Source organism: Bordetella tumbae (assembly GCF_054780995.1).
This window is the reverse complement of the sequence record NZ_BAAGVG010000010.1, coordinates 114,431-286,231: the sequence shown is the minus strand read 5'-3', so window position 1 is coordinate 286,231 and position 171,801 is coordinate 114,431. Positions and strand designations below refer to the sequence as shown.

150 protein-coding genes and 1 pseudogene (1 of these 151 running past the window's edge) are annotated in these 171,801 nt (G+C 59.3%); 73 read left to right on the top strand and 78 right to left on the bottom strand.

The features are described 5' to 3' along the window. Nucleotides 1-90: 90 nt before the first annotated feature. The 3 genes from ACYVI2_RS08545 to ACYVI2_RS08535 are packed head-to-tail and all read right to left on the bottom strand — an operon-like array spanning nt 91 to nt 1,670. Nucleotides 91-384 (bottom strand): Dabb family protein, encoded by a 294-nt coding sequence (locus tag ACYVI2_RS08545; protein WP_415821664.1) that lies wholly within the window; start codon nt 382-384, stop codon nt 91-93. Next, complete coding sequence (locus tag ACYVI2_RS08540) at nt 381-848, bottom strand: nuclear transport factor 2 family protein (RefSeq protein WP_415821663.1); 468 nt, start codon at nt 846-848, stop codon at nt 381-383. The genes ACYVI2_RS08545 and ACYVI2_RS08540 overlap by 4 nt, the downstream gene beginning before the upstream one ends. Nucleotides 849-866: 18 nt before the next feature. Next, complete coding sequence (locus tag ACYVI2_RS08535; protein WP_415821662.1) at nt 867-1,670, bottom strand: RraA family protein; 804 nt, start codon at nt 1,668-1,670, stop codon at nt 867-869. A gap of 151 nt (nt 1,671-1,821) precedes the next feature. On the opposite strand from ACYVI2_RS08535, the gene ACYVI2_RS08530 reads away from it, so the two are divergent. After that, entirely contained in the window at nt 1,822-3,411 is a 1,590-nt protein-coding gene (locus ACYVI2_RS08530) for an IclR family transcriptional regulator domain-containing protein (protein ID WP_415821661.1), read from the top strand. A gap of 89 nt (nt 3,412-3,500) precedes the next feature. Here ACYVI2_RS08530 and ACYVI2_RS08525 read toward each other — a convergent pair whose 3' ends face one another. Together ACYVI2_RS08525 and ACYVI2_RS08520 are read right to left on the bottom strand one after the other, a co-directional pair. Beyond that, nucleotides 3,501-5,933: a carbohydrate-binding family V/XII gene (locus tag ACYVI2_RS08525; protein ID WP_415821660.1), complete on the bottom strand. Its 2,433-nt coding sequence runs from the start codon at nt 5,931-5,933 to the stop codon at nt 3,501-3,503. A 268-nt stretch (nt 5,934-6,201) separates the two neighbouring features. Continuing rightward, entirely contained in the window at nt 6,202-6,825 is a 624-nt protein-coding gene (locus ACYVI2_RS08520) for an FMN-binding negative transcriptional regulator (RefSeq protein WP_415821659.1), read from the bottom strand. Between the two features lie 94 nt (nt 6,826-6,919). Here ACYVI2_RS08520 and pdxR point away from each other — a divergent pair, with 94 nt between their 5' ends. Next, nucleotides 6,920-8,410 carry a MocR-like pyridoxine biosynthesis transcription factor PdxR gene (gene pdxR, locus ACYVI2_RS08515; RefSeq protein WP_415821658.1) on the top strand — a complete coding sequence of 497 codons (1,491 nt, stop codon included), beginning with the start codon at nt 6,920-6,922 and terminating at the stop codon, nt 8,408-8,410. On the opposite strand, the gene ACYVI2_RS08510 is transcribed toward pdxR, so the two are convergent. After that, on the bottom strand, nt 8,404-8,916 hold the full coding sequence (locus tag ACYVI2_RS08510) for a hypothetical protein (RefSeq protein WP_415821657.1): 513 nt from the start codon (nt 8,914-8,916) through the stop codon (nt 8,404-8,406). The genes pdxR and ACYVI2_RS08510 overlap by 7 nt on opposite strands. Nucleotides 8,917-9,025: 109 nt before the next feature. Continuing rightward, the gene (locus ACYVI2_RS08505) at nt 9,026-9,568 is read right to left on the bottom strand and encodes a hypothetical protein (protein WP_094822708.1); all 543 of its coding nucleotides are present in this window, start codon (nt 9,566-9,568) and stop codon (nt 9,026-9,028) included. Nucleotides 9,569-9,957: 389 nt separating this feature from the next. Between ACYVI2_RS08505 and ACYVI2_RS08500 the strand changes: the two genes are divergently transcribed. Continuing rightward, nucleotides 9,958-10,806, top strand: a complete 849-nt coding sequence (locus ACYVI2_RS08500; protein WP_415821656.1) for a DUF4189 domain-containing protein — start codon at nt 9,958-9,960, stop codon at nt 10,804-10,806. A gap of 99 nt (nt 10,807-10,905) precedes the next feature. On the opposite strand, the gene ACYVI2_RS08495 is transcribed toward ACYVI2_RS08500, so the two are convergent. Together ACYVI2_RS08495 and ACYVI2_RS08490 are read right to left on the bottom strand one after the other, a co-directional pair. Then, nucleotides 10,906-11,772 (bottom strand): isocitrate lyase/PEP mutase family protein, encoded by an 867-nt coding sequence (locus ACYVI2_RS08495; protein WP_415821655.1) that lies wholly within the window; start codon nt 11,770-11,772, stop codon nt 10,906-10,908. After that, entirely contained in the window at nt 11,769-12,953 is a 1,185-nt protein-coding gene (locus ACYVI2_RS08490) for a TauD/TfdA family dioxygenase (protein ID WP_415821654.1), read from the bottom strand. The genes ACYVI2_RS08495 and ACYVI2_RS08490 overlap by 4 nt, the downstream gene beginning before the upstream one ends. Nucleotides 12,954-13,063: 110 nt before the next feature. On the opposite strand from ACYVI2_RS08490, the gene ACYVI2_RS08485 reads away from it, so the two are divergent. Together ACYVI2_RS08485 and ACYVI2_RS08480 are read left to right on the top strand one after the other, a co-directional pair. Further along, on the top strand, nt 13,064-13,957 hold the full coding sequence (locus ACYVI2_RS08485) for a LysR family transcriptional regulator (RefSeq protein WP_415821653.1): 894 nt from the start codon (nt 13,064-13,066) through the stop codon (nt 13,955-13,957). 88 nt (nt 13,958-14,045) lie between these two features. Next, nucleotides 14,046-15,002, top strand: coding sequence for a tripartite tricarboxylate transporter substrate binding protein (locus tag ACYVI2_RS08480; protein ID WP_415821652.1), 957 nt, complete (start codon nt 14,046-14,048; stop codon nt 15,000-15,002). 48 nt (nt 15,003-15,050) lie between these two features. Here the strand turns inward: ACYVI2_RS08480 and ACYVI2_RS08475 are convergent, their stop codons facing one another. Then, on the bottom strand, nt 15,051-16,433 hold the full coding sequence (locus tag ACYVI2_RS08475; protein ID WP_415821651.1) for an aldehyde dehydrogenase family protein: 1,383 nt from the start codon (nt 16,431-16,433) through the stop codon (nt 15,051-15,053). 120 nt (nt 16,434-16,553) lie between these two features. On the opposite strand from ACYVI2_RS08475, the gene ptrR reads away from it, so the two are divergent. After that, complete coding sequence (gene ptrR, locus ACYVI2_RS08470; protein ID WP_415821650.1) at nt 16,554-17,432, top strand: putrescine utilization regulator PtrR; 879 nt, start codon at nt 16,554-16,556, stop codon at nt 17,430-17,432. Here the strand turns inward: ptrR and ACYVI2_RS08465 are convergent. Beyond that, complete coding sequence (locus ACYVI2_RS08465; protein WP_415821649.1) at nt 17,429-18,334, bottom strand: LysR family transcriptional regulator; 906 nt, start codon at nt 18,332-18,334, stop codon at nt 17,429-17,431. The genes ptrR and ACYVI2_RS08465 overlap by 4 nt on opposite strands. Before the next feature lie 166 nt (nt 18,335-18,500). Here ACYVI2_RS08465 and ACYVI2_RS08460 point away from each other — a divergent pair, with 166 nt between their 5' ends. Together ACYVI2_RS08460 and ACYVI2_RS08455 are read left to right on the top strand one after the other, a co-directional pair. After that, entirely contained in the window at nt 18,501-19,976 is a 1,476-nt protein-coding gene (locus ACYVI2_RS08460; RefSeq protein WP_415821648.1) for a sulfatase-like hydrolase/transferase, read from the top strand. A gap of 52 nt (nt 19,977-20,028) precedes the next feature. Beyond that, entirely contained in the window at nt 20,029-21,009 is a 981-nt protein-coding gene (locus ACYVI2_RS08455; RefSeq protein WP_415821647.1) for a Bug family tripartite tricarboxylate transporter substrate binding protein, read from the top strand. A gap of 82 nt (nt 21,010-21,091) precedes the next feature. On the opposite strand, the gene ACYVI2_RS08450 is transcribed toward ACYVI2_RS08455, so the two are convergent. From ACYVI2_RS08450 to ACYVI2_RS08420, 7 genes are all read right to left on the bottom strand, one after another. Beyond that, a complete protein-coding gene (locus tag ACYVI2_RS08450; RefSeq protein WP_415821646.1) occupies nt 21,092-21,412 on the bottom strand; it encodes a DUF6587 family protein in 321 nt (106 codons plus the stop codon). Between the two features lie 73 nt (nt 21,413-21,485). Beyond that, entirely contained in the window at nt 21,486-23,309 is a 1,824-nt protein-coding gene (feoB, locus tag ACYVI2_RS08445) for a ferrous iron transporter B (RefSeq protein WP_415821645.1), read from the bottom strand. Continuing rightward, nucleotides 23,302-23,559: a FeoA family protein gene (locus tag ACYVI2_RS08440; protein ID WP_415821644.1), complete on the bottom strand. Its 258-nt coding sequence runs from the start codon at nt 23,557-23,559 to the stop codon at nt 23,302-23,304. The genes feoB and ACYVI2_RS08440 overlap by 8 nt, the downstream gene beginning before the upstream one ends. Nucleotides 23,560-23,692: 133 nt before the next feature. Further along, nucleotides 23,693-26,131, bottom strand: a complete 2,439-nt coding sequence (locus tag ACYVI2_RS08435; protein WP_415821643.1) for an alpha/beta hydrolase — start codon at nt 26,129-26,131, stop codon at nt 23,693-23,695. A gap of 12 nt (nt 26,132-26,143) precedes the next feature. Then, nucleotides 26,144-27,586 carry a TIGR01777 family oxidoreductase gene (locus ACYVI2_RS08430; RefSeq protein ID WP_415821642.1) on the bottom strand — a complete coding sequence of 481 codons (1,443 nt, stop codon included), beginning with the start codon at nt 27,584-27,586 and terminating at the stop codon, nt 26,144-26,146. A gap of 66 nt (nt 27,587-27,652) precedes the next feature. After that, a complete protein-coding gene (locus ACYVI2_RS08425) occupies nt 27,653-28,144 on the bottom strand; it encodes a cell division protein (protein ID WP_415821641.1) in 492 nt (163 codons plus the stop codon). Between the two features lie 142 nt (nt 28,145-28,286). Further along, nucleotides 28,287-30,143 (bottom strand): CocE/NonD family hydrolase, encoded by a 1,857-nt coding sequence (locus ACYVI2_RS08420; protein ID WP_415821640.1) that lies wholly within the window; start codon nt 30,141-30,143, stop codon nt 28,287-28,289. A gap of 240 nt (nt 30,144-30,383) precedes the next feature. Here ACYVI2_RS08420 and ACYVI2_RS08415 point away from each other — a divergent pair, with 240 nt between their 5' ends. Beyond that, the gene (locus ACYVI2_RS08415; protein WP_415821639.1) at nt 30,384-31,334 is read left to right on the top strand and encodes a LysR substrate-binding domain-containing protein; all 951 of its coding nucleotides are present in this window, start codon (nt 30,384-30,386) and stop codon (nt 31,332-31,334) included. 45 nt (nt 31,335-31,379) lie between these two features. Here ACYVI2_RS08415 and ACYVI2_RS08410 read toward each other — a convergent pair whose 3' ends face one another. Together ACYVI2_RS08410 and ACYVI2_RS08405 are read right to left on the bottom strand one after the other, a co-directional pair. Then, a complete protein-coding gene (locus ACYVI2_RS08410; RefSeq protein ID WP_415821638.1) occupies nt 31,380-32,378 on the bottom strand; it encodes a Bug family tripartite tricarboxylate transporter substrate binding protein in 999 nt (332 codons plus the stop codon). Nucleotides 32,379-32,531: 153 nt separating this feature from the next. Then, nucleotides 32,532-33,329, bottom strand: coding sequence for an alpha/beta fold hydrolase (locus ACYVI2_RS08405; RefSeq protein WP_415821637.1), 798 nt, complete (start codon nt 33,327-33,329; stop codon nt 32,532-32,534). Nucleotides 33,330-33,535: 206 nt separating this feature from the next. On the opposite strand from ACYVI2_RS08405, the gene ACYVI2_RS08400 reads away from it, so the two are divergent. Genes ACYVI2_RS08400 through ACYVI2_RS08385 form a run of 4 tightly spaced genes read left to right on the top strand, consistent with a single transcriptional unit; the run spans nt 33,536 to nt 40,297 of the window. Next, a complete protein-coding gene (locus ACYVI2_RS08400) occupies nt 33,536-35,521 on the top strand; it encodes a TonB-dependent receptor domain-containing protein (protein ID WP_415821636.1) in 1,986 nt (661 codons plus the stop codon). Further along, nucleotides 35,521-39,456: a cobaltochelatase subunit CobN gene (cobN, locus tag ACYVI2_RS08395; RefSeq protein WP_415821635.1), complete on the top strand. Its 3,936-nt coding sequence runs from the start codon at nt 35,521-35,523 to the stop codon at nt 39,454-39,456. Before ACYVI2_RS08400 ends, cobN begins: the two co-directional genes overlap by 1 nt. A gap of 20 nt (nt 39,457-39,476) precedes the next feature. After that, complete coding sequence (locus ACYVI2_RS08390; RefSeq protein ID WP_415821634.1) at nt 39,477-39,989, top strand: MotA/TolQ/ExbB proton channel family protein; 513 nt, start codon at nt 39,477-39,479, stop codon at nt 39,987-39,989. After that, a complete protein-coding gene (locus ACYVI2_RS08385; RefSeq protein WP_415821633.1) occupies nt 39,989-40,297 on the top strand; it encodes a DUF2149 domain-containing protein in 309 nt (102 codons plus the stop codon). The genes ACYVI2_RS08390 and ACYVI2_RS08385 overlap by 1 nt, the downstream gene beginning before the upstream one ends. Here the strand turns inward: ACYVI2_RS08385 and ACYVI2_RS08380 are convergent. Together ACYVI2_RS08380 and ACYVI2_RS08375 are read right to left on the bottom strand one after the other, a co-directional pair. Then, complete coding sequence (locus ACYVI2_RS08380) at nt 40,259-41,272, bottom strand: LysR family transcriptional regulator (protein WP_415821632.1); 1,014 nt, start codon at nt 41,270-41,272, stop codon at nt 40,259-40,261. The two genes, ACYVI2_RS08385 and ACYVI2_RS08380, sit on opposite strands and share 39 nt — an antisense overlap. Nucleotides 41,273-41,346: 74 nt before the next feature. Next, the gene (locus ACYVI2_RS08375; RefSeq protein WP_415821631.1) at nt 41,347-41,550 is read right to left on the bottom strand and encodes a hypothetical protein; all 204 of its coding nucleotides are present in this window, start codon (nt 41,548-41,550) and stop codon (nt 41,347-41,349) included. A gap of 106 nt (nt 41,551-41,656) precedes the next feature. Between ACYVI2_RS08375 and ACYVI2_RS08370 the strand changes: the two genes are divergently transcribed. Continuing rightward, nucleotides 41,657-42,784 (top strand): metallophosphoesterase, encoded by a 1,128-nt coding sequence (locus ACYVI2_RS08370; RefSeq protein ID WP_415821630.1) that lies wholly within the window; start codon nt 41,657-41,659, stop codon nt 42,782-42,784. Between the two features lie 17 nt (nt 42,785-42,801). Here ACYVI2_RS08370 and ACYVI2_RS08365 read toward each other — a convergent pair whose 3' ends face one another. The 4 genes from ACYVI2_RS08365 to ACYVI2_RS08350 all read right to left on the bottom strand — a co-directional run bounded on the left by ACYVI2_RS08365 (nt 42,802) and on the right by ACYVI2_RS08350 (nt 47,451). Further along, complete coding sequence (locus tag ACYVI2_RS08365) at nt 42,802-43,788, bottom strand: Lnb N-terminal periplasmic domain-containing protein (protein ID WP_415821629.1); 987 nt, start codon at nt 43,786-43,788, stop codon at nt 42,802-42,804. An 80-nt stretch (nt 43,789-43,868) separates the two neighbouring features. Beyond that, the gene (locus ACYVI2_RS08360) at nt 43,869-45,263 is read right to left on the bottom strand and encodes an HdeD family acid-resistance protein (protein ID WP_415821628.1); all 1,395 of its coding nucleotides are present in this window, start codon (nt 45,261-45,263) and stop codon (nt 43,869-43,871) included. 137 nt (nt 45,264-45,400) lie between these two features. Beyond that, complete coding sequence (locus ACYVI2_RS08355; protein WP_415821627.1) at nt 45,401-46,420, bottom strand: ABC transporter substrate-binding protein; 1,020 nt, start codon at nt 46,418-46,420, stop codon at nt 45,401-45,403. Between the two features lie 110 nt (nt 46,421-46,530). Next, a complete protein-coding gene (locus ACYVI2_RS08350) occupies nt 46,531-47,451 on the bottom strand; it encodes a LysR family transcriptional regulator (RefSeq protein WP_415821626.1) in 921 nt (306 codons plus the stop codon). Nucleotides 47,452-47,587: 136 nt separating this feature from the next. On the opposite strand from ACYVI2_RS08350, the gene ACYVI2_RS08345 reads away from it, so the two are divergent. Then, entirely contained in the window at nt 47,588-48,595 is a 1,008-nt protein-coding gene (locus ACYVI2_RS08345) for a zinc-binding alcohol dehydrogenase family protein (RefSeq protein ID WP_415821625.1), read from the top strand. A 96-nt stretch (nt 48,596-48,691) separates the two neighbouring features. Here the strand turns inward: ACYVI2_RS08345 and ACYVI2_RS08340 are convergent, their stop codons facing one another. The 4 genes from ACYVI2_RS08340 to ACYVI2_RS08325 form a co-directional block, all read right to left on the bottom strand. Further along, on the bottom strand, nt 48,692-49,669 hold the full coding sequence (locus tag ACYVI2_RS08340) for a Bug family tripartite tricarboxylate transporter substrate binding protein (protein WP_415821624.1): 978 nt from the start codon (nt 49,667-49,669) through the stop codon (nt 48,692-48,694). Between the two features lie 74 nt (nt 49,670-49,743). Further along, complete coding sequence (locus ACYVI2_RS08335) at nt 49,744-50,508, bottom strand: SDR family oxidoreductase (protein ID WP_415821623.1); 765 nt, start codon at nt 50,506-50,508, stop codon at nt 49,744-49,746. A 46-nt stretch (nt 50,509-50,554) separates the two neighbouring features. Continuing rightward, nucleotides 50,555-51,250, bottom strand: a complete 696-nt coding sequence (locus ACYVI2_RS08330; RefSeq protein WP_415821622.1) for a fumarylacetoacetate hydrolase family protein — start codon at nt 51,248-51,250, stop codon at nt 50,555-50,557. Between the two features lie 19 nt (nt 51,251-51,269). Then, nucleotides 51,270-52,223 (bottom strand): 2-hydroxyacid dehydrogenase, encoded by a 954-nt coding sequence (locus ACYVI2_RS08325; protein WP_415821621.1) that lies wholly within the window; start codon nt 52,221-52,223, stop codon nt 51,270-51,272. Nucleotides 52,224-52,355: 132 nt separating this feature from the next. Between ACYVI2_RS08325 and ACYVI2_RS08320 the strand changes: the two genes are divergently transcribed. Continuing rightward, nucleotides 52,356-53,504, top strand: a complete 1,149-nt coding sequence (locus ACYVI2_RS08320) for a citrate/2-methylcitrate synthase (protein WP_415821620.1) — start codon at nt 52,356-52,358, stop codon at nt 53,502-53,504. 915 nt (nt 53,505-54,419) lie between these two features. Here the strand turns inward: ACYVI2_RS08320 and ACYVI2_RS08315 are convergent. Next, on the bottom strand, nt 54,420-55,010 hold the full coding sequence (locus tag ACYVI2_RS08315) for a helix-turn-helix domain-containing protein (RefSeq protein WP_415822402.1): 591 nt from the start codon (nt 55,008-55,010) through the stop codon (nt 54,420-54,422). A 186-nt stretch (nt 55,011-55,196) separates the two neighbouring features. Here ACYVI2_RS08315 and ACYVI2_RS08310 point away from each other — a divergent pair, with 186 nt between their 5' ends. The 5 genes from ACYVI2_RS08310 to ACYVI2_RS08290 are packed head-to-tail and all read left to right on the top strand — an operon-like array spanning nt 55,197 to nt 61,232. Then, complete coding sequence (locus ACYVI2_RS08310; RefSeq protein WP_415822403.1) at nt 55,197-56,333, top strand: NAD(P)/FAD-dependent oxidoreductase; 1,137 nt, start codon at nt 55,197-55,199, stop codon at nt 56,331-56,333. Between the two features lie 50 nt (nt 56,334-56,383). Further along, nucleotides 56,384-57,361, top strand: a complete 978-nt coding sequence (locus ACYVI2_RS08305; protein WP_415822404.1) for a Bug family tripartite tricarboxylate transporter substrate binding protein — start codon at nt 56,384-56,386, stop codon at nt 57,359-57,361. A 9-nt stretch (nt 57,362-57,370) separates the two neighbouring features. Further along, nucleotides 57,371-58,699 (top strand): D-serine ammonia-lyase, encoded by a 1,329-nt coding sequence (locus ACYVI2_RS08300; RefSeq protein ID WP_415822405.1) that lies wholly within the window; start codon nt 57,371-57,373, stop codon nt 58,697-58,699. A 19-nt stretch (nt 58,700-58,718) separates the two neighbouring features. Further along, the gene (locus tag ACYVI2_RS08295; protein WP_415822406.1) at nt 58,719-59,699 is read left to right on the top strand and encodes a Bug family tripartite tricarboxylate transporter substrate binding protein; all 981 of its coding nucleotides are present in this window, start codon (nt 58,719-58,721) and stop codon (nt 59,697-59,699) included. A 9-nt stretch (nt 59,700-59,708) separates the two neighbouring features. Then, a complete protein-coding gene (locus ACYVI2_RS08290) occupies nt 59,709-61,232 on the top strand; it encodes an amidase (protein ID WP_415822407.1) in 1,524 nt (507 codons plus the stop codon). A gap of 296 nt (nt 61,233-61,528) precedes the next feature. Here ACYVI2_RS08290 and ACYVI2_RS08285 read toward each other — a convergent pair whose 3' ends face one another. The 3 genes from ACYVI2_RS08285 to ACYVI2_RS08275 are packed head-to-tail and all read right to left on the bottom strand — an operon-like array spanning nt 61,529 to nt 65,733. Continuing rightward, complete coding sequence (locus ACYVI2_RS08285; RefSeq protein WP_415822408.1) at nt 61,529-62,578, bottom strand: HlyD family secretion protein; 1,050 nt, start codon at nt 62,576-62,578, stop codon at nt 61,529-61,531. 21 nt (nt 62,579-62,599) lie between these two features. Next, nucleotides 62,600-64,279: an MFS transporter gene (locus tag ACYVI2_RS08280; protein WP_415822409.1), complete on the bottom strand. Its 1,680-nt coding sequence runs from the start codon at nt 64,277-64,279 to the stop codon at nt 62,600-62,602. Further along, nucleotides 64,276-65,733: an efflux transporter outer membrane subunit gene (locus tag ACYVI2_RS08275; RefSeq protein ID WP_415822410.1), complete on the bottom strand. Its 1,458-nt coding sequence runs from the start codon at nt 65,731-65,733 to the stop codon at nt 64,276-64,278. Before ACYVI2_RS08275 ends, ACYVI2_RS08280 begins: the two co-directional genes overlap by 4 nt. A 114-nt stretch (nt 65,734-65,847) precedes the next feature. On the opposite strand from ACYVI2_RS08275, the gene ACYVI2_RS08270 reads away from it, so the two are divergent. Beyond that, the gene (locus ACYVI2_RS08270; RefSeq protein WP_415822411.1) at nt 65,848-66,576 is read left to right on the top strand and encodes a TetR/AcrR family transcriptional regulator; all 729 of its coding nucleotides are present in this window, start codon (nt 65,848-65,850) and stop codon (nt 66,574-66,576) included. Here ACYVI2_RS08270 and ACYVI2_RS08265 read toward each other — a convergent pair. The 3 genes from ACYVI2_RS08265 to ACYVI2_RS08255 are packed head-to-tail and all read right to left on the bottom strand — an operon-like array spanning nt 66,554 to nt 72,387. Beyond that, entirely contained in the window at nt 66,554-67,996 is a 1,443-nt protein-coding gene (locus tag ACYVI2_RS08265; RefSeq protein WP_415822413.1) for an efflux transporter outer membrane subunit, read from the bottom strand. The genes ACYVI2_RS08270 and ACYVI2_RS08265 overlap by 23 nt on opposite strands. Beyond that, nucleotides 67,993-71,163 (bottom strand): efflux RND transporter permease subunit, encoded by a 3,171-nt coding sequence (locus tag ACYVI2_RS08260; protein WP_415822414.1) that lies wholly within the window; start codon nt 71,161-71,163, stop codon nt 67,993-67,995. The genes ACYVI2_RS08265 and ACYVI2_RS08260 overlap by 4 nt, the downstream gene beginning before the upstream one ends. A 9-nt stretch (nt 71,164-71,172) precedes the next feature. After that, entirely contained in the window at nt 71,173-72,387 is a 1,215-nt protein-coding gene (locus ACYVI2_RS08255) for an efflux RND transporter periplasmic adaptor subunit (RefSeq protein WP_415822415.1), read from the bottom strand. Between the two features lie 175 nt (nt 72,388-72,562). On the opposite strand from ACYVI2_RS08255, the gene ACYVI2_RS08250 reads away from it, so the two are divergent. Then, nucleotides 72,563-73,438, top strand: a complete 876-nt coding sequence (locus tag ACYVI2_RS08250; RefSeq protein WP_415822417.1) for a GNAT family N-acetyltransferase — start codon at nt 72,563-72,565, stop codon at nt 73,436-73,438. A gap of 887 nt (nt 73,439-74,325) precedes the next feature. Here ACYVI2_RS08250 and ACYVI2_RS08245 read toward each other — a convergent pair. After that, nucleotides 74,326-75,237: a LysR substrate-binding domain-containing protein gene (locus ACYVI2_RS08245; protein ID WP_415807727.1), complete on the bottom strand. Its 912-nt coding sequence runs from the start codon at nt 75,235-75,237 to the stop codon at nt 74,326-74,328. 135 nt (nt 75,238-75,372) lie between these two features. On the opposite strand from ACYVI2_RS08245, the gene ACYVI2_RS08240 reads away from it, so the two are divergent. The 4 genes from ACYVI2_RS08240 (at nt 75,373) to ACYVI2_RS08225 (ending at nt 81,894) form a co-directional block, all read left to right on the top strand. Further along, a complete protein-coding gene (locus ACYVI2_RS08240) occupies nt 75,373-77,421 on the top strand; it encodes a hydantoinase/oxoprolinase family protein (RefSeq protein WP_415822297.1) in 2,049 nt (682 codons plus the stop codon). 16 nt (nt 77,422-77,437) lie between these two features. Next, on the top strand, nt 77,438-79,438 hold the full coding sequence (locus tag ACYVI2_RS08235; RefSeq protein WP_415822298.1) for a hydantoinase B/oxoprolinase family protein: 2,001 nt from the start codon (nt 77,438-77,440) through the stop codon (nt 79,436-79,438). A 39-nt stretch (nt 79,439-79,477) separates the two neighbouring features. After that, nucleotides 79,478-80,815, top strand: a complete 1,338-nt coding sequence (locus ACYVI2_RS08230) for an NAD(P)/FAD-dependent oxidoreductase (RefSeq protein ID WP_415822299.1) — start codon at nt 79,478-79,480, stop codon at nt 80,813-80,815. A gap of 95 nt (nt 80,816-80,910) precedes the next feature. After that, entirely contained in the window at nt 80,911-81,894 is a 984-nt protein-coding gene (locus ACYVI2_RS08225) for a Bug family tripartite tricarboxylate transporter substrate binding protein (RefSeq protein ID WP_415822300.1), read from the top strand. Between the two features lie 10 nt (nt 81,895-81,904). On the opposite strand, the gene ACYVI2_RS08220 is transcribed toward ACYVI2_RS08225, so the two are convergent. Then, nucleotides 81,905-82,783, bottom strand: coding sequence for a GntR family transcriptional regulator (locus tag ACYVI2_RS08220; protein ID WP_415822302.1), 879 nt, complete (start codon nt 82,781-82,783; stop codon nt 81,905-81,907). Between the two features lie 226 nt (nt 82,784-83,009). Here ACYVI2_RS08220 and ACYVI2_RS08215 point away from each other — a divergent pair, with 226 nt between their 5' ends. From ACYVI2_RS08215 to ACYVI2_RS08195, 5 genes are all read left to right on the top strand, one after another. Continuing rightward, a complete protein-coding gene (locus ACYVI2_RS08215) occupies nt 83,010-83,870 on the top strand; it encodes an amidohydrolase family protein (protein WP_415822303.1) in 861 nt (286 codons plus the stop codon). Nucleotides 83,871-83,931: 61 nt separating this feature from the next. Continuing rightward, nucleotides 83,932-84,351, top strand: a complete 420-nt coding sequence (locus tag ACYVI2_RS08210) for a cupin domain-containing protein (protein WP_415822304.1) — start codon at nt 83,932-83,934, stop codon at nt 84,349-84,351. Between the two features lie 115 nt (nt 84,352-84,466). After that, entirely contained in the window at nt 84,467-85,531 is a 1,065-nt protein-coding gene (locus ACYVI2_RS08205) for an isocitrate/isopropylmalate dehydrogenase family protein (RefSeq protein ID WP_415822305.1), read from the top strand. Nucleotides 85,532-85,600: 69 nt separating this feature from the next. After that, a complete protein-coding gene (locus tag ACYVI2_RS08200; RefSeq protein WP_415822306.1) occupies nt 85,601-86,584 on the top strand; it encodes a Bug family tripartite tricarboxylate transporter substrate binding protein in 984 nt (327 codons plus the stop codon). A gap of 81 nt (nt 86,585-86,665) precedes the next feature. Beyond that, the gene (locus ACYVI2_RS08195) at nt 86,666-87,310 is read left to right on the top strand and encodes a UbiX family flavin prenyltransferase (RefSeq protein ID WP_415822308.1); all 645 of its coding nucleotides are present in this window, start codon (nt 86,666-86,668) and stop codon (nt 87,308-87,310) included. Here ACYVI2_RS08195 and ACYVI2_RS08190 read toward each other — a convergent pair. Further along, nucleotides 87,292-87,963, bottom strand: a complete 672-nt coding sequence (locus ACYVI2_RS08190) for a response regulator (protein WP_415822310.1) — start codon at nt 87,961-87,963, stop codon at nt 87,292-87,294. The genes ACYVI2_RS08195 and ACYVI2_RS08190 overlap by 19 nt on opposite strands. 8 nt (nt 87,964-87,971) lie before the next feature. Further along, nucleotides 87,972-89,351, bottom strand: coding sequence for a sensor histidine kinase efflux regulator BaeS (gene baeS, locus ACYVI2_RS08185; RefSeq protein WP_415822312.1), 1,380 nt, complete (start codon nt 89,349-89,351; stop codon nt 87,972-87,974). A 153-nt stretch (nt 89,352-89,504) separates the two neighbouring features. On the opposite strand from baeS, the gene ACYVI2_RS08180 reads away from it, so the two are divergent. The 4 genes from ACYVI2_RS08180 (at nt 89,505) to ACYVI2_RS08165 (ending at nt 93,702) form a co-directional block, all read left to right on the top strand. Continuing rightward, on the top strand, nt 89,505-91,073 hold the full coding sequence (locus ACYVI2_RS08180) for an argininosuccinate lyase (protein ID WP_415822314.1): 1,569 nt from the start codon (nt 89,505-89,507) through the stop codon (nt 91,071-91,073). A 213-nt stretch (nt 91,074-91,286) separates the two neighbouring features. Beyond that, the gene (locus ACYVI2_RS08175) at nt 91,287-92,042 is read left to right on the top strand and encodes a FadR/GntR family transcriptional regulator (RefSeq protein ID WP_415822316.1); all 756 of its coding nucleotides are present in this window, start codon (nt 91,287-91,289) and stop codon (nt 92,040-92,042) included. A 63-nt stretch (nt 92,043-92,105) separates the two neighbouring features. Next, nucleotides 92,106-93,011: a 5-dehydro-4-deoxyglucarate dehydratase gene (gene kdgD, locus ACYVI2_RS08170; protein ID WP_415822318.1), complete on the top strand. Its 906-nt coding sequence runs from the start codon at nt 92,106-92,108 to the stop codon at nt 93,009-93,011. Nucleotides 93,012-93,321: 310 nt separating this feature from the next. Next, a complete protein-coding gene (locus tag ACYVI2_RS08165) occupies nt 93,322-93,702 on the top strand; it encodes a hypothetical protein (protein ID WP_415822320.1) in 381 nt (126 codons plus the stop codon). Between the two features lie 92 nt (nt 93,703-93,794). Here ACYVI2_RS08165 and ACYVI2_RS08160 read toward each other — a convergent pair whose 3' ends face one another. Next, the gene (locus ACYVI2_RS08160; RefSeq protein WP_415822321.1) at nt 93,795-95,213 is read right to left on the bottom strand and encodes a short-chain fatty acid transporter; all 1,419 of its coding nucleotides are present in this window, start codon (nt 95,211-95,213) and stop codon (nt 93,795-93,797) included. Between the two features lie 193 nt (nt 95,214-95,406). Beyond that, on the bottom strand, nt 95,407-96,111 hold the full coding sequence (locus ACYVI2_RS08155; protein WP_415822323.1) for an IclR family transcriptional regulator: 705 nt from the start codon (nt 96,109-96,111) through the stop codon (nt 95,407-95,409). A 101-nt stretch (nt 96,112-96,212) separates the two neighbouring features. Here ACYVI2_RS08155 and ACYVI2_RS08150 point away from each other — a divergent pair, with 101 nt between their 5' ends. From ACYVI2_RS08150 to ACYVI2_RS08140, 3 genes are all read left to right on the top strand, one after another. Further along, complete coding sequence (locus ACYVI2_RS08150) at nt 96,213-96,932, top strand: PIG-L deacetylase family protein (RefSeq protein WP_415822324.1); 720 nt, start codon at nt 96,213-96,215, stop codon at nt 96,930-96,932. Nucleotides 96,933-97,043: 111 nt separating this feature from the next. Further along, on the top strand, nt 97,044-98,006 hold the full coding sequence (locus tag ACYVI2_RS08145) for a Bug family tripartite tricarboxylate transporter substrate binding protein (protein ID WP_415822325.1): 963 nt from the start codon (nt 97,044-97,046) through the stop codon (nt 98,004-98,006). 138 nt (nt 98,007-98,144) lie between these two features. Continuing rightward, the gene (locus ACYVI2_RS08140; RefSeq protein WP_460490292.1) at nt 98,145-98,732 is read left to right on the top strand and encodes a hypothetical protein; all 588 of its coding nucleotides are present in this window, start codon (nt 98,145-98,147) and stop codon (nt 98,730-98,732) included. A gap of 441 nt (nt 98,733-99,173) precedes the next feature. Here the strand turns inward: ACYVI2_RS08140 and ACYVI2_RS08135 are convergent. The 5 genes and pseudogenes from ACYVI2_RS08135 to ACYVI2_RS08115 form a co-directional block, all read right to left on the bottom strand. Then, nucleotides 99,174-99,224: pseudogene (locus ACYVI2_RS08135) on the bottom strand (hypothetical protein); the annotation flags it as partial. 183 nt (nt 99,225-99,407) lie between these two features. Continuing rightward, complete coding sequence (locus ACYVI2_RS08130) at nt 99,408-99,572, bottom strand: hypothetical protein (RefSeq protein ID WP_415819817.1); 165 nt, start codon at nt 99,570-99,572, stop codon at nt 99,408-99,410. A 364-nt stretch (nt 99,573-99,936) separates the two neighbouring features. After that, nucleotides 99,937-100,746, bottom strand: coding sequence for a 4-hydroxy-2-oxoheptanedioate aldolase (gene hpaI / locus ACYVI2_RS08125; protein ID WP_415819818.1), 810 nt, complete (start codon nt 100,744-100,746; stop codon nt 99,937-99,939). Between the two features lie 61 nt (nt 100,747-100,807). Continuing rightward, nucleotides 100,808-102,331 (bottom strand): UxaA family hydrolase, encoded by a 1,524-nt coding sequence (locus tag ACYVI2_RS08120; protein WP_460490290.1) that lies wholly within the window; start codon nt 102,329-102,331, stop codon nt 100,808-100,810. Nucleotides 102,332-102,338: 7 nt separating this feature from the next. After that, entirely contained in the window at nt 102,339-103,343 is a 1,005-nt protein-coding gene (locus ACYVI2_RS08115; RefSeq protein ID WP_415819820.1) for a Bug family tripartite tricarboxylate transporter substrate binding protein, read from the bottom strand. 190 nt (nt 103,344-103,533) lie between these two features. Between ACYVI2_RS08115 and ACYVI2_RS08110 the strand changes: the two genes are divergently transcribed. Beyond that, complete coding sequence (locus tag ACYVI2_RS08110; protein ID WP_415819821.1) at nt 103,534-104,472, top strand: LysR substrate-binding domain-containing protein; 939 nt, start codon at nt 103,534-103,536, stop codon at nt 104,470-104,472. On the opposite strand, the gene ACYVI2_RS08105 is transcribed toward ACYVI2_RS08110, so the two are convergent. The 5 genes from ACYVI2_RS08105 to ACYVI2_RS08085 form a co-directional block, all read right to left on the bottom strand. Next, complete coding sequence (locus ACYVI2_RS08105; protein ID WP_415819822.1) at nt 104,469-105,173, bottom strand: DUF2894 domain-containing protein; 705 nt, start codon at nt 105,171-105,173, stop codon at nt 104,469-104,471. The two genes, ACYVI2_RS08110 and ACYVI2_RS08105, sit on opposite strands and share 4 nt — an antisense overlap. Continuing rightward, complete coding sequence (locus ACYVI2_RS08100; protein WP_415819823.1) at nt 105,166-105,855, bottom strand: OmpA family protein; 690 nt, start codon at nt 105,853-105,855, stop codon at nt 105,166-105,168. Before ACYVI2_RS08100 ends, ACYVI2_RS08105 begins: the two co-directional genes overlap by 8 nt. After that, nucleotides 105,852-109,382 carry a DUF802 domain-containing protein gene (locus ACYVI2_RS08095; RefSeq protein ID WP_415819824.1) on the bottom strand — a complete coding sequence of 1,177 codons (3,531 nt, stop codon included), beginning with the start codon at nt 109,380-109,382 and terminating at the stop codon, nt 105,852-105,854. Before ACYVI2_RS08095 ends, ACYVI2_RS08100 begins: the two co-directional genes overlap by 4 nt. Before the next feature lie 10 nt (nt 109,383-109,392). Continuing rightward, complete coding sequence (locus ACYVI2_RS08090; protein WP_460490289.1) at nt 109,393-110,442, bottom strand: DUF3348 domain-containing protein; 1,050 nt, start codon at nt 110,440-110,442, stop codon at nt 109,393-109,395. A gap of 124 nt (nt 110,443-110,566) precedes the next feature. Continuing rightward, nucleotides 110,567-111,478, bottom strand: coding sequence for a LysR family transcriptional regulator (locus ACYVI2_RS08085; protein WP_415819826.1), 912 nt, complete (start codon nt 111,476-111,478; stop codon nt 110,567-110,569). A gap of 131 nt (nt 111,479-111,609) precedes the next feature. Between ACYVI2_RS08085 and ACYVI2_RS08080 the strand changes: the two genes are divergently transcribed. Together ACYVI2_RS08080 and ACYVI2_RS08075 are read left to right on the top strand one after the other, a co-directional pair. Beyond that, a complete protein-coding gene (locus ACYVI2_RS08080; RefSeq protein WP_415819827.1) occupies nt 111,610-112,707 on the top strand; it encodes a mandelate racemase/muconate lactonizing enzyme family protein in 1,098 nt (365 codons plus the stop codon). A 93-nt stretch (nt 112,708-112,800) separates the two neighbouring features. Further along, nucleotides 112,801-113,790 carry a Bug family tripartite tricarboxylate transporter substrate binding protein gene (locus tag ACYVI2_RS08075; RefSeq protein WP_415819828.1) on the top strand — a complete coding sequence of 330 codons (990 nt, stop codon included), beginning with the start codon at nt 112,801-112,803 and terminating at the stop codon, nt 113,788-113,790. Between the two features lie 78 nt (nt 113,791-113,868). Here ACYVI2_RS08075 and ACYVI2_RS08070 read toward each other — a convergent pair whose 3' ends face one another. The 3 genes from ACYVI2_RS08070 to ACYVI2_RS08060 are packed head-to-tail and all read right to left on the bottom strand — an operon-like array spanning nt 113,869 to nt 116,631. Next, on the bottom strand, nt 113,869-114,840 hold the full coding sequence (locus ACYVI2_RS08070) for a D-2-hydroxyacid dehydrogenase (protein WP_415819829.1): 972 nt from the start codon (nt 114,838-114,840) through the stop codon (nt 113,869-113,871). Further along, a complete protein-coding gene (locus tag ACYVI2_RS08065; RefSeq protein WP_415819830.1) occupies nt 114,837-115,796 on the bottom strand; it encodes a Bug family tripartite tricarboxylate transporter substrate binding protein in 960 nt (319 codons plus the stop codon). The genes ACYVI2_RS08070 and ACYVI2_RS08065 overlap by 4 nt, the downstream gene beginning before the upstream one ends. A 46-nt stretch (nt 115,797-115,842) precedes the next feature. Continuing rightward, on the bottom strand, nt 115,843-116,631 hold the full coding sequence (locus ACYVI2_RS08060) for a class II aldolase/adducin family protein (RefSeq protein WP_415819831.1): 789 nt from the start codon (nt 116,629-116,631) through the stop codon (nt 115,843-115,845). A gap of 204 nt (nt 116,632-116,835) precedes the next feature. Between ACYVI2_RS08060 and ACYVI2_RS08055 the strand changes: the two genes are divergently transcribed. The 4 genes from ACYVI2_RS08055 (at nt 116,836) to lon (ending at nt 121,910) form a co-directional block, all read left to right on the top strand. Beyond that, the gene (locus tag ACYVI2_RS08055) at nt 116,836-117,804 is read left to right on the top strand and encodes a LysR substrate-binding domain-containing protein (RefSeq protein WP_415819832.1); all 969 of its coding nucleotides are present in this window, start codon (nt 116,836-116,838) and stop codon (nt 117,802-117,804) included. A gap of 103 nt (nt 117,805-117,907) precedes the next feature. Further along, a complete protein-coding gene (locus tag ACYVI2_RS08050; protein ID WP_415819833.1) occupies nt 117,908-118,930 on the top strand; it encodes an aldo/keto reductase in 1,023 nt (340 codons plus the stop codon). Nucleotides 118,931-119,151: 221 nt separating this feature from the next. Further along, entirely contained in the window at nt 119,152-119,559 is a 408-nt protein-coding gene (locus ACYVI2_RS08045; RefSeq protein WP_415819834.1) for an Hsp20/alpha crystallin family protein, read from the top strand. Then, entirely contained in the window at nt 119,556-121,910 is a 2,355-nt protein-coding gene (lon, locus tag ACYVI2_RS08040) for an endopeptidase La (protein ID WP_415819835.1), read from the top strand. Before ACYVI2_RS08045 ends, lon begins: the two co-directional genes overlap by 4 nt. 65 nt (nt 121,911-121,975) lie before the next feature. Here the strand turns inward: lon and sodC are convergent, their stop codons facing one another. Beyond that, the gene (sodC, locus tag ACYVI2_RS08035) at nt 121,976-122,506 is read right to left on the bottom strand and encodes a superoxide dismutase [Cu-Zn] SodC (protein WP_415819836.1); all 531 of its coding nucleotides are present in this window, start codon (nt 122,504-122,506) and stop codon (nt 121,976-121,978) included. Between the two features lie 194 nt (nt 122,507-122,700). Here sodC and ACYVI2_RS08030 point away from each other — a divergent pair, with 194 nt between their 5' ends. Next, on the top strand, nt 122,701-123,138 hold the full coding sequence (locus tag ACYVI2_RS08030; RefSeq protein ID WP_415819837.1) for a hypothetical protein: 438 nt from the start codon (nt 122,701-122,703) through the stop codon (nt 123,136-123,138). A 94-nt stretch (nt 123,139-123,232) separates the two neighbouring features. Here ACYVI2_RS08030 and ACYVI2_RS08025 read toward each other — a convergent pair whose 3' ends face one another. Next, nucleotides 123,233-123,697: a GNAT family acetyltransferase gene (locus ACYVI2_RS08025; protein ID WP_415819838.1), complete on the bottom strand. Its 465-nt coding sequence runs from the start codon at nt 123,695-123,697 to the stop codon at nt 123,233-123,235. Between the two features lie 312 nt (nt 123,698-124,009). On the opposite strand from ACYVI2_RS08025, the gene ACYVI2_RS08020 reads away from it, so the two are divergent. From ACYVI2_RS08020 to ACYVI2_RS07995, 6 genes are all read left to right on the top strand, one after another. Then, nucleotides 124,010-124,669: a thiopurine S-methyltransferase gene (locus ACYVI2_RS08020; RefSeq protein WP_415819839.1), complete on the top strand. Its 660-nt coding sequence runs from the start codon at nt 124,010-124,012 to the stop codon at nt 124,667-124,669. Between the two features lie 3 nt (nt 124,670-124,672). Continuing rightward, nucleotides 124,673-125,059 carry a DUF488 domain-containing protein gene (locus tag ACYVI2_RS08015; RefSeq protein WP_415819840.1) on the top strand — a complete coding sequence of 129 codons (387 nt, stop codon included), beginning with the start codon at nt 124,673-124,675 and terminating at the stop codon, nt 125,057-125,059. Nucleotides 125,060-125,300: 241 nt separating this feature from the next. Continuing rightward, nucleotides 125,301-126,545: an ankyrin repeat domain-containing protein gene (locus ACYVI2_RS08010; protein WP_415819841.1), complete on the top strand. Its 1,245-nt coding sequence runs from the start codon at nt 125,301-125,303 to the stop codon at nt 126,543-126,545. A gap of 270 nt (nt 126,546-126,815) precedes the next feature. Beyond that, nucleotides 126,816-127,478, top strand: coding sequence for a hypothetical protein (locus ACYVI2_RS08005; RefSeq protein ID WP_415819842.1), 663 nt, complete (start codon nt 126,816-126,818; stop codon nt 127,476-127,478). Further along, nucleotides 127,475-128,065: a hypothetical protein gene (locus tag ACYVI2_RS08000; protein ID WP_415819843.1), complete on the top strand. Its 591-nt coding sequence runs from the start codon at nt 127,475-127,477 to the stop codon at nt 128,063-128,065. Before ACYVI2_RS08005 ends, ACYVI2_RS08000 begins: the two co-directional genes overlap by 4 nt. Further along, nucleotides 128,062-128,667: a hypothetical protein gene (locus ACYVI2_RS07995; protein ID WP_415819844.1), complete on the top strand. Its 606-nt coding sequence runs from the start codon at nt 128,062-128,064 to the stop codon at nt 128,665-128,667. The genes ACYVI2_RS08000 and ACYVI2_RS07995 overlap by 4 nt, the downstream gene beginning before the upstream one ends. Here ACYVI2_RS07995 and ACYVI2_RS07990 read toward each other — a convergent pair. Next, nucleotides 128,658-130,775: a TonB-dependent siderophore receptor gene (locus tag ACYVI2_RS07990; protein ID WP_415819845.1), complete on the bottom strand. Its 2,118-nt coding sequence runs from the start codon at nt 130,773-130,775 to the stop codon at nt 128,658-128,660. The two genes, ACYVI2_RS07995 and ACYVI2_RS07990, sit on opposite strands and share 10 nt — an antisense overlap. A 141-nt stretch (nt 130,776-130,916) precedes the next feature. Beyond that, the gene (locus tag ACYVI2_RS07985) at nt 130,917-132,215 is read right to left on the bottom strand and encodes a hypothetical protein (protein ID WP_415819846.1); all 1,299 of its coding nucleotides are present in this window, start codon (nt 132,213-132,215) and stop codon (nt 130,917-130,919) included. Nucleotides 132,216-132,612: 397 nt separating this feature from the next. Here ACYVI2_RS07985 and ACYVI2_RS07980 point away from each other — a divergent pair, with 397 nt between their 5' ends. From ACYVI2_RS07980 to ACYVI2_RS07955, 6 genes are read left to right on the top strand one after another with little or no spacing between them, the layout of a single operon-like run. Further along, nucleotides 132,613-136,371, top strand: a complete 3,759-nt coding sequence (locus ACYVI2_RS07980) for a nitrate reductase subunit alpha (protein WP_415819847.1) — start codon at nt 132,613-132,615, stop codon at nt 136,369-136,371. Between the two features lie 16 nt (nt 136,372-136,387). Beyond that, entirely contained in the window at nt 136,388-137,938 is a 1,551-nt protein-coding gene (gene narH / locus ACYVI2_RS07975) for a nitrate reductase subunit beta (protein WP_415819848.1), read from the top strand. A gap of 8 nt (nt 137,939-137,946) precedes the next feature. Next, nucleotides 137,947-138,660, top strand: a complete 714-nt coding sequence (gene narJ, locus ACYVI2_RS07970; protein ID WP_415819849.1) for a nitrate reductase molybdenum cofactor assembly chaperone — start codon at nt 137,947-137,949, stop codon at nt 138,658-138,660. A 10-nt stretch (nt 138,661-138,670) separates the two neighbouring features. After that, complete coding sequence (gene narI / locus ACYVI2_RS07965) at nt 138,671-139,357, top strand: respiratory nitrate reductase subunit gamma (protein WP_415819850.1); 687 nt, start codon at nt 138,671-138,673, stop codon at nt 139,355-139,357. A gap of 19 nt (nt 139,358-139,376) precedes the next feature. Then, nucleotides 139,377-140,123, top strand: a complete 747-nt coding sequence (locus ACYVI2_RS07960) for a peptidylprolyl isomerase (RefSeq protein WP_415819851.1) — start codon at nt 139,377-139,379, stop codon at nt 140,121-140,123. Between the two features lie 49 nt (nt 140,124-140,172). After that, nucleotides 140,173-141,417, top strand: a complete 1,245-nt coding sequence (locus tag ACYVI2_RS07955; protein WP_415819852.1) for an MFS transporter — start codon at nt 140,173-140,175, stop codon at nt 141,415-141,417. A gap of 50 nt (nt 141,418-141,467) precedes the next feature. Here the strand turns inward: ACYVI2_RS07955 and ACYVI2_RS07950 are convergent, their stop codons facing one another. After that, a complete protein-coding gene (locus ACYVI2_RS07950) occupies nt 141,468-142,379 on the bottom strand; it encodes a LysR substrate-binding domain-containing protein (protein WP_415819924.1) in 912 nt (303 codons plus the stop codon). 240 nt (nt 142,380-142,619) lie between these two features. Between ACYVI2_RS07950 and ACYVI2_RS07945 the strand changes: the two genes are divergently transcribed. After that, nucleotides 142,620-143,570, top strand: coding sequence for a ring-cleaving dioxygenase (locus tag ACYVI2_RS07945; protein ID WP_415819853.1), 951 nt, complete (start codon nt 142,620-142,622; stop codon nt 143,568-143,570). Nucleotides 143,571-143,637: 67 nt separating this feature from the next. Here ACYVI2_RS07945 and ACYVI2_RS07940 read toward each other — a convergent pair whose 3' ends face one another. The 4 genes from ACYVI2_RS07940 to ACYVI2_RS07925 are packed head-to-tail and all read right to left on the bottom strand — an operon-like array spanning nt 143,638 to nt 148,098. After that, on the bottom strand, nt 143,638-144,678 hold the full coding sequence (locus tag ACYVI2_RS07940; RefSeq protein ID WP_415819854.1) for a glutathione S-transferase family protein: 1,041 nt from the start codon (nt 144,676-144,678) through the stop codon (nt 143,638-143,640). A gap of 5 nt (nt 144,679-144,683) precedes the next feature. Beyond that, the gene (locus ACYVI2_RS07935; protein WP_415819855.1) at nt 144,684-145,568 is read right to left on the bottom strand and encodes a tryptophan 2,3-dioxygenase; all 885 of its coding nucleotides are present in this window, start codon (nt 145,566-145,568) and stop codon (nt 144,684-144,686) included. Nucleotides 145,569-145,597: 29 nt separating this feature from the next. Beyond that, a complete protein-coding gene (locus ACYVI2_RS07930; protein WP_415819925.1) occupies nt 145,598-146,950 on the bottom strand; it encodes an amidase in 1,353 nt (450 codons plus the stop codon). 29 nt (nt 146,951-146,979) lie between these two features. Then, nucleotides 146,980-148,098 (bottom strand): iron-containing alcohol dehydrogenase, encoded by a 1,119-nt coding sequence (locus tag ACYVI2_RS07925; protein WP_415819856.1) that lies wholly within the window; start codon nt 148,096-148,098, stop codon nt 146,980-146,982. Nucleotides 148,099-148,384: 286 nt separating this feature from the next. Here ACYVI2_RS07925 and ACYVI2_RS07920 point away from each other — a divergent pair, with 286 nt between their 5' ends. Continuing rightward, complete coding sequence (locus ACYVI2_RS07920) at nt 148,385-149,080, top strand: nitroreductase (protein ID WP_415819926.1); 696 nt, start codon at nt 148,385-148,387, stop codon at nt 149,078-149,080. Between the two features lie 102 nt (nt 149,081-149,182). Here ACYVI2_RS07920 and ACYVI2_RS07915 read toward each other — a convergent pair whose 3' ends face one another. Beyond that, complete coding sequence (locus tag ACYVI2_RS07915) at nt 149,183-149,833, bottom strand: HD domain-containing protein (protein WP_415819857.1); 651 nt, start codon at nt 149,831-149,833, stop codon at nt 149,183-149,185. Between the two features lie 115 nt (nt 149,834-149,948). Between ACYVI2_RS07915 and ACYVI2_RS07910 the strand changes: the two genes are divergently transcribed. Beyond that, nucleotides 149,949-150,518, top strand: coding sequence for a TetR/AcrR family transcriptional regulator (locus ACYVI2_RS07910; protein ID WP_415819858.1), 570 nt, complete (start codon nt 149,949-149,951; stop codon nt 150,516-150,518). A 152-nt stretch (nt 150,519-150,670) separates the two neighbouring features. On the opposite strand, the gene ACYVI2_RS07905 is transcribed toward ACYVI2_RS07910, so the two are convergent. The 6 genes from ACYVI2_RS07905 to ACYVI2_RS07880 all read right to left on the bottom strand — a co-directional run bounded on the left by ACYVI2_RS07905 (nt 150,671) and on the right by ACYVI2_RS07880 (nt 154,812). Next, nucleotides 150,671-151,234 (bottom strand): TetR/AcrR family transcriptional regulator, encoded by a 564-nt coding sequence (locus tag ACYVI2_RS07905; RefSeq protein ID WP_415819859.1) that lies wholly within the window; start codon nt 151,232-151,234, stop codon nt 150,671-150,673. A gap of 123 nt (nt 151,235-151,357) precedes the next feature. Beyond that, nucleotides 151,358-151,693, bottom strand: coding sequence for a DUF4148 domain-containing protein (locus tag ACYVI2_RS07900; protein WP_415819860.1), 336 nt, complete (start codon nt 151,691-151,693; stop codon nt 151,358-151,360). Nucleotides 151,694-151,752: 59 nt separating this feature from the next. Further along, nucleotides 151,753-152,070, bottom strand: a complete 318-nt coding sequence (locus tag ACYVI2_RS07895) for a DUF4148 domain-containing protein (protein WP_415819861.1) — start codon at nt 152,068-152,070, stop codon at nt 151,753-151,755. A gap of 53 nt (nt 152,071-152,123) precedes the next feature. Beyond that, a complete protein-coding gene (locus ACYVI2_RS07890) occupies nt 152,124-152,441 on the bottom strand; it encodes a DUF4148 domain-containing protein (RefSeq protein WP_415819862.1) in 318 nt (105 codons plus the stop codon). Between the two features lie 334 nt (nt 152,442-152,775). After that, nucleotides 152,776-153,516: an aspartate/glutamate racemase family protein gene (locus tag ACYVI2_RS07885; protein ID WP_415819863.1), complete on the bottom strand. Its 741-nt coding sequence runs from the start codon at nt 153,514-153,516 to the stop codon at nt 152,776-152,778. 27 nt (nt 153,517-153,543) lie between these two features. Beyond that, the gene (locus ACYVI2_RS07880; protein ID WP_415819864.1) at nt 153,544-154,812 is read right to left on the bottom strand and encodes an NAD(P)/FAD-dependent oxidoreductase; all 1,269 of its coding nucleotides are present in this window, start codon (nt 154,810-154,812) and stop codon (nt 153,544-153,546) included. 175 nt (nt 154,813-154,987) lie between these two features. On the opposite strand from ACYVI2_RS07880, the gene ACYVI2_RS07875 reads away from it, so the two are divergent. The 8 genes from ACYVI2_RS07875 (at nt 154,988) to ACYVI2_RS07840 (ending at nt 161,848) form a co-directional block, all read left to right on the top strand. Continuing rightward, complete coding sequence (locus ACYVI2_RS07875; protein WP_415819865.1) at nt 154,988-155,842, top strand: transporter substrate-binding domain-containing protein; 855 nt, start codon at nt 154,988-154,990, stop codon at nt 155,840-155,842. Between the two features lie 13 nt (nt 155,843-155,855). Next, on the top strand, nt 155,856-156,521 hold the full coding sequence (locus ACYVI2_RS07870) for an amino acid ABC transporter permease (RefSeq protein ID WP_415819866.1): 666 nt from the start codon (nt 155,856-155,858) through the stop codon (nt 156,519-156,521). Next, nucleotides 156,518-157,324 carry an amino acid ABC transporter ATP-binding protein gene (locus tag ACYVI2_RS07865; protein ID WP_415819867.1) on the top strand — a complete coding sequence of 269 codons (807 nt, stop codon included), beginning with the start codon at nt 156,518-156,520 and terminating at the stop codon, nt 157,322-157,324. Before ACYVI2_RS07870 ends, ACYVI2_RS07865 begins: the two co-directional genes overlap by 4 nt. Before the next feature lie 19 nt (nt 157,325-157,343). After that, the gene (locus ACYVI2_RS07860) at nt 157,344-158,114 is read left to right on the top strand and encodes a GntR family transcriptional regulator (RefSeq protein ID WP_415819868.1); all 771 of its coding nucleotides are present in this window, start codon (nt 157,344-157,346) and stop codon (nt 158,112-158,114) included. A 78-nt stretch (nt 158,115-158,192) separates the two neighbouring features. Next, nucleotides 158,193-159,116 (top strand): NAD(P)-dependent oxidoreductase, encoded by a 924-nt coding sequence (locus tag ACYVI2_RS07855; protein WP_415819869.1) that lies wholly within the window; start codon nt 158,193-158,195, stop codon nt 159,114-159,116. Next, the gene (locus ACYVI2_RS07850) at nt 159,113-159,466 is read left to right on the top strand and encodes a RidA family protein (protein ID WP_415819870.1); all 354 of its coding nucleotides are present in this window, start codon (nt 159,113-159,115) and stop codon (nt 159,464-159,466) included. Before ACYVI2_RS07855 ends, ACYVI2_RS07850 begins: the two co-directional genes overlap by 4 nt. A gap of 25 nt (nt 159,467-159,491) precedes the next feature. Continuing rightward, nucleotides 159,492-160,721 (top strand): pyridoxal phosphate-dependent aminotransferase, encoded by a 1,230-nt coding sequence (locus ACYVI2_RS07845; protein WP_415819871.1) that lies wholly within the window; start codon nt 159,492-159,494, stop codon nt 160,719-160,721. A 131-nt stretch (nt 160,722-160,852) separates the two neighbouring features. Continuing rightward, nucleotides 160,853-161,848, top strand: a complete 996-nt coding sequence (locus ACYVI2_RS07840) for a Bug family tripartite tricarboxylate transporter substrate binding protein (protein ID WP_415819872.1) — start codon at nt 160,853-160,855, stop codon at nt 161,846-161,848. 566 nt (nt 161,849-162,414) lie between these two features. Here the strand turns inward: ACYVI2_RS07840 and ACYVI2_RS07835 are convergent. Beyond that, nucleotides 162,415-162,882, bottom strand: coding sequence for a CopD family protein (locus ACYVI2_RS07835; RefSeq protein WP_415819873.1), 468 nt, complete (start codon nt 162,880-162,882; stop codon nt 162,415-162,417). A gap of 208 nt (nt 162,883-163,090) precedes the next feature. On the opposite strand from ACYVI2_RS07835, the gene ACYVI2_RS07830 reads away from it, so the two are divergent. Beyond that, a complete protein-coding gene (locus ACYVI2_RS07830; protein ID WP_415807621.1) occupies nt 163,091-163,573 on the top strand; it encodes a YajQ family cyclic di-GMP-binding protein in 483 nt (160 codons plus the stop codon). A 98-nt stretch (nt 163,574-163,671) separates the two neighbouring features. Here the strand turns inward: ACYVI2_RS07830 and rhtA are convergent, their stop codons facing one another. Then, on the bottom strand, nt 163,672-164,565 hold the full coding sequence (gene rhtA, locus ACYVI2_RS07825; protein WP_415819874.1) for a threonine/homoserine exporter RhtA: 894 nt from the start codon (nt 164,563-164,565) through the stop codon (nt 163,672-163,674). A gap of 299 nt (nt 164,566-164,864) precedes the next feature. On the opposite strand from rhtA, the gene ACYVI2_RS07820 reads away from it, so the two are divergent. Both ACYVI2_RS07820 and ACYVI2_RS07815 read left to right on the top strand, forming a co-directional pair. Beyond that, nucleotides 164,865-165,440, top strand: a complete 576-nt coding sequence (locus ACYVI2_RS07820; protein WP_415819875.1) for a chromate transporter — start codon at nt 164,865-164,867, stop codon at nt 165,438-165,440. Next, nucleotides 165,437-165,967 (top strand): chromate transporter, encoded by a 531-nt coding sequence (locus ACYVI2_RS07815; protein WP_415819876.1) that lies wholly within the window; start codon nt 165,437-165,439, stop codon nt 165,965-165,967. Before ACYVI2_RS07820 ends, ACYVI2_RS07815 begins: the two co-directional genes overlap by 4 nt. Before the next feature lie 155 nt (nt 165,968-166,122). Here the strand turns inward: ACYVI2_RS07815 and ACYVI2_RS07810 are convergent, their stop codons facing one another. The 4 genes from ACYVI2_RS07810 to ACYVI2_RS07795 all read right to left on the bottom strand — a co-directional run. Beyond that, nucleotides 166,123-168,042, bottom strand: coding sequence for a bifunctional metallophosphatase/5'-nucleotidase (locus ACYVI2_RS07810; protein WP_415819877.1), 1,920 nt, complete (start codon nt 168,040-168,042; stop codon nt 166,123-166,125). Between the two features lie 561 nt (nt 168,043-168,603). Then, on the bottom strand, nt 168,604-169,731 hold the full coding sequence (locus ACYVI2_RS07805; protein WP_415822555.1) for a methyltransferase: 1,128 nt from the start codon (nt 169,729-169,731) through the stop codon (nt 168,604-168,606). 153 nt (nt 169,732-169,884) lie between these two features. Continuing rightward, entirely contained in the window at nt 169,885-170,886 is a 1,002-nt protein-coding gene (locus tag ACYVI2_RS07800) for a Bug family tripartite tricarboxylate transporter substrate binding protein (RefSeq protein ID WP_415822556.1), read from the bottom strand. A gap of 118 nt (nt 170,887-171,004) precedes the next feature. Next, on the bottom strand, nt 171,005-171,801 hold the 3' portion of the coding sequence (locus tag ACYVI2_RS07795) for a citryl-CoA lyase (protein ID WP_415822557.1). Its footprint extends 10 nt past the window's final position; only the last 797 of its 807 coding nucleotides appear in the window; its start codon lies off the right edge, out of view; it ends in the stop codon at nt 171,005-171,007.

Below are 171,801 nucleotides of genomic sequence, written 5' to 3'. Positions count from 1 at the left end.
CAGGCGGCCGACCGACTCCGTGAAGCGCCAACACGGTCACTGCCCCGCTTCGACGTCCAATAGCACTCATGATTCCCGGCCAGAGGATGTCTAAACCGTATAGTCCACCGCCGCCCATTCGAAATAGGGCTTTAAGTCTGCGACTAAAGCCTGATGCAACGGATGGAATAGATAGGCGTCGAGAGCCTCAGCATCTGCGACTTCCGATTCGAGCACGTAGTCCCAGCTGATGGGGCGTTCGAATTCGTTGGCCGCGACGCGCCAGAACTGAATGGCAGGAATGTCTGCACCGAGAGCCGTCATGCGTGCCGCCAGTTCGGCTTCGCGTTGCGCGTCTGGAGCGACGTCGGTGCGGCGGCGAAAGAGTACGATGTGACGGATCATTCGCCTGCCCTCGTTGCACTTTTCAGGTGATAGCCTCGGCCCGAATAATCGAAATCCACGAGTTCGTTAATGGGGGTTTTGGGATCGGCAGGCGAGGCATAGTAGGCGCGAATTTCAGAGATCTTGCCTGTCTGCGGATCGAAGTCATACCACTCCGCGCCTCTCAAGGCCGTGCCCTGCTTGTTTTTCCAGTGCGTCCACTCGATCATAGCCTCGGGCGTATCATGGCTGACGATGATGCGTTCGATGGTCCATTGCGAGCCCAATGTCTCGACGCACCATACCCATTTGCGGGCAATCGTGTCAGCGCTGCGCCAAGGGACTTCCGGTAATCCGGCGGGGAAGTAGTGCACGGCATCCGGCGTGAAGCAATCCACGAGCGCATCGTAGTCTGCTGCGTTGCAGGCGTCAAAGTAGCGTCGAATGAGTGCGGCGTAGTATTCGGGAGTGAAGGATTCGGACATGATGGTTCCTCGGTGCAATCAGCGACGTGCAGGCTGGGCGGGGGCGATTGCTGGGCGGCCTGCGGCAATCCATTGCTTGTACTGTTCGCGTGTGGCGTCACCAGGCGGATACAGTCCCCATAGTGGTTCACCGGCCTGTACTCTGAGCGCGAGATACGCTTCGATGTCGTCACGCTTTTCGCAGAGGTCCGCCATTTCCTCGGCCATGTGAGCGGGGATGACTGTGATGTTGTCACCATCGCCGTGGATAACGTCGCCAGGGTAGATGGCCACGCCTGCGCACCCGATCGGGACTTGCAGGTCCGCGACATGGTGATAGCTCAATCGTGTCGTGGCGGTGACGCCTGTGCTCCAGATCGGGAAATCCATGTTGCTCAGCTCGGTGCCATCGCGAAAGGTGCCATCAGTGACGACACCGCGCGCGCCGCGCATCATCATGCGGGTGATCAGCATATTTCCCATGGATGCCGCACGGCCGTCCTGATTGCTGTCGATGACTAGTACATGGCCGGGCTCGACTTGTTCTACGCCTACCCATTGCAGGTTGTCGGCATTGGGAGAGGTCGTCAGATTGCCGTAGAAATCCACGTCTTCGCGAGCGGGAATGAAACGCATCGTGTAGGCGCGGCCCGCAAAGGGTTTGATCTTTTTATTCAAGGGGCGCAAGCCATGCAATACCGGTTGCCGGATGCCTTTGATATAGAGCTGAGTGGTCAATGAACCGCTGGTTGCCTTGGCCAGACGATCGAGCACCGAATCGGGCACATACGGGGCCGGAGCGCGTTGAGGAATGTTAGTCAAGGGCGCTGGCACGTCTTTCATGATGTCTGTCTCACATGGTGGGATTGAAGGGGTGCATGGTGTTGAGGGTGCACATGGGTTCATCCTAGTGAGCTTTGAGGTGAAATAGAATGGCTTGACCGATACCCGCTGGCGGCGATGGCGGGTCCAGTACCACCATTTGAGACAAACCATGGCCACCTCTACAGGCGAGGGCACCGGCGCCCTCGAGAAAGCGCTGGATGTGTTGGATGCAGTAGGCACGGCACCAGAGGGATTGGGGCAAAGCGAGTTGGCCGACCGCCTGGCATTGCCGCGTACGACGGTGTATCGCTTGCTGGCGACGCTGGTCGCGCGCGGTCTATTGCGGCGGGACCCATTGCGCAAGGTGTATTGCCTGGGGTTCCGTTGTTTTGAAATGGCGCGTCAGGCCTATGCCATGCCGGACCTGGTGGCAGCTGCCGCGTATGAATTGCGGCTGTTGCGCGATTTGACGGGAGAAACTACCTATCTGGCCGCGCTGGACGGGCGGGAAGTGATTTCGCTGGAGCGCTGCGATGGCGCGCATAGCCAGCGCTCTGCGGCAGCGCTGGGTGAGCGCAAGCCTGTGCACTGCACGAGCCAGGGCAAAGCGATTCTGTCGGCGATGCCGGATGCGGAACGTGAGAGTTTCGTTCGGGATGCCGTACTCAAAGCGTTGACGCCGTTGACGATTACCGATCGCCGTCGACTGCATGCGGAGTTAGGTATTACCCGTGCGCGTGGATATGCCATCGATGATGAGGAAATCGTGCTCGGTGTGCGCTGCGTGGGTGCGCCGGTCATCGACAGTGCAGGTCAGGTGCGGGGTGCGATCAGTGTCGCGGGGCCGGCGTATCGTTTGACCCGGGAACGTCTGGAACTGCTGGGCCCTGAGGTGGCGGAGGCAGCACGGCGAGTGGGCGCGCAATTACAGACGCAGGCGGCTGACACGAACGCGGATGCCGAAGCGTCTGTCACCGCGGTGCCGGGTAGATGGGCGTTTCATGGAGCACATCCGATTTCATCGGATGACGGACGGAAGCTGTGGTGGGCAGATGTGCTCGCCCCATCGCTACGCTTGTATGAGAACGGCGAGGATCGGGAAATCTGCCGCGTGGAGGCCCCCATCATTGGTTTGGTCCATGATGGGGATGGTGTCACCGTCGTGCATGGGTCTGGGGTGCAGCGGGTCGGTGCTGATGGAACGGCGGCGGCATTAGTGTCATGGGTCAATGGTTCGGTGCTGGCACTGTGCAATGGCGAAGAGCAGGCTATTTGGGTTGCATGCGGTCTGCCGGAATCAGGGGCGGCGATAGGATTATTGCGTGCCGATGGTACGTTGGACGTGCGCTGGCGGATTGGTGAGCCTGTACAAAGCTTGGCTTGGCATGCCGGCGAGAAAACGTTGTATGCGGCCTTGCAGGGCTCTGGATCGATTGTGATGCTGCGGCCCGGCGAGAACGCCGTTCGCCGGTTGACGAGTTTGCCGCGAGGGTCAGGCCGAGTCAGTGGGCTGGCATTCGATGCGCAAGGCGGCATCTGGACTGCACTGGCTGATGGCTGGTCAGTGATTCGCTTGACGCGGGATGGCCAGCTGGATCGCGTGGTGGGTCTGCCTGTGCCATGTCCGACCGACTTGGCCATGATTCAACGTCCGGACGGCGCGGCACAATTGGCGATCACGACCGAACGGCATCGCGTGTCTATTGATGCTTTGGGCACTGCGCCCTTGTCGGGGCGATTGCTGTTGCTGGATTTGTGAAGATCAAAGGCTTGTGAACGACTGGCAATCGCACGGGGCGGTGTCGTCACCATCCCGTGCTGAATCGAACATCGAAGATATCCAGGGGCTCACCGACGCCAGCCTCGGCCACCTCCGAATCCCCCGAAACGTCCTTCACCAAAACGGTCACCTCCGCCAAAGCGTCCTGCGAAGTCTGAGTCGCCGCGCATGGCGTTGAATCGGTCATCGCTCCAGTCGCGAGCCTGGCGCTGGTCATTCAGATAGTTCGACACATTGCCGGACGAAAAATCGCTGCGCTGGACCGGTTGCCAGCCTGACGAGGTGTGTGTCTGCCAGCCACCGTCAGCGGAATGCTGGTAGACATGGCCGTTGGCATCGCCGTAGACGTGACCGTTGTTCCATGCGACGGAGTTGCCGGTGTGGCTGTCATGCGCGACGCCGCGGCGATCCACGTTGTCTGCGCCATCGCCGGCCTGGCCGTTGGCCGTGGTGCTGGAGACAACGGTGCGTCCGGTATTGGCATTGTTGCGCACGCTTTGCCGGCCGGCGCGCCACTGGCCATCGTCGTTTTCGACGACACCCGAGCGGCTGGCGCCTGAGACGCCGGTCGAGTTGTTCCTGTAGGCGTCGCGCTGTCCCGCGGCGGCATTGCCGGTGTAGGCGTTGTAATCGGCACCGCGTGATCCCTCAAAGTGGCTGCCGGTGGCGGCGTTATAGCCGTCGGCATGCGCAGTGCGCCATTCGTTGCCGGTCCAGTTGTTATAGCCCACGCTGCGGGTGACGGTGCCGTGTCCCCAGCCGCCGTACACGTTGACCGTATTGATGTCCACGCCGCGAGAGTACGGGAAACCGCCGTACGGTCCCCAATAGGGTTCGGGCCCCCACATGTCGGCCATGGCGAAGCCGAAGGCAAACCCCGCGGCAGTGCCCAGTGCGGCGTCATAGCCATAGGTGGGCGGATAGCCGACCCAGCTGTTGTTCACAATGACGGGAGGATAGGTGTAGCCCGTGCCATAGACCACCGTGCCATCGGGGCCGGCGATCATGCCCAAGTAACCGGGGGTATAGCCGACGACGACAGTGTCCGGCGTGGAACCATAGATGTGCACGTATGTGACGTAATGCAGAGGCGATTCAGGAGGGATGGTGTAGACCGCCGCCGGTACGGAAGCCGCGACGCGCCAGGGACCTTGCGGTGAACTGGAGGTGAACCATACCGCTTGGGACAAGGCGTAGTACTCGTTGCTGGTGACTTGAATCACCGGCACAGACGTGTTGACGGCATAACGCAATTGCGTGCCGGCGACGCGGTCGAAATTCGGTGTGCCACCGACGTAGTCCACATGCAGCGTGGCCTTGGTGCGCGATACGGTCGCGGTCTGAGGGATGGTCGAGGCAATGAGGGCTTCTTTGGCTTGCGGTGTGCCGGGCACCGAGGCGAGCACGCCAGCCTGTGGATCATGTACGTCGATACGCGCAAAGTCGGCGCTCAGTTTGTTGCCGGGAACATAGCTCCACGTGCCGTTCAATGTCGAGGCGCTGAACCAGCGTCCCGACACGAGCAGGTAATAGCGGTTGTCTGCCGGCTGCATGAACAAAGCATGATCGGCGTTGTTGACGGACAGCAGGTTGGTGCCCTGCACGGGGCGCATCTGTGCCTGGCCCCGGATCAGGACCAGTTCTGCAGGTTTGGAAGACACGATCAAACCAGGCGCGGCGGGAGGGCGTGCCGCGCCTTTTGCGAGCATGGGATCGACGGGTGCCTGTTGTGCAGCGGTTGCGGCGACGGTGAGCAGGCCTTGCGATGGGGGTTCGCTGCGCCAGCCATCGGATAATGAACGCGAGGTGTACCAATAGCCCGCTGCGTTGACGTGATAGTCGCCATTTGTGGCACGCAAAATCAAGGCCCGGCTATTGACGACGCGTTGCCAGCCATCGGCGTGCGCGACGGGTTTCAGGACGGGGTCGCCATCGACCAGTATCAATACGGTGGGCGCGTTTTCGACGAAGATGCGCGGTGGCGTATTTTTGACCGGCATGGCCTTCAGGCTCGATAGCTGCTTGGAGGCGGCATAGCTCAGTTGCAGTTCGCTCAGGCGCAGCGTCAACTCAACCGGCAGGCGCGAGCTGAACTGGTCCCGTATGGCTTGTGCTTTGTCCGGCGCGGTAGGGACCTGGACACGCGTGATCTGCAATTGCGTCAGGTGGACTTCGTCGTTGGCTTTGTCGGTATTGGCGTCGGCACTGAAATCCGCTACCCCGTATGTTGGTTGGCCATTACTCGGGCCCATCGCGATGGCCATGCGGCCTGTGATGCGATTGCCGGTCCAGGTATCGATTTGGGGTTGGTAGACCTCGTAGCGCGTGCCATGAAATTCCAGCGTGCGGGGCCACTGGGGGGCTGCGCTCTGGGGTTGCGGTGCAGCGGCTTGTTGTGGTGCAGGTTGCGCAAAGACGCTGACGCTGCTGGCGGCTAACGGAGTAGTGAATAAAGCCGCGACGATGGCCGCGGTACGCACGCTTTTTGTTGTTTGAAACATGAAGCTTTCCTCGGGAGGGGCTTTCGTTTTATAGGGGAGCGTGGCTTCGCTACGTCAGGGAAGCCAAAGGGCAAGGCAGGACATCCACATCTAACGTTCACCTCTGAGTCAGCGGAGCCGGCAAAAGTTCCACTTTGACCGCATTCTCTATAGTCGCAAATTGTGCGCTACGGATATCAGTGCGTGCAAAAGATCAGAAGGCTGTCGTATTTAATGGTACTTATCAGGGAGTGTCCAGCGTTGATTGGTCGTGTTTTTTCGCGGCGGTTTAATCGGGGTGCCGCATCGAGGCTGACAACTCAGCCGCGCCACGTTCCTGCAGGGCATCGACGGCGCCCAGTCGATCGCGGATGTCTTTGTTTTGGCTGAGTTTACGCTTGCCGACTAGCGATGTGATCTCGATTTCTATGCCTACGATGTGTTGCAGCATTTCATTGATGAATGCAGGCTCGGAGTCGCCCATTTTCCATGGCTTGGGTTCGGACGCCTCGTGTGTTTTGGTCAGACGCGCAACGATGCGGCGCACGAAGCGTTCGTCGTCGTGGATGGTGAGAATGCCATGAGCGTGTACGACCTCGTAATTCCAGGTGGGGACTTGGCGGTGCGCCTCGTGCTTGCTGGGGTACCAGTTCGGCGAGATGTAGCCCTCGGCGCCCCGAAAGACGACTAGGACTTCGGACCCGGCCGGACAGGTTTGCCAGACCGGATTTGCGCGTGCGACGTGGGCGGACAGTCGCCCGTTTGTGCCGGAAGCAGGGTCCAGTTCGAAGGGAATGTGATTGGCATCCAGTCCATTGTTCCCATGCGTGATCAGGATGCCCAGCGGATGTTCGCGAATGATGCGATGCAGGGTTTCCGGGCGGGTTTCAGCAAAATGGGAGGGGATATACATGGCGATTTGACAGGTGCATAGCATGGTTGGCAGGAGATGACGCTATTCTGCGTGAAACTGGCACAATAAGAAGATCCAGTTTTTGGTAATTTAAATGAGCCAGTTTGATGCTGTTTCTAGTACGGGAGCGGGGCCTACAGGAGCGGGACGGCGTCTCTATGCGTGGTTGCGGGCTCAAATCGTGGACGGTGCGTTTGTGCCGGGAGCCCGGCTGCCGTCTACGCGTGCGTTGGCGATAGAGCAGGGGGTGTCACGTACGACGGTGACGGCGGCCTACGAGCAGCTCGCGGCGGAGGGGTTTCTGGTGACGGCGGCCGGCCGCGCTGCCCGGGTCGCCGTACCATTGGCCCAGGCCGCTTCCTTGCCTCGAGGGCGCGCACAGCCCGCATCGCCCGAGGCGGTGTTGTCGGATTTTGGGCGCCGGGTGGCCATGGCCGACTTGCAGCGTCCGGTGTCCGCACCGGCGATTGATTTTCGATATGGCGCGTTGGCGTCGAGGGATTTTCCGGCATTGGCCTGGCGTCGGGCTTATTTGGCGGAATTGCTGCGGCAGCAGGACAGCCTGTGCTACATCGCCCCCGAGGGGGATGCGGCATTGAGGCATGCCATTCAAGGATATTTGAGGCGTGCGCGCGGGCTGGCCTGTGACGTCGAGCAGATCATGATGGTGCATGGTTCCCAGCAGGCTATTGATCTCTGTGCGCGGTTGCTGTTGAATCCCGGAGATAAATTCGTATTTGAGGACCCAGGCTATTTGATGGCACGGCGCTGTTTTGAGGCGACAGGGGCCAAGCCTTTGGCGATACCGGTGGATGAGCACGGGCTGGATACGGCTCGGTTGCCTATGGATGATCGCGTGCGGCTGGCATATGTGACGCCGTCGCATCAGTTTCCGCTAGGAGGCGTGTTGCCTGTGGGCCGGCGTATGGAGCTGTTGCAATGGGCACAACAGCATCAGGCCTGGCTGATCGAAGACGACTACGATGGTGAGTTTCGTTATGGCCAGCGTCCGATCGATGCGTTGCACGCCATGGATCCTGATGGCCGAGTGATTTACGTCGGTACGTTTTCCAAGGCTTTGTCGCCGCAGTTGCGGCTGGGCTACTTGGTGTTGCCTGCTGAGTTGGTGCATGTTTTTCGTCAAGCCAAGCAATTGGTTGATCGTCATGCTCCTGTGCTGGAACAACGTGTGCTGGCGTCGTTGATAGAGAGCGGCGCATACGAGCGTCACGTGCGCCGCATGCGCCGTGCAAACGAACGCCGAAGGTCGGCATTGCTGGATGCGGTGGGGACGTGTTTGCCGCCTGATGTGCAGGTAGTGGGAACAGCGGCAGGGCTGCATGTGGTGTTATGGCTGCCGTCTTTGCGCTGTCAGGATGAAGCCGCTTTGGTGGCTGCAGCGCGCGACAAGGGGTTGGGTGTTTATCCGGTTTCCCCGTTATATGCCGCGCGCGCGTCACCGAAGGCCTCTCGGCCTGCGGGGTTGATCATGGGCTATGCGAGCTTGGACTTGAATGCTATTGGCGAGGGCGTGCGCGTCCTGGCGGCGGTGATTGCGTCGCTGGCAGTATTGGCGCCTCAATAATAGATATCGACGTAATCAGTCAGGTGATCGCAGGTCTGCATTTGCTGCAAGCGCCAGTAGCGGCGTTTGCCTGTGGCTTTGAATTCAAAATCGCCGGTGCGCTCGCAACGGCGTCCTTGATCCGGTGCGTCCACGATCAGGATGGTGCCGCGAAAGAGAAAGCGGTCTTTGTCGATCGAGACGATATCGCCTGTAATGTCGAGCGCGCCTTCGGCGTTTTCTTGTGTGCCTGCGATGCTGACGACATCGTTTTTATCCGTTGCGACCAGATGACCCCGTTCGTCGGACCAGAGCCATTGCAGGGTGACGCCGCTGTTGTGCATCAGGCGTTCATAGGCAGTCTGGTCGCGGATTTCGGTTTTTTGCACGGGAGCGAGTGCAGTAGCGCTGGCTGCGGCAGCCGTTGCGGCCGGTGCAGGTTCTTTTTGTTGTGTGGTGTCGGGCGCCGCCATGACGGCAGAGGCACTCAGGGCGAGGCCGAGCGTAAGAAAAACCAGACGCTGCATTCTTTTTTTTCCAATGCAAAAGTGAAAAGAGATCGTGTGCATGGCGGGTCTTGTCGATTCAACCTGGATGGATTTGCCGGATTCTAAACGCCGATCATGTCAGCGGCGATCAGTCCATGTAATTGCGAGCCTCTTTCTCACCGGCCCATTTGCGCAATGCCGAGATGAATTCGGGGCATACGTTGCCTTGTACGCTGGTATCGACAATGACGCTGTCTTGCATGCGTAGCAGGACCGTGCATTCGTAGACCGATGTGCGGTTTTCGTAGTGGCCGTAGTTGGTCTGTTGGAAAACAGGTGTCGCGGCTCCGCCCCTGGAGCCGGGGATCATGCCGACCACTTGCTGGCTGCTGCCGTCAGAGACCCATGCTTGATAGGGCTGAGCCTGGTAATCCGACCACTCCAATTCCATGGTGTTGCCGACGGGGCGCTGTTTGGATGGCTCGCCCAAGGCGGCAATCGCGTCATCGATAGAGCGGCCTTTCATATTTCGGGCAATGTTCACGCTGGGGGATAGGGAAAAATCGCCTTGTAGCAATCCGCTCAGCGAGGGCAGCGAAGAGCTGCCGCCAGACGGCATAGGGGCGCAAGCGCTCAGGCCCAGCGTGGCCAGCAGTGCGGCAAAAATGCCCAGTCGGGAACAGCGGGACATGTGCAGACCTAAATGATGTTGTGATGTCTGGATGTGACGTATCGGGGTTCCGCGCACAATGCCACAGCGTTTGCCGTTATGGGGCGGAATACGAATTTTGGGGTGGCGCATTTTGTTTCGTTTCGTGACGTTCAGCTTGTTTCGTTTACGTCGTCTTTTTTCTGCAGGGTGCAGAAACGCCGATATTTTTACCGAAGATGGAAATCGTTTTCCCTCGTATTAAATAAAAATTGTTACGTAATATGCAGACCTGCGTGACATCTCGTGTCAGAAAGTCTGAGGGGCTTTGCTAAGATCGTGCCGATTTGTGACAGAGCCATGGTGTGCCAGTGACTGCTTGCCTGCATGCCGCCATGGCGTAGTACGCCTTGATACCTGAACCCCTGAAGATGCCTATCCATTTGCTCTCCCGTTGCTTGCCCCTCATACGCGCTGCCGGCACCGTGCTTGCGCTGTTCTCGGTATTGGCGCTCTCGCCGGTTCATGGGGAAACTGAAAGGTTCTACGGTGCGACGTCCACGGACGAGAAATTCGAAAAGCTGTATTGGGCATTGCCCGAGACAAGCTCTGAGGAGGCGCAGGCTGCCGCGGTGGCCGAATGCAAGCGTGCCGGCGGCAAAAAATGCCAGGCGCTGAATTGGTTTGCCGACAGTTGTTCGACATGGGCACGCGATACGGGAGGACGGCTGTTTCCGGGTTATAGCGCGTCTCCTGAAATCGCCGCCAAACAGGCCATCCGCCGTTGTACCGCCGAGAGTCCGCCGGGCAAGTGCAAGCTGGCTATGCTGCCTGTTTGCGTAGGGCCGGGCTATAGCCCTGAGCATAATCAGGCAGCGGCAAAGGCGACGTCGGCTCAGCTGGAGGCCTTGTCAGCCAAGCTGGATCAGCGCGGCTATTGGGGCGCCATTACGGAAACAGAAACCGGTGGTTTGCAATATGCAGACGACTATCCCAGCGAAGAGGAAGCCGTTAAAACGCTGCTCGAATGGGAGGAGTGCAAAGGCTGCACGAAACTGCTGACCTACACCGATAGCTGCGTTGGATTGGCCTGGGAGAAGGGCGTCAAGGGCCGTGGGACGAGTTTCACGCTGCTTAACCCCGATCCCGTCGTTGCACGAAACGAAGCCCGTGCGACGTGCAATACCAAGCGGGGCACTTCCAGTTGTGTCGCCATGGTTCGTTGTTCGGGGCGTGCTTATATCGACGGCTATCCGGGATTTGACGAAAAACCGAATTGATTCCACGGCCAGGCTCTGGCCGTGGAACTGCAACGCAATGATCGCATTGGGGTGCGTCGTGTTGTACGCATCGCTTCTCAACGCGCGTTGCGTGCGTTATCAGGCTTCGTATTTACGCCCCAGCTCCAATAGCTCGGGTGTACCTATCAGGCCATTGAGCGCGTCGAAATTATTCATCTCGTCCCACAAGGGGCGGGTTGTCCCGTGGGTTTTCAGGCTGGCCATGTAGCGCTGCAATTGGCGCGACACAAAACGCGCCGTGCCACCGGGATAGATCACGATGCGATAGCCGCGTGCAGACAATTCGTCCACGCTGCCCACCGGCGTTTTTCCGCCTTCGACCATGTTGGCCAGCAGGGGGATACGAGTGGCGTACTTGCCGCAGACCCGGTCCATATCGTCAGCGGAGACAACGGCCTCGATAAATAGCGCATCGACACCGCATGCCAGATAGGCATCGGCACGCTCCATTGCGGCATCCAGGCCCTCGACGGCCACGGCGTCGGTACGGGCCAGAATGAGTGTGTCGGATGAATGGCGCGCATCCAGGGCCGCGCGCAGTTTGCCGCACATTTCCTGCGTGGAAACCAAAGTTTTGTTTTCCAGGTGGCCGCAACGCTTTGGAAATGTCTGGTCTTCCAGTTGAATCATGGCGGCACCGGCACGCTCGAAAACGCGGACGGTGCGCTGCGTATTGAGCGCATTGCCGTAACCGGTATCACCGTCGACGATGACGGGCAGTTGCACGCGGTCGGTGATGCGCGCCAGGACATCGGCGGTTTCCGTGGCGGTGGTCAAGCCGACATCGGATCGGCCCAGCTGAGTATAGGCGACGGCTCCGCCTGACAAATACAGGGCGTCGAAACCGGCTTGTTCGGCGATCAGCGCGGTCAATGGATCGTAGACGCCGGGGGCCAAGATCGCGGGGCCTTGTACGAGGCGTTCGCGCAAGTTGATCTGGTTCATGCGGCGTTCCCTGCAGTAACGGTGTCGTTGGATTGAGCAGCCAAATCGGCGACGATGGTTTCCATTTGTTCTTTGGTGATCTTGGGACGCCATGTTTCGAAGGGCATGTTCAACGCTGCGGCCTGGCGCTTTTCGTAGGCGAGGAACTCTTCAGTAATGGAGCTGCCGCGGACGCCACCGCGTACTGCACCCGCACGAACGTCGCCGTAGTACGTCGCCCAGTCCTCAGGCAGGGGTTGCGAGCCGGGGACGGCCAGCCACAAACGCAGCAGATGACGCTTGAGGTCGGGTTCTTCGTAATCCTCGAACGGCGTGCGTGAATGCAGCGTCACGTAGTTGTTCAGCAACTGCATGTCGCCACGCTCAAGTTCCATCGAGTAGCAGAAGCGCTCGCTGGGCATGAGTTCATCCAGCAGGTCCAGGGCCTCGGTCTGTGCGGTGGTCAGGCGCGGGATCTCCGGGAAATCGCGTTGCGCGGCAACGATGTTTTTGCGATTGGTGCGCGCGGAGAAATATTCCGGTTGCGAGCCGAGAATGGGCAACTGATAGTAGGGCGGTTGGGTGGGGTCTTGAGTGCCCTGATAGCTGTGGAAATACGGGGTTTGCAGCGCGGCAATCAGGTCGGGGCGGCGTTTGAGGACCTCATCGCGCAGCGCAATTGAGTTGACGACTTTGCTGGTGCCACCCGATTTGGCGGTGCGGCGGCAAAGCAGTGCTACGACGTCGCAGGAATCTTGGTGAAAATCCAGGCCCGCATTGGTGTTGTAGCCACGGCCGCCTTTGACCTTGTATTCGCCGCCGGCGTCACGTACATCGTTGATGAACTGGCTGGCGCGGTTCTGCGTGCGGCCCACGCCCATGTATAACGCCAGGCCCCAATAGGCCAGGCGCGTGTCGTCCTCGCTCCAGTCATTGACGGGAAAACCTTTCAGCAAGCACATGCCCCAACGGCGCTGCGTCATATCGATGGCTTGGTGCAGGGCAGCCTGAGCGGCGGCCGATAGCGGGAAATCGGCCTGTTCCATCGCGAGCAGGGGTTTGTCCAGGCGTTTGGCATGTGCCAATGCTGCCTGGACGCCGTCGACTTGCTCGTCGGTCAGGCGCAAAATCCAGGAGTCGTCCTGGCGTACTTGTTCAGCTGTCCAAGGCTGTGGGCGCATGGCGGAATCGATGGCGTGCATGTACGTCTCCGTAATGGATAAGAATGTCAGAGGACCACTAACCGCCAGTGTAAGGACGCCGCTTCGTTTAGAATAGCGATGTTATTTGAAGAATTTCATAAGAGAATTTGATGAAGATCGAGACCTTTGCCACGCTGGAAGCCGTGCTGCAGACAGGCACCTTTGTGGGGGGCGCGAGACTGATGAATATCACGCCCAGTGCGGTGAGCATGCAGATGAAGCAGCTCGAGGGTTACCTGGGCAAGCCGCTTTTTGATCGTTCGGGGTTGCAGGTACGGCCTACCCAGTTGGCGCATGAGGTCGCCGATACCGTGCGTGACGCACTAAAGGGGCTGGATGCATTGCGCTCTGGTACGGTGCTCGCCATCGAGGGCGTTGTGCGAGTGGGCGTTATCGAGTCCATGCAGCCCATCGTGTTGCCAGGCATGTTGCGCTTTATACGTGCCCGGCATCCCAAGCTGGACGTTGTGCCTATCCGGGGCCGCAGCAGCGGTTTGACAGCGGCAGTCAAGGCGGGCGAGATTGATGCCGCCTTGGTGGCCGAGCCCTCCGGCGCCAAAGCGGGCCGTATGTCGTGGACGCCGATGTTGCGCCGGGAATTGGTGCTGATTACGCCGCCCGATACCCCTGACACGCCGATTCCCACACTGTTTCGCCAATTGGAGTGGATACGTTACGACCGCAAGACCGTGTCTGGCACCATGGCGGCACAGTACGTCAATACTCAGATCGGTGACGTGCGCAGTACGCTGGAATTCGATAACGCGGCGGCGATTGTGGCGATGGTGAGTTCTGGCTTGGGCATATCGGTGGTGCAGAGGCCCGATTCCGCCGTCTTGCATAGTTATCCCGCGCGCGTATTCCGTTTGGGTAAGGCCGCCCCGGTATTGCAGCTTTCCATGGTGAGCCGCAAGGCGGATGACGATAGCCGGCCGTTGGCGGTGGTACGCGAGGCGATGGCCATGGCCTGTACGGAATATCAGAAGTTGATCAAAAACTCTTAGCAAACAAGTCAAATAACTTCGCTATTCTGAATCTACCGTCTATAGCTAGACTACGGGCAGACACCAAATAGGATGGACGGAGACATCTATGCAAAGAAGAACATTCATGGGAATGTTCGGCGCCTGTGCGTTGGCAGCATCAGGAATGGCCAAGGCGCAAACACCCACTACTCGCGTCATTGTCGGCGCCACCCCAGGCGGTGGCACCGATACGGTCGCACGTGTATTGGCGGCAGAGCTGGGACGCGTATTAGGCGAAACGTTTGTGGTGGAAAACCGCCCGGGCGCAGGCGGTAATATCGCGGCGCAAGAGATCGCACGATCCGCCCCTGATGGCCGTTCGCTGCTGATGTGCTACACCAGCCATGCGATCAACGCGACGTTGTATCCCAATTTGCCGTTCGATCCGATCAAAGATTTCACGCCGGTATCTCATGTTGCCGATGCGCCATCGATCTTGCTGGCGCATCCTTCTATTGCGGCGAATAATGTTGCTGAACTGATCGCGCTGGCAAAAGCCGAGCCGGGAAAATTGAGTATGGCATTGCCGGGAATCGGCTCTGCAGGTCATCTTGGGGCCGAGGTAATCAAGATGCAAGCGGAGATAGATCTGCTGCTGGTGCCCTATAAAGGCACGGCGCCGGCGATGACCGATGTGTTGGGCGGTCAAGTCAGCATGATGTTTGCCGGAGCGGCCTTGGCTAAAGGCCAGTTGACATCAAAGGCACTAAAGCCTTTGGGTATCAGCAGTGCTCAGCGTATGAGCGAATACCCCGATATTCCGCCTATTGCCGATACTTTGCCGGGTTATGACTTCAGTGCCTGGTATGGTTTGCTGGGGCCGGCGGGGGTGGATGCGGCTCGTACTGAACAGTTGTCGAAAGCCGTCGCGCAGATCATGAATGACGCAGCGATCAAACGTCGTTTGCTGGATGAGGGCCTGGTGGCCCAGGGCGGCACGCCAGCCGAGTTTCAGGGCTTTTTGCAGACTGAAATCGATCGCTGGGGCAAGGTCGTGAAAGCGTCGGGCGCCAGCGCAGGTTGATGGCAGCACGCCGCTGCGCATTGCGCAGCGGCTGCAGCTCGCCATGGATTACTTGCGATCGAACCACACAGTCTGTGCGTTGCAGAACTCTCTCACGCCAAAGTGGGACAGTTCCCGGCCAAAGCCGCTTTTCTTGACGCCGCCGAATCCGACGCGGACATCGCTGGCGCTGTAGCCATTGATGAATACGCCGCCGACTTCCAGATCGGCCGCGATCTGCTGTGCCGCTGCGAGATCCTTGGTAAAGACGCTGGCGGTCAGGCCGAATTGGCTGTTGTTGGCCAGTTCCAGGGCATTGCGGGCATCGGCGGCGCGAATGATGGATGCCACGGGACCGAAGATTTCTTCACGGAACGAGGTCATGCCAGGGACGATATCTGCCAACACAGTTGGTTGATAGTAGTTGCCCGGGCCATCGATCTTCTGTCCGCCCACAAGCAGTTTCGCGCCCTCTGACAGTGTGCGTTGTACTTGCGCATCGAGTTCGTTCCGCAGATCGTAACGGGCCATGGGGCCGATATAGGTCGACGGGTCAGTGGGGTCGCCGATGACCAGTGCTTTGGTGCCGGCGACAACGCCTTCTGTAAAGGCGTCCGCAACACTGTCTTCGACGATGAAACGTTTGGCGGCTGCACAAACTTGTCCCGTGTTTTGAAAGCGGCCGACGACGGCGGCGCGGATGGCTTCGTCCAGATCGGCATCGGCCAAGACGATGAATGCATCCGAACCACCTAGTTCAAGCACGCATTTTTTCAGGGCAGAGCCGGCTTGCGAGCCGATCGCCGAGCCAGCCCGGACGCTGCCGGTCAACGTGATGGCGGCGATGCGGTCGTCGGCAATCGCCTGTGAGACGAGGTCGTTCTGCACGTTGACGACTTCGAACACGCCTTGCGGGAAATCCGCACGGCCGAACGCTTCGCGCAGCAAATACGCGCTGCCCATGACGTTGGGGGCATGCTTCAGGATGTAGGTGTTACCCGCCAGCAGTGCAGGTACGACGCTGCGAATCACCTGCCAAATCGGGAAGTTCCACGGCATTACGGCCAGAATCGGGCCCAGCGGGCGATATTCAATCCTGGCCTTGTCGTTTTCAATCTGGGTGGGCTCGCTGGCCAGCATGGCGGGGCCGTGCTCTGCATACCAGTCGCATAACCCGGCGCATTTGGTGATTTCGCCGCGTGCCTGGGTAATAGGCTTGCCCATTTCGGCAGTGATCATGCCTGCCAAACGATCAGTGTCCGCACGCAAGGCCTGTCCTAGCCGGGCCAGCGCGGCGCTGCGCACATCCAGAGGCGTGCGGCGCCAGCTGGTATAGGCCTTGGCGCTTTGGGAAAGCACCGTTTCCAGGTCGGCAGCGGATCCAAAGGCGTAGGCGCCGATTTGTTCGCCGGTAGCCGGGTTCAGGGATATTGCGTGCGTGTTGCTGGCCATGAGAGCGGTCTCCAAGGAATTCGACTTCCGGCAGAATACGCGGCGGATGGAGTTTATAAAACTGAATATTTATAATCGTTTCTTTCTCGAATCGAGAATGTCTGCGGAGAGGGGAAACCGATGGATTTGGTTCAGCTGGAGATTTTCTGTGCCGTTGCGGCGCACAAGAGCATTGCCGCGGCGTCTGAGGCGGTGCACCGTGTGCCCTCTAACCTGACCACCCGGCTCAAACAACTGGAGTCGGACTTGGGGGTGGACCTGTTCATCCGCGAGAACAATCGGCTGCGTTTGTCGGCCACGGGGCATAATTTTCTGGACTATGCACAGCGAATTCTCGGCTTGGTCGAGGAGGCGCGTACGGCGGTTTCCGGCACGGAGCCTGCGGGCTGGTTTCCTATCGGTGCATTGGAAAGCACGGCGGCGGTTCGTATCCCTGCTGTGCTGGCTGAGTTCAATGGCCGTTATCCCAAGGTGGAGCTGGATCTGGCTACCGGGCCGTCTGGGCCGATGATCGATGGGGTGTTGGACGGCCGTCTGGTGGCGGCGCTTGTCGATGGTCCGATCAATCATCCTGCGCTCAGAGGTGTCCCCGTCTTTGAGGAGGAAATGGTCGTCATTGCGCCCATTCAGCACGCACCGATTCGCCGTGGCCGCGATGCGGCTGGCGAGGCGATCTATGTGTTTCGTCAAAACTGCTCATATCGCCATCATTTCGAAAAATGGTTCGCAGCTGACAAAGCCATTCCCGGTAAAGTGCGGGAGCTGGAGTCGTATCACAGTATGTTGGCGTGTGTCAGTGCGGGTGGCGGCCTTGCGATCATGCCCCGAGCGATGCTGGAAAGCATGCCGGGGTATACGTCGGTGACTGCCTGGCCTATGCATGGCGCGTTTTCGGTGTTGCCGACGTGGTTGGTTTGGCGCAGCGATACGGTTTCGCGGGCGCTGGATGCGTTTGCGGCGTTATTGCAGGAACATGCGCCGGTAGCCGCTGCCGCCTAGGGCTGGCCGAGCTTTTCCAGGCTGTTTCGCAGGATATGCGCTACCTCGCGGCAAGCCAGCGTCATCGGGCGCACCTCCGACATGGCCAGCGTAATGCTGCGCGTCAACGAGGGCTTTACGATCAGCGAGCCCTGCAGTTCGCCGTTCGCGCATTCGCGCGTGACCGCATGTTCGGCCAGCACGGCGTACAGTCCGTTGCGCAGCACCATGTGTTTCTGGATCTGCAGTGAATCGCATTCCAGCGCTATGTTCAGCGTCACGCCCATGCGGCGGGCCATTTGATCCATCTGCCGCCGGAAGGCGCTGGGCGCCCCGGCCAGTATCAGCGGCAGCCCCTGCAGGCTGGCGAAAGGCACCGTTGTGCTGCGAGTCGCCGGATCGCCCGGCGCGCCCACCAGCAGATGCCGCGCGGTGAACAGGATGCTTTCACGACGGCGGTTGTCGCGGCCGCTGCGCATCAGGATGCCGATGTCGATGTCGCCATTGTCCAGCCATTCGCCTACTGCGCTGCCCACCCCGTCGCGGATGCGCAGCCGTATGTGCGGATGCAGGCGACGGACCTGGTCGTAGGCGTGCGAGAGGCATTCGTGGCTGATGGATGACAGCACGCCTACCCGCACCAGGCCGGCAGGCTGGTCCACTGCGCGAGCGGCGTCGCTGCCCAGAGCGTCGGCCTCTTCGAGCCAGGCCAGCACGCGCGGATACAGTTGCTGGCCGGACTCCGTCAGCGCGACGCCGCGTCCGGTGCGGTGGAACAAGCGGCCACCGCATTGCCTTTCCATGGCCGATAGCTGCCGGCTGATCGCAGATTGCGCGACGCCGCGCATGGTGGCCACTTTGGTCAGGCTGCCATGGTCCGCGATCTGGACGAACAGACGCCATTGATCGATCGAAAGCGCCATCGCCACTCCTGGCTGATATAACTAAAAAAGTATATCTGATCTTCCTGGCATACCCCTTGTGGACGGAAGAACGGCCACCTAGACTAGGCCATTCACATGCTCCCGCGGGATTCGCCGGCCATCCAGAGGCCCGGCCTCGCGGTGGCATGCCGCATCCAGGAAACATATGCCTCGTCCAAACGTATTACTCGTCATGGTGGACCAGTGGCCCGGCGCTTTGCTGGGCAGCGCCGGCCATCCTGTCATTCAGACTCCTACGCTCGACCAACTGGCGCGCCTGGGCACGCGATACCCGCGTGCGTATTCGGAGTGTCCCATCTGCATCCCCGCGCGCCGCACGATCATGACCGGCACGTCGCCCCGCAAGCACGGCGACCGCAACTTCGCTCCCGCGCAGGAAATGCCCGCACTGCCCACGCTTGCACAGTCGTTTCGCGATGGAGGCTATCAGGCTTATGCCGTGGGCAAGATGCACCTGTACCCGCAGCGCGACCGGATCGGCTTTGACGACATCCTGCTAGCCGAGGAAGGGCGGCCGCAACTGGGTGCGGTGGATGACTATGACATGTTCCTGGCCGAGCAGGGCGCCGCTGGCGAGCAATACCTGCACGGCATGAACAACAACGATTACATATACCGGCCCTGGCATCTTGCCGAGAAACTGCATGTCACCAACTGGACCACGCGCGAAGCCGCCAAAATGATCAAGCGGCGTGACCCGCGCCGCCCGGGCTTCTGGCACGTGTCTTACACGCATCCCCATCCGCCGCTGGTTCCGCTGGCCGGCTATCTGGACCTGTACGAGCGCGAACGTATCGATCTGCCTCCGCAAGCCGACTGGGACCAGGGCGCGTTGCCCCCCGCGCTGCAAAGCATCCGCGACCACTGGCCCATCCGCAGCTCCGACCCGGACCTGCAGGCCATAAGGCGCGCGTTCTATGCGCTCTGTACGCACATCGATCACCAGTTGCGGGTGCTGATCGGCACGCTGCGCGAAGAGAACCTGCTGGACGACACCATCATCATGGTCACCGGCGACCATGGCGACATGCTGGGTGCGTTCGGGCTATGGGCCAAACGCCTGTTCTACGAAGGTTCGGCGCAAGTGCCGATGATCCTGGTCGATACCGCCCGCGACGCGCGCGTGGCGGCGGGACACGTCGATCACCGCTTGGTGGGCCTGCAGGATGTGATGCCCACGCTGTTGTCGCTGGCCGGCTTGCCCGTACCCGAAACGGTCGAAGGCATCCCGATGGTGGGCGCGCAGCGGCGCGACTTTCTGTACGGCGAGTGCAAGGAAAACGTACTCGCGACCCGCATGGCGCATGACGGGCGTCACAAGCTGATCTGGTATCCCGCGGGCAACGTGCTGCAGTTGTTCGACCTCCAGGAAGACCCGTACGAATGCCGCGACCTGGCGGGCGTATCCGGCTACGCCGAGGTGCGGCGGCGCCTGGAGCAGGTGCTGGTGCGCGAGGCATGGGGCGTGGACGACACATGGATCAGGGACGGACGCCTGGTGGGCGTTGCGGCGGACCCGGCACGCGGCAGCGCCGACCGCGCGTTTGGCGGCCAGCGCGGCCTGCATTATCCGCAGCCGCCGCTAAGCGACCCGACGCGAACGGTAGGTTCGCCGGGATAGCGGTGCCCGCTGCGGCGGTACGGCCAAAATAATGACAATGGAGACAGACATCATGAATCGATTAAAAGCGGTGGCTGCCGGCATGCTGGCGATCTGCTCGGCCTTGGCGATGGCATCGAGTTTCGCGCGCGCCGCGCAGTGGCCGACGGACAAGCCGATACGACTGGTCGTGCCGTACCCCGCCGGCGGCAACTCGGACGTGATCGGGCGGATCTTTGCACGCAAGCTGGGCGATGCCCTGCACCAGTCCGTCATCGTGGACAACCGGCCGGGCGCGGGCGGATCCATCGGCGCGGCACTGGCGGCCAAGGCCGACCCCGACGGCTACACGCTGCTGCTGGGCGACATCGCCACGCATGCCATCAACCATCTGTCGATGCCCAACCTTTCCTACGACGCGCAGGCAGATTTCGCGCCCGTATCGCGCCTGACCAGCATTTCGTTGCTGCTGGTCATCAACCCGAAATACAAGTTCAAGTCGGTCCAGGATTTCATCGCGCATGCCAAGGCGCATCCCGGCCAGATGGCATACGCCACGGGCGGCAACGGTACGCCCAGCCAACTGGCCATGGAAATGCTGCGCGGTGCCACGGGGCTGGACATGCTGCCGATTCCGTACAAAGGCAGCGCGCCCGCGCTGACGGATGTGGTGTCGGGGCAGGTGGACGCAATGATCGACGGAGCAGCCACGCCGCTGGTGAAGTCCGGGAAGCTGGACCTGCTCGCGGTGACGGCGGACCGCTCGCCGGCTTTCCCCGATACGCCCACGCTGTCCGAAGCCGGCGTGCCGGGCTATCGCTTCGTGTCATGGCATGGCGTGTTCGCACCAAAGGGCACGCCGCAGCCTATCGTGGACAGGCTGGCGCAGGAACTGCAGCGCGCTGCGCAAGATCCGGAAGTGCAGAAACAACTACAGGGGCTGGGTATCGGGCTGAACACGCAAAACGGCCCCGCGTTCGCATCGTTCATCGCGGACCAGCGGCAATCCATCGAGGCTATGGTGAAGGAGCGCGGGCTCAAGCTGGCACAGTAGCGCGCAAGCCGGCCAGGGCCTCGCCGGGCCTTGGGCGAGCAGACGCGCCTGGCTTATGGGGCAAGTGAAGAGTTCAACCCCGTCAGGGCGCCGGTTTGGCGTCCGGGCGGGCTGAAGGCACCTCGCCCCTGCGACGTGGATGCAAAGAAATAGTCGCAGCAGGCGGAGGAGAGCTGCTGCAACCAGAGCAGCAACCGCATGCCGAGCTTTGTTTTACAACCAGATGTCGTGCGGCGTACTGCTGTGCGGCTTTGGGCATGTACGTCTGGCTCAGCAAATTTCCCAGCCCATTGCGTATACGCCCTTTCAGGCTGGGCACGAAGTGCAGGATGAGCCCGATGATGCTGGCGGCGAGCACGATCAGCATTACGAGGGTTTGCCAGAGCGGACTATTGGGATTCATGGCCAACTCGGATAAAGATAAAGCGCGCGGTTCATGCGAATACGGCGATCCAATGCGTGTTTTGCAGTCATTATCACAACCAGGCCATCGCCAAACGATAAGTCACAAAGGCCGCGATATAGGCCAGCACGAACATATACGCAAAAGACAGTACGACGATGCGCCAGTTCCCGGTTTCGCGTTTGATGATGGCTAACGTAGACATGCATTGCGGCGCGAAAGCGAACCACACCATGAGAGAGAGCGCCGATGCGACAGAGAAATTACCGGCGAGCATGCTGCCCAACATCGCGTCCTGGCCCTCGGCGACGCTGTACACCGTCGCCAAGGTCGCGACGGCGGATTCACGCGCGGCAAATGCAGGAATGAGGGCCAGTGTGATTTGCCAATTAAATCCCAGCGGCGCGAATAGCGGCTGTATCCATTGGCCCAATATCCCGGCGAGGCTGTATTCAATGGCCGGATTCGTGGCATCGGCAGGGGCGCTGGGAAAACTGGCAATGAACCACATCACAATGGTCAGTGCCAGCATGACGCCCGTGAGCCGTTTGAGGAATATCCAGATGCGTTCCCAGAGACCGATGCCGATATCGCGCCATTTGGGCAGGCGATAGGGTGGCAGTTCCATGAGCAGGGCCGTTTCTTGATTACGCCGCCGCAGCAGTTTGCCAACGTAGGCGACAGCTAGCGCGGCGAGAATCCCGCCCGCATAGAGTGCGAATAGGACGGCGCCCTGCAGGTTAAAGACACCGAACAACAGGCGATGCGGGATGAATGCGCTGATCAGCAGGGCATAGACCGGCAGCCGTGCGGAGCACGTCATGAGAGGCGCGACCAGGATGGTGACGAGGCGGTCCCTGCGATCAGGGATGCTGCGTGTACCGATGATGCTGGGAATGGCGCAGGCAAAGCTGGATAACAACGGAATAAAAGAGCGGCCGCTCAGGCCGACGGCCAGCATGGCGCGATCCAGCAGAAAGGCGGCACGCGGCAGGTAGCCGGATTCCTCCAGGACCAAAATGAAAAAGAACAGCGTCAAGATCTGCGGCAGGAACCCGAGCAGGCTGCCCAACCCGCCAAAGATGCCTTCCTGGAGCAGCCCTTTGAGCGGGCCGTCGCCCATTGAGGCTGTCAACGTCTGGCCCAGCCATTCCATACTGTCGGCAATGGCGTCGGTCATCGGCTTGCCTATCGCATACACGGCCTGGAAAGTCAGGAACATGACTAACGCGAGAATCAGCAAGCCGCATACCGGGTGCAGCGTCCAGCGGTCGATATGGTCGTCCAGTGTCTTGGTGTCCGTCGGCAGGCGCACGACGTCGGCCATGATGGCGCGTACATCCGCGTGCAGATCACCGGAGTCGCGATGAGGCGAGACGGGTGGAATGCCGAGCTCCAATTGCGCGATCAAGGCCTGGGTGCCGTCTCGGCGTACCGCTACGGTTTCAACAACTGGCATTCCCAGGCGCTGCGACAACTGCGGGACATCGATACTGATGCCCAGGCGTTTGGCCTGGTCGACCATGTTGAGCGCGACAATGGTGGGTAATCCCAAGCGGCGGACTTCGAGCAACAGGCGCAAGTGCAGCCGCAGGTTGGTGGCGTCCATCACGAATACGATTGCTTCGGGCACAGCCTCACCGCGATAGCGTCCGCTGAGCACGGCCAGCGTGATGGCCTCGTCGGCGCTGGCAGATTCAAAGCTATACGTGCCGGGCAGATCGAGTACGCGTACGGCGCGGCCGCCAGGCGTGGACAGACGGCCTTCTTTGCGATCCACCGTGACGCCTGCATAGTTGGCAACTTTCTGACGTGCGCCGGTCAGGCGGTTGAATAGTGCGGTTTTGCCGGCATTCGGGTTGCCGACCAGCGCGATGCGCATTGCGGAGTCAGTCATGTGCCGCCTCGCGACGAACAATGACACGCTCGGCTTCGTTACGGCGCAAGGCAAATCGCGTCGTGCCGATGGCAATGAGCAGCGGGTTGCCGCCAAACGGGCCCTTTGCGGTCAATCGTAAAGGCTCGCCGCTTACAAACCCCAGATCGCGTAATCGTGCCGAAATGGGGTCAGAGGGACAGGTGTCGAGAACTTGCTCGACGACGGCACGGTCGTGCAAGGCAAGATCGGACAAACGCAGGGAATTCATGCGAAGAGAAAATTTGGAATGAGAATAAGTCGCAAAATATACTCTCGATTAGGAATTCTCTCCATGCCAAGTTGACGCACCTGTCGGGTCTGACAGGTGGCTGAACGCAAACTCGTCGGGCCGATGCCTTTATTTATTCAATCAATGAGAGTTCGCCGTCTTGATACAGGACTTTTCGGCCCAACCACGTCATGTCTACCTGCGGCAGGACTGCCGAGGGTTTGCGCAGTTCGCGCAAGAGCGTCGAGCCGTGAGACAGGCGCCCGCCCATGCGGGCAATGACGGCTTGGGCTGCCTGGTAGTCGGCGTGTCGGCCGGGGTCCAGCGTTTCTTCGAGCAGGATGTCTTGACCGAGTATGCCCTGGGCGCGTCCTGGGTAGATCATGAAACCCACGGCTTGTTCCGTGCCGTCGCTGCCGTTCTGCCAGAAACTCCCGTTGCGGGTACGGATGTCGGGATGTGCCGCGAACCAGTATGCGCCGTCGGCTGCGGGCATCGTATGATGCAGCTTGAAAAACAGGCGCATCAGGTTGTCGCGGTACCACTCGCGGACCTGCAGGTAATAACCTCGCAGGCCGGGTAGACCCATCGAATGAGCGAGTGAAATGCTGGCGGACCAATGGGGAAAGGCCTGCAACGGTAAATCAATAGCAGGGGGGCGCGGCGTTGCGGGGTCGGTTTCCCACGGCAGCCGGTGCGGGCTGTTGTCGAGGTTGTCGTAGGCGGTCGGTGGACGTCCCAGCATGCTGCCGCCGCTGCTGGCCAAAGCTGTTGCGATACACAGATTGCCTTGGACGACAAACACGTAAAACCGCGTGAACCAGTCAGCCAATTGTTGGCCATTCGCGTCTTGAGCCATCAGCATCGAGAGCTCTTGGTCAAAGCGCCGCAATCCATTTTCCAGCGTCAATAAATGCCGGCGGGCGATGCGTTGCATGCGCAGGAACAGGGGCAAGGAACGCAGTAACCGCAGTGGCCGCCAGGGCAGGATGGGTGTGGCGCCGCCGACTTCGTCAGCATAGTTCTGGGAGGAAACGCCCCAATCTGCCAAGCGGGCCAAAAAAAGGTCGTTGTTGATGTAAGACGCACCGCCATACACCGAGGTGAACGGTTCGTTGTCTTGCAGGACGCGTGGGTCCCAGCGCGCCATGATGGCGGGGATACTCGCTGCCGCACGGCGTTGGGCGTACTCGACGAATCGACTGGGCTGCGGTGGCAGAATTTCGGCAATGTTGGCCGAAGTCAAGTGCCGTCGCCAGCCATAGTCGCTGATCGGGCGGTATTGCAATAACCAGAGTTCAGTGCCATCCCATGCCCACTCGACGTCGCCCGCGACGTAATGAAAAGTTCGCAGTACCTTTTGCAGGAATGCCCACAGCATGTCGGCCGTCAGACCATGCGATGGCGCAAATTCACCTTCGCGCCACGATGCCGTCATGCGAGAAAGAATCGCGCGATGCGGCGTGACGCGGCCATCGGCCAGAGATTCCAGATGTCCTTCTACCCATTCCAGTTCCACGGATAGGTGGCGTACAAACGCGATGCCGGATATGACAGGCGTGATGAAGCGTTGGACGACGACCTCTTCAATGCCTGAGGCGGTGAGCTCTGCGATACGCGCAGGCACATCGCCGGCGCGTTCGCGTAGAAAGGTGTGATGCATCCCCGCATTGGCCGCATCGGCTTGATCCTCTCCATAACTGGAGGAACGCACTGCCCAGGCCGCGTCGGGCTGACTCAACAGGAATGGCTGCAGTCGTTCGTCGTATGGATCATTGAGTGATAGCGCTGGCGGCACAGCTTGTCCTGCCAGCGCTGCCAAACGCAGGCGTCCGCCCTTGGTATGCGCGACAAAACCGCGTTCGCCGGATTCCAACCACGATACGAATTCTGCAGGCGCATCGATCCAGGGATAATGACCCCAGCCAGGCTTCAGGCTGATGGTCAGATCTGCACGAGCCAGGATCGCAGACCATGCGGCAGCCTGTGCAATGCCCAATACATTGTCTTGATCGCCCCAGATCAGTTCGATCGGATCGGTAATCCATTCCAGCAAAGGCAGCGCCGTGTCGGCGCGCACCAAATCCCAATACGGGATAAAGGCGCGGCAGCGTGCGTATCCGCGGCCCATGCGTGCGTATTGCTGGGGAGTCCACCTCTGATTGGAAAATTTCTTTGCGAACAGCGTGGGTTTGTTCGACAACAACCAATGGATGGCTTTGCGTAGTGGCCGTGGGGACATGAGCGCAGGCAGCCGCCGTTGCCACAAAAACGCGCCGACGGGTGCGAGCAATACGCTGCGGCTGAAATGGCCCGGTTGCCGTTGCAAGGCATGCAGCACCAGCAGCGCGTTGACGCCGACGGCCATGATGGCGCTGCCTCGCTCTGTTGCGTCGAGCAAGGCTCGGGCGTATGCCGCCAGGTCATCGCAGGGAGGCGCTGGGTTGTCGCCAAAACCCGGCAGCTCCAACGGCACGGCTTGGTACTGCGTGAAGTGAGGCAGCGCATCATCCCACCAGTCCGCCGCGCCGCCATTGCCCGCTAACAAATACAGGATCGGTTTGCTGCTCATGAGCGGGCGATGCTAGGCGACGTCGCGCAGTGCGCTATCCACTGTCGGATAACGGAAGGTATATCCCGCCTGCGTGAGCCGGACGGGAACGACGCGCTGGCCATCAAAGAACAGCTGAGCCATTTCGCCTGCTGCTGCCCGTACGGGGGCGGCAGGCACATGCAGCCAAACGGGGCGCTTGAGGATCTTGCCGGCCTTGGCCGCGAACTCTGCCTGGGGCAGGGCATCGGGGGCTACGACGTTGTAGGTGCCACTCAGAGTTGTATCGTTAAAGGCGCGGGCCATGATCTGGATAACATCCTCGCGGTGGACCCAGCTCATGATCTGTTTTCCGTCGCCCATGCGGCCGCCGAATCCCAGCCGGAACGGCAACAGCAGCGGCAGCAAGGCCCCGCCCGGGCCGAATACGACGCCCAGGCGCATGACGACCTGCCGAATGCCGAGCGCCTGAACAGGCTGCGCGGACTCTTCCCAGCGCACGCATAGTTCGGCCATGAAACCTTGGCCCGCCGTGGCGTTTTCATCAAGGCTTTCATTGGCATCGCGGACGCCGTAAAACCCGATGGCCGATGCTTGTATCCAGAGTCCGGGTTTGTGCAGTGCCTTGTTCAACCAGGCGATCAAGGCCTCGGTAGTGTTGACCCGGCTAGCCAGCAATTTCGCTTTGCGCCTGGCGCTCCAGGGGCCGCCGGCAATGGGGGCGCCCGCCAGGTTGATGATGACGTCAAAGACTTCCTTGTGGCTCAAGGCGTTAATGGTGCGCACGCAGCGTGCGCGGCCATCGAATAAGTATGCAGCCTTTAATGGATCACGCGTGAACACGGTGACGGCATGGCCGGCGTCGAGTAATTGATTGACCAGGTATTCTCCGATGAACCCCGTGCCGCCGGTGATCAAGACGTTTCGATGTGAGATACCGATGAATGGATTGGGCGGTGCGCCTTTGCGTTGCAGGCGAAATGCCGCGATGCCGTCGCGGATGCCGGAGGCCGTGACGCCTATCGCGAAAAGCGTCAGTATCCAGCCTCGCCAGCCGTAATCGGCCGCCGCCAGTGCAGTGGGCAGTTGATACCACTGCATCAGCTGTGCCCCGTACAGGGCAAAAAATGCCCCCGCGTTAATCGCCAGCACGGTATGCATGATGCGTTCGATCGCGGGCAGTTTTCGAGTGCGATCCTCGACCACGAAATCCCACAGCGTCAGGCAGATTTCGAGGAAGAACAGCAATGCAATCGCGACGGCCCACGTGCCCTGAAACGCGAAATGCGCCATGCCTAGAAACAGGACGCCGTAAAAACAAGAGCGCATGGCATGAATCGATAGCTCCAGCCGCGCGCCGTACCGATAGGGCAGCGCCACCGTCAATTCGTGATGGTAAACGGTGTCCAGGGCGCCGAGAATCGCTTGTGCGATCAGCAGCGTGAGGGCCCAGTCTAGTGGCGAGAATTCAAGCATGATCAGATGAAATGCAGTTGATGTGCGATTGCTGTTTGAGGCGGGACGTCAGGTTGGTGCCGGACATCAGGAGGGACCGCCAGCCGGTGTCACATCAAGGGCGCCGGTAGTCAGTTCTGCACGTTTATCCAGCCTGTACAGCCAAAACAATGGGGGCAGCAACACCAATAGCGCAAAACTGTCGACCCACAGGTGCGACCAGATGCCCGCCTGCAGCGATATCCAGATATCCTGAGGAGCCCAGACCGCGATGCCTATCATCATCCAGCCCCAGATCGCTGGGATCTTGTAGCGGTTGCCGATATGAACCAGTCCCAGCATATAAAGCGAATAGCTTTGCAGTGTCGCGCCGAACAAGGCCAGCCACCAGATTTGCTGCGTATACGCGGGTGCGGGTGGTGCGGCATCCCAGAACGCATGTCCGATATGGTGGACATATTCATCAAGCAGCCCAGTGTGGCCTGCCCATGTCAGGGTGAGACCGGCGAGCAAGTGCACCAGGGCCGCTGCATAAAGCCAGGCAACCAGCATACGCCGAAGGTCATGGGGAGGAAACATCGTATTCGGATCCGCGAGCGTTCTTTTAATAACGCAAGTGTACCGATTACATGCTGCTCAGTGCTTGATCAGACGGAGCGGACCGACCCAGGGCGTGCAACACCGAGCGGCACCCCATTCATGCTGGCTGCGCGGAGTGGACTTACTTCACTTCGCGCAAAGGCAAGCTCACCCGCGATCCATGGTTCCCGCCAGTTCCGATTTTCAGCAAAGGCGGCCTGCCATGAGGGACTTGTCCGCAATGATCTTTGTCTGCGCCTGCGATCGACAGGCGGATACGGCTGCCTGCGGAAAAACGCCATGCCGTTGGCAACAGAGGCAGGGCGATTTGTTCGAACTGACCTGGGATTACGGGCGAGGCATCGTCCTTGCGGAAAGATCGGAACGGCCATGTCGTCCGGTAGCCGGCCGGGCAGGGCGATACTTTGCGATGCAGCAGGCGCAAAATGCCTTCCGTGACATAGCGTTCTGTTCCATCGGCTTCGATCTCGGTCAGGTAAACAAAAAGTGCTGCGTCAGGTTCGCTGCTACTGATCCAGAGGTCCGCTACGACATGGCCTGCCAACTCAGTCTGCACCGCCAACGGTTCAGACGTAAAGCTGCACATCGCGTCTGTGCGGCCTTGCCAGTCGGGGTAGTACTCGGTGCTATTGATCGCTGCGATGCGCTCGTAGCGTGTGCCCGCGCCTGTGCCGATCGAAAAATCGACTTGGTAGTCACGGTGCGAGGGTGTGGCCAGCGCAGTAGCGTCCAGGGTGTTGTTCGGGCGCAGGTAGCTCGTGCGCGTTTCCGACTCCTGGTACGGAGGCCATTCTGCTGCGCCACGCCACTGTTCTGCATGCAGTGCGTAGTAGTGAATAGGATCCTCGCTTTCCTGGCCAGTCTGCATACCGAGCAGGTAATGGTCAAAGAACCGCAAGATTTCCGCGAGCCACGGGAAATCCGCCATCTGGGTGGTGCGCCACGGAGAAATGTCGATACGGGCTCCGTGGTCCCAAGGACCCAGCAACAGATGCCGGGGATTCTTTGACAGGGTCAGGTAGCGGGAAATCGCGCCATTCATATAGCCGCCTCCATCCATCCAACCCGAGACGGAGAGCACCGCCACGTCCTCGGGAATCTGTGCCGCCAGGCTGTAGGGGCTGAAGGTGGCAGAACTGAACGTAGGGTCGTAGGGCAGGGGGTCTTCGCGAAAACGGAATTCGGGCATGAATTCAGTCTGGCGGAAATTGCCCAAATGCTGATGGATCGCTTCCTGCAACAACACGCCGTCTGGGTCTTCATCAACTGGTTGCGGTCCTTCAAAATCGGGGTTCGCATAGTAGACGAACCGATGCAGCATATCGCGGCGATCGTGGTCGAGCGCCACCATCAAGTCGTCATAGCTCTGCGTCAGGGCTTTGAGTTGAATCCCACCGGGGAAATAATTGTCGGTGTAGGTATCCCAGACAGAAAACAACGGCGCTATGGCTTTTACCGACGGATGGCGAGTGCTGGCGAGAAAGTCCGACGCCGCGCCTAGGTACGAAATCCCCGTGGCGCCGACCACGCCATTGGACCACGGCTGGACAGCAATCCAGTCGACGACTTCGTAGCTGTCATCGCGTTCGCGCGGCGATCGAAAGCTATCGCGTGTCCCAAAACTGGCACCCGTGCCTCGTACGTCAATGACGACGACGGCATAGCCGCGCGGCACGAAGTAATCCCGAAATTTAGCGGTATTCGGTGCGCATTCGCCGCTGCCGCCGGCTTTTAGCTTGAAGCGTCGATAGTAGGGCGTGAAAAGCACGATGGTCGGAAAACGCGCCGGCGCTCGATCGTCAGGAGCTGCTGAGTTGTTTTCCGGAATATAGATATCGACAGCCAAGCGGCAGCCATCGCGCATGGTCAGATAACGAGACTGAGGCGTGGACAGCCGGTAATCGGCGGGCCGTGCATCGGCATAGGCTTGGGGAGGGACGACCCAGGCGAGGTCTTCGTTCTTGGTGTAGGGCTGCATCGAATATCCTGTTGGCTGCTCGTGAAACGAGGCCGCAATGACGAGCCGGCCATCGCGGCTTTGCCCTCATATTAGGCAGGGCTCTTTTGTGACGCCAATATGCAATCTCGATGCTGGCATAGGAAAAAATGATGTTTGCTGCTGATCGGGTAACTGCATGATATAGAGGGCGAATCTTCGAAAACGGTGATTGGGGGCGTCATCGTTGAGTATGATGGGATCCTGAAATAGGAAATTCCGATGGATCTGCGACAACTCAGATATTTCACGCGCATTGTTGAACTGGAGAGCATCACCGCAGCGGCTGAAACCTTGCATATCGCGCAGCCGTCGTTGAGCCAGCATGTGGCCAATTTGGAGAATGAGCTCGAAACACAGTTGTTGTTGCGAGGGCCGGCAGGCGTGCGCGCTACGGATGCGGGCAAACTGCTGTACCGGCACGCCAAAATGGTGCTGCGGCAGGTCGAAGAGGCCAAGTCCGCGCTCAAACACGGCAGGGATACGCCCGCCGGGCATGTCACTATCGGGTTGCCCACCAGCACATCGCGTGTACTGGCGTTGCCGCTGATCGAGGCGGTAGCAGAGCATTATCCGGAAGTGTTGCTTGAAATCATCGAGGGCAGCAGCGCCGATTTGGCTGTGGCAGTGTCTCTGCACCGGATGGATATTGCCGTGGCAATGGACGTGCAACCGCAGCCCACCCGGATGACGACAACGCCGTTGTTGATGGAGAGCCTCTATCTCGTCGGCCCGGATTTGGGTGTCGAGGCGATTACGCTGCAGCAAATGGCGGAATTGCCGCTGGTGTTGCCGAGTTTTCCCAACTCGATACGTGTGCTGGCAGCTCGTGCCTTTGCCGAACAGGCGCTCTCTGCGAATCTGGTAGCTGAAACCAGTGCAGTATCCGTGCTGCTCGCGCTGGCTCGTGCAGGCCGGGGATGGACAGTGTTACCGGCATCGGCCGCGGTCGGACCCGAGGCCGACGCCGGTCAGGTGGCGTTCACTCCGATCGCTGATCAGGGCTTTAATCGCAGGGTTTCGGTATGCATGTCCTTGTCAGCTGAGAAAAGCGGTGTTTGCACGCATATTCATCGGATGCTCATCGAGGTCGCACGCAATCTGGTGCAGACCAAACGTTGGGCGGGTGTGGCCTGGCTGGCGGATGCCGGTCATCGCGCAGCCCGGACGTAATCCGCAGAGTGCCACCGAGCGCCAACTCTGCAATGCAGAAGTGGTTCACTCAACTTGAATGCCGGTACGAGAGATGAAGTCCCCCCACACCTTGGCATCGGCCTGAGCCTGTTTTCGGATGTCGTCGGCCGTGCCGGACAGCGGAATAAAGTACAGATCCTTCAGCTTCTTGTTGATCACGGGATCGGCAATAGCGGCTTGAATGGCGGCATTCAATTTGTCGACCACGGCTTGATCCAGTCCTACCGGGCCGACGATCGCGAACCAGCCGGGCATGGGGGGGACTTCAATCCCGGCTTCTTTGAGGGTGGGAACGTCAGGCAAGTCGCTGGCGCGTTGCCCGGCCAGCACGGCTAGAGGAATGACATTGCCGCCCTGAATTTGCGGCAAGGCCGAGCCGACTACGCTGGTCATGAGGTCCACTTGACCGCCAATTACGGCGTTCAATGCCGGACCCGATCCCTTATAGGGAATATGTTTGAGTTTGATACCCGCACCTGCAGCAATCATCTCCGTGGACAAGTGCGTCGAGTTGCCCGCACCGGCACTGGCAAATGTCACGGTGTCGGGGGCAGCCTTGGCTGCGGACAGCAGTTGTGAAAGCGTCTTGTACGGGCTGTTTTTCCCTGCTACCAGGACAAATGGGGTATCGACGACCGGCGAGATATAGGTGAAGTCCTTGTACGGGTCGTAGGGCAGCGACTTATACAGCGCGGGATTGAAGCTCATCTGCGATACGCCCGTCAGCAGCAGCGTGTAGCCGTCAGCAGGGGATTTCGCGACGTAAGACATGGCGACGATGCCGTTGGCGCCGGGCTTGTTTTCGACCACGATGGACGCGCCGAGCTGGGCTCCCAGTTTTTCTCCAAGCAGACGTGCCACGACATCGCCACCTGAGCCCGCTGATTGGGGCACGACCAATCTGACGGGATGATCGGGATACGCCTGTTGGGCGGCCTGTGCAGCCGACCCGAGAAAGGGCGCAGCCGCGGCCAAGAAGGAGCAGAGGAGACGGGCCCGGCGGGCTGAGCGGAACTTGAACATCGGTTTCCCTTGAGTCAATGCATTTATGCGTTTTTGTATAAAGCAGGTTTACGCAGATGCTAGAGACGGGATGATGTCAATTCAAATACCGCTTTCCTATGCGCGTATAGGTTTTTCCTTTGGCTTGGCGAGCGCGGGGAAATGACCGGCGAGCTATCCGGGAATGTTCGCCGTTTGCAGCCAGTCGCGAATGATCGCTATCACGGCTTGCGGTTTGTCCCGGTGGGGCAGGTGCCCGCACCCTTGCATAATCGCGGTCGTGGATCCCGTCAGCGCGTGAATACGGTGCATATGTTCCAGTGAGCCGTATTCGTCATTGTCGCCGTGCAGGCTCAATACGGGGCAGCGCACTTTGCTCAGATGGTTGTCCAGACTCCAGTCGGCAAAGGCAGGCGATAGCCATGTTTCTGTCCAGGCGCCCAGCACCCAGGCTGCTTTGTCGCCATGGTATTTCTTTAACCGTTCCAATTGCCCTGGCTCTGCAAACGCGATCTTGGCTTGCCGGATGCCTTCCAAGGTATGGGCTTCGGCATAGACCTGCGCGGATTCCGTAATCAAGGCAGCACAAGCGTCGGGATACAAGGCAGCACAGGCAATGCTCATCCCGCCGCCTATGCTGTGGCCAAAGGTAATGAATCGGTCAACGCCCAAGGCGTCGAGCACCGTACGAAAATCTCCGTGTGCTTCCTCGTCGACCAAGTCAACACCTACCGTACCCGGATGCGGATCCGAGCGACCAAAGCCCAGGCGGTCATAGGCAATGACCGGACGGCCGGTGGCGATGGCCAGTTGTTCGGGGAAGTCCCGCCACAGCTCCACACATCCCAGTGAGTCATGCTGCAAGACAATCGGCGTGTGACCGTCGCCAGATATGCCGGGTATCCAGTTGCGGGCGAACAGACGGCCGCCAGGGGTAGGGATAAACGTATCGTGGGTGCTGACGGTCTGCATGGGCGCTTTTCACAGAACAGATCTGTGCAGCATATCAGTTCTGGGTGCTGCCGCTTTTCATACAGCGCGGGCTCGGTTCCAGAGGCCGATTTCGCATCCAATTTTGTTATGATATAACATATCGTTTTTTCGAATCGGCCGTGATCGGTATTCATCAAAGCCCAAACGCTGGGCTGGCAGACGCGGCGCAATGAAATCCAATACCGATGTGCAAATTGAATGCAGGCCGCGACGTCGCAGCCAGTTGTTTGATCGTCCTGGCCACCGTGAGCGGGGCGGCATGGGCGGAAGACGAGGATGCCGAGCGGCGTCAACCAGGTCAGGCGGCGCATCCGTCTACGCTGTCACCAGTCGTGGTGACGGCAACCGCGTGGGAACGCAGTGAGGCAGAGGCGCCAGCGAGCGTGACCGTGATCGACGGCCAGGCGTTGCGCAGACAGCCCGTCCTGGATCTGGCTGACGCCGTGCAAGATACTGTCGGAGTGGGATTGGAAGACGCCGGCCTGGGGCGCCGGGGCATCTCGATTCGTGGCATGAGCGCAGAACACACACTGATGCTGGTCGATGGACAGCGTATCAACGCCTCGGCTTCAGCCATCTCTCATTCCGATTTCGAGCTCGGCTGGGTGCCGACCGAGGCGATCGAACGGGTGGAGGTGGTGCGAGGCCCCATGTCCTCGTTGTACGGTTCCGAGGCGTTGGGGGGCGTGGTCAATGTCATTACCCGCAAAGCTACCGACGAATGGCAGGGCTCGTTCAGCAGTTACGCGGTCTTGAATGACCATGGTCTGGATGGCAATCAGTACAAGAGCGGCTTCTATCTGGGCGGTCCCATCGTGCCGGGAACGCTGGGGTTGAATCTGTGGGGTGAATTCAATCGCCGAGCACCGCTGCACGATGCCGGCAATACGGCGTTGACGGCATTGGACGAACGGCGCGCGACGTCCGGGCATGTGGGCCTGAGCTGGACGCCCGATTCCCGGCAACGCATTGATGTGTCGGTTGATGCGGGGCACGAAGACCTGGAGGCCTATCGCAGCAATACCGACAACTCGATCTACGAGTCGGAGAATAAAGTCAATCGTCGTCGATATGCGATCTCTCATACGGGCGACTGGAGCTGGGGCGATAGCCAGATCCGGTTGTATCGTTCGACGCTCGATCGCCACGCATGGCGCAGCGACGGTGGCGATGCGACAGGTCCCAATCGTTTCACCGATACGGTGTTGGATGGGCGCGTGGGTTTTGCGCTAGGCCAGATGCACAAGCTGACCATCGGCGCCGAAACGCGGCGCGAACGATTGGAGGACCCATCTGTCAATCAGCGCGGCGTGGCGTCCTTGGATCATTACGCGTTTTTTGCCCAAGACGAAATCCTCTTCAGTGAACAATGGGAATTGGTGCTGAGCAGCCGTTTTGACCACCACGAGGACTTTGGTTGGGAGTCCAGCCCTCGGGCCTACTTGATGTTTCGCCCGACCTCGGCATGGACGGTAAAAGCAGGTTTTGGCCAAGGGTTCAAGGCGCCTACGCTCAAGCAATTGTCACCGGACTACGAGTCCCGGGCGGCCATGGGCGGACGAGGAGTCGTTCGCGGCAACCCGCAGCTGCAACCGGAAACCAACCGTTCGTATGAGCTTGGGCTGTCATATGAGCAGCCGCGCTGGTCTGCCGGCGTGACGCTGTTTCATAACGACGTGCGAAACTTGATCGAGACGGTACGGCAGCCGACTTGCTACGTACCAGGACGAGTGTGTCTCGAGTACGAGAACGTTTCTAAAGCGAGACTGCAGGGGCTGGAGTTGACTGCCGGGGTCGACGTGCTGCGCAACGTACGCCTGGATGCCAACTATACGTACCTCGATGCCCAGGATCGCACGACCGGCGAACGTTTGGCAGATCGTTCCAGGCATCGCGCCAACGCGACGTTGACCTGGGCGGTGACGGACAGGCTGGATACACGGGTGCGGACGGAATATATCGGTTCGCAATATCGCTCTGCGACGGAAAGCGATCGCCCGGGCTATACCTTGTTGCATTGGTACGTGGATTATGACGTCAATAGCCATCTGAGCCTGCATGCAGGTATTGAAAACCTGACCGATGAGCGGCTCGCCAATGACGATGCCGACATCTACGGCCGTGCCGATGAGGGACGGCGCTACTTTGCCGGTCTGACGGCGAGATTCTGATGGCCTGCTTATATCATCGCGCCTGGTGGCGTTGGCTGACTTTGGTGGTGTGTGCGGCAATGTTGCCGACGCTGTCCGTCGCGCAAGACAAGACCGTAATACAGGTGCTGCATACGGGGTTTGTTTCCGCAGAGAAGTTTCAGCGTTTGCAGCCGCTCGCTACACAGCAATCCTTGACGTTGCAGCATCTGAATGTCGAGCAGACTCCCCTCGACGTGCTTAAGCGTGCCATTGAACAGGCAACATTGCTGATATGGGATGTTCCCAGGCCCAATGACCGAGATGCCGTACAGCGGCACTTGCAAGCACTGCCGCCAAGCGCCGTTCGCCCTCGTCTGATCATCGGCGCAGGCAAGCCTGTCTGGGAGCAACTTCCGCCGCAGTACGGCAAGGCGATGGCAGCGCTTTATGCGGCTGGCGGAGCAGAGAATTTCGGTCATTTCTTTGCGTTGGCCAAGGCGCTGAGCGAGAGCGCCGAGCCGTCGTTGCCGCTGTTGGATCCCCCCGTGCGCCTACCTGCTACTGGGTTTTATCACCCGGATGCGCCGCACGTGTTCGACAATATCGATGCATACCTGCACTGGTACACCTCCGTCAGGCAGGCCGCGATGTCCAAGCCTGTTGGCGACTTGTCTTCCAGGGGGCGCATTGCCTTCCTCATTCATCAAGGGGTAGTCGCCGATCTGCTTACCCGCGAGGTGGACCAGTTGATACGGCGCAGCGAGGCCGAGGGCATGCTGCCGATGGTCTTTTGGTTCGATAGTCAGAACCCGGCCGGGTTGGCCGGGGCATTGAAAAAGGGCAACATCGATGCCCTGGTCAATCTGACTCATCTGCAAAATGGCGCGGCGCGCAGCCGGGATTTTCTGGCTCTCGATGTGCCTGTTCTACAGACGCTGCGATTTCGCGAAGGGGAGGCGAGCGCGTGGCCAGATGCGGCTAGCGGTATCGGTTCGCGCACGACGGCGGTGTTTTTGGCTGGTCCCGAGGGCTGGGGAATCAGCGACCCGCTCGTATTGTCCGCGAGCACCGCAGGGGTCAGTGATCTGCTGCCTGCACAAGTCGATGCCTTGATGGGCAAGTTGCATAGCCTTGTCGCGTTGCGCCGCACACCAGAACCACAGAAAAAACTGGCGTTGATGTTCTGGAACTATCCCGTTGGTGAAAAGAATCTGGGCGCTTCGCATTTGAATATTCCCAGAAGCATTGTGTCTATCCAGGCGGCGTTGGCTGCACGAGGGTATGCCCTGGGAAAACCGGTTGTTGAAACCGAAGTCATTGAAACGGCGCAGCGCATGCTGGGCGCGTTATATGGCACGGTGCCGCTAGAGTCGCTGCTGGATGACAATCTGGCAGCGCTCTACCCATTGGAGGATTATGAACAGTGGCTGTCGGCGTTGCCGGTTGCGCGCCAAGACGAGTTGCGGCGAGCAGGCGTTCCCGCACAGCATCAGGCGGTGAGGGAAATAAAGGGCAAGCGCTATTTTGTGATTCCGCGGTGGGAGCTCGGGCATTTGGTGGTGATGCCGCAAATGCCGCGGGCCTTTGGCGCAGGGGATCACTATCATGACCTGAGCAGTGCCCCTGACCATCTCTATATGGCAGCCTATCTGTATTTGCAGCAGCAGTATGCCGCACATGCACTGATTCATCTGGGCACGCATGGCACACAGGAATGGTTGCCCGGCAAGGATCGAGGATTGGCAGCGACTGATTATCCGTGGCTCAGTGTGGGCAGTCTGCCTGTGTTTTATCCATACATCCAGGACAACGTGAGCGAGGCTATTCAGGCTAAACGCCGCGGACGTGCTGTCATTGTCAGTCATCAGACGCCGCCTTTTGCACCTGCGGGCTTGTACGATCAATTGCGTGATTTGCATCAATGGATTCACGAGTACCAGCAACTCGACGACGGGGCGGTGCGTGAGCAAGTCAGCCACCAGATTCGCAGTGCAGCGGTTGCGGACCATCTGAACGACGATCTGGGATGGACTGCGCAACAGGCCGAACAGGACTTCGGTGGCTTTCTGCAGCAGTTGCATGATCATCTGCATGAACTGGCCCGCCGTGCCGTGCCCTTGGGGTTGCACACGTTCGGCCAGGCACCACAGGCCGAGCATCGTGTCAGCACGGTGATGCAGCAATTGGGCCGGCCGTTGTACGACGCCCTGGATATCGACCAGAACGAACAATTTGCAGGTGCACCACAAGGCTTGCAGAATAGTCCCGCTTATCGCGCTGTGGCACAGATGCTGAGCCCCGCTGGAGATGGGGTGCCATCCTCGTTGGTGGCATTCGAGCAGCGCGCTCGCGAGCTGGATGCGCATCTGCAAGACACGCAAGAGAACGACATGTTATTGGCCGGTCTGGCAGGCCGCTTTGTTGTTCCGGGTGCGGGGGGTGATCCCATACGTAATCCCGACGTACGCAGTGGTCGAAATTTGTACGCTTTCGAGGCCGACAAGATACCAACACAGGCCGCCTATGAAGCAGCGGCCACTGCCTTTGAACAACTGGTCCAGGCTTTTCAACATGAACATGCGGGGGCCTGGCCGCAAAAGCTCGCGTTCAGTCTATGGGCGTCCGAGGCGACTCGGCATCTGGGTGTGACCGAGGCGCAGGTTTTGCATGCACTGGGCTTGCGGCCGGTTTGGGATAGTGGTGGAAGGGTTGTTTCATTGGACATCATCCCCGCAGCCGAGTTGGGCCGTCCCAGGGTTGACGTGGTGGTGCAGGTCACAGGGGTGTATCGCGATCAGTTCGACAGTTTCATGCGCCTGCTGGATGACGCAATGACAAGGCTGGCCGCGTTGAACGAGCCCGGTAATCCGATTGCACTCAACAATCAGCGTACTGCCGCCGCGCTGAACGAGGCGGGCCTGTCTGCTGATGCAGCAGCCGTGGCAGCCCGTTATCGCATTTTCAGCAATGCGCCCGGCGAGTACGGAACGGGTGTGCCGCATCTGGCGCTGGACTCGACTCAATGGGACGATGACGCGGCGCTGGGGAAACAGTTCTTGCTCAGCAGCCAATATGCCTATGGCGCCAAGGGTTGGGGCGAGAGTCCGGCACAAGCCAATGTGTTTGCCGCACAGTTGCGAGGCACACAGGCAGTCATCATGTCACGTTCGTCGACCGTGCATGGCGTGCTGTCCACGGATCACCCGTTCGAGTTTCTGGGGGGACTATCGGCTGCGATCCGTCATCTCGACGGGCAGGCGCCTCAATTGATGATCTCCGACCTGCGCGATGGTCAGATCCGGACGACGGGGCTCGCCCGCTTTTTGTCTGCCGAGTTGCGCGAGCGTTACTTGAACCCGCTATGGATAGAGGCCATGCAGAAAGAGGGATATTCCGGCACGTTGCAGGTACTGAACGTGACGAACAACCTCTTTGGCTGGCAGGCAGCGGATGCCAGTACGGTGCGTGACGATCAGTGGCAGGCGCTGTTCGATACCTACGTCAGCGATACGCGAGCGCTGGGAACCCGGGAATGGTTCGAACAACACAATCCGACGGCACAGGCCCAGGTGCTGGAGCGTATGGCAGAAGCGATTCGAAAAGGGTACTGGGACGCTTCGGAGCAGACGCGCCGGGCGTTGGCAGAACGTTGGCAGGAGTTGGCGCAGCAGTTTGAGGTCGATACCGGCGCCGCGGTGACACGACAGTACATTGCGGATATGGCCCAGGGGTTCGGTCTGGACGCACGCGCTGCATCGAATGCTGTTCCCGAGACAACACCGAGCCAGCCCGACTCGCCAGCTGCAGAGTCGCCGCAGCCTGTTCAGGGGCAAGTCCTGGAGCCCGTCGAGCCCGCTGCGGTTTCCGAGGACGTTTCGTCCCGGTGGGTATTGATGCTGATGCTGATTTTGCTCGGTAGCGGTGCATTGCGTCAGGGATTGCGTAGCCGGCATCTCAGCCGCGCTATGCGATAACACATCGTCTCAGAGGGTTTATGTCTTTTTTTGCAGAAATCGAAACGCTGCTATATGCCGTGTCGCGTGTTTTTTTGGCCCCGGTGATGCTGTTGATCGCTGTGGCTTTGGGTTATGCCTTGTTCATGTTGGGAGCGTTTGCCGTCGAGGCCTGGCAGCGGCGGCGGTCCTCTTATCCTCGTGCGTTGTTTGTGTTTGCCGCTAGGGCAACACACGGGAAGGGCGGTGGGATGACCAGCGACGACATTGAGCTGTGGATCATGAGGCAACTGGAATGGCTGCGGATTGTGTCACGCTCTGCGCCGATGCTGGGACTGATTGCCACCATGATTCCCATGGGGCCGGCATTGCTGGCGCTGGGCAATAACGACGGCGCAACCGTGGGCCGCAATATGGTCGCTGCGTTCTCCGCTGTCATCCTGGCGTTGTTGGCAGCGAGTATCTGCTTCTTTATCCTGACGATACGCCGGCGTTGGTTATTGCAGGATCTACGCGACCTCGAGCGCCAGCGCCAAGACAAGGGAGGGTTGTGATGCGCTTCCTGGATGATGACGAAGCCAATGATCCCATGTTGTCAGTCGTCAATCTGATTGACTTGTTCCTGGTGATCATTGGCGTGCTGATGGTGGTGATTGCCGAGAACCCATTGAGCCCGTTTTCACAAGACAAGGTCGTCGTGGTCGAAAATCCTGGTCAGTCGGATATGCGTATCACAATCAAAGAAGGTCAGGAGTTGACTCGATATGAGTCAAGCGGCGAAGTCGGACAAGGGCAGGGAGCGCGGGCGGGCGTTACGTACCGTCTAGATGATGGGCGCATGATCTATGTGCCGGAGCGCTGACTTGCTGACGAGATGGTGATCCGGTTGAGACGGGCTTGGCACATGTTTCATGGAAAATCTCGATTTCGGGACGCCTGTATGCCGCGCATTGGCGTGCTCGATCAGCGCATCGATGAAAACCCGGACACGGGCGGGCGGCGTGCGGCTCGAATACATGGCATATAGCGTGATCGGAGCAAGCCGCCACGTGGGCAGAACTGGTATCAATGATTCGTCGATCTTTGTCGAGAGTGGCAAGGCCACAATACCTGCGCCTTCGCATGCGAGGCGATGTGCCAGGTTCATGTCGCTGAGACCGAGACGGCTTTGGGGCTCGATGACGAGCGGCTGTCCAGCGCTGCGAAAGGCCCAACTGACGAGCTCTTTACATAGGTCCGCATAAACGCAGTCATGCAGCGTCAATTCACTGGGATGTTTGGGCATCCCTCGTTTTTTGAGATAGTGTTCAGACGCATAAAGGCCAAAGTCGATCTGAGCGACGCTGCGTGCGACGAGATCGCTATTGATCTGTGTCCCCCAGCGCAAGGCGACGTCGAAATCGCGATGCTGTTCCCATTGGAGGCCGTGGTGATAGTCATAGCGAAACTGCAATTCAGGCCAGGCGCGCGCAAACTGTGGAATGAACGCGGGCAGTTCAATGGCGTCCAGCATGTCCGGCAACAATACCTTGAGAGTGCCGCGTGGCTGCGCGCCATGGTCCAGCAATAGGTCTTGTGCGTCCTGCGCCTGCTCAATGAGCTGATGGCAGTGTTCGTAATAGAGTTTTCCCGCCTCCGTCAGCAGGATACGCCTTGTGGTGCGCGACAGGAGCTGTACGCCCAGGCGTTCCTCCAGCATGCTCAGACGGCGTGATACGGTCGATGCGGGCATGCCTGTCTGCTCCGCGGTGCGGGAGATGCTGCGTTGTTTCGCAACTTGTACGAAGACCGCAATGTCGTTGAAGTTAAAGTCGAGACCTGATCCGGTTCGTTCCATGACATTAGCCCTTTTTGAGGTCGATGACGGATATACGCAATGAAATTGCGCGGCAGCATTGATGTAAGCAACGATCAAGGGCCACAGCCCAGTTGCCGATGGGTGTCACTGTAGAGCGGCGCCGCTGTCAGAGCGGTGACATCAAACTGACGATTCATGGTCAGAAAGCTGACAGAGATGTCAAGAAAATCGATATCGAGTTGATTCCCGGCGGGGGGCCATACCAGGTCGGCACCACGCTGTGCTCCCGCGATGGGGACTTTGGGCTTTTCTGACAAAACTGTCAGTCGCCGGTCAGTCGAGCGACTGAGATTGTCTTGTAGACTCGCCTGCCTCGGGCAGTTCGGCTCTTGGATTGCTCACTTTTCTACGGGATAGACGCAAGTGTTCCTATTGGCAGCGGGTCTGATCGGTTTTTACGTGGCGTGGCGTTATGTATGGCAACTGAGGCTAGGCCTCATGGCAAAGGCCGTGTTGACAATGGCGGTCTTGATCGTGGCTGAACATCAATGGTTGGTCAGCCAGTTCGCCGGAACCATGGCGTCGCCGGAAAGTCCGCGTTGGCTCATCATCGGGTTGGGTGTCGGTTATGGTGCGTTGATCCTGCTGGCATGTTTCCTGCTGATCAAGGATGTGCTTGGCGGGGTGCTGTATCTGGTTTCCAGGCCTGTCGGAAAGCGTTTGCTGGCTGGACGCAGACTGCCCCATTTCATGGCGGTATCGGCTCTGGCGCTAGGTGCGTGGGGGACATCGCAGGCCGTCCGCGTGCCGGATGTGCGCAAATTTGAACTATCCGTCGCAGGATTGGCGTCGGAGTTTGATGGCTATCGTATTGTCCATCTGACCGATTTGCACATCAGCCGTCTTCTGCATCGTCCCTGGGTGGATGCTGTGGTGGATGAGGCGAATGCATTGAATCCCGATCTTATCTTGATTTCCGGGGATCTGGTGGATGGCACGCCGCAGACGCGTCGCAATGATGTTCCGCCCTTGGGGCGCTTGTCCGCCAGAGACGGTGTGTACGCCGTCGCGGGGAATCACGAATACTACGCCGCCTTTTCGCAGTGGATCGGGACCTTTCGTGAGTTGGGAATTACGGTCCTGGAAAATGAGCACACATTGATCCGTGCGGGGGCCGGCGAGCTGGTCATCGCGGGCGTGCCTGATCTGGTCGGTCCGCGTCATGGCCAGATCGGCCCCGATGTGGTCAAGGCTTTGGTGGGCAGACCGCAAGGCGCGCCTGTCATTCTGATGGATCATCGCCCCGGCAATGCCAGAAATAATCGCGCACAAGGTGTGGACCTGCAACTGTCAGGCCACACCCACGGCGGCCATATTCGTGGTTTCGATTTGCTCGTGGCGCGTTTTAATGCCGGATTCGTGTCAGGTCTTTACGATGTCGATGGCATGTCGTTGTATGTGAGCAATGGCGCTGGCCTGTGGCCCGGCTTTCCGCAGCGTATCGGGCGCCCCTCGGAAATCACGGAAATTACGTTGCGGCGGCGGTCGTAGCGGATACTGGCGTGGTGTCAGTGCGGTGCTGGCTCGGCAATTCCCGGGACGCCTTTTCGAATTTCCTGCGAGAAATTCGCGATGTCCTGGTTGGCCAGCGCGCGCTGAGTGTAGTGACCGGCGCGTCGATAGGCCTCGACACTATCGGCCCCGGACAGCGCGTCCAGTTCGTACATGTATTCGGGGAGATAACCGGATAGCAATAGCCGGCGATCCAGGGGCAGGCCAGGTACGATCTGTTTGGCCAGCTGATAGATGATGGTGGTGCAGTTGGCCGTGACGGTATTGTAGAAACGAGGGTGGTCTTGCAGTTGGTTGGCCGTGTCCAGGTACGACAGGAACAGCGCCCGGGCGGCATCCGGGGGCATTTGTATTCGATATAGGTAGCCTTCCTCGCCGCGTACGTTGGTGCGCACGCGCAGGCTGTCTTCTTCGGTAGAGGCGAGTACCGCCAATTCATATTGACGGAAAAATCCTCCGATTTCTGAGAATTTATCGCCCTGCTTGCGGCGGATCTCGACAGAGAAGATCACATATTGCCCATCAGAGAAGCCAAACGACACCATGGTGTGGGCAATGGCCGGGCGGCCCCAGTATGACAACGCCATATCGACGGATTGCAGCTTGCTCAGGTCATAGGTGCGTGTTTCCCAACGCGGGTCGTAGTCGGTCCTGGAGCGCCATTCGAAATTGCGTACGTTGTGCAGCGTGGCCAGATTGCCGTTGACGGATCCGTGAGTTTGCTCGGCGACCTCTGGCATCCATTCCCGCGTATTCGATGGGCGCACGCCCAGCCACCACCATGCCTGCATCACAATCCATGCGGCTGCGAACAGGGCGAGGGGGAGATAGGTTCCCCGTATTACGCCCACGATCGCAGCGATCGCCAGCACGGTCCATACAGCAACGAAAATAATGCGCACGGGTGCCTGAAACCACAGCGCAAGCGCTCCCCAGAATGCTACGGCCAACACCGCGAGCACAATCACTGTGTGTAAGAGCATGGTTTTTGTTTTCCGTTTCACGGCAGGATTTTTGTGTGAGGCGCCGAGCGGTCAGCGGGCGCCGAGGTGGCCATGGATGCTCACGGCGTCTCGCGAGAGGCTGGTGTTTCTGTATGGTGCGAGGTGGCTTCGCGATCCTGGGCGCGCCAGCCGGCTCGCATGGCAGCGATCTTTCGAATTGCTGACTGCGAGACTTTCCACCATCCAAACGGGCGCGGGTCGGCCAGCATGCTCACGGCTCGCGCGTAGTCCAGTATCAGGCCTGGCGTCCAGGCCATCGTCACCGCGCGCTTGCGGATCTGGGCTGCTACCCAGAGTTCCGGGGTGATCAGCAGGCGCAGCAGGACGGGCCATCCGGCGTTGGGACCATGCAAGTACCCCACGGCCCCGTCTACTGCAGCCTCCAGCGCTCTCGCAACGGAAGTCGAGCAATTACGGTATGTCAGGTTATAGGTGGTGTTTTGCCGGTACTCGTCCCAGAACGCCTGCAGCTTGGCGGGATCGTAGTTACGTATGCGGACTTGAACGGTGGATGGGCACCAGGCCTTGGATTCGGTGGCATAGTCCGGCTGGAACGTGCCAGGAACGTTGTTGGCGTCTGTTGCGCGCAGCAGATTGCCGAATTGCTCGGGAGAGTGATCGATTTCCTGAGCGGGATAGAGACTGACGTATACGCCTTCGGGAGATTCCAGCGCCGCATGGCCGGTGGATACCACGCCGTTGACGTCAACGGCGGCGATATAGCGATTTACCAAAAGATAGTTCCGGGTTTCCGACTTCGCGGATCCGGAGGGAGTCCAAATGTGCACCGTCAGGGCATGGTCCGAGTCTGCCGGCGGGCCGTCATAGGTAGTGGGCCTGGGATTGGCGACCTTGGTCGGCATGAAATCGGGGTGGGCGTTTGTCGCCAGAGCCGGATTGGATTTCAGGCTGCGGACACGGCGAGCCAAGGCCACGAGTTTCAAACCGGCAAAGATCAGGAACAGCGCGATGCAGTACGGAACAGTGCCTACATAATGCGTGGGATAGGGCTGGAAAAAGAAAATCGCAAGCAGGATTTCGGCAATGCCCGAGGCGAGCACATAACGCCATCGGCGATATCGCACGACATAGGCAGAGATGCTCTGCATCAGCCCGTCCGCCAGGAACAGCAGGCCGAAAATCATCGACAGGACAAAATGGCCGTGATGATGGCCAGCCAATACCAAGATGCCGGCTAATAATACGAAAATGCCCTTGGCGTAGCGCAACACACGTTGGCCGCCCACGCCGGATTGCGCAATGAGCAGAGTGGAGACGCCGTCGATGATGAACAATAGGGCAAAGAGCTCTAGCGGGAAGTAGGCGACACCATCCGTGGCATCGATCAGGACGACCACCCCCACCAATACCAATAGATAACCGGTGATGACAAGGGCTCTTGCGCGTTTGTGCAAATAGTCCAAACCCAACAGCAATAGAACCAGCTTACCCATGGTCTTCAGCGCCCCAGTGTGAAAATATTTGGGGAAATCTTACATGCTAATGGGCAGGTGTCATAGGCGAAGACGGGCGAGCGTGTCGCAGTGCGGAAACATTCATCCCTCGCCCGTATGCCAGCGCTCTCTACGCCTTATGAGCTCGATAGCTTGCCTTGTACGCGTTGCGCGACGTCAGCCGGCACCCATTTTGTCCAGATATCCGGGTAGGTCTGCAAGAAATAGAGAGAGGCTTCTTCGAGTTCCAGGCCCTCGTTCTCCATGTGTCCCAATGTGGCCGTCAGCTTTTCTTCGGGTACGTTGACCTTGGCGAGAAAGGCGGTCAATTGCGGTGCGCGCTGCGCAAATTGGCTGTTGACCGCTGTCACGACGGGATACTCGGCCAGGCCCGTGGGTTGAGGGCTTTCGCATTTCGGGTCGGTGATGCATGCCAAGGCTTTCTCATCCACAGGCGGCATTTTCAGCTTGACGAGATCCAGCGAGCCGACGAGCGAGGTGGGTGTCCAGTAATAGAACACAATGTCTTTCTTGCGTTTATAGGCCGAGGTGATCGCGGCGCGCTGCGCGGCAGCGTTGCCGGGTGAGTACACCAGGTATTCGTCTTGCAGGTTGAAGGCCTTCAGCAGATTGGCATTGATGGTGCCGCAGGTCCAGCCCGCCGCGCAGCCGTAGATGCGCCCTTTACCGGGATCCTCATTGTCGATGAAGGCCTCATGCAGGCCCTTGAGGTCGGTGGCGTTGCGCAGCTGCGGGAATTTTTCGGCCGTGTAGCGAGGCACGTACCAGCCATCGGTCCCGGTAAAGACAGTGCCGACGGCTTTGATTTTGCCTGCGGCGATGGCTTCGTCCCAGGGCTCTTGCATCTGGGTGATCCAGATTTCGCTATTGATATCGACATCACCGCGTTGTAGCGCGGCAAACATGGGCAAGGTGTCGCCCTGTTCGACTTGGGTCTGGCAGCCATAGCCGTGTTCGACAATGTAGCGTTCGACGTTGACCAATATCTGATTCGATTCCCAATTCATTCCGCCGAATTTCATCGGTCTGTCGAGTTCGCAGGTGGGAGACTGTGCATGAGCACTGACGCTCATTACTGTCCCGATCGCGACGCCGACAGCGGCCAAAATGGGTTTGATGCGTAGATATTGAGTCATTAATCGATGTTCCCTGTCTTCCGTGGCAAAGGGGGCGATGGTAGCAGATGCCGATTTTTCGCTCGCATTTCACGCGCAATGCGGACAACAGGAGACAGCAAATACATGTGCTATTTCACATATTTTTGCAGCAGCTTCGTCATCGTTTCGAGTCGCGCTGCGAGCATCGCATGCAGGTCCCGTACTGCAGGGGAAAATTGCCTGCGATGCGGGCAAATCAGGCTGAGCGGCGCGGCCTCGCCAGGTTGATCGGGAACCAGGATCTTGAGCCGGCCAGCTGTGACGTCGTTGCAGACATCAAGCCATGATTTGTAGGCAATACCATGTCCTTCAACGGCCCAGCGCCGTGCGATATCCCCATCGTCGCAAAGCAAGTCTCCCTTGACGGTGATCTGCCGCCGCACGCCAGCCGCGGGGAATATCCATCTGTCATAGGCCTTGCTGTTCAAAAAGTAGGTCAGGCATTTGTGTTGCATCACATCGTCCAGTGTCGTTGGACGGCCATGACGAGCGATATACGAGGGGGAGGCGACCAGCACGCGTCGATTGTTGCTGGCCAGGGGCAAGGCGACATAACTGGCGTTGTCGGGTTGTCCATAGCGGATGGCAATGTCGATGGGGTCGCGAAAAATGTCTGCTACATGATCGGACAGGAATAGCTTGAGAACCAGTTTGGGATGGGCTTGCCGAAACTCGGTGATCCAGGGCAGCAGCACATTTCGTCCCAGGTCCGAGGGCAGCGCCAGGCGTAGCGTGCCTTGTAATGTCTGGCGTTCCCCGTGCAGCCGTTCATGCCCTTCGCGTAACATCGACAGGGCCTCTTCCGCGTAGGGCAGGTACTTGGCGCCTTCGTCTGTGAGTTTCAGGCTGCGCGTCGAGCGGGCGAACAGGCGTATTTCCAGTTCGTCTTCCAGGCGCTGGATCGCGGTGCTGACTTGGTTAGGCGTCAGAGACGATTCGCGCGCGGCACTGGAAAAGCTGCCCAGTGCGGCCGATCTCACAAATAGCTCGAGATCATCGATTTTGATCATTTTCTTGAAAATATTAAAAGTCCTGTTGGATTTTCCTACTTTTTCGGGAAATGAAAATGGTGGAATATCCCTTCATGCGCTGACGGTGGTTTCCCCGCCGCCGGCTTGATTTGACTTCTGATCCGGAACAATCATCATGAAAGCTATTGTGTATACCCAGCACGGTTTGCCGGCCAGCGATCCGAAATCCCTGTTCGAAACGGATCTGCCTCAGCCCACACCGGGCCCTCGTGATTTGCTGGTCAAGATCCGGGCGATTGCGGTCAACCCGGTCGATACCAAAGTGCGTGCCGGCGCGCCGACCGATCAGCCGCGTATTCTGGGCTGGGATGCCGTGGGCGTGGTCGAAGCCATCGGGAGCGAGGTGTCTTTGTTTCAGCCGGGTGACGAAGTCTATTACGCGGGCTCTATCGCACGGCCTGGCTCGTACGCCGAATATGGCTTGGTTGACGAGCGTATCGCTGCCGAAAAACCTCGCACTCTCGCGGACGACGCTGCGGCAGCACTGCCACTGACCTCGTTGACGGCCTGGGAGCTATTGTTCGACCGGCTGGGTGTCGAGGAAGGCGGCGGTGACGGCGATGCGTTATTGATCGTGGGCGCAGCAGGCGGCGTTGGCTCGATATTGACGCAGCTCGCCGCGAAGTTGACCCGATTGCGGGTCATCGGCACCGCTTCGAGGCCAGAGACAACCCAATGGATCCGTGATCTGGGTGCGCATGATGTGATTGATCATACGCAGCCGCTGTTAGAGGGGTTGCGAGCCATCGGTGTGCCTCAAGTGCGTTACGTGGCGAGTCTGACGCACACGGGCAGCCATTATCCGCAATTGATCGAAGCCTTGGCGCCGCAGGGCAAGCTGGGCGTGATCGACGACCCAGAGACGCTGGATGTCATGCCGCTCAAACGCAAGGCCATCTCGTTTCACTGGGAGCTGATGTTCACGCGCGCCCTGTTCGAAACGCCGGACATGGTGCGTCAACACGAGATCCTGACCAACGTGGCGAGACTGATCGATGAAGGCACATTGCGTACTACGCTCGGGGGGCATCTGGGTCAGATCAACGCAGAGAATCTGCGCCGGGCACATACGTTGATCGAGAGCGGCCGCTCTCGCGGAAAGATCGTGCTGGAGGGCTTCTGAACGCCCGACGCAACGGGCGTCGATGAGGCTTCGTCCAGAGGCTGCGCGATGAGCGCCTGCAGCAATGTCTCGCGGCTGGCGCTCATTGTGCCCGGTTCAATCGGCTTGAATCCCGGCTGCCTTGATGACTTTGCCCCATTTATCCAGGTCCGACTGGATCAGGTTGGCGTAGTCTTGCGGCGTGCCGCCTTGGACCTCGATACCTGCGGCTGCGAGTTTGGCGCGTACGTCAGGCATTTTGAGCGCGTCATTGATGGCGGTGTTGAGCTTGTTGATGATCTCTTTGGGCGTGCCGGCTGGAGCAAGAAAGCCTCCGTTGGTGTTGGCGTTATAGCCCTTGAAACCTTGCTCATCCGCCGTCGGTACGTCCGGCAAGGCTTTGCTGCGTTGTAGCGTCGAGATGCCTACGGCGCGGACTTTGCCGGATTTCACTTGTTCCTGAATGGCGCTGAGCGTGTCGATGTACAGCGCGGTGCGGCCGGCCAGCAAATCGGGATGCGCGGCCGACGAACCCTTGTAGGGTACGAGCAGCATGGGCGCACCGCTGGCCATTTTGAACATTTCCGCCGCCATTTCCTGTGCGCTGCCACGGCCGGAGGTCGCGACTTTGGCTTCGTCGGGATTGGCTTTCATCCATGCCACGAGCTCAGGCAAGGTCTTGGCGGGCAGCTTGGGGTAGATCGCGAAGACCAGTGGAATGACGTGAGAGTAAACAATGGGCTCGAAGCTCTTTTGCGGATCCCAGCCCAGGTCTTTGAACAGGAACTTGTTGATATTGTGGCTGCCGCCCACGATGCCGATGGTGTAGCCATCAGGCTTGGAGTTTGCCAGCAATTCCGTGCCCAGGTTGTTCGAGGCACCGGGACGGTTGTCGACGACGACGGCTTGTCCCAGCGATGCAGTGAGCTTTTCACCGACGACGCGAGCGATCAGATCGATGCCGCCGCCGGGAGGCGCGGGAACGATGATCTTGATGGGATGGTTGGGATATGCAGCCTGCGCGGAAACGAGGCTGGGTGCGATGGCCAAGCTGGCTGAGATTGCCAGCGCTTTGAACATATTGGTGAACTGCATGGTGTCTCCTCGGGTTGTTACTCAACTCTCATAAAGCACGTGAGGCATGCAACGGCCTACGCGCGGGATGTGCCTCAGCCGCGGCCGACGTAAGGCATATTGCTGGCCATGACGGTCAGGGTCAGGATATTGGCGTCCAACGGCAGGGCGGCTACGTGACGGACCGCATTGGCTACATGGGTGGCGTCCATCATTGGTTCCGGTGCGGTGGTGCCATTGGCTTGCAGCACGCCGCGCGTCATGCGTTCGGATAATTCGGTCAGCGCGTTGCCGATATCGATCTGGCTCGCGACGATGTTGTAGGCACGGCCATCCAGCGCCAGGGCTTTGGTCAGGCCGGTCACGGCGTGTTTGCTGGCGGTGTAGGGGGCGGTGAACGGACGCGGTGTGTGTGCCGAGATCGAGCCGTTGTTGATGATGCGTCCGCCTTGCGGGGATTGGCGGCGCATCAGCCCAAAAGCGGCGCGGGCGCAGAGAAACACGCCCGTGACGTTGGTGTTGATGCAACTGAACCATTTTTCTAAAGGCAGCTCGTCCATCGGCACCGCGGGGGCATTGACGCCGGCGTTGTTGAACACCATGTCCAGACGGCCGTAGGTTTTTTCGATGGTGTCGAACAGTGCCTGGACACTGTCGGGGTCCGTGACGTCGGCGGGAACGGCCAGCGCCGTTTGTCCCTTGGAGGCGGCTTCGTCGACGAGTTTGTGCAGCGGTTCAGGCCGACGGCCTGTTACGACGACTGTCCAACCGTCCTCAAGCAAGCCCAACGCCGTGACGCGGCCAATACCGCTGCCTGCGCCAGTGACCAGAGCGATTTTTGGGGTAGTGCTGGTGTTCAAGGGGACTGCTCCTGAGTTCAAGGGTTATTGAGCGAAATAAAAGAAATCACGATTCGGCGGGGCCAACGGTCATGGCGAGCTCGCCGATGCCCGTAATGCCCGCGGTAATCCGGTCGCCGGGTTGCAGCGTGCTCACGCCCACGGGGGTGCCGGTATAAATCAGGTCGCCCGGCATGAGTTCGACAGATCGGGACAACATGGCGATAAGTGCCGGGACGGACCATGACAGGCCGGATATATCTGCGCGCTGACGCTCTACGCCGTTGACGGCCAGCCACAGCGCGCCCTGTCGAGGGTGACCACAGACGGATGCCGGAACGATGGGCGTGCAGGGGGCCGAATGATCAAAGGCCTTGGAGGGCTCCCACGGGCCGCCGACGCGTTTGGCCTGCTGCTGCAGGTCCCGCCGTGTCATGTCCAGGCCGACGGCATAGCCCCAGACATGCTGTGATTCCGCGTCTGCCGGGTCGATGTTCCGGCCGCCTTTGCCGATGGCGGCGACCAATTCGATTTCGTGGCAGAACGCTGTCGTCTCGGGCGGGTAAGGCAGGACCCCATGCGCGGGCATGACGGCGGTTGCAGGTTTCATGAACCAGGCTGGCATCTCGGTGGGGGCCGGTTCATCTGCCGTCCAGCGATAGTTGCGGCCGATACAGAACACGCGGGACACGGGAAAGCGAGCATCATTGCCTGATACCGATACGGTCGTCGGCATCATCGCTGGAAAAACGAGTTCCATCATCACCGGCTCCGGTTCACGCTCAAGTCGTCAAACTCATCGCGGGGCGTTCGCCAGCGAGTGCCTGAGCCACACTGGCGAGCACCATGTCGGCCATGGCGCGCCGTGTTTCCCAGGTCGCGCTGGCGCGATGCGCCTGCAATGTCGCACGATCAGATTGACGCAATGTCAGGGGAACGCGCGGCTCATCCACAAACACATCCAGGCCGACGCCTGCTATGCGGCCGGCGGCCAGCGCTGCGGTCAGGTCGGTTTCGTTGACGAGGCGTCCACGGGCCACGTTAACGAGAAAGCCTTGCGGGCCGAGGGCTTCGAGAACCGGCGCGTTGACAATGCCTTCTGCTTTATCGGCTGCCGCGCAGAGCACGAGCGCATCTACCTCGCGTGCGAGGTCGACGAGGTCTGGCACAAATTGATGGGCGACGTCGTCCATGGGGCGCAGGTCGGTATAAAAAATAGGGCAGCCAAAGGCCGCCACGCGCGTAGCGACCGCGCGTCCCACTCGGCCCATGCCCACGATGCCGACGTGCATGCCGCTGAATCGGCGGGCGAGCGGGATAGCACTAGGTTGGGGATGTTGTTCCCATTGTCCATCGCGAACGAATCGATCTACCGCGCACAGATTGCGGCATGCCGCAATCAGCAAGCCGATTGCGAGGTCGGCGACATCTTCGGTCAGTGCGCCCAGCGTGGCGGTAACTGCCAGGCCTCGGCCGCGACAGTAAGCCAGATCAACTGCATCTGTGCCCACGCCGTTGATCGCCACGACCTTGACGTCAGGCAACTGCTCGAGCATCTCGCGGGAAATCCCGGTGTGTCCCCCAGTGATCACTGCCTGGATCGCCGATCCGTGTTGTTGCAACCATACCTTCTGGTCCGCGATTTCGAAATATCTGTGCATCTCGTATAGCGAATCGAGTTGCTCGTTGATTTCAGGGATCAGGATCGGATTCAGTTGCAGGACCTGCGGCTTCATGTGGAGTCTCTTCAAAAAGGGGCCTGGTTCACGCGGGATTAAGCGAAGGATGTATGCATCGTATTTAATGATTGATTAATAAGGCAATATTGATATATAAAATCAACATATATATTCGTTTCAAAGTGGATCATGGGTTCCTGGATTTCGATGGACGAGGCGTGCAATCTGCTCGGCGTGCGCCCACAGACCATCTATGCCTACGTCAGCCGAGGCAAGATTGAGGTCATGACCGACCCGGTTGATACGCGCCGCAGCCTGTATCGTGCTGAGGACGTTGCTGCCTTGGTCAAACGCAAGCAGGCGGGGCGCAAACACGAGACATTGGCGACGAATACCTTGTTTGGGGCAGAGCCCAGTATTCCGACGGCGATATCGACGTTTTTGCGTCAGCGCTTGTATTACCGGGGCAAGGATGCGATCGAGTTGGCGCGCTCGGCGACTCTGGAAGAAACCGCCAAGTTGCTATGGGATGCGGCGCAGCCTGTCGATTTTTCGTCTGCGCTCCGCCCTCCCACTGGCAAGCCCGGACGGGCGGCGGCCTTTGGTCTGCTGGCCAACTTGGCCGCGACAGGGCATTCGACTCACGGGCGCCTGATTCATATCCTGCAAAACGAAGGGCAACAGTTGGTTGGGCTCTTGGCCAATGCGTTTGGTGCGCAGTCCGGCCGAGATCCGATCCATCTGCGTTTTGCGCAGGCGTGGGATCAGCCTGCTCATGTCGCTGATCTGCTGCGGAAGGCGATGGTGTTGATCGCCGATCACGAATTGACGAGTTCAGCATTTGCCACGCGCATTGCCGCCTCGGCGGGTGCCTCGCTACCTGCGTGTCTGCTGGCCGGGTTAATGACGCTGTCAGGCCCGTTGCATGGCGATGCGTCGGGGCGTGTGCAGGCCTTGTTCAACGAAGTAGAACGGGTCGGCGAGGACAGTGTCATCGCTCATTATCTATCCACGGGGTTGCCTTTGGCGGGATTCGGTCATCATCTCTATCCTGATGGCGATCCACGCGCAACGGCGCTGCTGGCTGCATTTGAACCGCCGGAGCAGATCTCGCGATTCATTGAAAAGGTGACTGCGCTCACGGGCCTGCATCCCAATATCGATGCAGCCTTGGCGGTGCTGGTGTCGCACCATCGTCTGCCTGCGGATGCGGCTTTTGGCTTGTATGCCACGTCGCGCAGTGTGGGGCTGTTGGCGCACTGCATGGAACAATTGAGCGTGGCACAAGTGATACGCCCGCGTGGGCGATATGTGGGGCCGGTGCCTGATGTGGTGTAGGTTGCGTCGTTTGGGCGGCTAAGTAGTTCGGGGGGGAATGATGTTGTTTTGTGACGGGGTATGAGTGCTATTGGACGTCGAATCGGGGCAGTGACCGTGTTGGCGCTTCACGGAGTCGGTCGGCCGCCTGCGCGGCCGACACCGCTTCGTCAACCTCGTCGCTACGCTCCTTCGGTTTCCCTCGCTCGACTCCGAGGCGCGCCAACACGGTCACTGCCCCGCTTCGACTCACAGCATTTCTGATTCCCTCGCCGCTGGCACGGGTGGTCTACGTAGGCTTCGTAGGAACTGGCTCTTGCGAGGACGAAGATCTTGCAGGGCGGCTATTCATTGGCGCCTACGGGCGCGCCAATGAATAGCGTTCGCGATCTGCATGCGAAGGCTTTGGCGTCAGCGATAAACAGACGATCTCTCGAGCGATGATTTCTCATAGATCAGCAGACGACTGTTCGTACCACGACTTCGCGATATCCAAAGATGTGCGACGCATCTTCGCATGCATTAACTCTAGCCAAGCAGATCTTCCAACCAAGCACCACGCCCCCCGTCGCATGCCCGGACCGATCGCTATTCGCGCGTGTGCAGGGCACGCGCGAATAGCAGCCCTGCAAGATCTTCCTCTTTGCCAACACGGTCGCAGAAAAATGCCAAGCAAGAGACTCGTGCCAGCGATGTGACGAGCTTGAATTACTGCGAGTCGAGCCGAGGCAATCGGGCCGTGAGGGCGCCTCAAAGCCGAGTGGAGCGGAAGCTGAAGGTAGGCCCGTAGGGGCCGGACGAAGCAAGTGAACACGGTGTCCGGCGCCCGCGCGCCGGACCGGCTTTGTGAAGCCCTCACGGCCCGATTGCCTCGGCTCGACGTCCAATAAACACACTAACCTCACATTTGAAGATACGTACAAATTGACAGTACGATCAAGCTGACGTCATCACCACCATGATTTCCGCGTCGCGTGCGCTCAACGATAAATAGAGATGGCCCTGTCCGCTGTCGAAATAGGCGGATTCATGTTTGCTGAGCGTCAGGTTCTCACCCGACTCGAAGCAAATACGGATTTTGCCGGATAAGACTACGATGAATTCCTGACCCGCGTGTCGGATAAAGCCGTCGAAATCCTCGACACTGCGAGCCATGATGCGCCCGTACATGGGAGTCATGGTGCGCTGCGGATAGTCGCCGGCGAGCAATCGATAGCTGTAGTTGCCCGTGTCGTAGTCGGGCGACTGGGTCGTGGAGGCTTGCGTGGGGACAGTGCCGGGATGTGCATCCGGGTCAGACAGTAACTGAGAAATGTCGATGTTCAGCGCACGCGCGACGGCGGTGAATTTCTCGTAGCTGACGGAAACCTGGCCCAGCTCCATCTTGGACAGGGTGGACAGTGCCACGCCGGATACGGCCGACAGCTGCTTTAGTGTCAGGGCACAGGCTTTGCGGGCGGCGCGCAACTGTTGACCCATGCGTGCGCGCGCCGTATCCGGCGAAGAGGGAGCAGAAGGCTGAGTCAACGCGATACCTCGAAAATGTGCAACGCCTGCTGGGCAGGGCTACTTGGGAGTGCAGATGGGATGGTGAGTGGCGCTACATGCTACGCAAAACCCCTCCGGCACCGTATAAGGTAACTACTGATTGACGGTAATTTTGTCACATAAGAGAATTCTCTTAAATGAGAATTTAAGAAGCGCCGTATCCCTATGAACGACTCTGATGTGTTTGACTTTGCCGTGATCGGCGGCGGAATCGCCGGAGCCTCGGTGGCTTATCGCTTGTCCGGCCGCGCCCGTGTGGTGGTGCTGGAGCGAGAAGAGCAGCCTGGCTACCATTCCACCGGCCGTTCGGCTGCCATGTTCATGGAGGCCTACGGGACGCCGCAGATCCAGGCATTGACGCGCGCCAGCCGGGCGTTTTACGAGCAGCCGCCCGAGGGATTCACCGAGCACCCCATTTTGTCGCCGCGCGGGTGTCTGTACCTGGGAAAGACCGGCCAGGAAGCATTGCTGCAACAAGTCTACGAGGAGACCGTCAAGGCCGCACCCAACGTCAGTCTCATCAGCGTCGATGATGCGATGTCGCGGGTGCCGTGTTTACGCGCGGACCGCTTGATCGGTGCGATGTTCGAGCCCGAGGCGCAGGATCTGGATGTACACGGATTGCATCAAGGATTCCTGAAGGCCATGCGTCAGCAGGGCGGCGTGCTGCGTTGCCAGGCCGAGGTGGCCTCCGCGGTGCGGGATGGGGGGTATTGGACCTTGACGCTGAGCGACGGGCAGACAGTGCGTGCGGCGCACGTGGTCAATGCCGCGGGTGCATGGGCGGATCACGTGGCGGCTCGTTTCGGCGTGCAGCCCATCGGCTTGGAGCCCCGCCGACGTACGGCATTTACCTTTGCGGGTCCAGAGGGTGTGGATTGTTCGCAGTGGCCTACGGTGTCTGATCTGGACGAGCAGTTTTATTTCAAACCGGATGCAGGGCAACTGCTGGGTTCGCCAGCGAATGCCGATCCGGTGGCCGCCCACGACGTCATGCCCGAGGAACTGGATGTGGCGACAGGCATCTATCACATCGAAGAGGCCACCACTCTCACCATTCGACGCCCGCGTCATACATGGGCCGGGCTGCGTTCGTTTGTGCGCGATGGCGATCTGGTCGTCGGGTGGGATGATGCAGTGCCCGGATTTTTCTGGTTGGCTGCGCAAGGCGGCTACGGTATTCAATCGGCTGCCGGGGTATCCGAGTTGGCTGCGGCACTGCTGTTGAATCAGCCGGTACCCGATACGTTGTTGGCCCACGGCGTACAAGCCGAAATCATTGCACCGGCGCGTCTGCGTTGATTCTTAAAGAAGCCCGTCGACAGGCGGCTCATCAAGCACAAGGGGAAACCATGAAGACCTTATCAACGATGTGTGGCGCTTTGGCCATTGGCGTGGCTGCGATGGCTGCCACCTCCGTCAGCGTGGCGGCATATCCCGAGCGGCCCATTCAGTTGATTATCCCCTATTCGCCAGGCGGCGCTGGCGATGTGGCCGGCCGTATTCTGGCCAAGGCGATGAGCGACGCATTGAAGCAGACGGTCGTCGTGGAAAACAAGGCGGGAGCGGGCACGATTCTCGGTGCGCAGTTTGTCGCTAAAGCGAGCCCGGATGGTTATACGTTGCTGCTGAGTTCCGGGACGACATTCACCATCAATCCCGCGATTTATCCGTCGTTGCCTTATTCGCCCAAAGAGGATTTCGTGCCCTTGGGTGTTCTCGGGCGAACGGCCATGGCGATCGTGGCGAACCCGAAAACACCGTACTCCAATCTGGCTGATCTGGTGAGCGCTGCAAAGGCCAAGCCGGACAGTATCGCCTATGCATCATTCGGCATCGGGACGGTATCGCATTTTGTGGCCGAGCAGTTTCAAGACGCAGCGGGCATCAAGATGATGCACATCCCCTATAAGGGCAGCGCGCCTGGGATGACGGATTTGATTGGCGGCCAGGTCCCGGTGATGTTCGATACGGTGGTGGCTGCCATGCCGCAGGTAAAGGCAGGAAAAATCAAGGCGCTGGCCGTGACAACGGCAAAGCGATCGAGCTTCTTGCCTGATGTGCCTACGTTGGCGGAAAGCGGGTATCCTGGTTTTAACGTGGATACGTGGATCGCTTTGTTCGGCCCGAAAGGCCTGCCCGAAGACGTGCAGCACACGTTGAGCCAGGCGATGGAAGCTGCGCTGAAAGATCCCGCCACGCTGGATCAGTTGCGCACGGCCGGCGTTGATGCCGCATTCGAGTCTGCGGACTCATTGCGCAAGACCATTGCAGAAGAAACTCCGCGTTTTGCGGAAATCGCCAAGCGCGCCAATATTCAGGCGCAGTGAGTACCGGTTATGCCATCGAATGTTGTGACGCCTGAGTTTTTGCAAACGCTGCGTAATGCAGAACCTGTGCTGTGGCTACGTCCCGGGCCTGCGGATTGCCGTGTGGACGCGCCCGCAGATACCGGATTGACGAAGGATCAGATCGCGGCTGCGCAGGCGCGGTTTGATCGATTTGCGCCATTGCTGGCGGAGCTCTTTCCCGAGTTGCGCGATAGCGAGGGAGCGATCGAGTCGCCGTTGTTGCGTACGCCGAAAATGCAGATGGCGTTGGGTTTGCCCGAGACGCAGGGGCGATTGTGGCTCAAGGCAGATCATGCGTTGCCGGTGGCCGGATCGATCAAGGCGCGCGGCGGCATTCACGAAGTGCTGGAATTCGCCGAGTCCGTGGCATTGCGCGAGGGGCTGATTCAATCTGGGGATGATTACCGGAAATTGGCCACGCCCGCCGCGCGGGCATGCTTCGCCCGTTATCAAGTCGCGGTGGGGTCCACCGGCAATCTGGGGTTGTCGATCGGTGTGATGGCGTCTGCGTTGGGATTTTGTGCCGCAGTACATATGTCTGCGGACGCAAAGGCCTGGAAAAAAGCCCGCCTGCAGGCGCGTGGCGTCGAGGTCGTAGAGCATAGCGGCGATTACGAGCGCGCTGTTGCAGCAGGCCGGGCGCAGGTACAGGCCGATCCTCACGGCTATTTTGTCGATGACGAACGTTCGGCCTCGCTGTTCATGGGGTATGCCGCTGCAGCGCTGCATTTGCGTGCACAGCTTGATGCTGCGCAGATTCTCGTGGATGCGCAGCATCCCTTATTCGTTTATCTGCCTTGTGGTGTAGGCGGTGCGCCTGGCGGCATTGCTTATGGTTTGCGCCAGGTGCTGGGCGAGCATGTGCATTGCTTCTTTGCCGAGCCCGTGCAATCGCCGTGTTTTCTGGTGCGGATGATGGCGGGCCATGGCCAATTGCCCGGCCTGCCGGCAGCGCCTTCGGTGTATGACGTGGGCCTGCATAATCGTACCGAGGCTGATGGATTGGCCGTGCCCCGTGCGTCTGAACTGGCGTACGGCGCAGTGGGAGGCATGTTGTCGGGAGTCTATACGGTGGCGGATCAGACCTTGTTTGACGATCTGATTCGGTTGCACGATACCGAGGGCATACGGATTGAGCCTTCCGCTGCGGCAGGCTTCAGCGGTCCTCGGCATATCTGCCTGAGCGCTACGGGCCATGCCTATCTGGCCGAACACGGCTTGTTGGCGCAGATGCCGCAATCGACACACCTGGTGTGGACGACCGGCGGGCTGTTTGTGCCTGACGAAGAGTATGCACGTTTCCTGAATCGTCGTTGATTCACTATCGGAGCAATGGATGAAAAAAGCTTTACTGGCGATGAGTCTCGCCATGTCTTGCATGGCAGTAGGAATGACATCAGCGGTGGCGCAAGAGCCCTATCCGTCTCGTCCTATCACGCTGGTGGTGCCATTCCCGCCGGGCGGCTCTACTGATACGATGGGCCGCGTCATGGCCAAGGCACTGGGCGATGTGCTGGGCCAGAGCGTCGTGGTGGAAAACAAGGGCGGTGCGGGTACGGTGATTGGCGCCAGCTATGTGACCAAGGCCGCGCCGGATGGGTACACCTTGTTGGTCAGCTCTGGCACGACGTTCACGGTCAATCCTGCGATTCGCACCAACATGCCCTACGATCCGGTCAAGAGTTTCGAGCCGTTGGGCATTGTGGGGCGCACAGGCCTGGTATTGTTGGCGAATCCCAAGGTGCCGGTGCATAACCTGAAAGAGTTCGTAGCGTATGTGAAAGACCCCGCGAACAAGCAGCCGCCTTATGGTTCGTATGGCACAGGAACCACGTCCCAGTTTGTCGGCGAGGCGTTTTTGGCCGAGGCTGGATTGCAGATGGCGCATATTCCCTATAAAGGCAGTGCGCCGGCGATGACGGATCTGATTGGCGGGCAGATTCCATTTACCTTCGATACGGTGTCCGCGGCGATTCCGCAGGTCAAGCAAGGCACGGTGCGGGCGATTGCTTTGTCCAGCCCTAAACGTTCCAAGTTTTTTCCAGACCTTCCTACGTTTGTAGAACAGGGGTATGCTGGGCCCGAGATGGATACGTGGTTCATGGTGGTTGCGCCGCGTGGCTTGCCGGCAGCGGTCAAGACCAAATTGGAGGCGGCACTGCAGACCGCGGTGGCGAATCCCGAGGTTCAGAAGAATCTGGAGGCCCAGGGGTTCGAACCGGACTACGGCAGTGCCGCGGACGGCGAGGCACTGATTCAAAAAGAATTGCCGATCATGCGCGACATTGCAGAGCGCGCTCACATCAAGCTTGATTAAGGTTTTCTCATGGCACTGGATGATTCCCTGGTTTCTCTTTCGGCCGTTACGCTGCGGCAAATGATCGGCGCGCGACAGTTGTCACCGGTCGAGTTGCTGGAGGCCTGCATCGCCCGTATCGAAGCGGTGAACCCGTACGTCAATGCGGTGACGGCCAAAGCCTATGCGCGTGCGCGCGAAGAAGCCCGCGCCGCCGAGCGTGCGGTGATGGCGGGGGACATGCTGGGCTTGTTGCATGGTCTGCCGATGGGTGTGAAAGACCTGGAGCCCACAGCGGGATTGCTGACGACGTTTGGCTCGCCGATTTATCGGGATCATGTGCCAGAGCACGATGTCGAGCTGGTGGCGCGTTTGCGCCGTGCGGGCGCTATCGTGACAGCCAAGACCAACGTGCCCGAGATGGGGGCGGGCGCGAACTCGCGCAACGTTGTATGGGGTGCGACGGGGAATCCATTCAATCCGAATTTGAATGCGGGTGGGTCCTCGGGCGGGTCCGCTGCGGCACTGGCATGCGATATGTTGCCGGTGTGCACGGGATCGGACACGGGGGGATCATTGCGTATTCCCGCCGCCAAGTGCGGTGTGGTGGGATTCCGCCCCTCGCCCGGCGTGGTGCCCAGTGTGCGCAAGTTGCTGGGCTGGACGCCGATTTCAGTCGTGGGACCGATGGGGCGCACCGTCGAAGAGGCTTGCCTGCAAATGGCGGCCTCGGCGGGTATGGATGCGGGCGATCCCTTGAGCTATCCGCTGGATCCGCTGTCGTTCCTGCGCCCCGAGTCGGTCGACCTGGGCTCGTTGCGCGTTGCGTATACCGAGGATTTCGGCGTGTGCGCGGTGGATGATGGTATTCGCGCTACGTTCCGTACAAAGATCGCGGCGATGAAGCATTTGTTCGCGGCCTGCGAGCCGATCGAGTTGGATCTGGGCGAGGCGCATCGTTGTTTTGATGTGTTGCGCGCCGAGGCGTTTGTAGCGGGGATGCGTGAGGCGTATGAGCGGGACCCTGCTAGCTTGGGCCCCAATCCCCGTGCGAATTATGAGATGGGCGCGGCGATGAGCCTGAAGGACAGTGCGTGGGCGCAAGCCGAGCAGACGCGTATCCTGAAGCGTTTCCAGGAGATCTACGCCGACTATGATCTGATCCTGTCGCCGACTACGCCGGTGTCGCCGTTCCCGTGGACGAGCCTGTATGCGGATACGATCAATGGGGAAAAGCAGGAAAACTACTACCGTTGGCTGGCGCTGACGTATGTGGTGACCTTGACCACGCATCCTGCCTTGTCCTTGCCTTGCGGGCTGGACGGACATGGCATGCCGTTCGGTTTGCAGATCGTGGGGCCGTTCCGCGGCGATCGCGAGGTGCTGGGAGCATCGTACGCGATGGAGCAGGCGTTCTCGCGCATCGAGGCGCTGCGTCGCCCGCGTCCGAATCTGGCGGCATTGCAGGTCGCCGAGCCGGCGTTGACGTCGATTGTGACGGCGCCGCCGGTGTTGGATGGACAGGGGCAGGGTGGGGCTGTATCGGCGGTGTGATGTATTTTTTGGAAGGTGCAGGTCGAAGGTGTGGCTTGGTGGAGGCGGGACGGGTTCTTGAGACGTTTGCCACGGCCGGGCAGGCGTGGCGGGTGGGCCTGGTCCGCTGACTCGCCCCCTGAACGGGGGCTCGGCCTACGTCCGTGCATGATCGGCGGGCCGGGGGCCAAACTCGCTTCGCTCAAACATGGCCCCCGGACTTCCCCCGCCGATCATGCACGGACTCGGCAGCTCCCAACAGGCCCACCCGCCACGCCTGCCCGGCCGCGGCAAACTCATGCCCCGGAGGACTCGGATCACGATCCTGAGTCTGAGCGGCTGACGTCGACTTCGGGTTGTACCGACATGCCTACGCGCAGCAGGCTGGTGTTTTCTTGGTCAGGATCCAGCGCAATGCGCACGGGCAGGCGTTGCACGATTTTGGTGAAGTTACCTGTCGCGTTGTGGGGGGCAATGGCGGAATAGCTGACGCCGCTGGCGGGACCGACGCTTTGCACTTTGCCGGAAAATGTTTGTCCGGGCAGCGCGTCGACAGTCAGGATGACAGGCTGGCCTGCGCGCATTTTTGCCAACTGAGTTTCGCGGAAGTTGGCTTCCACGTAGATGTCTGCCAACGGAACAACGGTGACGAGCGCTTCTCCGATTTTGGCGAAATTACCGACTCGGAGATTTTTGTGGCCGATCACGCCTGAGATCGGGGCCACGATATGGGTATAGGACAAGTTGAGCTCGGCTTGCGCGACGGCCGCTTTGGCTTGTTCGACGGCAGCGGCCGCGCGTTGCAGATCGGCCTGCAAAATGGTCAGACGCTCGGTTTCGGCTTGGTGAATGGCGCGGTTTTTCTCGTGCTGGGCTTCTTGTACGCGCAGACGGGCCAAAGCCTGCTGGCGAGCTTGTATGGTGCCCGAACCATCTGCGGCCAGGTTGCTGTAGCGATTGAAATCGGCGCGAGCCAGTTTGAGATTGGCTTGGTCGGCGTCTAATGTGGCGCTGGCTTGGTGGATGACCGATTGCTGCACGGTGGCTTGTGCTTTTAATGCGTCGGCACTGGCTTGTGCACTGGCGAGTGTGGCCCTGGCACTGCGCACCGCCAGTTCGTAATCGCGATCGTCAATGCGCGCGAGTAATTGGCCGGTTTTGACGGTCTCGTTTTCTTCGACCAGGACGTGGGTGACCAGGCCCGCAACCTGAGGGGCGACTGAAGTGATATCGGCTCGGATATAGGCATCGTCCGTTGATTGAGACGAGGCGGACGCCTCGGGACGATTGATCACGATGGCCGCGATGACGGCAGCGGCAATCAATATTCCGCCTGATACGAGTTTGGTTTTTTTGCTCAATGCCATGATGGTTCTCAGTGCTTTGAATCAGTGTTTCGGATGCATCGCCGCGGTCGGCGAGGGGATGTATTGGAGGGCGAAGACCAACGGGATCAGGATGGCCGCGAAGGCGGCCAACGCCCAATAAGCGTCGGCGATGGACAGCACAGCAGCCTGGCCTGCGATAGTGGATGCCAAATCAGCCGGTGCCGGAGCCTGCGCCCGAGCGGCATGATCCAGCAGCATTTCGCTATGAAAGCGCGTGCGCAGTTCGATTAACCGGCTGATTGCTGCGGAGCCCGCCAATGTTCCCAAGGCACGCAACAGATTGACCATGCCCGAGACATAGGGACCTTCCATGGGTTGAACCACGCTGGTCGATAGAAACAGCAACGCCACGACCGCCAACGGTTGGCCGATGGCTTGCAGGCTCTGCGCCCAGATGAATTCCGTCCACATCCATTCGGAGGTCAGGTGCGCGCCCATCATGCAGGACAAGGACAGACATGCCAGCCCCAGGGCCATGACGGCTCGGGCGTCTACCCATTTGCGATACAGCAGCAACGACACGGCGGGAGCGACGATGAGCTGAGGCAGCCCGATCATCAGGCCGATGGGAGCGCTTTGCTGCGCGCGATAGTCCCATGTATGGCCCAGGTGCAGGGAGGGCAGCAAGGAGCCGGACAGGAAAATGACCAACAGGGAAAAGAAAATCGTGAAGCCCAATCCCAGGTTGCGCCGGCTCAACAACTGCAGTTTGATGAACGGTGCGGGATGGTGCCATTCCGTAAACAAGTAGTATGCGACCAGCAGCAGGCCTACGACGAGGCAGGTGCTGATCAGCGGGGAAGCAAACCATTCGAGCCGGTTTCCCTGATCCAGGCCGACGGCCACGAGCGCCAAGCCGAGGGCACCGAAAATCAACCCGAACCAGTTCGCCTGGCCAAAGCGCTCGGGTTTGGGCATGTCTTGCGGTACGCCCCAGGAGACTAATAGTCCGGCGATCAGGCCTGCGGGAATGACTTGCCAATACACCATCCGCAAATCGAGCAATTGGTCGGTCCATAGTCCGGCCAACCACGTAGACACATTGGGCGCGAAGGTCGCTGTCATCGAGTACAGCGCCAGCGCATATAGCCGGATCGATGGCGGCAGGAATCGTAGGGCGGCCATCATCAACAAAGGGATCAAGGCACCGGCGGTCAAGCCTTGCAGAGCACGCAGGATCAATAGCAAGCCCATGTCATGCACGAACGGCAGCACGCAGGCGATTGCGCTGCAGGTGCCCAGCATCATCAGATGAAAGCGGCGCAAACTGAGCGTGATCGCAAACCAGCCGGCGATCGGCATGGCGAGCAGTTCGCCTGCGCTATAGACGGTGGTGATCCAGGATCCATCGTCCAGGCCAAAGCCGCTGGCGCCGCGCAGATCGGCCAGAGCCAATGAGCCCACCCGATTGTTGATGCCCGCGATCATGGCGGCCAGGAATATGCCGGTCAATCCAGCAATCAGGCGTGGCGTGAGCGCGTTGGCGTTATGGCTGGCAGTTGCCGCGGTGTTGCTTGAGGAGGAAGTGTTGGCGATTGCGGGCGTGTCAGCAGGAGGCGCGGTGTCGGTGATTGCCGGCGTGCTGGTCGATGTCGCTGCGTTGGCCGCTCCGGGCGGGTGGGCCGCAGCGGGAGCGTTGGTCGTTGACGCAATATCGAGGGGGACCGTTGTCGGGGTCATGACTGCCCCTCGGCCTCAGCCTGTGGCGCCCAGCCGCCTCCCAGGGCCTTGTAGAGATAGACGATCGCCACGGCACTGCCTGTGGTGGCGTTGCTGAGCTCCAATTCGCTGGCCAGGAGATTACGCTGAGCCGTCAGTACCGTGACGTAATCTGTCGCCCCGGCACGGTAGGCGCTTTCTGCGGCGCTCAGCGCCTCTCGGCTTTCGGTCATGGCGCGCTGCAAGGCGGTCTGACGCTGTTGTTGCGCGACGAGGGCGTTGAAGGCATTGTCGACTTCATGCCAGGCTTGCAGCACGGTCTGGCGATAGGTAACGGCGGCCTCTTTCTGTTTCAGCTCGGTTAATTCCAACGTGCGCGTCAGGCGGCCTCCCTCGAAAATCGGCAAATGAATGGCCGGACCGATAGAGAAATTGGTAGAGCTCCACAAGCCCAGGTCATCACGTTCAAAAGCCTGTGTGCCAAAGCTGCCGATGAGAGAAATACGAGGATAGAAATCGGCCTTGGCCACGCCGATCGCGGCAGTGGCTGCGTGCAGATTGGCCTGGGCGCGTTGGATGTCGGGACGGCGCAGGGCCAGTTCAGAGGGCAATCCTACCGGCAGCTGTACCGATGCATTGGGCAGCGCGTGGGCTTGTTCCAATTGCGCATCCAGGCTGCGAGGCGGTTCGCCCACCAGCAGCGCCAGCGCATTGAGCAAGACATTCTCCTCATCGCGCAATTGTGGAATCAACGCGTCGACGGACGCTTGTTGGGATAGGGACGAGGCGATGTCGAAACGCGTCGCGACGCCGTTTTTCTGACGGCTCTGCGTCAGCTTCACGAGATGGGTCGCGATATCCTGGTTTTGCAGCGCAATGGCCAGGCGCGTTTGCACGCCACGCAGCGCGAGATATTGCCGGGCGATTTCGGCGGACAAGGACACTTGTACGCCGCGCTCTTCGTAGACCGAAGCCTCGAGCGAGGCGAGGGATTGCTCGCGTTGCCGGCGCAGCCGGCCCCAGATATCGATCTCCCAACTGGCATCAAAACCTGCTTGCCACAGGTCGGTGGCGGCCGTGGGGGATCCGAGAGCGACCATCGGCCCGTTTTCACTGAGTGCCTGGCGGGTCACGCTGGCGTCCAGCCCGATGCGCGGAAACAGATTGGACATGACGATGCCGGATCGCGCGCGGCTCTGCTGTACGCGCAGCGCGGCAGCTTGTACGTCGAGGTTGCCCTCCCAGGCGCGAGCGATCAGGCTGTCCAGCACGGGATCGTTCAGCATGCGCCACCAATCACGGGGCACGGGGTCCGCCGATAGTGCCTGTTGAGCTTGCCCCTCCTTGGGCTGGAGTTGCATGCCGTCAAGCGCCGCCTGCGGGACCTGGAAATCCGGGCCAACGGCGCAGCCAGCAAGCAGCGCCAGGGCCAGGATGGGCGCCGCGCGGCTGCCGAAATAGGTGACGATAGACATGGGATGAGCCGTACGAAGACTTTTGTGAATTAAACTAAACCTCTCGGTACAGTATGGTATTCTCTGCTCAGAGACAGGTCAACTATTTTTGAACCGAACGGTACACACACCCAAATGAAAAAGACCGATCACCCATCCGAATCCACAGCGGGTCAGCCCAGGAGCTCTGGGGCTGCACGCGTGGCAAGCGGTGCACAGTCCGGTTCCGGTAGTGATTCCAAGCTCTCAGAGTCGTCCCCTTGCCCGACGGGTAAGGCATTGGCGGTCCTTGATGCGGCGCGCGATGTTTTTTTGACGCACGGTTTTTCCGCGGCGACGACGGACATGATTCAACAGGCCGCGGGTGTGTCCAAGGCTACGGTTTATGCACACTACCCCACAAAAGAGGCCTTGTTTGCGGCGGTGATCGAACGGCAATGCGCCATGCACATGGACGCGCTCAGAGCAGGACGGTCGATGTCAGGAGGAATCCAGGCAGTGTTGGCCGAAATGGCAAATGCGTACCTGGATTTTGGATTGGCGCCGTCGGGCTTGGCCTTGTTCCGCGTGGCGGCAGCGGAAGCGATCCGTTTTCCCGAGCTGGCACGCACTTTTTATGAGAAAGGCCCCAAGGTCTATTGCACGATCGTAGCCGAACATCTGGAGCGGGCGGTGCAAGCCAAGGAATTGGATCTGGGCACCATGACCAGCAAAGAGGCCGCTGCGGTGTTTTTCAGCCTGGTCCGCGGCCACATTCAGCTGCAAAGTCTGCTGCTGTCCGATCGCCCAGCGACCGCGGCCCAGCGCAAGCGCTGGGCCAATCTGGCGTTGGAGACTTTTTTTAAGGCGTTTGGGACGCGTTAGCCACAGTCGATATCGCGTCCGCACCACCGCCCAGCACCTTGTAGAGCGTGACGCGGTTGACGGCTTCGTTAAGCTGCAACGTGATCAATGTTTGCTGCGCGCTGTACAGCGTGCGTTGAGAGACCAAGGTTTCCAAATAGCTGTCTACGCCATTGCGATACAGTGCATCGGCAAGCGTGTAGCTGCGTTGATTTGCCGCGACCTGGGCACGTTGCGCATCGAGTTGCTCATCGATGTTGTTGCGGGCGACCAGGGCGTCGGCGACTTCGCTGAAGGCAGTCTGGATGGCTTTTTCATATTCGGCCACGGTGACTTCTTTTTGAATCTTGGCGGAATCCAGCGAGGCTCGCAGCGATCCAGCGTTAAAGATCGGGATGGAAATGCTGGGCACGAACGACCAGGTGCGGGTGCCGGCGTCAAACAGGCTGGACAGCGCGTCGCTGCTGCGTCCCGTCGCAGCGGTCAACGAAATCGTGGGAAAAAACGCGGCCCGCGCTGCGCCGATATCGGCGTTTGCCGCTTTTAATGTGTGTTCTGCGTACAGCACATCGGGGCGTTGCAACAGCACATCGGACGACAGGTTGGCAGGCAGGGGCGCGAGCGCGACGGCTTCGTTGTCGGTAGGCACTGGCAGCAGATCGTCACTCACGGGCGAGCCAACGACCAGATCCAAGGCGTTGCGCGCTTGCTCCAATGAGGTGGTGTAGCTGGCGACATCGGCGCGGGCGCTTTCTACACTGCCTTGGACTTCGGATAAGTCGACGCCGGACGCGATGCCCAGCGCGTGTTTGCTCTCTGTGAGTTTCAAGGTGGCGCGTTGGCTTTCCAATGTTTCCTTGGCTAATGCCAATTGCTCTCGATACGCGGCTATCGTGAGCCAGTCGCCTGCGACCTCGGCGACCAGGCTCATGCGCGTGCTGCGTTGCGTTTGCTCGGTCGCGAGATAGGTTTCCAGCGCCTCGTCGGTCAGGCTGCGGATGCGTCCAAAGAGATCCAGTTCCCAACTGCTGAATCCGACTTCGGCGCTGACGCTGCGGCCGACTTGTGAACTGCCTGTGCCTGTGCTGGCGGCGCTGGTGCGTGCCGCGTTGTAGCTGCCGGATGCTTGCACCGAGGGGAACAGATCGGATCGTTGGATGCGATAGGTGGCGCGCGCTTTTTCGATGTTTAGCACCGCGACGCGCAGGTCGCGGTTGTTATCCAATGCTGTGGCGATGACTTTTTGCAGGCGCGCATCGAGAAAGACTTTGCGCCAGTCCAGGTCCGCGACCGGTGTGGCGTCGGCGACGCCAGCCGTAGCGCTGCGAAACTGCGTGGGTACCGGCGATGCCGGACGTTCATAATCCGGAGCCATGCTGACGCAGCCGCTCAATGCGAGTGCGCACACGACGGGGATCAGTTTCAGGGTCAAGGACTTCATGGGGTGACCTCGTCATGGTTGGCGGTGTCGCCGTGCTGGGTGGGGGCCGAGGCGTCAGCCGATTTGGGTTTGCCTGGGAACAAGGTACGCACCACTACGTAGAAGAGCGGAACAAAGAAAATACCCAGCACGGTGGACGCCAGCGTGCCGCCCAGTACGCCGGTACCCAGCGAGTGGCGGCCGCCCGAGCCTGCGCCCGTGCTGATGACCAGCGGCAGCACGCCGAGCATGAATGCCAGTGAGGTCATGAGGATGGGACGCAGGCGTTGTTGGGCAGCCTCCAGCGTTGCTGCGATCAGCGATTTGCCTTGCTCTTCGAGTTCTTTTGCGAATTCGACGATCAGGATGCCGTTCTTTGCGGCCAGGCCCACTGTGGCCAACAAACCCACCTGGAAATACACGTCATTGCTCAGGCCACGCAGGCTGGTCAGCAATAGCGCGCCTACGACACCGATGGGAACGGCCAGCATCACGGAAAAGGGAATGGACCAGCTTTCGTACAGAGCGGCCAAGCACAGGAATACGAACAACAGCGACACGGCATACAGCAGCGGCGCCTGCGATCCCGATTGTTGTTCTTGATACGACAGGCCTGACCAGGAGTACCCGAAACCTGACGGTAGTTGCTTAACGAGCGTGGCCATTTCCGCCATGGCGGTACCGGAGCTGACACCGGACGCCGGCTGACCGGTAATTTCCATGGAGGCTGAGCCGTTGAATCGCGATAGCGAGGCGGGCGCGTATCCCCAACTGCTGCTGGAAAACGCCGAGAACGGCACCATATCGTCGCCGCTGTTGCGTACCGACCAGCGGCCGATGTCATCCGGCAGCATGCGGGCTTCTGCCTCGCCCTGGACGTAGACCTTCTTGATGCGTCCGCGATTGACGAAGTCGTTGACGTAGGTGCTGCCCACGGCGGTGGCCAGTGTGCTGTTGATGTCGCTTTGCGACAGGCCGAGGGCGCCTGCTTTGGCGTCGTCGATCTTGACGTCAAAGGTGGGGGCGTCTTCCAGTGCCTGGTAACGTACAGAGTCGAGTTTGTCGTTTTTGGCCGCCAGCGCGAGGAGCTGTTCGCGTGCCTGGACTAGCGCCTCATGGCCAGCGCCGCCGAGGTCTTGCAGTTCCATCGTAAAGCCCGCACTCTGGCCCAGCCCAGGAATACCAGAGGGAGTCATGGCAAAGATCTGAGCGTCGCGGAACCGTTTTGCCATCGCCATGCTGATGCGCATGCCGACCGTATTGGCGTCTGCGTCGCGCTCGTCCCAGTCTTTCAGGCGGACGAAGCCCATTCCTGAGTTTTGTCCGCTGCCGCCGGTGCTGAATCCCGCTACAGACATGATGGATGCGGTTTCCGGTTGTTCTTTGATGTAGTCAGCGACTTCGTCCATGACTTTCAGCGTCTGTTGCTGCGTGGCCCCCGAAGGCAATTTCACCATGACCATCAGCATGCCCTGGTCTTCTTCGGGCAGGAATGACGTGGGCAAATGCCAGAACAGGCCACCCGCGACGATCAAGATCGCCAGATAAATGATGCCCCCCGATTTGCGATGGTTGGTCATGAAACCGACACCCTGGTGATAGCGCTTGCCGGTGCGATCGAAGAGCGTGTTGAACCACTGGAAAAAACGTCCCAACAGGCCTTTGCGGCTGACATGGCCGCCTTTTTCGATCGGCGTGAGCATCGTGGCGCAGAGGGCCGGGGTGAGGGTCATCGCAACCAGCACCGACAGGATCATGGCCGAGGCAATGGTCACGGAAAACTGACGATAAATGGCGCCGGTAGAGCCACCGAAGAACGCCATGGGCAAGAAGACGGCAGTGAGCACCAATGCGATACCGACGAGTGCGCCCGTGATCTGTCCCATGGATTTGCGCGTGGCTTCGCGTGGGCTGAGGCCTTCTTCGCTCATGATGCGTTCGACGTTTTCGACGACCACGATGGCATCGTCTACCAACAGCCCGATGGCCAACACCATGGCGAACATGGACAAGGTGTTGATAGAGTATCCGAGCAGGGCCAGGATTCCGAAAGTACCCATCAACACGACAGGCACCGCAATAGCGGGGATCAAGGTCACGCGCCAGTTCTGCAGGAACAGGTACATGATGGCCACCACCAGCACGATGGCTTCGAACAGGGTGGTCACGACTTCTTGAATCGAGATTTTGACGAAAGGCGTCGTGCTATAGGCGACGTGGTACTGCAAGCCGCTAGGGAAAAAGGGTTGCAACTCTTGCAGCTTGGCATCGACGGCCTCGGAAACATCCAGTGCATTGGCGCCCGAAGCGAGTTCGATCCCGATACCGGAGGCAGGCTTGCCGTTGAATTTACTGATGATGGAGTAGTCTTCGGTGCCTAGTTCTACGCGCGCAACATCCGAGAGATGGACGACTGCACCACTGGTTTCGGATTTGATGACGATGTCTTTGAACTGATCGGCCGTTTTCAGGCGGCTGCGAGAGTTGACGGTCGCAGTGAGCGCCTGGCCTTCGACGGCAGGAACCGCGCCCAGCGAGCCCGAGGATACGTCGGCGTTCTGGTTCTCTATGGCACTCGTGACATCCGAGGGCATCAGAGAATAGGTGCGCAATTTTTCGGGGTCCAGCCAGATACGCATGGAGTATTCCGACCCCATGACGCGCACGTTGCCCACGCCAGAGACTCGGCTGACCGGGTCCTGGATGGTAGAGACCATGTAGTCGGCCAGGTCTGTACCATCCATGCTGCCGTTTTCAGAAGTGAACGCCAGCACCAGAAACATGTTGCCTGATGACTTGGTGACGGTGACGCCGGTGCTTTGCACGCTGTCCGGCAACATGGATTGCGCCTGCTGCAGCTTGTTTTGCACCTGTACTTGGGCCGTGTCGGGGTTGGTGCCGGAGGCAAACGTCAGGGTGATTTCCGAGCTGCCCGATGAGGTGCTGCTGGAGGACATGTACAGCAGATTGTCCAGGCCCGTCATGTTTTGTTCGATCACCTGTGTGACCGAGTTTTCGGTCGTCTCTGCCGAGGCGCCGGTGTAGGTCGCGCGTATCGAGATGGAGGGCGGGGCGATATCGGGGTATTGCTCGATGGGCAGGGTAAAGATCGACAATGCGCCAGCCAGCGTGATAACGATGGCAATTACCCAGGCAAAGATGGGTCGGTCAATGAAGAAGCGAGCCATGGTGATTCCTTACTCTGCCTTTGCGGTCGATGGCGGAGTCGGGGCACTAGCCGCGTTCGGTTGAGTGGCCTTGCTGGCCGTCTTGAGTTCCTCGACGGCGACCTCCTGGCCCGCCATGACTTTGCTGCCGCCATCGATCACCAGGCGTTCGCCGGCCTGCAGGCCGCTGGTAACGACCCATTGGTCTTTGATCGCATTGCCGGTTTGCACAATGCGTTCGATGATTTTGTTGTCGTCTCCGACCAGTTTCACTACGGCTTCCCCCTTGGTGTTGCGCGTGACGGCGCTTTGCGGCACCAGGATCGCAGTGTCATTGATGGCCATGGGCAATACCGCGCGAACATACGTACCGGGCAGCAGCAGGAAATCCGGATTGGGCACCACGGCGCGCAGGGTCACGCTGCCAGTGCTGGTGTTGACCGAGGTTCCGACGAATTCGAGTGTGCCGGTGCGATCGTAGAGGCTGCCGTCCTCCAGTTGGATTTTGACTTCGGCCTTGCCGTTGACGGCTTTTAGCGCACCGCTATCGATCTGTTTGCGCAGCGCCAGCATTTGCGCGCTGGTTTGCGTGACGTCGACGTAGATGGGATCCAGTTGCTGAATCGTTGTCAGGGCTGTTTCTTGACTGGCCGTGACCAATGCGCCAGGCGTGTAGGTCGAGGTGCCGATGCGGCCGCTGATGGGCGCTGTGACCTGGGTGTAGTCCAGATTGATTTTGGCGGTTTGCAATGCCGCTTTGGCGGAGACGACGGCGGCTTCGTTCTGACGCAGCGTCGCCAATGCATCGTCGCTGTCTTGTTTGCTGACGGCGTCGATGGCGACCAGCTTGCGATAACGCTCCGCCTTGGGTTTGGCCGCCATGACAACGGCCTCGGCCTGGACGAGATCCGCTTTGGCGCTGTCGTAGCTGGCCTGGTAGGTTTTGGGATCGATCTGGTAGAGCACCTGGCCTTCTTTGACTTCCTGGCCTTCGGTGAACAGGCGCTTTTGAATGATCCCGCCGACTTGCGGGCGTACGTCCGATTCCATATAGGCGACGGTACGGCCCGGCAGGTATTGTTCCATCGCGAGCCGTTGCGTGGTGACGCGTTGCACGCCGACTTCCGACACGGGTAGGGGCGCTGGTGTTTCGTCCTGGCAGGCGCTCAATACGAGAGCCAGGGCGCAGGCCAGCAGGCTGTAGCGCGCGGTTCGGGGAACGGCTGAGAGGAAACGATGGGACATGCGACACCCGCAATGAGTCAAATGATGAGCCATGCTAGCTAACGAATGTGCAGGAAATAGGGAGGCCGCGGTGCGGTCGGCCTGGAGGCTGGCGCGGGTATGATGATGTATCGACTGTCGCAATATGTGGCAGTTTCCGTGCAAAAAATTGCCCATTTCGAATTGGGGGCGCATTGTGCAAGAGCAATCTGAATCTATCGAAGACCCCGCGTGGGATGGACTGGTGTTGCGGGCGCTACGGCCGGAGGATCTGGCGCAGGCGTGGGGATTGTCGCAAGCCGCCCGGTGGCCGCACCGTCTGGAGGATTGGCAATTCATTTATCCGCTAGGCAACGGAGTGGCGGTGCTCGATGGTGTTCAACTGATTGGCGTGGCCATGCATTGGGATTTTGGATCGTGCGCCACGTTGGGGATGATCATCGTTTCCGAGACCTATCGGGGGCGGGGCATTGCGAGCCGTTTGGTGGCGGGCCTATTGAATGCTGTGTCGGCACCTGCCGCGCTATTGCATGCGACGCCGCACGGTGCGGGGGTGTACGCCCGGCATGGGTTTCAGCCGGTGGGGCAGATCAGCCAGCATCAGGGCGTGGCGATAGATAAGCAGCAAGAGACGTTACCGGCAGGCTGGTCGCTGCGACCCGCTGTACATGATGACCTGGATGTCCTGGCCGAGCTGGATCGGCGCGCGTCGGGCATGTCGCGCCGCGCACTGGTGCAGGCGTTGCTGGAGCAAGGGCAAGGCGTGGTGTTGCAGGATCATGGCGAGATCATCGGGTTTTCGACGCTGCGCACGTTTGGGCGTGGAGAATTGATCGGGCCCGTTGTTGCCGTTGACGAAAAGGCGGCGCGAGTGTTGATTGCGCATTGGCTGGCTGTTTGCGCGGGTCGATTCGTACGTATCGATATTCCGCCTGAGATAGGTATTGCCAACTGGCTGGCTACGGCAGGGCTGGTGCGGGTCGATACGGGTACGCGGATGATCTGCGGTACGCCTGCTGCGGGCGATGGGAAGTTTCATACTTATGCCTTGGCGGCGCAGGCTTTGGGCTAGGTAAGCGTTTAAGGCGTGTGGCGGAATAGTCGTGGTTGGAGGTTTCGGTGTGGATGAGGTTGGAGTGTTTATGGACGTCGAGCCGAGGCAATCGGGCCGTGAGGGCTTCACAAAGCCGGTCCGGCCCGCGGGGGCCGGACACCGTGTTCGCTCGCTTCGTCCGGCCCCTTCGGGCCTACCTTCAGCATCCGCTCCACTCGGCTTTGAGGCGCCCTCACGGCCCGATTGCCTCGGCTCGACTCGCAGTAATTCAAGCTCGTCACATCGCTGGCACGAGTCTCTTGCTTGGCATTTTTCTGCGACCGTGTTGGCAAAGAGGAAGATCTTGCAGGGCTGCTATTCGCGCGTGCCCTGCACACGCGCGAATAGCTATCGGTCCGGGCATGCGGCGGGGTGGCGTGGTGCCAGTTTGGAAGATCTGCTTGGCTAGCGTTGATGCATGTGGCGATGATGCGTAGCTCATCTCTAGGTATGACGAAATCGTCGCTCGAGAGATCTTCTGTTCATCTCCGATGCCAAGCCGTTGCATGCCGATCACGAACGCTATTCATTGGCGCGCCCGTAGGCGCCAATGAATAGCCGCCCTGCAAGATCTTCGTTTTTGCAGAAATCATCGCCTACGAAGCCTACGTAGACCGCTCGTGCCAGCGGCGAGGGAATCAGAGATGCTGCGAGTCGAAGCGGGGCAGTGACCGTGTTGGCGCGCCTCGTGGCTGAGCGAGTGGATACCGAAGGCAGCGCGAAGGCGCGGACGAGGTGAGCGAAGCGGTGTCGGACGCGCAGGCGGCCGACCAGTCACGTGAAGCGCCAACACGGTCACTGCCCCGCTTCGACGTCCAATAGCACTCATTCTCCCATCCTACCCGCTGACCGCCGCCAGTGGCTGCTCACGGCGAATCCCTCAGCAATCGCCGGCGCGTCGCTACGGTCTGATAGCACTCGCAGAATGTCTTGGCCAGCAGACTGAGCGGATTCCCCGAGGGATACACGAGATACGTTGAAAACACGATATCCGGCGCAAACGGTTTGATCGCGATGTTCAGAGATCGGAAACTATCGGCGACATCGGGATTGGCGATGCTGACGCCCAGGTTCAGATCCACCATGTGACAGATCGCGGCGGCAAAATGCGACTCGTAGGATAGTCGCCGCTGATCGCCTGCCGCGGCGAATACGGCGTCGATCACCTTGCGCATGGCGTCGTTGGGTGACAGCGAAAGGAATCGTTCGCCCGCCAGATCCTTGGGCGTCAAGGGACGGCGTTTCGTGGCCAGGGGGTGTTTGGTCGAGACGATGCAGACGCCCAGTGATTTGCTGGCTACATGATGGCCAATGCCCGGGTTGCTGAAAATGTCGGACGCGACACCAATGTCGCTATAGCCAGCAGCAGTCCATTGGCAGACCGTGATGGAGTCCGCCACATGCAGCGACACCGTGACGTCGGGAAATTTCTCTGCGAACAAGCGGATGGCCTCGGGGACGGTCACCAAGGCGGGAGACGGAACGGCCGAAATACGCAAATGCCCGGTCCCGCGCGTACGCAATGTCGCTGCAGACCGTTCCAGGCTGCGCAAGCCTGCGAATGTCAATTCGACATCGCGAAAGAAAACCTCGCCTTCCCGTGTGGGGATGAGTTTGCCCGCGATGCGTTCGAACAGACGCAAACCGATACGGCTTTCCAATTGGGCGATGACTCGGCTGACGTTGGGCTGGGTTGTGTTCAGGTCTTTGGCCGCCTGCGTCATGGACCGGGTCAGCATGACAGCGCGGAAAGTTTCGATCTGGCGGAAGTTCAGCATGGGTCATATCATTTTTGCATGACATCTGATGATAATTCAATTAGTCATATGGGTGGTGAGTGCCTACCATGGGCACATTGATGCAGCAGATCGGGGGGCTGCACAGACCTGACCCCCAATTTTGAGGAGTGCCCAATGAGCCTTCGGATAGGCGTGGATATCGGTGGATCCTTTGCGGATTTCGCCGTGTTGGATGAGTCGACGCGGACCATCCTGACCCTGAAAGTGTTTTCCCGCCCCGACGCGCCAGGCAGCGAGGTGTTGGCCGGTATTGAGCAGTTGAAAGCGCGGTATGCCCTCGACCCCGCACAGGTGTCGTATTTCACGCACGGCACGACCGTGGGGGTGAATGCGGTGGTGCAGCGCCGTGGGCTGAAGCTGGCGCTGATCACGACGCGCAATTTCGAGGACGTGCTGGATATCGGCCGCCTGAAGATCCCGGACATGTACCACCTGATGTCCAAACGTCCCGTGCCGCTGATTTCCCGTGACCGGGTTTTTGGGGTCGACGAGCGGATGTCCGCGGATGGACGCGTGGTGTCGCCCGTCGATGAGGCCAGCGTGCTGGCCGTGGCAGAGTCCTTGCGCGAGGCGGGCTGCGAAGGGATCGTGATATCCCTGTTGCATGCCTATCGTAATCCCGTCCACGAACTCGAGGTCAAGGCGATTTTGCAGCGTGCGCTGCCGGGAATGTTTGTGTCGTGCTCGCACGAAGTCTGGCCGATCATCCGGGAATACGAGCGTACGTTGACGGCGGTGATCGGCGGTTATGTGCAGCCGCGCGTGTCGCATTATCTGGAAAGCCTGCAGGCGGCCTTGCGCGAGAGCGGTGTTCCTGTTGACCTGAAAGTGACGAAGTCCAATGGCGGCGTCATGAGCGCAGAACATGGCAAGGCGAACTGCGTCCAGATGATTCTGTCCGGCACGGCGTCTGGGGTCATTGGCGCTGCGTATATCGCCAAACTGTGCAATATCCCGAACTGCATGAGCCTGGATATAGGCGGGACCACCGCGGATATCGCGTTGATCGTGGATGGCAAGCCGCAGTTCGCGACGGGCGAATACATCGGCGATTTTCAGATTCATATTCCTTCGGTTTCCGTATCGTCTGTGGGCGATGGCGGCGGCTCCATTGCCTGGGTCGACGATCTGGGCGTGTTGAAGGTAGGCCCCCAAAGCGCGGGCTCCACACCGGGACCTGTGTGCTATGGCAAAGGCGGGACACAACCCACCATTACGGACGCGTTTGCCGTGATGGGCGTGATCGGCTCGCAGCAACTGGGCTACAACGCCGTCAAAGTCGATGTCGATGCCGCGCGCCGGGCAATTGCGCCATTGGCCGAGCGTTTGGGAACGGATGTGCTGCGCACTGCCGAGGCCATCGTCAACGTGTCCGTATCGAGCATGTATGCGGGAGTCAGCCGAGTGATCTCGCGATTCGGTATCGACCCGCGAGTGTTTAACCTGATGCCTTTCGGTGGGGCGGGGCCGATGCTGGCCTGCTATCTGGCAAAGGCGCTCAAGGTGCAGAAACTGCTGGTGCCTACGACGCCAGGGGTGTTGAGCGCGTTAGGCGGTTTGATTGCCGATGTGAAGAACGATTTTGTTCAGACCACGTATTGCGATCTGAATTCGGGGACGCTGCCTGGACTGGCAGCGGCAGTCGGCGAGCTGGAGGCTCGGGCGCGTGAATGGTTGGTGGCTGAGGTCGGCAGCGATAGCGGCGCCGAGATCGATGTCTCTGCGGATATGCGATATCGCGGCCAGTCGTTCGAGATCGATACGCCTATTCAGCGTGAATGGCTGGAGCAAGGTCAGATCGATAAATTGAGCCATGCTTTTCACCAAGAGCACGAGCGTCTATACGGGCATGGTGATGTGAGCGCCGGCGTTCAGGTCGTCGCGATACGCCTGGTGATTACGTATAGAACGCCTAAACCGGAATTGCGTCATATCGCCAAAGGCTCAGGAACGCCGATATCCGAATCTACCTTGCAAGTCTGGATGGAAGGCGAGTATCGGGATGTGCCGCTTTATCGCCGGGACAAATTGCTGGCCGGCCAGAGGTTCAGCGGACCGGCGATCGTGGCGCAAGACGATTGCACGACCTGCGTGCTGCCTGGTTTTGACGCCCACGTGGATGTCTACGGGAATCTCGAGCTTACAGCGCTTGAACTGAACTGAATCGGGCGAGGATCAAATGAATTTCGATAAAACGGTACTGCAGATTTTTGCCAACTACTGCGTAGCGGCCGCTGAAAGCATGGCGCATACCTTGATGCGTACGGCCCATTCGGCATTTGTGAAGGAAACGGAGGACTTCTCCTGCACGATCATGAACCTGGCGGGACAGACGTTTGCGTCGCCCAAGACTTTGGGAGCCACCTGGTACCCCGGCCTGGATTTCGGCAGCGTGATCCAGATGATCGAAGGCTACGAGCCGGGCGATATCTGCATGACGAACGATGCCTACAGTGGCTTTGTCGCGACGCACACGCCCGACATCATGATGTGGAAGCCCGTGTATTACCAGGGCAAAATTGTGTGCTTTGTCGGGGGGCATATCCACAATACCGATATGGGGGGCGCCGTTCCTGCCTCGTTGTCGCGTACCCTGACCGAGGTGCAGCAAGAAGGCATCCGTTTTCCGCCGACCAAGATCGTGCGCCGTGGCGAGCTCAATAATGAGTTGATGCGCTTGATGGAAATCAACGTGCGTTCGCCCGAACAGAATCGCGGCGATTTGCAGGCGCAGATCGCCATGCTGATGACCGGCGAGCGGCGCATTCTCGAGATCATCGAGCGATTCGGGTTGGAGACATTCCAGGATGGCGTAGAAGCCATGCTGGATTATTCCGAGGAACAGGCGCGCGCCATCGTGCGATCCATGCCTGATGGCGAATACTTCTTTGCGGAGTATGCGGACGAAGATTCGTTGAACGGCAAGCCTTTGCGCGTTGCGATCACGCTGCGTATCCAGGATGGCAGTCTGGAATTCGATTTTTCGGGCAGCGACCCGCAGTTGAACTCATCGCTGAACATGCCTACCGGCGGCAAAGAGCGTCATGTGTTGGCCTTGGTCGGCCTGAACTACGTGCTGTATTCCTTGAATCCGGACATCCTGCTCAATGCAGGGATGTTGCGCGTCGCCCGTTGCATTTTGCCGGAAGGGTCGGTGGTCAATCCTTTGCCTCCCGCCGCTGTGGGAATGCGCAGTTTGACGTGCAAAGTCGTGCAATACGCCACGATGGGTGTGTTTTCGCAGGTTGTGCCGGATCGTTTGCCTGCGTCTCCGGCTGGCGGCATGAGCATTGTGAACGTCAAAACCACAGATCGCTCGGGCAAGAACATCATTGCTGCTATTGGACCTGTAGGCGGCGGCGCGGGCGGTGATCCCTGGAGCGATGGGGTCGATGCGTCGGGCGCGATTGTGGCGTTCTTGCGTAATACGCCGGTAGAGATCAATGAGACCGAGGTGCCGATTCGGATTACCCGCTACGGCATGGTCCCTGACAGCGGCGGGCCCGGAAAGTATCGCGGAGGACTGGGGACCTCGATGGAGTTTCAGGTCTTTACGCCCAACTCGGCGGTCACGGCACGCAATCGTGATCGCTCGCGCTTTGCGTCCTGGGGCGTGCTGGGGGGTAAGGCCGGTACGGTGTCGAAATTTACGCGCAATCCTGGCACGCCGCACGAAGAGGATCTGGGCGTCAACGATTTCATTCAATGTCAACCTGGTGATGTGATTCGATTGGATGGCTGCGGAGGTGGTGGTTATGGCTCGCCCTTTGAACGTGATCCTCAGCAAGTGCTGCACGATGTGCGCTGCGGTTATGTGTCGGTCGACAATGCTCGCGAACAGTACGGCGTGGTGATCGACGGTGACGAAGTCCGCCGCGACGAAACCAAAGCGCTGCGCGCTCAGCTATCCGCAGGTCAGACTCCGAGCGGCGCGCACTATGACTATGGCGATGGCAGAACGGCGTTCGATTCGGTGTGGACGCCGGCCCGCTATGCAAAGCTGACTCAGCATCTGGCAGGTGTGGCGCCGATCTGGCGGCACTTTCTCAAGATAAAGATCTTTGACGCGGTGGACCAGCGAGTGCGGCAAGACGCAAGCGACACACGGCCTGAACTGATCGACGAGATCTTCGAGCAGATGCAGAAGGCCTATCCCCAATTGCAAGCCGCAGACGCGTGATGTCTGAGCGACTAAGAACTCTATCAGGCAGCTATTGTCATGCAACAACTGAAGCAAGCGCTTTTGCGGGTAGATACGGCTCAGTCACCACCGCCATCGGCAGATGTCGTGGTGATCGGAGCGGGTGCGGCGGGGATCGCGACGGCCTATGAGCTGACGCGATTAGGCGCCAGCGTCGCTGTGATCGAGAAGGGATGGGTCGCGGCGGAACAGAGCAGTCGAAATTGGGGCTGGTGCCGCACGCTCGGGCGGGATATCCGCGAGTTGGAGATGGCCAAGCTGAGTGTGGATCTGTGGCGTCATCTGAAAACCGAGACGGGCGCAGATGTGGGATTTCGCGAGACTGGCGTGGTGTTCGTCACGGATAACCCCAAGGAGTTGCAGACCTGGGAACGATGGCACGGCACGGCGTCTGCGCGCGGTGTCCCGTCGAAGATGTTGAGTGCGCGCGAAGCCAACGCCACGCATGCCTGGGGAAAATCCGCCTGGATAGGAGGGATCTGTACCGAAAGGGATGGCTATGCCGAGCCATCTCGGGCGATCCCGTTGTTAGCCCAGCATACGCAGGAGCAGGGCGCAAAAATCGTTCAGCAGTGTGCGGTCAATGAGTTGCTGATCGACGGCGGCCGTATTGCGGGCGTCCAGACAGAAAAGGGCGTTGTGCGGGCGAAGCAGGTGGTCTTGGCCGGCGGGGCATGGTCCTCCATGTTCTGCCGAAAGCATAGGCTGCGTTTGCCGATCCTGCAGGTGCACTCGTCGGCATCGAAGAGTCTGCAGTTCGACACCGGCGGCCGCTCGCCTGCGCGTGCGACGCAGTTCTCATTCCGTGACCGGGAGGATGGCGGCCTGACTCTGGCCAAGAGTGGACGCGGCACCATGCATGTGGTGCCCGATCTGCTGCGCTACGGGATGACGTTCCGGTCGCTGTATCAAGCCAGAAAAGCGAACGTCAACGTTTCGCTGGGGCGAAAGTTCTTTGCCCAGCTATGGGACGAGTTTCGCTATTTCTATTTGAACCAGTCGCCCTATACCCGTCATCGGATTCTCGACCCGAAGCCCGATATGAATCTGGTCAGAAGTGCCTACGAGGACGCGGCCGCTTTGTTTTCGGGCATGGGGCCGAATCTGATTGATCAGGCATGGGGCGGCGTCATCGACAACACGCCGGATGGCATTCCCATCATTTCGGATGTCTCGCGTCTGCCGGGCTTGTTTCTATGTACGGGCTTTAGCGGCCATGGTTTCAGCTCGTCGTTGGGGGCGGGACGAAGTCTGGCGCAATTGATGGTGCATGGGCGTGCCGAGATCGCGTTGGATGATTTTTCGTATGAGCGCTTGATAGACGGACGGCGCTTGCAACCCAGCATTCTGTATTGAATGGCCGCTGCCGCCATGGGGCGGCAGCTCGGCTTTTAAGCAGTGATCACGTCAACAAGGGGAATACAACGATGCGTTATAGCCGAAGAGCATTTTTGGGCACACTTGCCGCAGCACCTGCGCTGCTAGGAGGCGAAAGGCTGGCCTTGGCCGGGCCTGCCAATGCAGCGAATTATCCAGACCGTCCGATCAAATTCGTGGTGCCATTTTCAGCAGGCAGCAGTACTGATATCGCCGCGCGCGTTTATGCCGAGGTTGTGTCGAAAGCCATCAAGGGCGCGTCCGTGGTGGTCGAAAACCGTGCAGGTGCAGGCGGCAATCTGGGCGCCAATGTCATCGCACGCGCCGATCCGGATGGTTATTCCCTGTTGTATAGCGCGGCGACACCGTATGTCATCGCGCCGTTCGTGTATGCCGATCTGCCTTATGATCCTGCGCGGGATTTTGCCCCTATTGCGGTCACGATCAGCGTGCCGGTGTTTGTGGTGGTCTCGGCCGAGAGCAAGATACACAACCTGGATGATCTGGCCGCGCATATCAAGGCAAATCCCCAAACTGACAGCTATGCCTCGAACGGTGTGGGGACTTCCAGCCATATCATCTGCAAGAGCCTGGCGACGGAACTGGGATATCCCGATCTGTTGCATGTGCCGTACAAGCAAGGCTCTCAAGGGGTGATGGCGGATGTCATCGGCGGGCGGCTCACGTATGCGGTGGATCCGTGGTCCGTGGTGGGGCCCATGGTGCAGTCCGGGCGTTTGCGGGCGATAGCCACGACCAATGGTGAGCGGCTCTCTGTGGCGCTCGATATTCCGACGCTGAGCGAGCTCTTGAAGAAAGACTTCACGATTGTGACGTGGAACGGACTGTGGGCACCGACGGGAACGCCGCAAAGCATCGTGGACCGCTTAGGGCAGGCTTTCGAGGCTGCGCGGGATAACAAGCAGCTGGTGGAAAATTTCGAACGCCAGGGCACTCCGCTCATGCCAAAGATGTCTCAGGCAGAGACGGCTGCCTTTATGGCGCAGGAAAGCCAACGCTGGAAGAAACTGGTCCAGGTCGCGGGCATCCACGTTTAAAGGGTTTGCGTTACGCCGATACCACTGCCCGCTTTTCGCGGGCAGCATCCCGCAGATGCGTAAGCATCATGGTGGAGGCTTTTTCCAGTTGCCCCGCCAGCAGCAGATCAATCAATACCAAGTGTTCCTCGCAACGGCGCAACGCCTGTTGCCGGTCCACGGCTTTACGGTATTCCATCAGCCGGCGAACGCGGTTGATGCGTCGTAGTGAATCCAGAATAAAAGTGTTGCCGCAGCACGCCGCAATGGTTTCGTGCAGCCGTGTGTTGGCGTCGAAAATCTGCGCCGGCGATACATGATGCACCTCGCCGTTGACCAGGGCTTGTTGCTCCTGGCGGCATTGTTTCAGCCCAGCGTCGTCGATGCGGAACGTGGGTTCCAGAATCGCGGCCGGCTCGACCAGGATGCGATATCGATAGCTGTCAGCATAAGCGACTGACGACGTCATGACCTCGGTAAAGGCCCAGCCGTGGCCAGGCAGCCGTTCCATCCAACCCTCGTTTGAAATGCGGCGCAGGATGTCGGTGAGCTGGCTGCGCGTGACGTCGTAGCGGCGCATCAATTCATTTTCAGAGACTCGGGCGGGCAGCTTGCCATCGAGCCGTTCCTGCGCAATGCGAAGGTAGAGGTCTTCCTGGTCGGACGTGCTGATCAGGGCCGCGGGTTTGACCTGGAGCGCGCCTGCACCAACGACGAATCCGCCGTCGGGATGGGGATCGATCAGGGCTTGGTCGGCTAATTGCCGCAGCGCGGTGCGCACCGGGGATCGAGACACCCGCAGTGCTTTGGCCAGACTGCGTTCGGACAAACGTGTCCCTGCCGGCATCGACTGGGCATTGATCCGCTGAAGGATATCGGTGGCGAGTTGAGACTGAAGGGATTGGGACATGCGCTCAATGGAAAGGGAATGCCTGCCTATCGTATCTCAGCGTCAGCGAGAGGCGCACGTTGATGACGCCGGGTTCGGCCGGGGCGATGGTTCGGTTTCAAAATTTGCTTGCGCCGGGATTTGAATGAATGGTACTTTATATTAACAAAAGACCAATCGATCGTTTCCAAGGTCGATGCCCCCCGGGGCGCTCAGCCGAGAAACCTCCCCTGATCAGGCAGTTCACATGTCCTCTGTTGTGACCGTTTTGCCAGCCCATGCCTGTGATTGCCACGCGCATGTGTTTTGCCCCGAGCGCTATCCCTATGACGCCGGCAGGGCTTATACCCCCGCGGCAGCACCGCTCCAGGCGTTACGGCAGTGGCAGTCCTCGTTGGGCATTGAGCGAACGGTGCTGGTGCAGCCTAGTTGCTACGGACTGGACAACCGCGCCATGTGCGAGGCATTGCGAACGTTGGGCGTGGAGCGGGCTCGTGGCGTTGCAGTCGTGGATCCCGCCGCCGTGTCCGAATCGGAGCTGGATGCGTTGCAGGACTTGGGGGTGAGAGGCGTGCGTTTGAATTTTCATGTGCATGCCGGCATGGATCCGTCGGTGTTGATTCAGGATTTCCAGGCGGCAGCAGATCGGATCAGCGGGCGTGGTTGGCATGTGCAATTGCACGTCGATAGCGATACGTTGGCTGTGTTGGCGCCGGTGTTGCGGAACGCGAAAGTGCCTGTCGTACTGGATCATTTTGGCGGCGGCGCAGCATCAATGAAGACGCTGGCCTCGCTATTGCCCTGCCATCATGTGTGGATGAAGCTCTCGGCGCCATATCGGGTGTCGCAGGTGGCCGAGTACGCCGACTTGGCGCCCATGGTGCACCAGTGCCTGGAGATCGCGCCGGATCGCCTGGTATGGGCATCCGATTGGCCGCATACCGGCGGTAATGGCCAGCGCAAGGGCGCCGTGACGGAGATCGAGCCGTTTCGAAAGGTGGACGTGGCGGCCACGCTTGCGTTGCTACGCGAGTGGGTCTCGGACACGCAGCAGTTCAACGCGTTGATGGTCGACAACCCCGCGCGTCTCTATGGTTTTGAAATTTGATTTGGCTATGTGTCTGTGCAGGTGAGCGTTATGCACGGGCAGTTTTTAAAGGAATGTACTCATGATCAAGACAAACTCCAACGCGGTGCTGATCCAGCCGGAAACCGTTCAAAAACATGACCGGGGAGGTGGCGCGAGTACGACGCCGCTGGTCACGCGCGGCGTCGGTGCGACCGCGTTCATTACCGGCTACACCGAGTTCCAGGGCGGGGCGCAGATTCCCTTTCATCATCACAACTGCGAGGAAAGTGTGATGCTGGTCGAGGGCAGTGCGATCTTTGACATCGATGGCGAGGAATTCGCCGTCAAGGCGCAGGACGTCACCTTTATTCCGCCAGGGGTACCGCATCGATTTCGTAACGCGTCGCAGACCGAGCCCATGAAGATTCTGTGGATTTACGGCTCGCAGAATGCCACTCGCACATTGGTGGACAGTGGCGAAACTCGGCCCATTGCGGCGGAGCATGGCCGCCAAGGCTAATTGCCTGGGACCGCCCTGGGCGGCGTGAATGGTCGCGGTGCCTGGGTCGTTCAGGGGGGCGTTGCGCATGACGCTGCAAGCACGACAAATCAGTGGTTATTTTTAGGATAGGAAGATGAAATTCTTGGTGCTGCCCGGTGATGGTATCGGGCCCGAAATTGTCGAAGCCTCGGTCAACGTGCTCAAGGCCGCGGATCAGCGCTATGGCCTGGACCTCTCTTTCGTGTACGAGGATGTGGGCTTTGTCAGCCTGGAAAAGCATGGCACAACGCTGCGCGAAGAGGTGCTGCAGGGCGCGCGCGCCTACGATGGCATTATTCTGGGCACGCAATCGCATGCGGATTATCCTGCGCCGGAAAAGGGCGGGCGCAATATTTCAGGGGCGTTTCGCGTGGGCCTGGATCTGTACGCCAACGTTCGCCCGGCACGCACGCGTGACAGCATCCCCAGCAATATGCGCGCGGGCCGCCAGATGGATCTGGTGATCATGCGCGAGGCGACCGAGGGTTTCTATCCGGATAGGAATATGGCGCGCGGTTGGGGCGAAATGATGCCGTCGCCCGATATGGCATTGTCCGTACGCAAGATCACGCGTCATTGCAGCGAGCGTATCGCTCGCCGCGCGTTCGAACTGGCGATGAAACGCCGAAAAAAAGTGACGGCTATCCACAAGGCAAACAGCTTTCATATGACGGACGGGTTGTTCCTGGAGTGCGTGCGCAACGTCGCAGCGGAGTTTCCTGAGGTCGTATTGGATGATCTGCTGGTCGATGCTTCGACCGCGCATCTGGTGAAATCGCCGGAGCGCTTTGACGTGTTGGTGGCCGAGAATTTCTATGGGGATATCCTCTCCGATCTGGCCAGTGAGCTGTCGGGCAGCCTGGGCCTGGCGGGTTCGGTCATGGCAGGCGATGAGCTGTGTTGTGCACAGGCTCAACATGGCTCGGCGCCCGACATTCAGGGGCAGGACAAGGCCAATCCTACGTCCATGATTCTGTCGGTGGCGATGCTGTTGGATTGGGTGGGCGAGCATCGCCAATTGGAAAACTACGCAAAGGCCGGGCAGGCGATTCATACCGCCGTTGATCGGGTGTTGGACGATCCGGCTACGCGTACGCCGGATATCGGCGGCAGCATAGGGACTCGAGCGTTTGGCGCCGCAGTGGCCAAACAGTTGTGAATCTGAACTAAGCGTATCGCCGGCAAGGTGGACGTTCGAGTCACCTGTCGGCCGAGCGAGGAGACACCGATGAATATTGCACGTTTGCGTGCGGCATTATGTGCTGCACTGGGGATGGTTGCGCCTGTTGTGGCGATGGCGGGTAATGGGCCAGACGGTTATCCGGCACGCCCGGTGACGGTGGTCGTGCCGTTTTCTCCGGGAGGCGGCAGCGACAATATCGCGCGTTATATCGCCTCGCGTTTGAACGACAGGATAGGCGCCAGCGTGATTGTGGAAAATCGTCCCGGTGCGGGCACCAATATCGGCAACGAGTTCGCTGCACGTGCGGCGGCCGATGGCTATACGTTGTTGTTCGGCCAGGTGACTTTGTCTATCAATCCGTTCCTTTATCCCAAGCTGCGTTATGACGTGGCGAAGGACTTCACTCCCGTTGCCCATATCGCGAACTCGCCGACAGTGCTTTTGGTCAGCGCGGCCAGTCCTTTCAAGGACGTCAAGGCGTTTGCCACGTATGCCAGACAACATCCTGGCGAAGTCAACTACGGCTCTGGCGGTGCGGGGACCTCGGTGCATTTGGCCGGATATCTGTTTGCATCGCAGAACGCGCTCGATATGCAGCATGTGCCCTACAAAGGTAGTGGGCCTGCGATGGTGGATCTGATTGGCGGGCAGATACAGGCCATGTTCGACACCGCACCCTCAGCAGTGCCACAAGCCGCAGGCGGCAAGGTGAAGGTACTGGCGGTGACGGGCGATCAGCCGCTGGAGGCATTGCCTGGCGTGCCCACGTTTGCCCAGGCGGGGTATCCGCAGTTCAACGCGCCGGTCTGGTATGGATTGTTGGCGCCGGCAGGGGTGGCCAAGCCCATCGTGTCATATTTGAATCAACAGGTGAACCTCATTCTGGACGAACCGGAAACCCGGCAACGTCTGGCGCAGCTGGGATCGGTGCCTGTAAAAGGCAGCCCAGAGGCATTCGGGCAATTTATCGCGCAGGAGTCCGATCGCTGGCGCGCCGTGGTGCAGAGTGCCGGGGTGACGAAGGACTAGGCTGAGGCGGCGAACTCAAATACGGTAAAGTATCTGGATTAGTCCGTGCGCAAGCTCGTTTTCCTCAAGGCCCCTCCAATAATGAAGCAGTCTGATCCCCCCCGCCGCCTGATTGTGGGCATTACCGGTGCGACCGGGGTGATTTATGGCATTCGCGCGTTACAAGTATTGCGCGAACTGGGCATCGAGACGCACCTGGTGGTGTCGCGGGCCGGGGAAATGACGCGCGAATACGAAACTCAGCTGAGCCGGCGTGATTTGCACGCCCTGGCAGATGTCGTGTATCCCATTAATGATGTAGGGGCGGCAATTGCCAGCGGGTCATTTCGCACGATGGGCATGCTGATTGCCCCGTGTTCGGTACGCAGTTTGGCCGAGGTCGCTACCGGTGTGACGACGTCGCTGCTGACGCGCGCAGCCGACGTGGTGCTGAAAGAGCGCCGTACCCTGGTGATGATGGTGCGCGAGGCGCCGCTGCATGCAGGTCATCTGCGTAATATGCTGACGGCAACGGAGATGGGGGCGATCATCCATCCCCCTGTCCCGGCGTTTTATACGAATCCCAAGTCCATCGAGGACATTGTGGATCAATCGTTGGGACGCGCGCTGGATTGTTTTGGCTTGGACATGCCCAATATGCCGCGCTGGGGCGAGGTGCCGAATGCGGTGGAGATCGGCGATATCGATGACGATGACGATCAAGCCGATCAAGACTCAAAACGGTAGCCTACGCCGTAGATGGACTGTACCCAATCTTCTGCACCGGCCTGAGCAAGCTTGCGCCGCAGGTTTTTGACGTGGCTGTCGACAGTACGGTCGGTCACCACGCGGTGATCCATGTACAGGTGGTTCATCAGTTGATCGCGTGAATACACCCGTCCGGGCTCCGCGGCCAGGGTGCGCAGCAAACGGAATTCTACTTGCGTCAAGCCCAGGTCCTGGCCGTTTGCGCTGGCGCGCAGCGCCGAGTCATCTATCGCCAATCCCGGTGTCGCGCTCGACGACGGCTTGCGTTGATAGCGCCGCAGTACCGTATTGACGCGAGCGACGACTTCACGGGGGCTGAATGGCTTGCAGATGTAGTCGTCTGCACCGACCTCCAGGCCCAAGAGACGATCGATTTCCTCGACCCGCGCGGTGACCATGATGACGGGTGTGTCGGAGATGGCGCGCAGATCCCGGCAGATGTCGATACCGTCGCGGTTGGGTAGCATCAAGTCCAATAACACCAGGTCAGGACGATGCTGTTGATAGGCTTTGACGACCTCGGCGCCGTCATAGACCTGATGGCATTGGTAGCCTGCAGCCAACAGATAGTCGCGCAAGACGGCGGAGAGTTGCGGTTCGTCTTCGACAATCAGAATCAGGTTTTGGGACATGGTAGCGATCAGGCCAATGTCGGGATATGAATGGTGATGCGCAGCCCGCCCCGCGGCGAGGCGGACGCCTCGATGCTGCCTTCGTGTGCCTGGACGATATTGCGGCAAATTGCCAGGCCCAGGCCGCTGCCGCCGCTGGCACGGTTGCGCGAGGCCTCTACCCGATAAAAGCGCTCGAACAGGCGGGGGAGTTTGTCGGCATCGACGCCGGGCGCGCTGTCTTGAAAAACGACTTTGATCTGGCCATCTTGTGTGGTGCATTGGACCTCGACGACGCCACCGGCGTCCGTGTAGCGCAGGGCGTTTTCGAGCAGATTGCCAAACAGTTGTTGCAGCCGGCGCTCATCGCCTTCGACGCGCTCCAGATCGGGGTCAATGTGCCACCGTAATGTCAGGCCGGCGCTTTCAAAACGGCTTTGCATGGACAGCAATGTGGCCTCCAGCAAAGTGGCCAGCGACAGGGGAACACGGCGATACGTCAGCGCGCCGATATCCGTGAGCGACAGGTCATGCAGGTCATTGACGAGTTTGCCCAGTTGCTGGATCTGTTGTTCCAAGGGCAACAGCGAGGCCGGTGTCATGGGCCGGATACCGTCCTGGATCGCCTCGACTTCGGCGCGCATGACGGCCAGCGGGGTACGTAATTCATGTGAAATGTCAGCCATGAAATGACGCCGTGCTTGCTCGGTATGTTCCAAGGTGTTGGCCAATTGATTGAAGTTGCGCGCCAAGCCGCCCAGTTCGTCTTTGGCCATGCGCCGTACCCGGGTGGTGTAGTCTCCTGCGGCCAGGCGATGGGTGGCCGCGGCCAGGCCGTGAACGCGTTGCAGTAACGCTCTGGACAACAGCCAGGCGAGCAACGCTGCTGTCAATACGGAGAACAGGCCAATCAGCCACCACATCTGCAGTTGCGACTCGTAGAAACGTACATCGCCTGCGGAAACGGCTTGTTGAAAGGGCACGAGCGCCATCCATCCCACCGTGTTTCCGTTTACGGTGACAGGACGCAGGATAGAGCTGCGATTGGCATCGGGGTTGCCAACGATGAATGAATAATCGCGATCCAATAGTGCAAAGCGCAGGACGGCACCTGTTTGATCGGACACTGGAGGGGCGAGCCGGGTCTGATCCGGCATGGGATCGGGACGCATGAATTCAAACCAGGGCTGCAGGTCGTCGGTGCGTAGAAAGTCCCAGCTGCCATGGGCCTGATAGGCTTGGGCGATGCGTGGTATGACCGACAACATGCGGCTTTCGCCTTGTTCGTTCAGATAGCCCAGAAAGCCGCGCTGGAAACTGATGCGCGAGGCAAAGTTGTTGATCAGCAGCACGATCGCGCACGAGGCGAGTACTGCCAGAAACAACTTGGAGGTGATGCCGAGCTTCATAGTCGGGCGTGGAAAGATGGGCATAAAGCGAAATTTTGCACCATGAAGCGGGAAAAGCCACGTTTGGGCCGAGAAATCCACATTTGCTGCACACTCGGTACACTGGTGGTCCGGCCCCATACGGACGGATACCCCACCTATAACGAGAATGCCATGAGACATACACCCGCTATCCTGAGTGTTGCGTTTATCTTTTCGTTGGCCAACGCCGGTGCCTGGGCACAGCAGCCGGTGCCTGCCAAAACTGCGGATGCTGTAGCGACCAATAAAGCTGCCGCTGCGGCGCCCGCACGTGATCCGTTTTTCTGGCTGGGAGAAATCAACAAAGCGACGGCAGTGATCAATACCGACGAGGGGCTGTTGGACAAAGCCCTGGGTGCTCGCCTGGCTGCAGGTGTTGCCCAGGTCATCAACGACGGTAATCAACCCGGCGCGAAACGGCCCTCGACGGTGATTACGTTTGAGCCACTCTTGATCAAGGCAGCAGGGCAGGACATCACGCTGTTGCATGCCGGGCGATCCAGCCAGGATATGCATGCCACTTTTCGCAGTGCGATTCTGCGCGACAAACTGCTGGAGCTGGCCGATCAGTTGAATGCTACTTCGACAACGCTGGTGAATTTGGCGGCCAAACATGCCGATACCGTCGTGCCCAACTATACGAACGGCGTCGCGGCGCAGCCCAATAGCTACGGCCATTATTTGCTGGGTCATGCGGCGGGCCTGGATAGAGATGCGCAGCGTATTCGTGAGGCCTATGCGCGAATTGACCGTTCTCCCATGGGGACGACCGTACTCAATGGCACGAGCTGGCCGTTGGATCGCAAGCGCATGGCCCAGTACCTGGGCTTTGAGGCGGTGGTGGACAACGCCTACGATGCGGCGCAGATATCGGCGATGGATCAGCCGGTCGAGGTGGGCGCTATCGTCACCAGCATCGCCTTGCATACGGGCAACTTTATCGAGGACGTGATGACGCAATATGCGCAGCCTCGGCCCTGGATTCTGCTGCAGGAGGGCGGCGGCAATACCTATGTATCGAGCGCGATGCCGCAGAAACGCAATCCCGGTTTGTTGAACAGCACGCGCAGTGACGCCTCGACGGCGGTGACCTTGGCGATGGGGCCGGTGTGGCAGACGCATAACATTACGCCGGGGATGAGCGACCCGAAAGACGACAAGCAGAATGCCGCCATGGTCGATAGTGCCATCGTCGTATTGAAGCGCTGGGATCGCGTCTTGAAAGCCCTGGTGGTCAGTCCGGAGCGGGCGTTGGAAGAGCTCAATAGCGATTGGACAGCGTCCCAGGAGCTGGCCGATGTGCTGATGCGCAAATACAAGCTGCCATTCCGGGTCGGGCATCACTTCGCCTCAGAGGTGGTGGACTATGCCAAGACCAATAACATCAAGCCCCTGGATTTCCCGTATGAACAGGCTCGCCGGATTTACGCTGAGGCGGTGAAGGGCACAGAATATCCCGCCGAGTTGCAGATGAGCGAAGCCGAGTTTCGCTCGACGCTGGACCCGGTGGCGATTGTGAAAAACCGCCAGACCTCCGGCGGCCCGCAGCCGGCGGAAATGCAACGGATGCTGAAAGAGGCGAATGAGCGCTTGACGGCCCAGGCCGCATGGATACAGGCGCGCCGCGATCACATCAAGAATTCTCTGGCGGATCTGGATCGGCAATTCGATCAGTTGGCAGCGAGTGCGCGGGCGCAGTGATTGAGGTGCGTGCCAACCCGACATCTAGGCGGGTTGGCCGGGCCCTCATAGGGTCGGGATAGCCGTGCTGAGGAGAGTTGGTGAGAAATGAGGGGGCCGGACGAGGTTTTTAGTTAACTAAAATTCGTGCTTGGCAATGGCGTGAAATTTGTCATATGACATGGTTTTCCCAGTAATATGACGGCTTACGACGCCGCATTGCAGGAGAAAACCTTGAAAGCCAGCCCCACCGCCCCGACGAAAAAAAAGACGCTTTCGTCTCAGGTTGCGGACGAGCTGCGTGCCCAGATCGAAGGCGGTATCTACGCGCCGGGCGACAAACTGCCGACTGAGCAAGTCCTGGTGGAGAAATTCGGCTTTAGCCGGACAGTGATCCGCGAGGCCGTGGCGACCCTGCGCGCCGATGGCTTGCTAGAGTCCCGCCAGGGCGCTGGCGTGTTTGTGCTCGGGCCGCAGCAGTCGGATGAAACCCTGACCTTGTTTTCGCACGCCAGTGAAAAAATCTCGGACATCATCGAGGAACTGGAGTTGCGTATCGGTATCGAGGTAGAGGCGGCCGGTCTGGCCGCTGCTCGCAGCTCACCGGCGCAAGAGGCGGCGATTCAGGCGGAATTGGACCAATTTGCACAGTTGATCGCCGAGGGAAAATCGACCGATGAATCGGATTTTCGATTTCATATGGCAATCGCTGCGGCTACGAATAACAGCCGATTCAAGACCTTTCTGGAACACATCGGGCGCCGCATGATTCCACGGGTCAAGCTGCGTACGGTAATGGGAGGCGTCGATCCGCTGCCTAGCCGGGATCACACGATATTGGCCGAACACGAGGAAATCGCCGATGCGATTTTCGCCAACGATGTGGATCGGGCGCGGGACGCCATGCGGCGCCACTTGTTGATTGGGATACAGCGCTATCGCCTGTTGACCCGGCGTAGTACGCACCCCACACCAATGGAAGTCGATTGACTTGTTTTCAAAATTCATAATATGATTTGTTCCAGATTCATATTATGACCTAGTGAGGATCACATGAAACCGCAAGAACTCAAGACCCGCATCGCCTCCGGATTGTTGTCGTTTCCCGTTACCCACTTCAAAGACGATTTCAGCTTGAACCTGGACAGCTACCAGGAACACGTGGGCTGGTTGTCGGGGTATGACGCCGCTGCGCTGTTTGCTGCGGGCGGCACCGGTGAAATGTTCTCCTTGACCCCCGAGGAAATCGGTGAGGTCACCCGTGCCGCCAAGTCGGTTGCTGGTAATGTCCCCATTATTTCTGGCTGCGGCTACGGCACCGCTATCGCCAAAGACATCGCCCGCCGTGCCGAAGACGCCGGCGCCGATGGCCTGCTGCTGTTGCCGCACTACTTGATGGAAGCTCCCCAAGAAGGGATCTACCAACACGTCAAGGCTGTGTGCGATTCGACCAGCCTGGGCGTCATCATTTACAACCGCGCCAACTCGGTGGCGACGGCTGATACCGTGGCTCGTCTGGCCGATGCTTGCCCCAACCTGGTTGGCTTCAAGGATGGCACCGGCAAGACCGATCTGGTCCGCCACATCACGGCCAAGCTGGGCGATCGCCTGTCCTACATCGGCGGCATGCCGACGCACGAGTTGTTCGCCCAGGGCTTTAATGGTCTGGGTCTGAGCACCTACTCGTCGGCCGTGTTCAACTTTGTGCCCGAGCTGGCCCTGCGTTTCTACAACGCCCTGAACGCCAATGACAACGCGACCATGGCCAAGATCCTGGACGATTTCTTCTTCCCGTTCGCTCAACTGCGCGATCGCCAGAAGGGCTATGCCGTGTCGATCATCAAGGCCGGTGTTGAATTGATCGGCCACAAGCCGGGCCCGGTTCGTGCACCGTTGACGAATCTGACGGCACAAGAGAAAGAGCAGTTGAAGGCGCTGATCGAGCGCGCTGGCAAGTAAGCTGCCGCAAACCGCCTGTGTAAGCAGGCGCTGAAAAGCCCTCCGGTATAAAAAGCGGAGGGCTTTTTGTTTGAGTGGTGAGTCTGATCACGCGTTTTTGTTGCCGGGCCGTCCCCAAACAAAAAAGTGCGTGATGACCCTGTGTCTGAATTTTTTATCGAAAATACGTGTATCCGCATTTTCGATAAAACCGTCCGCTACGCTGCTGTCTCCGAATTCGCCTCAGATTGTGTTTCAGGCACCGAGTGTCTTGGCATCATTCCGATGCGCTGAGGTGAAATTTTTTTGTCTCGTAGAAATTGGAGAAGTCATGCGTGAACTCACTTTGCATGAGATATCAAGGGCTGATTGTGCGGGCGGGACGGCTGGCGTTGGTCCAGAGGGAGTGCATATCGCTGCCGCCGCCGTAGGCGCTGTGGGAACCACCGCAGGTTATATCATTGGCGGGTCGCTCATTGGTATGGTAGATCGGGTAGGGCTAGTGCAGGCGATGTCTTACGGTTGTGCGCTGCCGTTCGCCGCCGATTTGTATCTCGGGGGGGATCAACTGGGGCCTCGAATGGGCCGATCCGCCTTTATCGGGATCGTGTCGGGCTTGATAGGATCGATTTCTCACCACGAGGACCGTATCATCATGGCTCATTTTGTTATGCCCAAGCAGGGTGGCGCACCTCAGTTGGGTGGTGGTTGACACTTGGACGGAAGGCTTGGGCCGCGCCGATGTGCCGCAGCTGAGCCGCGATGCACATGTTGATGTGCAGTGCGGCTCAGTTATCGAGAGGGTCAGGGCTGCATGGGCGGGAAATAGCTCAGCGTGGCGCCGAGTATCCATAGCAGACCCAGCACCAGCGGGATATGCACCAGCAACTGCACGAACGTGAAACCGATCAGGTCTCGCGCTTTCAGACCCAGTACGCCTAGCAGCGGCAGCATGTAGAACGGGTTGATCAGATTAGGCAAGGCCTCTGCGGCGTTATAGATCTGTACGGCCCAGCCCAAGTGATACTGCAAATCGTTGGCGACTTGCATCACGTACGGGGCCTCGATGATCCATTTTCCGCCACCCGACGGAATGAAAAAGCCCAATATCGCCGAATACACACCCATCAGCAGTGCGTACGTATCGTGCGAGGCGATCTGTACGAAGAAATCTGAAATGTGGTGGGCCAGGGTGGAGCCATCGGCGCCCTGTACGGTCGTCATGATCGCGGCGATGGAGCCGTACAAGGGGAACTGAATCAGTACGCCGGTCGTGGTCGGCACGGCGCGAGCTACGGCGTCCAGAAAACTGCGCGGCCGCCAATGCAGCAGCGCACCTGCCATCAGGAACAGCAGGTTATAGGTGTTCAACCCTGAGATGGCCAGAATGGCTGGTTTGGTCGCGAATTCGTGCCAAAGCCAACCGCCTGCGAGCGCAACCAGAACGAGGATCAGGAACGGGCTGTACTCGAGCCATTCGCCCGGACGCGTGCGTTTGGGCAGCTCGGGCACCACGACGACCGGATCGATGCCGCAGGCTTCGGCGTCTTTGGCGCTCTGGTCGCCGGGCGCAGTCATGTACGACACGATGATGGAAACGATCACCAGGGCCAGGAGCATGATGCCCGACTGCCATAGGAAAATGGTTTCGGTAAAAGGAATCACGCCGGTGATGGCCAGTATCGACGGCGGCAGGCTGGCTGGATTGGCCTGCAATTGCGCTGCCGATGACGACAGGCCCAATGCCCACACCGCGCCCAAGCCCAGATAGGCGGCGGCGCCGGCGGCACGGTAATCCATTTTGATGTCCGTGCGGCGAGCCAGCGCCTTGACCAGCAGGCCGCCGAATACCAGACTCAATCCCCAGTTCAGCAGCGAGGCCAGCATGGAGATAAAGGCAACCCATGCAACGGCAGAGCGGCCATTACCGGGGACTCTCGCCAGAACGTCGATCAAGCGCGAGGCGGGTTTGGAGCTCGCCACTACATAGCCTCCGATCACCACAAACGCCATCTGCATGGTGAATGGAATCAGGCTCCAGAATCCATCGCCGAATGCTTTGGCCGCCGCAGTGGCGGGAGCACCCATCGCCAACGCGGCTACTACGACGATCAACACGGCAACCGTGGCGAATACCCAGGAATCGGGGAACCAGCGTTCTGCCCAACTGGCACAACGCATGGCGAACCGGGCAGACCGGCTTTCCTGTACTGAAACAGCCATACCAACATCTCCAATTACATAATTACTTTGTTTCCGCGCGCTTATTGCAGGGGCGATAGTCATGCCCCGGAAATCGCGCTTCGCGAATGTACATCAGAAAGTATTGTGCATATCGGAGATAGATATGACAAAAACGCTATAACGGACGATGCTGACTGCGCGTGAGGCGTGGCCGGCTTCATTGGGTTGAGCGTTACTTATAAAGCGCGTCTCGTATTTCTGCGGAAGCCCCTAAACGTTTTGACAGCTCTTGTGCATGACCCAGAATCAGGCTTTCGAAATGGGCCTTGTCAACGTGGTCCAAGCGCGCAGTAGGGCCTGCAATGGTCAGTGCGCCGACGAAACGGTCATCGTCTCCAACGATGGGCGTCGACCACGACGAGGTATAGGGGTCTCGCGCGCCCCGGGAATAGAGCGGCAGCCGTTCGTCATTCGGATATTTGCCTTGTGCCCAAATGGCAAAGACCCGGCCGGTGGACGATAGGTCCGGCGGCATGACTGTGCCCGCCAGGACTTGGCTGTGCAGGCCTTCGTGGGGTTGATGGCGAAACAGGCAGAGGCGGTGCCCCGGCTCTCCGGACTCTACGTAATAGGCTGCGCTTTCGCCCGTTTCTGCAGACAGCCGTTCCAGTACGGGCATGACGACGGCATCGAGGTCGAAACCGCGTTCATACACCCGTGCCAGGTACAAAATACGAGGTCCCAGGCTGTAGCGGCCGTCGATCTCGCGCACGACATAGCCACACCGGACCAGCGAATTCAACAGGCGAAAAATCGTGGTTTTGTGCAGGCTCATCCGTGCGGAAAAATCCGCCAGGGAAAGGTGCTCTGCACCGGGTTTGAAGCAGTCCAGCACACTTAATGCCCGCTCGACGGCGGTAACGCCATCATTGCTCATCAGCTGTTTTCCTATGTAGAGTCTCGATTGTTGTATAGAGTACAACGGAGTTGTACAAAAATACAATGGCGACATTCTTCATCCCAATCGAGGAGACACAAATGTCGAGCTCAATGTTGGTCGTGACTGCCCATGTCGGGGATTTCGTTTGGCGTTGCGGCGGCGCCATGGCCTTGCATGCACAGCGCGGTGTCCCTGTGCATTTGATCTGTCTGAGTTATGGCGAAAACGGCGAGTCCAACGCCGCTTGGCAAGGAGCGGCGCCGGTGGAGCGCGATGCGGTCAAGCAATTGCGGCGTGCCGAAGCAGAGGCGGCAGCCGAGATCCTGGGTGTTGCGTCATTGGATTTCTATGATCTGGGCGATTATCCCCTGCCCGAGTCGCCGGAGTCGGTGCAGCGGATTTCGCAAACCATGCGCGCGACCAAGCCCGCTGTGGTGCTGACTCACCCGGAGCACGATTCCTCGAATCTGGATCACTGCCGTACTTATGAAATGGTGCTGCGTGCTCGCATGCACGCGATGGCGCCTGGCCATGGGGCCGACCATGTCGTGCCGCCCCAGGTTCTGTGTTTTGAGCCGCATCAATCTGAATTGTGCGGGTTCAAACCCAATCTGCTGTTGGAAATCACCGCGGTCTGGGAACAGAAATGGCAGGCCATGCAAGCGATGCCGACGCAGCGCAATCTGTGGGCGTACTACGAGCGTGTGGCGTTGCAGCGCGGGGCTCAGGCGGGGCGGCGGGCCAAGAGTGCCGGCACGCTGTATGGCGAAGCCTATCAGAGCATTTTCCCTGCTGTGGTGCCCGCTTTCGTGGAATGAGCATCAGAGCATCGTTGCCGAGCACGTGCAGTACGAGAGACGGCTGCGTAAAGTCGGAGCAGATAGTTTTTTAGTCGCAAATCTACAGCAAAAAAATTCAGGAGGAGCATGATGCTGACAAAGAAAATCCTCGGCGCAGCAGCGCTGGTGTTGGGCCTGTTGCCCTTGGGCCAGGCCATGGCCGAGTATCCCGAACGTCCGATACGCATGGTGATTCCGTTCGCCGCGGGCGGTCCGGCAGATATGGTAGGACGCGAGTTCGCCATGTTGCTGGGCAAGGAGCTGGGGCAGCCCGTCGTGGTAGTCAATCTGGGCGGCGGTCATGGTGTGCCGGCATTGAACCAAGTGCTGGGTCAGCCCGCCGATGGCTACACCTTGTTGATGCCTGCGTCGGGCAATATGACGGTACCGTCGAAGGTGATGCAGGATAAAAAAGTCCTGGAGTTGTTGACGCCGATCAGCTTATTGACGCAGAGCCCGCATGTGTTGGTCGTGACGTCGAAATTGCCCGTGCACACGACGCAAGAGTTGATTGACTATGCCAAAGCGCACCCCGGTCAAGTCAACTTTGGTTCCGCTGGGGTAGGCGGTGTTGCGCATTTGGGCATGGAGCTGTTCAAGAGCCTGGCCAAGGTGGATGTCGTGCACGTGCCGTATCGCGGAACGTCGCAGGTGGTGACGGATCTGGCGTCAGGGCAGGTCCAGGCGCTGTTCAGCAGCATGCCGTCGTTGAAACCCATGATTGATCAGGGCTCTGCGAGGGCGCTGACGATGAGTGCGCCGAGTTCCGGTACCGATACGGCCAAACTGCCGGTGATTTCAGCGACCTTGCCCGGGATGGAATACACCACGTGGTATGGCTTGTTCGCCAAGGCCGGCACGCCGCCCGAGATCGTGGTAAAGCTCAATCAGGCCGTGGTGAAAACCTTGAAAAACCCGGAGCTCAACGAGAAATTCGATCCGCAAGGTGTTGAGTTTGTGTCGAGTAGTCCGCAAGAGCTGACGGATATCGTGCGTAGAGATACAGAAAAATGGACCAAGCTGATCAAGGACGCGAATATTCAGATTGATTGACGACAGGCCCGGCGGCATGGTGTCCGGGCCTGTCATCTGTTGAGGGCATATGCCATGAGGCTACCCCGGCATTGAGGTCATCCAGGTGTCCTAATCCCGGTTGCCTCGACCGCCTCCGTGGTCGCCACCACCGCCGCCATGGTTACCTCCTCCGCCACCACCTCGGCGCTCCTGTTGTGGGCGCGATTGCTGCTGACGTTGCGCTTGCTGCTGCTGTTGGCGGGCTTGCTGCTGGCGTTGCGCTTGCTGCTGCTGTTGACGGGCTTGTTGCTGGCGTTGCGCTTGTTGCTGCTGTTGGCGGGCTTGCTGCTGGCGTTGCTCTTGCTGCTGCTGTTGACGGGCTTGCTGCTGGCGTTGCTCTTGCTGCTGTTGTTGACGGGCTTGCTGCTGACGTTGCTCTTGTTGCTGCTGTTGACGAGCTTGCTGCTGGCGTTGTTCGTTCTGCCGCTGTTGACGATCTTGCTGCTGGCGTTGTTCGTTCTGCCGCTGTTGACGATCTTGTTGCTGGCGTTGCTCTTGCTGCTGCTGGCGAGCTTGTTGTTGGCGCTGATCTTCCTGCCGCTGTTGGCGATCTTGCTGCTGACGCTGCTCTTGAGCACGTCGCCCGTCATCACCACGGTTGGCATTCTGGTTCTGCTGGAAATCGCGCCGGTCGGGTTGCCCGTTCGGCCGGTGGTCATTGTCGCCTCGTCCCGGTTGCCCCGGACGTTGATCGCCGCGTTGTGAATGATCACGGTCTTCATCGCGTCGCTGATTCTGACGGTCGCGCGCCTCGACAGTGCGACGGTGATCGCGGTCGATTTGCCGTTCCCTGTCGCTGGGACGACGCTGAATACCGTCCCTGCCGCCGTGGTAGCTGATACGACGATTGTCTACGTTGTTGACTACGACCTTGCGGTTGTACACGTTCGTGACGCGGTGCACGTCGATATGGTTGACCTCACGGTTGTAGTAGAAGCGATTACTCTTCCAATAGCCGCCGTGGTATCCCGAGCCAATATAGCCAAAGCCATAATTGATGCCGCCGTAATAGCCTACCTGGCGGCCCCAATAACCCGGGTGCCAGCGGTAGACGTTGCCGACAAAACCCCAATAACCCGGCGTCCAGAGTGCGCCGATGAAAGGCGGCATGATCCAGGCGCCAGGCACCCAGTAGTACCCGCCAGGATTAATCGCCCAATAGCCAGGCGTCCAGATATAACCCGGACCGGGGATCATCGGCTGATCGTAGACCGGCAGCGGCGGTGGCGGCGCGTCCCATGCGTTGACGCCGATGCTGATCGAGACATCGGCCGCTGCAGCCGGTAGAGGTGCGGCCAGCGTGACGAGCAGTGAGCCCGATATCAAGACGCCAGCGGATAGTCGTTTTAATGTATTCATGGTGATCTCCCGTGGGGAAAATCAGTATCTATAGTAGCGAGGGCCGGAGTAGTAATACGGTGACGGTCCCGGTTGAGAATAGTAGCCATGACCACCACGATAGTGGCCGTGCCCGCCGTGATGCGGGACCACAATGCATCCTGCCAGCGTGGTGGCGGCGATGAACAATATGGCGAGGGTTCTCATGATGGTAGCTCCTTTAACGTCGTGCCGGTAATGCACAGACGCGCCTATTTAGGCATAGAGCAAGGGGCCGCGTTCGATTCTGTAATCGTTTAGAAATCACTTAATCGTGACGAATGCGCATATTCGTGACGGAGTGTATGCCGCGCGTGACAATCGGCATCGAGTACCTCTGGAGCCAGCGAAGTACTTGCAAGTGCGCGTAAGCGATGTATCTGCGCCGTGACAGGTGCTGAATGGGTATTTTGTCGTCCTGGGAGCGCAGATTTTCGCATCCTTGTACCGTGATCGGCGCAAGGATGCGGGGCGAATCGATAACCCGAATGGAGAGAGAATCGTTTCGAGGCGATTGCCTGAAACGTCAATCTCAATAGGCGGCCGAAGACGAGGCCGGTGCTGCAGCCGCGGTGCCCGGCGCCTGAAACTGTGCGGCCAAGCGCCGCGCGGCACCCGCATAGACCAAGACATCTACACCCGTGGCGACGAAGGTGCATCCCAGCTCCAGGTAGCGCCGCGCCAATGCCGGGTCCGACGTCAGTATGCCGGCCGCCTTGCCGCTGGCGATGATCGTTTTCATTGCCTGCTCGATGGCGGCTTGTACGGCCGGGTTTTCAGGATGCCCGCGAAAACCCATGGACGCGGCCAGATCTGCCGGGCCGATAAATACGCCGTCTACGCCAGGTACGGCGCAGATGCTTTCCAGGTTGCTCAGGGCCGTGACGGTTTCGGCCTGGACGAGCAGGCAGATTTCGTCGTCGGCGACGTCCAGATAGTCGCTGCGCTGTGCCCAGCGGGAGGCGCGTGCAACGGCGCTGCCGACACCGCGTACGCCCTCGGGGGGATAGCGGGTGGCCGAGACGACGGCCTTGGCTTGTTCGGCGGTGTCCACCATGGGCACGAGGATGCTCTTGGCACCTATGTCCAGAGCCTGTTTGATGATGGCAGTTTCTCCCGCTACGACGCGCACGACGGGCTGCGAAGGGTAGGGGGCGATGGATTGCAGTGCCGCCAGGACGCTGCGCAGATCGTTGGGTGCATGTTCGCCATCGATCAACAGCCAGTCAAAGCCCGCCGTGGCCGAGACCTCGGCCAGATAGGGATCAGCCATGGAAAGCCATAGCCCGATTTGTGCTTGACCGGCGGCCAGGGCGGATTTAAAGGGGTTGTCAGCGGACATGGGGAAAGCGCCTATTTTGCGAAAAAAGGAAACGGGACTGCAATAGTCGCAGAGTATCGGCTCAACTCACAATACCTAAATGCCACGGAACGAATTCGTAGCTGCCCAGGCCGAGCATTTCGCTTTTGGTGCGTTCGCCAGAGGCAGCAGCCAGAATGCGTTCGAAAATCCGCTGACCCATGGCGTCGATGTCGAGCTCACCGTCGAGTACGACACCGCAGTTGATGTCCATATCGTCTTGCAGCCGCGAATACATCGCGGTGTTGCTGGCGAGTTTCAATGTGGGTGCAGGCTTGGAGCCGAACATGGAGCCGCGTCCGGTAGTAAAGCAGATCATGTTTGCGCCGCTGGCGATCTGGCCGGTGACTGCCACCGGGTCGTAGCCTGGGGAATCCATAAATACGAAACCCGGCTTGTCGATGGGTTCTGCGTATTCATAGACCGCTTGCAGGGGAGTCGTGCCGCCCTTCATGGCAGAGCCTAGCGATTTTTCAAAGATATTGGCCAGGCCGCCTTGTTGATTGCCGTGTCCGACCACGCCATTGAATTGGGCATTCTGGCCGGCGGTGTACTTTTCCCACCAGGCGAGGCGATCCAGGAGTTTTTGGCCGACTTCGGGCGTGACGGCGCGGCGGGTCAGCATGTATTCGACGCCATGGATCTCGGGCGTTTCCGACAGAATTGCAGTGCCTCCGTGACGTACCAGAATATCCATGGCAGCCCCCAACGCTGGGTTGGCGGTGATGGCGGAGAAGCCATCTGAGCCGCCGCATTCGAGCCCGATTTTGAGGTGGCTCGCCGAGACGGTCTGACGTTGTGCAGCGTTGGCGGCGGGCAGCATTTCCTCGATGGCGCGGATGCCGGCGGCGATGGTGGCGCGCGTGCCGCCGCTGTCTTGCATGACCAGCGTGCGCAGCCGGGTGTCTGATGCGAGGTTTTGCGATTCCACGAGGGAGGAAACCTGATTGCGCTCGCAGCCCAGTCCCACAATGAGCACGCCGGCCAGGTTCGGATGACGGGCATAGCCGGCCAGTGTGCGCCTGAGCACGTCAAAGTGTTCGCTGGGGGATGACATGCCGCAGCCGCTGGTCTGCGCAAACGCCGCCACGCCATCGACGTTCGGAAACGCGGCCAGACGTTCGGCGGTGAAGTGGTTGGCGATATGGTTGATGACGGTGGCGGAACAGTTGACCGAGGCAATAATGCCGATGAAATTACGGGTGCCGACCCGGCCATCCGGGCGCACGTAGCCCTGAAATGTCGCGCGCTCGTGATCGGGCAAAAGCATGACGGGACGCACGTCTTGGCAGAATGCGGGGTCGCGGTCGAAATCCACCAATGCCAGGTTATGGGTGTGCACATGTTCGCCGGCTTCGATATCGCGTGCCGCGACGCCGATGATGGTGTCGTATTTGCGTATGGGCGTGCCGGCAGGAATGCGGCACGCCGCGATTTTGTGTCCGCCGGGGACCTGCGCGCGCAGGCGCAGGTCCAGTTCGTCAATGGCCATGCCCAGTGCCAAGGTCTGTTTGGCGATCAAGACATTGTCGTTGGCGTGCAATCGTATCAGAGGAAGGTTATTCACTGCGGCATCAACCTTTTTGCAGCAAGGCTTTGAGTTTCAGGCTGTCTATCAATGCGGTCTCCTGTTGGTAGACCTCTGCCACGTAGGCTTTGTAGTCAGGGCCGTCCAGGTACATGACGGGGGCATCGATGCGGCTGGCAACCTGCTTGAACGTGTCGCTTTCGACAGCGGCGCGGAAAGCCTCGCGCAGCTTGCTTTCGACGTCCGGCGGCAGTCCTTTAGGAGCGCCGACACCATTGGGAGCCTCCACGACGACGTCGTAGCCGAGTTCTTTCAAGGTAGGGGTCTGGTTAAAGCGCGGGGTGCGCTCTGCTCCCCACGTCGCCAGCAGGCGTAGTTTTCCCGACTCGACATGCGGAGCCCAGGAACTGGAGTCCGCGAGCAGGTCGACCTGGCCACCGAGCAGATCCTGCAGCGCCGCCGAGCCGCCTTTGTAGGCGATGGGATTGAATTGCACACCGGCCGCCATGGCGAACTGTTCCATGCCGACGTGGGTCGCGCCGCCCACGCCTGCATGTCCGTAGGTGACGCGGCCGGGGTTGGCTTTGGCGTAAGCGACGACCTCTTGCAGGGATTTAAAGGGTGAGCTGGCCAGTACGGCGATGCCGAACGTCTGGCCGGACGTGCGAGCCAGATAGGTCAAGTCGTTGCGAGGGTCCAATTGCAGCATGCCCAGTTGCGAAAACCGGGTGACGGAGATCGGGATTTGGCCGATGGTGTAGCCGTCAGGTTGAGCCTGTGCTAGGGCCGCGGTGCCGATCATGCCTGAGGCGCCTGCGCGGTTCTCGACGACGATGGAGACGCCCAGCTTGCTGGAGGCCACCTGACACAGTGCCCGCATCGATTGATCCGCTGTACCGCCGACGGGCCACGGACAGATGAACGTGATAGGCCGCGAAGGATAGCTGGCGGCACGGGCTGAAAGTGGGGCGAGCAGGCTGGCTACGCCAGCACAGGCTGCGCCTGCCAGTAACCGGCGGCGCTGGTGGTCCAGGGGGAATGCGGGCTTCATTGGGTCGTCTCCTTGGTTTTTATGCGATCGTCAGCCGGTTGTCGTGGTCTGTGTGGCTTGCTGCGATCGAAGGCCATTTTGTGGGAAGTTTTTATAACGATCCAATAAAATGAGCGCATCTTTAGATAACATAATTGTTATGTAAGGACCGTTTCCCTCAGCCGTTCGATTAACAAAGGCTTTTATCGTCATGGCACATTTGGACCGCGTGTTTCGTTCAAATCTGAAGCTTCGTCATCTGCAGTTGGTCGTGGCACTGGATGAGTTTCGCCATCTAGGGCGAACGGCAGAATTCCTGACCGTCAGCCAGCCCGCAGTGTCTCGCATGTTGTCCGAGGTTGAGTCCATGCTGGGCCTGACTTTGTTTGAACGTTCATCGCGCGGGACCGAGCCTACCCTGGCGGGCGAGCCTGTGGTGCGCTTTGCGCGCAGTGTATTGGCGCAATATGAGCGTACGCGTGACGAGATCGATGCAGCTGCCAGCGGCGCGATGGGCAAGACGCGAGTCGGGGCGATGGCGGTGACAGTGCCTGTGTTGTTGACTCAGGCCATTGAACGTCTAAAGGTCAGGTCCCCGCGCGCGACGGTTCTGGTTGAAGAAGGCGATCTGACCCATTTGCTGCCCAAATTGCGTTTGGGGGAATTGGATTTTTTTGTGGGCCGTTTAGAGCCCGGCTATGCTGCCCCAGATTTGTCTACGGAAGTGTTGTACGAGGAACCGATGGTGGCGGTGGGTGCGAGAAAGAGCGCCATCGCGAAAAAGCGGGCGCCAACCTGGGCGGATATCGCGGCCTTGCCCTGTGTCATGCCACCGCCGTGGGCATCACTGCGTGTCAAACTGGAGCAGCAGTTTCATCGGCACGATGTGACTCCGTCGACCGATTTGATCGAGACATCCTCGTATTTGACGGCACTGGCATGTGTCGGCCAGCGAGGCGCCGTAGGCTTTCTGGCACAGTATGCAGCGCAGTATTTTGAGCAGCAAGGCTTGTGCAGGATCTTGAATATTGCGCTGGAGGTATCGGTGCCGCCGGTGGGGGTGATGACCTTGCGTGAGGCGCAACTCTCTGCGAGCAGCCGGCAGTTGTTGGAATATTTGCGCGAGGTGGCGCAGTCGCTGAAGGCTTAGCTATCTGCCTTGGGAGTTTTTTTCTTGGCGGTTTTTGCAGGGCTTTTGGTGCTTTTCGCCGCTTTGCCCGCACCGCGCTTGGTTTCTTTCGCCGGCGGCTCGCTGCTCATTTGCAGTTGCTCCACCCAGGCCAGCGTATCCAGGTAGCTCAGGAATTGGTGCAAATAACCCGGCGAGACATCGCGCATGTACGCCAGGGCGCGGTGCACCAGATGATTTGAGTTCAGCGGTCCGGCGTTTTCGTGGACTTGCTCTTCGGACTGGCGTACTTGTCGATTCGCGCTGACGCGAGACCACGTCGAACGGAACTCGTCGAGTACTGGAAGCTCCGGATAGCGTTCGCGCAGATTGCCGACGCTAGTGGCAAACGTGCGAGTGTGGTCGGCGGGTGTCAGTGCCGCGAGGTGAGCGAGCAGGCCGGTGAGCGCGCCGTCGCGAGAGGTTGCTGCGCTGGCGGCAGGGGCGGAGGCGGTTGCCGTGGCGCCGGTATTGGCCGCTTTTTCTATGCGTGCGCCATATTGCTGGAGCAATTGCGCCAGCCTCGCGTGCAGTACGCGCTGTGTGTTCTCGTCAGCCAGGCCTGCTGCTCGATTCGCCATGGTCTGGATGAGCTGAAAACGCACTGGGTCCAGACGATCGGCGCCCTGTTCGCGCCAAGCGTCCAGGGTTTGTTGAATGTCGGCAGGCTGGGCGTTACTCACTGGTTGCGGCCCCCGCGTTGGCGGATTTTGGAATCGGCGCGATTTCCACGCGTCGATTGTTGGCGCGGCCTGCTTCGTCTGTGTTGGCAGCGACTGGGCGTTGTTCGCCGAAGGCAGCGGCAAACACGATCTCTGGCGAGATACCGTCATTGATCAGGGCGCGGGTTACAGTCAATGCACGTTGCGCGGAGAGTTCCCAGTTATCGGCAAAGCGTCGATTGTTCTCGTGGATAGGCTGGTCGTCGGTAAAACCGCTCACCATCAAGACCTCGTCGTGCTCTTTCAGATAGGCAGACAGCGGAGCGATCAGGCTTTGCAGGACCTTGCGGCCTTCGGGTTGCAGTTGGTCGGAATTCAGCGCAAACAGCACGCTGCCACTGATACCGATGCGGCCATCTATCAACGTGACCTGGCCCGCGGCCAAGGGGACGGCCAATGCGTGTTCCAGGGCTTCGCGGCGCTGCGTTTCCACCTCGCGCTGCTGGACTTCGGTTTCCAGTTTGCTGGACAGATCCAGTCGCTTTTTGACCTCGGTCTCAAGCTTGGTGGAAAGCTCCAGCTGCATGCCGATGACGCCGACCAGGATCAGCACAAACGCGCCCAGCAGCACCGACATCAAGTCGCCGAATACCGCCCACGCAGGAGCGGAGGGCTCTACGCCCGCGTCGATGTCGTCTTTCATGCCGAGGTTTCGCTATTGGCTGCGGTCTGTTGGGCCGCAAGCAGTTGCAGGTCTTCGATGATCTGTTTCTGCGACATGACGCTCAGATCCACGACTTCGCGAGCCTGTGCGACGTAATAGGCCAACTGCTCGTCGCTGCGCGCCATGGATTTGTCCAGGGCGGCTTCGATGCGTTCCAGGTGTTCGACCAGTTTGTCGTTGGACTGGCTGAAAAGCTGCACCGCGGTGCCAAAGGCTTCGCCCAGGCTGGCGACTTCGACGGCGCTGCCGGTGATGGTTGCGGCAGCGTCGGTCAGTTTGACGGTTTCTGTCTGGGCGGTGTCGGTGAATTGTGATCCGACGCGTTCCAGCAGCTCGGACGAGCTGGAGATGAGCGAATCCACAGCGTCGCGTTGCTGCGTCGAGGCATGATTCACAGCATCCAGCAGGGTGCTGAGGGTTTCCATCAGACGGTTGCGTTCGTCGAGCAATTCGTTGTCGCGGGCCATGCCATCGGACAGTTTTTGACGCAGCTCGGAGATCACCGAGGCGGCGGCGCGAGGAGCCTCGGCGGCCGTTTGCACCAACTGGGCGACTTCGGCAATCGTGTCGCGCGCCTGGGTTTGCGTGTGGGACGACAGTTCCTGTGCGGTTTGGATCAGCGTGTCGCAGATTTCCTGCTGACGGCTGGTCGTCTGGGCGCTGACCTGCTCCCATTCCTGGCGCAGCGCGTAGGCGGTGTTTTCCAGAGACACATTCAACGAGGATGCAATATCGTCGAACGAGTTGTGCAGGGTGGACGCGGTGTTTTCCAGCGTGACGGTCAGGGTGGAGGTCGTGCCTGTCAGCGAGGCGTTCAAGGACGCCGCGGTGTCTTCCATTGAGGCGTTCAGCGCGGTGGAGGTCTTTTCCAGCGAGTCATTCAGCGCAGTCGCGGTGGTCTGCAGCGAGGTGCTCAGTGTGCTGGCTGTGCTTTCCAACGAGGTATTCCAGGTCGATGCGATGTGATCGAGCGTGGCTTTCCAGTTGTCCAGACGTTGTTGGTCCTGAGCAATCAGCTGGGTCTGCAGATCGGCGTGCGATTGGCGCAGTTCCGCGATGACGTCGGCTGCAGCCTTGGGTGCCTCGGAGACGATGTGCAGCAGCTGGGACACTTCGGTAATGGTGTCGCGAGCATGGGCTTGCGTTTGCGAGGTCAGTTCCTGGGCGGTCTGGGCCAGCGTTTCGCGGATGGCTTGCTGGTGCTCGGCGGCCTGCGAACTGGTTTGCGCCCATTCCTGGCGGAGTGCCGACGCGGTGTCTTTGAGCGAGGTGTCCAGCGAGGTGGTGATGCCTTCGATGGACGAGTGCAGTGACTTGGCGGTGTCGCTCAGCGTGGCATTCAGCGTGGAGGCCGTATTTTCGAGGGTGTTGCAGATCAGTTGCTGACGGTCTGCTGTATGCGAGCTTGCCTGCTCCCATTCCTGGCGCAGGGTCGCGACGGTGTCTTTCAACGAGGTGTCCAATGAGGACGACAGACTCTCGAAGGACGTATGCAATGTGGATGCCGTGTCCGCCATCGACGTATGCAGTGCGCCTGCCGTGGTTTCCAGCGAGGTATTCCAGTTTGAGGCGATGTGATCGAGCGAGGCTTTCCAGTTGTCCAGGCGTTGTTGGTCCTGGGAGATCAGTTGGGCCTGCAGGTCGGCGTGAGATTGGCGCAGCTCGGCGATGACGCTGGCCGCTGCCTTGGGGGCTTCGGAAACGGTGTGCAGCAGCTGGGACACTTCGGTAATGGTGTCGCGAGCATGAGCCTGCGTTTGCGCGGTCAGTTCCTGAGCAGTTTGAGCCAGGGTATCGCAGATGAGCTGCTGGCGTTCGGTGGCGTGTGCGCTCGCTTGTTCCCATTCCTGGCGCAGGGTCGAGGTCGCGTCCTTCATTGACGTGCCCAGCGTGGATCCGATGTGATCGAGCGAGGCTTTCCAATTGTCCAGGCGTTGCTGGTCCTGGGCAATCAGTTGGGCCTGCAGGTCGGCGTGCGATTGGCGCAGCTCGGCGATGACGCTGGCTGCTGCCTTGGGGGCTTCGGAAACGGTATGCAGCAGCTGGGACACTTCGGTAATGGTGTCGCGAGCATGAGCCTGAGTTTGCGCGGTCAGTTCCTGGGCAGTGTGGGCCAGGGTGTCGCAGATGGCCTGTTGGCGTTCCACGGCGTGAGCGCTGGCTTGTTGCCATTCCTGGCGCATCGCCGAGGCGGTGTCTTGCAGTGAGGTATCCAGCGACGATGCGATCCCTGCGATCGACGTTTGCAGGGTGGACGCGGTATTTTCCAGCGACGCGTTCAAACCGGAGGCGACCTGGTCGAACGAGGCTTTCCAGGTATCCAGGCGTTGTTGATCGTGCGCGGCCAGTTTGTTTTGCAGCGCTGCATGGGACTGGTCCACGCTGCGCAGCAATGCCGAGGCGTGCTGTTCCAAACTGGCGGTGGCGGCTGTCAGCGCGCGTTGGTTGTCGTCGGCCAGTTTGGTGTTGGCCTGTTGCTGCTGTGACAGGGCTTGATTCCAGATGTCAGCAACAGATGAGGTGGTGGCTTCGAAACGGCCGGACAGGTTGTCCAACTGTTGGCGAACGGCAATGGCGAGGGTGTCCTGCCAGGCGCTGGTTTCACGTGCCAAGCCCGCCAGTGTGGTTTGCACGGCAGGCTGGATGGCTTCGCCGGCCATGCGGGCGCTATCGATGACGCTTTGCTTGAGCGATTGTTCGATGGACGAGGCCAGGCCGGTGTAGGCGGTCTCGGTCTTGCCGTAAAAGGCGTCCTGGCTGGCGGCCAGGCGGTCATGCAAGGCTTGGCTCTGCTTTTCCATGGACGTCATCATGGCTTGCAGGCGTTCGACCAGCAGAGGCATGGCCTCGGCTTGCTGCTGCATCAGTTTGTAGGTCTGTTCGCCATGATGGTTCTGGGAATAGGGCCGCAACGTGGTCGCGATCATGACGTCCAGTTGTTGCGCAGCCTGAATGCGCGAGCGCCGGCAGATCGTGGCCAGCAAACCTAATGCTGCAGAGGTCGCTACGCCGGCGACCGAGGTGCCGAACGCGAAACCCAGGCCCTGGACAGGGGCGGCGAGAGAGGCGCGGATCGCTTGCAGATCGACGGCGCTCTCGAGGGCGACGCCCGTGCCGCGCAAGGTGGCGACCATTCCCAGGAAAGTCCCGAGCATCCCGAGCAGCACCAGCATTCCCACCAGATAGGGAGTCAGTGTGGGGCCGGGCAGGGCGACTCGTTGGCCCTCGATGCGCAAGCGGGTCGCGCCGCGCAGGCTCGGGTGCAACTGGCTAAGCCAGCCATCCAGGCTCGACGGCGCCACGGTCAGGCTGCTGACGGCACGAGACAGCGTGTCTGTGGTCCGTTGATAACGCTGGAGTTCTATGACCCCGGTCAGATAGACGAGACCAATCAGGAAAATGATGGCTAATGCCAGCAGGTTGGTGCCTATGTAACCGGCACCGATCCAGCCTACAACGGCCAGACCGGCCAGGAAAACGACGAGAGAGATGATTGTTCGGGTCATAGGGGTTCGGTCAACTGGCGCGCAGAGCGGCTAGCAAGCCTTCGATCGGTTGTAAACGGATGTCCAGTTCGGCCAGCAACACGCTGCGCATGTCTTTGCGAAACGTGGAGAGCCACAAGGGCACGACGGGCGCGGCCGGTTTATTGGCGCGGTTCGCTGTGTAGCGGGTATTGGCCAGGGGAACGGCGCGCGTCGTGGGCTGGACAGGGGGAGAGGTCGTCGCGGCGGCTTCGGCAGTCGTGGCCGGTGCTGCCGCAAAGCGAGATGATGCAGTATTTTTTGCTGCAGAGGCCTGCGAGGCTGATGTCTGCGGCACGGATTCGCCGGCGGACTGAGCCCCTTCGATAGGGGAGGAGGCGGCGGAGTCTGCCTGGGCGTCATTATTTATTGCGTCGGCGGCCGGGCCAGCAGGCGCGGCCGTTGCCGCCTCGGCGGCTTTCGCCGCGCGCTCTTGGGCTTCTTTTTCGGCTTTCTGAGCGGCTTGGCGCAGGCGTTTGAAGTGCTTTTCCAGCAGGGTGGGCACGGTAGCCAAGAGCCGGCGTTCCTGCAGGCTCAATGAGCGTTCCAGGATAGCGTCCACCATGGCCAGCCGAGCCCGGTCAGGCGTTTGCGCGGCGAGAACGGCTCGCAGGCTGCCGCGTAATTTGGCAATGTTGGTTTCCATCGCCTGCTGGATGGTCTGATAGCGTTTCCGGTAAATCGTGTATTCGAGCAGCGCCTCGTCGGGCGAGACAGGGGCGGCTCGTGGCGCACCGCGTTGAGTCGGCACAAACACGTCCGCCGTATACGCCTTTTCGTCGGCGATGGCGTAGGTCAGCGCTGCGCGCATGCGATCGTATTCCCGCATTTCGGCGCTATCGAGCGACTTTGGATTGGCGGTCACCGCCAACGGACCGCCCTCTAACACAGTAGAAAGGGCGATCGCGTCCGTCCAGCCTAACCAGAGGCTGAGTCGATCTGAGAGCGGTTGGCGGGATTCGGAAACGTCAGCGTCCGTCAGCCGGGCAAGCAGACGGATAAGCGTGGGGCCGCTGACACCTCGCCGGGGTACTTGCACCATACGGCCAGAGTCAAAATCCGGCAGTTTACAGGGTGTGAGGCGGATGGGCACGCGTTGCGGCCTATTTGCACGGTTTTGCCCCCTAAAATCGGTAAAAGTGAACAAATTATGGGCAATCGTGTCGTCAGGCTGGCAGCAATGATTCAGGCTGGCCTGCCGCCTGCGACTGCAGGCACTGCTGCAGGCATCGTGCGGCATCGCTGAGCGCACGGTCATGAGCCCATACCAGGGCCAACACCGGATCGGAAAGTGTCAGGAGGTGGCGGGCCAGCAATCCCTGACGCTGCGCATAGCGCGCCCCCTGGCTTTCGACGATGGCAATACCCAATCCTTCGGCAGCGAGGGCGCAGGCGGCGGACGACTGAGCGACTTCGATCGTGGGCTGAAAGGCCAGGCCGCGCCCCTCGGTGGCCTGCCGGGTAGCGCGACCGGCGGGCACGGCCGCTGCTAGCGCGATGGGGGAGGCTGCCGCGACTTTCTCCAGCGTCAGGTCGGGCAATTCAGCCCAAGGGTGGTCGGCGCGCATGACGGCATACAAGCTCAACGGGCTGAGTTGCTGGCTGGCTACGCGCGTCTGATCGGCAGGGGAGCCAATAATGATGCCCAGATCGATCCGATGGTCTACGGCCATTTCGATGATTTCCAGCGCTGTGCCTGCCCGCACCGTGACGGCGATCGAAGGATGGCGCTCACGCATGCTGGCCAGTGCTGCGGGCAGCAGGCTGGAGGCGGCGATAGCCACAGCGCCCACCGCCAAGCGTGCCTGAGCGCCCTGGCGGATGTCTCCCGCCAGCCGGTCGACTGCTTCGATCCCGGCCAGCGCGTTCAAGACTTCAGGTATCAACGTGCGCCCCTGGCTCGTGAGCTGCAGCCGGCGGTTTTCACGGCTAAAGAGCGCAAAGCCGAGACGGATTTCCAGATCGCGCAGCAGGGCGCTGGCTGCAGGCTGCGTCATGTGAGCAGCAGCGGCTGCGGCAGTCACCGTGCCGTGTTGGTACATAGCGCGCAACAAGGTCAGTTCGCGACGGTTTAGCATATGAAATTTGTATGAAATCAGCCAATTTATCTATTTGACCATATGGTAGGCGAGCCAACACAATCCTGCTCATCCTGTTTTGTGAGATGAGCTGCCCGCAAGACCCGCGGTGCTCAGCCCGAGCCGAATCAATGAGCGCTAATACGATTGTGTCTGTCGACTGCATCCCGATGCGGCTGCCTTTTTTTCACTGGAGTCCTCCCCCTTTGTTTGCGGGGCGTCCGCGCGACAAGTTGGACAGCGCACTGGTTCGTGTCCAGACCCAGGACGGTACAGTCGCTTGGGGCGAGTCCTATTGTGTAGAGCCGCGTGCGCTGCAGGCGGTATTCGAGACATTGATTGCGCCGCTGGCATGCGGCAAAGATGCCGCGGACCAGACCCTGTTGCCGCTGATGCAGCGCACGCTGCATAACCTGGGGCGATCGGGGCCTGTCGTGCATGCCCTGGCAGGCCTGGATATTGCGTTATGGGATTTACGCGCCAAGCGCGAGGGCGTTCCTCTCTATGCGCTGCTGGGCGGCAAGCGCCGGGATCGCGTTCGCGCTTACGCGTCTTTGTTGCAGTACTACGGCGATGCGCAACGTTTGCACGAAGTCGTGACGCGCGCTCTGGACGAAGGCTATACCGAAATCAAATTGCATGAGCGCACGGCTGATGCCTTGGGGGCGGCACGAGGCGCAGCAGGCCCGCAGGTTCCCATCATGGTCGATACCAACTGTGCATGGCTGCCAGCCGAAGCCCCTGCCGCCATCGCTGCGATGATGCCGTATGCCCCGTTCTGGATCGAGGAGCCCTTGTGGCCGCCGGAGGACGACCAGGCGTTGATGCAGTTAGGGCGTCAATGTGCGGTGCCTTTGGCCGTGGGGGAAAACGCCAGCAGTGTGTATGCGCTGACGCGTTTGATCGAGCAAGAGGCGGTGGAGTACGTACAACCCAGCGTAATCAAACTGGGCTTCACCGCAGCATGGGGGCTGGCGCAGCAATGCCAGGGAACGTCGGTACGGTGCGCGCCGCAGGTGGCGTTTTTTGGCCCGGGATATTTGGCGAGCTTGCATCTGATCGCCGCGCAACAGGACGAGGTGTCGTTGGAGCGCTTGTACGTAGAGCTCGCGCACGTGCCTTACGGCGAAACGGTGCCGATCAAGGACGGATGGGTCGTTGTGCCCGGTGCGCCGGGGTTGGGAGCAGATCCGGAGCAGGCGCTGGCGCAAGGACAGTATCGGCAATAGACAGCTTGATCGGAACCCGGCGGTGTAGTGCGCAAAACGTGGATGCTCAGTATCGGCGCAGCCCCGTAGATCAATGAAAAGACAGGAGACACCATGAACACATCACGCAGAACATTCATAGCCGGCAGTGCCGCGTTTGCTTTCGGTTCAATGGCAGCGGCATGGGGGCGGCCCGCTTTTGCCGCAGACTATCCCACGGAACCCGTGCGCTTGATCATTCCCTATCCTCCTGGGGCGGCCACGGATACCTTGGGACGGATGGCGGGCCAGACCTATACCCAGACGCTGGGGCAATCGTTCATCGTGGAAAATCGCGGCGGCGGTACGACGATCGGTACGCGCACGCTGGCGACATCCAAGCCGGATGGTTACACGATAGGGATGGTGGATTCGTCCTTCACGATCAATCCGGGATTGTTGGGAGATCGATTGCCTTATGACACGCAGAAAGATTTTGCACCGATTTCGTTGATGGCCACGGCCCCGTTTGTTCTGGTGGTGCATCCCTCTGTGCCTGTTAAAGACTTGGCAGGGTTTATCCGTTTGGCGAAATCCAAGCCGGGCAGCTTGTCGTACGGATCGGCAGGTGTGGGCAGTGGTCCGCACTTGGCTGGGGAGCAATTGCGGCAAGAGGCCAATATTGAAATTTTGCATGTGCCGTATCGCGGTGGCGGTACTGTCTTTACCGATTTACTGGGCGGGCAGATTCAGTTTGCGTTTGCGACCGTGCCGAGCTTGCGTGACCATATTTTGGCGGGGCGCTTGCGGGCATTGGCAGTGACCAGTGATCAACGTTCAACGCAATTGCCTGACGTGCCCACCTTTACGGAGGCCGGACTGCCAGGCGTGAATCTCTCACCCTTGTTCGGCCTGGTTGCGCCGGCGGGAGTACCTGTCGCCGTGATCGACAAATTATCGTCGACGGTCGCAACCTCGATACAGTCCGGCAGTATGCATAAGCAATTGACCGATATGGGCTTTAATCCAGTCGGCAGCTCGCCTGCGGAATTTGCTCAGCGTATCAACACAGAGATCACCAAGTGGCGCGAGTTGATAAAGCGCGGCGGTATTACCGTAGAGTAATCATGGCAGTGCGCCGTCAGTGTTATCTGTACGGCGCACCGTTTTCAACCGTATGACGCGAATCGGCATCGCGTCACGTCAAAGGGTGCCTTGTATCCACCGTTGCAGATTGTCAATGAATATCTGCCGCACCCGGGCAGGATTGCCATCAGAAAAGCCCGCGCTGTGCGGCGAGGCAATGACATTCTGCAAATCCCATATCGGCGATTCGGCAGGCAGCGGCTCGTGGTAGAACACATCCAGAAAGGCCCCAGCGAGCTGGTTGTTCTGTAGAGCCTGAATGAGCGCGGGCTCATCGACCACATGGCCGCGCGCCACATTAATGAGGCAAGCATGCGCGGGCAACATCGCAAGCAGCTCCGCGCTGATGAGGCCACGCGTGGTGTCCGTTAACGGACAGGCCAGAATCAGCCAGGACGTCTCGGGCAGAATGTCACGCAGGCCGTCATAGCGTACGGTGTGCAGGCCGGGGCCGGCCGGCTCGCTCCCGTGTCTGGCGACAGAAACGGTTAATCCCAGCACTTGCAGTAACTGCGCGATACGCTGTCCGATACCGCCCCACCCGACGACGACAGCGCGCTGTCCTTGCAGATCGCGGGGAGTCCGGTCTTTGCCCATCAACGGTTCCCAGGCGTGACGTTGCTGAGCTCGCATCAGTTGCGGCAGTTTTCGGGCTAGCGCCAGCACACCTGTCAGCGCAGTTTGTGCCACGACCGCATCTGATGCGCCGTGCGATGCGGTGACACGGACGCCGCGTTGCTGTTGTTCCTGATAAAAGTCGCGATCCACACCTGCAGAATGCACGTGCATCCATTGCAGATTAGAGGCGGCGCGTACGGCGGTGTAGAAATGCTCGGTCTCGGGCATGATCTCGAATTTGGTCGAGCGCCCCGTGATATCCCGTGAGATAAAGGCAGCCTCGGCGAGGGCTGCCCGTTCCTCGCCGGGATGGCACAACGTTATCGTCTGGCCCAGCGCCGCAATACCTGCAGCGAGGGCTGAGGCTTCCTGTTCCGAGCACAGGACATGCAATGGATGCTTCTGGCTCATTGCGCTTTGGTATCCAGTTTCTCGACGATTTTCTTCCACTTTTCGTATTCGATATGGGTGAATTTTCCGAAGTCTTCCGGCGTGCCGCCTACCGCGATCGCACCTTCATTCAGCATGTCGGCCTTTAGTGTCGGCAACGCGTCGTTCACACCTTTGTTGATGGTGGCGATGACGTCCGCAGGGGTATCCTTGGGTGCAAAGAAACCAAACCATGATCCTGAGTCAAAATCCTTGAAGCCTTTTTCGGCGACGGTGGGTACGTCCGGCAGCGACGCCAGGCGTTGTTGCGTACTGACGGCTAACGCACGTAGCTTGCCTGCGCGTATCTGGCCCATGACAGAAGGTGCGGTCGCGAACATGAAATCCAGTCGACCGGACATGAGATCGTTGAGCGCATCGGCACCTTTATAAGGTACGTGCGTAGCATCCTGTGCATCGATGTGTTGCATCAACAAATGGCTAGACAGGTGTGACGAGGTGCCTACGCCTGTCGATCCATAGTTCAACCCTTTCTTGGATTTGGCATACTTCAAAAAATCTTCGAAAGTCTTGACCGGCAGATTGGGCGGCACGACCAGCACGTTCGGGACGGTAGCAATCTGTACGATGGGAACCAGATCGGTCAAGGGATCATAGTCGAGCTTCATCAACGACGGGTTGACCGCGATCGGCCCCACCGAGTCCACGATGAGCGTATAGCCATCGGGATCAGAGCGCACCACATACTCCGTGCCGATATTACCGCCCGCGCCGGGGCGATTTTCGACGATGAACGATTGCTTCAGTGCTTGCCCAAGTTTCTCGCTGGTGCTGCGAGTGAGTTTGTCCGTGGTTCCTCCGGCAGTGAATGCTACGACCACCTTGACGGGTCGTTCCGGATAGGCAGCTTGCGCGGGCAGTCCCGTGAACAGGGCCAGCATGCCCGCAGCCAACATGGAAATACAGCTTGCTTTCATCGTAGTCTCCTTCTCTTTATCGTTATCGTGCGCGCACTATGACGCGTCAGTCCCGGTAGCTGTTGTCCAGACGATCCAGCTTGCGCAGCAATGCGGGCCATTCCATGACGCCGTAGGGGCGCCGTGTGCCTGGTTGGTAGTTATTCCAGGTTTCCTCTAATACTTCAGGCGAAACCGCCTGCAAGGGTTGTTGCGCAGCCTGTGCAGCCAACTGCGCGCGGCATGCGAGTTCCAGTCGATGCATCCAGTTAAAGGCTTCGCCGACCGTGCGGCCCACCGTGAGGGCACCGTGATTACGCAGAATCAAGGCCTCTCCGTTGCCCAAGTCCTCGATCAGCGAGGCTTGTTCTTTGGTATCCAGCACCACACCCTGATAATCGTGATAGCCGATTTTCAGGAATCGCATTGCCGTTTGCGTGAGCGGAAGCAGCCCGCACGCGAGAGACGAGACGGCCATCGAGGCCCAGCTATGTGTGTGAATGACGCAGTCCACTTCGTGACGCGCCCCATGGATGGCGCTGTGGATGACATAGCCGGCTTTGTTGATGCCGTAGTTCAAATCACCAAAATCCGGTTTGGACAGAATATTGCCGGCCAGGTCGACCTTGATGAGGCTGGAGGCAGTGATTTCCTCGTACATCATGCCGTACGGATTGATGAGGAAAGCGCCGTCTTCATCCGGTACGCGGGCGGAAATATGGTTCGCCATCATATCGGCCATGCCGTAGAGCTCGACCAGACGGTAACAGGCGGCCAGATCGACGCGGGCTTTCCATTCCGCTTCGCTGCAGTGGGATTTCATCGACGGGATATGGATTCGACCTGTATGAGACATGTGCTTCTCGTGGTTGACGGGTTGTCGTGCATTCATTCCTGAGCGGCTAATAATGTGGCCGGACACAGATGGATGCTGAGTATCCAGAGAGTCTGACGGGTTCTGCCGACCCACGCATTAGGTTGGTGCAAAGAGGGCTTCGGTTTTTTCGAACACGCTATACTGGTTGAATCGGTTGATCGGTCCCTCATTTCCAGGTTTCTCATGGAACTCAGACAATTGCGTTCTTTCGTTCGGGTGGTGGAACTCAACAGCATGGGACGCGCCGCGGTGGAACTGGGTTTGGCGACTTCTACGCTGAGCCAGCAGATCAGCATGCTGGAAAGCGAGTTGTGCACGCGTTTATTGCAGCGCAGGCCGACGGGGGTTTATCCGACCGATGCCGGATTGGATTTCTGGCACCAGGCGCAAGTCATTCTTAAACAGGTCGATATCGCGGCGTCTGTGGCACAGAAAGGCAGGCTGTCCGGCCAAGTGACCGTCGGGATGACCGGGTCCACTGCGACCATGTTGGCCTTGCCCTTTGTGCAAGCGATGCGCGAGAGTTATCCCACAGTCAATGTGCGCCTGATCGAAGGCCTGACCAGCAATCTGCAGGTGATGCTTAACTCGAGGCAGCTCGATCTCGCTGTCGTTTTTGGAGGGATCGAAGCAAAACGCTGGAGCGTCATCCCGTTGGCCGAAGAGCGCCTGTTCATTATCGGCAGGCCCAATCTGGCAGGATGGCCCGCCTGTAGTAACGCTGACGGGATCAGGCTCAGCGCCATCGAGCGGCTGCCCCTCATCCTGCCGGGCCCCGGGCATGCTTTGCGTTCGCTGGTCGATGAGGGTTTTCGGACTGACGGTGCGACGCCGAATGTGATTCTCGAAATCGACGGCGCCCATACCTTGATGAGGGCAGTGCGGGCAGGGGTGGGCGCTAGCGTCCAGCCAGGTTCGTTGTTGTCGAGCCAGGCTGGTTTTCCTTCTTTTGGTTATGGCAAGGACGATGACCTGTCTGTCATTCCCGTCGCAGGCAGCCGTATGGCGCGTAAATGTTTTTTGGTCAGCCTGTCTGATGATGAGCTGTCACCCGCCGGACTCGCAGCGCGCGTGATGTTGACCCGCATGGCGAGAACGTTCGCAGAGCAGGGGATATGGCTGGGGGCGACCACCAGCATCTGTTCGCCCTAAAAGGCAGCTCGCCCAGACCCTAGGCATTGAAAGGTTGCCGCAGTACGCTGTCGCTTATAGATCGTCTGTGTGTTTTTCAATTTCTTCAGCAAGGAAATCTCGAATGAAATACCGTCGTCTCGGTACCAGCAATTTGCGTGTTTCCCCGTTGTGCCTGGGAACTATGATGTTTGGCGAGCAAACGCCCTTTGACGAGGCGCAGCGTATTGTGGCCTCGGCTCGTGAGGCGGGGATCAATTTCATTGATACTGCCGACGTCTATAACGGCGGACGATCGGAAGAGGTTGTCGGCAAGTTGCTGAGCGGACAGCGCCATGACTGGATCCTGGCTACCAAAATGGGGAATGCCGTCGCCAAAGCCCCGAACCGGTCGCATTATTCCCGTCAGTGGGTTGTACAAAGCGTGGACTCGAGCCTGGCTCGTCTAGCCACTGACTATATTGATATTTTGTACATGCACCGCGATTTCCACGAGGAAAACCTCGAAGAGGCAATCCGCGCGTTGGGTGATTTGATTCGCGCCGGGAAACTGCGCAGTTTTGGCCTGTCGAATTTCCGCGGCTGGCGGATCGCCGAAGTCGTTCGTTTGTGCCGCGAGCTCGGTGTGCCTCAGCCAGTGGTGTGCCAGCCCTACTACAACATGTTGAACCGGGGCCCGGAAGTCGAGATTTTGCCAGCCTGCGGCCATTATGGGTTGGGCGTGGTTCCATACAGCCCCATCGCCCGCGGCGTGTTGACGGGCAAATATGCGCCGGGTCAACAGCCCGCAGCGGATACCCGCGCCGGCCGTGGGGACAAGCGCATCATGGACACCGAGTTTCGCGAGGAGTCGCTGAAAATCGCGGCTGAATTGACAGCCTATGCCGAAGGGCGAGGCGTCAAACCAGGTCAACTGGCCACGGCATGGGTGTTGGCCAATCCCTTGATTTCCGCCGTCATCGCCGGCCCGCGTACGCTGGCCCAGATGCAGGATTACTACGCCGCCGTGGATCTGGAGATCACGCCTGAGGAGGAATCCATGGTCAATGCATGGGTGACACCTGGCCATGCCTCGACACCGGGTTATAGCGATCCCAGCTACCCGTTCTACGGCAGGCCCGTCGCCGTCGCGGACAAGGCGGCGTAGGCGTCACTGAACGAGATGTGCACGGCACCTCATGTAGAGGTAACCTGAAGGGGACCGGCATGGATCCGGTCCCGATAGGATTTTGGTTGATGTTTCTGTGGTGTCGCTCACGCACCACATCAAAAATGTTGAGTCACGCGGCCTGATCGCGATTCGCCCCGACCGGCTTGAAATACGCCAACTCGCCGCTACATACCTAGTATGGTTAAGAGGGCAAGCTCATGAGATCGCGAGATTTTTCATCCTGGATCTGGGGCGATGCACTATCGCTGCTAGAACACGCCGAGCGCCTGCATCGTCAGTTGCTGCGCGCCGGCCCCGCGGATGCACCCCACTGGGAACCCCCGGTGGACATCATTGAAACCGCTACTGCCGTCATGGTCTATGTGGCGCTGCCGGGTGTGCCGTCTGACACGCTCGTGGTGGCGTTCGATCCTGGCGGCATTACGGTGTCGGGCGCGCGCCCCATGCCGTGTGCGGCCAACGCCCGCATTCATCGATTTGAAATTCCCTACGGCCGTTTCCGCCGCCGCATCGCGTTGCCGCTGCATGCGCTGGAACCCGAATCCTCTACCTTGGCAGATGGCTGCCTGGTTTTGACGCTGAACAAAGTAAGGGAGGCTCCATGAGCGACACCCGCATTCTGCCCGACGACGCACGTATCATCATTCCGTTGCGCGACGCGGTGCTATTTCCCGGCGTACTGTCGCCTGTGACAGTGCGGCGCGAGTCTTCCATTGCTGCGGCTCAAGAGGCCGTCAAAACCGAGCGCCCCGTCGGGTTCCTCCTGCAGCGCGATCCGTCCAAGAACGACGTTGGGCCGAATGACTTGTGCTGGGTAGGCACCGAAGGGCCGATCGCCCGGTACATTACGGGCCAGGAAGGCGCGCATCACCTGCTGGTGCAGGGGCAGTCGCGTTTTCGCGTGCTGGAGTTCCTGGAGGGGTGGCCGTACATGGTGGCCCGTGTCGCCGAGGTCGCAGAGGCCGAAGCGCAGGACAGCCAGACCGAGGCACGGTTCCTGCAATTGAAAGAGCAGGCGATCGAGGCCATTGCGCTGTTGCCCAATGTGCCCGACGAGTTGGTGGGTGTCGTGCGCAGCATTGAGTCTCCAGGCTTGCTGGCCGATATGGTCACCCACATGATCGACATCAAGCCCGAGCAAAAACAGGACATCCTGGAAACGTTCGACTTGTCGCGCCGCCTGGATAAATCCATCGAACTGCTGTCCGGGCGTGTCGAGGTATTGCGGCTGTCCAAAGAAATCGGCGACCGTACTCGCGCGCAATTCGATGAGCGTCAGCGCGAGACGGTGCTGCGCGAGCAACTGCGTCAGATTCAGAAAGAGCTGGGCGAGGTCGATGACAGCGCGGCGGAAGTCGCACGCCTGAAAGAAAGCATCGAAGCAGCGGGCATGCCCGATGAGGTGCTGAGCCACGCGCGCAAGGAACTGGGCCGTCTGCAACGCATGGGCGAGGCCAGCGGCGAGTCGGCCATGCTGCGCACCTACCTGGAGTGGCTGACCGAGCTACCCTGGAAGCAGTCGCCGCAGCCACCCATTGACTTGACCGAGGCGCGCAAAATCCTGGACGAAGACCATTTCGGCCTGGACAAAATCAAGCGTCGTATCCTGGAATACCTGGCGGTACGTAAACTCAACCCGCAGGGCCGCAGCCCGATTCTGTGTTTTGCCGGGCCTCCGGGTGTGGGCAAGACCTCGCTGGGGCAATCCATCGCACGGGCGACCGGGCGCGCTTTTCAGCGGGTGGCGCTGGGTGGTGTCCATGACGAGGCGGAAATCCGCGGGCATCGCCGCACCTATCTGGGCGCCTTGCCGGGCAACATCATCCAGGCCATGCGGCGTGCAGGCACGAATAATGCGGTCGTGATGCTGGATGAGATCGACAAGCTCGGCGCCGGTGGATTTCATGGCGATCCGGGCAGCGCTTTGCTGGAGGTGCTGGACCCCGAGCAGAATCACAAATTCCGCGACAACTACCTGGGCGTGGATTTCGATCTGTCGCACGTGATGTTCATTTGCACGGCGAACATGCTGGACACGATTCCAGGGCCGCTGCGCGATCGTATGGAAATCATTCAACTTCCTGGCTATACGGAAGAAGAAAAAATCCAGATCGCCCGCCGGTATCTGGTCGCGCGTCAGTTGGAAGCCAATGGGCTCAAGCCCGAGCAAGCCGAATTGACGGATGCAGCTTTGTCCTCCATCGTGGGCGACTACACCCGCGAGGCGGGCGTACGCCAGCTCGAACGCGAGGTCGGTGCGACGCTGCGTCATGCCGCCATGCAGGTGGCGGCGGGCAAGGCCGAGCATATCGTGATCGATGCTCCCGATCTGCCTGCAATTCTGGGTGCCCATCGTTTCGAGAACGAAGTTGCCTTGCGCACCAGCGTGCCGGGCGTGGCCACAGGTTTGGCCTGGACGCCGGTGGGCGGCGATATCCTCTTCATCGAGGCGAGCAAAACCCCGGGTGCGGGCCGCTTGATTTTGACCGGCCAACTGGGCGACGTGATGAAGGAATCCGCGCAGACCGCGCTGACGCTGGCCAAAATCTGGAGCGGCGATTCGCTGGAAAAAATCGACGTGCACATCCACGTGCCGGCTGGCGCTACGCCTAAAGACGGCCCTAGCGCGGGCGTTGCTATGTTCTTGGCGTTGGCCTCGCTGCTGTCCGGCAGGCCCGTGCGTTCGGATATCGCGATGACGGGTGAAGTCAGCCTGCGCGGTCTGGTGTTGCCTATCGGCGGCGTAAAGGAAAAGACCCTGGCTGCATTGCGCGCGGGGATCACGACGGTGATGATTCCTCGACGCAATGAAAAGGATCTGGACGATGTGCCCGCCGAAGCGCGTCAAAAACTGAAGTTCCTGCTGCTGGACCGGATAGAGGATGCCATCCGCTATGCGATCGATGGGCAGGAAACTCAGGCGCCGGTGGCAGAGCCTCAGGCGGCAGCGGGCTAGTGGGAATGGTCGCCGCGGCGGACTCCTGACGGAGTTTCCCGCGGCGAATGCCTGCGTTGTGCCCGTTATTTCGGGATAACACCGCAGGCGATACGGCCTGCGCCGCCTCCCAGCGGTTTGGGATGATCGCTGTGATTATCGCCGCCCGCATGCACCATCAATGCGCGTCCCTGGACCTCTGACAGTTTCAGGCGGGGAGCCAACACTGGCGTGGTCGCGGTGCCATCGGCACCGACATACAGCGCGGGCAAGTCGCCGCGATGGCCGCCGTCGTCCCAGGGCGTACTGTGTTTCTTGGTACCGTCCGGGTCGTAGTGCCCCCCAGCGCCGCCCGCAGGCACGGTCTTGCCGTCTTGTTGCGTAGCGTCGCAACTGCCTTTCTCGTGCACATGAAATCCATGCACACCCGGCGGCAAGTCTTTCAGGTTGGGCGTCAGTACCAGACCGTACTTACTATCGGCCAGGCTGACGGAGCCAATTTCCTGGCCCGGGCCTTTGTCCGTGGCCAGGTGGAGCGGTACCGTGACATCGGCGTAGGCGTTGGCCGCCAGACCGAATAAACCTGCCAGTAACGTGACCTTCAGATGACGCTTCATAACTCCTCCGTATAGGCATGCGCGGGAGTTTGAACGGCCAGCTCCCGAATCATGTGAAACGAATAACTAGGTTACACCTCTGCATAGGGAACTGAGGAAGTTTCCCTGTTACTAATGTCATCGTACCGTCAATGGCCCGTCAACGAAACCGGCGCGGGCCATTGACGTGGATTACACATTAACGAGGCGTATTCATGCAACTCAGCAACATTCTAAATTCGATCATGACCGCCTTTTGGTCTGATACTTCAGAACCAAGCAACGAAGAGCCTTCTAGCCTTTATGGCGATCACATGACATCGGATACGCACGGTGCCGATATCGCTACGGAGAGCAGTGGTGATGAGCCCATCCTGCCGACGAATGCCGTAAATGCACTAGTTCAAGCTGCCATCCATACAGAGGACGCTGCCCACCAGGCACTCGCCGGTCATGAAAATGCGCAGGCTAACGCTGGCGCGCTGCTGGTGGCGGCTACGAACCCTGACGTCCCCGCTGTCCACCAGGCACTTGCCGGTCATGAAAATGCACAGGCTAACTTTGGCGCGCTGCTGGCGGCGGCTGCGAACCCTGGCGTCCTCGCTGTCCACCCGGCACTCTTCCCTACGCCAGAGAATGCCAGAGCGGGATAACGATTCCGTTTCTCGGTAGCAAAATATCCGCAGTTGTTCCTGGGGTATGGCACATCGCTATCCCCAGGAAGTTTTTTCGTACAGTATGGCGAGATCAAGATGCCGTTGCCATAGTCGATTGGGCTGCGGTATCGGGAATCAGCCGTTTCCCCAAACTGATGACATCGTCCTGTTTGAAAGCCAGCTTTTCATAGAACGACACCACCGCCGTATTGCCGCCGCGTACCAGCAGATTGATTTTGGGGCAGCCCAGGGCAAGCAGCCGCTGCTCGATTTCCTGCATCAATGCCGCGGCGTAGCCGCGCCGCTGATAATCGGGCGCTACAGCTAGATAATTCACCCAGCCACGATGGCCGTCATAGCCGCCCATGACGGCCGCCACGAGGGTATTGCCCACTGTGCCCACCAGAAACATTTCGGGTTGCACGGTGAGCTTGCGAGCGATGTCCTTATAGGGATCATTCCACGGCCGCGTCAGGCCGCAGTCTGTCCATAATTGCACAACGGCATCCGCGTCAGCGGGCTGGTATGTACGGATTGAAAACTCGGTCGGATTCACGCTTTGTTCCTTCAGGGTTGAAAAACAAAGGCCGTGGGATACCGCGGGGGCGAGGAAACGTAATACGCAACAAAAAGGCCACGCGGTATCGTGGCCTTTGAGGGGAACACCAATTACGGTGTCGGGACAAGACAAAGCCACTCAACGAAATCGTCGAGTCGTTCGTCGCGAATGCGGGTGGCAGAAGCAGGCATACGTGTTGTCCATGGGTAAGAGCATACCGGAAGTCCGCTTGTTTGCAAAAGCGCCACTGCTGTCCCGTTGTTTCTACAATAATATCCATATCGACAACACCTGGAGCAGGGGCATCGGATGGACGCAGAATTTTGGCTGGAACGCTGGCGTGATGGGCGCACGCACTTTCATCAGACGCGCGTGACGCCGCTGTTGGCGAAATATTGGCCAGCGTTGGAATTGCCGGCAGGCAGCAAAGTGCTGGTGCCGCTGAGCGGGAAATCGCTGGATATGGTGTGGCTGGCCGAGCAGGGGCATCAAGTATTGGGTGTCGAATTGTCGTCGCTGGCCGTGGAGCAGTTTTTCGCGGAAAACAATCTGACCCCCTCGGTGCGCGAAGCGGACCAAGGGATGTATTACGCCGCCGGCAGTATCGAGATTTATTGCGGCGATATTTTTGCGTTGGGTGCTGATGTGCTCGGCGAATGCGTGGGCGCCTATGACCGGGCGGCACTGGTGGCGTTGCCTGAGGATATGCGCGAACGCTACGCGAAGCACGTCTACGGACAGTTATCCGACGCGTATCGTGGCCTGTTGATTACCTTGGACTACGATCAAAGTCAGATGGAGGGGCCGCCATTCTCAGTCGGCGATGATGAGGTGCAGGTCATCTATGCCGGGCACTCGGATGCGACGCTGATCGATCGGCGCGATATTCTGGACAAAGAACCAAAATTCAAAGAGCGCGGCTTGGCGAGACTGGATACGTTGGTATATCGGTTGCAGCGGCGGAGGTGATTCATGAGCGTTCGCATCGTGCGGTTGGGTTCCCCGCGCCTGGAGGGTGAGGGGCTGCGTATCGGGACCGTGCGGCGTCCGCCGCGTGGCGTGCCCAAGGCCGAGTTCGCCAGCCGCAACTATTACGATGTCTGGCTGCCTACGCTGTCTCCTAGCCCAGAGCTGGTCACGCAGGCACTGGCCGTAACAACGGACGCACAATGGCGCACGGTCGCCCGCAAGATGCGCACTGAACTGGATCATGGCGATGCGGCCAAGGTGCTGGACGTATTGGCGGCGTTGTCGTCGACCACGGATTTTTCCGTGGGATGTTATTGCGAAGACGAAAATCGCTGCCACCGCAGTGTGTTACGCCAATTGTTGGCCGATCGAGGCGCGGTATTTGTTTAGGCCAGTTTTTACTGTTTCATTCTGCTGTGTCGCAACGTCCGTTTTCGCGGATGTGGCGTCCTTGCTTGCCCGAGAGTTTGAAGGGCATGTCTCCGAGTTGTGTAAAAAATAATGACCACAACACCTCGTTCAGTATGGAACTGAGGGAACGCTCCTGTTACTAATGCGCGTATTGCTAATGACTGGGCCATAACGCTAGGCCGAGGCTTTTAGCGTCGAGACACATCAACGAGGAGCATTCATGGAACTTGGCATCGGTGTCAATAGAAGTAATCCTGGTCTTTCGGAGGCAATTTCAGAAATGCCCGCTTCCGAGATGTCCATAGACAAAGAGACTAAGGACGCTAAAGTTACGATAACCAAGCTCATAGAGTCCAACGATAAAGAAGCAATTCAGGGTTTTTTCTCCAAGCCTCATTCAGTCGAGCTGATAGCAGGGCTGGCGGAAAAGGGAGAACTGCTGCATCGAGCTGCCGATCTGGGGCATGCGGACATGATAGAACTCCTGGTCCGGAATCTGCCGCCACAAGCCCTCAATGCGCGAAATCAAGATGGCAGTACGCCTTTGATATTGGCTGCAAAACACGGAAACGTGGACGTGGTCAAGACATTGCTGACAGCTGGCGCGTCTCCTGATATGCAAGACAATCGGGGGCTTACGGCGCTCATATATGCAGCGCTTTCTGGTGCGCTGGAAGTGATAAAAATGCTTTTAGGCTACGCATCGGCCGGCGATGTAGCGCGCTCGGCTCCGGCTGCGGATATTCATGCACAGGATAATGAGGGAAAAAACGCTCTCATGAGAGCGTTGGAAAATAAACACTTCGATGTGGCGGCGCTGCTGCTTGAAAATAAGGCAGACGTTCACGCCAGGGCGAAAGACGGGGCTACGGCAGGTATGCTGGCGGCTCTGAGTGGCCACATCGTTGCCATAAACCTGTTGGCCAAGTATGGTGCTAATTTTAACGACGAGGATTCGATTGGCCGCACGGCGCTGGCGTATGCCGCAGACTCGCCTAAGGAATCTATTGACGGCGTTGTCCAAGCATTGCTCAAGAATAACGCCGACATTAATTTTAAAAACGAGGCGGGAAATACCCCGTTGATAGCAGCCTTTGATAATAGATCCGAGGGTTTGCTCTCACTCATTAAAGTCGGAGCCGACGTCAATGCGCAACGAGCGAATGGCGATACGTTATTGATAGACGCAGCGCGAGATAACGATTTCGAAAGGGTAAAGTTCCTGACGGAAAATGGCGCTGACGTTAACAAGGCGGGAAATTATAGAAAAACTCCGCTAATGCACGCGCTACCTGAGGAGAATGGGAAATTAGTGAAGTTCCTTTTGGATAAGGGAGCAAATATCCAAGCCATGGATAGGGGCGGAAAGTCTGTATACCAATATGCGCCTGTAAACAGGGACGAGACAAGCCCTATGTTGGACCTGGTGAGAAAGTATAAGCCGACGGCAAAGGAAGGATCGTAGACATCTTTTGTAGTGAGCTCGTGGCTCTCTCTGTTGACGTTGCAGCAGAGAGCCACGCATAAAAATGCCGTTGGCATGCATGCTTGGCAACGTGTTCCAGAAACGCAGGGCGGCCGTGCTGTGGGTTCGCTTCGCAGCAGTTGCAGCACCGCAGCAAGAAATAATGCTGTACGTATAGAAACAAAACTGCAAGATTCTGGCGCGGCGAGGGCGCTACGATTTCGGACTTTCGGCAACACCCAATCTACGCACGTTGATATGGGAGCGCGGATGCGTCCAGCACTGGGCAAGCTCAAAACCCGGATTGCCACTGGGGTGGGTTCTACCGTGGCGGTCTGCACGGCGACGGTCTACACCATCATGGGTGCGGGGGCCGTTGCGCCCGTGACGCAGTATCAAGCAGGCGCGCAAATCGATGCGGGCCGCTGGCAGGTGGTGCCGCATCGCGCGTGGATCAGCAAGGCAGAACGCGTCTATGGCGTCCGAGTGCAGCCGGGGCAACAGGCCCTGGTCGTGGAAGTCGATTTGAATAATCGTTCGGCGTCTTCGAGCCGTGCGTATGACGACACGCTCAAACCCAAATGGCCGGCGGGCGCCAAACCCGAGAACCCCGACGTGGCGCTGTTGCGTGATGGGAAACTGATTCCTCTGCTGCATCCTGGCATGCCTGAACGCGTGGCCTATGTCTGGGTCTTGTCCGGCTCGGTTGCGCTACCGGAAAAAATGCCGATAGAGGTTATCGCACAGACCTATAAACGTGTCGATAACCTCTACGGCACGCCCTTGTGGACCAATCCTAAAGTGATCGGGCAATTCACGCTGCCGGTGGACACCGCTACGGCACCGGCCACTAGCACGCCACCTGCCGCAGCAGCCACTCGCACGCTACCCGCCGCTGCGCGCACTGCCGGCTCGACGGAGCGAGCCTCGTGAAGCGGCGCCTGGCGACTTTGGCGTTGATTCTGATCGCCGCTGCCGTACTGTTCGCGATGCAGCGAACGACGCCGCGTTATGACGAGTTGACCGGCGCGATCCCGGTGCGCGCCGGCATGCACCAGACCGCGTCGACGCGGCTGTTCGATATCGAGGTGCAGCGCGTGCAATTTGCCCGGAAAATCGCGTATCGGTATATCGGTAAAGACGTGGTCCTTACGACATCGGGTCTGTGGGCGATTGTGACTGCCTCCCTGACGGCGCGCTCGGAATCCGTGTCTATCACGAGAGGTTTTTGGGACGGGCCGCAGGGGCTGCGCTACGAGCAATCCGATCGCGCCGTGAATCCGCCCCATATGACGCCCATCAGGTTGGATCCGGGCCTGTCCACACTCGGCCGTTTTCTGTTCGAGGTCCGGCCGGATCAGGTGGGCGATGCGACCTTGGTCGTGTGGCCGTCAGGGCTGCCGCCGCGCCTGGATGCCGAGGCCCATATCGCGTTGGACGACCTGCCCTGGGCAGCGGATGGCGCGTTGGAAGTGACAGATCTCGTGTCTCTCAATCGATTGGACGGAGCGCAGCCATGAATGGGCGCACCGATAGTCCGATGGATGTCGATGAAAAGCGCTGGCGCCGCCGCGGTCTTTACGCATTGATTGTGCTGCTGCCTCTGTTTATCGGCGTGACTGCCTATGAGTCGATCAGTACATGGTGGTTGAGCCGGGATCGTCTGGCCCAAGATGTCGCCATCAATGGCAGCGGCGATTTCGGGGGCTCGCAATGGAAACTGAGTAAATTCCGCATGGTGCCGGTCCCTGCCGGTAAAGACATTCCCGAGGGGGCCATGGGGATGTTGGCAGAATTCGAGGTACAGGTGCAGGACGCGGATCTGGCCAAGAACTGGCGGGACTGTGCTATTTCCCTGGAAAGCCCCGATGGCCGGCGTTGGGGGGCGACAGAAGCCATGCGCCTGCCTCGCTCGCAAGCGCGGCCTTGCACGGCGACGATCTATATGTCGGGTGCAAAGTCTGGCTCTACCGTGCGCGTGCGCGAGGCGTTTCTCGCGCCCCGAGATGTGGCCGATTCGCTCCGGGTAGTGGTGACGCTACAGCCGCAGCAGCCCCGCTATCTACGTTTTGCGCAGCCACCGCAGTTGATGCAGGTCAACCCGCCTGATAATCAGAAATAGACCTGGGCATTCAGGCTGACGGTGCGCGACGGCGAGGGCAGGATGCTGTTTTCTCCCACGTAGTACCAGTAGCGGCGATTGGTCAGGTTATCGATGGCTGCGCGCAGCACCACGTTTTTGGTGGCGATTCGCGTACGGTATACCGCGCCCAGATCTACGGTGTAATAGCTGGGCACGGTCAGATCATTGGCCGAATCGAGATTGGACGACCCCACGTATTTCACGCCGGCGGCGACGCTGAGCCCCGGCAGGGCGGGCAGGGCATAAGCAACTTGACCCGATGCGATAAAGCGCGCGGAGCCCGGCAGGCGATTGCCCTCCAAGGCGGCGTTGCCGGTCTGGTATTTTGCGCTCAGCCACATGGCGTTGGCCTGGATATCCCAGTCGTGTGCCACACGGACATTGCCGGCGAGTTCCAGGCCTTGGATGCGGCCCTCGCCATCCTGCACATATTCATTGGCGTTATTGACATAGCCGGTTCCGCGTTCGATGCGGAACAGCGCCGCGGAAGCGCCCCAATCGCTTTGCGCCGTCTTGACGCCGAATTCGTACTGCTTGCTCTTGAGCGGTGCCAGCGTGGCACCCGCATTCGCATACTGACTGCCTACTGTGCTGCCCTGTTCCAAGGATTCGACATAGCTGGCGTACACCGTGGTTCCTGCCGCGGGCTTGTACATCAACGCGAAAGTCGGTGTGAGAGGATGTTTTTTATAGGCCTCGCCTGCAACCCCTGCGGCATTGAAACTGCGCTGGCGATACGAGATATAGCGCGCGCCGGCCAATAACGACCAATGCTCGCCTATGCTGATCGTATCGCTGGCAAACAAGGCATCCTGATCGAATTCCGCGCCGCGGTACATTTGAGGCGTTCGCGATCCGGTGTATGGAGACGGACGTGCACCGTCATAGAGATTGCCGTAGCCGATCGATCCGTAAAATCCATTTGAATTGAAATCGTTGGCCTGCGTCTGGGTCGCAGCGCCCAGCACCACCTCATGCGTCAGAAAGCCGGTAGCGAATTGGCCTTGGACCATGGCTTGCAGTTGGTTAAAACGGTACGCATTTTTCTGATCGTACATGTAGTCGTCATAGTCGCCAGCCTCATTCAGCAGATTCAGGGTTTCTTCTTTGTAGGTACGAATCGCCTGACTGAAACTGTAGTCCACCGACGCCGTCCATGTTGGCGCGAACTTCCACTGCAGCCCCGTTTTGGCGAACTTGCTGACTGCGTGATACCCGCTGCCATCGGTCGACAATTGGGTACGTCCGCTGATGGTGTCCGGCAGGCCGTTGCCTGTATATCGCGCAGCCGGTAGCGCGACTGCCTGCACGGTGCCGTCGGTGTCGCGGTCTTGATACAGGCCTTCGAACGTCCAGAGCAGGTCCGGCGTCAGCCGCAAGTCCAGCGCCAGCGAGAACGAGTCGCGGTTGATGCGGCCATCGTTATAGGTATCGCCTTGTTCGTGCGTGTAGTTCAGGCGATAGCCTAGGCGCTTGTCCGGCCCCACGCGTCCGCCCAAGTCCACATGTTCTTGAAAAATGCTGTCCGACCGATAGCCCACATCCACACTGGCCAAAAAGTCTTCGGTCGGCTTTTTCGTGACGTAGTTGACGATGCCTCCTGGTGACCCGAACCCGTACATAAAGCCGCCGGGACCTTTCAATAGGTCCACGCGTTCGAACTGTTCCAGCGGGAGCTCTACGCCATAGTTCACGATGGACATGCCGTCGATTTTGTAGCTGTTGAACGCATCCAGCTGCAGACCACGCACCACCAGCGTCGAGGGCCGGCTGTTATAGCTGTTACCCACCGCAATCACACTGGCGTCGCGCGCGAAGACTTGGCCTAATGACGACACCTGGCGGTCGGCCAGCGCCTCTTCGCCGACCGAGGTGATGGAGAACGGCGTATTCAACGCATTGCGGGTCCCCAGCGCGCCGTTGGATACAGGCGCTGTGGCCAGACCGTTCTCACCGTCATCCGCGCCCTGGACGATGACGGGCGCCAATGTCGTGGTGTCGGCGTCTTGCGCAGCGAGCGGCAGGTGAGTCAACGTACCGGCGCAGAGGAAAAAGGGGAGCAGCTTTCGAGGACCGGCGTGGCACATGAGAATTCTTCTTGGATAGGTGACCGGCCTGGATATTATCTAATTATGATTCTCATTTCCATTAATGTTTTCGGATTGTTGTTTTCGAGACAAGAGGAACGCCCCTGGCGACAGGCCGTCAGAGAGTCGCCGAAAGCGCGATCAGGCAGCCTGTCCGGCAGGAGACGCAGGGGATGAAGCGCGTCTCAGAGGCTGGGCAAATGCCGTTTCCAGAATCGCCACCAGAAAACATATCCGCAGCGGTTCGATCAAAATGCCTGTAGACGAATCCCGAAACGGACTGCCAAGCAACAAGGACAAGCCCTGGGCGGCGACCTGTGCCGAATCAATATCCAGTGGTCCGAGCAGACGGCCGCCGACGATCCATAGCTGAGCGCTGCACCAATCAATCAGGCGATAGCCCACGATCAAGGTGATCAACAGCAGTACCCCGGCATTCAATGTCAGCCGCACGCTATTGGCTACCGGCAGATAACGCGACCGGTATCCGCCGATGAAGTGCGCGAGGAAATCGCGCAAGAATTTCGGAATGGCTTGATAGCGTTCGCCGAAACGCTCGATGCGGCGATGGGATCGCAGCAGTTCTTGATCGTTGCGCACGTCATAGCCGTAAACCAACGCGGTCATCACTAACCAGACCACAGGCAGCAAGGCATAGAAAAACAAGCTCACCAGCAGCTTTCCCGGCGTATCGCCCAGGTCTTCGACAGGGATGGGCGGGCCGTTGTCTGCGGCCGCCGCCCAGGCGGTGGCGATCGGCGTGAGCACCACGTTCAGGAATGACAGCAGGTTTTCCCACACGGAATTGTTTGCGACCCATGCCCAAAACTGGTCTTTCCAGCGACTGATGACATACAGGCCGACCAGGATCCAGTTGGTCTCACAGATCACCACCACGATCTGCCAGAAGGGGCGCCCCGTGGCTTTTTGTAGTCGCAGCGCCAGCTTGCGCACGAGCCACGAGATGGCGACTGAAATCAATAGCCAGCGCGAATCCAGCGCGTCCAGGATCATGCCGTGTTGCCCCATGGGATCCAGGCTGTACGCGAGACGTGAGTATTGCCTGACGGTGTCGCCCAGGAATCCCCAGGCGGCGTAGTAGGCAAAAAAGGGCAGCAGGGCCACGGACACTACGGACAGGAAGCGGCGTGATTTCGGGTCTGGTGCAACATCGCCACGCGCCGCGTCCTGGGCGGCACGGATCGCCGGCAGGCCGGGCAGCAACACCTGGAACATCGTCACGGTAACCACCAACTGGGCCAGGGCCACGAGCGTCAGCATCACCAGCCCCGCCATATGGTTTGCGAATCCGGTATGGACCGCCAATCGCAGCAAGAGCACATGGGCCAGGCTGCCGATCAGCACCAGGGCGACCAATTGCGGCCAGAAGCGTCGCCATAGGCGAAAGGTCAGTGCAAACGGTGCGGTGATCCCTTGCATGCTGGTTCCTCTCTGTGGAGCCGGCAAGCTTAGCAAGCCCTCACTGCGCAAAACTGTATCTTTTGTGATCGGAATGTTAGGGCTGGCGCGAGACTAAATGCTGTGCGCTTGATCTTTATCAATCTTTCGGCCGGCCGATGCGTGGATCAAGTCGGCATGAGCTTTATCGTAGCCCCGTTGCCCAGAACGCGACACTTATTGCTAATAATGATGATTCTTATTAATTATTTCGAATCTTGACGTTATTTATTGCGCACAGTACGGTAGTCACGTTTTGCATGTAGCTTGATCGTCGACAAGGAAGGTTCGATGGCATTTCTCTCGTGCAGACGCGTTCGACCGCCACCCTAGCTTCTGAGCATGTTGTTGTTTCCCCAATAACGCCAGGAGCCTGACAGTGAGTTATTTCGTTGATCGCCTCAAATACTTTACGCGCGCCAAAGAGTCCTTTTCGGACGGACACGGCGCCGTTGTCCACGAAGACCGCGGCTGGGAAAAAGCCTATCGGGATCGCTGGCAGCATGACAAGATCGTGCGCTCGACGCATGGCGTGAACTGCACAGGCTCCTGTTCGTGGAAGATCTACGTCAAAGGCGGCATCGTGACGTGGGAAACCCAGCAGACGGACTATCCCCGCACCCGTGCCGACATGCCGAATCACGAGCCGCGCGGCTGTTCCCGCGGCGCGTCGTATTCCTGGTATCTGTATAGCGCGAACCGCATCAAATATCCCATGTTGCGCGGGCGCCTGGCTCGCCTGTGGCGCGAGGCCCGCAAGACCATGGCGCCCTTGGCGGCGTGGGAGCATATCTGTACGACGCCGGGCCTGGCAGACGATTACAAACGCATGCGCGGAATGGGGGGCTTTGTCCGGGCGACGTGGGACGAGGTGAACGAGTTGGTCGCGGCGGCCAACGTCTACACGATCAAGCGTTATGGTCCAGATCGCATCATCGGTTTTTCGCCTATCCCGGCGATGTCGATGGTGTCGTTTTCCGCGGGCAGCCGATATCTGTCGATGCTGGGCGGCACGATTCTGAGCTTCTACGATTGGTATTGCGATCTGCCTCCCGCCAGTCCTCAGACCTGGGGCGAGCAAACGGACGTGGCCGAATCCGCGGATTGGTATAACTCGAGCTTCATCATGATGTGGGGTTCGAATGTGCCCCAGACGCGCACACCGGATGCGCATTTCATGGTCGAAGCACGATACCGCGGCGCAAAGATCGTATCGATTTTCCCCGACTATGCCGAGGGCGCGAAATTCGGCGATGTGTGGCTGCATCCCAAACAGGGCACTGACGCTGCGCTGGCGTTGGCCATGGGACATGTGATTCTCAAAGAGTTTCACCTCGAGGGAAAGAGCGAGTATTTCCGCGAGTACTGCCGGCAGTATTCCGACATGCCGTTCCTGGTGCGGCTGGTGCGCCAGGGCACGCGCTATGTGCCTGAGCGTATGTTGCGCGCCTCGGATTTTGCCGATGGTTTGGGGCAAACCAATAATCCCGAATGGAAAACCGTGGCCTGCGACGACACGACGGGCGATCTGGTCGCGCCGAATGGGTCGATAGGCTTTCGTTGGGGACAGAAAGAAGGCGGCGATCTCGGTAAATGGAATCTGGACGCCAAGGATGCGCAGGGGAATCCCTTGCCGCTGCGCCTGTCGCTGGTGGGTAGCCATGACGACGTGGTGCCGGTGGCGTTTCCGTATTTTGGCGGGCGTCAGCACGATTATTTCCAGGGTACGGATCATCCCGAGGTGCTGGAACGCAACATGGCAGTGCGGCGAGTACAGACCGTCGAGGGCGAGGTATTGGCCGTGACGGTGTACGACCTGCTGATGGCCAATTACGGCCTGGACAGAGGTCTGGGGGACGTGAACGTCGCTACCTCGTACGACGATGATGTGCCGTATACCCCTGCGTGGCAAGAGCGCATCACTGGCGTCAAACGTGAGGACGTCATTACGGTGGCGCGGCAGTTTGCCGAGACGGCAGACAAGACGCAGGGCAAGTCGATGGTGATCCTGGGAGCCGGCCTGAATCACTGGTATCACATGGACATGGCGTATCGCGGCATCATCAATCTGGTGGTCATGTGCGGCTGTGTCGGCAAATCGGGCGGCGGGTGGTGTCATTATGTAGGCCAGGAAAAGCTGCGGCCGCAGACGGGCTGGACGACCTTGGCCTTTGGCCTGGACTGGTGTCGTCCGCCGCGTCATATGAATGGCACGTCGTTTTTCTATGCGCACACGGATCAATGGCGTTATGAAAAACTGAAGGTCTCTGAAATTCTGTCGCCATTGGCCGAATCCGACGATTTTCAGGGCGAGTTGATCGACTTCAATGTGCGCGCCGAACGCATGGGATGGCTGCCATCGGCGCCACAGTTGCAGACCAATCCGTTGCAGGTGACGCGCGATGCACAAGAGGCGGGGCAATCGCCTGCTGATTATGTCGTGCAGGCGCTGCGCGATGGACGTTTAAAGCTGTCTTGCGAGGATCCCGATCATCCCGATAACTACCCGCGCAATATGTTCTTGTGGCGATCCAATTTGCTAGGCTCGTCAGGCAAGGGGCATGAGTATTTTCTCAAGCACCTGCTCGGGACAGAGCATGGCGTTCAGGGCAAGGATCTGGGCGAGACCGGCGGTGACAAACCGCAGGAGATCGTCTGGCATGACGAGGCGCCGCGCGGCAAGCTGGATTTACTGGTCACGCTGGATTTTCGTATGTCCACGACCTGTGTGTATTCCGATGTAGTGCTGCCCACGGCCACGTGGTATGAGAAAAACGATCTCAATACCTCGGACATGCACCCGTTCATTCATCCGTTCTCCGCCGCCGTGGATCCTGTCTGGGAATCCCGTAGCGATTGGGAAATCTACAAAGGCATTGCACGCGCTTTTTCACAGATTGCGCAGACCGAGTTGCCGGCGTCGCAGGACGTGGTCTTGACGCCCATGCAGCACGATAGCCCGGCGGAATTGGGCGATCCCTTTGGCGTCAAGGACTGGAAGCAAGGCCAGGCCGAGATGATTCCGGGAAAGACGATGCCAGCGATCTCGGTCGTCGAGCGTAACTATCCCGAACTCTATAAACAATTCACGTCGCTGGGACCTCTGACGCGCAAGCTGGGTGTCGGGGGCAAGGGCATCAATTGGCCTGCTGGCGACGAATGCGATCTGCTGGCAAAGCTGAACTATGCTGTGGAGGAGGCAGGCGTCAGCCAAGGCCTGCCTCGTCTGGATACCGATATCGATGCGGTCGAGACGATCCTGACCCTGGCCCCCGAAACCAACGGTGAGGTGGCGGTCAAGGCGTGGAAGGCCCTGTCAGTGATGACCGGCCGCGATCATACGCATCTGGCCTTGCCTCGCGAGCACGAAAAAATACGCTATCGCGATTTGCAAGCGCAGCCGCGCAAGATCATTTCGTCGCCGACATGGTCTGGCGTAGAGTCGGATCATGTCAGCTACACCGCGGGCTACACCAATGTGCACGAGTTGATTCCGTGGCGCACGCTCACGGGACGCCAGCAGCTGTATCAAGACCATCTATGGATGCGTGCGTTTGGCGAGGGCTTGTGCGTCTATCGGCCGCCGGTGGATACGAAATCTCTCGAGTCCATGCTGGACGGCCGTCACGACAATGGTCATCCGCAGGTGGTGTTGAACTTCATCACGCCGCATCAGAAATGGGGAATTCATTCGACCTATACCGACAACTTGATCATGCTGACGCTGTCGCGTGGAGGACCGATCCTGTGGATGTCGGAAAAGGACGCCGCCAAGGCCGGCCTGGTCGATAACGACTGGATCGAGGCGTACAACGAAAACGGCGCGCTAGTCGCACGGGTGGTGGTGAGCCAGCGGGTGCCCGAGGGTATGACGATGATGTACCACGCCCAGGAAAAAATCGTGAACATGCCGGGCTCGGAAATCACCGGCGCACGCGGCGGCATTCACAATTCGGTGACGCGCATTGTGCTCAAGCCCACCCACATGATCGGTGGCTATGCACAACAGTCGTACGGTTTGAATTACTACGGCACCGTAGGATCGAACCGCGATGAGTTTGTGATTGTGCGCAAGATGCGCAAGATCGACTGGCTGGAAGGCAAGCGTGCCGACCGTGCCGAAACCTCTCAAGCCTGAGCACTGGAGCAGACTGATGAAAGTACGCGCGCAAATCGCCATGGTGCTGAATCTGGACAAGTGCATAGGCTGCCATACCTGTTCGGTGACGTGCAAGAACGTGTGGACCTCACGCGAAGGCATGGAATATGCCTGGTTCAACAATGTCGAGACCAAGCCCGGTATAGGCTATCCGAAAGATTGGGAAAACCAGAAACGCTGGAATGGCGGATGGAAACGCACTGCCTCGGGAAAAATCGAGCCGCGTCAGGGAGGCAAGCTGCGCCTGCTGTCGCATATTTTTGCCAACCCCAATTTGCCCGAGATCGACGACTATTACGAGCCTTTTACCTTCGACTACGATCATCTGCAGAGTGCGCCAGAGCTTCAGGCGGCACCCACGGCGCGTCCTCGGTCGTTGATCACCGGACAGCGCATGGAAAAGATCGAATGGGGACCGAACTGGGAAGAGATCCTGGGCGGTGAGTTTTCCAAACGGTCGCAGGACGTCAATTTTGAGGACGTGCAGAAGGATATTTACGGTCAGTTCGAAAATACCTTCATGATGTATTTGCCTCGCCTGTGCGAGCACTGCCTGAATCCGAGCTGTGTGGCCAGCTGTCCGTCGGGCTCGATCTACAAACGCGAAGAGGACGGCATCGTTCTGGTCGATCAGGACAAATGCCGTGGCTGGCGTATGTGTGTATCCGGCTGTCCCTATAAAAAGATCTACTACAACTGGCAAAGCGGCAAGGCCGAGAAGTGCATCTTCTGCTATCCGCGTATCGAGGCCGGCCAGCCGACGGTCTGTTCGGAAACCTGTGTGGGCCGTATACGCTATTTAGGCGTGTTGTTGTATGACGCTGACCGTATCGAACAGGCGGCTGCCACCGAAGACGAGAAAGACCTCTACGAGGCGCAGCTCAGCGTGTTCCTGGACCCCGAGGATCCCGCCGTGATTGCGCAAGCGCTGGCCGATGGCGTGCCTCAGGGCTGGCTGGATGCGGCACGTCATTCGCCGACCTACAAAATGGCAGTGCAATGGCGCATCGCGTTCCCCTTGCATCCGGAATATCGCACCTTGCCGATGGTGTGGTATGTGCCTCCGCTGTCGCCGATTCAGGCCGCGGCCAATAGCGGCCACATCGGGGCGTTCGGCGATATTCCCGATGTGAAATCGCTGCGCATTCCCTTGCGGTATTTAGCCAATATGTTGACAGCGGGCGATGAAGTGCCGGTGGCGCTTGCGCTGGAACGTCTGCTGGCGATGCGGGCCTTTATGCGGGCTCGTACCGTCGATGGCCAGGAGCGCGCGGATATTCTGCAGCAGGTGGGCTTGAGCAAGAATGAAATCGAGGAAATGTACCGCTATCTGGCGATTGCGAATTATGAAGACCGGTTCGTGATCCCCACCTCGCATCGCGAGTATGCGGAAAACACGTTTGATATGCGGGGCGGTTGCGGGTTTTCGTTCGGCAACGGCTGCTCGGATGGGGTATCCGAGGGCAGTCTGTTTGGCAGCAGACCGCGCGGCGATGCCCAGAAAATGGTGTTCATGGAAGTGCAGCGCGACAAGGTCTCGGGGTAGGGGGCGTAATGACAATCGAGCATATCCAGACGGGCGGATCATCGGCACCGCCAGTATCGGTGTACCGCGTACTGTCGGCATTGTTGACGTATCCCGATCAGGCGTTGTTGGCGGCGTTGCCCGAACTGCAGGCCAATGTGACGGCGTCGCAGCGTGAGCAGTTGGCGCCTTTGTTTGACATGTTGAGCAGTGCAGATGATTTGATCGATGTGCAGGAGCAATACGTAGCGACATTTGATCGGCGGCCCGCTCATTCGCTGCATTTGTTTGAACACATTCACGGTCAATCGCGCGATCGCGGGCAGGCGATGGTTGATTTGCGTGAAGAGTATTTGCGCCATGGGCTGGTGCTGGATACCTCGGAACTGCCTGATTATGTGCCGCTGTTCCTGGAGTTTCTCGGGCAGATTCCTGCCGAGAAGGCCTCTGCATTGCTGGGCGATGCGATTCATGTGCTGGCGCGCATTGGCGACAAACTGACGCAATACGGCAGCCCATATGCAACGGTGTTCGCCGTATTGCGCGAGCTGACCTCTGCTGTGCCGCAGCCCTTGCCAGATCCTGCGCCAGAGGACCTGGATGAGTCCATGATCACATTCGGCCCAGACGCAGATGGGTCCGAGCCCACGCTGCGGGCGCGTACGCAAACGGCACAGCCCGTGCATTTCTACGAAACGGACCCTCGGCGCGAAAGGGCTGCGTCCGGTTCCGCTTCGTCATAAGGAGACCCGCATGTCTGCCTATCTGCATCATTTCTTTTTTGCGGTGTACCCCTATATTGCGCTGGCCATCTTTTTATTCGGCAGTCTGGCGCGTTTCGAACGTGATCAATACACCTGGAAAAGCGACTCCAGCCAATTGTTGAAACGAGGCGCGTTGCGTTGGGGCAGCAACCTGTTTCACATCGGCATCCTGTCTTTGTTCTTTACGCATCTGTTCGGGCTGTTGACCCCGCCCGCGGTATATCACGCGGTGGGCTTGTCTACCGAGGCGAAGCAACTGATGGCCGTCGTGGTCGGGGCCATTCTTGGGCTGATCTGTCTGGCCGGCCTGTTGATCTTGATCTATAGACGGATGTCCGAGCCGCGCTTGAGAGCGACCTCGCGCGTTTCAGATTGGGTGACGCTCATCTGGATCCTGATCGTACTGTCGCTGGGACTGTTGTCCATCTTGACCTCGGCCGAACACAAGGATGGTTCCTTGATGTTGTTGCTGGGCGATTGGGCACAGCGGATCGTGACCTTTCGTGCCGGGGCTGCTGAGGTGATGGTGGGCGTGCCGTGGGTGTATCAGGTGCATATGGTGCTGGGCATGACATTGTTCCTGATCTTTCCGTTCACGCGTTTGGTGCATGTCTGGAGCGGCTTTGCATCAGTGGGATATCTGACCCGCGCGTGGCAGCTCGTGCGTTCGCGTTAATCGTTAATAGGGAGCAACCATGATTGTCGTGAACGGCGTTTCGATCAGCGATGCCCAGGTGCAGGCAGAATTGGCGCGTCATCAGAGTGACGCAGATCCGGTACAGCGCGCAGGCCATGAGTTGGTGCTGCGCGAGTTGCTGTTGCAGCGCGCCCGTGAATTGGGGGTGGCGCAGGACGGTGACGATGCCGCGATACAGGCAGTGTTGGCTGCCGAGGTGAAAACGCCGGTCGCGGACGAGGCCAGTTGCCGCCGCTATTACGAGCAGAATGAGGATCGCTTCATCAGCGGAGCACTGGTCGAGGTATGGCACATCCTGTTCCAACTCACGCCGCGTGTGGATCCTCAGCGCCTGCGCGCCCGCGCGGGTGAGGTGTTGCAAGAGGTGCATCGTGCACCGCCAGAGGCCTTTGCAGACTACGCGCGACAGTATTCGAACTGCCTGTCCGCCCAAGAGGGCGGCCGGCTGGGGGATATCGGCCGCGGCGAGACCTTGCCCGAGTTCGAAGAGACCGTGTTCGCCATGCCAGCACATACCTTGTTGAATCGCCTGGTGCAGACGCGCCATGGTTTTCATATCGTGCGTACCGGGCGCAAGGTCGAGGGCTCGCTCATGACTTTTGACGCCGTCCACGAGCGTATCGCCGCCTGGCTGGCGCAGGCCTCCGAGCGTCGTGCGACGCACCAGTATTTGCAGTGGTTGGTAGGGCAGGCCCGCATCGAGGGCGTAGATATCTCCGGCGCTGATTCCCCGCTGTTGCAGTGAGCCGAACTCAATTGATCGTGATGTGAACCTATCGAACAGGAATAACGCGATGAGCAACCATCCACGTGCCTATGCGGTGTTGTACAGCAGTACGTTTGCGTTCATGGTGTGCTTTGTGGTGTGGATGATGTTCGGCGTATTGGGCATCCGCATTCGCGAGGAACTGGGGCTGAATGCCTTTGAGTTTGGGTTGCTCACGTCTACCCCCGTGTTGACGGGCGCGATCTTTCGTCTACCTCTGGGCATGTGGACGGATCGCTTTGGCGGCCGCATCGTGATGACGGTGTTACTGCTGGGTTGCGCGGTCCCGGTCTATTTTGTCAGCTACGCGCAGGCCCTGTGGCAGTTTTTGGTGATTGGTTTGTTTTTGGGGCTGGTCGGGGCATCTTTCGCGGTGGGGACGCCTTATGTTTCGCGATTTTTCTCGGCCGAACGCAAGGGCTTTGCCATGGGGTTTTTCGGCGCGGGTACCGTTGGGGCTGCGGTTAATTTATTTGTGACACCGGTGTTGCTGGAGGCTTACGGATGGCGCATGGTGCCCAAGATCTACGCGGTTGCTTTGCTGGTGACTGCCGTGATGTTCTGGTTTGTGGCTGCCCCCGATCCCGGCGCCGGGAAAACGGGCGGCAAACTGCTCGAGCAGTTCAAAATTCTGAAGAATCCCAGAGTGTGGCGTTATTGCCAATATTATTCGATCACTTTTGGCGGCTTTACCGCGCTGTCGTTGTGGATCCCTCAGTATTTTCAGGCCGAATATGGGCTGACGTTGGTAGCGGCATCCGCATTGGCCGCGGGTTTTTCCCTGCCTGGTGCGGTGTTGCGCGCGGTAGGCGGTGGCCTGGCCGATCGTTTCGGCGCACACAAAATGACGTGGTGGTGCCTATGGGTCGCCTGGATGACCCTGTTTGTCCTGTCTTATCCAGATACGACGTTGACGGTCCAGACCTTGAACGGCTCCGCGTCGTTTCACCTTTATTTGCCCGTGTGGTTATTCACGTTGCTGCTCTTTGTGCTGGGCGCGATGTTTGCCTTTGGCATGGCCTCGACTTTTAAATACGTGGCCGATGATTTCCCCGAGAACATGGGCGTCGTCACCGGGATCGTGGGCCTGGCCGGCGGGTTGGGCGGTTTTCTGTTGCCGCTGATGTTCGGCGTGCTGGCTGAACTGGTGCCGATCCGCTCCAGCTGCTTCATGCTGCTGTACGGCATCGTCTGGGTGTCGTTGATTGTGATGTATATCTCGGAGGTCAAGAAAGTGCAGCTATCCGGGGATGTGGTTTCGGAGCCGAATTAACAGAGGTTCGTCCGGGGATAGTCGAGTACTAATCCGTGAACGCTCTAAAGCTAACTACGGTCGAACGCCGTGACTGTTGGCAGCACTACCGCGAGATAGTCGACGAGCGTTCGTACTGCTGGCAACAGCCCGGTGCGGTAGGGAATCAACGCTGTAATACGGGCATCTGCGGCAATCCATTCAGGTAGCACTTGGTGCAGCTCGCCCGTCTTTAGTTCGGCTTGGCAGATGTATCCTGGCAACGCGGCGATACCGATATTCGAGCGGGCCGCCTCTTTTAGAGAGATCAGGCTGTTGCTCTGGAATCTTGGCTCTACCGATAGCGTTTCCACCTGCTTTTCCGGCCCCTGCAGTGTCCATTGCTGGGCTGCTTTGCCGGAATGCGAAATGATCGAATGAGACGTCAGATCTGCGGGCTGCCGTGGTGGCGGCATACGTTGAAGATATTCAGCTCCGGCGAACAGGTACCAGGGTGTCCGCGCGAGAGGATGCTGGACGAGATTGGAGTCTTGCAATTGCCCTGTGTGTCCTCGGATCGCCAAGTCGAAACCATCGCCTACGACGTCTAGTATGCGGTCCGTTGCGGTTTCAATGATGTTGACTTTTGGGTTCTGCGATAAATACGTAGGTAGAACATGGCGCAATGCAAATTGTGCGATTTCGATGGCGACTGTCACACGAATGATGCCGCTCGGCTCTGTCAACCGTTGCCGCATGGCTTCTTCGGCCAGTTCGGCACTGCGCAGCAGCGCCATGGCGTACTGATAGAACTCCACCCCGACTTCGGTCATCTTGAACTGCCGTGACGTCCGATTGATCAGGCGTACACCCAGCATTGCCTCGAGTTCCTTGACGCGGTGACTCAATGTCGATTTCGGTAACTGCAGCGTTTCTCCGGCTGCCGTGAATCCGCCGCGGTCGACGACTTGAACAAAAAAATAGACGTCCTTGAGATCCAGCATGGCGTGAGTTTGCATTCACCATCATCACAATGGTGCCCGCAAGGAAGCTGTAAATGGACGCCGATCTTACCTCATGGAAGGTAGCTGTTCTATAAGGACAAACCTCCGGAGCGTCGTTCGATTTTGCTGAACTTTGCGTACATGCCAAGCGGCTTCACAAACGAATTCAAGTGCTTAAGCTATTGCACAAGAGCAGCCTCATGCTGTTTCTGTAATGCCTATTCAATGTGGAGAGCAAAAATGTCGATGATCAAAGGATTTCACCACCTGACTGCGGGTGTCAGGCATGCCCAGGAAGATGTGGATTTCTATGTAAAACTGCTGGGTCAAAGCTTGGTCAAGAAGACTGTGCTGCTTGACGGGGATGACCCTATCTACCATCTTTACTACGGCAATGCGAACGGCGATCCTGGAACGCTGGTGACGTCATTTCCGTTTCGCCAACGAGGCGTACAGGCACGTCCCGGTTCCGGGCAGGTACGGGTCATCAACTATTCGGTGCCGCGCGGATCGCTTGAGTTCTGGCGGAGCCGCTTCGATAGTATGAATATTCGGTACGATGCGCATATTGTCGAGCGCTTCGATGAGCGACGCCAGCGCTTCTATCATCCGTGCGGAATCGAGTTTGATCTTGTCGAGACAGATCTGGATAAACGTCCGGCTTGCGTGACTGGCGACATTTCTGAGACTTATGCGGTTCGAGGCGTGCACAGCATTACGTTGTCGTTGCGTGAAGTGGTCGAATCCGTTCGTTTCATGAGCGAGGCAATCGGATTTCGCCTTGTCGGTCAATCGGGGGCCTATTATCGCTTTGAGACGCATACCGGGGGCCCTGGTATGGTGGTAGAGTTTTTGCATGAACCTGACCGGATGCAAGGGTCGTCAGTCTATGGTGAAGGCACTGTGCACCATGTGGCTTTTGCCGTGGACAATGTCGATCAGCAGATGGAGCTCAAGGAAAAGTTCATGGGTCTGGGCTACATCGACACGTCGGAGTCAGTGAACCGAAATTACTTCCGGTCAATGTATTTCAAGATGCCCGGTGGCGTTATCTTTGAAGCGGCCACCACGGATATCGGCTTTGCCATCGACGAGCGTCCTGGTCATTTTGGCCAAGAGTTCCAACTGCCCCCCTGGCTTGCCGATCGCAAGGATGAATTGTTGGCGCGCCTTGAGCCCATCTCTGTTTGATCTGCTCAGGCTGACCTGATTGCTTGAAATCCCCCCTCTCAATATGAAAGGGGGGGATGTCTTTAATTTATAAATGTTCGGCGCGTTTTATCAACGTGTCCAAATAGGCAGAGTAGGGCAACGAATCGATCGTGGCCTGTATCGCCTCCTGGCGCAGCGATGCACGTTGAATCAATGTATCGACATACAGGCTCACCGCGGGCAGCTCCTCCCACATCGACGCGAGCCCCAGATAGGCGAGCCGGGTCAGGTTCACTCCCCACATCACGTCACCCAAGGTAAAGGAATTACCGACTACCCAAGGGGATATACCCGATGTCAATGTTCGATTCAGTTGCCGGAGCAGCCCTGCAACTTGTTCGCGTATCGCGCGCTGGAAGCCCGCATCGTGGCAAACTGACTTTCCGCCTCTTTCCTTGATGATTTTCGCACGATAGGCGGAAACGAGTTCCATATCGGTGGCATTGGCGGCAATCATTGATTCGAGTGCCATCATCTTGTAGTCGTATACCGTCTGCATCATGGTCCGAAGTGCTTCGGGACGACGGTCTGCATCTGGGTGAAATCCGTAGAGCAACCCACCGTTTGGAATTCGATCGACAATGGTTGCCTGATGCATCACGGCAGCGCGGGTTTTCTCTGCTTCTGGTACCAGGCGGACCGGCGTGGCCGATATCTCATCGAGGTAGCAGCAAATGCGCATCGAATCCGCGATCACGCGGCCCGCTTCATAATCGACCAGCAACGGCACCACACAGGGGTCGAAGCCCTCTGTTTCCACGGAGGTACGCCCGCTATAGCTATTGACGAACGGTTTGTCTATCTCCCGGCCGGCCATCAATCGGAGCCGGACATAGGGTGGATGATAGTGCTCTGCTGGTACGAAGATATCATCGCTCATTGAACTCAGAATCATCATCTCGTTCGAGCGATAGGACAGTTGTTTCTCGGCCAATACGGTTCGTACTTTCTGTGAACACAAAGAGCTTGCCGCGTGAAACAGCTCGAAGCGAGGATTGGCGTCATTGCCGATGACGATACTGCGTGCAGGATCGGCCATGAGAGTGCGAGCCTGAATCGCCAGCGCCAGAAGTTGATGAGTAGCCATACCGTTTATCTCCCTTGTTGTCTGGACAGGTGCGGGCATATTGCAGGCGGCTCTCCCACGGTACTGCGCACGGTCCAGAGCTCGGGGAAAGGCAGCTCTTGCAGCGTGGGGAGCAACCAGGATATGCCCTCAGTGCCGAAGTAGGCAGCGCGGTGGCCGAATGTACGGCGAGTGGCCATTAGATGAAGGTGCTTCCAGGTCGAGAAGCCTTCTGCTATGTCGGCCAGCGTCTCGCCCAATCGCCGAAGGTCGTGGTATTTGTCTGGGTCGGCATAGATTTCGCGCCAGGCATTTTCAACTTCCGGACGAGGTGTGTAGGGGGCGCGGTGATCGTGCTCGTTCGTCCGCGGTATCGGCAGTCCCGCACGGTGCAAGAACGCCAGGACGTCGTCGTAGAGGCTGGGTTCAGCAAGCGTATCGTCCAACTGTTTCCAGCGTGCAGGTTGGGAAGCGAAGTGCTGCAAATGTTCAGGCTGCTTGATGCCCAGCAAATAGACCATTTGCCGATAGGTCCATCCTTGCAAGGCGGTATCCTGGCCGTATTTGGAGACGGCATGTGAAAGAATGGAGAGTAGATCGGCCGGCGTCATCCAGGCGATGGATTTCCATGTTGCATTGAGTGGCTCATGGTGAGCAACTACCCGTTCCAGGGTGTTGCAGGCCCGGGTAATATCATCGTTTCTCAGCTGTGTCTGAGCAGTGCGGATTTCCTTGATGATGAGCATCCAGTAAAGCTCCGAGACTTGTACCGATGTGATCCATGCATGTTCTCCCGGATGGTTGCTGACAGGATTTTGCAACGTATGCAGCACGTCCGTCTGTATCCATGCGCTGTAGGGGGTCTGTCCCGTCGGCGTGATACCGACGGAAAGTTTCAACGGTTGGTTCATGTTGGTCTCCTCGTTATTGAGCGTGTTCATTAGTTTTCTATGGTGCCGTCGCCGCACACGATCGCTTCGATCTGCTGGGCAATGTGCAACAGCGCACCGTCATCTCCGGGCCTGGCAACGATCTGTAGCGATGCCGGCAGGCCTTTGTCCATGGCGGGTATAGGAATTGAAATCGCGGGAAATCCCGCGATGTTGAAGGGGGCGGTATAGGTCATCAACGCCTCTCGCACCGTACCGGACCAATTACCGATGTCGATGCTGGCGGTATTCAGCGCAGGTGCGGTGCACGGGCAGGTGGGCAAAATGAGGTACTCGACCGAATGCATGGCGTCATGAAGGCTGGCGATGAATCTTCCCCTGGCCCGTTGGGCGCAGACATACGCACGCATGTCCATGTCTCTCGCCCGCTCGAGTCTGTTGACTGTTTCCGCACGGTAGCTCGTGACGATGCGGTCCCAGCTATTGCGCCTGAAATGTTCAATGCCGCCCTCAATCAGTACGATGCTCGAAAAGGCGGCGAATATCCCGTCAAACAGACCTGCCGAATCCAACTCTACGCAGGAAAACTTCCGCGCGAGCCGCCGCACTGCGGCATCAAAGGGTAGGGCGACATCGGCGGCCGGCGACACGGGAGCGATCTCGCGCACCACGCCCAATCGTGCCGATGACGGCGCATGACTCTCGGGAGTTTGGCAATTCAGTACATTGCCCAAATACAGCACGTCGTCGACCTGCCGTCCCAGCAAGCCGACATGGTCGCATGTGGGCGACAAGGGAAAGACGCCTCGCGTGGAAAGCCTGCCGAGTGTGGGCTTGAAACCGACCAGACCGCATAAAGCGGCAGGAATCCGTACGGACCCGCCGGTGTCAGAGCCTACGCCGGCAGTGACAGCACCATACGCGATGGCGGCGGCGGCGCCACCGCTAGAACCACCTGGTATTCGTGTCGGATCGAGTGGGTTGCGTGTGTCTCCAAAAGGTTCGCTAGCCGTCGTCACGCCCCATGCGAATTCATGCGTGGTGGTTTTGCCGATGATGATCGCGCCACAATCGAGCAGCGAGCGGACGATATCCGCATCGGCGGCAGGACGATGGCCAAGGTATGCCAGCGAGCCATAGCATGTGTCCATATCCTTTGTGTCGATCAGATCTTTGATCGTGATGGGCAATCCTTCGAGAGGCCGTGCCGTTCCGTTGTCGTAGCGTCGATCACTCTCTGAAGCCGCGGTCAGTGAGCTATCCCAGTCGATATTGGCAAAGGCGTTGACAGCACGTTGGCTTGCCTCTGCTGCTCTGAGCGTTTGTTCTGTCAGCGCAGTCGCCGTGATTTCTCGTCCTGCGAGGGCCCGGTGAATATGCCGCAGACTGGCAACCTTCCCCATGATGGGCGACGATGATTCGATGCAGTAGCTCACCACAGAGTCTCCAGCAACGTTGCGAGTTTTCGTCGAGCGTTGTCGCCCAAGTCGCTCACTTCGACGGGGTAGTGTTGCGCCAGCATTTCTTCGATATCTGGCCGCAGGTCGCGAGATATGCCGAGCAAGCCTAGGCGATTGGGCAATTCCAGTGCGTCAACGAGATTTGCAATCCGTTCGGCGAGCAGTGCGGCCGGCGGGATACCCTGCGGGTGTGGAAAAAAGATGTCCAGTTTGTCACCATAGATGCCGGCACAGGCTCGGATAGCGGGCGCCAGTGTGATGCATGACGTCATGCTGTGTGGCAGCCCGAACGTGCCGCCGAGGATATGCCCTATGCGATGGCTGAGACCATAAATGACTGAGGCAGGATAAAAATAGCATTGCCAGGCAGCGAGCTGAAGTTGGAGTAAATCGTCGATGTCAATTAGGCCGCGCTCGAGCGCTGCGCGGGTTTCGAGTTGTTTGGGCCATTTCTCCAGCACATTGAAGAAGCGCTCCACCCCTCGGGCAGCAAGTATTGCGTGAGGATGATCGCGGCCAACAAGGCGCATGCCTTCCACTGCATGATCGATTCCTTTGATGGCGGAGCTCAGCAACAGCGAGCGCGGCGTATTGACGATAAGCTGCGGGTCGATGGCGACGAGCTTGGGGGTGGTTTCGCGAACTGCATAGCTGCGTTTGAATTTGCGCGGCCCGTCAGTTTCTGTCACACCAAAGTAGTGAGAGAACTCAGAGCCTGACAGCGTAGTCGGAAAGGCGGCAATCGGCAGGTAGCGTCCCGTTTGGCGGTAGTGCAGGTCCGACACCGCTTTTGCAGCATCGAGTACAGATCCGCCACCGAGCGCGACGATAGACTCTGCACGTGCGTACAGACAGGCTTGCAGAGCCTCATGCACAGCGAAGTCCGGTACGTGCGGTGGGAGCGCACTGAATATTCCCACGCTATCCGCGATATGAGGCTGCAGATATTCGCTGTACAACGCTTTGAGGAACTCGACTGTAAACGTGATGGGGCGTTTGATGCCGTAGCTGCCGAGCGACACGGCAACTTGCCCTGCGATATCCCGTCCCCAGACGATATGTTCCTGAGGTAAGCATTTCAATTGTTCCATCCGTCCGTCTCCGAAAGTGTGTTGGCGCTATTTGATGTGAGCCGTTTCGACAAGAAGATAGGCCATTCGGACTCGGCCGTGCAGGTCCGGTTCTTGGATTTATCGTTCACGAATATGGACGTTCGATTCTGGCTGCGTAAGCGAGGTGTCGTTCAAACATATGAACGCAAAAGGCAAACATCCCCCGCTGTTCTGTTCCCGTTACTTGTCTATGATTTTCAACACGGCCGCGACAGATGAGAAGGCCACGGAGATGATGGACATGGAGATAGAGATGGAAACGACAATGGTCGAGCAGATCGATAAAACGGGTCTGGTTGCGGATTTGATTCGCGGGAGGCGCAGCAAACGTAAATTTCTGGATCGGCCTGTATCACCGACCATGGTGAGGCAAATCCTTTCGGTCGCAAAGCACGCACCCAGTTCCAGCAACACGCAACCGTGGCGCTGCTATGTATTAACCGGCCAGGCGCGTGAAAAAGTTACGACTGCGGCAGTGGAGGCCTATCGCTCGGGGCAGGATGCACTCGCGCCGCAGTACCCCTTCTTTCCAAAGGAGCTGCCGATGCCATTCTCATCGCGCTTCAATACTTTTCGCGGCATGCTCGGCGATGCGCAGGGCGTGCATCGAAGTGATCTGGCGGGGCGAAGACGAGACGTGGAGCACCAGTTCCGTTTTTTCGGGGCGCCGGTCGGATTGATCTTTACGATGGATCGCCGTCTCGAATGGGCAAGCTTTATTTGTTATGGCTGTTTTTTGCAGAACATCATGCTTGCTGCCTGTGCGCAAGGGCTGGACACCTGCCCGCAGCAGATCTGGTCGTTGCAGTCGGCCGTGCTGCGGGATGCGTTGGGAATTCCAGATGGTGAGATGGTTGTGGCCGGGATGTCGCTCGGGTACGCCGACAACAGCGTGCCCGAGAACAACATGAACCTGGACAAGCTGGAATTGCAGGAGTTCGTGTCGTTCGTTGATATATAAGTTTTCAACTGAAGGTTCGCCGGCATATCCCAGAATGTGTTGGCGAACGCATTTGCAATGCAGGGGGGCTGGCCTTGAGTTGATTTATATCAGTTCCAGTGATTACCTCTGATGACTCCATTCATCGACAAACGTATCGCGAAACTCTCGTAACCACGCCAGCCGAGCCTCGGCCATTGTGCGCGCAGCCGCCGTATGCATGGTCGGCGGCAGTGTCGCGAGTTTGGCTTCGATGTGATCCAACGCGTAGGTGCGATCGTCCAGCGGGCGGGTGCGTGCGAGGGGATCGTCTGGGTGCGCAAAAGCCGACCCCATGCGGCCCGCGGTATAGAACAGTCGGGCCAGGCCGACGGCGCCCAAGGCATCGAGGCGGTCTGCGTCTTGCACGATCTTGGCCTCCAGCGTCGTGGGCGCAATGCCGGCCGAGAAACTGTGCGCCTCGATGGCGTGAGCGACGGCATCGAGCTTGTCTGCCGGGAAATCGGTCTGCCCCAGGCGATGGCGGGCTTCGAGCGCTGCTAGACGCGAGGCCTGGGCGCGTTCGGGATGATTTTTGGGCAGGTTGACCAGGTCGTGCAGATAGCAGGCGGTCAGGACGACCAGCGCGTCGGCCTCGGGATAGCTGTCCAGCAAGGTCCGGGCGACACGCCAGACGCGTTGCAGGTGGTTCAGGTCGTGTGCGCCGTCGTCTTGGTTGTCTGAGGCGGCAATGGCGGTTAAACGGGGAATCCAGGCGGCTAGAGTGTCGGACATCAGTGGGGGTGAATGTAAATAATCGGCCGCTTTGTGGCGGAGAAAACGACAATAAAGTCTAGGATACTCGCTCGCCTTGACCCCTGATCTACTAGTAGGTAACAATATCCCTACTATGAATACTGCTACCACCCGCGACCAACTTCTGGAACATGCCCAGTGCCTGATCAGGCGGCGGGGCTATAACGGTTTTAGCTACCGGGACCTGGCCGATCACGTAGGGGTGAAAACCGCCAGTATTCACTATTATTTCCCCGCCAAGGACGATCTGTTGATCGCCGTTATCGACAAGTACGCGGTGCAGGTCCATGCAATGTTGCACGGCATCGACAAGTCCGTGCCCGCCAACGAGCGGCTGGCACGTTATGCTGCGTTGTTCCGGGGCGGACCCACCGACCAGATTTGCCTGTGCGGCATGCTGGCTGCGGATTTTGCCTCGCTGTCGGACCGGGCACGGCAATCGGTGCAGGCGTTTTTCCGTATGCACGAGACCTGGCTGTCCGAGGTCGTCGCTGCCGGAGTAGAGGACGGCTCGCTGAAATCTTGCGGCGATACGGCGGCGGATGGCCGTTGGCTGTTTGCCGCGTTCCAGGGGGCGCTGATGGGCTCGCGTCTGTTTCAGGACCAGCAACGCTTGGATGATGTGATCACCGCTGTGTGCTGCAAACACGGCGTCGCCGCCTAGTTGATTCTGTTGCGGTGACCATGGCCCCGCATTGTGCGGTAAAAGGCCGTGCCTGTGCGTGCTCGAGATTCCGCCATCGTTACGGGGCATTAGCCCGCATCATGCACCAAGGCCTGCGCGCATATGCATAGGCCTTGTTTTGATGGTCTGCGTTACGCCATCACCGCGGGCAAGAGGTCTTCCACGCGCTCTGCGTTTTTAAAAAGTCGAGCGCTGACCAGACTGCCTTGCAGGGCGGCATATAACGCGCGGGCCGATGCGCGCAAATCTCCTGGAACGCGCAGGCTGCCTTCGTGGGCGCCTTGTTCCAACAGTTTGACGAGCCAGGTTTCGTTCGCCGCGTAGAAATTCTGCAATCCTTGCCGCGCACAGTCGGGCAGGGCGCCGAGTTCTGCTGCCAATGCCGCGCCTAGGCAAATACGTTCGGTGCCGCAGAACGCGCGGCGGTGCGCATCGACATAGGCACGCAACTTTGCGTCGGCTCTCAACGCCGGATCGATTCCTTGCATGGCCTCATTCCAGCGCGATTGGTATTGCTGTATGACGGCCAGCAGCAGGTCTTCTTTCTGCGGAAAATAATAGTGGATGCTGGATGTCTTGATGCCGATCAGGTCGGCCAAGTCGCGGTAGCTGAAACCGTTGTAGCCGCGTTCCTGAATCAAACGCTGGGCATGTTGCACGATTTGTTCGCGAGTGTTTTCGGGTTTCATAGTCATGACGCTACCGGGTGAAAGCAGGGTTGATAGAAAAAGGGGCGGATAGGCTCCTCAAGTAATGAAGTAAACGCGGGCCGCCGTATGAAGGCAGGGCGGCGCCGCAGAACACAACATGTGCTGTCCTTAGCTGCGGGACGAGGAGTTCACGCCAGTGCTGGCTTGATAGTCGAGTTCGCCAAACGCGTCGCTGCCGTTATCGCGTGCGGCGTGGGCTTCGGCTTGCACTTCGGCGCGCGTGGGAACCGGGCCGGCGTTGTAGGCGGCAGGTTGTTCCAATTCGCCGAACGTTACTTGACCGGCTGCTGTCGCAGCTTGCAATTCAGCCTGGATCTGGGCGCGGCTGACCGTGCCGATGCTGCTTTGGACGGGCGGATAGTCCAACTCTCCCGAGGGTTCGCCAGCATAGGCAGCGCCCATCATGGTCATCGACAACATCACTGCGGATACGAGGGTTTTCATGATCATTCTCTTTTTAAAAAGTTTTTTATCGCTAGAGGCTTGGTCGGATCGACAGCCAATCAAGCGCCGGTGTTGGGGTAGCCTTCGCCGCCGAATGCGACAGGGCCGTGGGCGTTGGCTTGAACGGCTTCGGCGTGGACTTCGGCACGCGTAAGGTTGCTGTCGGCAACTTGCGTGACGGGTTCGTCGTTTTCGCCGTAGGTGACCTGGCCGGCAGCACGGGCCTGTTGCAGTTCGGCGACGACTTGCGCGCGGGTCAGTTGGCTGGTCTGGGTGATGGTGGGCGGGTAGTCCAGTTCGCCGGAGGGTTCGGCAGCATAGGCAGCGGTGCCAACCAGGGAAGCGGAAATCAGCAGTACGGAAGCGAGGGTTTTCATGATGATTCTCTTTATCTATGTGTAGGTAGGTTTGTAGTCAAATAAAAAGTCGATCAAGCGCCGGTGTTGGGGTAGCCTTCGCCGTCGAATGCGACAGGGCCGTGGGCGTTGGCTTGAACGGCTTCGGCGTGGACTTGGGCGCGGGTGACGGTGCTGGCGGCCACTTGCGTAACGGGTTCGTCGATATCGCCAAAGGTGACTTGGCCGGCGGCACGGGCTTGTTGCAGTTCGGCGACGACTTGAGCGCGGGTCAATTGGCTGGTCTGGGTGATGGTGGGCGGGTAGTCCAGTTCACCAGAGGGTTCGGCAGCGTAGGCAGCGGTGCCAGCCAGGGAAGCGGAAATCAGCAGTACGGAAGCGAGGGTTTTCATGATGGTTCTCTTTAAAGTAAAGTGTCTTTAAAACTATCTACTTATAGGTAGATAACTGGGGAAATAAAAACGCGCTCAGTGACTGCTCTTTTGCGCGGTGGTTGGGGCGATTTGTTTGCTGACCAACCATGAGACGTATGTTATCTACTAGTAGGTAGGTGAATCAAGCAGAGATTTGTGTCTTTTTGTTTCTTTGCGGGGAAGGGATGGCTATCGAGCCACAGAGGAGAGGCGAGCGAACCGGTCGGATACCGGGTAAGGCAGGCTTGCGTTGACGTGGAAGCAAGCCTGCGCAGATCAGCCGCCTGCACGCAGCGGCAAGTTCTATGTGGTCTTAACCAAACGCTCGGGGACGTAGCCCGGCATGGAACCACGTAATCATTGAGTAGATATCGTAGACCGGCAATCCGAGTTCGGCTTGCAGCGCTGCGGCATACGGCGGCATGTTGGTGCATTCCAGCACGATCGCACCGACGTCAGGATGGCGGCGCACTAGGTCCCGTCCAGCCTCCAGGATGTCTTGTTGCGCCAGATCGATGTCCATGTCTTCTTTCTCGGCTTTGATCAGGACACGGAAGAATTCCTTGCCGTTCTCGGTGCCGGCGACGGGGATGTCAGCCGGGACGTTGACCGCTGCCAGATGCGCTGGGGACAAGGTGGATCCGCTAACAGTGACCAGTCCTACGCGCTTGCCTGGAGGCAAGGTGGCTTGCACCCATGGCACTTGCATCATTGACGATGTGGCAACGGGGACTCCCAGCGCCTGCGAGAATTCCTGTTGGAAGAGGGCCAGGAAGCCGCAGTTCGTGGTGATGGCTTCTGCGCCCAGGTCGACCAATTCTCGGCCTGCCTCGATGAAGGCGTCCAATGTCCCGCGTGCGCCTTGTAAAACGACTTTTTCAGGGCTGGCGCCGCGTACGACTCGGTATAGAACGGGGAATGGCCACGTCTGGCCATTGCCCATGTCGCCGAGAATCCGGGGAAAACGCGCATCTAGCATCAATATGCCCAGCGGGGCGCCGTATAGCGATTTGCCGCCGCGGGCAATGCGGCCGGGTGAGGAAAGCGTGGACATGACGGGTTCCTTGAGGGAAGGGGAGAGTCACGCGAAACGACGCGGACTGAATGGCTCTAGCGGAATCGTTGTGGCTTGGCCCTGCAGCAGTTGCACGACGAGCTCTCCTGTGCGGGCTGAACCGACCAGGCCGATGTGGCCGTGTCCGTACGCATGCACGATATCAGGACTCGCCGAGGCCGCACCGATGCAAGGCAGGCCATCGGGCATACTGGGGCGGCATCCTTGCCAATAGTCGATGCGTTCGTCGGCGGGCTTGGCCGGCAGTGCGGGATAAATAGACATCAGCAAGTCGCGCAGGATGTGGGCACGCCGCCAGTCGGGCGGTGCGTCGACATCGGCGATTTCGACTTGCCCTGCGACTCGCAGGCCATTTTCCATGTTGTTGATCACGACTTTGCAGTCGGCAAACATGGTGGATACGCGCGGCGCACCCTCTGGTTGTTTGATGACGGCGTGGTAGCCGCGTTCAGCCGCAAGCGGGACGCGATCCCCAGCCAGGCGCGCAAGTTCGCGTGAGCGTATGCCGGTCGCGATGACGGCCTTGTCGCAGGGAATGTCACCGCTCTCGGTGCGCACGGCCCGCAATTTTCCTGCCTGTATATCAAACCCGGTGGCGCGTGTATGACGCAGGTCGGCGCCGAGAGTTTGAGCGAGTTGTACCAGGGCCGCTACATAGGCGCCTGGGTTGCGGCAGTGGCCAGTTTCAGGAACCAGTACGCCAAAGGTGTAGCGCGGGTGCAGGTCGGGTTCCAGCGCGCGCAGGGCCTCGGTATTCAACTCTTGCCACTGGATTCCTTCGTTGCGGCGGATGTCCCATGCCCGGCTATCGGCGCGGAAATGTTGTTCCGAGAGATAGGCATGCAATAGGCCGCGTTGCTCGATCAGGTGCGAGACGCCTGCCTGCTCGGCCAAAGCTTGATGCAGCGCGGGCGCACCGGCCAGTAATGAACGCAGGGCATGTGCGATGCGTTCCACGCGCGGCCATGTCCAGGCCGAGGCCAGGTAACGTACCAGCCAGGGGATGGCGCGCGGCAGATAGTTCCAGCGGATTGCCAATGGGCCCAGGGGGTCTTTCAGCCAGGTAGGAACCTGTTTCCAGACGCCAGGCGCGGCTGGGGGCAAGATGGAGTGCGACGACAACCAACCTGCATTGCCATAGCTGGATACCTGCCGGCCTCCGGGCGTGTCGGCCTCGACCAGGGTGACTCGCATTCCCGCGTTGAGCGCTTGCACGGCGGTCGCTGCGCCGACTGCGCCGGCGCCAATGATGACGATGTGTTGATCTGTGCCCATTGAGATACCGGTGAGGAAAGGACGTGGCGTAAAGCGCCGCCCAGGGTGAAAAAATCATAACACTTGACTGTATACAAAACAATATTCAATATATGTGCACAGTTTGGTGTACACATTCATCCGCTGTGCGGTGCCGTCTCGGCGCCTTTCTCATACATATACAAGGGGTTAATCGATGAAGCGCAGAGAGTTGTTTAGTCATTCCGCCCTGATTGGCGCCGCCGCCATTGCCAGCGTCGGGATTCCCGCGCGTGCTTCGGCACAGGCGGCGTCAAGTAATGATTCCACCTTGGACCGTGTGCGTAAAACGGGGATATTGCGCATGGGGGTGATCGTGGGACAGGCGCCGTACTTCACCAAAAACCTGACCGATGGCACGTGGTCGGGTGCGTGTCTGAGCATGGCGAACGACATCGCGAAAAAGCTGAATGCCAAAGTGGAGACCGTTGAAACCACCTGGGGCAATCAGATTCTGGATCTGCAATCGAACAAGATTGACCTGGCTTTCGCCGTGAATCCCACCCCCGAGCGGGCGCTCATGGTGGATTTTGCTACGCCTATCCTGGTGCACTCGTTTACCGCGGTCACGCGCAAGGGGTTTGCCAAGCCCGAGACCTGGAATGACCTGAATAAGCCTGAAGTGCGTATTTCCGTCGACATGGGATCGGCGCACGAATTGATCGCGCGGCGCTACGCGCCGAACGCCACGATTTTGTCGTTCAAGACCCGGGATGAAGCCGTGTTGGCGGTGGCGACGGGCCGTGCCGACTGCAATGTGGTGCTGGCCATTTTGGCATTGCCCATGCTGAAGAAAAATCCGGCCTTGGCCGAGATCGCGATTCCCCGCCCCATTTTGACGCTGCCCACCAATATTGCCGTCCGGCTCGACGGGGACAAGCGCTGGCGCGATTTCCTGAGCGTGTGGGCCGATTACAACCGATCCATGGCGCAAACCCGCGAATGGTTCCTGCAAGGCCTGGCGGAGTTGGACGTCAAGGAAAGCGATATCCCGCCCGAAGTGCAATTCTGATCGGGTCACGACCATGAATTACGCATGGGATTTTGGCGCGCTCGCCCCGTACTCGGGCCTGCTGTGGAAGGGGCTGTGGATCACGATTGTCTTTACGGTGACCACGGCCCTGGCTGGCCTGGCCATTGGCCTGGTGGCGGGGGTGTTGCGTACCAACGCGCCCCGCTGGGTCAATGTGCCGGTGGTCGCCTATATCGAGATTTTTCGGTGCACGCCTCTGCTGGTGCAATTGGTGTGGATGTATTACGCACTGCCGGTCTTGATCCAGGTTGAAATGTCGCCGGGGATGGCGTGTTTTCTGACGCTGTCTTTGTATGGGGGCGCGTTCTATGCCGAGATTTTCCGCGGGGGAATCGAAGCCGTCGATCGCGGCCAATGGGAGGCAGGCAAGGCGCTGGGGATGCGGCGTAGCCGTATTTTCCGGCGTTTGATTCTGCCGCAGGCCGTGCGCGTGATGATTCCTTCGTTCATCAATCAAACCGTTTTGCAGTTGAAGAACACGTCGCTGGTATCGACGGTTGCCGTGGGCGACTTGTTGTACCAAGGGTCCGTGATTACGGCTGCTATTTATCGTCCGCTGGAGACCTATACCGTGGTGGCGGTCGTCTATTTTGTCGTGCTGTTCCCGCTGACGCTGGCTGCACAACGCCTAGAGGCACGCATGGGAGCACACCGATGAATGCAAAAAACGCTGTAGCTACGCCTGCTTTGCAGGCATCGGCCATCCATAAGTCGTTTGGTGCGCATCACGTGCTAAAGGGCGTGTCGCTGGATGTCGCCAAGGGAGAGGTTGTCACGCTGATCGGCGCCAGCGGGTCGGGAAAATCGACCTTTCTGCGCTGCATGAATTTGCTGGAGATGCCTGAGTCCGGGAGTCTGGCTGTCGGAGAACATCAATTCGAGTTCGACGGAAAACAGAAGGCTCCCAAGGATGCTTGCCTGGCCGCGTTACGGCGGGATATTGGCATGGTCTTTCAGCATTTCAACCTGTTCCCGCATATGACGGTCCTGCAGAATGTGATCGAGGCGCCCATGCAGGTCAAAGGCATGGCGCGTGCCGAGGCCTCGGACCTGGCGCGCGAGTTGCTGGCCAAAGTCGGTCTGGCGGACAAGGTCGATGCCTTTCCCAGCCGCCTGTCGGGCGGGCAAAAGCAGCGTGTCGCCATTGCACGGGCGCTGGCGATGCGGCCCGATGTCATGTTGTTCGATGAGGTGACGTCTGCGCTTGATCCCGAGTTAGTATCCGAGGTATTGGGGGTGATCAAGGCGCTGGCGGCGGAAGGCATGACCATGGTATTGGTGACGCATGAGATGGCGTTTGCCGCCGATGTGTCGGATCGAGTGGGATTCATGCTGGACGGCGTCATGGCCGAAATAGATACTCCCTCTGAAATCTTCGGGCATCCGCGTAACGAACGCCTGAAATCCTTTTTACAGCGCTTTCATCATGGCTTGTCTTTACCGGCGGCCGTGGCTGCGTGATTTTTTTGATAATTGACGCATGACTTCTGACACTTCCGCCGCTCGGGCTTCCTCGCACAGCCAGGTCTATGATCGCATCAAGGCCATGGCGACCACATTTCGCCTGCGCCCGGGCGAAAAGGTGAATGAACTCGAGCTGTCGCGTCAACTGGGCGTGAGCCGCACGCCTGTGCGCGAGGCGCTCAGCCGCATTGCCGCCGAGGGATTTTTGGTGGCGACGCCCAATCGTGGCTATACCGTGAGAGGGTTGGACGCGAAGCAACTGATGGCCCTTTACGAGTACCGGGCCACGGTGGAATTGGGAGTCGTGCGCCTGGTCTGTATGCGCGCCTCCGACCAGGAGCTGGCCGATTTGGCGACCATGGTCGAAGGCAACCGGGACGAGGACGACACGGACGCTCAGGCATTGCGGCTGTTGTCCAGGGATGAAGCTTTTCACGAGCATCTGGCTGCCTTGGCGGGCAACCCCGAGTTCTTGCGTTCAGTACGTTCGATTAACGAGCGCCTGCGCTTTCCGCGTTGGATCGATTTGAAGGCTCGCCGTGGTCAGACGCGCAATGACCATCCGGATATTGTGCGCGCGCTGCAGACACGTGACCAGGCGGTGGTGCAGGCATTGATGAGCCAGCATATCGAAAAGCATCTGGATCACATCATTGAGCTGACCCGCGCGGGTTATGCCGAGATTTATACGGGTAATGCGCTGGCCGATTATGCCGAGTCGCGTTTTATGGAACACCAGGAGGACTGGGCCTCTTCCTCTGATGGTGTCAAGGAAACGAGGGATTGACGGCGCTTCCTTGACACCAGCCGCGAGCCGGCATCACTGCAGGTTTTGATTTACATCTCACTTTTACCAGGACTATTCATGAAAGCTATTTTCGTTGACGCCAACCCTACTTTGTCCGCGGTGGCCGAGCGCCTGCATCGTGCCGATGATCTGGAGTTGGTCATCAACCGTCAGCCGGATATCACCTCGGATCAGTTGCCGGCCGTGCTGGGTGATGCAGAAATCGCCATCATCGACCATACGCATCTGCCGACCGATATCGCTCGTCAATGCAAGGGTCTGAAGCATGTCGTGTTCCTGGGAACCGGTCCGCGTTCGTATATGAATCCTGAGGAATTGGCGGAGATCGGCATTGAGGTGCACATCATCAAAGGCTACGGCGATACGGCCGTGGCCGAGTGTGCGTTTGCCTTGATGTGGGCATCGGCAAAGGGCTTTGGGCGCATGGATCGTGAAATGCGCGCAGGGAATTGGCTGCGCAGCGATGCCGTGCAATTGACGGGCAAGACGCTGGGTCTGATTGGTTTCGGCGGCATCGCAGCAGAGGTTGCGCGTCTGGCCCAGGGCGCCGGCATGGAAGTCATCGCCTGGAATCGCAGCGCGAAATCGCATCCGGGCGTGCGTTTCACGGAACTGGACGAGGTGCTGGCCAAGAGCCACGTGGTGTCGATGCATTTGCTGTTGACGGACGAGACGCGCGGCATTATTTCGCGTGAGCGCATTAACGCGATGCGCGATGGTGCGATCCTGGTCAATACGGCGCGCGGCGCGTTGGTGGACGAGGACGCCATGATCGACGCGCTGAAGTCGGGCAAACTGGGTCATGCGGGTCTGGACGTGTTTGTCACCGAACCCATGCCCAAGGACCATCCGTTGACCAAGCTCGATAACGTGACGCTGTCGGCCCACTCGGCATTCCGTACCCCCGAGGCCAGCGATAACCTGATTCAATCCGCTCTGAATCACTGCCGCCGTATTTCGGGCAAGGGAGTGCAGCAATGAGCGCGCCGATCACCCGGTTGGACCAGAACACACGCCGTTCGCGAGCGGTGATTCACAATGGCACGGTGTACCTGGCCGGCCATACGGCTGACGATCGTGGCGCCGATGCGGCAGGACAGACGCGCCAGGTGCTGGCCAAGATCGACGAGATGTTGGCGGCCTCGGGCACGGACAAGTCCAAGCTCTTGAATGTCACGATCTGGCTGCAGCACATGTCTGATTTTCAGGCGATGAACGAGGTCTATGATGCATGGATCGTACCCGGTCAGGCGCCGGCGCGTTGCTGCGGCGCCGTCGAACTGGCTCTGCCGGAAATTCTCGTCGAGATAATGGTGACCGCCGCGTTGTAGGCGGGAATGTTTTTTCAGGATGGATATGTCTATCGATAATTCTCAGGCGCCGGCGTTTCGCCGCGCCAGTCGTATCTCCCGTATTGCGGTGTCGGAGATTCTGCGCATCGGCGCACGCGCCGCACAACTGAAGCGCGAAGGGCGCGATGTCATCGTATTGGGGGCGGGCGAACCCGACTTTGATACGCCGGACAACGTGAAAGAAGCGGCCATTCGTGCGATACACGCTGGCGAGACCAAGTACACCTTGCTCGATGGCACCCTGGCGTTGAAAGCCGCGATCGCGCGCAAGTTCGAACGTGAAAATGGCGTGACGTACGGCCTGGACGAAATCAACGTAGGCGCCGGCGCCAAGCAAGTGATCCACAATGCCTTGATGGCGACGCTGGATGACGGCGATGAGGTCATCGTTGGCGTGCCGTACTGGACGTCTTATGCCGACATGATCACGATTGCCGGCGGCAAGACGGTCGAGGTCGGATGCCGCGAGGAAAACGGTTTCCGTATGGATCCCGCAGATCTCGAGCGCGCCATCACGCCGCGTACGCGCTGGGTCATGTTGAATTCGCCGTCCAACCCGACGGGCGCTGCCTATGGTGAAGCGGATCTGCGGGCGTTGGCCGAGGTATTGTTGCGGCATCCGCATGTTTGGGTGCTCGCCGACGACATTTACGAGCATCTGATTTACGGCGATTTCACGTTCAAGACCATGGCGCAGGTCGAGCCGCGCCTGAAGTCACGCACATTGACCGTCAATGGCTTGTCGAAAGCCTATGCGATGACAGGCTGGCGTTTGGGCTTTGCGGGCGGACCGAAGGAATTGATCGGGGCGATGGCTGTGGTGCAAAGCCAGAGCACGTCGAACCCGTGCTCGATCAGTCAGGCGGCGGCCATCGAGGCGCTGGACGGACCGCAGGATGTGTTGGCAGAGCGCCGTGCGTCGTTCCAGGTGCGGCGGGATTTGGTGGTGAATGGTTTGAATGCGATTCCGGGGTTGAGCTGCCGTCTGCCCGAAGGCGCGTTTTATACCTACGCCAGCTGCGCAGGGGTGCTGGGCCGCACCACGCCGAAGGGCAAGCGTCTGGAAACGGATGCGGATTTCTGCGAGTACTTGCTGCAGGATCATGATGTGGCGGTGGTACCTGGCACGATTTTCGGTCTGGCGCCGTATTTCCGGATCAGCTATGCCACGTCGCAGGCCCAGTTGCAGACGGCGTTGGAGCGTATTGCAAAGGCAGTTGAGCAGTTGAGCTAACGCAGCAACGGCTGTCCGTCACGACGGACAGTCAGTGCCGCACAGTGATTCATCACGCACATTCAATATCGCAGGCTAAAGATTTTCGGATATCCGGGTTCGGCAGCCATGCTTTTTCAAGGGGAATAATCATGTTGCGTCGTTTCAGTATTGCCGCGTTGGCGGCTATGACATTGGCCGCTGCCATGCCGGCCGTTGCGCAGGACAGCAAATGGCCTACACATGCCATTACCATTGTCGGGGGCTTCCCGACTGGGGCAGGGACTGATTTGTATACCCGCAAATTAGGACAAGGTCTGACGGAGACGCTGGGTGTGCCCATCGTGGCGGAAAACCGTACGGGCGCCGGCGGCAACGTGGCGTCGGATATGGTGGCGCGGGCAGCGCCTGATGGCTATACCTTTTTGTTCGGCACGGCTGGCACTCACGCAATCAATGCGGAGTTGTACAAGAAGAGTCTGACCTTTGACGTCTGGAACGATTTCACGCACATTGCCTTGCTGGGTGATGTGCCGAACGTGCTATTGATCAACCCGAAAAAACACCCCGACATCAAGACCTGCAAGGATCTGATTGAATTGGCTCGCAAGAATCCCGGCAAGATGAACTATTCATCGACCGGGAATGGAGCCTCGGGTCACCTGGCCGGTGCGTTGTTTACGCAGATGGCCAAAGTCAACATCGTGCACGTACCTTATCGTGGACAGGGGCCTGCCATGACGGCGCTCTTGTCGGGCGAGGTCGATTTCTTTTTCAATCAGAGCGCGGCATCGATCGCCGCCGTGAATTCGGGGCAGGTGCGCGCGCTGGGCGTGACGGTATCCAAACCGATCGAGGCGCTGCCTGGGGTACCGTCCGTGGCCGAGGGGTGCGGGCTGCCGGGGTATGAGAGCAGCACGTGGTATGGGCTGTTTGGGCCGGCCAAGCTGCCTGCGGATATCCAGAAGCGCATGAGCGATGCGGTGATCAAGGAAATTTCCAAGCCTGAGTTCAAGCGTTGGTTGATCGATACGCAAGGCATCACGCCGCCAGCCGATCCCAGCCCCGCTGCGTTCGAGCGCGTGCACAAGGCGGATATCGCGCGTTGGGCGGAAGTCGTCAAGATGTCGGGCGCGAAGGTGGATTAAACGCTCGCGTTCGTCGCTGCGGGGTTTGCTATCAGCCTGTCCGGTATGTTCGGACGGGCTGATTTTTTTCACGCTCTGCGGGGCTGCTAGCACGGGGGATTGAGTGCTATTGGACGTCGAGGCGGGGCAGTGACCGTGTTGGCGCTTCACGGAGTCGGTCGGCCGCCTGCGCGGCCGACACCGCTTCGTCAACCTCGTCGCTACGCTCCTTCGGTTTCCCTCGCTCGACTCCGAGGCGCGCCAACACGGTCACTGCCCCGCCTCGACTCGCAGAGTCTCTGATTCCCTCGTCGCTGGCACGGGTGGTTTTCTTAGGCTTCGTAGGAACTGGCTTTTGCAAGGATGAAGATCTTGCAGGGCTGCCATTCATTGGCGCCTACGGGCGCACCAATGAATAGCGTTCGTGATCTGCATGCGAAGGCTTTGGCATCGGGGGCAAACAGGGGATCTCTCGAGTAACGATTTCTCATAGATCAGCAGGAGATCGTTCGCAACACGACTTCGCGACGTCCAATAAGCACACCACCTTCACTCGTGCACACCTGAGAACTGCCCCGAAAACGGTTTTAGCCGAGAACGATTACCACAATAGTCAGCAGGCCCAGCACCAGGTTGACGGTCACCCAGGTTTTGAGCGATTGCATCGCGCGGCCGCCCGCGAGCCAGTCACCGGCTTGTACGGCACGATCCAGGCGCGGGTACAGGGCAAAGCGGATATGTCCGAAAATCGCTGCCATGATGACGCCCAATACCGCCATGGTCATCCAGGCGTGCGGCATCTGAAAGCTGCCGCCGGTGTCCGCGACCTGGCGGGCTGTGCGGCCTATCATCCAGGCGCCGCTCAGCAGTACCAGCAGGACGGCGCCCAGCACGGCGTTCAGAAAGCGTGCCAGCACATCGCGCATCAGGCGCAGCCGCTGGGGCGGTTCCAGCGCGGCCACGGCGGGCCGCAGAAAACAGTGGGCGAAGATCATCCCGCCTACCCACAGCAGAATGGCCAGGATGTGTACGAGCTTGAGAACGCTGTAAAACATGGCAGAGTGTTCCGTGAGTCGCAGAGCCAGGGATAGGCGCCGCATAGCCGGTATTATCCATTGCTCCGGGAAACCGCGGCGTTGATACCGTGGAAAGGGGGGGCAGTCAGATCGCCGCAAATCGTCTTACACTGGATACCTGTGCGGGTATGCGCATCGTAATGGATGGCGCTATCCTTGATTGACTCTTTTTTTGTAGGTTGCAGCCATGCCCAGTTTCGACGTGGTTTCCGAAGTAGACAAACACGAACTCAGCAACGCGGTGGACCAGGCCAATCGCGAGTTGGCCACCCGTTTTGATTTCAAAGGCACCGACGCCAAGTTCGAACTCGAGGAGTTCGTCGTGACGCAGATCGCGCCCAGCGCGTTTCAGCTGAAACAGATGCTCGATATTTTGCGTGGCCGCCTGTCCGCGCGAGGCATCGACGTGCGCTGCCTGGATGTGGCTGATCCGCTGGAAAACCTGGGCGGCGCCCGCCAGAAAGTCACGGTCCGCCAAGGCATCGAGCAACCTGTCGCAAAAAAATTGATCGCTGCCATCAAGGCTGCCAAGCTCAAGGTCGAGAGCCAGATCAATGGCGACAAGCTGCGCGTCAGCGGTAAAAAGCGCGATGATTTGCAAGAGGCGATTGCGTTGCTGCGCAAGACCGACGTCGATCTGCCGCTGCAGTATCAGAATTTCCGCGATTGAGTTTGATCCCCCATCTGCGGATGGGGAGTTCGTTTCATCCGGCGGGTGCGCGGGCTGGCCCCATATTCTTGCGAGGCTGTCCGGCGATTGCAGCGTGCTTATCGTTTTTGTTTGGGGCGTGCCTTTGCGGACTGCCGATTGCCCATGGTGATCCCGATGGATGCTGCAACAATGGCGACGATGGCTGCCCACTGGGTCAGGGATAGCGTCTCGCGCAGGAATAGCATGCCGGAAAAGGCAGCCAAGACGGGTTCCATACTGAGCAGTGTGCCAAAGACCCGGACGGGGATACGGGACAGGACGGTGATTTCCAACGCGTAGGGCAATGCGCTGGACAGCACGGCGACGCCCAATGCCCAGGGCAATACCTCCAGCGCGAACAGGCCCATGCCTGCCTGCGCGAATCCAAAGGGCAAGACCACCACGGTGGCGACGGTCGAGGCCAGTGCCACGGTCTGGGTGCCATGGTGCAGGCCGGCACGGCGTCCGAACACGATATACAGCGCCCAGCATAGCCCGGCGCCCAGCGCCAGCAGCATCCCTGCCGGATCCAGCGTGTGGACTTCGGCGCCCCGGGGAATCAGCAACAGAATGCCCGCGGCCGCCAACATGATCCAACAGAAATCCGCAAAGCGGCGTGAACTCAAGAGCGCTACCGTCAGAGGACCCGTGAATTCCAGAGCGACCGCAATGCCCAGCGGGATGGTGCGCAGCGACATGTAGAACAGCAGGTTCATCATCCCCAGCGACAAGCCGTAGGCCAGCACCACGCGCCATCCCGATGGCGTCAGGCGGACACGCCATGGCCGGAAATAGGCCAGCAGCATGAGCGCCGAGAACAACAAGCGCAGCGCCGCCGTGCCCTGCGCGCCTACCATGGGAAACAGGCTTTTTGCCAATGCTGCGCCACTCGGCATGGACACCATGGCAATCATCATCAACAGGATGGGATAAAGCGAAGGGGTGGGCGAGGGAGCAGTGGATGCGGACATGTTGCATAGAGCCCGGCACAAGAGGGCCGGTACGTCGCACATTCTACGCGCAACAAGAGAGGCCTAACGGTGAGGGCGATTCTGGTTTTGCGTGACTGATGAGGCGGGATCTCGATCGAACGGAGTCATTCATCATCCTCAAGGCCGATTTGCCCCCTCCAGCGTCATGGTAATTGGCGGGTGCAATTGCGCACCGGTGCGAGCAGGAGTAGGCTTTCGTCCCGATTCATCTCCTGGCGTTCAGAGCAGCTTGCTCGCTGCACAGGAATCATCGCGTCCCGATCTCTGCTGGAATTTTGATGAACACCTCGTCTTCGACTGCCGTATCCCCCACATCCGATTCGCCACCGCCTACCTGCTGGGCCCTGTTCAAGGGATTTTTCTGGTTGGGATTGAGTGCCTTTGGCGGTGCCTTGCCATTGGCGCGCCACATGGTGGTGGAAAAACACCGATGGCTGTCTTCGGAGGATTTCACTGAGCTGCTCGGGCTGTGCCAGTTTTTGCCGGGCGGCAACATCATCAACATGTCCGTGGCGCTGGGTATGAAATTCCGTGGGGTCAAGGGAGCATTTGCGGCCTTGATGGGATTGATCGCTGCGCCGTCTTTCATCGTCATTGCACTGGGTATGGTGTACGACAGGTATGCAGACGATCCGCATATTCAACATCTGTTTGCGGGGTTGGCTGCCGCGGCCGCGGGCCTGCTGATTTCGATGGCCGTGAAAATCGCCAAGCCGTTGCGTGGCAAATGGGCGGGGATCGCCGTGGCCGTGGCCTGCTTTATTTGCATTGCGGTGCTGCGTACGCCCCTGCTGCCAACAATGCTGGTGTTGACGCCGATCAGTATCCTGGTGACCTGGAGGCTGGCGCGATGACTTCCGTATTGATTTCGCTCTTCGTTATTTTTACGCAGTTGTCGGTGCTGGCCTTTGGCGGCGGCAATACGATTTTGCCCGAGATGCAGCGGCAGGTCGTGGAGATCCATCAATGGATGTCCAATGCCGATTTCGGTGCGTTGTTCGCATTGAGTCAGGCCGCGCCTGGCCCCAATCTGATGATTGTGACGCTGGTGGGGTGGAATGTGGCGGGCTGGCAGGGGGCGTTGGTCACGACGATTGCGAAGTTCGGTCCATCCTCGATCTTGACGGCGGTCGCGTTGGGATTGTGGGAACGGTTCAAGGACAAACCGTGGCGGCGTGTCGTGCAGGCAGGTATTTTCCCGATGACGGTAGGATTGATGGCGGCCAGTGCGTCGTTGATTACCGAGGCTTCTGTGCATACGTGGGTGTTAGGGGGAATCACCGCTCTCGTAGCTGCCGTGACGATTTTCAGTCGTGTGCATCCGTTGTGGATGTTGTTGGCGGGGGCGTTGATAGGATTGAGCGGGATCGGACAGCCTTGAACGTCCGGCTCAACTGTCGGGTGCAATAGGCAAAACGGCCGGGATAGTGAATATCCCGGCCGTTTTGTTGTGGCCTGCAACAGACGGGGGGCTTTCCCCTATCTGGCGCAGGCTCTTTCAGGTTACGGCACGTGCTGCCCGTCGTGCAGGACGCGTTACTCGACGTAGTTCTTGGTGCTGTACAACTCGATGGGCAGTCGATTGAGAATTGGCAGGTTCGTGTTGGCGTCCTTGGCCTGCATATCGATGTAGGTTTGCAGCACGTCGGCATCCAGCACGCCGATATCCTGACGACGCTCATCGGGGACGTTGGCCAGCGTGGTATAGCCGTCGCCGCCTGTTGCGTTGAAGCTCAAGACAAACAACTTGTAGGTGCGAGTCGCGTCCAGGGACTGCCAGGTGTTCGTGGTGGAATCGAATACTTCCACGTTGGATACACGGCTGCCCTTGGCGGCCAGGCTGTTGACGTCATAACGCAAGCCGCCCGTGTAGGGGTAGGGGCCGGTGGTGCCGCCGTCGCCGTAGACCGCCTCGAGGCCGTCTTCGAGCATGCCGATGACTTCGGTGCCGGTAATGTCCAGGCGCCACAGCATGTTGCCGAATGGCAGGACTTCGATGACGTTGGCGGCGGTCACGTTACCCTCGAGCGGGACGCGCACGCCACCGCCGCTTTGCAGCGAGATGTCGGCACCGCCGTATTCGGCGTTGGCGACTTCGAGATAGGCCTGGGCGACGAGTTGCTGAATATCTCCGCCGCGGACGTTGACGCTGCCTTCGGCGTTGCAGGCAGCGCTGGAACGGCTGTAATCGACCGAGCCAGGGCCGCCGGGGACACGGCGCGAGCAGAGTTCTTGCGGCACGTTGGCGACGACGCTCTGGCTATAGGCGTCGACTTGCTCTTTGAACGGTTGCAGGGTTTGCGTGGCGTTGGCGTCGGGCGCTTGTACGCGCAGGATGCCGCTGGCTTCGATGTCGGCCTGCATGGCGGCTGCGTCTGCAGGGTTGGGCGTCGTGCCGCCGACGGTCAGTGTGTCGCCGATCAGGACGTGAGGCGTGCCGCTGCATGAGGTGACATCACCATTGGCGTCAAAGCTGACTTTCAGTTCGCCGACGACTTGAGCGTATTCCCAGGCTTGTACCAGGCAGACGCGCTTGCCGTCTTTGTCGGTCAGTTCGGTGGGATAGGTACCTGCGGGTGTACCTACGTCGTAGGTTTCCATTGCATCGGGACCTAGCAAGGAATGCGAGTCGCCGCCTACGACGACGTCTACGCCGCTCAGGTTGGGGATGATTTCTTTGTCGTAGCTGTAGCCGATATGGCTCATCACGATGATTTTGTTAACACCTTGGGCACGCAAGGCATCGATCTGTGTTTGGGCGGCTTCGGTTTCGTCGGAAAAGGTGGTGCCGGGATCGGGGCTGGAGGACTGCTGCGTTTTGCCGGCGATGGTCAAACCGATGAGGCCGATGGACTGGCCGCCGCGTTCGAGGGTGATCGAAGGCTGGACCCAGTTGGGAGCGTTGGCTGCATTTAGGGGTGAGTTGGGGCCAAAGCTGACGTTGGCGCTGAGCAGCGGAGTCTGGCAGGTGCCGGCGTGTAAAAACTCGATGAAGCGATGCAGGCCGCTGTCGCCTTTGTCGAATTCGTGGTTGCCGAGCGTCATGGCATCGAAACACACGGTGTTCATCAGGGCGGCGTCGGCTTCGCCGGCCTCGCCTGCGCGGTTGAAGTACAGGGTGCCGGTCATGGCGTCGCCGGCGTGCAGTTTGAGCACGTTGGTGGATGCGGTCGCCAGTTCGTTGATGGCTGCGGTGACGCGCGGGAAGCCGCCGGCGTCGACGGTGGCTTCGGTCTGGGTGCCAGCGGCATTTTTCAGCAGCAGGGTTTTGCTTTTGCTGTCCAGGTTGGAGTGATGGTCGTTGATGTGCAGGATCGTTAGGTCCATCGCCTGGCTGACGGGCGGCGTGGGGGACGAGGTGTCGTCATCGTCATCGTCGTCGCTGTTGCTGCAGGCGGCTAGCAGGGTCAGGCTGCTTAGCAGCAAGACTTGGGTGGTCCTCTTCCAGTTTTTCATCGCGGTGTGTCGGAATGTGTCTTGGTGGAAGGGGAATGATTGGGGAGGGAGGTTACGGGGGGATTAAGGTTGCGTGACGGGGATGTGAAAGTGGGCTTCCCCGGGCCAAAAGGGGGGCTGGTGCGGGGTGTAGTGGTTGTTGCTGTTGTTAGAGAGGAGTTCTTTTGGCGTCGATGCGTGGCAGTGGTCGCGTTGGGGCTTCGCGTGGTCGGTCGGCCGCCTGCGCGTCCGACACCGCTTCGTCAACCTCGTCGCTGCGCTCCTTCGGTTTCCCTCGCTCGACCACGAGGCGCCCCAACGCGGCCACTGCCACGCATCGACTCGCAATGTCTCTGGCTCGGTTTGACGCTGGCACGAGTCGGGTGCTTAGGCTTCGTGGGAGTGGGATTTGCAAGGAGGAAGATCTTGCGGGGTTGTGATCTCTGGGCGCCTACGGGCGCGCCCAGAGATCACGTTTGGGCTCGGGATGCGTGAGGGGGTATGGCTTTTTGGGGGGAATGCTAGGGCGGTGAATGCTAGGTGGTGAGTGCTAGGCGGTGAATGTGAAGCGGTGGGCGTGTGTTAATCGACGAGTGATAAGCGCCACAGCGAAGTGATTTCGGCTGCGCGGGCCGCGTGCAGCGGATCGGTGGGGTCTGATGCGCGGCCGTGGGTGGGGCGGGCGGTCAGGCGGTCTATGATGCGCAGGCCGGCGTTGGTGATCAGTGTGGACAGTTCGTCAGGAGCGCGTAGGCCCAGGTGTTCGGCCAGGTCTGAGAGGATCAGCCAGGCTTCGCCTTTGGGGGCGAGGTGTTTTGAGAGCCCTTGCAGGAATGCGCGCAGCATGCGGCTGTCGGGATCGTAGATTGCGTATTCGACGGGGGCGCTGGGACGTGCGGGCAGCCACGGGGGGTTGCAGATGATCAAGGGGGACTGGCCGTCAGGGAACATGTCGGTTTGCGTCAGGGTCACGTGTGACTGCAAGCCCAGCCGGGTCAGGTTTTCCTGTGCGCAAGCCAGGGCGCGTGGGTCCTGGTCGGTGGCAATGATGTGTTTGACGCCACGTTGTGCGAGGACGGCGGCCAGGACGCCTGTGCCTGTGCCGATGTCATATGCCAGCGATGTATCCGCGGGGAGCGGTGCGCGGGCGACGAGATCGATGTATTCGCCGCGTACGGGCGAAAACACGCCGTAGTGGGGATGAATGCTCGCATTGAGGGCGGGGATAGGAACGCCTTTCTTGCGCCACTCATGGGCGCCGACGATGCCTTGTAGTTCGCGCAGGGACGCCAGATAGGGGCCTGTGGCCGGGCCATAGGCCTCCAGGCAGGCCTGTTGTACATCGGGGGCTCGGCGCAGAGGGATGGTGTGGTCTGCATCGAAAGGCACTAGTACGCTGCCTAGCAGCCGGGCGCGTTGGGATTGCGCTTGGCGATGCTGGTTGAAGGCATCCAGCGGCGTGGCGGCCGGTTTGCGTTTTTTCTTGTCGATACGGCGTGCCAGCGCCTGCAATAACTGCCGCGCATTATGAAAATCACCGCGCCACAGGAGTTGCGTGCCTTCGCAGATCAGGCGATAGGCCGCGTCTGCCGATAACTGATCACCCGCGATTTGAACGCGTGTTGGCACAGGGGCTGCCGATTCGGAGCGCCAAAAGGCTGTCTGGGATTGGCCGGATTCGGTCCAATGGACGAGAGGTAATGCGGACATGGCAAAGGCAAAGGGTGAATGCCTGGCAATGTAGCAGGTTCTCCAATGTAGGGCTCAACTGCCTGTGAGGCCGGTCACTCACGTCAACCACCTATGCCGGTGTCCACAAAAACTCGATCACCACGCCCCGGCCAGGTGGCTCGGGGCGGCGATCTAATCTATCTGGGCACCCGACTGTGTGACGAGTTCAGCCCATTTGGTGATTTCATCTGGAGTGAATGTGCGCAGTTCCTCTGCGGTGAGAGGACGTTGTTCGATTCCCTGATTGCTGAGTTTCGCTGCCACGTCCTGATTGGAAAGTGCGGCTCGGGCGGCTTTTTGCAGGGTCTCGATGACGGGCGTTGGCGTGGCGGCAGGAGCGTAAATCATGAACCAGGCGACCAGGTCGAAATCCTTGCCGGTCTGTTCGGCTATGGTCGGGACGTCGGGTGCAGACGCGCTGCGTGTTGCACCGGAGCTACCCAATGCCCTCAGTTTGCCGGACTTGATGTGCGGCAGGGTCGCGGCGGGGTGATAGAACATGAACTGGGTTTGTCCTGAAATGACGTCGGTGACGGCCATGCCTCCTTCCTTATAGGGCACATGCGTCATTTCGCCACCCAGACGCATTTTCAGCAGTTCGCCGGCGAGGTGGCCCGAGGTGCCGTTGCCGGCCGATCCAAAGCTGATGCCCCCCGGCTTGGCGGCGGCCGTGGCCAGATCGTTGAGCGAGCGCAACGGCGAGTCGGCTTTGACGACCAGCAGGGTGGGCGTTTGGCCGACTAGCCCGATGGGAACGAAGTCTTTGACGGGGTCGTAGCCCAGTTTCTTGTAGAGGGTTTTGTTGATCGCGTGCGTGCCAACGGTGCCCATTACGATGGTGTATCCATCCGCGGGAGCGCGGGCGACTTGTTCGGTGCCGATCGTGCCGCCCGCACCGGCTTTGTTTTCAACAACGATGGTTTTCCCGAGCGACTCTGCCATGGCGTTGGCCATGATGCGTGCCACGGTGTCAGTGGATGTCCCGGGGCCGAAGGGGACAATCATTCTGATCGACTGTGTGGGGTAGTCCTGAGCGTGGGCCGAGGTGGCGAGCAGCGTCAGTAGGCAGGCGCTTGCTGCGATCGCCAGGGTTTTGTGTAGCAGTATGCTGAGAGGGGTATAGCGTGCCATCATGAAATCTCCTCCTGAGTTCTTGTTCTGTGTGCGGGCATGGGTTGCCGCCGCAGGCCACGGTAAACATGCGCCTGGGCGGACAGCGAGCCGCAGGGGCTGCGTGCTGCAGCCGTGTTGGTTATTGGCCTGAGCCAAATCCTGGCGGAACTTCACCGTCGTATTGCAATTCGCGTGTGGCTTGATAGGACAGCGCAAATCCTATGGACGCCTGGAGTTCTTCGGTGAGGTGCGCAATCAAGCCGGCCGTTCTGGCCAGAATGGGTACGCCTTTTAATGCGGCCAAGGGAAAGCCTACGCCCAGCAGCACAGCGGGGATCGCCGCCGAGACGTTGAGCCGGAGATCCTTGCCGATGATGGCTGGAATCTGTTTTTCTATTTCTTCGGCAATGGCGATGTAGTTCAGCTCCGCGCCGTTGATCCGGGCGACTTCGAGCAGCCGTGCGACACGGGGGTCTCGTTCCTTGTGCAGCGGATGGCCGTAACCCGGAATCGCTTTACGTGCTGCGCGGTACGCTTGCAGTTCTGCCTGAACCGCTGCTTCCAGCGTGGCGCCTGCGGCCTGGCGTTCTTGAATCGCAACGAACAACCGTCCTGCATATTCCGATGCTCCGAGAATGACCGAGCCGCATCCCAGGATGCCGGCCGCGACGGCGCCCTGCAACGCATCGGGCGCTGCGGCGAGGGTCATTCGGCTGGCTTGCACGCTGGGCACCAGGCCATGTTCCGCGATGGCAACCAGGGTGGCGTCGAGCACGGCCGTGGCAGTGGCGCTGGGGCGTTGACCCGTGACCAATAGATGAAAGTAATCCGTGAAGGAAATGTGGCCGATGAGATCTTTGCAGAGATCCTTGCCACGTACGACGATGGTGTGTTCGTCAGAGGTGCAGATCGCACTATGAGGGATAGTCGCTTTAC

Coding starts and splice junctions, on each gene's coding strand:
- ACYVI2_RS08545 (WP_415821664.1), bottom strand. CDS start 384: ATGATCCGTCACATCGTACTCTTTCGCCGCCGCACCGACGTCGCTCCA.
- ACYVI2_RS08540 (WP_415821663.1), bottom strand. CDS start 848: ATGTCCGAATCCTTCACTCCCGAATACTACGCCGCACTCATTCGACGC.
- ACYVI2_RS08535 (WP_415821662.1), bottom strand. CDS start 1,670: ATGAAAGACGTGCCAGCGCCCTTGACTAACATTCCTCAACGCGCTCCG.
- ACYVI2_RS08530 (WP_415821661.1), top strand. CDS start 1,822: ATGGCCACCTCTACAGGCGAGGGCACCGGCGCCCTCGAGAAAGCGCTG.
- ACYVI2_RS08525 (WP_415821660.1), bottom strand. CDS start 5,933: ATGTTTCAAACAACAAAAAGCGTGCGTACCGCGGCCATCGTCGCGGCT.
- ACYVI2_RS08520 (WP_415821659.1), bottom strand. CDS start 6,825: ATGTATATCCCCTCCCATTTTGCTGAAACCCGCCCGGAAACCCTGCAT.
- pdxR (WP_415821658.1), top strand. CDS start 6,920: ATGAGCCAGTTTGATGCTGTTTCTAGTACGGGAGCGGGGCCTACAGGA.
- ACYVI2_RS08510 (WP_415821657.1), bottom strand. CDS start 8,916: ATGCAGCGTCTGGTTTTTCTTACGCTCGGCCTCGCCCTGAGTGCCTCT.
- ACYVI2_RS08505 (WP_094822708.1), bottom strand. CDS start 9,568: ATGTCCCGCTGTTCCCGACTGGGCATTTTTGCCGCACTGCTGGCCACG.
- ACYVI2_RS08500 (WP_415821656.1), top strand. CDS start 9,958: ATGCCTATCCATTTGCTCTCCCGTTGCTTGCCCCTCATACGCGCTGCC.
- ACYVI2_RS08495 (WP_415821655.1), bottom strand. CDS start 11,772: ATGAACCAGATCAACTTGCGCGAACGCCTCGTACAAGGCCCCGCGATC.
- ACYVI2_RS08490 (WP_415821654.1), bottom strand. CDS start 12,953: ATGCACGCCATCGATTCCGCCATGCGCCCACAGCCTTGGACAGCTGAA.
- ACYVI2_RS08485 (WP_415821653.1), top strand. CDS start 13,064: ATGAAGATCGAGACCTTTGCCACGCTGGAAGCCGTGCTGCAGACAGGC.
- ACYVI2_RS08480 (WP_415821652.1), top strand. CDS start 14,046: ATGCAAAGAAGAACATTCATGGGAATGTTCGGCGCCTGTGCGTTGGCA.
- ACYVI2_RS08475 (WP_415821651.1), bottom strand. CDS start 16,433: ATGGCCAGCAACACGCACGCAATATCCCTGAACCCGGCTACCGGCGAA.
- ptrR (WP_415821650.1), top strand. CDS start 16,554: ATGGATTTGGTTCAGCTGGAGATTTTCTGTGCCGTTGCGGCGCACAAG.
- ACYVI2_RS08465 (WP_415821649.1), bottom strand. CDS start 18,334: ATGGCGCTTTCGATCGATCAATGGCGTCTGTTCGTCCAGATCGCGGAC.
- ACYVI2_RS08460 (WP_415821648.1), top strand. CDS start 18,501: ATGCCTCGTCCAAACGTATTACTCGTCATGGTGGACCAGTGGCCCGGC.
- ACYVI2_RS08455 (WP_415821647.1), top strand. CDS start 20,029: ATGAATCGATTAAAAGCGGTGGCTGCCGGCATGCTGGCGATCTGCTCG.
- ACYVI2_RS08450 (WP_415821646.1), bottom strand. CDS start 21,412: ATGAATCCCAATAGTCCGCTCTGGCAAACCCTCGTAATGCTGATCGTG.
- feoB (WP_415821645.1), bottom strand. CDS start 23,309: ATGACTGACTCCGCAATGCGCATCGCGCTGGTCGGCAACCCGAATGCC.
- ACYVI2_RS08440 (WP_415821644.1), bottom strand. CDS start 23,559: ATGAATTCCCTGCGTTTGTCCGATCTTGCCTTGCACGACCGTGCCGTC.
- ACYVI2_RS08435 (WP_415821643.1), bottom strand. CDS start 26,131: ATGAGCAGCAAACCGATCCTGTATTTGTTAGCGGGCAATGGCGGCGCG.
- ACYVI2_RS08430 (WP_415821642.1), bottom strand. CDS start 27,586: ATGCTTGAATTCTCGCCACTAGACTGGGCCCTCACGCTGCTGATCGCA.
- ACYVI2_RS08425 (WP_415821641.1), bottom strand. CDS start 28,144: ATGTTTCCTCCCCATGACCTTCGGCGTATGCTGGTTGCCTGGCTTTAT.
- ACYVI2_RS08420 (WP_415821640.1), bottom strand. CDS start 30,143: ATGCAGCCCTACACCAAGAACGAAGACCTCGCCTGGGTCGTCCCTCCC.
- ACYVI2_RS08415 (WP_415821639.1), top strand. CDS start 30,384: ATGGATCTGCGACAACTCAGATATTTCACGCGCATTGTTGAACTGGAG.
- ACYVI2_RS08410 (WP_415821638.1), bottom strand. CDS start 32,378: ATGTTCAAGTTCCGCTCAGCCCGCCGGGCCCGTCTCCTCTGCTCCTTC.
- ACYVI2_RS08405 (WP_415821637.1), bottom strand. CDS start 33,329: ATGCAGACCGTCAGCACCCACGATACGTTTATCCCTACCCCTGGCGGC.
- ACYVI2_RS08400 (WP_415821636.1), top strand. CDS start 33,536: ATGTGCAAATTGAATGCAGGCCGCGACGTCGCAGCCAGTTGTTTGATC.
- cobN (WP_415821635.1), top strand. CDS start 35,521: ATGGCCTGCTTATATCATCGCGCCTGGTGGCGTTGGCTGACTTTGGTG.
- ACYVI2_RS08390 (WP_415821634.1), top strand. CDS start 39,477: ATGTCTTTTTTTGCAGAAATCGAAACGCTGCTATATGCCGTGTCGCGT.
- ACYVI2_RS08385 (WP_415821633.1), top strand. CDS start 39,989: ATGCGCTTCCTGGATGATGACGAAGCCAATGATCCCATGTTGTCAGTC.
- ACYVI2_RS08380 (WP_415821632.1), bottom strand. CDS start 41,272: ATGGAACGAACCGGATCAGGTCTCGACTTTAACTTCAACGACATTGCG.
- ACYVI2_RS08365 (WP_415821629.1), bottom strand. CDS start 43,788: ATGCTCTTACACACAGTGATTGTGCTCGCGGTGTTGGCCGTAGCATTC.
- ACYVI2_RS08360 (WP_415821628.1), bottom strand. CDS start 45,263: ATGGGTAAGCTGGTTCTATTGCTGTTGGGTTTGGACTATTTGCACAAA.
- ACYVI2_RS08355 (WP_415821627.1), bottom strand. CDS start 46,420: ATGACTCAATATCTACGCATCAAACCCATTTTGGCCGCTGTCGGCGTC.
- ACYVI2_RS08350 (WP_415821626.1), bottom strand. CDS start 47,451: ATGATCAAAATCGATGATCTCGAGCTATTTGTGAGATCGGCCGCACTG.
- ACYVI2_RS08345 (WP_415821625.1), top strand. CDS start 47,588: ATGAAAGCTATTGTGTATACCCAGCACGGTTTGCCGGCCAGCGATCCG.
- ACYVI2_RS08340 (WP_415821624.1), bottom strand. CDS start 49,669: ATGCAGTTCACCAATATGTTCAAAGCGCTGGCAATCTCAGCCAGCTTG.
- ACYVI2_RS08330 (WP_415821622.1), bottom strand. CDS start 51,250: ATGATGGAACTCGTTTTTCCAGCGATGATGCCGACGACCGTATCGGTA.
- ACYVI2_RS08325 (WP_415821621.1), bottom strand. CDS start 52,223: ATGAAGCCGCAGGTCCTGCAACTGAATCCGATCCTGATCCCTGAAATC.
- ACYVI2_RS08320 (WP_415821620.1), top strand. CDS start 52,356: ATGGGTTCCTGGATTTCGATGGACGAGGCGTGCAATCTGCTCGGCGTG.
- ACYVI2_RS08310 (WP_415822403.1), top strand. CDS start 55,197: ATGAACGACTCTGATGTGTTTGACTTTGCCGTGATCGGCGGCGGAATC.
- ACYVI2_RS08305 (WP_415822404.1), top strand. CDS start 56,384: ATGAAGACCTTATCAACGATGTGTGGCGCTTTGGCCATTGGCGTGGCT.
- ACYVI2_RS08300 (WP_415822405.1), top strand. CDS start 57,371: ATGCCATCGAATGTTGTGACGCCTGAGTTTTTGCAAACGCTGCGTAAT.
- ACYVI2_RS08295 (WP_415822406.1), top strand. CDS start 58,719: ATGAAAAAAGCTTTACTGGCGATGAGTCTCGCCATGTCTTGCATGGCA.
- ACYVI2_RS08290 (WP_415822407.1), top strand. CDS start 59,709: ATGGCACTGGATGATTCCCTGGTTTCTCTTTCGGCCGTTACGCTGCGG.
- ACYVI2_RS08285 (WP_415822408.1), bottom strand. CDS start 62,578: ATGGCATTGAGCAAAAAAACCAAACTCGTATCAGGCGGAATATTGATT.
- ACYVI2_RS08280 (WP_415822409.1), bottom strand. CDS start 64,279: ATGACCCCGACAACGGTCCCCCTCGATATTGCGTCAACGACCAACGCT.
- ACYVI2_RS08275 (WP_415822410.1), bottom strand. CDS start 65,733: ATGTCTATCGTCACCTATTTCGGCAGCCGCGCGGCGCCCATCCTGGCC.
- ACYVI2_RS08270 (WP_415822411.1), top strand. CDS start 65,848: ATGAAAAAGACCGATCACCCATCCGAATCCACAGCGGGTCAGCCCAGG.
- ACYVI2_RS08265 (WP_415822413.1), bottom strand. CDS start 67,996: ATGAAGTCCTTGACCCTGAAACTGATCCCCGTCGTGTGCGCACTCGCA.
- ACYVI2_RS08260 (WP_415822414.1), bottom strand. CDS start 71,163: ATGGCTCGCTTCTTCATTGACCGACCCATCTTTGCCTGGGTAATTGCC.
- ACYVI2_RS08255 (WP_415822415.1), bottom strand. CDS start 72,387: ATGTCCCATCGTTTCCTCTCAGCCGTTCCCCGAACCGCGCGCTACAGC.
- ACYVI2_RS08245 (WP_415807727.1), bottom strand. CDS start 75,237: ATGCTGAACTTCCGCCAGATCGAAACTTTCCGCGCTGTCATGCTGACC.
- ACYVI2_RS08240 (WP_415822297.1), top strand. CDS start 75,373: ATGAGCCTTCGGATAGGCGTGGATATCGGTGGATCCTTTGCGGATTTC.
- ACYVI2_RS08235 (WP_415822298.1), top strand. CDS start 77,438: ATGAATTTCGATAAAACGGTACTGCAGATTTTTGCCAACTACTGCGTA.
- ACYVI2_RS08230 (WP_415822299.1), top strand. CDS start 79,478: ATGCAACAACTGAAGCAAGCGCTTTTGCGGGTAGATACGGCTCAGTCA.
- ACYVI2_RS08220 (WP_415822302.1), bottom strand. CDS start 82,783: ATGTCCCAATCCCTTCAGTCTCAACTCGCCACCGATATCCTTCAGCGG.
- ACYVI2_RS08215 (WP_415822303.1), top strand. CDS start 83,010: ATGTCCTCTGTTGTGACCGTTTTGCCAGCCCATGCCTGTGATTGCCAC.
- ACYVI2_RS08210 (WP_415822304.1), top strand. CDS start 83,932: ATGATCAAGACAAACTCCAACGCGGTGCTGATCCAGCCGGAAACCGTT.
- ACYVI2_RS08205 (WP_415822305.1), top strand. CDS start 84,467: ATGAAATTCTTGGTGCTGCCCGGTGATGGTATCGGGCCCGAAATTGTC.
- ACYVI2_RS08200 (WP_415822306.1), top strand. CDS start 85,601: ATGAATATTGCACGTTTGCGTGCGGCATTATGTGCTGCACTGGGGATG.
- ACYVI2_RS08195 (WP_415822308.1), top strand. CDS start 86,666: ATGAAGCAGTCTGATCCCCCCCGCCGCCTGATTGTGGGCATTACCGGT.
- ACYVI2_RS08190 (WP_415822310.1), bottom strand. CDS start 87,963: ATGTCCCAAAACCTGATTCTGATTGTCGAAGACGAACCGCAACTCTCC.
- baeS (WP_415822312.1), bottom strand. CDS start 89,351: ATGAAGCTCGGCATCACCTCCAAGTTGTTTCTGGCAGTACTCGCCTCG.
- ACYVI2_RS08180 (WP_415822314.1), top strand. CDS start 89,505: ATGAGACATACACCCGCTATCCTGAGTGTTGCGTTTATCTTTTCGTTG.
- kdgD (WP_415822318.1), top strand. CDS start 92,106: ATGAAACCGCAAGAACTCAAGACCCGCATCGCCTCCGGATTGTTGTCG.
- ACYVI2_RS08165 (WP_415822320.1), top strand. CDS start 93,322: ATGCGTGAACTCACTTTGCATGAGATATCAAGGGCTGATTGTGCGGGC.
- ACYVI2_RS08160 (WP_415822321.1), bottom strand. CDS start 95,213: ATGGCTGTTTCAGTACAGGAAAGCCGGTCTGCCCGGTTCGCCATGCGT.
- ACYVI2_RS08155 (WP_415822323.1), bottom strand. CDS start 96,111: ATGAGCAATGATGGCGTTACCGCCGTCGAGCGGGCATTAAGTGTGCTG.
- ACYVI2_RS08150 (WP_415822324.1), top strand. CDS start 96,213: ATGTCGAGCTCAATGTTGGTCGTGACTGCCCATGTCGGGGATTTCGTT.
- ACYVI2_RS08145 (WP_415822325.1), top strand. CDS start 97,044: ATGCTGACAAAGAAAATCCTCGGCGCAGCAGCGCTGGTGTTGGGCCTG.
- ACYVI2_RS08140 (WP_460490292.1), top strand. CDS start 98,145: ATGGTTACCTCCTCCGCCACCACCTCGGCGCTCCTGTTGTGGGCGCGA.
- ACYVI2_RS08130 (WP_415819817.1), bottom strand. CDS start 99,572: ATGAGAACCCTCGCCATATTGTTCATCGCCGCCACCACGCTGGCAGGA.
- hpaI (WP_415819818.1), bottom strand. CDS start 100,746: ATGTCCGCTGACAACCCCTTTAAATCCGCCCTGGCCGCCGGTCAAGCA.
- ACYVI2_RS08115 (WP_415819820.1), bottom strand. CDS start 103,343: ATGAAGCCCGCATTCCCCCTGGACCACCAGCGCCGCCGGTTACTGGCA.
- ACYVI2_RS08110 (WP_415819821.1), top strand. CDS start 103,534: ATGGCACATTTGGACCGCGTGTTTCGTTCAAATCTGAAGCTTCGTCAT.
- ACYVI2_RS08100 (WP_415819823.1), bottom strand. CDS start 105,855: ATGAAAGACGACATCGACGCGGGCGTAGAGCCCTCCGCTCCTGCGTGG.
- ACYVI2_RS08095 (WP_415819824.1), bottom strand. CDS start 109,382: ATGACCCGAACAATCATCTCTCTCGTCGTTTTCCTGGCCGGTCTGGCC.
- ACYVI2_RS08090 (WP_460490289.1), bottom strand. CDS start 110,442: ATGGTGCAAGTACCCCGGCGAGGTGTCAGCGGCCCCACGCTTATCCGT.
- ACYVI2_RS08085 (WP_415819826.1), bottom strand. CDS start 111,478: ATGCTAAACCGTCGCGAACTGACCTTGTTGCGCGCTATGTACCAACAC.
- ACYVI2_RS08080 (WP_415819827.1), top strand. CDS start 111,610: ATGAGCGCTAATACGATTGTGTCTGTCGACTGCATCCCGATGCGGCTG.
- ACYVI2_RS08075 (WP_415819828.1), top strand. CDS start 112,801: ATGAACACATCACGCAGAACATTCATAGCCGGCAGTGCCGCGTTTGCT.
- ACYVI2_RS08070 (WP_415819829.1), bottom strand. CDS start 114,840: ATGAGCCAGAAGCATCCATTGCATGTCCTGTGCTCGGAACAGGAAGCC.
- ACYVI2_RS08065 (WP_415819830.1), bottom strand. CDS start 115,796: ATGAAAGCAAGCTGTATTTCCATGTTGGCTGCGGGCATGCTGGCCCTG.
- ACYVI2_RS08060 (WP_415819831.1), bottom strand. CDS start 116,631: ATGTCTCATACAGGTCGAATCCATATCCCGTCGATGAAATCCCACTGC.
- ACYVI2_RS08055 (WP_415819832.1), top strand. CDS start 116,836: ATGGAACTCAGACAATTGCGTTCTTTCGTTCGGGTGGTGGAACTCAAC.
- ACYVI2_RS08050 (WP_415819833.1), top strand. CDS start 117,908: ATGAAATACCGTCGTCTCGGTACCAGCAATTTGCGTGTTTCCCCGTTG.
- ACYVI2_RS08045 (WP_415819834.1), top strand. CDS start 119,152: ATGAGATCGCGAGATTTTTCATCCTGGATCTGGGGCGATGCACTATCG.
- lon (WP_415819835.1), top strand. CDS start 119,556: ATGAGCGACACCCGCATTCTGCCCGACGACGCACGTATCATCATTCCG.
- sodC (WP_415819836.1), bottom strand. CDS start 122,506: ATGAAGCGTCATCTGAAGGTCACGTTACTGGCAGGTTTATTCGGTCTG.
- ACYVI2_RS08030 (WP_415819837.1), top strand. CDS start 122,701: ATGCAACTCAGCAACATTCTAAATTCGATCATGACCGCCTTTTGGTCT.
- ACYVI2_RS08020 (WP_415819839.1), top strand. CDS start 124,010: ATGGACGCAGAATTTTGGCTGGAACGCTGGCGTGATGGGCGCACGCAC.
- ACYVI2_RS08015 (WP_415819840.1), top strand. CDS start 124,673: ATGAGCGTTCGCATCGTGCGGTTGGGTTCCCCGCGCCTGGAGGGTGAG.
- ACYVI2_RS08010 (WP_415819841.1), top strand. CDS start 125,301: ATGGAACTTGGCATCGGTGTCAATAGAAGTAATCCTGGTCTTTCGGAG.
- ACYVI2_RS08005 (WP_415819842.1), top strand. CDS start 126,816: ATGCGTCCAGCACTGGGCAAGCTCAAAACCCGGATTGCCACTGGGGTG.
- ACYVI2_RS07995 (WP_415819844.1), top strand. CDS start 128,062: ATGAATGGGCGCACCGATAGTCCGATGGATGTCGATGAAAAGCGCTGG.
- ACYVI2_RS07990 (WP_415819845.1), bottom strand. CDS start 130,775: ATGTGCCACGCCGGTCCTCGAAAGCTGCTCCCCTTTTTCCTCTGCGCC.
- ACYVI2_RS07985 (WP_415819846.1), bottom strand. CDS start 132,215: ATGCAAGGGATCACCGCACCGTTTGCACTGACCTTTCGCCTATGGCGA.
- narH (WP_415819848.1), top strand. CDS start 136,388: ATGAAAGTACGCGCGCAAATCGCCATGGTGCTGAATCTGGACAAGTGC.
- narJ (WP_415819849.1), top strand. CDS start 137,947: ATGACAATCGAGCATATCCAGACGGGCGGATCATCGGCACCGCCAGTA.
- narI (WP_415819850.1), top strand. CDS start 138,671: ATGTCTGCCTATCTGCATCATTTCTTTTTTGCGGTGTACCCCTATATT.
- ACYVI2_RS07960 (WP_415819851.1), top strand. CDS start 139,377: ATGATTGTCGTGAACGGCGTTTCGATCAGCGATGCCCAGGTGCAGGCA.
- ACYVI2_RS07955 (WP_415819852.1), top strand. CDS start 140,173: ATGAGCAACCATCCACGTGCCTATGCGGTGTTGTACAGCAGTACGTTT.
- ACYVI2_RS07950 (WP_415819924.1), bottom strand. CDS start 142,379: ATGCTGGATCTCAAGGACGTCTATTTTTTTGTTCAAGTCGTCGACCGC.
- ACYVI2_RS07945 (WP_415819853.1), top strand. CDS start 142,620: ATGTCGATGATCAAAGGATTTCACCACCTGACTGCGGGTGTCAGGCAT.
- ACYVI2_RS07940 (WP_415819854.1), bottom strand. CDS start 144,678: ATGGCTACTCATCAACTTCTGGCGCTGGCGATTCAGGCTCGCACTCTC.
- ACYVI2_RS07935 (WP_415819855.1), bottom strand. CDS start 145,568: ATGAACCAACCGTTGAAACTTTCCGTCGGTATCACGCCGACGGGACAG.
- ACYVI2_RS07930 (WP_415819925.1), bottom strand. CDS start 146,950: ATGGGGAAGGTTGCCAGTCTGCGGCATATTCACCGGGCCCTCGCAGGA.
- ACYVI2_RS07925 (WP_415819856.1), bottom strand. CDS start 148,098: ATGGAACAATTGAAATGCTTACCTCAGGAACATATCGTCTGGGGACGG.
- ACYVI2_RS07920 (WP_415819926.1), top strand. CDS start 148,385: ATGGTCGAGCAGATCGATAAAACGGGTCTGGTTGCGGATTTGATTCGC.
- ACYVI2_RS07915 (WP_415819857.1), bottom strand. CDS start 149,833: ATGTCCGACACTCTAGCCGCCTGGATTCCCCGTTTAACCGCCATTGCC.
- ACYVI2_RS07910 (WP_415819858.1), top strand. CDS start 149,949: ATGAATACTGCTACCACCCGCGACCAACTTCTGGAACATGCCCAGTGC.
- ACYVI2_RS07905 (WP_415819859.1), bottom strand. CDS start 151,234: ATGACTATGAAACCCGAAAACACTCGCGAACAAATCGTGCAACATGCC.
- ACYVI2_RS07900 (WP_415819860.1), bottom strand. CDS start 151,693: ATGAAAACCCTCGTATCCGCAGTGATGTTGTCGATGACCATGATGGGC.
- ACYVI2_RS07895 (WP_415819861.1), bottom strand. CDS start 152,070: ATGAAAACCCTCGCTTCCGTACTGCTGATTTCCGCTTCCCTGGTTGGC.
- ACYVI2_RS07890 (WP_415819862.1), bottom strand. CDS start 152,441: ATGAAAACCCTCGCTTCCGTACTGCTGATTTCCGCTTCCCTGGCTGGC.
- ACYVI2_RS07885 (WP_415819863.1), bottom strand. CDS start 153,516: ATGTCCACGCTTTCCTCACCCGGCCGCATTGCCCGCGGCGGCAAATCG.
- ACYVI2_RS07880 (WP_415819864.1), bottom strand. CDS start 154,812: ATGGGCACAGATCAACACATCGTCATCATTGGCGCCGGCGCAGTCGGC.
- ACYVI2_RS07875 (WP_415819865.1), top strand. CDS start 154,988: ATGAAGCGCAGAGAGTTGTTTAGTCATTCCGCCCTGATTGGCGCCGCC.
- ACYVI2_RS07870 (WP_415819866.1), top strand. CDS start 155,856: ATGAATTACGCATGGGATTTTGGCGCGCTCGCCCCGTACTCGGGCCTG.
- ACYVI2_RS07865 (WP_415819867.1), top strand. CDS start 156,518: ATGAATGCAAAAAACGCTGTAGCTACGCCTGCTTTGCAGGCATCGGCC.
- ACYVI2_RS07860 (WP_415819868.1), top strand. CDS start 157,344: ATGACTTCTGACACTTCCGCCGCTCGGGCTTCCTCGCACAGCCAGGTC.
- ACYVI2_RS07855 (WP_415819869.1), top strand. CDS start 158,193: ATGAAAGCTATTTTCGTTGACGCCAACCCTACTTTGTCCGCGGTGGCC.
- ACYVI2_RS07850 (WP_415819870.1), top strand. CDS start 159,113: ATGAGCGCGCCGATCACCCGGTTGGACCAGAACACACGCCGTTCGCGA.
- ACYVI2_RS07845 (WP_415819871.1), top strand. CDS start 159,492: ATGTCTATCGATAATTCTCAGGCGCCGGCGTTTCGCCGCGCCAGTCGT.
- ACYVI2_RS07840 (WP_415819872.1), top strand. CDS start 160,853: ATGTTGCGTCGTTTCAGTATTGCCGCGTTGGCGGCTATGACATTGGCC.
- ACYVI2_RS07835 (WP_415819873.1), bottom strand. CDS start 162,882: ATGTTTTACAGCGTTCTCAAGCTCGTACACATCCTGGCCATTCTGCTG.
- ACYVI2_RS07830 (WP_415807621.1), top strand. CDS start 163,091: ATGCCCAGTTTCGACGTGGTTTCCGAAGTAGACAAACACGAACTCAGC.
- rhtA (WP_415819874.1), bottom strand. CDS start 164,565: ATGTCCGCATCCACTGCTCCCTCGCCCACCCCTTCGCTTTATCCCATC.
- ACYVI2_RS07820 (WP_415819875.1), top strand. CDS start 164,865: ATGAACACCTCGTCTTCGACTGCCGTATCCCCCACATCCGATTCGCCA.
- ACYVI2_RS07815 (WP_415819876.1), top strand. CDS start 165,437: ATGACTTCCGTATTGATTTCGCTCTTCGTTATTTTTACGCAGTTGTCG.
- ACYVI2_RS07810 (WP_415819877.1), bottom strand. CDS start 168,042: ATGAAAAACTGGAAGAGGACCACCCAAGTCTTGCTGCTAAGCAGCCTG.
- ACYVI2_RS07805 (WP_415822555.1), bottom strand. CDS start 169,731: ATGTCCGCATTACCTCTCGTCCATTGGACCGAATCCGGCCAATCCCAG.
- ACYVI2_RS07800 (WP_415822556.1), bottom strand. CDS start 170,886: ATGATGGCACGCTATACCCCTCTCAGCATACTGCTACACAAAACCCTG.